The organism is Halalkalibacter sp. APA_J-10(15) (genome assembly GCF_023017105.1).
GTDB lineage: Bacteria > Bacillota > Bacilli > Bacillales > Bacillaceae_D > Halalkalibacter.
In genome coordinates, this window is the sequence record NZ_JALKEV010000007.1 from 1 (window position 1) to 230,686 (window position 230,686).

Annotated in this window: 205 protein-coding genes, 1 pseudogene, 1 CRISPR repeat array and 2 riboswitches (1 of these 209 cut by a window edge); of the genes and pseudogenes, 167 read left to right on the forward strand and 39 right to left on the reverse strand. The window is 38.8% G+C overall.

Annotation, left to right across the window (positions count from 1 at the left end):
• From MW695_RS09735 to MW695_RS09760, 6 genes and pseudogenes are all read left to right on the forward strand, one after another.
• The coding region (locus MW695_RS09735) for an InlB B-repeat-containing protein (RefSeq protein WP_247105118.1) at positions 1-2,615 on the forward strand (2,615 nt) is incomplete at its 5' end.
• A gap of 145 nt (positions 2,616-2,760) precedes the next feature.
• Positions 2,761-3,081: an ArsR/SmtB family transcription factor gene (locus tag MW695_RS09740; protein ID WP_247105119.1), complete on the forward strand. Its 321-nt coding sequence runs from the start codon at positions 2,761-2,763 to the stop codon at positions 3,079-3,081.
• Positions 3,082-3,084: 3 nt separating this feature from the next.
• Positions 3,085-3,450: pseudogene (locus MW695_RS22685) on the forward strand (SRPBCC family protein); the annotation flags it as partial.
• Positions 3,451-3,498: 48 nt separating this feature from the next.
• Positions 3,499-3,870 carry an iron chaperone gene (locus tag MW695_RS09750; protein ID WP_247105316.1) on the forward strand — a complete coding sequence of 124 codons (372 nt, stop codon included), beginning with the start codon at positions 3,499-3,501 and terminating at the stop codon, positions 3,868-3,870.
• Between the two features lie 27 nt (positions 3,871-3,897).
• Positions 3,898-4,602, forward strand: a complete 705-nt coding sequence (locus MW695_RS09755; protein WP_247105120.1) for an FAD-dependent oxidoreductase — start codon at positions 3,898-3,900, stop codon at positions 4,600-4,602.
• A gap of 93 nt (positions 4,603-4,695) precedes the next feature.
• Positions 4,696-5,088 carry a DUF3592 domain-containing protein gene (locus MW695_RS09760; protein WP_247105121.1) on the forward strand — a complete coding sequence of 131 codons (393 nt, stop codon included), beginning with the start codon at positions 4,696-4,698 and terminating at the stop codon, positions 5,086-5,088.
• Positions 5,089-5,448: 360 nt separating this feature from the next.
• Here the strand turns inward: MW695_RS09760 and MW695_RS09765 are convergent, their stop codons facing one another.
• Positions 5,449-6,612, reverse strand: a complete 1,164-nt coding sequence (locus tag MW695_RS09765; protein ID WP_247105122.1) for a nucleoside recognition domain-containing protein — start codon at positions 6,610-6,612, stop codon at positions 5,449-5,451.
• A 127-nt stretch (positions 6,613-6,739) separates the two neighbouring features.
• Complete coding sequence (locus tag MW695_RS09770; protein ID WP_247105123.1) at positions 6,740-7,864, reverse strand: NAD(P)/FAD-dependent oxidoreductase; 1,125 nt, start codon at positions 7,862-7,864, stop codon at positions 6,740-6,742.
• Positions 7,865-8,134: 270 nt separating this feature from the next.
• Here MW695_RS09770 and MW695_RS09775 point away from each other — a divergent pair, with 270 nt between their 5' ends.
• The 3 genes from MW695_RS09775 to MW695_RS09785 are packed head-to-tail and all read left to right on the forward strand — an operon-like array spanning position 8,135 to position 10,560.
• Positions 8,135-8,725, forward strand: a complete 591-nt coding sequence (locus tag MW695_RS09775) for a TetR/AcrR family transcriptional regulator (RefSeq protein WP_247105124.1) — start codon at positions 8,135-8,137, stop codon at positions 8,723-8,725.
• A 59-nt stretch (positions 8,726-8,784) separates the two neighbouring features.
• Entirely contained in the window at positions 8,785-10,152 is a 1,368-nt protein-coding gene (locus MW695_RS09780; RefSeq protein ID WP_247105125.1) for an MFS transporter, read from the forward strand.
• Positions 10,153-10,209: 57 nt separating this feature from the next.
• The gene (locus MW695_RS09785; protein ID WP_247105126.1) at positions 10,210-10,560 is read left to right on the forward strand and encodes a VOC family protein; all 351 of its coding nucleotides are present in this window, start codon (positions 10,210-10,212) and stop codon (positions 10,558-10,560) included.
• Between the two features lie 146 nt (positions 10,561-10,706).
• On the opposite strand, the gene MW695_RS09790 is transcribed toward MW695_RS09785, so the two are convergent.
• Positions 10,707-11,609, reverse strand: coding sequence for a cation diffusion facilitator family transporter (locus MW695_RS09790; protein ID WP_247105127.1), 903 nt, complete (start codon positions 11,607-11,609; stop codon positions 10,707-10,709).
• 110 nt (positions 11,610-11,719) lie between these two features.
• Complete coding sequence (locus tag MW695_RS09795; RefSeq protein WP_247105128.1) at positions 11,720-12,025, reverse strand: ArsR/SmtB family transcription factor; 306 nt, start codon at positions 12,023-12,025, stop codon at positions 11,720-11,722.
• A 264-nt stretch (positions 12,026-12,289) separates the two neighbouring features.
• Between MW695_RS09795 and MW695_RS09800 the strand changes: the two genes are divergently transcribed.
• The 7 genes from MW695_RS09800 (at position 12,290) to MW695_RS09830 (ending at position 19,420) form a co-directional block, all read left to right on the forward strand.
• Positions 12,290-13,015: a MerR family transcriptional regulator gene (locus MW695_RS09800; protein WP_247105317.1), complete on the forward strand. Its 726-nt coding sequence runs from the start codon at positions 12,290-12,292 to the stop codon at positions 13,013-13,015.
• Positions 13,016-13,041: 26 nt separating this feature from the next.
• Positions 13,042-14,022 (forward strand): ATP-binding cassette domain-containing protein, encoded by a 981-nt coding sequence (locus tag MW695_RS09805; RefSeq protein WP_247105129.1) that lies wholly within the window; start codon positions 13,042-13,044, stop codon positions 14,020-14,022.
• A complete protein-coding gene (locus MW695_RS09810) occupies positions 13,997-14,788 on the forward strand; it encodes an ABC transporter permease (protein WP_247105130.1) in 792 nt (263 codons plus the stop codon). The genes MW695_RS09805 and MW695_RS09810 overlap by 26 nt, the downstream gene beginning before the upstream one ends.
• A 334-nt stretch (positions 14,789-15,122) precedes the next feature.
• Positions 15,123-15,269, forward strand: a riboswitch (cyclic di-AMP (ydaO/yuaA leader).
• 66 nt (positions 15,270-15,335) lie between these two features.
• Positions 15,336-16,001: a potassium channel family protein gene (locus MW695_RS09815; RefSeq protein WP_247105131.1), complete on the forward strand. Its 666-nt coding sequence runs from the start codon at positions 15,336-15,338 to the stop codon at positions 15,999-16,001.
• Position 16,002: 1 nt separating this feature from the next.
• Positions 16,003-17,340 (forward strand): TrkH family potassium uptake protein, encoded by a 1,338-nt coding sequence (locus tag MW695_RS09820; protein WP_247105132.1) that lies wholly within the window; start codon positions 16,003-16,005, stop codon positions 17,338-17,340.
• 377 nt (positions 17,341-17,717) lie between these two features.
• The gene (locus tag MW695_RS09825) at positions 17,718-18,752 is read left to right on the forward strand and encodes an SDR family oxidoreductase (RefSeq protein ID WP_247105133.1); all 1,035 of its coding nucleotides are present in this window, start codon (positions 17,718-17,720) and stop codon (positions 18,750-18,752) included.
• A gap of 125 nt (positions 18,753-18,877) precedes the next feature.
• On the forward strand, positions 18,878-19,420 hold the full coding sequence (locus tag MW695_RS09830) for an NADPH-dependent FMN reductase (RefSeq protein ID WP_247105134.1): 543 nt from the start codon (positions 18,878-18,880) through the stop codon (positions 19,418-19,420).
• A gap of 86 nt (positions 19,421-19,506) precedes the next feature.
• Here the strand turns inward: MW695_RS09830 and MW695_RS09835 are convergent, their stop codons facing one another.
• Positions 19,507-19,860, reverse strand: coding sequence for a DMT family transporter (locus MW695_RS09835; RefSeq protein WP_247105135.1), 354 nt, complete (start codon positions 19,858-19,860; stop codon positions 19,507-19,509).
• A gap of 1 nt (position 19,861) precedes the next feature.
• Positions 19,862-20,191, reverse strand: coding sequence for a DMT family transporter (locus tag MW695_RS09840; protein ID WP_247105136.1), 330 nt, complete (start codon positions 20,189-20,191; stop codon positions 19,862-19,864).
• 115 nt (positions 20,192-20,306) lie between these two features.
• Between MW695_RS09840 and MW695_RS09845 the strand changes: the two genes are divergently transcribed.
• The 3 genes from MW695_RS09845 (at position 20,307) to MW695_RS09855 (ending at position 22,726) form a co-directional block, all read left to right on the forward strand.
• Entirely contained in the window at positions 20,307-21,158 is an 852-nt protein-coding gene (locus MW695_RS09845) for a LysR family transcriptional regulator (RefSeq protein ID WP_247105137.1), read from the forward strand.
• A 518-nt stretch (positions 21,159-21,676) separates the two neighbouring features.
• On the forward strand, positions 21,677-22,096 hold the full coding sequence (locus MW695_RS09850) for a VOC family protein (RefSeq protein WP_247105138.1): 420 nt from the start codon (positions 21,677-21,679) through the stop codon (positions 22,094-22,096).
• Between the two features lie 231 nt (positions 22,097-22,327).
• Positions 22,328-22,726: a RidA family protein gene (locus MW695_RS09855; RefSeq protein WP_247105139.1), complete on the forward strand. Its 399-nt coding sequence runs from the start codon at positions 22,328-22,330 to the stop codon at positions 22,724-22,726.
• Between the two features lie 381 nt (positions 22,727-23,107).
• Here the strand turns inward: MW695_RS09855 and MW695_RS09860 are convergent, their stop codons facing one another.
• The gene (locus tag MW695_RS09860) at positions 23,108-23,620 is read right to left on the reverse strand and encodes a type 1 glutamine amidotransferase domain-containing protein (protein WP_247105140.1); all 513 of its coding nucleotides are present in this window, start codon (positions 23,618-23,620) and stop codon (positions 23,108-23,110) included.
• A gap of 432 nt (positions 23,621-24,052) precedes the next feature.
• On the opposite strand from MW695_RS09860, the gene MW695_RS09865 reads away from it, so the two are divergent.
• The 11 genes from MW695_RS09865 to MW695_RS09915 all read left to right on the forward strand — a co-directional run bounded on the left by MW695_RS09865 (position 24,053) and on the right by MW695_RS09915 (position 33,155).
• Positions 24,053-24,190 (forward strand): hypothetical protein, encoded by a 138-nt coding sequence (locus tag MW695_RS09865; protein WP_247105141.1) that lies wholly within the window; start codon positions 24,053-24,055, stop codon positions 24,188-24,190.
• A gap of 196 nt (positions 24,191-24,386) precedes the next feature.
• A complete protein-coding gene (locus MW695_RS09870; RefSeq protein ID WP_247105142.1) occupies positions 24,387-25,517 on the forward strand; it encodes a sensor histidine kinase in 1,131 nt (376 codons plus the stop codon).
• A 1-nt stretch (position 25,518) separates the two neighbouring features.
• The gene (locus MW695_RS09875; protein ID WP_247105143.1) at positions 25,519-26,151 is read left to right on the forward strand and encodes a response regulator transcription factor; all 633 of its coding nucleotides are present in this window, start codon (positions 25,519-25,521) and stop codon (positions 26,149-26,151) included.
• A gap of 125 nt (positions 26,152-26,276) precedes the next feature.
• Positions 26,277-27,209: an ABC transporter ATP-binding protein gene (locus MW695_RS09880; protein ID WP_247105144.1), complete on the forward strand. Its 933-nt coding sequence runs from the start codon at positions 26,277-26,279 to the stop codon at positions 27,207-27,209.
• A 12-nt stretch (positions 27,210-27,221) separates the two neighbouring features.
• Positions 27,222-28,487, forward strand: a complete 1,266-nt coding sequence (locus tag MW695_RS09885) for an ABC transporter permease (protein ID WP_247105145.1) — start codon at positions 27,222-27,224, stop codon at positions 28,485-28,487.
• On the forward strand, positions 28,484-29,581 hold the full coding sequence (locus tag MW695_RS09890) for an ABC transporter permease (protein ID WP_247105146.1): 1,098 nt from the start codon (positions 28,484-28,486) through the stop codon (positions 29,579-29,581). The genes MW695_RS09885 and MW695_RS09890 overlap by 4 nt, the downstream gene beginning before the upstream one ends.
• A gap of 206 nt (positions 29,582-29,787) precedes the next feature.
• Positions 29,788-30,342, forward strand: a complete 555-nt coding sequence (locus MW695_RS09895) for a DUF1697 domain-containing protein (protein WP_247105147.1) — start codon at positions 29,788-29,790, stop codon at positions 30,340-30,342.
• 279 nt (positions 30,343-30,621) lie between these two features.
• On the forward strand, positions 30,622-31,503 hold the full coding sequence (locus MW695_RS09900; RefSeq protein ID WP_247105148.1) for an ABC transporter ATP-binding protein: 882 nt from the start codon (positions 30,622-30,624) through the stop codon (positions 31,501-31,503).
• 26 nt (positions 31,504-31,529) lie between these two features.
• Positions 31,530-32,276: an ABC transporter permease gene (locus MW695_RS09905; RefSeq protein WP_247105149.1), complete on the forward strand. Its 747-nt coding sequence runs from the start codon at positions 31,530-31,532 to the stop codon at positions 32,274-32,276.
• A 19-nt stretch (positions 32,277-32,295) separates the two neighbouring features.
• Positions 32,296-32,748, forward strand: a complete 453-nt coding sequence (locus MW695_RS09910) for a LytTR family DNA-binding domain-containing protein (RefSeq protein ID WP_247105150.1) — start codon at positions 32,296-32,298, stop codon at positions 32,746-32,748.
• Positions 32,745-33,155, forward strand: coding sequence for a DUF3021 domain-containing protein (locus MW695_RS09915; protein ID WP_247105151.1), 411 nt, complete (start codon positions 32,745-32,747; stop codon positions 33,153-33,155). The genes MW695_RS09910 and MW695_RS09915 overlap by 4 nt, the downstream gene beginning before the upstream one ends.
• 332 nt (positions 33,156-33,487) lie before the next feature.
• Here MW695_RS09915 and MW695_RS09920 read toward each other — a convergent pair whose 3' ends face one another.
• From MW695_RS09920 to MW695_RS09940, 5 genes are all read right to left on the reverse strand, one after another.
• Positions 33,488-34,372: a hypothetical protein gene (locus MW695_RS09920; RefSeq protein WP_247105152.1), complete on the reverse strand. Its 885-nt coding sequence runs from the start codon at positions 34,370-34,372 to the stop codon at positions 33,488-33,490.
• Positions 34,373-35,470: a hypothetical protein gene (locus MW695_RS09925; protein ID WP_247105153.1), complete on the reverse strand. Its 1,098-nt coding sequence runs from the start codon at positions 35,468-35,470 to the stop codon at positions 34,373-34,375.
• Positions 35,471-35,488: 18 nt separating this feature from the next.
• The gene (locus MW695_RS09930; RefSeq protein ID WP_247105154.1) at positions 35,489-36,970 is read right to left on the reverse strand and encodes an OmpA family protein; all 1,482 of its coding nucleotides are present in this window, start codon (positions 36,968-36,970) and stop codon (positions 35,489-35,491) included.
• A gap of 380 nt (positions 36,971-37,350) precedes the next feature.
• Positions 37,351-39,279: an endonuclease MutS2 gene (locus tag MW695_RS09935; RefSeq protein WP_247105155.1), complete on the reverse strand. Its 1,929-nt coding sequence runs from the start codon at positions 39,277-39,279 to the stop codon at positions 37,351-37,353.
• Between the two features lie 426 nt (positions 39,280-39,705).
• On the reverse strand, positions 39,706-40,467 hold the full coding sequence (locus MW695_RS09940; protein ID WP_247105156.1) for a MerR family transcriptional regulator: 762 nt from the start codon (positions 40,465-40,467) through the stop codon (positions 39,706-39,708).
• Between the two features lie 149 nt (positions 40,468-40,616).
• Here MW695_RS09940 and MW695_RS09945 point away from each other — a divergent pair, with 149 nt between their 5' ends.
• Positions 40,617-41,324 carry a DNA alkylation repair protein gene (locus MW695_RS09945; protein ID WP_247105157.1) on the forward strand — a complete coding sequence of 236 codons (708 nt, stop codon included), beginning with the start codon at positions 40,617-40,619 and terminating at the stop codon, positions 41,322-41,324.
• On the opposite strand, the gene MW695_RS09950 is transcribed toward MW695_RS09945, so the two are convergent.
• Positions 41,316-41,774, reverse strand: a complete 459-nt coding sequence (locus MW695_RS09950) for a hypothetical protein (protein WP_247105158.1) — start codon at positions 41,772-41,774, stop codon at positions 41,316-41,318. The genes MW695_RS09945 and MW695_RS09950 overlap by 9 nt on opposite strands.
• A gap of 186 nt (positions 41,775-41,960) precedes the next feature.
• Here MW695_RS09950 and MW695_RS09955 point away from each other — a divergent pair, with 186 nt between their 5' ends.
• The 17 genes from MW695_RS09955 to cntE all read left to right on the forward strand — a co-directional run bounded on the left by MW695_RS09955 (position 41,961) and on the right by cntE (position 58,017).
• Entirely contained in the window at positions 41,961-43,640 is a 1,680-nt protein-coding gene (locus MW695_RS09955; protein WP_247105159.1) for a sensor histidine kinase, read from the forward strand.
• On the forward strand, positions 43,630-44,262 hold the full coding sequence (locus MW695_RS09960; RefSeq protein ID WP_247105160.1) for a response regulator: 633 nt from the start codon (positions 43,630-43,632) through the stop codon (positions 44,260-44,262). The genes MW695_RS09955 and MW695_RS09960 overlap by 11 nt, the downstream gene beginning before the upstream one ends.
• Positions 44,263-44,409: 147 nt before the next feature.
• Complete coding sequence (locus MW695_RS09965; RefSeq protein ID WP_247105161.1) at positions 44,410-45,030, forward strand: FMN-dependent NADH-azoreductase; 621 nt, start codon at positions 44,410-44,412, stop codon at positions 45,028-45,030.
• A gap of 29 nt (positions 45,031-45,059) precedes the next feature.
• A complete protein-coding gene (locus tag MW695_RS09970; RefSeq protein WP_247105162.1) occupies positions 45,060-46,040 on the forward strand; it encodes an ATP-binding cassette domain-containing protein in 981 nt (326 codons plus the stop codon).
• Positions 46,040-46,864: an ABC transporter permease gene (locus MW695_RS09975; RefSeq protein ID WP_247105163.1), complete on the forward strand. Its 825-nt coding sequence runs from the start codon at positions 46,040-46,042 to the stop codon at positions 46,862-46,864. Before MW695_RS09970 ends, MW695_RS09975 begins: the two co-directional genes overlap by 1 nt.
• Before the next feature lie 235 nt (positions 46,865-47,099).
• On the forward strand, positions 47,100-47,759 hold the full coding sequence (locus MW695_RS09980; protein ID WP_247105164.1) for a TetR/AcrR family transcriptional regulator: 660 nt from the start codon (positions 47,100-47,102) through the stop codon (positions 47,757-47,759).
• Positions 47,756-48,187 (forward strand): ATP-binding cassette domain-containing protein, encoded by a 432-nt coding sequence (locus MW695_RS09985; RefSeq protein ID WP_247105165.1) that lies wholly within the window; start codon positions 47,756-47,758, stop codon positions 48,185-48,187. The genes MW695_RS09980 and MW695_RS09985 overlap by 4 nt, the downstream gene beginning before the upstream one ends.
• A 64-nt stretch (positions 48,188-48,251) precedes the next feature.
• The gene (gene csaA, locus MW695_RS09990; protein WP_247105166.1) at positions 48,252-48,581 is read left to right on the forward strand and encodes a chaperone CsaA; all 330 of its coding nucleotides are present in this window, start codon (positions 48,252-48,254) and stop codon (positions 48,579-48,581) included.
• 159 nt (positions 48,582-48,740) lie between these two features.
• Positions 48,741-49,574 carry a histidine racemase CntK family protein gene (locus MW695_RS09995; RefSeq protein ID WP_247105167.1) on the forward strand — a complete coding sequence of 278 codons (834 nt, stop codon included), beginning with the start codon at positions 48,741-48,743 and terminating at the stop codon, positions 49,572-49,574.
• 27 nt (positions 49,575-49,601) lie between these two features.
• Positions 49,602-50,414: a nicotianamine synthase family protein gene (locus MW695_RS10000; RefSeq protein WP_247105168.1), complete on the forward strand. Its 813-nt coding sequence runs from the start codon at positions 49,602-49,604 to the stop codon at positions 50,412-50,414.
• A 24-nt stretch (positions 50,415-50,438) separates the two neighbouring features.
• The gene (locus tag MW695_RS10005) at positions 50,439-51,734 is read left to right on the forward strand and encodes an opine metallophore biosynthesis dehydrogenase (protein WP_483299852.1); all 1,296 of its coding nucleotides are present in this window, start codon (positions 50,439-50,441) and stop codon (positions 51,732-51,734) included.
• Between the two features lie 57 nt (positions 51,735-51,791).
• Positions 51,792-53,402: a staphylopine-dependent metal ABC transporter substrate-binding lipoprotein gene (gene cntA / locus MW695_RS10010; RefSeq protein ID WP_483299853.1), complete on the forward strand. Its 1,611-nt coding sequence runs from the start codon at positions 51,792-51,794 to the stop codon at positions 53,400-53,402.
• Between the two features lie 21 nt (positions 53,403-53,423).
• Entirely contained in the window at positions 53,424-54,356 is a 933-nt protein-coding gene (gene opp1B, locus MW695_RS10015) for a nickel/cobalt ABC transporter permease (RefSeq protein WP_247105170.1), read from the forward strand.
• The gene (gene cntC, locus MW695_RS10020) at positions 54,357-55,253 is read left to right on the forward strand and encodes a staphylopine uptake ABC transporter permease subunit CntC (protein ID WP_247105171.1); all 897 of its coding nucleotides are present in this window, start codon (positions 54,357-54,359) and stop codon (positions 55,251-55,253) included.
• The gene (cntD, locus tag MW695_RS10025) at positions 55,254-56,081 is read left to right on the forward strand and encodes a staphylopine uptake ABC transporter ATP-binding protein CntD (protein WP_247105172.1); all 828 of its coding nucleotides are present in this window, start codon (positions 55,254-55,256) and stop codon (positions 56,079-56,081) included.
• A complete protein-coding gene (locus MW695_RS10030) occupies positions 56,068-56,814 on the forward strand; it encodes an ABC transporter ATP-binding protein (RefSeq protein WP_247105173.1) in 747 nt (248 codons plus the stop codon). Before cntD ends, MW695_RS10030 begins: the two co-directional genes overlap by 14 nt.
• A gap of 18 nt (positions 56,815-56,832) precedes the next feature.
• Positions 56,833-58,017, forward strand: coding sequence for a staphylopine family metallophore export MFS transporter CntE (gene cntE / locus MW695_RS10035; protein WP_247105174.1), 1,185 nt, complete (start codon positions 56,833-56,835; stop codon positions 58,015-58,017).
• 108 nt (positions 58,018-58,125) lie between these two features.
• On the opposite strand, the gene MW695_RS10040 is transcribed toward cntE, so the two are convergent.
• From MW695_RS10040 to MW695_RS10050, 3 genes are all read right to left on the reverse strand, one after another.
• Positions 58,126-58,572 (reverse strand): carboxymuconolactone decarboxylase family protein, encoded by a 447-nt coding sequence (locus MW695_RS10040; protein WP_247105175.1) that lies wholly within the window; start codon positions 58,570-58,572, stop codon positions 58,126-58,128.
• A 129-nt stretch (positions 58,573-58,701) separates the two neighbouring features.
• Positions 58,702-59,508, reverse strand: coding sequence for an AraC family transcriptional regulator (locus tag MW695_RS10045; RefSeq protein WP_247105176.1), 807 nt, complete (start codon positions 59,506-59,508; stop codon positions 58,702-58,704).
• 199 nt (positions 59,509-59,707) lie between these two features.
• Positions 59,708-60,670 carry an iron-siderophore ABC transporter substrate-binding protein gene (locus MW695_RS10050; RefSeq protein ID WP_247105177.1) on the reverse strand — a complete coding sequence of 321 codons (963 nt, stop codon included), beginning with the start codon at positions 60,668-60,670 and terminating at the stop codon, positions 59,708-59,710.
• Positions 60,671-60,777: 107 nt separating this feature from the next.
• On the opposite strand from MW695_RS10050, the gene MW695_RS10055 reads away from it, so the two are divergent.
• From MW695_RS10055 to MW695_RS10080, 6 genes are all read left to right on the forward strand, one after another.
• Entirely contained in the window at positions 60,778-60,993 is a 216-nt protein-coding gene (locus MW695_RS10055; RefSeq protein ID WP_247105178.1) for a hypothetical protein, read from the forward strand.
• A gap of 312 nt (positions 60,994-61,305) precedes the next feature.
• The gene (locus tag MW695_RS10060; RefSeq protein WP_247105179.1) at positions 61,306-62,331 is read left to right on the forward strand and encodes an ABC transporter substrate-binding protein; all 1,026 of its coding nucleotides are present in this window, start codon (positions 61,306-61,308) and stop codon (positions 62,329-62,331) included.
• A 138-nt stretch (positions 62,332-62,469) separates the two neighbouring features.
• The gene (locus MW695_RS10065; protein ID WP_247105180.1) at positions 62,470-63,486 is read left to right on the forward strand and encodes a FecCD family ABC transporter permease; all 1,017 of its coding nucleotides are present in this window, start codon (positions 62,470-62,472) and stop codon (positions 63,484-63,486) included.
• The gene (locus tag MW695_RS10070; protein WP_247105181.1) at positions 63,479-64,519 is read left to right on the forward strand and encodes a FecCD family ABC transporter permease; all 1,041 of its coding nucleotides are present in this window, start codon (positions 63,479-63,481) and stop codon (positions 64,517-64,519) included. Before MW695_RS10065 ends, MW695_RS10070 begins: the two co-directional genes overlap by 8 nt.
• Positions 64,520-64,534: 15 nt before the next feature.
• A complete protein-coding gene (locus tag MW695_RS10075) occupies positions 64,535-65,356 on the forward strand; it encodes an ABC transporter ATP-binding protein (RefSeq protein WP_247105182.1) in 822 nt (273 codons plus the stop codon).
• 9 nt (positions 65,357-65,365) lie between these two features.
• The gene (locus MW695_RS10080; RefSeq protein ID WP_247105183.1) at positions 65,366-66,085 is read left to right on the forward strand and encodes an IucA/IucC family C-terminal-domain containing protein; all 720 of its coding nucleotides are present in this window, start codon (positions 65,366-65,368) and stop codon (positions 66,083-66,085) included.
• A gap of 69 nt (positions 66,086-66,154) precedes the next feature.
• Here MW695_RS10080 and MW695_RS10085 read toward each other — a convergent pair whose 3' ends face one another.
• Both MW695_RS10085 and MW695_RS10090 read right to left on the reverse strand, forming a co-directional pair.
• The gene (locus MW695_RS10085; protein WP_247105184.1) at positions 66,155-66,868 is read right to left on the reverse strand and encodes a response regulator transcription factor; all 714 of its coding nucleotides are present in this window, start codon (positions 66,866-66,868) and stop codon (positions 66,155-66,157) included.
• Entirely contained in the window at positions 66,846-68,891 is a 2,046-nt protein-coding gene (locus MW695_RS10090; protein WP_247105185.1) for a sensor histidine kinase, read from the reverse strand. Before MW695_RS10090 ends, MW695_RS10085 begins: the two co-directional genes overlap by 23 nt.
• A gap of 318 nt (positions 68,892-69,209) precedes the next feature.
• On the opposite strand from MW695_RS10090, the gene MW695_RS10095 reads away from it, so the two are divergent.
• From MW695_RS10095 to MW695_RS10125, 7 genes are all read left to right on the forward strand, one after another.
• A complete protein-coding gene (locus tag MW695_RS10095; RefSeq protein ID WP_247105186.1) occupies positions 69,210-71,048 on the forward strand; it encodes a sensor histidine kinase in 1,839 nt (612 codons plus the stop codon).
• A 13-nt stretch (positions 71,049-71,061) separates the two neighbouring features.
• Entirely contained in the window at positions 71,062-71,811 is a 750-nt protein-coding gene (locus MW695_RS10100; RefSeq protein WP_247105187.1) for a response regulator transcription factor, read from the forward strand.
• Between the two features lie 206 nt (positions 71,812-72,017).
• On the forward strand, positions 72,018-73,451 hold the full coding sequence (locus tag MW695_RS10105) for an ABC transporter substrate-binding protein (RefSeq protein WP_247105188.1): 1,434 nt from the start codon (positions 72,018-72,020) through the stop codon (positions 73,449-73,451).
• A gap of 55 nt (positions 73,452-73,506) precedes the next feature.
• Entirely contained in the window at positions 73,507-74,451 is a 945-nt protein-coding gene (locus MW695_RS10110; protein WP_247105189.1) for a carbohydrate ABC transporter permease, read from the forward strand.
• A gap of 54 nt (positions 74,452-74,505) precedes the next feature.
• Positions 74,506-75,360 (forward strand): carbohydrate ABC transporter permease, encoded by an 855-nt coding sequence (locus MW695_RS10115; protein ID WP_247105190.1) that lies wholly within the window; start codon positions 74,506-74,508, stop codon positions 75,358-75,360.
• Positions 75,361-75,400: 40 nt separating this feature from the next.
• Positions 75,401-76,942, forward strand: coding sequence for a sulfatase family protein (locus MW695_RS10120; protein ID WP_247105191.1), 1,542 nt, complete (start codon positions 75,401-75,403; stop codon positions 76,940-76,942).
• Between the two features lie 78 nt (positions 76,943-77,020).
• Positions 77,021-77,974, forward strand: coding sequence for a formylglycine-generating enzyme family protein (locus MW695_RS10125; protein WP_247105192.1), 954 nt, complete (start codon positions 77,021-77,023; stop codon positions 77,972-77,974).
• A 117-nt stretch (positions 77,975-78,091) separates the two neighbouring features.
• Here MW695_RS10125 and MW695_RS10130 read toward each other — a convergent pair whose 3' ends face one another.
• The 4 genes from MW695_RS10130 to MW695_RS10145 all read right to left on the reverse strand — a co-directional run bounded on the left by MW695_RS10130 (position 78,092) and on the right by MW695_RS10145 (position 82,104).
• Complete coding sequence (locus tag MW695_RS10130) at positions 78,092-79,576, reverse strand: potassium/proton antiporter (protein WP_247105319.1); 1,485 nt, start codon at positions 79,574-79,576, stop codon at positions 78,092-78,094.
• A 341-nt stretch (positions 79,577-79,917) separates the two neighbouring features.
• Positions 79,918-80,154, reverse strand: coding sequence for a hypothetical protein (locus MW695_RS10135; RefSeq protein ID WP_247105193.1), 237 nt, complete (start codon positions 80,152-80,154; stop codon positions 79,918-79,920).
• A 623-nt stretch (positions 80,155-80,777) separates the two neighbouring features.
• A complete protein-coding gene (locus MW695_RS10140; protein ID WP_247105194.1) occupies positions 80,778-81,194 on the reverse strand; it encodes a DUF1761 domain-containing protein in 417 nt (138 codons plus the stop codon).
• Positions 81,195-81,219: 25 nt separating this feature from the next.
• Positions 81,220-82,104: a pectinesterase family protein gene (locus MW695_RS10145; RefSeq protein ID WP_247105195.1), complete on the reverse strand. Its 885-nt coding sequence runs from the start codon at positions 82,102-82,104 to the stop codon at positions 81,220-81,222.
• A gap of 235 nt (positions 82,105-82,339) precedes the next feature.
• Here MW695_RS10145 and MW695_RS10150 point away from each other — a divergent pair, with 235 nt between their 5' ends.
• The 10 genes from MW695_RS10150 to MW695_RS10195 all read left to right on the forward strand — a co-directional run bounded on the left by MW695_RS10150 (position 82,340) and on the right by MW695_RS10195 (position 94,751).
• Positions 82,340-83,788 (forward strand): family 43 glycosylhydrolase, encoded by a 1,449-nt coding sequence (locus MW695_RS10150; RefSeq protein ID WP_247105196.1) that lies wholly within the window; start codon positions 82,340-82,342, stop codon positions 83,786-83,788.
• Between the two features lie 115 nt (positions 83,789-83,903).
• Positions 83,904-86,315: a CRISPR-associated helicase Cas3' gene (gene cas3 / locus MW695_RS10155; RefSeq protein WP_247105197.1), complete on the forward strand. Its 2,412-nt coding sequence runs from the start codon at positions 83,904-83,906 to the stop codon at positions 86,313-86,315.
• Positions 86,316-86,479: 164 nt separating this feature from the next.
• Positions 86,480-87,190 (forward strand): type I-C CRISPR-associated protein Cas5c, encoded by a 711-nt coding sequence (cas5c, locus tag MW695_RS10160; protein ID WP_247105198.1) that lies wholly within the window; start codon positions 86,480-86,482, stop codon positions 87,188-87,190.
• Positions 87,191-89,074 (forward strand): type I-C CRISPR-associated protein Cas8c/Csd1, encoded by a 1,884-nt coding sequence (gene cas8c, locus MW695_RS10165; protein ID WP_247105199.1) that lies wholly within the window; start codon positions 87,191-87,193, stop codon positions 89,072-89,074. It begins immediately after the preceding gene.
• Positions 89,071-89,922, forward strand: coding sequence for a type I-C CRISPR-associated protein Cas7/Csd2 (gene cas7c, locus MW695_RS10170; protein ID WP_247105200.1), 852 nt, complete (start codon positions 89,071-89,073; stop codon positions 89,920-89,922). Before cas8c ends, cas7c begins: the two co-directional genes overlap by 4 nt.
• A complete protein-coding gene (cas4, locus tag MW695_RS10175; RefSeq protein ID WP_247105201.1) occupies positions 89,912-90,571 on the forward strand; it encodes a CRISPR-associated protein Cas4 in 660 nt (219 codons plus the stop codon). The genes cas7c and cas4 overlap by 11 nt, the downstream gene beginning before the upstream one ends.
• Positions 90,568-91,599, forward strand: coding sequence for a type I-C CRISPR-associated endonuclease Cas1c (gene cas1c / locus MW695_RS10180; RefSeq protein WP_247105202.1), 1,032 nt, complete (start codon positions 90,568-90,570; stop codon positions 91,597-91,599). The genes cas4 and cas1c overlap by 4 nt, the downstream gene beginning before the upstream one ends.
• A 10-nt stretch (positions 91,600-91,609) precedes the next feature.
• Positions 91,610-91,900, forward strand: a complete 291-nt coding sequence (cas2, locus tag MW695_RS10185) for a CRISPR-associated endonuclease Cas2 (protein WP_247105203.1) — start codon at positions 91,610-91,612, stop codon at positions 91,898-91,900.
• 180 nt (positions 91,901-92,080) lie between these two features.
• Positions 92,081-92,971: a CRISPR direct-repeat array (repeat unit 33 nt; unit sequence AGTCGCACTCTTTATGAGTGCGTGGATTGAAAT).
• A 181-nt stretch (positions 92,972-93,152) separates the two neighbouring features.
• Positions 93,153-94,034: an aminoglycoside 6-adenylyltransferase gene (locus MW695_RS10190; protein WP_247105204.1), complete on the forward strand. Its 882-nt coding sequence runs from the start codon at positions 93,153-93,155 to the stop codon at positions 94,032-94,034.
• A 108-nt stretch (positions 94,035-94,142) separates the two neighbouring features.
• Positions 94,143-94,751 (forward strand): transglutaminase-like domain-containing protein, encoded by a 609-nt coding sequence (locus MW695_RS10195; protein ID WP_247105205.1) that lies wholly within the window; start codon positions 94,143-94,145, stop codon positions 94,749-94,751.
• 206 nt (positions 94,752-94,957) lie between these two features.
• Here the strand turns inward: MW695_RS10195 and MW695_RS10200 are convergent, their stop codons facing one another.
• On the reverse strand, positions 94,958-95,356 hold the full coding sequence (locus MW695_RS10200; protein ID WP_483299854.1) for a hypothetical protein: 399 nt from the start codon (positions 95,354-95,356) through the stop codon (positions 94,958-94,960).
• 503 nt (positions 95,357-95,859) lie between these two features.
• Here MW695_RS10200 and MW695_RS10205 point away from each other — a divergent pair.
• The 6 genes from MW695_RS10205 to MW695_RS10230 all read left to right on the forward strand — a co-directional run bounded on the left by MW695_RS10205 (position 95,860) and on the right by MW695_RS10230 (position 103,939).
• Positions 95,860-97,224, forward strand: coding sequence for an ABC transporter substrate-binding protein (locus MW695_RS10205; RefSeq protein WP_247105207.1), 1,365 nt, complete (start codon positions 95,860-95,862; stop codon positions 97,222-97,224).
• A 72-nt stretch (positions 97,225-97,296) separates the two neighbouring features.
• Positions 97,297-98,217: a carbohydrate ABC transporter permease gene (locus MW695_RS10210; RefSeq protein ID WP_247105208.1), complete on the forward strand. Its 921-nt coding sequence runs from the start codon at positions 97,297-97,299 to the stop codon at positions 98,215-98,217.
• On the forward strand, positions 98,217-99,062 hold the full coding sequence (locus MW695_RS10215; RefSeq protein ID WP_247105209.1) for a carbohydrate ABC transporter permease: 846 nt from the start codon (positions 98,217-98,219) through the stop codon (positions 99,060-99,062). Before MW695_RS10210 ends, MW695_RS10215 begins: the two co-directional genes overlap by 1 nt.
• Positions 99,063-99,100: 38 nt before the next feature.
• Positions 99,101-99,727: a YesL family protein gene (locus tag MW695_RS10220; RefSeq protein ID WP_247105210.1), complete on the forward strand. Its 627-nt coding sequence runs from the start codon at positions 99,101-99,103 to the stop codon at positions 99,725-99,727.
• 150 nt (positions 99,728-99,877) lie between these two features.
• The gene (locus MW695_RS10225) at positions 99,878-100,993 is read left to right on the forward strand and encodes a GntR family transcriptional regulator (protein WP_247105211.1); all 1,116 of its coding nucleotides are present in this window, start codon (positions 99,878-99,880) and stop codon (positions 100,991-100,993) included.
• Between the two features lie 129 nt (positions 100,994-101,122).
• Positions 101,123-103,939 (forward strand): glycoside hydrolase family 2 protein, encoded by a 2,817-nt coding sequence (locus MW695_RS10230; RefSeq protein WP_247105212.1) that lies wholly within the window; start codon positions 101,123-101,125, stop codon positions 103,937-103,939.
• A 599-nt stretch (positions 103,940-104,538) separates the two neighbouring features.
• Here MW695_RS10230 and MW695_RS10235 read toward each other — a convergent pair.
• Positions 104,539-105,420, reverse strand: coding sequence for an AraC family transcriptional regulator (locus MW695_RS10235; RefSeq protein WP_247105213.1), 882 nt, complete (start codon positions 105,418-105,420; stop codon positions 104,539-104,541).
• Positions 105,421-105,589: 169 nt separating this feature from the next.
• Between MW695_RS10235 and MW695_RS10240 the strand changes: the two genes are divergently transcribed.
• The 12 genes from MW695_RS10240 to MW695_RS10295 all read left to right on the forward strand — a co-directional run bounded on the left by MW695_RS10240 (position 105,590) and on the right by MW695_RS10295 (position 122,131).
• Positions 105,590-108,931 (forward strand): DUF5107 domain-containing protein, encoded by a 3,342-nt coding sequence (locus MW695_RS10240; protein ID WP_247105214.1) that lies wholly within the window; start codon positions 105,590-105,592, stop codon positions 108,929-108,931.
• 1 nt (position 108,932) lies between these two features.
• Entirely contained in the window at positions 108,933-111,269 is a 2,337-nt protein-coding gene (locus tag MW695_RS10245) for a beta-galactosidase (RefSeq protein WP_247105215.1), read from the forward strand.
• 156 nt (positions 111,270-111,425) lie between these two features.
• Positions 111,426-112,298, forward strand: a complete 873-nt coding sequence (locus MW695_RS10250) for a hypothetical protein (protein WP_247105216.1) — start codon at positions 111,426-111,428, stop codon at positions 112,296-112,298.
• A 154-nt stretch (positions 112,299-112,452) separates the two neighbouring features.
• Entirely contained in the window at positions 112,453-112,611 is a 159-nt protein-coding gene (locus tag MW695_RS10255; protein WP_247105217.1) for a hypothetical protein, read from the forward strand.
• A gap of 251 nt (positions 112,612-112,862) precedes the next feature.
• Entirely contained in the window at positions 112,863-115,367 is a 2,505-nt protein-coding gene (locus MW695_RS10260) for a S8 family serine peptidase (protein ID WP_247105218.1), read from the forward strand.
• 142 nt (positions 115,368-115,509) lie between these two features.
• Complete coding sequence (yfmT, locus tag MW695_RS10265; RefSeq protein WP_247105219.1) at positions 115,510-116,967, forward strand: benzaldehyde dehydrogenase; 1,458 nt, start codon at positions 115,510-115,512, stop codon at positions 116,965-116,967.
• A gap of 19 nt (positions 116,968-116,986) precedes the next feature.
• Positions 116,987-117,850 carry a methyl-accepting chemotaxis protein gene (locus MW695_RS10270; protein ID WP_247105220.1) on the forward strand — a complete coding sequence of 288 codons (864 nt, stop codon included), beginning with the start codon at positions 116,987-116,989 and terminating at the stop codon, positions 117,848-117,850.
• A 171-nt stretch (positions 117,851-118,021) separates the two neighbouring features.
• Positions 118,022-118,966 (forward strand): ABC transporter ATP-binding protein, encoded by a 945-nt coding sequence (locus MW695_RS10275; RefSeq protein WP_247105221.1) that lies wholly within the window; start codon positions 118,022-118,024, stop codon positions 118,964-118,966.
• Entirely contained in the window at positions 118,966-119,697 is a 732-nt protein-coding gene (locus MW695_RS10280; protein WP_247105222.1) for an ABC transporter permease, read from the forward strand. The genes MW695_RS10275 and MW695_RS10280 overlap by 1 nt, the downstream gene beginning before the upstream one ends.
• Positions 119,694-120,386 (forward strand): ABC transporter permease, encoded by a 693-nt coding sequence (locus MW695_RS10285; protein WP_247105223.1) that lies wholly within the window; start codon positions 119,694-119,696, stop codon positions 120,384-120,386. Before MW695_RS10280 ends, MW695_RS10285 begins: the two co-directional genes overlap by 4 nt.
• 34 nt (positions 120,387-120,420) lie before the next feature.
• Positions 120,421-121,536, forward strand: a complete 1,116-nt coding sequence (locus MW695_RS10290) for a sensor histidine kinase (protein ID WP_247105224.1) — start codon at positions 120,421-120,423, stop codon at positions 121,534-121,536.
• The gene (locus MW695_RS10295) at positions 121,517-122,131 is read left to right on the forward strand and encodes a response regulator transcription factor (RefSeq protein ID WP_247105225.1); all 615 of its coding nucleotides are present in this window, start codon (positions 121,517-121,519) and stop codon (positions 122,129-122,131) included. Before MW695_RS10290 ends, MW695_RS10295 begins: the two co-directional genes overlap by 20 nt.
• Before the next feature lie 55 nt (positions 122,132-122,186).
• Here MW695_RS10295 and pdxR read toward each other — a convergent pair whose 3' ends face one another.
• Positions 122,187-123,599 (reverse strand): MocR-like pyridoxine biosynthesis transcription factor PdxR, encoded by a 1,413-nt coding sequence (gene pdxR, locus MW695_RS10300; RefSeq protein ID WP_247105226.1) that lies wholly within the window; start codon positions 123,597-123,599, stop codon positions 122,187-122,189.
• A 119-nt stretch (positions 123,600-123,718) separates the two neighbouring features.
• Between pdxR and MW695_RS10305 the strand changes: the two genes are divergently transcribed.
• From MW695_RS10305 to MW695_RS10365, 13 genes are all read left to right on the forward strand, one after another.
• Positions 123,719-124,678, forward strand: coding sequence for a proline dehydrogenase family protein (locus tag MW695_RS10305; protein WP_247105227.1), 960 nt, complete (start codon positions 123,719-123,721; stop codon positions 124,676-124,678).
• A 14-nt stretch (positions 124,679-124,692) separates the two neighbouring features.
• Positions 124,693-125,589 carry a DMT family transporter gene (locus tag MW695_RS10310; RefSeq protein WP_247105228.1) on the forward strand — a complete coding sequence of 299 codons (897 nt, stop codon included), beginning with the start codon at positions 124,693-124,695 and terminating at the stop codon, positions 125,587-125,589.
• 150 nt (positions 125,590-125,739) lie between these two features.
• Entirely contained in the window at positions 125,740-126,741 is a 1,002-nt protein-coding gene (locus MW695_RS10315; RefSeq protein ID WP_247105229.1) for a LacI family DNA-binding transcriptional regulator, read from the forward strand.
• Positions 126,742-126,817: 76 nt separating this feature from the next.
• Positions 126,818-127,807, forward strand: a complete 990-nt coding sequence (locus MW695_RS10320) for a PfkB family carbohydrate kinase (protein WP_247105230.1) — start codon at positions 126,818-126,820, stop codon at positions 127,805-127,807.
• Between the two features lies 1 nt (position 127,808).
• A complete protein-coding gene (locus MW695_RS10325; protein ID WP_247105231.1) occupies positions 127,809-129,332 on the forward strand; it encodes a glycoside hydrolase family 32 protein in 1,524 nt (507 codons plus the stop codon).
• A 41-nt stretch (positions 129,333-129,373) separates the two neighbouring features.
• On the forward strand, positions 129,374-130,333 hold the full coding sequence (locus tag MW695_RS10330; RefSeq protein ID WP_247105232.1) for an ABC transporter permease: 960 nt from the start codon (positions 129,374-129,376) through the stop codon (positions 130,331-130,333).
• A gap of 15 nt (positions 130,334-130,348) precedes the next feature.
• Entirely contained in the window at positions 130,349-131,245 is an 897-nt protein-coding gene (locus tag MW695_RS10335) for a carbohydrate ABC transporter permease (RefSeq protein WP_247105233.1), read from the forward strand.
• A 32-nt stretch (positions 131,246-131,277) separates the two neighbouring features.
• Positions 131,278-131,880: a YesL family protein gene (locus MW695_RS10340; RefSeq protein WP_247105234.1), complete on the forward strand. Its 603-nt coding sequence runs from the start codon at positions 131,278-131,280 to the stop codon at positions 131,878-131,880.
• A 122-nt stretch (positions 131,881-132,002) separates the two neighbouring features.
• Positions 132,003-133,610: an ABC transporter substrate-binding protein gene (locus MW695_RS10345; RefSeq protein WP_247105235.1), complete on the forward strand. Its 1,608-nt coding sequence runs from the start codon at positions 132,003-132,005 to the stop codon at positions 133,608-133,610.
• A gap of 99 nt (positions 133,611-133,709) precedes the next feature.
• Positions 133,710-135,971, forward strand: a complete 2,262-nt coding sequence (locus MW695_RS10350) for a GH32 C-terminal domain-containing protein (protein ID WP_247105236.1) — start codon at positions 133,710-133,712, stop codon at positions 135,969-135,971.
• 158 nt (positions 135,972-136,129) lie between these two features.
• Complete coding sequence (locus MW695_RS10355; protein ID WP_247105237.1) at positions 136,130-136,729, forward strand: hypothetical protein; 600 nt, start codon at positions 136,130-136,132, stop codon at positions 136,727-136,729.
• An 11-nt stretch (positions 136,730-136,740) separates the two neighbouring features.
• A complete protein-coding gene (locus MW695_RS10360; protein ID WP_247105238.1) occupies positions 136,741-138,441 on the forward strand; it encodes a GMC family oxidoreductase N-terminal domain-containing protein in 1,701 nt (566 codons plus the stop codon).
• Positions 138,442-138,458: 17 nt separating this feature from the next.
• Positions 138,459-138,968 (forward strand): CBO0543 family protein, encoded by a 510-nt coding sequence (locus MW695_RS10365; RefSeq protein WP_247105239.1) that lies wholly within the window; start codon positions 138,459-138,461, stop codon positions 138,966-138,968.
• Positions 138,969-139,082: 114 nt separating this feature from the next.
• Here the strand turns inward: MW695_RS10365 and MW695_RS10370 are convergent, their stop codons facing one another.
• Positions 139,083-140,159, reverse strand: a complete 1,077-nt coding sequence (locus MW695_RS10370; RefSeq protein ID WP_247105240.1) for a helix-turn-helix transcriptional regulator — start codon at positions 140,157-140,159, stop codon at positions 139,083-139,085.
• A gap of 70 nt (positions 140,160-140,229) precedes the next feature.
• Between MW695_RS10370 and MW695_RS10375 the strand changes: the two genes are divergently transcribed.
• From MW695_RS10375 to MW695_RS10425, 11 genes are all read left to right on the forward strand, one after another.
• The gene (locus MW695_RS10375) at positions 140,230-140,487 is read left to right on the forward strand and encodes a hypothetical protein (RefSeq protein WP_247105241.1); all 258 of its coding nucleotides are present in this window, start codon (positions 140,230-140,232) and stop codon (positions 140,485-140,487) included.
• Positions 140,484-141,170 carry a class I SAM-dependent methyltransferase gene (locus MW695_RS10380; protein WP_247105242.1) on the forward strand — a complete coding sequence of 229 codons (687 nt, stop codon included), beginning with the start codon at positions 140,484-140,486 and terminating at the stop codon, positions 141,168-141,170. Before MW695_RS10375 ends, MW695_RS10380 begins: the two co-directional genes overlap by 4 nt.
• Positions 141,171-141,172: 2 nt before the next feature.
• On the forward strand, positions 141,173-142,249 hold the full coding sequence (locus MW695_RS10385; RefSeq protein ID WP_247105243.1) for a saccharopine dehydrogenase family protein: 1,077 nt from the start codon (positions 141,173-141,175) through the stop codon (positions 142,247-142,249).
• A complete protein-coding gene (locus MW695_RS10390) occupies positions 142,249-143,433 on the forward strand; it encodes a DUF418 domain-containing protein (RefSeq protein WP_247105244.1) in 1,185 nt (394 codons plus the stop codon). The genes MW695_RS10385 and MW695_RS10390 overlap by 1 nt, the downstream gene beginning before the upstream one ends.
• A 154-nt stretch (positions 143,434-143,587) precedes the next feature.
• A complete protein-coding gene (locus MW695_RS10395) occupies positions 143,588-144,379 on the forward strand; it encodes an AraC family transcriptional regulator (protein ID WP_247105245.1) in 792 nt (263 codons plus the stop codon).
• 255 nt (positions 144,380-144,634) lie between these two features.
• Positions 144,635-144,991 (forward strand): MmcQ/YjbR family DNA-binding protein, encoded by a 357-nt coding sequence (locus tag MW695_RS10400; protein WP_247105246.1) that lies wholly within the window; start codon positions 144,635-144,637, stop codon positions 144,989-144,991.
• A gap of 274 nt (positions 144,992-145,265) precedes the next feature.
• Entirely contained in the window at positions 145,266-145,676 is a 411-nt protein-coding gene (locus MW695_RS10405; protein WP_247105247.1) for a hypothetical protein, read from the forward strand.
• Between the two features lie 164 nt (positions 145,677-145,840).
• On the forward strand, positions 145,841-146,317 hold the full coding sequence (locus tag MW695_RS10410) for a small multi-drug export protein (RefSeq protein WP_247105248.1): 477 nt from the start codon (positions 145,841-145,843) through the stop codon (positions 146,315-146,317).
• A gap of 11 nt (positions 146,318-146,328) precedes the next feature.
• A complete protein-coding gene (locus MW695_RS10415; RefSeq protein WP_247105249.1) occupies positions 146,329-147,069 on the forward strand; it encodes a hypothetical protein in 741 nt (246 codons plus the stop codon).
• Between the two features lie 12 nt (positions 147,070-147,081).
• A complete protein-coding gene (locus MW695_RS10420; RefSeq protein WP_247105250.1) occupies positions 147,082-147,465 on the forward strand; it encodes a GntR family transcriptional regulator in 384 nt (127 codons plus the stop codon).
• A gap of 9 nt (positions 147,466-147,474) precedes the next feature.
• Complete coding sequence (locus tag MW695_RS10425; protein WP_247105251.1) at positions 147,475-148,329, forward strand: ATP-binding cassette domain-containing protein; 855 nt, start codon at positions 147,475-147,477, stop codon at positions 148,327-148,329.
• A 56-nt stretch (positions 148,330-148,385) separates the two neighbouring features.
• On the opposite strand, the gene MW695_RS10430 is transcribed toward MW695_RS10425, so the two are convergent.
• Positions 148,386-149,333, reverse strand: a complete 948-nt coding sequence (locus tag MW695_RS10430; RefSeq protein ID WP_247105252.1) for an ABC transporter substrate-binding protein — start codon at positions 149,331-149,333, stop codon at positions 148,386-148,388.
• A gap of 306 nt (positions 149,334-149,639) precedes the next feature.
• Here MW695_RS10430 and MW695_RS10435 point away from each other — a divergent pair, with 306 nt between their 5' ends.
• Positions 149,640-150,137 carry a hypothetical protein gene (locus tag MW695_RS10435; RefSeq protein WP_247105253.1) on the forward strand — a complete coding sequence of 166 codons (498 nt, stop codon included), beginning with the start codon at positions 149,640-149,642 and terminating at the stop codon, positions 150,135-150,137.
• A 50-nt stretch (positions 150,138-150,187) separates the two neighbouring features.
• On the opposite strand, the gene MW695_RS10440 is transcribed toward MW695_RS10435, so the two are convergent.
• Entirely contained in the window at positions 150,188-151,168 is a 981-nt protein-coding gene (locus MW695_RS10440; RefSeq protein ID WP_247105254.1) for an ABC transporter substrate-binding protein, read from the reverse strand.
• Between the two features lie 156 nt (positions 151,169-151,324).
• On the opposite strand from MW695_RS10440, the gene MW695_RS10445 reads away from it, so the two are divergent.
• The 19 genes from MW695_RS10445 (at position 151,325) to MW695_RS10535 (ending at position 172,510) form a co-directional block, all read left to right on the forward strand.
• Positions 151,325-152,380 (forward strand): FecCD family ABC transporter permease, encoded by a 1,056-nt coding sequence (locus MW695_RS10445; protein ID WP_247105255.1) that lies wholly within the window; start codon positions 151,325-151,327, stop codon positions 152,378-152,380.
• On the forward strand, positions 152,380-153,384 hold the full coding sequence (locus MW695_RS10450; RefSeq protein ID WP_247105256.1) for a FecCD family ABC transporter permease: 1,005 nt from the start codon (positions 152,380-152,382) through the stop codon (positions 153,382-153,384). The genes MW695_RS10445 and MW695_RS10450 overlap by 1 nt, the downstream gene beginning before the upstream one ends.
• 384 nt (positions 153,385-153,768) lie before the next feature.
• Positions 153,769-154,770 (forward strand): sugar ABC transporter substrate-binding protein, encoded by a 1,002-nt coding sequence (locus MW695_RS10455; RefSeq protein WP_247105257.1) that lies wholly within the window; start codon positions 153,769-153,771, stop codon positions 154,768-154,770.
• A 72-nt stretch (positions 154,771-154,842) separates the two neighbouring features.
• The gene (locus MW695_RS10460) at positions 154,843-156,348 is read left to right on the forward strand and encodes a sugar ABC transporter ATP-binding protein (RefSeq protein ID WP_247105258.1); all 1,506 of its coding nucleotides are present in this window, start codon (positions 154,843-154,845) and stop codon (positions 156,346-156,348) included.
• Complete coding sequence (locus MW695_RS10465) at positions 156,345-157,337, forward strand: ABC transporter permease (protein WP_247105259.1); 993 nt, start codon at positions 156,345-156,347, stop codon at positions 157,335-157,337. Before MW695_RS10460 ends, MW695_RS10465 begins: the two co-directional genes overlap by 4 nt.
• A gap of 207 nt (positions 157,338-157,544) precedes the next feature.
• Entirely contained in the window at positions 157,545-158,591 is a 1,047-nt protein-coding gene (locus MW695_RS10470) for an autoinducer 2 ABC transporter substrate-binding protein (protein ID WP_247105260.1), read from the forward strand.
• Complete coding sequence (locus MW695_RS10475) at positions 158,581-160,359, forward strand: cache domain-containing sensor histidine kinase (protein WP_247105261.1); 1,779 nt, start codon at positions 158,581-158,583, stop codon at positions 160,357-160,359. The genes MW695_RS10470 and MW695_RS10475 overlap by 11 nt, the downstream gene beginning before the upstream one ends.
• A complete protein-coding gene (locus tag MW695_RS10480; protein WP_247105262.1) occupies positions 160,356-161,936 on the forward strand; it encodes a response regulator transcription factor in 1,581 nt (526 codons plus the stop codon). Before MW695_RS10475 ends, MW695_RS10480 begins: the two co-directional genes overlap by 4 nt.
• 427 nt (positions 161,937-162,363) lie before the next feature.
• Positions 162,364-163,914 (forward strand): sodium:solute symporter family protein, encoded by a 1,551-nt coding sequence (locus MW695_RS10485; protein ID WP_247105263.1) that lies wholly within the window; start codon positions 162,364-162,366, stop codon positions 163,912-163,914.
• Positions 163,914-164,156 (forward strand): hypothetical protein, encoded by a 243-nt coding sequence (locus MW695_RS10490; RefSeq protein ID WP_247105264.1) that lies wholly within the window; start codon positions 163,914-163,916, stop codon positions 164,154-164,156. The genes MW695_RS10485 and MW695_RS10490 overlap by 1 nt, the downstream gene beginning before the upstream one ends.
• A gap of 182 nt (positions 164,157-164,338) precedes the next feature.
• Entirely contained in the window at positions 164,339-164,641 is a 303-nt protein-coding gene (locus tag MW695_RS10495; protein ID WP_247105265.1) for an urease subunit gamma, read from the forward strand.
• Between the two features lie 15 nt (positions 164,642-164,656).
• Positions 164,657-164,977: an urease subunit beta gene (locus tag MW695_RS10500; RefSeq protein ID WP_247105266.1), complete on the forward strand. Its 321-nt coding sequence runs from the start codon at positions 164,657-164,659 to the stop codon at positions 164,975-164,977.
• On the forward strand, positions 164,978-166,687 hold the full coding sequence (gene ureC, locus MW695_RS10505; protein ID WP_247105267.1) for an urease subunit alpha: 1,710 nt from the start codon (positions 164,978-164,980) through the stop codon (positions 166,685-166,687).
• 13 nt (positions 166,688-166,700) lie between these two features.
• Positions 166,701-167,147, forward strand: a complete 447-nt coding sequence (gene ureE / locus MW695_RS10510) for an urease accessory protein UreE (RefSeq protein ID WP_247105268.1) — start codon at positions 166,701-166,703, stop codon at positions 167,145-167,147.
• Positions 167,140-167,826, forward strand: coding sequence for an urease accessory protein UreF (locus MW695_RS10515; protein WP_247105269.1), 687 nt, complete (start codon positions 167,140-167,142; stop codon positions 167,824-167,826). The genes ureE and MW695_RS10515 overlap by 8 nt, the downstream gene beginning before the upstream one ends.
• 25 nt (positions 167,827-167,851) lie before the next feature.
• Positions 167,852-168,466: an urease accessory protein UreG gene (ureG, locus tag MW695_RS10520; protein ID WP_247105270.1), complete on the forward strand. Its 615-nt coding sequence runs from the start codon at positions 167,852-167,854 to the stop codon at positions 168,464-168,466.
• On the forward strand, positions 168,463-169,278 hold the full coding sequence (locus MW695_RS10525; RefSeq protein WP_247105271.1) for an urease accessory protein UreD: 816 nt from the start codon (positions 168,463-168,465) through the stop codon (positions 169,276-169,278). The genes ureG and MW695_RS10525 overlap by 4 nt, the downstream gene beginning before the upstream one ends.
• A gap of 185 nt (positions 169,279-169,463) precedes the next feature.
• A complete protein-coding gene (locus MW695_RS10530; RefSeq protein WP_247105272.1) occupies positions 169,464-171,173 on the forward strand; it encodes a SulP family inorganic anion transporter in 1,710 nt (569 codons plus the stop codon).
• A 104-nt stretch (positions 171,174-171,277) separates the two neighbouring features.
• Entirely contained in the window at positions 171,278-172,510 is a 1,233-nt protein-coding gene (locus MW695_RS10535; RefSeq protein WP_247105273.1) for an ROK family transcriptional regulator, read from the forward strand.
• A 100-nt stretch (positions 172,511-172,610) separates the two neighbouring features.
• On the opposite strand, the gene MW695_RS10540 is transcribed toward MW695_RS10535, so the two are convergent.
• Entirely contained in the window at positions 172,611-173,831 is a 1,221-nt protein-coding gene (locus MW695_RS10540) for a helix-turn-helix domain-containing protein (protein ID WP_247105274.1), read from the reverse strand.
• A gap of 130 nt (positions 173,832-173,961) precedes the next feature.
• Between MW695_RS10540 and MW695_RS10545 the strand changes: the two genes are divergently transcribed.
• The 22 genes from MW695_RS10545 to MW695_RS10650 all read left to right on the forward strand — a co-directional run bounded on the left by MW695_RS10545 (position 173,962) and on the right by MW695_RS10650 (position 202,170).
• A complete protein-coding gene (locus tag MW695_RS10545; RefSeq protein ID WP_247105275.1) occupies positions 173,962-176,253 on the forward strand; it encodes a glycoside hydrolase family 3 C-terminal domain-containing protein in 2,292 nt (763 codons plus the stop codon).
• Positions 176,254-176,552: 299 nt separating this feature from the next.
• Positions 176,553-178,313, forward strand: a complete 1,761-nt coding sequence (locus MW695_RS10550) for a sensor histidine kinase (RefSeq protein WP_247105276.1) — start codon at positions 176,553-176,555, stop codon at positions 178,311-178,313.
• A gap of 18 nt (positions 178,314-178,331) precedes the next feature.
• Entirely contained in the window at positions 178,332-179,393 is a 1,062-nt protein-coding gene (locus MW695_RS10555) for a response regulator transcription factor (protein WP_247105277.1), read from the forward strand.
• 741 nt (positions 179,394-180,134) lie between these two features.
• Positions 180,135-181,430, forward strand: a complete 1,296-nt coding sequence (locus MW695_RS10560) for an ABC transporter substrate-binding protein (protein ID WP_247105278.1) — start codon at positions 180,135-180,137, stop codon at positions 181,428-181,430.
• Positions 181,431-181,567: 137 nt separating this feature from the next.
• Complete coding sequence (locus tag MW695_RS10565) at positions 181,568-182,458, forward strand: carbohydrate ABC transporter permease (RefSeq protein ID WP_247105320.1); 891 nt, start codon at positions 181,568-181,570, stop codon at positions 182,456-182,458.
• Positions 182,455-183,282, forward strand: a complete 828-nt coding sequence (locus MW695_RS10570; RefSeq protein WP_247105279.1) for a carbohydrate ABC transporter permease — start codon at positions 182,455-182,457, stop codon at positions 183,280-183,282. The genes MW695_RS10565 and MW695_RS10570 overlap by 4 nt, the downstream gene beginning before the upstream one ends.
• Positions 183,283-183,347: 65 nt before the next feature.
• Positions 183,348-185,318 carry a beta-galactosidase gene (locus MW695_RS10575; RefSeq protein WP_247105321.1) on the forward strand — a complete coding sequence of 657 codons (1,971 nt, stop codon included), beginning with the start codon at positions 183,348-183,350 and terminating at the stop codon, positions 185,316-185,318.
• Positions 185,315-186,640, forward strand: coding sequence for a glycoside hydrolase family 30 protein (locus tag MW695_RS10580; protein ID WP_247105280.1), 1,326 nt, complete (start codon positions 185,315-185,317; stop codon positions 186,638-186,640). Before MW695_RS10575 ends, MW695_RS10580 begins: the two co-directional genes overlap by 4 nt.
• Before the next feature lie 206 nt (positions 186,641-186,846).
• A complete protein-coding gene (locus tag MW695_RS10585; RefSeq protein ID WP_247105281.1) occupies positions 186,847-187,836 on the forward strand; it encodes a LacI family DNA-binding transcriptional regulator in 990 nt (329 codons plus the stop codon).
• Between the two features lie 332 nt (positions 187,837-188,168).
• Positions 188,169-189,494: an ABC transporter substrate-binding protein gene (locus tag MW695_RS10590; RefSeq protein ID WP_247105282.1), complete on the forward strand. Its 1,326-nt coding sequence runs from the start codon at positions 188,169-188,171 to the stop codon at positions 189,492-189,494.
• Between the two features lie 109 nt (positions 189,495-189,603).
• Positions 189,604-190,539, forward strand: a complete 936-nt coding sequence (locus MW695_RS10595; protein ID WP_247105283.1) for a carbohydrate ABC transporter permease — start codon at positions 189,604-189,606, stop codon at positions 190,537-190,539.
• Positions 190,540-190,542: 3 nt separating this feature from the next.
• On the forward strand, positions 190,543-191,379 hold the full coding sequence (locus MW695_RS10600; RefSeq protein ID WP_247105284.1) for a carbohydrate ABC transporter permease: 837 nt from the start codon (positions 190,543-190,545) through the stop codon (positions 191,377-191,379).
• Positions 191,380-191,420: 41 nt separating this feature from the next.
• Positions 191,421-192,056: a YesL family protein gene (locus MW695_RS10605; protein ID WP_247105285.1), complete on the forward strand. Its 636-nt coding sequence runs from the start codon at positions 191,421-191,423 to the stop codon at positions 192,054-192,056.
• Positions 192,057-192,264: 208 nt separating this feature from the next.
• Entirely contained in the window at positions 192,265-192,816 is a 552-nt protein-coding gene (locus MW695_RS10610) for a PadR family transcriptional regulator (protein ID WP_247105286.1), read from the forward strand.
• Between the two features lie 16 nt (positions 192,817-192,832).
• Positions 192,833-193,303 (forward strand): DUF4188 domain-containing protein, encoded by a 471-nt coding sequence (locus MW695_RS10615; RefSeq protein WP_247105287.1) that lies wholly within the window; start codon positions 192,833-192,835, stop codon positions 193,301-193,303.
• A gap of 150 nt (positions 193,304-193,453) precedes the next feature.
• Entirely contained in the window at positions 193,454-194,308 is an 855-nt protein-coding gene (locus MW695_RS10620; RefSeq protein WP_247105288.1) for a helix-turn-helix transcriptional regulator, read from the forward strand.
• A gap of 101 nt (positions 194,309-194,409) precedes the next feature.
• Positions 194,410-196,806, forward strand: a complete 2,397-nt coding sequence (gene pelA / locus MW695_RS10625; RefSeq protein ID WP_247105289.1) for a pectate lyase — start codon at positions 194,410-194,412, stop codon at positions 196,804-196,806.
• A 208-nt stretch (positions 196,807-197,014) separates the two neighbouring features.
• On the forward strand, positions 197,015-198,067 hold the full coding sequence (locus MW695_RS10630; protein ID WP_247105290.1) for a phosphate/phosphite/phosphonate ABC transporter substrate-binding protein: 1,053 nt from the start codon (positions 197,015-197,017) through the stop codon (positions 198,065-198,067).
• A 107-nt stretch (positions 198,068-198,174) separates the two neighbouring features.
• A complete protein-coding gene (phnC, locus tag MW695_RS10635; RefSeq protein WP_247105291.1) occupies positions 198,175-198,951 on the forward strand; it encodes a phosphonate ABC transporter ATP-binding protein in 777 nt (258 codons plus the stop codon).
• Entirely contained in the window at positions 198,944-199,759 is an 816-nt protein-coding gene (gene phnE, locus MW695_RS10640; protein ID WP_247105322.1) for a phosphonate ABC transporter, permease protein PhnE, read from the forward strand. Before phnC ends, phnE (MW695_RS10640) begins: the two co-directional genes overlap by 8 nt.
• Positions 199,760-199,772: 13 nt before the next feature.
• Positions 199,773-200,579: a phosphonate ABC transporter, permease protein PhnE gene (gene phnE / locus MW695_RS10645; protein ID WP_247105292.1), complete on the forward strand. Its 807-nt coding sequence runs from the start codon at positions 199,773-199,775 to the stop codon at positions 200,577-200,579.
• Between the two features lie 22 nt (positions 200,580-200,601).
• On the forward strand, positions 200,602-202,170 hold the full coding sequence (locus tag MW695_RS10650; protein ID WP_247105293.1) for a bifunctional metallophosphatase/5'-nucleotidase: 1,569 nt from the start codon (positions 200,602-200,604) through the stop codon (positions 202,168-202,170).
• 292 nt (positions 202,171-202,462) lie between these two features.
• On the opposite strand, the gene MW695_RS10655 is transcribed toward MW695_RS10650, so the two are convergent.
• Together MW695_RS10655 and uvrA are read right to left on the reverse strand one after the other, a co-directional pair.
• Complete coding sequence (locus MW695_RS10655) at positions 202,463-204,202, reverse strand: ABC transporter ATP-binding protein (RefSeq protein WP_247105294.1); 1,740 nt, start codon at positions 204,200-204,202, stop codon at positions 202,463-202,465.
• A 29-nt stretch (positions 204,203-204,231) separates the two neighbouring features.
• Complete coding sequence (gene uvrA, locus MW695_RS10660) at positions 204,232-206,715, reverse strand: excinuclease ABC subunit UvrA (protein ID WP_247105295.1); 2,484 nt, start codon at positions 206,713-206,715, stop codon at positions 204,232-204,234.
• 140 nt (positions 206,716-206,855) lie between these two features.
• On the opposite strand from uvrA, the gene MW695_RS10665 reads away from it, so the two are divergent.
• The 4 genes from MW695_RS10665 to MW695_RS10680 all read left to right on the forward strand — a co-directional run bounded on the left by MW695_RS10665 (position 206,856) and on the right by MW695_RS10680 (position 209,824).
• A complete protein-coding gene (locus MW695_RS10665; protein WP_247105296.1) occupies positions 206,856-207,575 on the forward strand; it encodes a MerR family transcriptional regulator in 720 nt (239 codons plus the stop codon).
• On the forward strand, positions 207,572-208,294 hold the full coding sequence (locus MW695_RS10670) for a polysaccharide deacetylase family protein (RefSeq protein ID WP_247105297.1): 723 nt from the start codon (positions 207,572-207,574) through the stop codon (positions 208,292-208,294). Before MW695_RS10665 ends, MW695_RS10670 begins: the two co-directional genes overlap by 4 nt.
• Before the next feature lie 133 nt (positions 208,295-208,427).
• Complete coding sequence (gene htpX, locus MW695_RS10675) at positions 208,428-209,342, forward strand: protease HtpX (protein ID WP_247105298.1); 915 nt, start codon at positions 208,428-208,430, stop codon at positions 209,340-209,342.
• Between the two features lie 23 nt (positions 209,343-209,365).
• The gene (locus MW695_RS10680) at positions 209,366-209,824 is read left to right on the forward strand and encodes a low molecular weight protein-tyrosine-phosphatase (protein WP_247105299.1); all 459 of its coding nucleotides are present in this window, start codon (positions 209,366-209,368) and stop codon (positions 209,822-209,824) included.
• 259 nt (positions 209,825-210,083) lie between these two features.
• Here MW695_RS10680 and MW695_RS10685 read toward each other — a convergent pair whose 3' ends face one another.
• From MW695_RS10685 to MW695_RS10700, 4 genes are all read right to left on the reverse strand, one after another.
• Positions 210,084-211,643: a Vga family ABC-F type ribosomal protection protein gene (locus MW695_RS10685; protein WP_247105323.1), complete on the reverse strand. Its 1,560-nt coding sequence runs from the start codon at positions 211,641-211,643 to the stop codon at positions 210,084-210,086.
• A gap of 366 nt (positions 211,644-212,009) precedes the next feature.
• Positions 212,010-212,951, reverse strand: a complete 942-nt coding sequence (locus tag MW695_RS10690) for a class I SAM-dependent methyltransferase (protein WP_247105300.1) — start codon at positions 212,949-212,951, stop codon at positions 212,010-212,012.
• A 326-nt stretch (positions 212,952-213,277) separates the two neighbouring features.
• Positions 213,278-213,385, reverse strand: coding sequence for an FAD-dependent oxidoreductase (locus tag MW695_RS10695; RefSeq protein WP_247105301.1), 108 nt, complete (start codon positions 213,383-213,385; stop codon positions 213,278-213,280).
• Positions 213,386-213,483: 98 nt separating this feature from the next.
• On the reverse strand, positions 213,484-214,767 hold the full coding sequence (locus MW695_RS10700; RefSeq protein WP_483299855.1) for an MFS transporter: 1,284 nt from the start codon (positions 214,765-214,767) through the stop codon (positions 213,484-213,486).
• Positions 214,768-214,973: 206 nt separating this feature from the next.
• Positions 214,974-215,143, forward strand: a riboswitch (M-box (ykoK) riboswitch).
• Positions 215,144-215,399: 256 nt separating this feature from the next.
• Here MW695_RS10700 and mgtE point away from each other — a divergent pair.
• The gene (gene mgtE, locus MW695_RS10705) at positions 215,400-216,761 is read left to right on the forward strand and encodes a magnesium transporter (protein ID WP_247105303.1); all 1,362 of its coding nucleotides are present in this window, start codon (positions 215,400-215,402) and stop codon (positions 216,759-216,761) included.
• 138 nt (positions 216,762-216,899) lie between these two features.
• Here the strand turns inward: mgtE and MW695_RS10710 are convergent, their stop codons facing one another.
• Positions 216,900-218,030 carry a sensor histidine kinase gene (locus MW695_RS10710; RefSeq protein WP_247105304.1) on the reverse strand — a complete coding sequence of 377 codons (1,131 nt, stop codon included), beginning with the start codon at positions 218,028-218,030 and terminating at the stop codon, positions 216,900-216,902.
• 181 nt (positions 218,031-218,211) lie between these two features.
• Here MW695_RS10710 and MW695_RS22975 point away from each other — a divergent pair, with 181 nt between their 5' ends.
• Both MW695_RS22975 and MW695_RS10720 read left to right on the forward strand, forming a co-directional pair.
• Positions 218,212-219,999 carry a methyl-accepting chemotaxis protein gene (locus MW695_RS22975; RefSeq protein WP_247105305.1) on the forward strand — a complete coding sequence of 596 codons (1,788 nt, stop codon included), beginning with the start codon at positions 218,212-218,214 and terminating at the stop codon, positions 219,997-219,999.
• A gap of 183 nt (positions 220,000-220,182) precedes the next feature.
• The gene (locus MW695_RS10720) at positions 220,183-220,752 is read left to right on the forward strand and encodes a nitroreductase family protein (RefSeq protein WP_247105306.1); all 570 of its coding nucleotides are present in this window, start codon (positions 220,183-220,185) and stop codon (positions 220,750-220,752) included.
• A gap of 111 nt (positions 220,753-220,863) precedes the next feature.
• Here MW695_RS10720 and MW695_RS10725 read toward each other — a convergent pair whose 3' ends face one another.
• The 3 genes from MW695_RS10725 to MW695_RS10735 are packed head-to-tail and all read right to left on the reverse strand — an operon-like array spanning position 220,864 to position 222,727.
• Positions 220,864-221,550 (reverse strand): ATP-binding cassette domain-containing protein, encoded by a 687-nt coding sequence (locus tag MW695_RS10725; RefSeq protein ID WP_247105307.1) that lies wholly within the window; start codon positions 221,548-221,550, stop codon positions 220,864-220,866.
• Complete coding sequence (locus MW695_RS10730) at positions 221,543-221,929, reverse strand: GntR family transcriptional regulator (RefSeq protein WP_247105308.1); 387 nt, start codon at positions 221,927-221,929, stop codon at positions 221,543-221,545. Before MW695_RS10730 ends, MW695_RS10725 begins: the two co-directional genes overlap by 8 nt.
• Positions 221,930-221,932: 3 nt before the next feature.
• The gene (locus tag MW695_RS10735; protein ID WP_247105309.1) at positions 221,933-222,727 is read right to left on the reverse strand and encodes a hypothetical protein; all 795 of its coding nucleotides are present in this window, start codon (positions 222,725-222,727) and stop codon (positions 221,933-221,935) included.
• Positions 222,728-222,961: 234 nt separating this feature from the next.
• Between MW695_RS10735 and MW695_RS10740 the strand changes: the two genes are divergently transcribed.
• From MW695_RS10740 to nirB (MW695_RS10760), 5 genes are all read left to right on the forward strand, one after another.
• Complete coding sequence (locus tag MW695_RS10740) at positions 222,962-224,137, forward strand: MFS transporter (RefSeq protein ID WP_247105310.1); 1,176 nt, start codon at positions 222,962-222,964, stop codon at positions 224,135-224,137.
• A gap of 93 nt (positions 224,138-224,230) precedes the next feature.
• On the forward strand, positions 224,231-226,549 hold the full coding sequence (nirB, locus tag MW695_RS10745; protein WP_247105311.1) for a nitrite reductase large subunit NirB: 2,319 nt from the start codon (positions 224,231-224,233) through the stop codon (positions 226,547-226,549).
• Between the two features lie 34 nt (positions 226,550-226,583).
• Positions 226,584-228,719 (forward strand): assimilatory nitrate reductase catalytic subunit NasC, encoded by a 2,136-nt coding sequence (gene nasC / locus MW695_RS10750; protein WP_247105312.1) that lies wholly within the window; start codon positions 226,584-226,586, stop codon positions 228,717-228,719.
• 208 nt (positions 228,720-228,927) lie between these two features.
• On the forward strand, positions 228,928-230,412 hold the full coding sequence (gene cobA / locus MW695_RS10755) for a uroporphyrinogen-III C-methyltransferase (RefSeq protein ID WP_247105313.1): 1,485 nt from the start codon (positions 228,928-228,930) through the stop codon (positions 230,410-230,412).
• A gap of 27 nt (positions 230,413-230,439) precedes the next feature.
• Positions 230,440-230,686, forward strand: partial view of a nitrite reductase large subunit NirB gene (nirB, locus tag MW695_RS10760; RefSeq protein ID WP_308446085.1) — the beginning only. The gene runs 2,180 nt beyond the window's last position; the window shows 247 of its 2,427 coding nt (coding positions 1-247); the start codon lies at positions 230,440-230,442; its stop codon lies beyond the right edge, outside the window.

The window sequence follows — 230,686 nt, forward strand, 5'->3', positions numbered from 1 at the left end:
CGGGCTATACGTTTGTCGGCTGGAACACGGAAGCCGATGGGAGTGGCGACACGTATAGGGAAGGTGACACATTTACCCAAGGTGCAGGAGCTATGACGTTATATGCGCAGTGGTCGGTGAATCACTACGAGTTGCGTTATGAAGGGAACGGTGAGGAAAGTGGAAGTGCACCAGAACCGGAAGAGATTGTGTATGGAAGTGAAGTGGAGATAGCGGATTCTCATACGCTGAGTCGAACGGGCTATACGTTTGTCGGCTGGAACACGGAAGCCGATGGGAGTGGCGACACGTATAGGGAAGGTGACACATTTACCCAAGGTGCAGGAGCTATGACGTTATATGCGCAGTGGTCGGTGAATCACTATGAGTTGCGTTATGAAGGGAACGGTGAGGAAAGTGGAAGCCCCCCAAAACCTGAGTCTTTCAGTTATGGAAGTGAAGTGGAGGTAGCGGATTCACATACGTTGAGTCGAACGGGTTATACGTTTGTCGGCTGGAACACGGAAGCCGACGGGAGTGGCGACACGTATAGGGAAGGTGACACATTTACGCAAGGTACAGAAGCTATGACGTTATATGCGCAGTGGTTGATTAATCACTATGAGTTACGTTATGAAGGGAACGCTGAGGATAGTGGAAGTCCTCCAGAGTCGGAATCTTTCAGTTATGGAAGTGAAGTGGAGGTAGCGGATTCACATACGTTGAGTCGAACGGGTTATACGTTTGTTGGCTGGAACACGGAAGCCGATGGGAGTGGCGACACGTATAGGGAAGGTGACACATTTACCCAAGGTGCAGGAGCTATGACGTTATATGCGAAGTGGTCGGTGAATCACTACGAGTTGCGTTATGAAGGGAACGGTGAGGAAAGTGGAAGTGCACCAGAACCGGAAGAGATTGTGTATGGAAGTGAAGTGGAGATAGCGGATTCACATACGTTGAGTCGAACGGGCTATACGTTTGTCAGCTGGAACACGGAAGCCGATGGGAGTGGTGAAGCCTATAATGAAGGTGATACGTTTACCCAGGGTGCAGGAGATATGACGTTATATGCGAAGTGGTCGGTAAATGACTACGAGTTGCGTTATGACGGGAACGGGCATGATGAAGGAAGTGCGCCGGAACCGGAAGAGATTGTGTATGGAAGTGAAGTGGAGGTAGCGGATTCTCATACGTTGAGCCGAACGGGCTATACGTTTGTCGGCTGGAACACGGAAGCCGATGGGAGTGGCGAAACGTATAGGGAAGGCGACACATTTACTCAAGGTGAAGGAAATGTGACGTTATATGCGAAGTGGTCGGTTAATCATTACGAGTTGCGTTATGAAGGGAATGGTGAGGAAAGTGGAAGTCCCCCAAAACCTGAGTCTTTCAGTTATGGAAGTGAAGTGGTGGTAGCGGATTCACATACGTTGAGTCGAACGGGTTATACGTTTGTCGGCTGGAACACGGAAGCCGACGGGAGTGGTACTACTTTTAATCCTGGTGATACCTTTCGTATGGAGGTAGAATCGATTACCTTGCATGCGCAATGGGGAAGCAACAATGCTTTATTAAGCGAGTTAGTCATTAGTAATGGTATATTAAGCCCCGTATTTGAAGCTGAACGGACTCATTATACGGTGGAGGTTGGACATCACGTGGCATCCATTACCTTTACACCAAGTCTTCAAGATGAACGCTCAACGGTGACAATCAATGGAAATGAGATAGTGAGCGGTCAAGCATCAAGTCCTATCTCACTAGATGAAAGAATGAATAAACTATTAATTGAAATCACATCCGAGGATGGCTCAACAATGGCGTACACGGTCGATGTGCTAAGAAGAGTGCCAACCGACACCGCCCAACTGACTAGAATCAATGATTACGTGACAATGGATGATGAGCCGATTCGAATGCTGGATGATGGTGGAATTCTCATTGTTACCTTAGAAGATGAGCTAGATGATGTAACTGAAGTAAGATTTACTCAAAAGCAAGTACAGCAGTTGCAGGAAAAAGGAGTGTTTGTTCAGGTCGTTAAGGAGGATGTGTCTTTGCAAATTCCTTTTGCGCGGTTTGATCCAGATAAAGGCTTAGATCTCACTTTACAAAGACAGGGTCAAAAGCTAACTGAACTCGTTTATGCTGACCGAGCAACTAGTTCGATTTATCAATTTAATATTTTTCAGGATGGGGAATCGATCAGTGTATTTGATCATGAGATAGAATTATCCTTTCTAGTGAATAGCGATGGAATGAATCGAGATGAACTTCAAGTGTATTACTTCAATCCTAATACACAAGAATGGGAATGGATTGGTGGAATTTACAGCAATGGTTCTATTCAAGCAAATACAAGTCATTTTAGTACATTTGCTGTTTTTCACCCAAGTGATTTTGAAGAGGTTATTAGTGAAGATGAGCCTAAAGAGTCCGTAAGTGAAGGAAAACCTGAACACGAAGAAGTCATAGAAGATCAGAAGCTAGAAGAAAACGATGAAGGTGAATCATTACCGATGACGGCTACACAGTCATACAACAAAATGATGATGGGAGTCATGCTGTTGATAGCAGGTATGATCATGTTCTTATCGTATCGGCGTCATAGTATGAAAGGAATGAGAAAGTAAATAAAGTAGTTCCAATTAAGGGCATACTGCACAATGTGTGGTATAGCTCTTTTTTGATTGCTTGTTTTCTATTAGTTGACTAGATACTAAATGGTGTCATATAATGAATTAGACACTATTTAGTGTCGTATTAGGAGGGAGCGCTTTGAACAAAACAAATGAAAAACGAGATGTATTTGTAGCGATTGCAGATCCAACAAGACGTAAATTAATACGTATATTGGCAAATACCGATGAGCTACCTTTACATGAACTAACTCCTCACTTTCATATGGGGCGTACAGCCATCTCAAAGCATTTAATGATCCTAAGAGAAGCGAATTTAGTAACAAATCGTAAATCAGGTAGGGAAACGAAGTATCGATTGAACCCAGAGCCTTTGCAAGAAGTGCGAGACTGGTTGTCCTTTTATGAACAATTTTGGAGTGAACGAGCCGCAATACTTAAAAATATGTTGGAGGAATGAGGAATGGCAGAGATATCGTTAGATTTTCAATTTAAAAGTCCAATTAACAAAGTGTGGAAAGCATTAACGCAATCTGAAACACTTGCCCAATGGGTGATGGAAAACAATTTCAAACCAATAGTCGGATATAAGTGTCAGTTTTGGAATAAGGAAATTGATTTAGTCGTAGATTGTGAAGTGTTAGCTATCGACGAGCCTCATACCTTATCCTATACATGGATAGGCGGATCAATAGATACGGTCGTAACATGGACTTTAACAGAAGACGGTGACACAACACATGTACACCTTGACCATATCGGATTTGATGAAAAAGGCCAAGCCTATAACGGTGCGAAATATGGCTGGGCTTACAAAGTTGAAGAACTTCAGAAAGTGCTAGGAGAGAAATCACCCGCTGGCAAGGGAGGTCACCGTATGGCGGATTTTACAGAATTTCTACAAGGAATTGACCATGAGACGCATAGGGAAAGAACGGAACAACTATTTAACTGGATTGTAGAAACATACCCGAAATTAGAAACAGTCATCAAATGGAATCAACCGATGTTTACGGATCATGGCACGTTTATCATTGGATTTAGTGTTTCAAAAAAACATTTAGCTGTTGCTCCTGAACAGATAGCGATTCAACACGTTGAAGAGGACATACGAAAAGCGGGGTATGAGTATACGAAAGAAATGATTCGAATCCCGTGGAATCGTGAAGTCGATTATGATCTCTTGGCGAAAATGATTGATTTTAATATTTGGGACAAAGCAAACTGTACAACGTTTTGGAGGAAGTAATGAACCAATTGAAAAGGAGTGAATGAGATGGCGTTTTTTCAAGATATGGTATCTATCTTTAAAAAAAGAGAGCTGCCTTTTATCGAAAGCTTTCAACAATCAGCAGGTGTTTATACGTTTCGTTTTGAAAAGGCAGAGGATGTCACTTGGAAGGCTGGGCAACACGGCTTATTTACGATCACGCATCAGAAAATCAAAGATCACACGCGTCCTTTTACAATCGCATCTTTCCCTGAGGAAGGTATAATTCAATTGACGATGAAAGTGAGCGAACAACCGAGTGAATTTAAGAAAGCGATATTGTCTTTAGAAGATGGAGATACGATTAAAATGGCTGGACCTGTAGGCTCCTTTTACCTTAAAGAGAATACCCCAACAGTGCTCATAGCTGGAGGAATTGGTATTACCCCATTTAGATCGATGATCAAACAAATCGAAGCAGATCATCATAGTCATACACAAGTTCAATTGTTGTATCTGGAGAGTACTAAGCCACACCTCTTTCAAGAGGAATTAGATGATCTCGCTAAAAAAACATCCGTTCAAGTAACCTATCTTGATCAAAGAGATGATTTAAACAAGGCATTGGACAAGTGTATAAGCTCATATTCGAATAATGGTCGATTCTTCGTTGCTGGACCGAAGTCAATGGTAGCAGCGACAACGACTTACTTACAGAATCAGAATATACGTAAGCGACATATTAAAAAGGATACATTTTATGGGTATTAGTAGATTCTAAATAGGTTTTCAGAGGGAGAGATTCACATAAATAGAAAACCAATCATGTTTTTAACATAGGAAAAGGAGAGGGGAGAAGCTTTGATGATTTTTATCGGCTTCATTCTTTGTATGATCTCATCTATTCTTATTTTCTTGAAACTGAAGTATGTTTTGACGGGGAAATTAGTAGAAGGAGAAGTTATAGGTTATGTACGCGGAGCAAAGGGGCTGTACGGCTTTGAAGGATATAATTATAGAATTAGGTTGGAATATAAAGGTAGACAGTATGATGTAACCTCTATGGAAGGGATAACTGTTACCGTTGGGACTATACCTAAGAAAAATTTAGGTATGCAGTGCTTAGTCTATTTCAATCCGAAATCAGAGAAGGGAAAAGTTGTTTTAAAAGGCTTTTATCAACTTGACTGGATCGCTGTACTTTTGTTTATATTGGGAGCTTTAAGTATCATCATTGAGATAATGATGCTAGTATAGTTTTTAAATGAAGAGGTAACTTCCTCACGTTACGTAAAGGACACCGGAAAAGTTATAAACCCAACTTTTTCAGTGCCCTAATTGAATAAGACTCATATATTATTAAGATAATAACCGTAGCGATTCACCATTTCGAAAGTGCCGACCTCGTGTCCCGCCCCTTCGAATTCTTCTACCGGTGAAGTATCTCGACACCTTCGAACATGTCTGTGATGACTGTTGCAATTTTAGCCATTTTCAGAACGCATCCTTAGGTTATTGAATTTATATTCGTTATGTTCTTCTCTACACGAAGAAGTGATAGTCAAACATGCCCTAAAGAAAATAGCATATATTTTCCTTTCATCATTCACAGCCTGTTTATATAAAAAAAACAATCATTTTATACAGAAATAATATAACTAATGACGAAATGATTGATGTTGTCGCTTGTTTAGAAGCTTGCTTTATTGCAAATATGGAACCCATTTCTTTCCCGATCGTCCATATTGTGACTAGACATGCTGATAATGTCGAAGCTAAATAGACAATGATAAATAATTCAACCGTTGAAATCGCTGATACGAGTTCACCGCCACCTTGATTAAATAAAAGAATACCATCTTTTCGAATGATGGAGAACAGCAACCCCACACTTGCATCAACAGGAATAGATAAGAAGGATAAGACCGGCTCTACCCATGACAATAGTTTAGCAATGAGTCCTAACCCATTTAAGATCGAAGCGATGATACATATAATGAAAAAGATCGGCATGGCTTGAAGGAAAAATTGAGAGGCTGAACCTTTTATTTTATGAAAGAATTGCTTTAAGCTACCTCTGTTTAGTTGTGATGTAGGCATGAAATAATCCTCGTATTTATTAGAAGTTGGGTACCAAATTCTCGTATGCAATACACCTACAATTAGTAAAACGAACAAGTACGGAATAAAAAGCCATGGCTTCCCCCCGACACTAAAAATAGAGAGCGTCGCACCAATTTGATAGCTGCATGCTGATCCATAGGATATCATCGATATGCACTGTTTTCTTGAACAAGCATGACAGGATTTCGTTTGGAGAACAGCAACAACATTACAACCATATCCTGTTAGTATAGGGATGAAATCTCTTCCGCTTAATCCGATTTTTCGTAATAGCGGGGTCATTTCACTTGTTATTTTATCCTTTAAGCCAATTTCTTCAGTGAAAGCGATACTTGCTCCAACGAATAAAACGACAGGAAATGCCCACAAGAACGAATACATACCTAGAGTCAGTAAGCCGAAGTCTCCTACAAATATTTGAGCGATAAGGTAAGGTGAATGAGAGAATAATTGTTCAAATCGTTCAATGACGACTCGTTCGAACATTGGCTCTAATGCACTTGCGAGTAAGTAAGCGGCATAGACCGGAAGTCCGTAAATGCTAATGACTATAAGTAATGAGAGCACTGCTTTTCCATTAGTAAACGGAAGCTTTGGGAATTTCATCGTTCGTTTATTTAAAGAATACGGAGGCGTTTCTTTTCTTGTTTCGCTCATAGCAGCTGTCTCCTTACTTCATACAATGGGTACTCAAAAAGTCAATTTGTACTTCTTCAGTGGCCTCTGGTTAATATTTTTTCGGTTCTCCCCAATATTGAAATTAATCGAAAGAGAAAAAAATGTCTTAGCATTGACACGAATTGTCACAGCAAGAAAGGTCATCAAGCAGCATGTTTGATCGACGATATTCCTCAAACACCTCGTCATTTAATTCCATTCCGAGCTGCTTACCGATTTCTCTGGCAACAACAGCAAAGCGTTGGCGAAATTTATAAATGAAGCAAAAGATCACTTCTTTATGTCGGACTTGTGGTCCAATAAGAAACAGCCCTTCTGAAACCGTTGATTCATCTAATTCCGTTAATTTAATCATGTTGTTTTCATCATAGGAGAAGTGCTCAATTATTAAGGATAGACTACTTCTAAAGCCAGTCGCTAATATAGGGCGTGAAGAGCTAAATATGACTTCACCACCTTCTAAAGAAATGAGGTAGCCTTCTTCGGTTTGTTCAACACGATTGACGGTACAGTTCCTTTTTAAGGTTAGTGCTTCATCATCTATTACTTCATTCAGACGATCAAAGGTGAATGGTGATAATGCAATGCTTGGGTCGGGGTTATCATCTTCCCATACGGCCCCTCTAGATAAGACAGTTACTTTCTTTCCATAATGAATGAGGTTGATGGCGGCATCGATAGCACTTTCATAACCACCGATAACGATCACCTCATCGTCTTCAATATCGCCCCATGAAGCAACGTTACTAGTATGTAGGCACAGTTTTGCACCAGGGAATCCATTGTTATGAGGATATTGAAACTCTCCACAAGCCCATACAACAAATTTTGCTTCATAGTCACCATCATGCGTTTCAATGGCAAAGCCTTCTTCCAACTTGTCTAGGCCTGTTACGTGGACCCCAAATTTTATGGGGAGTTCGAAATGCTGTGCGACAGCCTCTAAATAATCGGCATATTCTTCTCCACTTAAATGCTCGGTTTGAAATGTGTAGCCAGGTGAAGTAGAAGGAACAACAGCATTTAAATCTAGAAGCCCAAATCCATGTCCTGGGAATGAGGGGGTTAATAATCGTGTTTCCTCTGGCCATTTTTTGAACGAACTTCCAATTGCATCACGTTCTAATAGGAGGAAGTTTTTCAGTCCCATTTGTTTAAATAGTGCCCCTAATCCTATACCAGCAGGGCCCGCTCCAACGATGATAACGTCATAATAAAGTCTACGATTCAATGTAATCCCCTTTCTAATAAAACGTAATTATTACGATTTATCACGTAATATTATTCTCTACTTTTGTCATTTTGTCAATCTTAAGCATGTTATTCAAGATTATAATAGACTAATGGAGGTGTACGTTCATAATAGAAATTCTCTTAACCATGCAAATGATAAAAGTAACTGGTGGTAAGAAAATTGGTAAATTTAATCCTTGACAACTGACTTGGTAATGCATATGATAAAGGTAAGTCAGTACTGACATTAATAAAAGGATGATAGTGTATGGTTTCAAACAGAAAAAAAGCAACTTCTGAAAAGATAATGGATGCCGCAATTGAACTATTTTCGAAAAATGGCTTTGAAGGCGTTACAACAGAAGAAATTGCAGCAGAAGCTGGTTTTAGTGAAAAAACGTTGTTTCGTCATTTCAAAAGTAAGCAAAACTTATTGGAGCAGGCCATTGATCGCTACCATTACGCGGATGAAATGCGTAAGGTTTTTGACCGTGAGTTAAGCTGGAATATAGAGGATGATTTGTGGTTGATTAGTGAGAATTACCACAGAATTATGTACCGAAACCGTAAGATGTTGCGCGTCATTATGAAGGTTGGCAAAAATCTTCCCGAACTGCATCAGTATGCGCATCGTCATCCGAAAGCATTGCAGGAATTTTTAACTAATTATTTTGTGGAAATGAAAAAGCAAGATAAGCTGTATGACCTGGATGAAGAAAAAGTAGCGATTACTTTTTTGTATATGAATTTTGGTTTGGCACAAGGACGAATGAATGAAGACTCCAAGTTTTCTGATAAAGAATTCAAGGAATTATTGAAAGAAAGTGTGACTCTTTTCACTAGGGGAGTAACCCCCTAGTTATTTTTACAAATGATAATGTCAGTCAGTACAGACTTTCTAATAAGAGGGTGATGAAAATGATAATGAAGAAACACAATGAAACGTTGCTAATGGTCGTCATGTTAACTGTGACCTTGTCTTCTATGAGTGTTTTGCTTTTTAATTTCGTTCTTCCGTTAATTCGAGAAGAATTTCAACTTACGAGTTCTCAGGTGAGCTGGGTTACTTCTTCGTATACGCTTTTATATGGAATTGGCACTGCTATCTATGGGAAATTGGCCGACCGTTATCAATTAAAGTATTTGTTGACATTTGGATTAGTTGTATTCTGTTTAGCTTCTTTGCTTGGCTTCTTTTCGACTTCCTACTGGTTGTTGCTTGTTGCAAGAAGCATACAGGCTATCGGGGCAGCTGCTATTCCCGCGACAGCGACACTCATCCCGATTCGTTATTATCCAATAGAACAACGAGGGAAAGCAATGGGAACTGTATTTGCTGGTCTCGCATTGGGAAGTGCACTCGGTCCAATCACTTCAGCAATGGTTGTCAGTGTTTTGGATTGGCGCTGGTTGTTTGTTATTCCGCTGTTGTTGGTGTTTACCTTACCAATCTATTTGAAGCTTCTTGGAGATGAACAGGTGGTGGAAACAAAGATTGATTGGTTGGGAGGTGCATTGCTTGCATTAAGTGTAGCGCAAATCTTATTATCGGCTACGATCCATATAGCGTGGTTGATTGGAGGAGGGGTAGCGCTCATCTCTTTTATCGCTCGGATTCGTTATGCTAAAGATCCATTCGTACAACCGAAGCTTTTTCAAAATCGTGAGTACCGATTTTATCTTATTCTAGCTTTTATTGTTACAGGAATTGGCTATTCGTTGTTTTTTACAACTCCGCTTTTTCTGGCAGAGGTACACACTCTTCAAGCGAGCATCATTGGTTTGGTCATGGTGCCTGCTGCAGCAGTTACGGCAATTCTTAATCGGCAAGGTGGTAAGTTAGCAGATAGAAAGGGTCCAAATGTTCTATTTTTTGTTGCTGCGAGTTTATTGTGTTCGTGCTTTTTATTATTGTCCACCTTTATTGGTGCAAATGTTTGGATCATCGCTTGCTTCCTTATATTAGGGTACTTAGGCCAATCCTTTATGGCAATTGTAATGTCGAGGGCGATCTCGTTGACATTACCTGCAAATCAATCCGGCATTGGCATGGGGCTGTTAATGATGCAAAACTTTATTGCCGGTTCGATTGCAATTGGAATTTATAGTAGAGTCATTGACATTGAAACAAGTCGTTCATGGAATCCATTGTCACCTCACTTGTCGGGCTCGGTTTTCAGTAACCTCTTTCTCGCTTTGGCGATTTTGTGTGTAACGGTTTTTATTATCTACTCCTATCGTTTGCGAATGAATCCTAAAAAAAGTTTACACGAATTTGAAGGATAAAAGGTGACAGCAACGATTTAAGCAATTTTGTAATTGATGGTGAAAGGAGGTGGTTACATGAAGCTAAGCCATTTGAATTTAACAGTCAATGATGTGGATGCTACAAGGGAGTTCTTGGAAACTTATTTTCATATGAAGTCCGGCAGTCCTTCTGGAAAAGGATTTGCTGTGATGTATGACGACGATCAGTTTGTCTTGACTTTAATGCAGGGGAAAGATGTTCAGTACCCTAAAACATTTCATATTGGTTTCCCTCAAGAGAGTAGAGAAGATGTTGATCGCATTAACCAACGCTTGAAAAAGGATGGTTATCAGGTCGGTTCTCCAGCAGAATCTCACGGATACACCTTTTACGTTAAAGCCCCAGGTGGATTTACTGTTGAGGTGATTAAAAGAAAGGGCATTTAAAGTATTAAAGGCTGCTTTAGAAAAGAGTTAGGAAAATTAAGGCGTATAGTCGGGAGCATCGACCTGTTACTTTGCCATACAAAACGTAGAAGTGAACTAGCATTAGGCGATGAAGTGCAAGACGCCTCTACGTTTTTCTTTTACTTTTAAATCATTGAATGTTCTTGCACTCTCAAGTCCTCCTTTTCGATTTGAATCGTGCTATGTTCAATGTGAAGCTTTGTCCTTATATAATGATTCGCTTGTAACAAGATATCATGATGCTTTTCTGAATAGGAAGGCTCAATGATGAGGTGTGCAGTTAAGCTATTGATACCAGATGTGATCGTCCATACGTGTAAATCATGGATATTGATGACACCCTCTACTTGAAGTAAAGCATTCTCAACCTCTTGTAAATGGATATTTTTCGGTGTTCCCTCCAATAGGATATGAATCGTTTCCTTTAATAAGGAAAATGCTGTAAAAGAAATCATGATCGCAATGATGATACTTAGTATCGGATCGGCTACAAACCATCCAGTAAAGTAAATGATGATTCCAGCTACAATAGCAGCAGCAGAGCCTAAGGTATCACTTAGTACATGCAAATAAGCGCCTCGCATATTAAGGTTATCCTTCACATCCCCTCGCATTAGAGCAAACATAGCGCCAATATTAGCTATAAGTCCAATGAACGCAATGAATATCATCGCTCCTCCCATTACTTCTTGAGGCGACATGAACCTGTCAATTGCTTCTCGTATAATAAATACGGAAATGATTAATAAAGCGACACTGTTCAATAGAGCAGCTAAGATTTCAAATCGATGGTTTCCAAACGTACGTTTTCGAGTTGCTGCTTTTGAGGCAAGAATAATAGCCACTAAGCTGATCAACAAATTAGAGAAGTCATTAAACATATGAACCGCATCAGCTAAAAGCGCTAAGCTCCCTGTCCAAAGACCGCCGATAAACTGAATAAACATCCAACTTCCGATGATCACCATTGCGATCATTAAATTTCTTTTATTCACTTGTCCAGTATGATGATGGTGATGCTGTCCCATTATTATCTCTCCTTATTATAATTATTTATACATGAACATATATTCATGTATAAGGTGTCATTTATTGATAGTCCTAAAAAGCACTATTTCATTAGGGGGATGAACACCTTTTAATCGTGATTTGAGTGTTGGATGGTCTTTTCAAGAATTTCCATGACATGCTCATCTTCGGGAGAATAGTAAATAGATGTTCCAACTCGTCGAGAATTAACAAGGCGCAAATTCTTAAGAAACCGTAGCTGATGAGAAATGGTCGATTGTCCTAATGATAAATGTTCTACAATTTCGCCAACTGAGCATTCTTTTACAGATAATAAATGCAAAATTCTTATACGGGTAGGGTCCCCAAGAGCCTTAAACGTTTGTGAGACGATAAATAGGGTTTCTTTATCAAGGTCAGTATGATGTGACATCATTTTGCACTCCTTATAAATATGATCATGTGTTCATATTAACATAATATGATTTAATATACTAGAATGATCTTAAAATTTCCTGTAATGTTAATACAAGATTTTCTTAAGAATAATATGAAAAGTTGATGAGAGTTTGTTAAGGTTGTATATTGATATTCATCTTTATTTTTAATCATAAATAAAAAAATATAAAATAACCGTTGACCCTTACCTTAGGTAGGGGTCTATTGTTTATGTATAGGGAGGTGAGTCAAGTTGTTAACAGTGAAACAAGTGGCTGATTTGACGGGAATCACGATTAAAACGCTTTATCATTATCACAAGATTGGTTTGTTAGAACCTAGTGAAGTAACGGAGGCTGGCTATCGGTTATACGGAAAGGAGCAGCTTGAAAGATTACAACACATTTTGTTTTATCGAGAATTAGATTTCTCACTAGAGGCCATTCAAACGATATTAGGTGAAAGAAATAATCGTTACACAGTATTAATGGAACAAAAAGTATTGATGGAAAAGAAAAGAGAGCGCATCAATCTTATTTTAGAAACGATTAACGAAACGATTCATTTTGAGGAGAGGGGAAAAGAGATGGATGAACATAAGATGTTTAAAGGTCTAAATAAAGAACAGTGGCAAGAACAGATGAACGAGCAAAATGAGTATTTGAACGAACACTATGAATATGAAATTCCAACAGATGATATAACGAGTAACGAATTGGATGAGTCCGCACGAGAGTCTCAAGAGTTCATGAGTAAAATGGCTTTTGCGTTAAAAGAGGGGTGGAGTGTGGATGATGAAAGGGTGAAGCATCTTATCGCTCACCATATCGACTTTATTAACGAACATATTATGGAGCTCGATGAGAAAGGCTTTGTGGAATCGACTTGGTTTTTTATAAACGATGAATTTCACAAAAATATGTTGGAGGAACAACAAATTGGATTAAGTTATTATTTGTATGCCGCTTCTGTTAGTTATTCCGAGTAGACTTTATTAGGATTGGGGGAGGTTTAATGGAATCAGTTATTAAAGTAAACAAGTTGATCAAACAGTACCGTAACTCTAAAGAGCATGCTGTAGATCATATTAGTTTTGAAGTGAAGGAAGGAGAGTTTTTCTCCTTTCTTGGCCCGAACGGTGCCGGGAAAACAACGACGATCTCTATTCTGACAACGATCTTATCTAAAACGTCTGGAGAAGTGATGATTGCAGGCTACGATGTAGATAAGGAGGCTAAGCAGGCTCGTCGTTGTATTGGTATTTTGTTTCAAAACCCTAGTGTAGACCTAGAATTAACATTTGAGGAGAACATTCGTCTTCATGTGAGTTTATATGGGATTTATGGCTATCGTCCACTATATCGTCTTATGCCTAGAGAGTACAAAATGCGCCTTCAAGAATTGGCTGAGATGATGGACATGAGTGAAGCCCTTTTCAAGAAGCTCAATACATTCTCGGGAGGGATGAGGCGAAAAGTAGAAATTGTTCGAAGCTTAATGCATCAGCCCAAAATACTATTCTTGGACGAACCGACACAAGGATTGGATGCAGCTAGTCGCTATTCTTTTTGGAATTATATCCAAAAGGTTCGTAAAGAAAAGAATATAACTATTTTTTTAACGACTCATTATTTAGCTGAGGCAGAGGCTGCGGATAAGGTGTGTCTGGTCCATCGAGGGAAAATAGCGATGTATGGTAAGCCTAATGAAATAAAGAATAGACTAATGGTTGAAAAAAGCATGTATATTGATGCGGATGATCAGAATGAATTAAAATCTGAATTATCAAATCTGGGAGCAGAATTTTCAGAAACAACTGATGGCTTAAAAGTGGTCTATCGAACTAAGACACCTCAACGGCTGATAGCACAAATTAATTCACCACTGAAAAAGCTCCAAGTGATGGAACCAACGTTGGAGGAGGCTTACATGAATTTGATGATACGTATGGATAAGGAGAGTGATACAGATGTCAGTAGCTATAAGGGAATTTAATGCAATGACTGCGATTACGTTTAGGGAGTTTATCAGGGCATTCAGAAGTCCTGTTCCCTTTGTTGTTAGTCTTGTTTTTCCAATTCTCTTTCTTGGCATATTGGGAGGGAGCTTGGCTCAAAATTTAGGAGGGGGAATCGGATTTCATTATTTGCAATTTGTGATGATTGGTATGATCGTTAATAGTTTGTTTTTGGAAACAATTAGTGGAATGAGTTCGTTAATAGAAGAGCGTGACAAGAATATGACGCAGGGGCTTTACGTCTCCCCTATTTCTCGGTATTCAATCATCTTAGGTAAGATGATTGGATCTGGAATGATGAGCCTAATTGGATTAGCAGGTATAATAATCGTTGCGATTGCCATGCAAATCCCCCTGGGTGGTATGAATTTACTGTGGCTTTTATTAATTACCCCAGTTATAGGTATGGTTGGAGCTTCATTAGGCATTTTCTTTATTGGTTTTGTGCGTGATAGCAAAACAGCAGATGCCGGTTCTATGTTACTCGTAATGCCACAGTTGCTCCTTTCAGGGGCTCTTATTCCCATTACCCACTCTGAGGGGATTCTTGGTTTCTTGGCGAAAATCATGCCTATGACTTATTGTATTGATTTTGCTAGAGCTGTTTTTTATTGGGGAGAACCAGAATATGATGCCGTTGTATTGCATCACCCACTATTTAATCTATCCGTAATGATAGTTTTGTTTCTAGTCTTATCAATAGTAGGTTCAATGATGTTTGCAAGAGCAGAGAGGAATCGCTAATGTGAATTTCCCGGAAGTATGACTGAAAAGACAAGTGGAGTGAGTATGAACTTACTAACAGTAACCTTGTAAATTCAAATTTTAGGAAAATTAGTATTCATGTAGGGAATTTAAATATAATGCTTAAAGTCTAGGTTCAATGGATAGGATCTTGTAACGATCCCATTTAAATAGCGTTATTTTGATCATGCTAATCTGATTGCGCCGACTAGCACAGCACGCTAATACTCATGCTGATACACCAAAATAAGTCTTTGATGAATTTATAAATAAGTATTGACAAAAAATGAAAAGAGGAGTAAATTTCTCTGTGTACAAATTAAATCACACGCATACCTTTTGATCGCTTAATCTGTTTTAGAGCGGGGGAACCATTTTTAGGTGGTGAATGCCACCTTTGGGGTGAATCTTACTAAGTAAGAGGGGATACTCTCAGTCCCTAATCCGTCAGCTAACCTCGTCAGCGTTATTGTTTTGGAGAGAAAGGTCTTAAGTGAAGACCATTCTTAGTGATGGTCTTTTTTGCGTGGAAAAAGGAGTGAGAACGATGGCAGAGAAAAAGAAACAGTTTGCTGTCATAGGCTTAGGTCGTTTTGGAGGAAGTGTTTGTAAAGAATTGTATAGAATGGGGCATCAAGTATTGGCGATCGATAACAACGATGTGAAAGTAAATGAAATTGCCCCATTTTCAACACATTCAGTCATAGCAAATTCTACAGACGAAAAAGCGTTAAAATCTCTGGGCATTCGCAATTTTGAATACGTAATCGTTGCAATCGGTGATAATATTCAATCAAGTATATTGACAACCTTAGTGTTAAAAGAAATGGGAGTGGAAAATGTATGGGTGAAAGCACAGAATAACTATCATCATAAGGTCCTCGATAAGATTGGAGCAGATCGCATTATTCATCCAGAACAAGACATGGGAATTCGAATTGCTCAGCATATAACATCAGAAAAAATAGTAGATTATATAGAGTTATCGGATGATTATAGTATTGTTGAGCTACTAGCGACAGAGAAAATACATAATCGTTCGCTCATTGATTTACATATACGTGCTAAATATGGATGTACGATTTTAGCTATTAAGCGTGATGAGGATTTGAATGTTTCTCCGCTGCCGGTAGATGTTATTCGTGAAAAGGATATTTTGATTGTGATTGGTCATAAATTGGATCTAAAGCGATTTGAAGAAGAAGGTATGTAAAATGTTGAATAAAAAGGGAGTTTTACACCGAAATATTCAAATGTCACCACCTCAAATATTAGCATTGAGCTTTTTTCTTGCCATTGTGCTCGGGACTTTGTTATTGAAGCTACCCGTTGCAACAACAGAGCCAATCAGATGGCTAGACGCTTTGTTCACTGCTACTTCTGCGACGACGGTAACAGGCTTAGTCGTGTTAGATACTGGACTTGATTTCACCGTATTCGGTCAAATTGTCATCATGATACTTATCCAAATTGGCGGCTTAGGTTTGATGACATTTGCTGTTTTGATTGTTGTTATGTTAGGAAAGAGAATCGGATTGAAAGAAAGAATACTCGTACAAGAAGCATTTAATCAAACCTCGATGGGGGGAGTGGTTCGTCTTGTTAAAATAGTATTTGCATTTGCTATTTCAATAGAATTGACTGCTGTCATTTTACTTTCAATGCGATGGGTACCAGAGTATGGCTGGGCATTCGGTATCTACACTAGTATTTTTCATACTATTTCTGCTTTTAATAATGCTGGATTTTCCTTATGGTCTGATAGTCTAATGGGCTATGTCGGTGATCCTGTTGTGAATATTTTAATTACATTACTTTTTATTACAGGTGGAATTGGCTTTACAGTATTATCTGATTTATGGCGTACGAAGACATTTCAACAGTTGTCATTACATTCAAAGTTAATGATAGTTGGAACTATAGTCATTAATATTGTGGCGATGTTATTTATCTTTGTACTGGAATACCAAAACCCAGCAACATTAGGGACATTAAGTTTAGGAGAAAAGCTATGGGCTTCTTATTTTCAAGCTGTGACTCCTCGAACGGCTGGTTTCAATTCAATCGATATTGGAGATTTAAATGCTGGAACAATTGTGTTTATTTTATTGTTAATGTTTATTGGAGCAGGTAGTGCATCTACAGGTAGTGGTATTAAGCTGACAACTTTTTTAATTATTATGATGGTAGTCTTAACATTTTTAAGAGGAAGAAATGAAACGGTCGTTTTCAATCGAACGATCAGACATCAAATCATTATTCGCTCACTTGCAATCGTTGTAATTAGTTTAATCGCAGTATTTATAACGATATTAATCCTATCCATTACCGAGAGTGTACCATTTTTGATAATTGTATTTGAGGTATTTTCAGCATTTGGAACAGTAGGATTATCTATGGGGTTAACTGGAGAACTATCAGATGTGGGGAAATTAGTTATTATTGTATTAATGTTTATCGGGAGAATTGGTCCATTGACATTAGCGTTTTCTTTAGCTGTTGCGCAGAAATCTAGTATTCGTTATCCAGATGGCGAAGTGTTTACGGGGTAAGGTAGGTTGTATGGTTATTTTCATTTATCCTTTACATGTACCTTGAATCATTGGAGGCTAGGGCATGTGTTCGTTAATAGGAATACTTTTTTCATTATGATCTATTTATTGTCCTAGTAAGTGCTTAGTAGGTTCCTTTCTTTAGAATGAGATGAGATTATATATAAAATGGTGAAAATAACTGATTTACTAGTGAGAAGCAGAAGGTGATTCTGCTTCTTTTTACGTAATTCAGTCATACGGTTTATCTTGAATTTCATTAGAGTGAAAAATCTCTTGACAGTGACACTGGTGTCATCCTTTAAGGTGGTAGAAGAAGCTGGTTATGAAATGCTTCTTCTATCAGAGTATTACTTCATTTTGAAAGGATGAGCCATATGAATGAACGAATAGAAATGTCCAATGTACCGAAACAACCCGTTTTGTTAATCGGAGGATCAGGTGTCGTAGGTTCAGCTACTGCAAAAACATTGCGTCAGCTTCATCCAGAACTACCGATAACGATTGGGGCACGTAATGTACGTTACGCTGAGGAGGTAGCTGATCAGATTGGTGGCGCCGATGTAGTGCAGATTGATCTTGAGAGGCCGGATTTAGGATTATCGGGCGAAAAAAAGTTTAGTGCAATCGCTATGTTTATTAAAGATAAGTCGCTCCACTCGTTAAAATATGCTCAAAAAGAGGGAATTCCTTACCAAAATATTTCTGGAGCTGCTTTTGAGCTCAGTCCGGAAATCGCCTATTTTGTTCAACGTCCTACAAGTGCTCCCATTTTAATGAATAGCTATTGGCTTGCTGGAACGGTAACGCTCGCGATCCTTTCTATTATTCAGGAATTTTCTTCGATTGATTCAATTAATATAGCGGCATTATTAGATGAACAGGATATGGGTGGTCCAGCAGCATATGATGATTTTAAGAGGTTATCGAAAGCAGGCCCTTATGCATTAATGTTGAAAGATGGGGAATGGATCTGGGCGATTGATGATGATAGGATGAGTCACTTTGAAAGTGTGGACGGTAAAGTATTTCATGGAGAAGCCTATTCGGCTCCTTTGGATGTCGCAGGTTTAGCTGCAGCAACAAATGCCAATTCCATTCGTTTCGATTTTGCCTTGGGGGAAACTGCTTCACGACGACGAAATGAGCCATTTTCAATTGAAACGATTGTTGAAATGAGTGGTAAACAGAATAACGGATCGTTCGGCAACTTTCGGTATGAAATTGTTCACCCAAAAGGGCAAGTGCCAATGACTGCCTTGGGTGTTGCTGTTGGGATAGAACATTTACTAGGTCTTGTTGGTGCCTCCACTGTTAAAGCAGGATTATACTTCCCTGAAGTTTTGATAGAGCCTTCATATATGATGAAACGTTTGAAAGAATTCGGTACAAACATTTCTCAAAAAAAGTGATAGATTAGTTGGGTGTTGCGATCATACAGCTAAAGTATAAATTCAAGGTTTACCATAAGCGGTAAAATTGTAGAAACATTATGTAAGTGAGATAGTTAGTGTAGCATGAATGAGGAGGTGAGAACATGAAAGCCAATAAAGTGATCGTCGCTCTTTCTGGCAGTATACGTGAAAATTCATCTACTCAAAGAACGTTAAACAGCCTTCAAAAGCATATTTCAACTGAATGTGAGTACATCATTTATAACGGGCTACACAAGCTACCTCACTTTAATCCAGATTTAGATGGAGAAACCCCCCCATCTGATGTCCAATCATTTCGATCTCTATTGGATCAAGCAGATGGCGTCGTTATTTGTACACCAGAATATATAAAAGGAGTACCAGGAGTCTTAAAGAATGCCTTGGAATGGTTAGTATCATCAGCTACTTTATACGAAAAACCAGTAGCTGTCATCACGTCTTCTGGAGGAGGGGAGCATGCGCATCAAGCATTGCAGTTGAATCTAAGTATGCTTCAAGCGCATGTGCCTAATGAGTGGACGCTGCTCATTTCTGGTGCAAATAGTAAACAAAATGAGAATGGCGAGTATGTTAGAGAAGAAGTAGTTGAATCGTTGCAAAAATTGCTCGATTCCTTAAAAGGCCATATTACGTCAAATAGTTAGTTGGGGAATGTTTGGATGCAAGGTAATCGAGTAGTAGGTTAAACCTCCTACTCGATTAGCGATGAAAATCGATACACAGTACTATTTCACTCAGAATATGATACCTTTTCAGTATCTTCTGCTTTCCCAGCAAGCTGGACACAAAAAAGACCAATGATAATCAAAATTATTCCGATAATTTGAATAGTCGTAAGTGTATCTCCAAGTAATGTTGCTCCAATTAGGGCTATAGTTAAAACACCAACTCCAGACCATATCGCATAACCAATACCAATATTCATCCCATGTTTGAGACTAAGAGAAAAAATATAATAAGAGGTTACAGCGAATACAATCGTAATCGTTGTTGGTAAAGGGGCTGTAAACCCTTCTGTATAGCGAGATGCAATAGCTGCAGCAATTTCTAAGAAAATAGCTGTTAACAAATAGAAATGTGCCATACTAAACCACCTCCATTACACCAATCTCTAGTAGAATAACTCCTACTATGATAAGTCCTACACCGAGAACCTGTACTCTTGTCAGAGTCTCTTTAAAGAAAATCCAACCCCAAATGGCAATGAGTGTAACTCCAACACCAGACCAAATAGCATACCCTATACCAATATTCAACCCGAACTGAAGACTAACCGCAAAGAAAAAATAAGCAGCAATAATCGTAACAATGGTAATACTGCTAGGGATCATTCTTTTAAATCCGTCTGAATATCGGCTAGAAATGGCTCCTGTCAGTTCAGCAAGAATGGTTAATGCTAAAAAAAGGTGAACCAATTAAATCCCTCCTTTGTTAAATCTCTTTTAGTATAGATAGAATGCTGTATTATGTATAATGATTATTAGTGATTAGGCTATCAATATAAATGATGGTTTATGAGGGGGTGTAAATATGGAGCTAAGCGATTTAAAAGTATTTCAAGCGATTGCAGAAGAAACAAGTATTTCAGGTGCAGCAAAACGTTTGGATTATGTTCAGTCTAATGTCACGACAAGGTTACGTAAGTTAGAAGAAGAATTAGGCGTACTCCTTTTTCATAGAAGTGTGAAAGGGATAGCCATTACAGAAAAAGGTGAGCAATTTAGACAATATGCGGATACCATTTTAAAAATGGCTGAAGAAGCAATTACTGTAATGCAAGATGAGGAAATGCCATCTGGAACTCTGCGAATAGGTGTCGTTGAAACGGTCACATGTGGAAATTTCATGAATCTCATCTCTTCTTATCAAACATTATATGAACAAGTAGCGCTTCGTATAGAAACGGGAAATCCTTTCGAATTAATGGAGAAGGTGAAGAATTATGAATTAGACGCTGCTTTTGTAACAGGTGATTTAACTTCAATAAACTTTACTTTTGATTATGTACAAACGGATGAAATGGTACTCTTATCAAAAACGGAAATGGACGTACCTTCATTATCAGAGCAAAAATGGGCATTGTCACCAAAGGGATGTCCGTTCAGAAGGAAATTAGAACAATGGTTTCAAGAGGATGCAATCGTATTGAATGATTTCATGGAAATCAGTTCACTTGAAACGATTTTGAGTAGTGTAAAGGAAGGGATTGCAGTTACCATTTTGCCAAAATCAGTATTAACAGGTTCTTATGAATACCTACATGTTACTGCTATCCCTGAACAATACCGATCGATTGAAACAGGATTGATCAGAAGAAAAGAAAAATATGCAAGTCAGGCATATAAAGCCTTTGCAGAGTTAGTGAAGGAGCAAGGGTTATAATACAAAGAGAATGTCTTTTCAGTGTTGGGATGATGATTGTAGAAAACAAATTACTTAAGGATATTTTCTCTCTAAAGAAGCAACACGTTGAGTTGAATAAAATTCTAAGATCCTATAAGAAAAACTTCTTAGCAAAATGAGCAATCCACAAGAAATATCGCCTAAAGGAAACGCTTATGATAATTCTATAAGAAAATTCTTACAGAAAGGAGGAGGTTAACACATTTGAAAAAGGAAGTGCTTCACTTTAAAGGTGGCCACAACATTGCTTTTAAGCTTCCTAAGTTTAAGTGTGATGAAACAGTAAAGTTCTATTTTAAAACAAAACCATATAAATAGAAGAGATGAAGTCGAGATCCATATCCATGAGAATTCAAACGGCTACTCGGTTTTCGAGCCTTCTGAAACGATTGTTAGAATGAACCCTAAGAAATAGGAAGCCATGGCTAATCAAAATAACAGGCACGAAAAAGTCTATTTATACTTTTTCTGTGGCCTTAATATGGGAGGTACAAAAAATGTCTGTTAAAATACGCCCTTATTTAATGATGAATGGTAATGGTAAGGAAGCAGTACAATACTATGAAAAAACGTTAGATGCAGATGTGCTTGAGCTCATTACCTATGGGGACATGCCTGATCCCCCTTCAGCTGATCTAAATGGTCTAGTGGCGCATGCGAAATTAAGTCTAGCAGGGTCAGAAATCTTGCTCTCGGATAGCCCTAGCACGATGCCTGTCCAGCAAGGGAATCAAGTGACGATTTGTATTTCTACAAATGATGTGGAAAAATCCAAAAAGTTTTATGACGCTTTGCAGCCGGAAGGTCAAGTGAAGATGCCGTTTCAAAAAACGTCATTTAGTCCTGGTTACGGTAGTTTAACAGATAAATTTGGTGTGACCTTTTTAATTGATACGGAAGTCGACAGTATGCATTAAGCATGTTATTATTAGAAAAAATGTAGACCGCATGTTAAATTATGGTTCACGATCTTATTATATTTAAGAAAGGGGTATCCAAGTCATGAAGAAACGATCACTTTCATTTTTATCTATTGGTTATGGATACTCTACTGCCGTTTTTTTCTAAAATCATTTTAACGGGTGAAGTGTGTCTAAAAATGATGGAGAAAAAAAGGGTAGGAATACGAATATAATGGGGTAGATACTGTGCAAGATAGCAAAATAACGAGAAAAAACCCAACAAATGTGCCTAAGCCAGTTGGGCATTATACGCATATAACGAAAATACCTAGAAATGCAGATTTATTTGTTACGTCTGGTCAAATTGGGATTGATTCAAATGGTCAATTTCCAGAATGTTTGAATGAGCAAATATCTAATACGTTCAATAATATTAGAAGAGTGTTAGCATCTGAACAATTAGAAGCAACTAATATTATAAAAGTGAATATATGGGCTACGGAAAAAATTGATTGGGATTATATGTATTCCGAGTGGGGTCAATTATTCGGTAATGATTACCCTGCTATGACTGTCGGATATCTTTCTGAGTTAGGCTTGCCTGAAATAAAAGTGGAAATCGAAATTTGGGCAGCTAGCATTTAATATTTACACACTTCATCTAAACCATGGAAACGTCTCAATGAGATGTTTCCATGGTTTGTTTGGCTGGATACTAAATATCGAAGTTATAGAGTAATGGCTACGGTCGTTATGTAAATTGAGAAGAGGCTGGGACAAAAGTGGTTTAACTAAAAGAAAAGCCGAACAATGATAGATGGAGGACGTAAACCGCTCCTGAAATATACTTCGCTTTCCGCGGGAAGCCGGTGAGCCTCCTCGTGCTTCGCACTGCGGGGTCTCACCCTTGGCTTTTCATCCCGCAGGAGTCTACGTATATTTCATCCGCTACGTTCATCTTTTGTTCGGGTTTCCAGATAGACACTTTAGTTATGTCCCAGCCTCAAAGAGATAAGACTCGTGTTTTTATGACAATAGTTGAATGGATTCTCTATTAAAAGCGGGCATGTCGTCTGGTTGTCTACTAGTGACTAGCTGGTTACCACAAACGACGACTTCTTCATCATGCACTTTCGCACCCGCGTATTCTAGGTCCATAAGAATGGATTTAAATCCAGTTGCATCTCGACCTTCAAGTGCTTTTGCTGTAATTAATAACTGAGGTCCATGGCAAATGGCGAATACGGGCTTCTTTTCATCCATAAAATGCTTAGCAAATGCCACAAAGCGGTCATCTCCTCGTAGCATATCTGGTGAAAAGCCACCTGGAATAAATAATGCATCAAAATCTTCAGGTGACACTTCATCAATTCCGTGGTCAATTGTAACCGTTACATCGCCTTGCTTACCTTGCACTTTGTTGTCTGCTTCCTTTTCAATTGTGACGACCTCGTGCCCTGCTCCTTCAAATTCTTCTACTGGTGAAGTATACTCAACATCTTCAAACATGTCTGTGATGACTGTTGCGATTTTAGCCATTTTAAAAACGCCTCCTTAGGTAAATGATTATCGTTATAGTCTTCTTTACCACAAAGAAGTTATATGCAAACATTACCTACCTGAATAATTCACAGAAAATCGATGATAGTATACAATCGCCTATAGAATAGGCAGTTTGCGTATTCCCTTTGGAAAAGTATAGCTGCCGGAAATGCGATAATGAACGCAACGAACGAGGATTTTAGCCATGTGACTCACCCAAAAGATTCAAATCCGACATCAGTACTACCATTACTAATGAAATAATACATGACATGGTCAGCGCCATTATTCCACGCTTCATACTTTCTTTTCAATACTAATAAAATCACCTCTCTAACAACGGTAGGGAATTCATGGTAGCAAGCACTTTAATGTGGTATAGTAACAAAAAATATACCATTGGGTTGTGTTCTAATGTAGACGTATCCTTTGCAATGTGTTGAAACTAAAAAAGTGATGGAGGTTATTTCTGGAAAGTGGGAACCGGTCATTTGGTTTCATTTGTTATATGGCGGAACGATGCATGTCGGAAAATATGAATGGGGATCATTCACATCTAGTATATAATCGAAATGTTATTAAATGAAGAATACTGAATCGTAATATGCACTAATTATTTGCACATACACAAAAGTGATTTTACAACGAATCGCTGAAGAGTTACTACCACCCACACTGTCTTCTTTCACGAGACTCTCGTCCAAAAGAGGCACGATAGTCAGCTTAGTAATGATTTCTGGATCTTTGTAAAAGGAGTTTTAAAATGACAAAAACCTATTTTATTTGGCTAATGATTCATTTTGCTGTATGGTTCCTTATATTTACGGAAGGGACATTCATGATTGATGAAATGCGATTAATTAGTATGTGTCTCTACTTTATCCTCTTATTTTCGGTTCCTCTATTTAGAGAAAAGCCAATCGTGCAATTATTACTATTCTGCATCCAGACACTAACGACTGTTGTCATCTTTTATCCGATATACTATGAGCTGAATCTCTCTGTTTTACTTATTCATCTGTTGCTTATAGCGGAAGCTGTCTATTATCTATCGCGTTTGAGGAGTCTAATGGTAGCAGGGATTCAATTAGGGTGTTTACTGTTTCTCGTTTTTGTAGCGGATATTTCTATCTCCGAACTCTTATGGGGCAGTATGCTTTATTTGTTATCCATCTTCGCTTTATTCTATTTTCAAACGATACATAAGCGAATGCAAGAAGTTCAAGTGAAAAATGATACATTATTAGATGAGTATAGAAAGATGAAAAGACAGCTTGTTACAGAGGAGGAGCAGGTAAGGCAGGATGAGCGGATGATGATTGGTCATGAAATTCATGATTCTGTTGGACATAAACTGACGGCGCTGCTTATGCAATTTGAAGCATTTCGTTTGACAGCACCTGAACAGGATAAAGAAAAAATCGAGAAGCTTAAAGGACTTGCTCAGCAAAGCTTGGAGGAAACAAGGCGAGCAGTGAAATCCTTTAAACAGAAAGAAGTCGGTGGACTACAGGGTGTCATACAATTAATTAGAAAGTTAGAAATGGAAAGCTTCATGAAAGTCAATTTTTCGGTTAAGCATGGTGCGTTTGCTGCACCGATAACTGGCGAGCAATCCTTTGCGATCTATCGTGCGGTACAAGAAGCACTGACGAATATTATGAAGCATAGTTCGACAAGATCGGCACAGGTCATGTTTGAATCGCCTGGTGGGAGTATTTTTCGTTTTGAGGTGGTCAACTTAGCACCTCCTAATTCCTTTTTTCAAGAGGGGTATGGATTGAAGGCAATGCGGGAGCGATTGGAGCAAGTCGGTGGTTCATTAGACATTATCCATGATGAACGTCAATTCGTAGTAAGAGGAAATATACGGTTAATTGAACGGAGAGGATAGCATGATCAAAGTATTGTTAGCAGAAGACCAAGTGATGGTGCGCCAAGGCTTGAAAGCGATGGTGGAAACAGACGAAGAAATTAGTGTAAAGGGTGAAGCAGATAATGGTAAGGAGGCGGTCTGCCTATGTGAAAAGCACTTTTTTGATGTAGCGATTTTAGACATACGGATGCCTGAGATGGATGGGATTGCAGCAGCAAAGATTATACGTTCTCGTTTTCCTCACATAAAGATCCTTATGCTCACTACGTTTGATGATAATGAATTAGTTGTGGAGGCCTTAAAGTTAGGGGCTAGTGGTTATATGCTGAAAAATGGTGATACACAATCACTAATTCGTTCGATAAAAAGTGCGATGAATGGTGGACTTTCCCTAGAAGATAAGGTGGCGGCTAAGGTCATGCCTACCTTACTTCAAAGCCAAGAGGAGGAGACCGTAGATCCAACTTTAACTCCAAGAGAAAGAGCGATTTTAACGTGTATTGGTGAAGGATTAAATAATAAAGAAGTAGCAGAGCGATTAGGCTTGTCAGTCGGAACCGTTAAAAATCAAACGAGTCATATTTTTGATAAATTACAATTAAGAGACCGAACGCAGCTGGCGATTTATGCGATTAAACATCGACTCGTATGATAACAATAAAGTGACAAAAGTCATAAGTGATGGAAAGGAACGTTACCAGAGTCAGTAGTGACTTTGGTTTTTTTGTTTTATCATGCAAATAAGAGAGTTGAGAAACCTTAAGGAGGCAATACGAAATGCTTGAGACCATTCATTTAAGTAAATCATTCAAAGGGAAGAAAGCCGTACAGGATGTCAATTTATATTTGGATCATGGTGAATCAGTCGGATTATTAGGGCCAAATGGCGCTGGAAAATCAACGACCATTTCAATGATGTCTAGTTTGATTAAGCCTACTAGTGGTGAAATTAAGCTCAATGGTACGAACATTATTCATAAGCCAGGAGAGATTAGAAAGGTTTTAGGTGTTGTACCTCAGGAGTTAGCGATTTATGAGGAGCTGTCAGCCTATGAAAACCTGAAATTTTTCGGATCCATTTATAAGTTAAAAGGAAAGGAATTAGAAAAGAGTATTGAGAATGCTTTGGAAATTGTTGGGTTGAAGGATCGACAGAAGGATTTGGTGAAAACTTTTTCTGGAGGGATGAAACGAAGAATAAACATTGCAGCCGCCTTGCTACACCAACCGAAAATACTCATTCTAGATGAGCCCACTGTTGGAATTGATCCACAATCGAGAAATCACATTTTGGAAATGGTTCGCATGTTAAATGAAAAAGAAGGAACGACGGTTTTATATACAAGTCATTACATGGAGGAAGTGGAACAGCTTTGTGATCGGTTGTACATTATGGATCACGGTGAAATTATTGCTGCTGGAACGAAAGAGGAGCTGCTTAGCATTTTATCGACAGAAGATACGATAAAAGTAGAGCTAAGTAAAATGGACGAAGCCTTCGTTGATCGTGTGAAGGTAATTGAAGGTGTTCGTAAAGTCGAGGCTACCCATGTACAAATGAAGATCATTGCAAAAAAAGGAAATGATTTAATTAGAGATCTTGTTCATCTTACTGATCAGTATCAAATCCAAATGATTAATTTCCATCGAGAGACTCCTAGTTTGGAGGATGTATTTCTTCATTTGACTGGTCGGACATTAAGGGATTAAGGAGGTGTAGGCATGTGGAGCTTTATCAAGAAGGATTTGTTACTATTTTGGCGTGATCGTAAGGAGCTTGTTACGATATTAACATTACCGATTGTTTTAGTATTAGTCATGAATTTTGCTTTTTCTGGAATGTTTGGTAGTGATGATGAAGAGCAGCTAGACCTACAGTTGGCTATTGTCAATGAAGATGATGAAAGAGAAGGTCTCGACATCTTAGAGGGAAAGTTGATGGCAGTGTCATCTAGTGAAGACGATGTGATGCAATTTGTAGAATATGCTAGCCATTTACGCCCAGCGTCACTACTATTTGATTATTTCAATAGTGATGAGTTGTCCGAGTGGTTAACTGTTCATGAGCTACAGGAATCCGAAGCTGTTGCAAAAGTCGAAGAAGGGGATTTAGACGGAATCCTCGTTATACCGGATGGTTTTACTGTAGACAGCTTGTATGCTGTGTTTGTAGGTGAACCATCGACGACGTCACTTATTTACAAGATGGAAAGAGAGACCATTAACAGTAGTACGATCTATCAAATTGTTCAAGGTTTTATTGAACATATGAATAATGAGTTTGCTTTACAGGAAATAGGGGGAGCTGCGGAGGCGGAAATTCTATTGCCTGAAGGAGGCTTTGAAGCAGTAGGAGCAGGAGAACGTTTTACGGTATCACAATATTTTACGATCGCGATGGGGATCTTGTTCTCTTTATTTGTAGCTGTAACGGTTGCTACGAAAACAGGAGAGGAACTCAGGCAACAAGTCATTAATCGAATCCTTTTGACGAATAGTCATCCACTACAATTTTTGCTTGGGAAGATAGCCTCAACGTTTTGCTTAGTTTGGTTACAAATTATGTTTGTTTTTGTACTGTCTCATTTTATTTTAGATGTTTTCCCTGATCGTACGATAGCTTTTTGGTTTGGTGTTGTTGGGATTGTGATGGTATTATCATTAGCGATTGCTGGCTTAGCTGCCATGTTTACGAGCATTTCGCTAAGAGTAAAGGACCTTAATGCAGCAAGTGGGATATTTATGATTGTTTTATTACTATTCGGTATGAGTGGTGGGAATTTTGTTCCCGTTTTTATTTTACCTAACTGGTTACAAGAACTGGGCGAATGGACACCGAATGGGCAATCTTTAGTCATCTTAACGGAGTGGGTTCAATTTGAACAGTTCTCCACGATTTTAACACCAAGCCTGTTATTAATAGGTCATTTTCTACTATTTACGACCATTGCATTAGCGTTATATCCGAAAAGGGGGAAGACGAATTGAATTCTGTAATTTGGGCACAGTTTGCCAAAGATAAACGAAACCCTTTAATGATACTATTATTTATTGCTGGTAGTATTCTCATGACTCTCTTATTTGCTGGAGGTGTGTATTCTCCGACAACGGTTTATGTATTTAGTGAGGAAGAGAATGCCACAGAGATTGAAGAAAAATGGGAAGAACTACTAAATGTTGATGATTCATTTCAGTTTGTCATCGTGGAATCAGAGCAAGCTCGTGATGATGTGCAAAGTGGAAAAGTCGATGTAGCAGTAAAACTAATGGAGCAGGATTATCGCTTAGTAATAGCAAGTGAGCTTCCAACGATTCCTTATGTACAACAGCATGTAGATAAGGTATTTCAGCGGGAGGCACAAATAAGTGCCATTGCTAGCTCTAGTAATGATGACCAGGTTCGAGAAGAAATTGAGAGCTATCTAGCTAATGCTCCGTTTCAGTTAGAGACTCAGGGGCTTGAAACGGAAGAGATTCCGCAATTTAATATGAGTACTCAGTTATTATTTGCATTTACTTTTTTTGTATCGATGTTTATTCTCGGTTTAAGAGTAAACAATGTGACAAGCGACAAAGTTTCAGGAGTTTGGGATCGGATGATTTTATCTCCTTTGAGTAAAACGAGTATGTATTGCGGTTATATTATATATAGTTTTCTTATTGCTTTATTTCAAGTCACGGTCGTTTTGCTCGTGTTCAAATATATGATGAATTACGAAGTGGGTGACAACCTTTGGTTAATCATATTGATAGCTACATTCTTTATTTTCAGTATGATTAGCATAGCTATGCTGATAACAGGATTTGTCAAATCGCCAGAGCAATTTTATGCGATTTATCCATCAGTCATACCACTTCTACCGCTAATTAGTGGAGCTTATATGCCACCAGAGACGATTACACACCCTGTGTTAGTGTTTGTTGCCGATCTATTTCCGTTTTCACATGCGATGGATGCAGTGATGTCTGTTGCTTTCTATGGTGCAGGTTTTCAGGACGTGATCATGCAGCTTGTCATCATACTGTTAATAGGTGTGATCGCAATGGGGGTTGGAATTAACCTGATTGAGCGTAGGAGTTAGTAGTTGGAAACGTCATGGGAATTCCTCTCATGGCGTTTTACTTTGATTAGATAATTAGAATGTATAAAATTCATGTAAGGAAGTGTGAGAAGAAGCTAGCGGGACAATTCAATGAAGGCTTAAAGTTAGTTCACCTAAGAAGGGACATCGCTGTTTCTGTCGAAGTTAGTATACGGTGTAGATAAAAATTTCAAAGGATGATGCTGATGGTCTATGTCGCTCTGCTTCGCGGGATTAATGTGGGTGGGAAAAACAAAATAGACATGAAATTGCTTAAACAAACGTTCGAACAAGCTGGAATGAATCATGTCGTAACATACATTAATACAGGTAATATTATTTTTACATATTATGATCGATCAAAAAGAGAGTTAGCACATTTATTAGAAGAAGTGATCCATAATGATTTTGAATTGCCAATCAAAGTCGTCTTACGAAGTTTTGATGACATCAGAGAAATGATACATGCTATTCCAGAAACATGGAAAAACGACAAAGACATGAAAAGTGATGTTATGTTCTTATGGGATGAAGTTGATGATGAATCGGTACTTGGAAAGTTGGTCATTAAACCAAGCATTGATACAGTGAAATATGTACCTGGTGCGATACTCTGGTCGGTTGATAAAGAAAATATAACAAAAAGTGGTATGTCGAGAATCGTGGGATCTAAGCTATACAAACAAGTGACAGTAAGAAATGTCAATACCGTTCGCAAGATTTATGAACGAATGCAAGCTCAACCTACTACAATTGAATAAAGTATTTTAGGTTATCTTAATAGGTCATGCTAGGCCTTTAAGGTAACCTTTTTTAATGGATTCGTTACAAGTTCTTCTGAAAGAATCCCACTTTCAAAATAATTTGAACCCATTGTAACGACTATACACGACGCAATTAAGAAAAGACGCTACGCGTTTTTCTTAACACATACATGATATCTTGTATTTCATCCAGTAGAAAAAGCGTCTTATTCCATTTATAACAAAGAGGGACGTTTCTGATCATACTATATATACAAAGGAAGGAGGAGGTTAAGATTGTTAACTTTAACGAATATCAATAAAAGCTATGCTAGTAAAAAGGCATTATCTAATGTGTCATTGACTATTTCGAATGGAGTTTGTTTTGGGTTAGTTGGTCCTAACGGGGCAGGTAAGTCAACCTTGATTAAAGTGATCTCTTCGGTCATTAGAGATTACAAGGGAAAGGTTCAGCTTCCGAAAAATCAAATGAAGATCGGTTATGTCCCGCAGGATATTGCATTAGAGGAAACGGTGACGGCTTATGATAATTTACGATTTTTCGGAAATATTTATGGGTTGAGAGGAAAAGAGTTATTAAAACGTGTGGATGAAGTCTTATTGGAAATTGGGCTGAAAGAGCGAGCGAAGGAAAAGGTGATCACCTTTTCTGGTGGGATGAAGCGACGCTTAAATATTGGATGTGCGCTTTTGCACAAACCAGATCTTATTATTATGGATGAGCCGACTGTCGGTGTTGATCCTCAGTCGCGCCGATACATTTTTGAGATGGTGGATCAATTAAAGAAGCAAGGAAGCACGATTATATATGCAAGTCATTATATGGAAGAAATTGAGCAAATATGTGATGAGGCAGCATTTATTGACAACGGTCAGATTATTGAATGTGGGGGAATTAACCAATTGCTTTCTGAACACGCAACTCCATCTATTTATGTAAAAGGAGAAAACTGTATCCCTAGTCAATTAAATCAGACTAATATAGTAAAAGACAAGGATGGCGGATGTGTGATAACGACTAAAGATCCACTTAGTACGATGGAGGAAGTGATCAACTTCTGTAAGAAGGAAGATGGACGGATTGAACGTTTAGAACTTGTTCAGCCAAGGTTAGAGGACATTTTCTTTTCATTAACCGGAAGTAAACTAAGAGATTAGTGAAAATAGGAGGAAGGTGATAACAAATGAATGCGATTATGAAATTAGAGTTGAAGAAAAACCTTCAAGATAGAGGCCTTTTATTTTGGACGATTATTTTACCTATTGCTTTTACCGTATTATTCATATCTGTATTCACGTCTGGTACTAGTGAAGCAGAGAGCGAACAAGTGATATTATCAATCGTACCAGGGTATACAATTATGTTTATTTTCTTTATTATGATATCAATGACTGAATCTTTTATTAAGGATCGCAATATTGGTATGGTTGCTAGAATGGCTAGTACCCCATTGTCATCGTACAGCTATTTATTAGGAAAATGGGTCTCTTATATGTACGTCGTTATGTTACAAGTGTTAGTATTGTTGATGTTTGGAAAGCTTGTATATGATGTACCATTAGAACAACCTATCTTTTTACTTGTTATTTTCATAACCTTGACATTTACAGTGACAGGACTTGGACTGGCACTTGCGATGATGGTTAAAACAAATAACATGGGAGTTGCTTTGACACAGGTTATCGCTTTGGGAGGTGCAGTGCTTGGAGGGCTATGGATGCCAATCGATATGATGCCTAATGTGATTCAGACAATAAGCTTGTTTTTGCCGCAATATTGGGGACATCAAGCTGTTCAGGAAGCCATGGCAGGCACACTTCAGATAGGAGAATTCTTTCGGACAATCGTTATTCTGTTTAGTTTTGGTATCGTAGCTTTTGTAATAGCGTTAGTCTGTTATCCGCACTTCTTAAAGCGAGCAAAGGGATAGTTGCAAAGGGGGCTTAATGGTGAAGGTAAACATCGATATTGATGATAAACACTCTGAACCATCTATAACAATTAAGACGAATGAGTGGACGGAGGAGCTAGAGGAAATCGTAAATATTATTAAAGGGAAAAATCGGAGACGACTGTTTGGGTTTGAGTCCGATCAGACCGTACTGCTTGACCCTAATGATATTGATTTTATCTACGCAGAAAATAGAAAAGTTTTTGCGTGTATGGAGAGTCGTCGTGTCGAGTTAAGAATGAAGCTCTATGAAATTGAAGAAATTTTAGCCCCCTTTCATTATATGCGCTTTTCTAAGTCTGTTATCGGTAATCTCAATCATATTGACCGTTTTGAATTATCATTCAACGGGAACCTTTGTGTTTATTTTTACTCCGGGAACAAGGAATATATTTCTAGGAATTTTGTGAATCCTATCAAAAAGAGATTAACGATAGGAGGGAAACTATGATAGTAGAAGCGGTAAAACGAATGATGACAGGAATTGCTTTTGGTGGGTTGATCACATTCATCGTACTAACGATCATACACTTTAATGATATAGAAACCACTATTTTCTACGTGTGGGCTTCAATGCTTTGCTCTTTTATTATCGGTATTTATTTTGGTTTGTCTTCCTTTATTTTTGAAGCGAATGATTGGAGTTTATTAAAACAGACAGTCATCCATTTTATGATGTCGATTAGTTTTTACTTCATTATTGCTTTGATTGTTGGTTGGGTGCCCCTAACGGTTCTTGCTATTCTGTTGACTAGCCTTATTTTTATCCTCTTTTATGCACTCATGTGGACTGGCTATTATTTGTACTACAAAAGGATTGAGAAATCGATGAATGACAGTCTTTCGAAAAAAGATTAGGGGAGAGGCTTTGTTTTTAAGGAGGCTAGTTCTTAAGAAAGTAGGAAGCAATGTTGAAAGAGAGTGTACGAATCGTTTAATTGTTTCGTGCACTTTTCGTTATTTAGGAATGATGTAGAGCATTGGTTATCTCAACCAATTGGAAATCTCACATATAATATCTATAACTATATATGACTATTTGTAAAACTAAACTGCCACAGCCTGTTGAATTCAGGGCTATGGCAGCGTAAGTATTTTTTCTTGTCCCGTTTTAAAGGGACAGTTCAAATGTTCTCAAAGGTGTTTTTAATAAAAGAAGTACAAGTGAATCACTAAAAGGACGATTAACATTAATCTTGCTCATATTCAATAATGGCTTCAATAGATTGGTGTGAATTTGATCTTTCCACAAGGTTCCCAACAAGCTTTTCTCCGTCACGTCCATATGCTTCACGAATTGTTTCCCATTGATTGTGATAAGGACTGAAACGCAAGGTGAAATACGGCTCTTCTGAATATGTGTATTCAATTTTTAATTCAAAAGTTCCGTCAGGGTTTACCCTTGTTTCGTCTTCACGACCCCATCGGTCTGAATAAAAGCCTGTTATCGCACTACCTTCCAATAAATTCGTTCTTCCTTCTACGTAGAAAAATTCGCCATCTTCTGTCACTTCATCTACTTCAATCCAAACTCGAGGGTCACCTGCATCCTCAGGAGGTTCTCCCCATTCAGGTTCACTAAATTCATGCTCATTCTCTTCGTCTTGTGCGAGCAGTGGTAAACGAATTTCGGCTTTTTGATAAACACGTTCAAGGTCCCAATGCTGTGCTAGATAGACATATGGTCCTTCCATTAATTCACCAGTTTCACCGTAGTGTTCAAGTATTTCTTCCTCTTGCATACTATGGTAAAAGTCAAATGTGATGACAACCTCAGCATCTCCATATTGATGATGCTCTAGCTCCATATTAAAATGCCCTTTATTATCTACCAGTTCAGTAGTGTCAAAAAATACTTCGTTTTCGTTAACAAATAACGTTCCTGTCACTCTTGAACCTTCAATCAAATTAGTGCGACCATCAATTAATATGCGATCGTCCTTTTCAATCACATTACCGCCTAGATAGACATTCGTGTCACCTAATGAGTTCCCGCAGCCTGCTAACAATAAAAGTGAGCCTAGAATCATTAAGAACATGATTCGACTTTGATACGTATTTAGCATTTGTGTCACCTATTCCTCGTCTTCTTCCGAATCTACATCTTCTTCATCAGAATCTAGATCCTCTATATCATCTAAGTCTTCGTCACTATCTTCCATGGTGTTCGGTTCGTTACTGCTACCGCTTTCAGAACGTTTCTCATCCCATGGAATTCTTTTTTCTACATATTGTCTATCAGTGTTATACTGGTTAGTTTGTACAAGGTTACCAACTAGTCTTTGGCCGTTCGCACCATATGCTTCTTCTATTTCATTCCATTGAAAATTGTACGGTTCAAATGTAATAACGATGTCGCGATCCTCTAAATATTCATAATCAAATTTAAAATTAAATGATCCATCTGGTAATACTTGTGTGGTATCGCGGTTATATCTGTATTCAGCTTTTATTTCACTACCTTCTAATAGGTTACTACGACCATGGATGTAGAAATATTCTCCATCTTCTTGGATGTCGTCAACCTCAATCCAAACACGAGGATCACCATAATCTTCTGGAAGTTCATACCAATCTGGTGCTTGAATGACTAATTCATTGTTATCACTTGGATCATAAAACACTTTCGCTTCGGCTTTTTTATAAATGTTATTAAATACCTTGTGTCTATAAATAAATGGTCCGTCTAAATTTTGGCCTCTATCGCCATAATGTCTAATTACATGATCTTCTTGAACACTATCAAAGTCCATGCGAACGATAATTTCTGCTTCACCATACTGGTGATGATCTAACTCAATATAAAAACTACCATCCTCTCGGACAAGCTCGGTACTGTCTGAGTAGATAGTCTCACCTTCATCTACAAGTACTTCTCCGATAAGGCGTGAACCAGCAATTAAATTACTTTGTCCTTCGATAATAAACGTTTGGCCTTCCTCAATGACACGGCCACTAAAATCAATGACATAATCACCTAATGTAGTTTGTTCCGGACTCTCTGGCTCAGAATCTTCGTTTTCTACGGCATCCTCTTCTTCATTTGTTGCTACATCCTCTTCACTTTTTCCGGCGTCACCTTCAGTTCCACTTGTATCTGTACCGCATGCCGTAACTAGAACTAAAAGAAAGGCAACTAGCAAACTTCCTAACCATTTATAGCTTTTTAACATAAGATATAGCCCCCTGAATTATTTTAAATTGATGACAATTTCAACTCTGCGATTTTTCGCTTGCCCTTCTTCTGAATCATTTGAAGCAATGGGTCTGTCTGCACCCAACCCTTCCGTTGTGAAGGTTACTTCGCTTGAATCGAGCTGGTCCTCTAAATAGTTCCGAACTTCATCTGCTCTCTTTTTCGATAAGTCTAGATTATATTGGTCATTTCCAATATTATCGGTATGTCCGTAAATGACAATATCAAAGTCCTTTTTATTAAAGGAATTCTTTAAAGTCTCACCAATTTCGTCGAGCGTTTCTTTTGATGAATTCTTTAATTCATATTCATCAAAATCAAATAGAACATTATCTGGCACTAGCATAGTGACTTCTGATCCATCAATCGTCAATTCAACGTTATCAGGCACATCAATTGTCGTTGATTCCTGTTCGATATACGTTTCAATAAATTGTTTATCGCTATATTTATCAGGAACGACTAAATTACCAACTAGCTTCTGTCCTCTTGAACCATAACGTTCTTGTGTTTCATTCCACTGGGTAAAGTGACTTGGATCAAAACGAATGGTAAAGCTGGAATCCTCCTTATATTCATAAGGAACTTTTAAGTAAAATGAGCCATCAGGCAAAATGCGTGTTTCATCTTGACGACCTCTATTACCAAAAGAAACAAAAATTGTTGCACCTTCACTTAGATTACTTCGTCCTTGTAAATAATAAAATTCACCGTCATTATTGATTTCATCAACTTCAATCCAAACACGGACGTCACCCATATCTTCAGGAATAGGGTGCCAATTTGCTTCTCTAAAGTGACGAATGGCTTTTTCCTCACTCGGCTCAAATGAAGCCACCACCATCGCTTGATTGAAAATATTTTGTGGGTTTCCGCCCCCTACTTGACCTTGGTGCCTATATATATATGGACCTTCTAAGTTCTGACCACGATCGCCATAATGGCGAATGATTGCTTGATCCTGCTGACCATCAAAGTGAAATCTCACTCGTACAATTGTTTCCTCGCCTAAATTGTGATTGTCCAGCTCTATATAAAATTCTCCGTTTTCTTGAACAATCTCTGATGTATCATTAAAAAAGACTAAGTCGTCTTCATCGCCAACGAGAATTTCTCCGAAAATACGAGCACCTGGAAGCAAATTACTTTCCCCGTAAATAATGATTTGATCCTCGGTTTCGAGCATTTCACCTCCCATATAGACGCTATAATCACCTATATCATCGCGCTTCTCCTCATCTTCAACAGGCTCAGTCTCGCCCACTGATTCTGATTCTTCCATTAACGACTCCTCTTCTTCAATCGAATCGGTTGTTTGATCTTCTTTCGTTTCTTCATCTACTTCTACATCAGGTTCCTCAGGTGTTTCATCAATGACTTGATGATCCTCATCAAGACTCGTCTCTTGTTCAGACCCACAACCTACTGTGAAGAAAACAATAAAAAGTAAACAAACAGTAAGAGTCACCCTATCCATATCGTAACCTCCTCATTTGAAAATGACTTGAATGATTAATTTTACAAAAAATGACACAATATGACCATTTTAAATCATAGCAAATTGTATAATTTTAGGCATGAGTACAATTTCATGCTCTTTTTTTCATAGTTTTTTAAAAAATCAGAATCGCCCTTTAGAGAGCGTGTTCAAAAAGCACCTCAAGAAGCAAGGGAATGGCGCCGTTCGCTACGCGTCTTGTGGGGAGAAAACCGCTCCCCACAAGATTTTTAAAAGATGTAGCGAATACGATTGACACTAAATGAGTGCGTAGATTGAAACGTTCCACTTTCGAAATACTCAAACCTTTGTAACAGCACAGCGCAATTAAGAAAAAACCGTTGCGCGGTTTTTCTTAGTTACTCTTCTTCTCTAAGAATCTGGCCTTCGATGTGTTTTCGTTCGAGCTGGTGCTTCGTTTTACGGTAGTCTACCGATTTGAAGATAATATCGAAATCATAGTTTGGTGGGTAGAGCTCGCTCGCACGGATATGAAGAGTTAAACGTTTATGGTTTATGCGCTGCTTTTCCCCTTTGATTTGCACAACGTAGTTTCCTGTCTCGTCAGGTCCTTTATAGACGATACCAACGGCACCATATGGAGAAACGGTCACGTTGTCTCCTTGGTCGAATAAGGGGATTGGTGATTTTTTTGATTTCCGTTCTGTGCGCATATAGTTTGTTGTACGTAATTGATTTTCGTAACGGTGCTTTTGCTTTTGATCGATATCTGTTATAGAATATCGGGTTTCATTAAATGGATTACCTGTTAGCTGTCGAGCCTTATGAATGAGCGTTGGATGGAGACCAAGCTTGAAGGCAATATCGAAAGCCTGACTATTGCCCATTTCCCCTAATAAGAGGCGATAGGTTGGTTGAAGTGTCTTTACATCAAATTCCATCGATCCATTCAAAAAGCCATCGTGCGTCTTAGAAAGGGTCTTTAGCTCTCGGTAATGGGTTGTCGCTAAAATCGTTGCGCCTTTTGCAAAAAGTTGTTCCAAAAGAACTTGTGCAAGAGCCATTCCTTCGTTTGGGTCAGTTCCCGATCCGAGCTCATCCACGAGCACTAATGTTTGATCATCGGCGTTTTCAAGAATGTGAATAATGTTAGTTAATCTTGAACTGAACGTGCTTAAATTTTGTTCGATGCTTTGACCATCACCGATGTCAACGAATAGCTTCTGAAACACGTGAAGCGATGTCTTAGGTCCAGCAGGGATCATCAAACCTGTCTGAGCCATTAAGGTAAGAAGCCCAACCGTTTTTAATGTCACCGTTTTTCCACCTGTATTTGGACCCATGATGATAAGTGCTCGCTCGTGAACCCCTAACGTTAAGGAGAGAGGCACCGCTTGCTCACCTAATAGAGGATGGCGCGCTTCATCGAGGTGGATCAAGTATTCTTCATTTAAAGCGGGGATGGAGCCGTCGATGGTTTGACCGTATTTCGCTTTAGCAAATAGGACATCATAGAAATGCATAATGTCTATTGCTATGTTCAACTCTTTTTCAATATCTAGAATACTTGCGGTTAATGTATAAAGGATTGTTTCTACTTCGTAGTTCTCAGCAGCAAGCAGGTCATTCAATTCATCGTATAGTGCTGTCACTTCTTTCGGCTCCATAAACACGGTCGCTCCTGAAGAGGACGTGTCAATGATAACGCCGGAGACTTTAGAACGAAATTGCTTTTTGATTGGGATGGTGAAACGTCCATTCTTTTCTACGATGATGCTCTCTTGAAGATACGGAGCAAGCTTTTTTGAGCGACACATAGTTTCTGCCTTTTCCCTTACCTCTGCTCGTTTTATCCGAAGGTGTCGTCGGATGGTTGCCAGTTCTGGTGTGGCATGGTCATCAATTTGGCCGTTACGAAGGTTGCGTGCGATGTCACTTTCGATATTAGCCATGTTTTCGATTGATTGTACATACGTCGCGACGTTCGGAGCTACTGTCTCTTTATCGCGCATAAACATTTTAAGCTTGCGGCAATGCTCGAGAAAGGAAAGGACACGCTGGAGCTGACTTGGTTGTAAAAATAACCCCTTTTTCGCTTGCTCTAGGTAGGAGGTCATATCGTCAAGCGAATGAATCGGGACACTCGAGTTGATTTCGAGAATTTTGGAGGCTTCGTGTACCTCATTTAGCATGTGTTCAATACGCTTTTTGACAAGCTCTGGTTTACTCTTCTTAATCGTTTCCTTTGCCCGTTCTGTGTAGGCAAATGAAGTCACGGTTTTTAAAATGTGCTGGTAGTCGAGTTGTTGAAGGGATCTATTGTTCATAATAAGAATTATCCTTTCTGTATAAAAATGTACACAAAAAACGCCTCAAGCAATCGCTTGAGGCGTTCGTTCGCCCTTTACGTTGAATAGACCCCAAAAGTGTCAGACAGGTGTCTAAAATTGCTCGGTTCTTAACTAGTACGAAAAGGTAGCACAAATAAACCGACGAGCTGTCGATTTTTTTGACCGATTCGTACGTATCCAATTACGGATTAGTTAAGAACACTCACACTCATAAAACAAACTCCTTTATGCCCCATTCTAAGGGAGCAATCAACGTAAAGGTTGTGTAATTACTCAAAGTGTATACATGTATCTTACTTTTGTCAATGAGCTTGTCGGGAAGGTGGTCCATGTAGGGTTCAAATACGATATGAGGTATTGCATAAGCCAGCATGAGGAAGCGCTCTTAACGGGCAATTACGATCATATTTTACTAATATAGGTCAACACCGCTTCACGCAAAAAGGCAGCCCCACCTTTCACCCTCTGATCATAATAATCCCTAAACCGTTCATCCTGCACATACATCTCAACAAGTCCAGCATGGGCTTCATGCGAGTAGCGTGGCCATGAATACATGAGCCATTCTTTATGTTTTCGAGCAAGCTGTTGTGCGACATCTGAAGCAGGATCACCTATTGAAATGGCCTCTTTTAATAAAGAAACCAACTCAAGTTCTAATGCTTGCATCGCATTGTAATCCTTTTCGGACATACCTTTTAATTTGGTATTGCTTGCTTCAACTGTTTCATGACCATACTTGTTACGAATTTCGTTGCCGTATTTTGCTTCATTTTCGGCGATTAATTGATCTTTTAAGCCTTCAAATTTCTCTTTGTCTGTCATGTTTAAACCTCCTTCATAGCTGTTAATGGTTTTTCTCATCGTTTTGAGAATTTTTTCAAGGCGGTCACGTTTTCTCATTAAATGCTTGTAATGATGCTTCAACGCTTCTGTTTGATCAACATCAGGCTGATGAATCAGCCTCTTAATCACATCTAAATGAAGATCTAACTCGCGATAAAATAAAATTTGCTGAAGCAAATCAACCTCTTTTCTGCCATATATTCGATAGCCAGATGAATTGACTCTCGCAGGCTTTAATAGCCCAATTTGATCGTAATAGCGAAGTGTACGTCCGCTAATACCAGACATTTGCGCTAGTTTTTGAACGGTGTATTCCATCGTGAACCCTCCTTGAAGTTGATCATACACCTTTACGTAACGTAAAGGTCAATGGAATTTGATGATTTTCAAAAAAATATGACATCATGTAAAGTATGATGTATTTTCGGTTTTATCGATATATGATAGAAAGAGAGGTGGGGACAAGAATGGAAGATTATAAAGCTGATGTTTTTATTAATGAGTTAGAGCAGCACCAAAATGAAAATGATGTGGAAAGAATGAAGCGATTTTTCAAAGACTCTGATCCTCATACATTATGCTTGGGATTACACATGAAAACCGTGTTTCAAACGGCTAAACGTTTTATTAAGATGCCGTTGTCAGAAATTGAAAAGCTTCTTGAGAGTCCTTATTATGAAGTGAGAATGGGTGCTGTTAGCATTATGGATTTCCAAGCGAAGCAGAGAAAGCTCTCGCAGGACACGAGAAAAGCATTATTTGACCTGTATATTCACAGGCATGATCGCATTAACAACTGGGATTTTGTTGATCGCAGTGCACCTTCAGTGATTGGGAAGTACTTATTAGATCGTCCTAGAGATATTCTCTATCGTCTTGCTCGTTCTAATAATAAGTGGGAGCGAAGAACAGCGATTGTTAGTACGTATGCCTTTATTAAACAAGATGAGTTAGATGACACGTTTCGGATTGCGGAACTATTAATTGCTGATGAAGAAGAACTTATTCAGAAGGCTGTTGGAAGCTGGATTCGAGAAGCTGGTAAACGAAATAATGAGAAGCTAAAAGCCTTTCTTGATCAGTATGCTCATAAGATGTCGAGAATGACCTTGCGTATGGCAGTTGAGAAATTTGATAATGAAACAAAGCAATATTATTTATCCATTCTAGGATGAATAGTCTAATTTTTTCTCATACCATTTCTGATAGAAATAAATGAAAGGGACATTAACGAGAATTAAAAGAAATAGACCGAAATGATTAATCGTGTTTAATTCGTAAAGCCCAATTTTTTCAAACACAAAGGGACTGATAACAAATGCTTGAAAGGTATCAATAAAGAGATTTACTCCAAAGAAAAGCCATGGGTTTGGATACGTAAAATAGAACACTATGATTGTTATAACGGGTAAAAATCCATAAGAAAAGGAAGCAATCGAAGTTAAAAATGGAACGTTGTTTGTTATCTCCCACCAATTGTATATTTCTGCCATCTGAAATATAATAGAGTTTAATATAAACGTAAAAAAAGCAACTGATACAAATTGTCTGACTCTCGTTGAATTTAAGGGGATGAGTAAAGGCCAAGGTGCAAGAATTAAAAACCAAGAAAAGAGTGTGACCATTGTGTGTTCCTCCAGCAAGAGATTTATTTTTTTAGTATGGTTATACGTTGTCTTATTATACGCATTAAATTGCTACAGTATACAGATGTAATAAATATTTGATGAAATATGATGAAGGATGTTTTGTAGAGTATTAATGTGAATTTAAAACATCGTTAATAGAAAATGAAGGGAAGAGGTGAGACAATGTATGATAAGGAAAAGCATTACAAGGAATTGACGATTCTAAAAACGATAGCGGAGACGTTAAACCAAAATACCAATATGCAGGAAATGCTACAAACGACGCTTGAAAAGCTATTAGATTTGACGAGCTTAAAAACAGGCTGGATCTTTCTTATTGATGATGAGCCGGATTATGAGCACGTAGCAGATCATAACCTTCCGCAAGCCTTGGCGCAGGAAGATAAAGAGGTTATGCGTTGTGGTGTTTGTTTATGCTTAGGGCTATATTGGGCTGGAGGTTTAAATTCAGCTGTTAATATGATTGAATGTGAAAGACTACACAATGCGAAGAAATATTCTTGGGGAGATACGGGTAATTTGACGCACCATGCTACGATTCCGTTAACCGTTCGTGGGGAGCGGCTTGGACTTCTAAATGTCGGCTCACCGGGAAAGGAAAGCTTTAATGAGGAGGAATTAACGTTTTTGGAATCGGTTGCTTATCAAATTGGGACGGCTATTGAACGAACGAGATTAATCGAACAAAAAGAGAAGCAAGCTGTCGATAAAATTGCGCAGTACATCGTTAATTATTATGCAAATGCCAATCACGTCACTCGTTATATATGGAAGATCAATGATATGAATAAATTGCTCTTGGCGGTCGTGAGAGAGGTTGCTCAATCTTTTCATTGGCCGACAGTAGCCATTGTGTTAAAAGAGGGAAATCAAAAATTCGTTAAATCGATTTACTCTAATGGAAAAAGCGAGTTGAGCCATATTCCGATACCGCATCATCACGATATGATACATCGTGTCTTTTTTGAGCACACCTATTGCATAAGTGATGAACAGAATGAGCATTTACCGCAATTACCTTCAAATCAGTTTACCGTGGCGATTCCCCTAAAGGTTCATGAGATTCACATGAATGTTGAACCGATTGGTGCCCTTTATTTAGGACGAGAAACAGAAACATTTAGAGGGTTAGAAATGGAAATTCTGGAGGTGCTGACGGATCATATTTCATTAGCGATGGAGAAAATCCGCCTCTATAATGAGTGGCAAGGATGGCTGATTGCAGAGGAACGAAATCGTCTTGCTCGTGATTTACATGATTCCGTCAATCAAAAACTTTTCTCGCTCTCTCTCATGGCAGGAGGATTGAAGGAATTGATGAAAGAAAGTAGTCCTGAAATAGCTGATGTATCACATGATATCGGTCAACTTGCACAAGAATCATTGAATGAAATGCGCTCACTCATTTTGCAAATGCGCTCTCAAGGTGAAGTGAAAGGGATCCTTGGAGCACTGCAAGATTATGCTGAACAAATAGGTATTTATTTAACCATTTATATGAAAAAAACTGTCCCGCTACCAGTAGAAATTGAAAAAGCATTTTGGCGAATTGGTCAAGAGGCTTTAAATAATGTGAAAAAGCATGCTGAGACGAATCGCGCCTGGATTCGAATTGAAAAGGATTCCAATGAGATACGAATGAAAATATCCGATCAAGGTCGTGGGTTCGTACCAGAACGGCTAGAGAAGTGTACTCAGTCAATCGGGATTTCGAGTATGAGAGAAAGAGCTGCTGAGATTAACGGGCTGTTAACGATAAGTAGTGAGGAAGGAAGTGGGACGATTATAATCGTTTCTGTCCCTATTTCATCTCAGAAGGGGAGAGGAGAATATGAAAATTAATGTATTGCTAGTTGACGATCACCTTGTCGTACTCAAAGGATTAACGTTTTTCCTTCAGACTCAGCCGGAATTGAATATTGTCGGTCAAGCGAAAAATGGCAAGGAAGCGCTTGAGAAGATAGAAGAGCTGAATCCAGACGTAGTCTTAATGGATTTGATCATGCCAGAAATGGATGGTATTGAAGCAACAAAACGAATTATGGCAAACCACCCGCACATTAAGGTGATCATGTTAACGAGCTTTTCAGATAAAGACTCCGTTCTACCAGCTATAAAGGCGGGAGCGATTGGATATCAGTTGAAAGATGTTGAACCGAGTGTGCTAATAGATACGATTACAGCTGCGATGGCGGGAAATAAGACTCTTCATCCGCAAGTGACTAACCAATTAATCAATCAAATGACAGCAGATGACAATAAAAACGTCTCGATGTTAACAACACGGGAAAAAGATGTGCTTGAACAAATTACATTAGGACGTAGCAATAAAGAGATTGCTTCCGTTCTACACATAACAGAAAAGACAGTGAAAACCCATATTACACATATTTTTGCGAAAATGGAGGTTCAAGATCGGACACAGGCAGCAATGTATGCGCTGAAACATGGCTGGTTCAAGTAAATAATTGATCTCAGACAAAGGTCGTATAGGAAGGTCTTACAAAGATGTAAGGCTTTTTTTGTATGGAGATTTCAACCATATGACGGGCGTCTTCAAGGACAAAAATGAGTAAGCTGAATGTAGTTAAAACATAAGGAGGAATGAACAATGAATACCGTTTTATTTGTAAAAGCGAATGACCGTCCGATGGAAAGCTCAGTCAGCGTGAAAATGTATGAGCAATTTTTACTGAGCTATAAAGAGTCGCATCCCAATGATACGATCACTGAAATTGACTTGTATGAAGTGCCCCTACCTTATTTAGGGAACAAGGTTATTGATGCTGGTAATAAAGCAGCGAAAGGGCTGACTATGACGACAGAAGAACGAACGTTACATCGGTTTGTCTCAAGTAAATTGGAACAATTTATTTCGGCTGATAAGATTGTGTTTGCCTTTCCGCTTTGGAACTTAAGTGCTCCTGCTGTCCTTCATTCCTATCTCGACTATATGCATCATCCGGGAAAGACATTTTCCTATTCAGAGGAAGGGGCTACTGGATTACTGACAGATAAGAAAGTAGCTTTACTCAATGCAAGAGGGGGCATATATGCAGAGGATGATCGTTTTGAAATGGCAGTAAACTTCGTAAAAAACCATTTATCCTTTTTTGGAATTACAGATATTACGACATGTGTCATTGAGGGACATCATGAGTTTCCACACAATGGGGAGAGGATTATACGTGAAGGGCTTCAGCAAGTGGAAGAAATAGCAGGTCAATTTTAACGTTAAATATAGAGTGGAGGGGAAAGCGTATGAGAAGCATGGATCATCAGGAAGAATGGGCGATTAACGCCCAAGGACTCGTTAAAACATTTGGCCAAACTCGTGCCGTAAATGGTGTGGATCTTCAAGTGAAAAAAGGAACCATTTATGGAGTGCTTGGTCCAAATGGCGCGGGGAAAACAACAACAGTTCGTATGCTAGCAACATTATTGAAGCCTGACGGAGGTCGGGCGGAAGTGATGGGACATGACCTAGTCAAGGAGGCTGTTGACGTACGAAGTAAGGTGAGCTTGACAGGCCAATTTGCCTCAGTCGATGAGGAGTTATCAGGATTAGAAAACTTGATTCTGATTGCTCGGTTAATTGGTTATAGTTGGAGGGAGGCAAAAGCAAGGGCGAAGGAGCTGCTTAAGGCGTATAACCTAGAGGAGGCGGCACTACGCCAAGTCGGGAAATATTCAGGAGGAATGCGTCGTCGCATCGATATTGCAGCGAGTACGATCATTTCTCCAGACGTCTTATTCCTCGATGAACCGACAACCGGTCTTGATCCACGAAGTAGAAATCAAGTGTGGGAGGTCGTCAAATTGCTGGCAGATGCGGGGACGACTGTGTTGCTGACAACTCAATACTTGGAGGAAGCGGATCAATTAGCAGACCGGATTGCTGTGATTGAGGATGGTAAAGTCATTGCAGAAGGAACGAGCAGTGAATTAAAAGCATCAGTAGGAGCAGGAGTGTTCTCTATAAGGCTTGTTCATTCAGAGGATCGAACACGTGCTGAACGTTTGCTTGCGACTAAATTAAATGCAAAAGTCCAGCAACCAACTGATGCAAAGCAATTATCCATACACCTATTAAACAGTGGAGAAGCTTCAGAAGTGTTGGAGATTTTGGAAGCTGAAGGGATTGAGCTTGCTGATTTCTCATTCGGGCAACCAAGTCTTGATGAAGTATTTTTGACTCTTACAGGAAAACAGAATGACAAGAGCAAAGAAGAGGTTTCATAATGAAAACATCCACTTTACAAGATCGACAGTTACAAACGGCTATCTCAAAACGCCAGCGCCCAAAGCGCCCAAGTGCTATTTCAGCAACAGTAACATTTGCCTGGAGGGCACTACTTAAAATCAAGTATGTACCTGAGCAGCTCTTTGATATTACAGGTTTTCCGATTATTTATTTGCTTATGTTCACGTATTTGTTTGGAGGAGCGATTTCCGGTTCGACTGAGCAATATTTACAATTCCTTTTGCCTGGCATACTTGTTTTAACAGTTGTTATGATTACGATGTATACGGGAGTAGATTTAAATAAAGATGTCTCAAAAGGGATATTCGACCGGTTTCGTTCATTGCCAATTTGGAATCCGTCCGTTCTAACAGGAGCGTTAGTCATCGATATTCTTCGTTATAGTGTCGCCTCGATTGTCATCATGACTCTCGGCTTCATACTTGGTTTTAGACCAGAAGGGGGCTTATTAGGAGTCGTGTTAGCCATCTTCGTCCTGCTCTTCTTTGCCTTTAGTCTTTCTTGGATTTGGACGACGCTCGGGTTGGTTATGAGAACGGAGAAGGCACTAATGAATTTCAGCGTGATGATTTTGTTCCCTGGAACGTTTATAAGTAATGTCTTTGTTGATCCAGAGACGATGCCCACATTCCTGCAAATTATTGTAGAGGTGAATCCCGTTTCGATTGTCGTGACCGCTGTCCGCGCTCTAATGGAAGGAAGCGCCACATGGAACGATATCATTTGGGCATTGATTGCCTCGGGAATCATCATAGTCATCTTCGCCCCACTGACAATGTTTTTTTATCGGAATAAAAAATAATTTAGATAAATTGTAATAGGTCTTTTCTTATAAGTCGAGTTCGACTTTTTGGAAGAGGCCTTTTTAAATTTTCCACCATTTCGGGATAGAACAATCTGAATATATATTTTGGTTCGACTCGTCCATGTTTATAATTTTACAATACGAATGGTTAAGGTGGTAAATAAATATTGACAAAAATAGGTGAATATGAAATATTATACATACCGGACGACCGGTATGTAGGAGGGGTGAAATGACTCGAAAATATAAATCCGAGGAAACGAAGGGAAAGATTATTGCCATTTCAACTAAGCTATTTATTGAAAGAGGTTTTGAAAAAACAAGTATAAGAGATATATGTGAAGCAATTGGAATGTCTAAGGGGGCGATCTATCATCATTTTAAGTCTAAGGCGGAAATCATTGAGGCCGTTAAAGAAAATAAATATAGCAATGTCGAACAAACAGTAAATGATTGGATCAATGAAATCGATGCACAATCAGCAAAAGAAAAATTAACAGGCCTCTTAGAAAAGGACTTAAAAGACCAAGAAGCACACTCTCTTGATGAAGCTTTAAGTACACAAATAAAAAGTAGTGATTTTATTGTCTCCATGATGAAGGATTCTGTGAACAAAAGTGCGCCTATTTTTGCAAAAATTATAGAGGAAGGAAACCGAGATGGGTCAATAACAACTGATTACCCATATGAGTGTTCGGAAGTATTCTTTTTATTATTAAATGTTTGGTGTGACCCTCAAATTATGGAGTGCAATGAGGAGCAATTACATCGTCGATTGACATTTTTGCAATTAATGATGAAACGAATGGGAGTAGATATTATGAGCGATTCAATGGTCCAAGACACTGAGAAGTTTCTGAAGAATTTGTATTCAGGTGGTGGGGAAGCTTGAGTCACCAAGCGGCTATAAAAGTCGAAAACTTGACTAAAGCGTTTAATGGTAAGGAAATCATCAAATCTTGTAATATGTTTGTTAAAGAAAAGTCTATTTATGGCTTCTTAGGTGCAAATGGGGCAGGGAAAACAACTGTTTTCAAAATAATAACAGGGCTTCTTTCACCTACGACGGGCAAGATTGAAGTTTGCGGGATGGAAGGTAGCAAACAGAGAGAGGACATATTAAGGAACATAGGGAGTATGATTGAAACACCTGTATTTTATGAACATTTATCAGCTGAATCAAATTTACGCATTCATCTTTCCTATATGGGTATTCAAGAGGATGATAAGAGCAAACGTATAATGATAGTAGGGTCAATTTGTTTGGGACTGGGGATCTTGGCACTGCTTAGTGGTATTTTTCAATTAATCACTGTTTAGTTAAAAGTACCTTTGTACCGTTAAATCAGTTATACTGTTTAAAAAAGGAAATTGGAGGGAGAAGATGATTACAATTGATGATTTTAACAAGCTTGATATGAGAATTGGAACAGTAGTAAGAGCTGAGCCTTTTCCAGAGGCGCGTAAGCCTGCAATCAAATTAGAAATTGACTTTGGAGAGGGAGGTATTAAACAGTCATCAGCTCAGATTACGAGAAGGTACGAGCCAGAACAGCTAGTTGGGCGACAAGTCGTCGCTGTCGTAAATTTTCCTCCTATGCGGATTGCTGGGTATAAATCGGAGGTGCTAGTTGTTGGAGGTGTGCCTGAGGATGGAGATGTCGTTCTTCTTCGTCCAGATGAAGCTGTTAAGAACGGTACACCCATTTCATAAAGGAATAATCGGTCAAGAAAAGGTGTCTCAGAAGAGAAAGTCTGAGGCACTTTTTCTGTTGTAAAGACCAAGCACCAAATATTGACACTACCAAATTTTATGCTATAATTTAATGAAAATCGTAATCATTATTATTTAATTGGTGAAAAGAGGGATGTGATGAAACAGGAAGTTGAATTCATTAAATTAAACCCAACACAAAATATGACGATTCTAGTAAAAACGAATCACCCAAGAGAGTTACATCCTCGTATTGCTACTAAATTGATGTCATATGATAGCGTATACGCTGAACAAGTAGGATTTATCGAACAAGCAACTACTAAAGAAGCTGCTGCTCATTTGAATATGGCAGGTGGTGAATTTTGTGGAAATGCATGTATGGCATTGGCCTCGTTGATTGCATCAACGAAACTAGTAGATGAGCAAGATTTGACAGAAATCGTTTTAAACGCGTCTGGTACAAAAGAATTAATAAGATGTAACGTAATAAAAACTACAGACCATTACGATTGCCAAGTGACAATGCCATCTCCTGAAATAATAGAACAAAAAGCGATTGAATATGATGGAGAGCATACAGAGATCGTGATAGTAAGATATGACGAATTTATACATATTGTCATGGAAATAAATGAATGTAATGAATCTATGAAAAAAAAGGCTGAATCATTAGCTAGGTTGCTAGGGGTAGCAGGAGGGGCAAAGGTTATTGGCATTTTGCTCTACCAAGCAACAACTAATGAAATGAGTCCACTGATTTATGTGCCTCATATAGACAGCATGATATGGGAAAGGGGGTGTGGATCAGGGACAGCCTCAATAGGTGCTTACCTTGCTTGGAAAACAAAGAGAGCAGTTCAAGTGCAGGTTAAGCAGCCAGGTGGAACGATGAAAGTGCTGGCAACGGTTGATAACGAGAAGATCACGAGACTTAGCATTGAAGGTTCAGTTGGAATAGTAGCAGAAGGTAAGGCCTTTATTGATTTGTAACATCATAATTTATTAGGGGTGAGAATCATGAATGCCATTGGACGAATTCAAGATGATTTGAAGCCATTCAGGGAGAAATTTGGTGAATATGCAAGTCTGTATGACCGTACTTTACTTAATAGTTCAGAATTAGAGCTTTTAATGGATGCTTATTCTTCGTTTGTCATCGATGAAGACCACAAGAAAAGATGGGAACAGCTAGAACAGCAGGAATGGAGTGAGCTAGATCCCCTAGTTGCTGAATTAAGAGAGAACTCAGCTAGTTGTGTGGCTGTACTAGAGAAATACCGAGCATTAAGGCTATTAGATGGTGGAGAGGTTGATATAGCCGATTATTTTAAAAATATTGAATCGTGTATTGAAAAAGAATTTGGTCATTTTCATGTGACAGCTGATTCAAAAGTATTGTTAGTTGGGTCAGGGGCGTTTCCTATGACTCCACTTCTCATTGCAAAAAAGACGGGGGCAGAGGTTGTTGGAATTGATATCGATGAGGAAGCCATTGATCTCGGTAGAAGAGTAATTGATAAGCTTGGTCATGATTTATGTATTCGTTTAGAAAATACCTTCGTTGAAAACCTTGATTGTACAAAAGAGTTAACTCATATCATCTTCAGCTCAACTGTGGCAAGCAAATACGATATATTGGAGCAATTGTATGATTTAACGGCTGAACATGTCGTTGTTGCGATGAGGTTTGGTAATCAATTGAAGTCGATTTTCAATTATCCTTTACAAGAAGTTAACACGAGCAAGTGGAGAATGGTTGAACAAATTTTGCGACCGACGCAAGTATTTGATATTGCCTTATACCAAAGGGTTAATCAATCAATCATTTGATATGTAAGGAAGGAGACCATTATGATGAAGCGAGTTTTACTATTAGGAACAGGTCCTACCTCGGTTCAACTAGCAGTTATATTAAAAAAATATGCTCATTGCGACGAAGTTGGAATTGTTGGGAGAACTTCTGTCCGTTCTGAAGGTTTTTTTTCAGCTCTTGAGAGAAACGAAAATCGTCTTCAGGCTCATATACAAAATCAAAAAGACGAGAGCATGCAAGGTGAATGTTCAATTGATCAAGTATTTTGTGGGTATGAAACGATTAAAGGTACATGGGATACACTTATTCTTTCTGTCACGACAGATGCATATATGGACGTATTACAGCAGATAGATACTGGAATAATAAGGGACGTTACATGCATCATTTTAATTTCTCCAACCTTTGGGTCGAACTTTTTAGTGAAGAGCTTTTTCCATCGTTTGCATTTAAATGTAGAGGTAATTAGTTTTTCTACATATGTTGGAGATACCCGCTGGTTGACGAATAATCCATCTAATCAAGTATTAACAACAGCGTTAAAGAAGAAGGTTTTTATCGGTTCAACGTCTACCTCGTCGGAAACGATTGATCGTTTAGATCGCTTATTTCAGCAGCTAGGGATTACGTTAGAGAAGATGAGGGCACCAATTGAGGCGGAAACACGAAATATTTCTTTGTATGTTCACCCGCCATTGTTTATGAACCCATTTTCGCTAAAGGCTATTTTTGGAGAAAGCGTTGTAACGAAATATGTGTATAAACTGTTTCCTGAAGGGCCGATCACACAAAATTTAATTCGGGATTTGCGCACTCATTGGCAAGAAATTATGAATATCTTAAACAAAATTGGAATAGAAGAAATAAACCTCCTTAAATTTATGATCGACGACAACTATCCGGTAAGAGCAGAAAGCATATCAAGACATGATATTGAGAGCTTCCAACAATTGAATGATATACATCAGGAATATTTATTGTACATACGGTATAGCGCGTTATTAATTGATCCGTTTTCCAAACCAAATAAAGAGGGAAAGTATTTTGATTTTTCCGCTGTTCCGATTCGCCAAATGTTTGTTAATCGAGAAGGGGAACTAGACATTCCAAGAATGCCAAAGGAGGATTACTATCGAATTAAGATCATACAAGGAATTGCAAAATATTTAGGTTTAAGTAGTCCAACCATCGATAAGTTCGTTGATACGTATGAGAGAAAAATAAAAGAAGTGACGAAGGCCCATAGTCAGAAGCGGTTGTCGAATGCATTTGTTGTTCAAAGGTTTCATGATGATGTGCAAATGATTTGCGAAGAAATAGATCAGTATACGAATTAAATCGTAATGATTTTGATTTAATAAAATGATAGTTTAAATGAAAAGGGGAGATCGTACGTGTTAGTAAAGAGATTAAAGGTAACTATTTTTATTGTCATGATGGTTTCGGTGTTCGTTGCATGCTCTGAGACATCAGAAAATACGAGTGGAGAGGAAAAGGAACAAGAACAGGAATTAGTTTATGCAGCAGCTAATGATATTAACGACTTGAATCCACATTTATATGCAGGTTCGATGCCTGCGCAAGGAAAGATCTTTGAATCATTAGTTGAAAATACGGAAGAGGGGATTAAACCATTGCTTGCTGAGTCATGGGATATTTCTGATGATGGAACCGTGTATACGTTCTATTTAAGAGAGGATGTGACGTTCCACGATGGGGAGCCATTTAATGCTGAGGCTGTTAAACAAAACATTGAAGCGATCCAGGAAAATGCCGAGACCCATGCTTGGATTCAATTATCGACAAAGATCGTACAATGCGATGTGTTAGACGAATATACGATTGAAATAACGTTATCAGAAGCCTATTATCCGACTCTTGTAGAATTATCGATGACAAGACCTTATATCTTTACTTCGCCTAATGACTTTATTGATGGTGGGACGAAGGATGGTGTAGATGGCTACAATGGGACAGGACCATATATGCTATCTGAGTATAAAACAGATGAGTATGCCATTTTTGAGGCGAATGAGAATTATTGGGGAGGTACACCTCATATTCAGACGATTACCTCACAAGTTCTACCAGCAGGTGAGACAACCTTTTTAGCGTTACAAAAAGGCGAGGTTAATTTTGTTTTTACAGATGATCGTGGTGCAGACAGTATTGATGTAGAAGCAATGGAGCAATTAGTAGCATCAGGTGATTATCAGATTACTAGAAGTAAACCGATGAATACGAAAATGATTGTCGCTAATAGTAGTAGAGTTGATAATCCTGTTAATGAATCGGCTGTTCGTGAAGCGATTTGGTATTCGATTGATCGAGAAACCATTGCAAAGGATATTTTTAGCGATACGGAAACGGTAGCTCATACATTGTTTTCCTCTAATATTCATTACGCAGATGTCGAGCTGAAAGAGCGGGGCTACGATGTTGAAAGAGCAAAAGAAATTCTAGAGGAAGCAGGTTGGTTATTGGAAGGTAACGCTGAAGTTAGAACGAAGGATGGACAGGAATTAGCGATGCTACTGTATTACGATGTCAATTCACCTTCGCAAAAAACACAAGCTGAATTTATTCAGAGTACGCTAAAGGACGTAGGCGTTCAATTAGACATTTTTGGTGAAGAATCAACGTCTATTGCAAACAGACGAACAACAGGTGATTATGACTTATTATTCAATCAAACATGGGGATTAGCGTATGATCCACAAAGTACGATATCTGCTTTTAAATCGGAAACAGCGTATATGCACACGACAAGTGGGATTGAGCAAGTGGATGAGCTATACGAGAAGATTGATGAAGTAATGGTCACGATGGATGAGGAGGAGAGAAGTGATTTATATGCGGACATTTTGACGATTGTTCATGAAGAAGCCGTCTTTATCCCGATTTCAAATGGAAGCATGACAGTCGTTGCACCGAATGAGTTAACAGATATTTCATTTAGACAAACACAATTTGAGCTGCCTTTTGAGCAAATGAGGTTTGAGTGATTGATGAAAAGGAGAATTTAAATGGGGAGCTACATCATTAAGAAAATCGTGATGACGATTCCGTTACTGCTCGTTATTTCATTTTTAACGTTTATTTTAATTAACCTCTCTCCTTTAGATCCTGCTGAAGTGGTGCTACAGGCTCAAGGGGTACCGAAGATAACCGAGGAGTTAATTGCTCAGACAAAGGAAGAACTAGGGATGGATCAACCATTTTTTATACGTTATATCGAATGGGTCATCGCTTGTTTAAAGCTAGATTTTGGTCACTCCTATGTGACGGGCCAGCCTGTTTGGTCTTTAATTGGTCCGGCGTTTCTGAATACATTCAAGCTCACCCTCGTCTCCTCGATCGCGATTATCTTCATTTCGATTGTAGTGGGTGTTATATGCGCCTTACAGGAAGGAAGAGCAATAGATAAATCAGTAAGAGGGCTTTCCTTTCTTCTAACGGCGATGCCTTCCTATTGGTTGGCTTCGCTTATGATATGGTATTTCTCAGTAAAGCTAGACTTATTGCCGACTTATGGGATGGATTCATACGAAAGTTATATTTTACCTGTTATCATTATCGTGATTAGCTATGCCGGTATTTACTTCCGTGTTGTACGAAGCTCGATGCTAGCTAACTTAAATGAAGATTACGTGTTATATGGTAGAGCGTGCGGATGGACGGAGAGGAAGGTCATTAAGCATATCGTACGAAATTCATTACAAGTTGCAGTTTCCATCTTCTGTATGGCGATACCAATTATATTAGGAAGCACGGTCGTCATTGAAAATGTTTTTGCATGGCCTGGATTAGGAAGTCTTAGTGTTCGTTCCATTTTGAGTAGAGATCTCCCTATTATTCAAGCATACGTCCTTATATTAGCTGTCGCTTTTGTTTTGTTTAATACGTTGTCTGACATCATTAATGCCGCAATGAATCCGAAGCTAAGGAATGATCTTTAAATGAATGTTTTGAAGAGTATTAGTAAAGATAAGATAGCCACAATGTCTCTAATTTTGCTTGTAGGTGTGATGGTTGCGGGGATATTGGCTCCGATTGTTGCTCCACATGACCCAAATGAAGTCGATATGAGCCTTCGATACGCTCCAATGTCTTGGACGTACTTATTAGGAAATGATCATTTAGGTAGGTGCGTATTATCAAGGTTGATATATGCAATACGTCCGAGTGTGCTAGCGGTCTTAGCTGCATTAGTGATTTCTGTCTTGGTCGGCATGGTATTAGGCTTTATAGCAGGCTATTTTAAAGGTAAGGTCGATGCAATCATTATGAGAATGTGTGACACGATGCTTTCTTTTCCTGGATATGTGATGGCTTTGGCGATTATCGGAATTCTAGGAGTTGGCCTAGAAAATATTTTAATTGCCTTTGTTCTAATTAAGTGGGCCTGGTTTGCGCGCATTATTCGTACATCGGTTATGCAATACGTTGATTTAGACTATGTAAAATACTCGAAGGCAGTCGGGATGAGTCCTATTAGAATTATGTATAAGCACATTTTACCAGTTAGCTTTGCAGACATTGCGGTTATTTCTAGTGGTGCGATTGGCTCGATGATCTTACAAATATCAGGTTTTTCCTTTTTGGGGTTAGGGATACAAGCACCGAACGCTGAATGGGGCATGATGTTAAATGAAGCTAGGGATGTCATGTTCACAAGGCCAGAATTAATGATAGCACCTGGGTTGGCGATTATGCTTGTTGTATCAGCTTTCAATTTCTTGTCCGATGCTCTTCAAGTAGCATTAGATCCTAAGCTGATGAAATCAAACGATCATCCGCACAAGAAGGAAGTGCTCTCAGAAGTAAATGTTCAAGGGAAAGGGGTGGCTAATTAAATGGCTAACCTATTAGATGTTTCTAACCTTAAGGTATGGGATGCTCATACGGGAAAGGTCATTGTGCATAATAGTTCCTTTCGTTTAAAGGAAGGTCAATGTCTAGCTATTGTCGGTGAAAGTGGGAGTGGAAAATCAGTCACTTGTAGAGCGATTATGAAATTGAATAAAGCTTCGCTATTACAGTCAGGCCAAATCAAGTATAAAGAAAGACAGCTAAATGATCTTGCTGAAAGAGAAATGAGAAAAATAAGAGGTAAAAGCATTTGCATGATTTTACAAAATGGGATGAGTGCCTTTGACCCGATGTGTACGATCGGTGTTCATATAAAGGAAACATTGACTGAGCACTTTGATATGCCTAGTGACCAAATGATAAAAAAAATGGAGAATGCAATGGAAAGTGTGATGTTGAAGCATCCGATCGAAGTCTTGAATAAATATCCTCATCAATTATCAGGAGGTATGCTACAGCGAATCATGATTGCTCTTGCTATTGTGTTAGAACCGGACGTCATTATTGCTGATGAACCGACGACAGCATTAGATACGATCTCACAATTTGAAGTGGTAGAGCAACTCATTCAATTAAGAAAGAGAATGCATACGTCTATGATATTTGTCTCGCATGATTTAGGCATTGTACGAAAAATAGCGGATGATGTTCTCGTTATGAAGGATGGCAGAGTTATTGAGAAAGGGAAAACAGAAGCGATCTTCTCTGAGGCTCAGCATGATTATACGAAACATTTAATAGGGACTAGATTAGTGTTGAGCCAACACTTTGAGCGAATTATGGGAGGAGAGGCTAAAGTTGCTGAAAGTTGACCATGTTGAAAAATTCTATAAAAATGGCGGCTTGTTTTCAAAAGGGAAGCAACATGTACTGAAGGGTATTAGCTTCGAATGTATGGATGGAGAGTGTTTAGGAATCATTGGTGAAAGTGGTAGTGGTAAATCAACATTAGGACGTTTATTAGTTGGGATTGAAAAGCCTGACCGTGGAACCGTCTTATTTCATGGAAAGAATGTAGGCGATAGAAAAGTGAGAAGAGGGGCAATCAGTGCTGTATTTCAAGACTATAAATCGTCTATTAACCCGTTCTTTACTGTATATGATGCTATTAAGGAATCTCTTATCCCACATTTTAAAAATAAAAGAGACCTTGATTTGAAGATTGACCATCTATTATATCAAGTCGGACTAGATCCATCCTATAAAAATAAATACCCACATGAGCTATCAGGGGGTGAAGCGCAAAGAGTTTGTATTGCAAGAGCAGTATCGACTGAGCCTAAGTGTCTTTTATTAGATGAGGCGATTAGTTCGTTGGATGTTTCCGTACAAACACAAGTGCTTGACTTATTAAAGGAGTTAAAGGAAGTCTACAATATGAGCTACATTTTTATTACGCATGATCTTCAAGCGGCTGCTTACATATGTGATCGGGTGATGATTTTTAAGGATGGTCAAGTTGAAGAAGTTGTGAAGGTCGAGGAATTGGGCAATGTTCAATCCGAATATGCGCGAAGGTTATTAAGGGCACTTATTACATTTTAATAAATGAAGGAGAAAGTCATGTTTAGTGGAGCAATGTCTTGGCCTTTTTTACGTTTGTATGTGTTAGTTCTCCTCTATTTCAGTGCGAACGCTATACTGAATGTCATTATTCCATTACAAGGGGAAAGCTTAGGAGCTAGCAATACGACGATTGGTGTAGTCATGGGGGCATATTTATTTACAACGATGTTCTTTCGTCCATGGGCAGGCCAAATGATTGAGCGGCATGGGCCAATAAAAGTGTTGAGGATTATTTTGATCATTAATGGGGTTGCCTTGCTATTATATACAATTACTGGATTAGGCGGTTATTTAATTGCACGGATGCTACAAGGGGTGTCTACTGCTTTTTTTTCGATGGCGCTACAAGTAGGCATCATTGATGCCTTGCCAGATAAGGAACGTTCGCAAGGTATCTCATTGTACTCTCTATTTTCATATATTCCTGGTATTATTGGACCCTTGTTGGCGATAGGTATTTGGCAAGAGGGAATGAATTATTTTACGGTTATTATGGTTGCGATTGCTGTTATAACAGGGTTCGTTGGCTATAGTGCGAAAATAGAAAAAAGCGAGCAAGCAAGCGTTACGAATGAGAGTAATGAACGGAAGGCAGTTACCTTCCGTTCATATAGTCAGCTAGTGAAGAATCCCTTTTTATTTAAATGCAGCGTACTTATGCTTGTTGCATCTATTGTTTTTGGAGCGATTACGACCTTCATTCCACTTTATGCCATGCAACTAGAGAGTGGGAATGCGGGAATTTACCTTATGCTTCAAGCGGCAACAGTAGTGGTTGCGCGGTTTACATTAAAAAGCAAAATTCCTTCAGACGGGAAGTGGCACTCTACTTTTATGATGGGAACGATGCTACTTTTAACAATAGCGTCCTTATGTGTAGGATTATCAGCAATTGGTGGGGCCATCGTTTTCTATATTGGCGCTATCTTAATGGGAGTTGCTCAGGCTTTATTATATCCTACGTTAACAACATACTTATCATTTGTTTTGCCCCGATCAAGTCGGAATATGCTATTGGGACTATTTATTGCGATGGCAGATTTAGGTGTGTCGTTAGGGGGAGTGATTATGGGTCCGCTAGCTGATCTATTCTCATACCCGCTGATGTACATCATATGTGCGGTATTAGGTTTACTGATGGTAGGGTTCGCTTATGAGCGGAGGAAGGAATTTGTTGAGTGAAAAAATATGTAAAGGGTGGACCTCCGTGTAATTGGAGGTCTTCTTTTTGTTAAAAGATTAAGAAACGATAAAATTCGAGGAAGAAATAGACGTTATCGCGTTTTTCTTCTATAAAAAACAGCCAGGAAACATTCCAGTAGAGATACCTAAGCGATTCCAGCTATTTATCGTATTAATAGCCATGATGATTGTGAGAAATTCCTTTTCGGAGTAGTACTGAAGGACGTTCTTATAAACATGGTCTGGGACTCCTTCTTCAGCTACCCTTGTCACGCATTCCGTTAATTCTAGTACAGCTTTCTCTTCATCCGTATAGTTAGAAACTTCACGCCAGACGGTCAGTAATAAGATACGGTCGAGGCTTTCTCCCTTCTTTTGAAGCTCTTTCGCATGCATATCGATGCAAAAGGAACAGCCGTTAATCTGCGAAGCGCGCATCTTAATAAGACTGTACAGTGTTGGATCTAGTCCACTTTCAGTAATCAAGGTTTCTAGCTTCATCATCGTTTTGAAAATTTGTGGATGGACCTTTTGATGATTGATTCGAATAGTCAATGCTATCACTCTCCCTAAAAATAGTTTGTTGCAATATATATGACAAACGAACAGGGGAATTTGTGACATTATTGAGAGAAATATTTCTCTGGAAAATAAAGTTGCATAGATGAATGCTTTACGTTAGCGTTATTTATGATGGTTGCGATAAACACTTGGAGACATCCCGGTATGCTTTTTGAATATTCGGCTGAAATAATATACATCTGAATATCCAATTGCTTTAGCTATATCGAGAACAGAGTGATGAGTGAACGTAAGTAATTCTTTAGCTTTTTTGATTCGGAATTTAATCAAATAATTAATCGGACTTAGTCCGTTATAATATCGAAATTGAGATGAAAAAAAACCTTGACTGACGTTATATCGATTAGCCATATCAGTTAACGTTATTGATTTACTGTAATTCAATTGGAAATAGCGGGCGGCATCATGAACCATATCTGTTTGCTCATTCGAATGGGATTCGTTTTGACAACAAACAATGGATTCATACAATAACTGATAAAATAGGATTTTAGAACGAAATGTAGAAAGGGGTCCAGACGCAACAGAGTTTGTATGAAGAGACTTTAATAGTTCGAGTAATGTATGGTTAAGGTGCACTTGTAATTTATAGTGTGACTTGACGTATTTATCAACTGTATCAGCTTCACAAGTATAATGGATTAAACAATATTCGAAGTCTGTCTTTGTGCTTGTTTCATAATCTAAGTTCATTTGACACCCACCGTGTAAAATGGTTCCTGGCGTAGCACTGTATTCTGTCCCATCAAAAGTAAATTTTCCATCTCCTTTAAGTACATACAAAAAGCCAGCAGCAGGAGTTTTGAAGTTCAAATTAGAATATCCTCCTTCAAGAGTGCACCAAAATACATCTGAAACAAAAAATAAGCCTCTTGAATAGTATGAAGTTAATGAATCTAGTTTCACCATTGCTTTACCCCTTATACGATCATTATGATCAAATACTATCATACATAATTGCTTAGGAGAAATCTCAACTAAATTAGAGGGACATGATCGTAAAGAGATGGGTGGCAAATGAACTTAAAAAAATAAGCTTTCCTTGCAAAAGAATGCTAATCAAGGAAAGCTCTAACTAAACAGCTTGCAAGGAGAATTAGTAGTAATGTTAATGATTTAAAGCATTGATAATGGTTTCAATTCCGTAAGTAATCCCAATTGGACCAGGAGAGAATGCGGAGCTTTCGAGCAAATGAATGTGATTGTTTTGCACGGCTTGTATGTGATTCCAAACGGTGCTGTTTTCTAATTCTTTTAATCTAGGCTCTAGTTCGACATCGGAACGGTTGTGTATAAAGATATGGTCTGGATTTAATGAACTTATCCCTTCAAGCGAAATTTCCTGAGACGTACCATCAAAAGGTTCAGGAGTTGTTAATTCAAGATCATTGTAGTAATGTAATCGTTCTGTTCCCCATAAGTAAAAGCCATTGTCTTGCACATCGACAAATAATACTGTCTGTTCATTTGAATCGGATAATTGATCTTTGGCATCATTTAGATTGTTTTGATATTGAGCAATAATCTCTTCTGCGTCTTTCTCAAGGTTCAGGGCCCTACCAATTTCAAGCAATGCCCATTGCCAATCGTCATTCGCCTTTAAAGAATCAATGAAAAATACTGGTGCGATTTGAGTTAGTTGAGTATAAATCTGGTCATTTCCCGAAGCATCTCCATCAGAACCTGCTGCTAATATTAGATCGGGATTCAGATCAAGTAATTTCTCTAGGTTGATTTCATTGTAGCTACCAATATCAACAATCTCTGTTCCTTGGTAGTAGGGCTGAAGTGCTTTGAAATTGGCTACAAAGTCGTCAAAGTAATTTGCCCCGACAGGAGGGTGGTTGAATGAAAGCAGAAGCTCTGTTAATGAAAAGTAAGTGACTGCAATTCGTTCAGGGTGTTCGGGTAAAGTCTGCTCTCCTTTATGGTCTACGACAATTCTATGACCTATATTAGAATTTGTATCTTCTAATTCATCTTCTGTAGTAGAAGATTGAGAACTGCATGCTATTAATAATAGAGTTAGTGCAGTAGTTAATAATAGAATAATGCTAAATCGAGTCTTCAATGTAAACACCTAACCTTCGTTTTTTTTATTTGAAAATGATTATCAATGTCGATGATATTATAGACGACTTTATCCTGTAATTCAATGGACGATCTGAATAAGTAAGGATGGATTATTCAAATGTAATTGAGGAAGACGTATTTGTATCGTGGGTGTTTAGCTCCATACGTCGCACCGTTCCACCTTCAGTAAGGCCGTTGTTATGCCAAACGGATTCTCATTCCGTTAATAGGAAGAAATACACGGTTTATGCGTACGATGTGGAACGTCATTCCGCTAATACTCCAAAAGAAGAGAAAAGTGAAGCACAAAAGGTCGAATAGCGGAATGAGGTTCCGGAAGGGTGGTCAAAAAGGGCTTTATGAAGGAAATAACGGAATGAGGTTCAATTAAGGAGGATGAAAGTAGATACCGAGGGCCCCTTTCAGCGATATGCGAAACTGTTTCCTATTTTGAAAAGCTTGATAAGAGTGAATTTCTTGTATCAAGCGAGCAACGAGTGGAGACATTGTCAGTCAAATCATAGGTACTGAAAATAATAATGATAAAAATTCTCATTGACACAATGAAAGCTGTCGCTTAAAATAAATGACAGTGATAATTATTATCAATATAGATAAAGAGGAGTGGGGAACATGTCCAAAGTGGCATTTTCACAAAAAGGGGTACATAGTAGTCGTTTATTTGTTCTTATTTTATCATTTTTATTCATTTTAGCGGCGTGCGGTGGAGAAGATGCTGCTCAATCGCCAGATGAGGATGGAAGTGATGAGCAAGTAGAGGATAGCCAAGATGAGGAAGAGAGTCAAGGTATACGTGAGGTTGAGCATGCATTAGGAACAGCCGAAATTGACGGAAAGCCAGAACGCATTGTTACACTGTATCAAGGAGCAACAGATGCGGCGGTTGCATTAGGGATTACGCCGATTGGAGCAGTGGAGTCATGGGATCAGCAGCCATTCTACGATTACTTCGGTGATGCGTTAAATGATGTTGAGGTTGTCGGCTTAGAAACTCAGCCTAATTTAGAAGAGATTGCACAGTTGAATCCTGATCTTATTATCGCTTCACAAATTCGTCATGAGGAAGTGTATGAGCAGCTTTCAGATATTGCTCCGACTGTCGTGCATGAAACGGTGTTTGACTTCAAAGGGTCAGTTGAATTATTAGCTGAAGCAGCAGGTGAGGAAGAGAAAGCGAATGAAATTCTAACAGATTGGAACAATCGAGTGGCTGATTTCCAAGTCAAAATGGAAGAAAAATTAGAAGATGAGTGGCCGTTTTCTGTTTCTGTATTGAACTTTAGAGCGGATCATGCGCGTATATATGTAACTGGCTTTGCTGGTTCGATTTTAACAGAGCTTGGCTTTGGTTCTCCTGAAGTCCGTCAAGATGATGAGGATATTTTAATGCTAACAGATAAAGAGAGTATTCCTGAAATGAATGCAGACGTCTTCTATATCTTCTATGATCATACGGAAGGTGCGGTTGAGCAGAGCTTTGATGAATGGACGAGTCATCCGTTATGGGATAATTTGGATGCTGTTCAACAAGATCAAGTGTTTGTGGTTGATGAAATTACTTGGAATTTAGCTGGTGGTATTTTGTCAGCGAATTTAATGCTTGATGATATTTATGAGCGGTTTGAGTTAGAACAATAATGACTGGTGCATAAAAGGGTAGGGAACGATTGCTTGAGTGTTCCCGCGCGTTTATGCAGAATCCACGGACAAAGGTAATGAAACCTTTTCCGTGGCTTTGTTGTTATTTTTGTTGTAAGAGTTTGTGAGGAGGAAGGTATGTATGTCATGGCGGTGAATACACCTTTTAAATGGATAGGCTTGGCCTTCGCTTTTATTTTATTTGTTAGCTCCTTTTGTTTGAGTGTCGCTTTTGGGCAAACCTCTATCCCATTAAGTGTCACGATAGATGCTTTCTTACATTATGATGAGTCAAACACAGAGCATATTATTGTGACGACTTCAAGGCTATCTAGAGCGGTTATTGCAACCGTTGTTGGTGCTAGTCTTTCTGTGGCTGGTGCGCTTATGCAAGCGTTAACGCGAAATCCATTAGCGGCACCAGATATTTTTGGGATCAATGCAGGAGCGGTCTTTTTTATTGTATTTTCTGCTGCTTTTTTATCTGTACAATCGTTAATGCACTATATGTGGATTGGGTTTTTAGGAGCTGCGGTTGCCAGTGCACTTGTTTATTTTTTAAGTTCACTTGGAAGAGATGGTTTATCGCCTATCAAAATTGTTTTAGCTGGAGCTGCGATTTCAGCACTATTTATTTCATTTACACAAGGGCTATTAGTGTTAAATGAGCAAAGTATTCAGAGTGTTTTGTTTTGGTTGGCTGGTTCTGTTTCAGGGAGAAGTATGGATATGCTTTTGCCTATTTTACCTTATATGATTGCTGCGATGCTGATTGCTTTATTTCTAGGGAAGTCCATTAATTTGTTGCAGTCTGGTGAGGATGTAGCGAAGGGGCTAGGGCAGCGCGTTATATTAGTGAAAATGTTGATCGGTATCGTAGTTATCTTGCTTGCAGGCGGTTCCGTTGCAGTAGCGGGATCAATTGGTTTTATCGGTTTAATTGTTCCGCATATGGTGCGTGGTGTCGTAGGCTATGATTATCGCTGGGTCATCCCCTTTAGTATGCTATGCGGAGCTAGTCTGTTATTGCTAGCTGATGTGGCGGCAAGGTTTGTGATTATGCCACAGGAGATGCCAATCGGTGTGATGACGGCTTTGATCGGTACGCCATTTTTCATTTATATTGCTCGTAGGGGGTTGTCGAAGAATGGCTAAGTATTTCACATTTCGAACGAAGTCAGAGTCGGTATCTATACAAATATACAAAAAGCCATTTATCGTCTTACTATCGCTCGTTGCCCTTACGATGATGTTATTTATTACATCGATGTCCGTTGGAAGCTCGTTGATTCATCCGTTCCATTCGATCAAGCATTTATTCGGCTTTGGGCTTGAGGAACATCATTTTGTTTTACACACATTAAGGTTGCCTCGAATTGTTCTTTCCTTCTTCGTTGGAGCAGCTCTTGGAGTATCGGGACTTATATTACAGGGGATCATACGTAATCCGCTTGCCTCACCAGACATCATTGGTATAACAGGTGGTGCAACAGTTGGTGCACTTACATTTATTGTGCTCTTCGCAGGTGCGGTTAGTATGCAGTGGCTTCCGTTAGCAGCTTTTTTAGGTGCAGCAATCGTATCGGTTGTGATTTATCTTCTCTCATGGAAGAAAGGTGTCACACCCATTCGCCTCGTTCTAATTGGAATTGGAGTAGCAGCGACGATGAGTGCATTGACGACAATGATGATCGTCCTAAGCGATACAATGGCTGTAACGAGAGCATATTTGTGGATGACGGGAAGCTTATACGGGGCGAACTGGCAAGATGTGTATCTTATCCTACCATGGGTGTTGATTTTCATACCACTTGCTCTGTTCTTTTCACGAGTTGTCGATGTGAAGGAGCTTGGAGATGATGTAGCAGTCGGTTTAGGGATACACGTTCAGCTCCATCGATTTATGTTGTTATTTGTTAGTGTCGCACTAGCAGGAGCTGCCGTGGCTACGGCAGGTGGAATTAGCTTTGTTGGCTTAATGGCGCCTCATATAGCCAGAATGCTGGCAGGTCGATCTTTTGCGAGTCTTGTGTTCATTTCTGCCTTTATTGGTGGAATGATTGTCATTATTGCTGACACGGTGGCACGTACGGCCTTTGTACCATTGGATATTCCAGCAGGTGTTTTCACTGCCGGCATTGGTGCACCATTCTTTATTTATTTGCTATATCGTAATCGAAATATGTAGAAGGAGCTGAGAGACATGAGTGTTCTTGAGACGAAATCATTGTCATTAGGCTATGGTGAGGGACTTATTATCGAAGAGTTAGATTTGCAAATACCAATTGGAGAAATTACGGTCTTTGTTGGAGCAAATGGGAGTGGAAAATCGACTCTGCTTCGTTCACTCGCAAGGCTATTAAAGCCCCAAGCGGGAGACGTTCTATTAGATGGCGATAACATTCGCAGCTTATCAACAAAGCAAGTGGCAAAGCGCTTAGCTATTTTACCACAAGGTCCAATTGCTCCGGATTCATTGACTGTACAGCAATTGATTAAGCAAGGCCGTTTTCCTCATCAAACGTGGTTAAAGCAGTGGTCGAAGGAAGACGAACGAATTGTTGATGAAGCTCTTGAAGTGACGAACTTAAAGGAGTTTGCCGACCGTCCTGTTCAATCGTTATCAGGTGGACAACGGCAGCGTGCTTGGGTCGCGATGACTCTTGCTCAGCAGTCAGATATCATTTTATTAGATGAACCAACGACTTACTTAGATATGACACACCAAATTGATGTGCTTGATCTCTTATTTGATCTGAATGAACGAGAGAAGCGCACAGTTGTGATGGTGTTACACGATCTTAATTTGGCTTGCCGATATGCTCATCAAATAGTGGCTGTATGTGATAAGAAGGTGTATACACAAGGAAAACCAGAAGAGGTGTTAACACCCAAATTGGTCAAGGATGTATTTCGGATGGAATGTGAGATTATAGAAGATCCTCTCTTTGGAACGCCTTTATGTATTCCCCATGGTAAAGGTAGGTATCGAGATGTGACAACAAGTACGAGAAAGACGTCTTAGGTGGCCAAAATGAGTACAAGTGTAATAGAGAGATTAGATAGCTTTGACATAAAGCGATTAGGGGAAAGTGACATAAGTATTTCAACGATCGATTTACTTCAAGAGGAGAAAGCACTTGCTTATTTGCAAAATCAAAAAGAGAAGCTGAATGCACCAAATTTGGCGGTGGCTGCATCAATGTTGTCAAAGCGATATGCTTATTTAGTCGTAAGTTCAACTTTGTATAGTATGGTTGAACTGAATGGTGCGCCGTGCTTTCCGATGAAAGCGTGTGCCTTAACGGAAAAACGGGCACTATGTATAAATGAAGACGATTGTCCATGGCAAGAAGCACATGCTAACCGTGAAGAGTGGCGTACAGCAGTTTTTCAGGAGCTATTTGCTAACCATCTTACACCACTACTATTAGCTCTACAACGTGTTAGCAGAATGCCACAGTCGATTTTATGGGAGAATGTAGCGGTACGGATCAATTCGACTTATCGAAAGGCATTAGATGATTGTGCTGAAAATGAAACAAAGAAACAAAGCATTTATGATGATTTTCTGTTTTTGAAAGGAGCAGACGGGGAGCTCTTTCAGTTGAAGGAAAATCCGATTAAACCATATTTGAAAATAGGAGAAGAGCTTCATTCTAATCCAACTCGTCAAACATGCTGTATGTACTATCGCTTAAAGAAGGAGGGGGGGAAGGTAAGCTATTGTAAGGTATGTCCAGTGAAAAAGTGAAGACTCTAAGTCGTTTGTGATAACTTCATGAGGGAGGAAACGTTCTCTCCTCATGAGGTTAAACATGCGCTATTCATCAGTAATGGAATTGAATTTATATCCGATGCCTCTTACCGTGATAATATAACGAGACTGACCCGTTTCTAATTTTTTTCTTAAATGATGAATATGAACCATAACTGTTCGAGTATCGCTCATTCCTTCTAGACCCCAAATTCGATCGTAAAGCTGGTCTATTGTAAAAACTTGGTTTGGGTATTGAGCTAAATGAAAGAGTAACTGCCTCTCTTTCGTAGATAAAGGGACTTCGTTTCCATTTAGCTTGACTTCTAAGCTACGGAAATGGAGCTCCAGTTGACCATCTGTCCACACGTTTGAATGAGATGTGGAGGTAGAACGTCTTAGCTGCGCTTTTACTCTTGCCACTAGTATATCTGGATCAAAGGGCTTTGTAATATAATCATCACCACCTAGCTGAAAGCCGTTAAGGATATCCTCGCTTTCTTTTTTACTACTCAAGAAGATAACAGGTGTCGTTGAGTATTCGCGAAAGCTTCTAATGATTTCAGTTCCCTCACGATCAGGAAGCATAATATCGCAAATGATTAACTGATAATCATATTGAGCTAGCATTTGAAATGCCATTTCCCCATTAGAAGCGACTGATGATTGAAAGCCTGCATGCTTTAAATAAATTGTGACAAGTTCTGCAATGTCTGCATCATCTTCAATGAGTAAAATATTGGTTGCTCCCACTTCATCACTCTCTTTTCTCTTCTTCATTTATAAACTGTACCGGTAAGGAAAAATAAAAATCGCTTCCTTTATTTAATTCACTATTTACATGTAATTCACCCTCATGATAATCAACAATCTCTTTGGAGATCGCAAGTCCAAGACCAGAGCCCTTTTCCTTTTGTGTTTGATAAAATCGTTTGAAAATAAGTTCATGCTCAGATGGGTCTATCCCTATGCCAGAATCGACGATATGAAGTATGACTTGTCCAGCCTTCGTTGGAGAAGGATGTTGCCATTCGAGAATAACTCGAATCGCCTCTCCTACAGGTGAAAATTTTATGGCGTTTGTTAGTAAATTCGAATATACTTGTTCAATTCGAAAGGGGTCAATGACCATTTCAGCTTGTTGAGTAGATGGGAACGGGTTACGTTCCTCGAATGAGAAATGAAGGTCTTTTTCTAGCACCTCCCATTCGTATTTTTCAAATAATAGTTTGAAAAATGAACGAGCATCTGTGATTTTAAACTGAAAGTCTATTTGCCTTGTTTCTAACTTAGTCAGTTCTACTAAGTCGTCAATTAACCTTTCTAATAAAATCGTTCTTTCGTATATCCGATTCGCATACTTAGGAGCATTTTGAGTAATAATGCCGTCTCGCAATGCTTTTGAATAACCTTTGATCGAGGTGATAGGTGTACCTAGCTCATGAGAAATATTTGATAATAATTGAGTACGAAACATTTCTGCCTGCTTTAGTTTAGCTGTTCGTTCTTCCACCTTCACTTCAAGTCGTTCATTCGATTGCCGTAGTTTGTTAGATAATTGTTCAGCATCGTTTAATGCTTTTGAAAATCGTGATGAGAGATTGATAGATTGAGTAAAAAGGAAAATTAATAAGCCATAGGATAAATAATCTCCTGTATTGATAATATCGTTATAAAACAAAATATCGTTAAGAGCAAATAGAAAGAAAAAGGCAAAACCAATCGCGTTTGAAACAGAGCCTTTTCTTTTCCGGATGGCGGAAATAATATATATGTATAGTGTATATAAAATAGCGGGAAAGAGCATAAACCATGTAAACATAAAAATATAATTTGTGAAAATAATAGCTGGTGTCGATAAAACAAAGATAGAGAAAATAAGTAACATAATACTAATGATAATAGGTATGAATCGATTCGACTCTTTTGGGTATTCATAATGAATGAAGAAAACGAGCATAATGGCAGCAAAGGCAACGGACAAATATTCCATTTTGGACACCCATTCCCAATGTAGATGGGGGAATAAGTACAACGCAGTCGATTCACCTAAGATATTAATTCGGATACTTATAAAGAAGCATAGGAAGCTAAAAATAAGTGAAGTCTTTTCTCTTTTTCTAAAGAAATATATGAACATAAAGTAAATGGCCATCATGATGAATAAGCCATTGACAAACGATTGCATGGCGACATTGACAGTTCTTATATGTGTAATCGTCTCAGCGGTGCCTAAATGAAGCCTTTCCCACATCCCACCATGTCTATGGTGAAAGTTAGATACTTGAATAATTAATTCGTTATTTCCAGGTTGTGCTTCAAAATAAATGACTTGAGGGTAATTTCTTGGGATAGTGTCATCTGAGGTTGTACCGACAGTGCCATTCCCACCCTTCACTTCTCCATTAATCCAAACCCGATAGGACGTTTCAACACGTTTAAAATAAAGACCAAGTGTTGAGTTTGTCTCGATTTGTTCATTAGATAATATAAATGTTAATCGATAAGTTGCATAGCCCTGACTTGATAGGGGTGCACCCGCTATCGAGTATGTGGCCCATAAATCAGGGACGTGAACGTATTGAGACGAACGAGATGCGTCATCAAAGTCGCTAGGCTCCAATAATTCTTCCCAATAAAATTCCCACTCTCCTCTTAAATCGACAGTTTCATTAAGAGAATCCCAAGTATGCAAGTCGATGACCCCTTTTTGAACAGTGGCTTCTGCTTTGGCATGGTCATTAGAATAAAAAGCAGATATCATAAAAAATGCTACAATTAGTGCGATGTGTAGCCATTTCATAAAAGATTCCCCCAAATATAAACAATTATTACTATCATATCATGAAATATGTCGAAAATTTATAGAGGAATGAAGTCTAACAGAACTACTTGACGTAATCCTTAACAAAGATGGAATTTGAAAGGGGAGTGATCTGGAGGAGGGTGGGTCAGTGTAGGATGAATGAAAGTCCGGTACTTATTTGTTTATAGGAGAGTTTCCTTTAATAGAAGTGAATTAATGACATTATGATTTGAATAGAGTAATATTTTCTAATGATTTTTATACAGTATGCTATGTAGAATAGAAGAAAAGATTGTTTAAAAAAGGTGTGAACTTATGAATAAATTAATAAATAAGATTGATCAATGGACAAGTAATATTCTAGTTCATCCGAAACTACTAGTTACTTTCTATATTGTTAGTTTGTTACCCTTAGTGTTCGTTTCGTCATTTATGTATGTCAATTCTACTCAAGCATTAAAAGAAGAATTGGGGAGTCATATCGTTGAGACATCACGTCAGGTAGATTTAAGAATGAATTCATTCATCGGGGAAATGGAAGCGCTTTCTAGAATTGTGCATTTTGATCCGGATGTTCAGCGGTTTTTAAATTTAAAGGACCAAACGGAGCCTACATCTTTATCATGGCAACTTGATTTACGTAACTTTTTGAGAAACATTGTTTCACATCGTGAATATTTATGGTCTGTGTTTCTAATTAATGATCACGGGGGTGTTATTTATTATAGTGAAGATTTTGTTAATCCTGTCTTTGCAAGCTGGTGGCACCAAATTGAACTGGATCATGATTTTCATCATGACCCTATTTACCAAAAAATTGTTCACGAAAAAGAGTTTCTTTTATATCAGCCTCATAAATCTGATTATTATAACAGTGATTATGTTGTGACGTTTGGAGGAAGGTTATATCAATTGAATAAAGAGAGAGGAACCTTATTGTTTAATTTTGATCCAGATTATTTTGCGAGTATGAGTAATTCAATACATTTAGGTGATACAGGATATGTAGCCATTTTTTCAGAAGAGGGAGAATTGCTTTTTGAACATGACAAGGTGACAGAGACTTTAATAAATGACTTACCAAAGTTCAATATATTGAAAGAAGAAAGTGGCTATGAATTAGTAGATTTAGGTGGAGAACAAACATTGATAGCCGTTAATACTTCAGAGAATACAGGTTGGAGATACGTTGGGGTCGTACCGTTTCATGAAGTATCGGGGAAAATAAGTTCCATTCAGAATGGGATTTATTTGATGGCTGTTACGTCATTGGTTATTATCTTCGTATTTTCTAAATACTTGGCTAGGGTGATTACAAGACCGCTATTCACGTTACAAAATTATATGAAATATGCGGAAGAAGGCAATTTATCGCTACGTGTACCGTTAGAACGTGAAGACGAATTTGGTATGTTAATGAGAGCCTTCAATCGGATGATTGAGCGGTTAGAACAGCTTCGTGATAAAGTATATGTTTCTGAAATAAGGCAAATGAAACTACAATTACTGAATAGAGAATCAGAGTTGAAAACATTACAAATGCAAATTAACCCTCATTTTCTATATAACACATTAAACACGATGAAATGTGTTGGGGAGGTTTATGATGTAAAGGAAGTGTCTGAAATGAGCGAATCACTTTCTGATATGTTTCGTTATAGCATAGATCATGATAAATATAAACTACTTGAAGAAGAAATAAATCATGTAAAAGCTTTTTTGAATATTATTCAAATTCGTTTTCCTAATCAAGTAGATTGTCATTTCGACATAGATTCAAGCCTATTTAATCTACCTGTTCTTAAGTTAATTCTTCAGCCGATTGTAGAAAATGCAGTCGAGCATGGGATTACGCCTAAAGGTTCTCGAGGAACCATCAATATCAGTGCCAGAAAAGAACCTAACGAATTATTGATCGAAATAATTGATGACGGGATTGGAATGACTAAAACGAAACTGAAAGAGCTTCAAGATACAATTTATAAAAAAACGGATTCGATTCAAGGGATCATAGTGAATTCTTCTCATATTGGCTTATCTAATGTTCATCAAAGATTGACATTAAGCTATCAGGAAAGCGGAGGTTTGGAGATAGATAGTCAATATCAGGTTGGAACAACTGTAACGGTTCGTATACCAATTCATAATGAGTGATGGAGGCGATGTCATGTTTCGAGTACTAGTGGTTGAAGATGAATTCTGGATGTGTGAAGGATTGAAAAAGATGGTTCGTCATTTAGATATCAATTTTATAGTTACAGACGTGGCTCATAATGGAAAAGAAGCACTTGAGAAAATGGAAGAACAAACGTTTGATTTGTTATTTGCAGATATTAACATGCCGATTATGGACGGGCTACAGATGATGGATGAAATGGAGAATTTGAAGTACAATGTGCCTGTCATTATTATTACAGGATTTAATGAGTTTGAATATGCACGAAAGGCTTTGCGCTATGGTGCAGTTGATTACTTGTTAAAACCGATAAAAAATGATGAACTGAGAGAAGTTTTGGAGCATTGGGAGTTGGAGCATAAAAAGCAATACAGTCTTTCCAATAACGAACCAAAAAGTTTAGAGTTTAATAATAGCGGTGCCGACCTCATACAATCGATTTTGCAACTTGTTGAGACTAACTATATGAAGGATTTGTCACTATCAATATTGGCCGATCAAGCAGGATATAATGCTTCTTACCTTAGCCGATTATTTAAGGTAGAAACAGGAAAGGGTTTTGTACAATATTTAAGAGATATACGAATGAAACATGCATGCTATTTGTTAATAAATAGTAAGTTGACAATTGAACATATATCGCAAAAGGTTGGATTTTTGGATGAAAAACATTTTAGAAGAACATTTAAAAAGGACTTAGGGATGACGCCTGGAGAATATCGAAAAATATATGGAAAGTAAAAAAAAGCCCCCTTAATGTAAAAAAGTGAGTCTAACTTAAAATTATTAAAGCGCTTACAATTAGTTGTAAGAAAGGAGGAGTAACAGTGTGATGCTTTCTGTTTGTCTAGGGGAAGGTAGAATGGGATAAGCGAGTTAAATATTTTACGTATAAAAAGACATTGGATAGGTAGGGTAGATACGATACTAAAAGGGGGATCTTTAAAATGAAAAAGTGGAACTTCTTCTTCGGGGTATGTGCATGTGTAATTCTACTAGCTGCTTGTGGTAGTAATGATGATACTGTTGGGAATGGAAATAGTGAGGATTCAAATAGTAATGATACTAGTAGTGATGAACAAGTTACATTACGTGTCATGGATTGGTATGACTCTACACTTGAGCAACGGGATGAATTTCATAGGAAGTTTATGGAAAAATACCCGCATGTAACAATCGAATATACAACACTTACACTGGATCAATTTAGAGATACTATTCTATCAGCGGTTCGAACAGGTGAGGCGCCAGATATCTTTCCTGTACCATTTGGGTTTAGATTACCTAATCTAGTTGAAGATGGATGGTATCAGCCACTAGAAGGTTTGGTTGATGAAGCTTTATTTAATGAATTTTCAGAAGGAACTTTTGTTGAAGGTATAACAACCGTAGATAACGATATTTATACGATACCTCAAAATTTACCTGCCTTTTCAACAATTGTTTTTTATAATAAAGATTTATTTAGGGAAGCTGGATTAGATCCGGAAAAGCCGCCTACTACGTATGAAGAATTCCGTGATTATGCCAAAAAAATAACAGAAGCGGGAAATGGGAAATATTATGGCATTATTGAAGGTGGAAGGCAAACACAGCGTTGGACTACTACTGTTCAAGATTGGTCTTCCCTAAATGGGAGTGGGTTAAGTGAAGCTAGTCCAGTAAGTGTTTATACAGGGGAAGCACCGTTCCATACAGAGGCTGTATTAAATGTATTTAATTTGTTTGCAGGAATTGCTGATGATGGGAGTTATCATCCACAAACATCTGGTATTTCTGCACCTGAAGCGAGGCAGCTATTCGCAAATGGGGAAGCTGGTTTTATTATTCAAGGGATTTGGAATATCGGTATTTGGAATGAAAGTAATTCAGAATTAAATTATGGAGTAATGGCACCACCGCTTTCTAATGGAGAGAGAGATGGATTGATCAACTTAGTTAATATGCCTGGATTCGGTGTTTATTCACAATCAGAGCACCCAGAATGGGCTGCAAGATATTTAGAGGAGTACTATGGTGGAGATTACTTTCAGCAAGAGGTTGTACAAAATAACTTGGAGCTTTCGATTGTAGATGGGATTAACGAAGAGTATGCGACAGGAGAAATGTTAGAGGCGTGGCAAATTAATGAGGAGTTTGCTGCGGTAGGACCTAACCCCGCGACGAATCCAGATGTGTTACCTGTGTTTTCCGAGTATGTTGATGTAACACCGAATGTCGGGGAGATTTTGCAAGCTGTTGCGATAACGGGTTTACGTGATTATGAACAAATGCTAGAAGAATTATCGGAAAAGACAGATCAAGCACTAGAGAATGCTATAAATGAAGCTCAGGAAAAAGGTGCAAATGTGAGTATTGATGATTTTAGATTATTTGAATAGTTACTGACTTTGCTAGTGGCAGGTGTTTACCTGTCACTAATGAAGGGGGAGGCAAATGGAGAATGTATCAACGACAAAGAGAAACAAATTAACGTCAATTAAACAGAAGAAATATAACAAAAAAGTAGTCTTATGGTGTTGGTTATTTGTATTACCTAATTTAATTTTATTTGCCTTGTTTCAAGGATGGCCTATAGTAATTAACTGGTATTATTCAATGTCAAATTGGTCTGGGTTAAGTGCTCAACCTGATTTCATTGGCTTGGCTAATTTCCGTGAACTGATAAGTGATCAATATTTTTGGAATGCTTATAAAAATGTATTTATGTTTGCTGCTGGTACAGTTCCATCTCAGCTCATATTAGGTCTATTGTTTGCAGTGGTATTAAATAATCCAAAGTTGAAATTTGCAAACGTGTATAGAACACTTATTTTCATTCCTGTTGTGACAAGTGCCTCTATTATTGGGATTATTATGGGATTTATTTGGAGCCCCAATGGAGGAGTTAATTATTTATTAATAAGCATGGGAATAATTAATGTACCAATTGATTTTTTAGGAAGTATGACTTGGTCCATGCCTACTGTCATTATAGTATCTGTTTGGATGAGTGTAGGGATTAACATGGTATTTTGGTTAGCAGGACTTCAAGGGATCCCAAGGGAATTATACGAAGCAGCGTATATTGATGGGGCTGGCTATGTTAAGACCTTTTTCAAAGTGACGGTTCCCCTACTGATTCCGATTGGAGCCGTCATATTACTTTTTAACTTTGCTTTTTCACTGAGAGTCTTTGATTTAATTAAAACACTTACGGATGGTGGACCTTTTTTCTCGACTGATGTTGTTTCGACGTATGTGTATAGACATGCTTTTTCAGGAGAGGTTGGACAGCCGAGAATGGGATATGCTTCAGCGGCTGGATTATTCTTTGGCTTTACTGTTATTACGATAATGGCGACACTTCAATTAATAAAGTATAAATTAAAACGAAAATAGATTGAATTATTATTTCGTATTACGAAATAAATGAGCAAAGTAAGGGGGGATAAAATGAATAACGTGACCTCTCGACGCATAAGTCTGAGTTCTTTACTAAGAGGTTGTACACATATTTTGTTTATTGGATTATGTTTTATATGGATATACCCATTCTTATGGATGGTTTCGTCATCATTCAAAACAGATCGAGAGTTTTTTGCTAATCGTCTCAGTCTAATTCCTGAGACACTTAATATGTCAAACTTTATACGAGCGTGGGATACAGCAAACTTTAGCCAATATTTCTTGAATTCCTTTTTGATTACAGCCGGTGTTGTCCTTATAGTCATTGTAACGACCTCGGCTTGTGGCTATGCACTTGGTAGATATTCGTTCCCAGGAAAAAAATTAATCTTTGTCATTTTAATTTGCAGTATGTTCATTCCACTTGAGTTTTCTATTATTCCGATCGCTGTATTAATTAATGCCTTAGGCCTTTCTAATTCACTGTTTGGTGTCATATTAGCTGAATCAGGTGGCGGATCGGTTATGCTAGTCATGCTATTTGCGGGTTTCTTTAGTCAAATTCCAAAAGAATTAGAGGAATCAGCTACGATAGATGGAAGTGGATTTTTAAGGACGTATGTCAGTATTATGCTTCCATTATCAAAACCGATTATAGGTAGTGCAGCCATTATGCAAATTGTATGGACTTGGAACTCTTTTTTGCTTCCACTAGTGCTAACACTTAGTAATCCAAGTATTCGCCCTTTAGCAGTAGGGATATATGCGTTTCGTGGGGAGAATGTAGTTGATTGGACAGGGATCGCCGCAGGAGCCACGATTTCTATTATTCCAGTCATTGTCGTCTTTCTATTTTTACAGAGATACTTTATCGAAGGGATTTCAGGAGCAGTAAAAGGTTAAGCCTTTAAATATCTATGAATTTCTAAAAGGAGAGATTTTTGTGAGAGTATTATTTCTTGATTTAGATTCAGTAAGTCCAAGACATTTAGGTTGTTACGGATATGAGCGCAACACATCGCCTAATATTGATAAAGTCGCTAAAAAAGGAGTAAGATTTACAAATTATTATACATCGGATGCTCCTTGTGCCCCATCGAGAACTGCATTAATGTCAGGGCAGTTTGGTCTTCGTAACGGCTTAGTCGGCCATGGAGGTACAGCTGGGGATATGAGACATGAGGGTGTTGATCGTACGATTTTTGGAAGGTTATCAGTTGGTGGTTCTCTCCCGTCCTTTCTACAGTTAGGTGCTGGATTAAATACGACATTGATTAGCCCATTTCCTCAACGACATGCGACGTATAACTTCTATGCTGGATTTAACGAAATTATTAATACAGGGAAGTTTGGGATGGAATCAGCTGAACAAGTATCACCAGTCGTTCATGATTGGGTTGAAAGAAACGCAGAGAAAGACGATTGGTTCCTATATGTGAATTATTGGGATGCACATACTCCTTATCGCGCACCAGAGGATTTTGGTAATCCATTTGCTAATGAACCGTTGCCTAGCTGGGCAAATGAAGAAACGTTAGAGAAGCATAGGAAAGAAGTAGGTCCTCATACTGTGCATGAGCTTGTGATTGATCACCAAAATGAAACATACACGAATGTTGAAAGTGATCAATTTCCAAGAAGCCCTGGAGAAATTAAGACTATGGATGATTTACGTGTAATGATTGACGGGTATGATTGTGGAATTCGGTATGTAGATGATCACGTTGGACAGCTATTTGAATTATTAGAGCTAAAGGGAATTTTGGAGGATACGATTATTATTGTATCAGCTGATCATGGTGAAAATATGGGACAGCTAGGTATTTATGGTGAGCATGGAACAGCAGATGATGGAACGTGTCGCATTCCGATGATTATTTCTTGGCCTGGAATGAAAGAGGGGCATGTTGATGACGGATTGCACTATCACTTGGATTTACCTGTTACATTAGCTGAAATGCTTGATATACCTCCATGTCCTGATTGGGATGGTAAAAGCTTTGCTTCCGTTCTTAAAGAAGGAAAAGAGTGTGGAAGAGACTATGTAGTCATGTCTCAATGTGCTCATGTCGCTCAGCGTAGTGTAAGGTTTGGAGATTGGTTGTATATGAGAACGTATCATGATGGGTATCATTTATTTGATAAGGAGATGTTATATAATATTAAGCAGGATCCACGAGAAGAAAATAATGTCGCAGCTCAAAATAAAGATGTATGTATGCAAGCCGTTTATTATTTGCATGAATGGCATGATGAAATGATGTTTAGATCAAGAAATGATGTTGATCCATTATGGACTGTTATAAAAGAAGGAGGTCCTTTCCATGCTAAGGGTTTCCTTAAGAATTATGGTGAAAGACTCGTCCAAACAGGAAGAGAAGAGAAATTTAATGAATTGAAAAAGAGACATCCAAATGAATTTCCTGAGGAAGCAGATCATAAACGGTTGGAATTTGATAATCTAATGAGAAGTCGATTATTTTAAGTTTTTTTGCTATAAAAGGAAGGCTTCTTTTTATAGCAAACATATTTTAAGCTAGTTGTATAGTATAGAGGTGATGAAATGGAACCAAAATCGTGCTGTGGAGTACAAAGAGAAAGCATTGAAAAATTCCCTGAACCACAAGAAATAACTCAAAGTAAGACATTTTCTAAAAAGAGGCATAGAGATAATTTGATTACAATTCCAAAAGGGACTTTTTTAATGGGAACAGATGATGAAGAAGGGTATAAGCTAGATGGAGAGGGACCTGTTCGTTCTGTTAATGTGGACTCATTCGCAGTTGATCGGTATACAGTAACGAATGAACAGTTTAAGGAATTTATTGAGGAAACAGGATATAAGACCGACGCTGAACAATTTGGCTGGTCGTTCGTCTTCCATTTGTTTTTAAGTAATCGAACGAAGAAAGATGTCATAGGCTCTCCCGAAGGAACACCTTGGTGGTTAGCGGTGAAAGGTGCGACATGGGAACACCCTGAGGGTATAGGTACATCAATTGCTGATCGAATGTATCATCCGGTTGTACATGTTTCTTGGAATGATGCAATGGCTTATTGCACTTGGTCTGGAAAACGACTTTTGACTGAGGCAGAGTGGGAGTATGCTGCTCGGGGAGGTTTAGTACAAAAGAGATACCCTTGGGGTGACAAGCTAATGTATAGAAAAAAGCATCTGTGTAACATTTGGCAAGGGGAGTTTCCAACAAATAATATAGGAAAAGATGGGTACCTTGCCACAGCTCCAGTTGATGCTTATGAACCAAATGGGTATGGTTTATATAATGTTGTCGGCAATGTATGGGAATGGTGTGCTGATTGGTTTACGAATGAGCATAACGAAAAGAAAGACAATCCTATTGGACCAAAGATAGGAGTGGAACGTGTCATGAGAGGTGGTTCATATCTATGTCACCAATCTTATTGTAATCGTTATAGAGTGGCGGCGAGAAGCAAGAGTACACCTGATAGTTCAACGGGTAATTTAGGGTTTCGTTGCGCAGTCGATATAGACTAAGTAGGCTTGATATATGAATTTCTGGACAAATTATCGTTATCAGAAATGTTCAAATTATTGCAAAGAAAAGCCTAGATAGGATCGAGACAAAGCTTCTCCTATCTAGGCAGTCTTTAATTATGAAGAACCCTCTTTCTTCTTCTCTAATACTTTCTTCAAGTCGGCTTTATATTTTCGTGAAACGAGAATGTACAAGAAGTCACCTTCCTTAATTTCTGTTTCGCCATATGGGGAAATGAGCTTTTCATTGCGGACGATCGCGCTGATTGTGACTCTATTTGGGAATTGAATATCGCGCAGCGTATGTCCGACAATAGCTGATGTTTCATGGACTTGATATTGAACCATTTCCGCATTAGCCTTCCCCATTGAAATTAACTCCAATGAATGGTGTGGCGTATCCTTCTTCGGACCAGTTAATCCTAATTTCTTTGCAAATATTGATATCGATGAACCTTGAACAAGAGCTGAAGTCAACACGATGAAAAAGACGACATTGAAAAACAGTTGTCCATTATCTAACCCTGCTACGACAGGGAAAGTCGCTAAAACGATCGGTACCGCACCTCTTAGTCCGGCCCACGATACAAAGACCTTTTCCTTGAACGAATAGTTCATGCCAATGGTCGACAGGAAAACAGCAATGGGACGAGCCAGTAGCATTAATACAATCGATAAGATTAGACCATTCACAATAACGGTTATGTTGATGAGTTGTGCAGGAAAGACGAGTAATCCAAGAATAATAAACATGAGAATCTGTGCCATCCAGGCAAATCCTTCATGAAATTGAAAGATCGAATAGCGATAGGTTAATTCAGCGTTTCCGATGACAAGTGCCGAAACATATACAGCCAAAAAGCCGCTCGCCTCAATCGTTGTTGCTACGCTATACGTTAATAAAGCAAAGGAAATAGCAAAGATCGGGTATAACCCACTCGATTCTAGGTTAATTCGATTGATTGAATAGGAGGCCAGCTTTCCGACAATGATTCCAACGACGATCCCAATTCCCATTTGCCAAAAGAAGGAGGGAATTAACGTCCAAAGGTTCGTTTCTGGAAATAGTATAAGTTCGATGAATGATAGCGTGAGAAAGACAGCCATTGGATCATTTGTACCTGATTCAGCCTCGAGCGTTGCTCCCATCTTTGCTTTGATGTTCCGCTCTTTAAGTGATGCAAAAACAGCGGCAGCATCGGTGGAGCCGACAATGGCCCCGAATAGTAAAGCTTCTAGTAATGTAATATCGAATAGCAAAAATGCTACGTAGCCAACAATGGCTGAGGTTAAAATGACACCGATTGTTGCTAACGAAATCGAAGGAACAATGACAGAGCGTACTGTCGCAAATTTTGTTTGCATTCCACCTTCGAATAAAATGATAATAAGGGCAAAGATCCCAATCACTTGAGCGACTTCTGGTTTATCAAAATAAATAAAACCTAATCCATCACTACCGATAAGCATGCCAATAAGGATAAATAGAACGAGTGCAGGAAGCCCTAAACGTGTAGAGAATTTCGCTACGAGAACACCGCTTATAAGCAGTAACGCTCCAAGTAGGACAAAGGTATTCGTGTGAAGTGTTTCAAAAAACATCAAATTCGCTTTCCCCCTTTTTAGTTTCTATGGTTTAGAATAAGTTATGTTAATGGTTCTCGCGCTTTGCCACCAAAGGAAACAGTTTGAGAGAATGTTTAATCAATTTGTAATTTGCATACATATTTAATGACGTAAAAAGAGGACGGGATCGTCACTCTATTAAATAAAAGCCGTCTCTATGGGTATTGAAAAAGTTTGGTTTTAACTTTTTTCGTTGAACTTCCAGCAATGGGAGAACCATTTGTCCATTGCTGAAAAAAGGTTGATACGAATGGGTTTCATGTATCAAACGAGCAAAGCCTTCGATAGTTAAATCAAAGGTACTGAAAAAGCCTTTTTCAGAGGCCTTCCGTCTCCTGTGCAGTTGGATGATGGAGGACGGGTGTTCTTTTTAGAAGGTTAGCATTGTGCGTGGTGAATGGGTTTTGATAAACGACAATAAATACGCGGGCAAAATAACCTAATTTATCAGATCTATATGGGCAGAATACCCATCGATAACTTCTGCGTCTTCTTGCTTCTACATGTAGCTTATGAGGAGTCGTATCCACCTTTGAGTCAAGCTCCTTCATCATTATGAGTCCGTTTTCTTCAATTCTTTAATAATGGAAGTTAGTATCATCAAGCATCTATTAAACCTTTTTGCATAAGTAATGTAATTCGGACTATTTGCTTCCGTTTCTATTTGTACGTCACTTCTTTGTTTCGTTAATCTTACCATATCAAACAAAAAAGAGTGAAGCGATATGGAGTGCATGCAAGTTTGCAATGCTACATGGAAGCTTGGATAGCAGTAAATCGTTGTCTGTTAAAACGAGCTGACATACGAAGCCTTGAGAATAGGAAGGGTTAGAGGAGAAGATTTAATTCCTGAGAATGAAATTTACTAGTAGACGGAGTTTTGGTGAGAATGGAGGAGAATCCACTTCAAGAAAAGTATTACCTATTCTAGTCTCTCTAATGGACTGAAGAGGGATGTACGGAGACGGGGGGCAAAGGTCACGTGCTGTATGCGGTTCCTCATTCCTCTATTTTCACTCTCATTCCCTTTTGTATGTCGTTACGGTTCCTCATTCCTCTATTTCGGCTGTTATGACTTTTTTTGTCTTATTTAAATCAAATAGTGGAATGAGGATTACTTTTTCTTCTCAGGAAGCGGGGTTTCCTCGGTTTAGAGGAATAAGGATTCCCTTTGTTCTTAAAAAAACATCATCATAGCACCTATAATCGTCAGGGCGATGACATGATAGCCAACAGCAATCAAATAAAGTAAGAACACGTTATTGCTTTTTTCGCCTAACCCAAATAGAAAATCCTTTGCATATGCAAATGCGACAATCAATCCGATGGCTCCGCCGATTAAGGCGCCGTCTACTAATGTTTCAGCTTGAGATAGTTGGAGAATGATATAAAGTGTGACGTTCGATACGATTGTCGTAAGTAACAGCAGACCAATATTCATCTTCCCAATCTCAATGTTCAATAATTGTATCCAACGGTTTCCAAATAATAGTGGAGAATAATAAAGCATACCGAGAGCCATGTACAAAATAACTCCAGTTAAGATGGCAAAAATCAATGCGATCCCTACTTTCTGTGCTAGTTTGAATAACATTTATTATACCATATGCCTATTTGGTTCATACTCCTTCTATTTCAAGACAAGAAAGTCGGTGTTCGATCTCTGCTAGGTTGCCCTCCTCTGTAGCCCATTGAACTCGTTTGCTAGAAAGGGCCCCTGGCCCCTCACTACAAGACTCGCCATATCGAGCGGTCTGTTCATTGCTTTCGTTACGCCAATTATCCCAACCTGTTTGTTTAATATGTTCGTCCATCCAGCAGTTGATGAAAAGCGTATGAGCATAAGGTCGCCAAGGTCGCCCAAGATAGACAGAGTTAGGCTCAGCGTCTCCGGTTAATTTACAGTTCAGGAAGATGAAGCCGTATCGTTGATTAGCCGGTGTGGAGGCTGCGGTAATATAGCCTCTTCTTAGGCTATGAATCGTACATTGTTGGAAAATAGCTTCTGCAGCTCCGAAAATAAAATCAATATCCCCTGCAATTGTGCAATTCTTAAAGGCATGTCGCCCTTTGCACGTATAAAGGGTATCTTGATAGCCCAAAAGTTGAAGGTTCTCGTAATAGCATTGGTCACCTGAGACAGAAAGAGCGAGCGCTTGCCCAACGTCCTCACCATGACCAGCAATATTTTGAATCGTCAAATTTTTTAATTGGGTTTGATCGGCAAGTATTTTCATCGTCGGTGTTTGAAACGTTCCAATTGGTTTTCCGTTTTCACCAAGCATGTTGGCATGATCGTCATACGTAATCACCGTTTTTTCTTTATCTTCTCCCATGAGCGTGAGAGTAGGTTTGTTTTCTGGGATGAAGATACGTTCGTGATAATGACCGCTTTTGATTAGGATCGTTACAGGATCTAAAGGATGAACACGCACGGAATGAATGGCTTCTTGAATAGTGGAGAAATCACCACTGCCATCTTTTGCTACTGTGATTAGGGGCATAGATGTAGCTCCTTTCGTTACGATTATACGTTGAATTATACTTGTTTCTGTATAATCCTTAGCTTGGATGTTGGATAGGAAAGCTGATTTAGTAAGGGTTTTACAAGACATAAGACAATGATTATAGCTGTTATTCATTCATTTCAGTAGTCTATTTATAGAACACTTTGCAATATGATGTAATCGCTTACAATTAAACTGTAAGCATATTATTTCAATCATAGGGGGAATTAGAATGACAGTAAGTGGTGATCTCGGCAATGGGACATTTCGTAATCCGATATTAAGAGGTAATTATGCTGATCCTTCTATTATACGGGTAGAGGAAGATTATTACATGGTACATACATCGTATAAATATGTACCAGGGCTTATTATTTGGCATTCAACGGACTTAATCAATTGGGAGGCGATTGGAACGGCTTTAGAGCATTTAAACGGAGATGTTTGGGCTCCTGAGTTGTTATATTATGAAGGTTTATTTTATATTTACTTTCCGGCTGATCGAACGAATTGGGTAACAACAGCAAAAGATCCGAAAGGGCCTTGGAGTAAACCAATTAACTTAGAAACATCTTACATTGATCCGGGTCATGTTGTTGGACCAGATAAGAAGCGTTATCTCCATTTGTCTGGAGGTAAAATGGTTCAGCTTGCAGATGACGGTTTATCGGTTGTAGGTGATATTCAACATGTGTATGAGCCGTGGCGTTATCCTGATGAATGGGAGGTTGAGGGATTTAGCCCTGAAGGACCGAAATTTACACATTATAATGGGTACTATTACTGTACAGTTGCAGTTGGTGGAACGGCAGGACCGCCAACCAGTCACATGGTCGCAGCCTCTCGTTCGAAAACACCTTGGGGGCCTTGGGAGCATTCTCCTTATAACCCTATTCTTAAGACGAACTCAAAAGAGGAGCAATGGTGGTCACAAGGTCATGGAACGTTGATTGATACACCAAACGGGGAGTGGTGGATGGTGTTTCATGCGTATGAGCATCATCTTCATACAATTGGTCGGCAAACGTTGTTATTACCGATAGAATGGACAAAGGATGGTTGGTTTAAAGTTCCTAATTCGATAAATGCCGAGCAGATCCTCCAAAAGCCAACAGGAAAAGCCGGTAAGCATGGATTTCCAACATCTGATTCATTTGATGGGAATGAATTAGGTCTTCATTGGCAGTGGTTTGGAGAACCGGATAAAGAGCGTTTCACATGTCAAAATGGAGAGCTTATGGTGAAAGGGAAGGATAAGGAAAAATCAACCTCATCACCGATTTTATATATGACTGGAGATCGACAGTATGAGGCAGAGGTTTCTGTTAGAGTCGTAGGTGAGGCAGCTGCGCATTTTATTTTGTATTATGATCCAAATGCGTTGTTTGGCTTAGCTGCTACACAGGATGGGGTAAGACACTTTCGGACATTTAAAACGTATAGTCAAGAGCCTTATACAGGCGACACTATCCGCTTACGAATTCGTAACGTTGACAATATCGTCTCGTTTTATTTTAAAGGGAAGGACGGGAAATGGCAGAAGTATGACAAAGTTATCGATTCCTCTGGCTTTCATCACAATACGTTCGGAGGGTTTTTGAGCTTGCGGATTGGGTTGGATGCAGTTGGTGATGGTGTAGTGTATTTTTCCGATTTTGTTTATCGGGAATTGGGTGTGTGAATTGTAAATGAAAGAGAAAATGATTGAGAATTCTGTCATTTTCTCTTTCCTTTATTTACATGTTTAATGATGTAAATTATACTAGTATTAACTATTAATATGAGGAGATTTGCCTATGTATGTAGCTCATATTCGTGAAAAAGATCGAAAAATTCAAACGTTAAAAGAGCATTTGTGTAAAACACAGAAACTTGCTGAGCAATATGGTGAAAAAATAGGTTTAAAACATGTAGCTGGACTTGCTGGTTTGTTACATGACCTTGGTAAATATAGCGATGAATTTCAAGATTACATTCATAAAGCAGTATTTCATCCTGACTTAGAAAATAAAAAAAGAGGACAAGTGGATCACTCTAGTGCAGGTGGAAGATTGCTCTTTCAAAAACTACATCAAAGGATGAATACACCTTATGAAAAGCTACTATCTGAAATAGTAGCTAACGCAATTATATCTCATCACTCAAACCTCCAAGATTATGTATCCCCTGATATTGAATCACCATTTTTAAAACGAGTCGAAGAGAAAGCACTCATAGAATATGAACAAGCTGTGGAGAGGTTTTTCCAAGATACAATTAACCAATCAGCTTTTGATAAGTATATTACTACTGCCGTTATGGAACTGAAACGGAAAACAGACTATAGTCCTACGCAAAGTTTCTTTTTGACTAAATTCATTTTTAGTTGTTTAATAGATGCCGACCGAACGAATACGAGACAATTTGAAGATGGAAAGGCCGGGGGACGGAACGATCATTCTATTCTATTCGACAAGTATTATGATCAATTAATAACAAAGCTTGATTATTTCCGCACAAAGCCAGAAGCGAATCATCCTATTAATCAATTACGCACTGAAATGTCAGAACAATGCGAATTATTTGCGAATAAACCCTCGGGGATATACTCGCTTTCCATTCCAACAGGCGGAGGGAAGACACTAGCAAGTTTAAGGTATGCATTGAAGCATGCTAAGCAATTTAATAAGCAACGTATTATTTATGTTGTACCATTCACCACAATTATTGAACAAAATGCAAAAGAAATTCGAACGATTTTAGAAGAAGACGAGCATATTTTAGAGCACCATTCAAATGTTGTAGAAGACGATCCAACTGAACGTGAGTATGGGGACGAGCAAGAAGATGGCATGATAACGAAAAAGCAAAAGCTCAAATTAGCGCGTGATAATTGGGACAGTCCGATTATCTTTACGACAATGGTGCAATTTCTGAATGTATTTTATGCAAAAGGGAATCGCAATACAAGAAGGTTTCATAACGTAAGCCATTCTATTGTGATATTTGATGAAGTGCAAAAGGTTCCGACAAAATGCGTGTCCCTTTTCAATGAAGCCTTGAATTTTCTTAAAGTAGATGCAAATTGCAGTATTCTCCTTTGTACAGCGACACAACCAACTCTTGAAAATGTGAAATACAGTTTATTAAAAAATCGTGATGGTGAGATCGTTGAAAATCTTCCAGAAGTAGCGAAAGCGTTTAAGAGAGTGGAGGTCATTGATCGTACAGAACAGCCGATGACCAATGATATGTTAGTAGAATGGATGGAAGAGAACGCCGGATTATGGGAAAGTACATTAGTCATTCTGAACACCAAACGTGTTGTAAAAGAGTTATACGAGAAGTTAAAGGGTGGACCATTACCTGTTTTTCATTTAAGTACATCGATGTGTGCAGCCCATCGGAAAGAAAAGCTAGAAGAGATCAGGAAGATGCTGAACGATAATACGCCATTTATTTGCGTAACCACTCAATTGATTGAGGCTGGTGTGGACGTAAGCTTCAAATGTGTCGTACGCTCACTTGCCGGTCTCGACTCGATTGCACAAGCGGCAGGAAGATGTAATCGCCATGGTGAGCATGAAGTGAAGAATGTTTATGTGATTGATCATTCGGAGGAAAGTTTGTCGAAGTTAAAGGAGATAGAGGTTGGGAAGGGGATATCAAGTAACATTCTGGCTCGCTTTAACAAAAAGCCGGATAAGTATGAAGGGAATTTGCTTTTGCCAAAAGCAATGCATGAATACTTCTCTCAGTTTTACCGGAAGATGGATACGAGTCTCAGTTATTTTGTCTCTGAAGTAGAGAAAGATATGACGAGGTTATTAATGTCGCTCGCTCAAGAAAATAGTTATGTATCTTATTATCAAAAGAAAAAAGGGACAAGGTTTCCACTTTTGTTAAATGGAAGTTACTTAACGGCAGCGAAGCATTTTCAAGTCATCGACCAAAATACAACGTCTGTCCTTGTCCCGTATAAAGAAGGAAGAGGGATCATTGCAAATTTAAACAGTGCAGAGCTAATAGATGATTTATCTAAAGAATTAAAAAAGGCTCAGCAATATTCTGTTAATTTGTATCCGAATGAATTGGAGCAATTGAAAAAAGAAAATGCCATCGTCATGCACCTTGATGGCATGATGTATGAGTTAAAGGAAGGTTGGTACAGTGAAGAGTACGGTGTAGATTGGAGTGGTGAAGGCGGGATGAGTCATTTGTTTTACTAATCTCGCCTTAACCCCCAGTAATCTCCATTTGTTATTATATATATCTTGAAAGAAATAGTAGATACCTTGAAAGAAATGCGCAAATAGATTTGTCTTGCCTCTTAGTGATAAAAGTACTCTAAGAGGCAGATGGTTAATTTGATGAAGGAGGTGAATGACAAACTATGAAAAATGAAATTCAATTTGAAGTATTTGGTGATTATGCTCTGTTTACAGATCCATTAACGAAAATTGGTGGGGAGAAGTTATCCTATAGCGTGCCTACTTACCAGGCTTTGAAAGGAATAGTTGAATCGATTTATTGGAAGCCAACCATTCTCTTTGTAGTAGACGAGCTTCGAGTGATGAAGCCGATTCAGATGGAATCAAAAGGGATTAGGCCGATTGAATATGGAGGAGGAAATACGCTTGCTAATTATACGTATTTAAAAGATGTCCATTATCAAGTAAAAGCTCACTTTGAATTTAATTATAACCGTCCTGAAATGGAGTATGACCGAAATGAAGGAAAGCATTTTAACATCATGCAACGTTCATTAAATGCAGGAGGGCGTCGGGACATATTTCTAGGGGCAAGGGAATGCCAGGCGTACGTTGAACCGTGTGAATTTGGTCATGATAAAGGGTTCTATGATGGTCAAGGATCACACCATTTAGGTACGATGGTTCATGGCTTTAATTATCCGGATGAAACGGGTCGTGATCAATTTGAAGTGAGATTATGGTCAGCGGTTATGGAACAAGGGTATTTGAGATTTCCGAGACCGGAAGAGTGCACAATTGTCCGACCGATTAAAGAAATGAAGGCGAAGTCTTTTGATCAAGATCAAGTTCTATCTGTTGAGGAAATGATTCGTGAAATAGGTGGTGAGTAAGTGAGTTGGTTATACCAATTATATCAAACATATGAAAGGAATTTGGATCAAGTTGGTGTAGTGGCTAAGAAACAAGGCGATCGAGAGTATGCACTATTACCGATTTCTCATACGACGCAAAATGCCCATGTTGAAGTTGTGATCGATGAGGATGGTGATTTTCTTGAGGCGAAGGTTCTAAACAAAGAAAGTACGCTCATTCCTTGTACAGAAGAAGCTTCTAGTCGATCGGGCTCTAAAATAGCCCCGTATCCTTTGCACGATAAACTTAGTTATGTTGCAGGAGACTTTGTGAAGTATGGTGGGAAAATCAAAAATCAAGACCAAGTTCCATTTGATACGTATATTCAAAACTTGGAAGAATGGGCACATTCACCTTACACGAATGAGAAGTTGACGTGTATGTATAACTATTTAAAGAAAGGGACACTGATTGAAGATTTAGTTGAAAAGCATGTACTAGTCGTGGATGAACATCAGAAGTTAATTGAAAGGTGGAATAAGAAGCATGAAGACAAAACAGGAGAAAAGCCAGCCATCTTTTCTAGTGGTGCAACAGATCAATTTAGTGTATTTATAAGATTTACGGTTTATCATCCAGAATCAGAGGATGACGTTTGGAAGGATAAAGAAATGTATGATTCCTTTATTGCCTTTTATAATGAAAAGCTTGGTGAGGAGGATGTATGCTTCGTCACAGGTGAACGGCTTCCGAGTACGGAACGTCATGCTAACAAGATACGACATGCTGCTGATAAGGCGAAATTAATCTCAGCAAATGATAATACTGGCTTTACCTTTAGAGGAAGGTTCAAAACAAGCAATGAAGCAGTAGGCATTAGTTATGAAGTGTCGCAAAAAGCTCATAATGCATTAAAGTGGCTTATTCATCGACAAGGGAAAGTGATTGATAATAGAGTGTTTCTTGTCTGGAGTCATGATAATGAAGTCATTCCTGGACCTGAAGAAGACGCAATGGATATTATGTGGCATAGCAATCGAGAAATTGAGAGAGAGTCAGATACAGGTCAGATTTTTGCTGGTGAAGTGAAGAAAGCCATTGATGGTTATCGTCATGATCTCACATATGAACCTGATGTGAATATTCTCGTGCTTGATTCAGCGACAACAGGTAGGATGGCTGTTTTGTATTACCGTAATATGAATAAGGGACTTTATTTAGACCGATTAGCAAACTGGCACACTACCTGTGCATGGGAGCATCGCTATCGCGAGGATGAGGAAGGGTTTGTTGTGTTTTATGGCGCTCCTGCTACAAGAGATCTAGCATTTGCCGCGTATGGTCCTAGAGCTAGTGATAAAGTAGTTAAAGGATTAATGGAACGCATGATTCCGTGCATAGTCGATCAACGCTCTGTACCAAGAGATATTGTACGAAGTGCGTTTCTGCGGGCTTCGAACCCAGTTTCTATGGAACGCTGGGAATGGGAAAAAACATTGACTATTACATGTGCATTAATTCGTAAAATGTTTATGGGGATGAAGGAGGAATGGAATGTGCCATTGAATACAGCTTCAAGAGACCGTAGCTATTTATTTGGAAGATTGCTTGCAGTGGCCGATGTGTTAGAACGTGGGGCTTTAGGTAAGGAAGAAATAAGAGCAACAAATGCAATACGTTATATGAATTCTTTTTCAAAGAATCCAGGGCGTACGTGGAAAACAATTCAAGAAAGCTTGCAGCCCTATCAAGCGAAGTTAGGTACAAAGGCTACTTACTTATCAAAAATCATTGATGAGATTAGTGATCAGTTTGACATTGAGGATTTTAACAATACACCGTTAACCGAGAAGTATTTATTAGGATTTTATAGTCAACGTCGTGAATTGTATAAGAAAAAAGAGGAGGAAACAACCGAATGAGTACACTTGATCATAAAATTGATTTTGCTGTAGTGTTGTCTGTTACAAAAGCTAACCCAAATGGAGATCCCCTTAATGGGAATCGACCGAGGCAAAATTATGACGGGAAAGGAGAGATCTCAGATGTTGCGATTAAGCGGAAGATCCGTAATCGGTTACTAGACATGGGAGAACCGGTGTTTGTTCAATCTGATGATCGAAGAAATGATTCTTTTAAAAGTTTACGAGATCGTGCGGATTCAAACCCTGAGTTAGCAAAAATGTTAAAGGATAAAAGTGCATCTTCTGATAGCTTTGCACAAATTGCCTGTGAGCAATGGGTCGATGTACGTAGTTTTGGACAGGTTTTTGCTTTTAAAGGATCTCAACTATCCGTTGGAGTAAGAGGACCTGTTTCCATTCATACAGCGACAAGTATTGATCCAATTGATATTGTTAGTACACAAATTACAAAAAGCGTGAACTCGGTGACAGGGGAAAAACGAAGCTCAGATACAATGGGAATGAAGCATCGTGTCGATTTCGGAGTATACGTCTTTAAAGGAAGCATCAATACACAGCTTGCTGAAAAAACAGGCTTTACAAATGAGGATGCCGAAAAAATCAAGCAAGCTCTTATTACTCTTTTTGAAAATGATAGTTCGTCGGCACGTCCTGACGGTAGTATGGAAGTGCATAAAGTCTATTGGTGGGAACATACTTCCAAATTAGGCCAATATTCATCTGCTAAAGTACATCGTTCATTAAACATTCAATCAAAATTAGATACGCCGACTAGCTTTGAAGATTATTCAATTGAATTATTCGAATTAGACGGACTCAATGTTGAGGAAATTGATGGCCAGTAATGAGGAAGATCGTTATTTAATGTTGTCAGGGCTTCAACATTTCCAGTTTTGTAAAAGGCAGTGGGCGCTGATTCACATTGAACAACAGTGGGAAGAGAATGTAAAGACAATTGAAGGGCAGCACTTACACAAAAAAGCTGATCAACCTTTTATTAAGGAAAAGCGCGGAAGTAAATTAACAGTCAGAGCTATGCCAATCCAATCAAAGGAATTACGAATTAATGGGATTTGCGATGTGGTTGAATTTATTGAAGATGCAAATGGTGTTCACCTTAATGGAGTTAAAGGCACTTTTATGGCCTATCCTGTTGAATATAAGAGAGGAAAGCCAAAGAAAGGTGACGAGGATATTATTCAACTTGCGGCTCAAGCGATTTGTCTCGAAGAAATGCTTCTTTGTCAAATTACGAAAGGCTACTTATTTTATAATGAAATTAAACATCGTGTGGAAGTGCCTATAACAGACGAATTAAGAGAAAAAGTAAAACAAATGGCTAATGAAATGCATCATTATTATGATAATTGCTACACACCTAAAGTGAAAACAGGACCATTTTGCAAAAGTTGTTCCTTACAGCACATTTGTTTACCGAAATTGATGAATAAACGTTCGGTTAAAAGTTACATTGAGGGGAGGTTGAGTGAATGAAAAAGCTTTTAAATACATTATTTGTCACTCAGCCTGATACTTATTTATCACTGGATGGTGATAATGTTGTTTTGTTAAAAGAGCAAGAAAAACTAGGTAGAGTTCCTCTTCATAATTTAGAAGGTATAGTTAGTTTTGGGTACACTGGAACAAGTCCTGCTCTTATGGGTTACTGTGCTGAGAAAAACATTTCACTTTGCTTTTTAACAAAAAGCGGGCGCTTTTTAGCTAGAGTTGTTGGACAAAGCCGTGGTAATGTTGTACTAAGAAAAACACAATATCGCATGTCTGAAAACGATCAAGATTCGACGAAGGTTGCCCGTAATTTTATACTTGGGAAGGTTTACAATAGTAAATGGATAATCGAACGTATGACAAGAGAACATCCTTTACGTGTTGATGTTGAACAGTTCAAAACGACCTCCGAACTTCTTTCAAAGATTATGAAAGAAGTTCGGAAATGTGATCATTTAGAGATGCTTCGTGGGTGGGAGGGGCAAGCTGCACTTTATTACAATAAAGTGTTTAATCAAATGATTTTACAACAGAAGGAAGACTTTATCTTTAAAGGGCGTTCTAGAAGACCTCCGAAAGATAAGGTTAATGCTATGATGTCTTTTGCTTATACATTATTAGCCAATGATACAGCAGCTGCATTAGAAGCGGTTGGTCTCGATGCTTATGTAGGCTTTATGCATCAAGACCGCCCTGGTAGAGCTTCACTGGCTCTCGATCTTATGGAAGAGTTAAGAGGTGTTTATGCTGATCGTTTTGTGCTCTCATTAATTAATCGCCAAGAAATTCAGGTAAATAGCTTTTATGCAAAAGAAAATGGAGCTGTTTTAATGACGGATGATGCTCGAAAGGCATTTTTGAAAGCTTGGCAAACACGAAAGCAAGATAAGATTACTCACCCATATTTAGGAGAGAAGATTTCTTGGGGGTTAGTCCCTTATGTACAATCTCTGTTATTAGCTCGTTACCTTCGTGGAGATCTTGATGAGTATCCACCATTTCTATGGAAGTAGGTGATGTGATATGTTGGTATTAATCACGTATGACGTACAAACGTCAAGCGAAGGAGGTTCGAGGCGGTTACGAAAAGTCTCTAAGGTTTGTCAAAATTATGGGCAGAGGGTCCAAAATTCTGTCTTTGAGTGTATTGTCGACTCTACACAGTTGAAAACATTAAAACTTGAATTAGAAAGTTTGATTGATAAAGAAAAAGATAGCCTGCGTTATTACAGGTTAGGAAACAACTACAAAACAAAAGTTGAACACATTGGTGCTAAACAATCAATTGATTTGGAAGAACCACTTATTTTCTAGAGGTGCGAGCTATAAGTAAACATAAAAAATGTAGTGTACCCGCACTGAATTTGAAGAGAATTATGTAAAAATGTGTGATTTATTTTATTGATGATGTATAAATTTATTTGAAATGACACTTTTTACAGCGAATTTTTAGGTGAATTTGATGTTTTAAGTATTCAAATGCTGAAAATTCGCAGTCGCACTCTTTATGAGTGCGTGGATTGAAATGAGAATAAAGAGCTAGAACGAAAACTACAAGGAGTCGCACTCTTTATGAGTGCGTGGATTGAAATCGAATTGCACCGAGTATGATCGTCGCACCTGGTTGTCGCACTCTTTATGAGTGCGTGGATTGAAATCGAAACAGTGTTAAAAACACCTTTAGGTGATCCTTGTCGCACTCTTTATGAGTGCGTGGATTGAAATGATTATCACAACTTATGAGGCTGTTTCAGGAAAAAGTCGCACTCTTTATGAGTGCGTGGATTGAAATCAAAGAGTTCAGCATCAGGGTTAATAGTATATCGGTCGCACTCTTTATGAGTGCGTGGATTGAAATCCATCTCCTTACTTCATCTCTAGTCAACCAACCAGTCGCACTCTTTATGAGTGCGTGGATTGAAATCTTCTCTTATGATTATGCACCAAATTGATGATCTTGAGTCGCACTCTTTATGAGTGCGTGGATTGAAATACAAATTGATTTTCACACGATCTATCCTTTTATGTCGCACTCTTTATGAGTGCGTGGATTGAAATAAACAACTCAGTATCCATTCGTAAAGTAAATCTTGTCGCACTCTTTATGAGTGCGTGGATTGAAATACTCAAGATCACCATCCTCCGCATTAGCTTCAAGTCGCACTCTTTATGAGTGCGTGGATTGAAATTTTTGTCCAATTCCAGTAAAGAAATTAGACAAGAGTCGCACTCTTTATGAGTGCGTGGATTGAAATATCTATTTCTTGTTCTTGTTCTTCCGCTTCGTCGTCGCACTCTTTATGAGTGCGTGGATTGAAATAAGGAAAATCAAGTTGATTCCGTGCTCCTTGAAGTCGCACTCTTTATGAGTGCGTGGATTGAAATAAGCGTTCTTCGTCCTTTTTTGTACGATTTGAGAGGTCGCACTCTTTTATGAGTGCGTGGATTGAAATCCTAGCGTGTTTAGGGAGAACTGTCTAAGGGTGTAGTCGCACTCTAATAGCTAAAATAAAAATACATATTGGTAATAACAGAGTCGCTGTTATCAATGTTAAAAGGAGGCCATATGCGTACAGAAAAAACAATGCTTGAAACGATCACAGACTATGCGAAGAACGATGCACGTATTCGTGCGGTGTATATGAATGGCTCACGGACGAATCCTAATGTACCAAAAGATATATTTCAAGATTTTGATATTGTGTATGTAGTAGAGGAGACGAAGCCTTTTATAGAAGATAAGCGGTGGTTAAAGGTATTTGGGGAGATTTTAATCATGCAAGAGCCGGATTGGTTAGATAAAGGACTAGGGAGAAGCGTTGATTTCTCTAGTCGGTATGCCTATTTAATGCTGTTTACTGATGGGAATCGGATTGATCTAAGTTTGCAGTCGATTGAGGCGATGAAGCAAGTGTATGGACAAGATCGCTTAACGATACCTTTATTAGATAAGGATAATATTCTTCCTTCTATTCCACCGCCGACTGATGAAGATTATTACATTCAACGCCCGACAGAAGGTCAATATAACAGTTGCACGAATGATTTTTGGTGGTGCCTGCAAAGTGTGGCGAAGGGACTATGGCGGAAAGAACTGCCTTATGTGAAAGGGATGTTTGAAGAAACGATTAGGTATCGAGTGGATTGTATGGTTAATTGGTGGGTCGGCGTTCATTATGGTTATCAATTATCAACAGGGAAGTACGGGAAATATATAAAACGATACTTACCAGAATCATATTGGCAATTATATAAAAAGAAATTTTCCAATGCGGAAGATGAAATGATATGGGAATCCGTTTTTGTAAGCTGTGACTTGTTTCGAGCGTTAGCTCAAGATGTTGGGGTTCACTTCGGGTATGTGTATCCAGAAGAAAATGATCATCATATGATGATGTATTTACAAAGAGTACGAGAATTACCTGCTGATGCGGAAGACATTTTATGAATTTATAGTTATAGGAAGGATCACGTTTCAATCGAGCGTGGTTTTTTATTGAATAAAAATAAATAAAAATGTATATTTATAATAAAGCTATTCTAGGTGAGGTGTCCAGTGAACGTAAATCCGGAAGTGTCGAAATTAGATCTATATGTACAAGAGATAGATTGCTGTAATTATTTACATGAGGATATTCAAGCGAAAATAGCTGAGCTGTTTTCTAGTGTCAAATCGGATGTAGAAAAGGCTAAGGTCGCTTTTGAGTTTGTTAGGGATGAAATTGATCATTCATGGGACATTCAAGCTACGGATGTGACATGTCGAGCATCAGAAGTATTAGAGCAAAAGCACGGAATGTGCTTTGCTAAATCGAACTTGTTAGCTGCGCTATTAAGAGGAGCTGGAATTCCGACAGGCTTTTGCTATCAAAGGTTAATGCATTTTGATACACCAGAGGAAGGCTATAGTCTACATGGCTTTAATGCTGTTTATTTGCAATCGTTGGACCGTTGGGTACGGATTGATGCACGCGGAAATAAAAAAGGTGTTCAGGCGGAGTTTTCTCTTGGTGAAGAAAGATTAGCTTTCCCTGTTCGTCGAGAGTACGGTGAACAGGATGATCCGGTTATTTATGTACGTCCTCATGCAAGAGTGATAGCGGCATTGGAGGATGGCGACAACCTTATTGAATTGTATCGAAATCATCTACCTGATCGGTTGTGAGGATTCCAATGTTGCGAAATGAGTGCAATGGTGAACAGCATAGACGATGTTAACCGAGAAAGACAAAATCGCGTGGACACCAAAAAAAGTTAGGCTATTACCTTTTTTGGTGTCCTTTATCGCTATGTCTTCTCGGTTCTTTTTTAATAAATAAGAGAGCATAAAGTTTGTATTCAAATCAACTCAATCAATTACGCACGACTCAATTAAGGAACAGAAGGTTGCTTTTCAATAAGCTTAATAAAGTTGTTCTTATAGTAAAAAAGTAAATAAATATGAAGCAAAAGAAGAACAATCGCTAATGGAAGTAGAGAATGATCAATAAATATGTGAAGTAAGACAATATTTGCGATGATTGGAGCTAATAAGGCTACAGCAAGTGGTACAAAGCGATTACATAAAAGTAAGACCCCACAAATAACCTCAAGTGTTTTTTCGGCAACGAGCAAATAATGAAATTCAAATAGGGCCATTGCTTCTGGACTAGTGGGGATGAAAGGATCGAACTGTAGAATAACAAAATAACCATTGATGCCAGCACCTAAGAAGATAACACCTAACAATATTCTGGAAACATGAAAAAGAAGATGCTTCAATTTGAACACCACCTTGTATTAGTTAAATATATCGTACCATTTTTTATACAGGTTTGTTTTTAAATTTTTCAATGAGTTTTGAACAGGTGTTAATCAATAACTTAACCGTATAACTCTTGCTTGATAAGAGGAGTATGAATGTGTATTCAATTGGAATGAAGTAATAACTTGTATGTATGTTATGATTAGAACGGTTTTTATAAGGGTAATAAATGTATAAACTTAATAACGAAAACAATGATCAGTAAATACATTGATATTTCAGTAAAAAAATTAATTATAAATATTGCGTAATAGTAAACACTCATTTATACTAGAGTTAATCTTATACGTATAAGTTAATGAATTGAAAGCGGTTAATGTATGGTGTTTTAGTAATGACGTTAAAGTTATTGCGATTAAATTAGGCTATTTCAATTTAATGGTGCCATCATATACGTATAAGTTGAAATGGAAGTGCTTACTAAGTTTTAAATTAGTAAATCAATAATCAAGATTAGGAGTGGTCATTTATGAAGAAGTTTTTAGCAGTATTAATTATCTCTCTACTATTTATTGTTACTGCATGTGGAGGTGATGGGGGATCGAATGAAGGGTCAGATGAAGGTTCTTCAGAAGGAGAAGGAGGAGAATTAGAAGAGCAAATTGTTGTTGGTGATGATATCGAAGGAGCAACTGAGCTTACATTCTGGAATTTCCAAAGCTTACATTCAGAATTTTTTGAAGATGCTGCGATACGATGGAATGAAGAAAATCCAGATAAACCGATCAAATTGGTAGCGGAAACATATCCTTTTGATCAACTTCACAATAATTTGTTGCTTTCTCTGCAATCAGGAAGTGGAGCACCGGACTTTGCTGATATTGAAATTTCTCAATTTCCGAACTATCTACAAGGTGTACCTCAGTTAGAGGCATTAAATGATGTTGTTGAACCAGAGTTGGATAATCTCGTACAGTCTCGCTTTGAGATCTATGCAAAAGAAGGGGATTATTACGCGATTGATTACCATGTTGGTGCAACAATGATGTATTACAATGTAGAAATTATGGAAGAAGCTGGCGTCGATATTGATTCGATCGAAACATGGGATGATTATGTTGAAGCAGGTAAACAAGTTGTTGCAAATACTGACGCGACAATGACAACTGTTGAAACGGATGAGCATTTCTCCTTCTGGCCATTAATTAGTCAGAGAGGTTCTGATTATTTTGATGAAAATCATGATGTCATTCTAGATAATGAGATTAACATTGATACTCTTCAGTTTTTGAGTGATTTAGTATATGAACATGAAATTGCTGAGTTAACGCCTGGTGGTTTCCATCACGCGGAAGAATATTTTGGATTTATGAATGATGGTGGTGCGGCTTCTATTATGATGCCTATGTGGTATATGGGCCGATTCCTTGATTCTATGGAAGACCTTGAAGGTAAGATTCAAATTCGTCCGCTTCCTGCTTGGGAAGAGGGTGGAAACCGATCAGCTGGTATGGGTGGAACTGGTACGGTTGTGACAAATCAAACAGAACATGCGGAATTAGCGAAAGAGTTCCTTGCGTTTGCGAAATTGACTGAAGAAGGTAATGTGAAGTTGTGGGAAATCTTAGGTTTCGATCCACTTCGCCATGATGTTTGGGATTCAGAAGAAATGCGTGGAGAAAACCGTTTCTATGATTACTTCCATGATGACATCTTTGATATCTTATTAGAAGTTCGTGATGAAATTAACGATTTAAATATCACAGAACAAACACCAAATGCGCAACAAGAAATTCACTCACAAGTGATGCATTCTGTCTTACGTGAACAGGCGCGGACTCCTGAAGAAGCTTTACATGACGCTGCGGAAGCAGTACGAGCAAGAATGTATTAATAGTATGGTTCTAAGGAGGGTGTACATCTTGCATCCCTCCTTAGGCATGATTTTTGTAGAGGAGGCAAAAAAGTGAAAACTTCTTCCGTAGGGAACGTCCCAAAAAAACGATTTAATTTTCTGTATTCAAAAAAAGCAGCGCCGTATATTTTTGTTTCTCCTTTTATTATTTCATTTCTATTTTTGTTTCTGTATCCATTTATCAGTGCTCTAAATATGAGTTTTCAAAGAGTACTACCTGGCCAAATAGAGTATGTAGGGACTGCTAATTTTCAACGAGTATTCAATCCTACTTTCTATACTGCATTACAAAATACAACGATTTATGTTATTTTTACCGTTATTCTATTAACGTTAGTCCCAATGATTTTTGCGATATTTTTAAATCATCGTTTAATGAAACTCACGAATTTATTTCGTGCTTCTATTTTTATCCCAGCGTTAACGTCGGTTATTGTGGCCGGTACGATTTTCCGAATTATCTTTGGGGATTCAGATCAAGCATTTGCAAACCAAGTGCTGCAATTTCTCGGTTTTGATCCAGTTGATTGGCGTTATAATGCATGGTCTGCTATGTTTCTGATGGTCTTCTTAGCTTCGTGGAGATGGATTGGGGTTAATATCCTCTATTTCTTAGCTGCACTGCAAAATGTTAGTAAAGACTTATATGAAGCGGCAGATATTGATGGAGCGAATAATTGGCAAAAGTTCAAAAATGTTACGTTTCCTGCGATTAAACCTATTGTCATCTTTTTGACAACAATTACGACTATTAATGGATTTAGAATGTTCGAAGAAAGTTTCGTTTTCTTTGAAACAAGTTCACCAGGTAATATTGCATTAACTGTAGTTGGATATATTTATGTGGAAGGTATTCAACGTAATGATATGGGATTTGGAGCAGCTGTAGGGGTTGTACTATTAGTCATTATCTTTATTGTTAGTGTCATTCAATTATTCTTAACTGGTGCATTTAAAAAGGGTGATTCATAATGAATAAAAAGCGAAAAGAGATACTTATTAGTGTATTGCTCGTGTTATTATTTTCGGCCGTGGCAGTTATTGCTCTATTCCCTGTCATTGCACTAATCGTTGCTTCGTTAAGTCCAGCCTCTGACCTAATGCGTTATGGATTGACAGCGGATTTATTTTTATCTAGCTGGGATTTTGAAAATTACGCTGCCATTTTCGGAGCTGAGGGCGGCATCTATTGGCAATGGTATTTGAATAGTCTTATTATATCTGGGGTTCTTATTGTATTGTCACTGTTGTTTTCATCAATGGTGGGCTATTCATTGGCTCTTTATGAATTTAAAGGGAAAAGGTTTATTTTTGTGCTCGTTCTACTAATTTTAATGATTCCTTTTGAAATCTTAATGTTGCCGCTTTTTCGAATGATGACGTCTTTTCAATTAGTTGATTCATATTTTGCTGTGATGCTTCCACTGATCGTGGCGCCAATTGCTGTATTCTTCTTTAGACAATATTGCTTAGGGTTGCCAAAAGATCTTATGGAATCTGCACGAGTAGATGGTTGTACTGAATATGGTATATTCTTTAAAATAATGGCTCCGTTGATGTTACCTTCATTTGCGGCAATGGCTATTTTGCAAGGTCTTACAAGTTGGAATAATTTCTTATGGCCGTTATTAGTTTTACGTTCTAATGATATGTTTACGTTACCGATAGGGTTAGCAACTCTTTTAACACCTTATGGTAATAATTACCAAATATTATTTTCTGGGTCTGTTTTAAGTATTATTCCAATTATTATTTTATTCTTGTTCTTCCAGAAATTCTTCATCGAGGGTTTAACATCTGGTGGAGTAAAAGGATAATATAATTGATTTAAATAGAAGGGAGGAGAGAATCACCAATGATCATGGAAAAGGTTGATCAATTGTTTCGGGTGATTATGAAGTTTGCCATTTTAAATTTATTGTGGCTAGGCTTTTCAGTTATAGGATTTATAGTAATTGGCTTTTTTCCGGCAACTGTGGCAATGTTTGTAATCGTTCGTAAATGGGTGCGTGGCGAAGAGCAAATTCCTATTTTCCAAGTATTCTGGAGTATTTACAAACAAGTTTTTCTAAAAGCGAATTTGTTTGGATGGGTTCTGAGTTTAATAGGTGGACTATTTTATGTGAACTATCAATTAATGATCGCATTAGGAACAGATGTCCCTTTCATTGTTGTTCTTGCTTTCCTATTATTGGTTCTTCTCTACTTTCTTTTTATTGTTTCATTACTACCAGTTGCGGTTCACTTTTCAGGTGGAGTGAAGCAGATTATTAAAAAAGCTATACTATTTATGTTTGCAAGAATTCATCTAGCATTACTGCTACTCGTTTTAGTTTGGACATCTGTCTATCTTTCAATAGCATTCCCGACGATTCTACTATTCTTTACTGGAAGTGTGTTATCGTATATGATGATGTGGTTTTTTCATCGTAGTTTAGATAAGATAGAGCAGAATAAGCCAAAAGAACAATATTCATCATGAATGAATATTGTTCTTTTGGTGTAATTAAGGGAGAGAAGGGGCTAAGAGGCAATTCATATAAGATGTATTCTCATTACTTTTGAATGGTCCAGATTTAATTTAAGTCCTTTTGATATAACAAATGACCATCAAATCTTATGAGGTGTTTAAATGAATACTAAATACAGCATTGTTAAAAAACACATAAAATCGAAGATACAAGAGGGTTTGATACAGCCTCATCAAAAAATAGGTTCAGAAAGCGAACTGATGAAGCAGTTTGAATTAAGCCGTCATACGGTTCGTAAAGCAATTGATGATTTAGTTAATGAAGGATGGATTTATAAGAAGCAAGGTGCAGGTTCGTTTTGTGCTGATAGATCTTTGAGTTCATCTTCTGACAAAGTAAAAATAAATAAAAATATTGCCGTTATTGTTACGTATTTTAACGATTATATCTTTCCTACGATTATTAGAGGAATGGAGCATTATTTAAGTTCTTGTGGTTATAATGTTAGCGTATTCAGTACCAATAATGATATACATCAAGAGCGGCGCTGTTTAGAAAATGTAATCCATCAAAAATTTGATGGATTAATAGTAGAACCTACTAAAAGTGCTCTTTCAAATCGGAATATTAGAAGTTATTTGAATATTGAAAAATTGGGAATTCCTTATGTGATGTTACATGCTTATTATGACGAATTAGACCCTTATTATGTTGTATTAGATGATGAAACTGGTGGATATATTCAAGCTAAGCATGTAATGGAGCTTAATCATACTGAAATTATCGGTTTCTTTAAAAATGACGACATTCAAGGGATTAAGCGAATGAAAGGGTTTATAAAGGCCCACCGTGAACAAGGATTGCCTTTAAATCCAAGTAATATTATTACGTATACGACAGAAACAAAAAAGGAATATCCATTGCAAGAGTTAAGAAAGAAATTGACTGAATCTCGTACGCGTCCAACCGCCATCGTATGTTATAATGACGAACTTGTCATTTGGTTACTAGATATAATTCGTGAATTACAGTTGAGAGTTCCAAGAGATATATCAATTGTTGGGTTTGATAATTCATTTCTATCTGTTGCTTCTGAAGTGAAGGTGACTACAATCCATCATCCCCAAGATACGATGGGGTATGCTGCAGGTAAGGTCATTCATCAATTAGTTGAACAGAAGAACATATCTAAGAAGTGCGAAACATTAGAGTCAGTTGTATTTAAACCGGAATTAATTATGCGTCAATCAACAAATTCACCCAAAAGTAATAAATAAACTTTACTATTCATTTCGAACGAAAAATCCGTAAATCCTCCATCATCACCCTGTCATTGTGAATGGTCAATATGTTATGTAAGCGTTACAATAACAACAAATGATAAATGGTGAGGGAGGGTTTTATTCATGCGTTTTGAGAAAGGGAATGTACGTAAGTCACTGCCTTTAAACGGTGAATGGGAATTTTGCTTGGACCCCAAAGATGAGATATCTATCGAACATGTAACATTTAAGAACGGCCATAAGATCCAAGTACCCGGTTCATGGGAGGAGCAAGGCTATGGGGAAGAGAGTGAACATGATCCATTAGGAACGTGGAAAAAAGAGAGGGAATATATCGGAAAGGCGTGGTATTGGATTGAGGTTGATTCGTCTAAGCTCGTGAGCGATCAACACCATTACTTAGTATTATCTGGCGTTCATTGGTTTACGGAAGTATGGTTAGATGGGATGTTTGTGGGAAATGGAGAAGGTCTGGTGACAGATCAACGGTTTGATTTGACGTCGTTTATTAAGTATGACAAAGTTCAAACGCTTGTGATTTCCGTAGATAATCGTCTGCATATTCCTTTAATGGAAAGTCATATTCACTCGTATCATACTGCAACGAATTGGGGTGGGATTACGGGTGGCGTGGAAATCGAGAGCTTACCTGTGACTAAATTGGAGCGTGTTTCCTTTTATCCAGAAAAAGATGCTCAGTCTTGGCGTTTACGAGCTGAAGTCTGTTGCGAGGATATAAGAGATTGTCAGTTATCGGTTGTTATAAGAAAGAATGGATCAGAAAAGGTGATGAAAGAAATTGAAACGAGTATCCAATTGCAGCAGTCTCATTCATTGATTGAAATAGAGCTAGACTTGAATGAAGCGGATATAACACTGTGGTCAGATAGTCATCCAGCTTTGTATGATGTTGAATGTTTCCTTCATCAAGGAGGTTTGGTGATCGATTGTGTAGAAAAGCGGATAGGAGTAAGGCAATTTCAAACGGAGGGTCATCATTTTTTATTAAATAATCAGCCTGTATTCTTGAGTGGGTATGTGGATTGTTGTGTGTTTCCGCTAACAGGGTATCCTGTTTGGGACAAAGCTCATTATGTGAAGCAATTTCAAATCGCCAAGGAGCATGGCTTTAATCATGTTCGTTTGCACGGTTGGTCAGCGCCTAAGCCGTTTTGGGAGGCGGCAGATGAAGAGGGAATGCTTGTACAAACAGAGCTTCCTCATTGGTCGTATCACTACATTAATAGGGATGTACAGCCGCCAGAGGAAGTGCAGTCATTCTTCAAAAGGGAGCTTGGCCGTTTGCTGGAGCTGTTGAACGAGCATCCTTCGTTTGTCATGCTATCGCTTGGGAACGAGTTAATCGGTGCTAGTGGTCATGATGCGTTAAATGAATTAGTGGAGCTCGCTCAATCAATCGATCCATCTCGAATGTATACGGACAATACGGGGTTTGGCCAGCTTCCAGCCCATGATCGTCAAGGGAATTTCTATATTCAGTCTTTGAATTGGCATCCTCCGTATGAATTAAGTTATGCTGGTTCACCCAATACGACTGAGGATTATCGTGAATTGACGAGGCTAACAGAGAAGCCTGTTATTGGACATGAGCACGGACAATTTACGATGTATATTGATCCGAGTATTGAAGAGAAGTTCAATGGACATTTAAAGCCAGTTTGGTTGCACTCGTTCAACCAGTCCGTTGCAGCGAAGGGATGGGGGAAGCGAGTCGATCAATTTAAGAAAGTGACGGGCGCTCATATGGTCCGATCCTATAAAGAGATTATGGAGAGAGCTCGACGTACACCGAAGCTAGCTGGAATCCAGCTGCTAGATATTCGTGACTTTCCTGGACAAGGACATGCGACGACGGGAGTATTAGATGTGTTTTGGGATCGTAAAGGTGTAATCGAACCGAAGGAATTTAAGCGGTTTAACGATGCACGTGTTCTGCTTATGCGGAGTGATCGCCGGACGTTTTATGGAGGAGAAGAGCTAGAAGTCGCACTGGAGCTTTCCAACTTTGGTGCGAGGGTTGGTGAAGGTGTTCTAACGTGGACCATAAATGATGGGGAAACGGTTTTGAAGCAAGGGAAACAAACGGCTTCCTCGCTTGAAGCAGGCATGCTCCATTCATTTGGGAACATTCGTATGAAAATGATAGAAGATCGACCTGTGCAGTACTCGTTATCGGTCACGTTTGAATGTGCTGGGACGAAGGTTGAAAATGAGTGGGGTTTCTGGTCTTATCCTCGGAAGCCTTTACCTATTAGTATAGAACAGATTTGGACGAATATGAAAGAGCTGAATTCCTTTTTATATGGGGCAACGTATGGTGAGTTAATTGGGATTGAAGAGCGTAGTTATAAAAAGGAAGATGCTCGATTGGCGATTACCGAATATATGTCGCGTGATGTGTTGCAGTTTTTATTAGATGGTGGTTCGGTATGGTTGATGGCTAAGCCTGGTAATCAATATGATGAGGTGCAAACGAAATATTTGCCGGTCTTTTGGAACTTCCTCTGGTTTCCGACCCAAGCTAGTACGACAATGGGGATGATTGTGAATGAGCATCCTGTGTTCAATCATTTCCCGCATGATGGGATGTCCAATTGGCAGTGGTATCACCTTGTCGATCAGACAGCAGCCTTATGTCTAGACGGTGTTCCGCAAGTAGAACCGATAGTTGAGGTCGTTGATAACTTTCACCGAATGAAAAGGTTAGCCTATGCTTTTGAAGCGAAAGTCGGTAAAGGAAGGTTATTTGTCTCTAGCTTTCGGACTTATGAAACGAATGACTTGAAGCGTCCTGAAAATAGCTATCTGTTCCAGACGATTTTAGATTATACATTAAGTGAATCGTTTCAACCGAATGCAAAGCTGACAGTTGGTGACCTTGTTCGGATGTTTAAAGTGAATGGGCAAACGGTCACATGAGTGGGTACGAGGCCCGCGCTCTTTCCACTCCGATTGGCGAAAGAGGAGGCCACTGAAAAAGTGCGATTTTCACTTTTTCAGTGGCCTCGCGAAAGCGGGAGGGGATAACGAAGCCGACGATTTCACGGCCCGAGTCTTCGAGCCACGACGAGGCCCACTTTTTCACGCTACCTGTGCTCCTCGTTCCTCTATTCTCTCTATATTTCAGATTTGTACGACGTTACGGTTTCTTCATGCCTCTATTTTGACATTTGTGCCTCATTTCTCTTATTTTTGCTTGGATAGCGGCAGGGGGATTAACTTTCCACGCTGAACGGTTATTTTTTTCTAAATAAGGGCAAGAGGATTCCCTATTGGAGTGGGCTCTTTCACACTCCGAGCGACGACAGAGTGGCGGACGACGACGAGCCTCCTGATCTAACGCTGCATGAGGTTCTTCGTTCGGATTAGGATTCCTTTTGCAATACTCGCAAAGAGACTCGCTTCGTTGCCACAGAAGCGAAATGGCTAGTAGTTTATTTATCATCTTCGAATGGACACTGGAGAATGTTATATGATCATTTGGACTTTTCTTTGAATGAAACTCTTGTTTTCAAGATTTATCCTTTTAACGTCATTCTGTAGGCGCTTGGGGATTGGCCGATGATTTTCTTGAACATGCGTGAAAAGTAATAAGGATCCCTAAAGCCAATATCGTAGGAGACCTCCTTGATGCTAAGCTTAGTTAAGTCGAGTAGCTGACAGGCACGTTGGATCTTAAGGCGTAAGAAATAATCGATCGGTGGAAAGCCTGTTGCTTCTTTAAAAATATGGTTAAGGTGCTGCTTTGAGAGTTGCACCTTTTTTGCTATGTCTTCAAGTGATACCGACGTATGAAGATGATTTTCCATGAATAGAATGGCTTCTTCTATATAGGACGTTTTACGTTCGGTATCATGTGATTGATACGTATGCATAGCTAACGTACTGAGCAAGTAACGAATCGTTTGAGTGAGATGAAGGTGGTGCTCGATTGAATAAGGTTTATGTGAGATAAAGTCATAGCATTGGTTAAACATTTGAATGAACAGAGAGCCTTCTTTGTAGGAAATCTCGATCGGCTTAAGGCAAAGGTTCAATTCAAGTGCTAATGTGGAAATACTGCCTCCTTTTATATGAAACCAGTAAATACTCCATGGATTTCGTTCATCGGCAAAATAAGTATGTGCTGTATGAGCCGGTAAAAAGAAAAACGTGTTAGGTTTTATGTGGATCATATTGCTATGATTTAATTGAATCCATCCTTCTCCTGCAGAGCAGTAGATCATAATATGTGAAGGGCATCCTCTTTCTCGTTTTCTAAAATGATGATTGGCTTCTGGAAAGTAGCCGATATCACTCATATATCCTTCTTTGAGAAGTGTATGCTCATGTAAGTCGTCCTCAATATATTCAGGTAAAATGTATAGCTTTTCTGCCGCGAAGCCATCAGCCTTTTTCATATGATCCTCCATATTTGAGAAAATAAATGATGTTATCTCTACTAGTATAGCAAACCTAAACCTAGATCAAAACCGAATATTATCCATTACATTCCGCATTTGCTCAATGGCTTCTGACTTTGGACATATGTACGCTTATGTTAAGACATGGGAGAGGGGTTGCTAGTGAATGGGCAAAGTTGAACAAGTGAAAGTATGGACCGAGAAACGAGAAATTCCAACTTATAAGACAGGAAAGCCGGAGAAAAATCCAATGTTTTTAGAAAAACGAGTGTATCAAGGGAGCTCGGGGAAGGTATATCCGTATCCTGTTATTGATAAAATTGAGGATGAGAAAGAGTTAAAAACATATCAGCTCGTTATTTTGGAAAATGAGTATATTCGGATTGAACTAATGCCGGAAATTGGCGGGCGAATTTATCGAGCACTCGATAAAACAAACGATTATGATTTTGTCTATTACAATCGAGTGATTAAGCCTGCACTCGTTGGGTTGGCAGGGCCATGGATTTCGGGTGGAATTGAGTTTAATTGGCCACAACACCATCGACCGAATACATTTGGTCCAGTTGATTATCAAATGAATGAAAATGAGGATGGAAGTGCAACGGTCTGGATGGGAGAGATTGATCGCATGTACGGAACGAAGATGACAGCAGGGGTTACGCTACATCCTGATAAAGCTTATTTACAAATTGATGTGCAACTATACAATCGGACATCCATGCCACAGACGTTTCTTTGGTGGGCGAATCCAGCTGTAGCGGTCAATGATTATACACAATCCGTTTTCCCTCCTGATGTAAACGCTGTCTTTGATCATGGGAAGAGAGATGTATCGAGATTTCCGATTGCAACAGGCGAATACTACAAAATGGATTATTCCGCAGGTGTGGATATTTCAAAGTATAAAAATATTCCGGTACCGACTTCGTATATGGCTTATAAATCAGATTATGATTTTGTCGGGGGCTATGATCATCAAGTACGTGGAGGACTGCTACATGTAGCTAACCATCTTCTTTCTCCTGGTAAGAAGCAATGGACGTGGGGGAATGGGGAGTTCGGTCAAGCGTGGGATCGGCAGCTAACCGACGAGGATGGACCGTACATTGAGTTAATGACCGGTGTCTTTACGGACAATCAACCGGACTTTACATGGCTTCACCCTTATGAAACAAAAACATTTACGCAATATTTTATGCCTTACAAAGAGATCGGACTTGTGAAAAATGCGACGAAGGATGCTGCGCTAAATATGGAAGTCGATGAGCAGGAAGGGAAAGCAGTCATCGCTGTATACGCGACATCGCTAGTAGAAAAGGCAACAGTGAAGGTAACTGGAAAGGAGACGACTTATAGCGAAAAGGTATGCAGGTTGTCTCCAAATGATATCTATCATCTTGAATTTCAGTTGAAAGAGAGTGAGCAGCCTCATGACGTTCTCGTTGAAGTGAAAGACTGTAAAGGAAAAAGGCTCGTTTCCTATCAGCCACAAAAGCCAGCATTAGAGGAAATCCCTCAAGCAGCTAAACCGTTACCTGAGCCACAAGAATTGAAAACGACGGAGGAGCTCTATCTTGCGGGCTTGCATCTTGAGCAATATCGCCATGCAACCTTTGAACCGGAATCTTATTATGAAGAGGGTTTGAAGCGTGATTCGAAGGATATTCGCCTGAACATTGCATATGGGCTAATGCTGCTAAGAAGAGGTTTGTTCGCAGAAAGTGAACGTTATTTCCTCCAAGCTGTGCAATCGTTAACGTGGAAAAATACGAATCCGTACGATAGTGAAGCGTACTATCAGTTAGGGTTGAGTTTAAAGCTACAAGGGAAGCTTGATGAAGCATTTGCCAATCTGTATAAAGCGGTTTGGTCGTCGTTATGGCAGGATAGTAGTTATTTCGTTTTGGCGCAAATTGCGACAGAGCGTCAGTCTTATGAGGATGCATTAGAGCTTATTGATCGCTCACTTTCAAGAAACAAGAACCATATGAAAGCACGCATGCTAAAAGCAGCTCTTTTGCGTAAGACAGGGCAATGGAATAAAGCGTTGAACGAATGTCGGCAATCGATTCAGCTAGATTCAATGGATTTTGGGGCGTATTTTGAGCAAGTCTTCATTCTAGAGGAGCAAGAAGAGCAGGAGGAAGCACGACGTTTATGGAATGTAATAGTGGAGTTGACGAGAGGAGAATCACAATCATTTCTTTATATTGCGAATGATTATATGGAGTGTGGGCTGTATGAAGAAGCAAAAAAACTCTTGACTAAAATAGTGAATTTCTCGAATGAGCCGATGGTACCTTATACGTTAGCTTATATCACTAAGAAGCAAGGTCGTACGGAAGAGGGGAAGCGTTGGCGTTTGAAGGCTTATGAGATTGATGAGTCTACATGCTTTCCGAACACACTGCAAGATTATCTCGTGCTAACTAATGTTCTCAAGGATTATCCTGATGATGAGAAAGCACATTATTATTTGGGTAATTTACTTTATGATAAGAAGCGTTATGATGAAGCGATTAATCATTGGGAAGAAGCAACAGATCTTGCACCATCATTTGCCACACCTCATCGAAATTTAGCGTTAGCTTATTACAACAAGCGTCATGAGCCAAACCTTGCTCTTGCATCATTACAGCAGGCTTTTCGGTGTGATCCTAGTGATGCGCGTGTGTTCTATGAGCTCGATCAACTTAAGAAGAAGCTTGGGTTTGATCCGAAAGAGCGTTTATCATTAATGGAAAAATATATTGATTTAGTTGAACAACGAGATGACCTCTATATTGAATATGTCACGCTACTAAACGTTACTGAAACATATATGCTGGCAATTGAGCGTTTACTGTCGCGAACCTTCCATCCGTGGGAAGGCGGTGAAGGAAAAGTAACAGAACAGTATGTCTATGCTCACGTCGAATTAGGAAAATGGCATTTGAAGAAGAGAGACTATTCGCAAGCGATCAACTTGTTGAAAAAGGCGTTACATTATCCAGAGAATCTCGGAGAAGGAAAACTTCATGGAGCACAGGAAAATGATATATTTTATTATTTGGGTTGTGCTTATGAAGGAGATGAGCAAGCTGAACGATCAGTGCAATACTTTGAGGCTGCTTCAGAAGGAATAGAAGAGCCAGCAAGTGCAATGTATTACAATGACCAACCACCAGAGATGATTTTTTATCAAGGGTTAGCTTGGAAGAAGCTGAACAATGAGCATGAGGCGAATAGGAGATTTCACACGTTGATCGACTATGCGGAAAGACATTATTTCGATGTTGTGAAGATTGATTATTTTGCTGTATCCTTGCCTGATTTCCTTGTGTTTGATGATGATTTATCAATTAGAAATCGAATACACTGTCATTTTATGCGGGGATTAGGATTGTTAGGTTTGAATAAGCAAGAGGAAGCTATGAAAGAATTTAAACAGGTTTTGGAGTTAGACCCTAATCATCAAGGAGCGGCAATTCATCTTACGATGGCTCAAGGAGAAAGGGAGGGCTAGCATGCGAGAATATTCGATTGATGTAAAAGGAGCGAGGAAGGAGATTTACCGAGCTGATTTAGACGTACAAGGAACGGCACCGAATGGTGATCAATGGTCGTTAACGAATTACTACCTTGAAAAAAACGGCCAGCCCTTTTTCGGGATTTCTGGGGAATTTCACTTTAGTCGCTATGATGACCAGAAGTGGGAAGATGAGTTAATTAAAATGAAAATGGCTGGGATTACGATTGTTCCGACGTATGTGTTTTGGAATCACCATGAAGAAGAACGAGGTGTGTATGAATGGTCAGGTAATAAAGATGTCAGAAGGTTTGTAGAATTGTGTCAGAAGCATGGTCTCTATGTGATCCTTAGAATTGGTCCATTTGCTCACGGTGAAGCAAGAAATGGTGGAATGCCCGATTGGTTATTTGGTAGACCGTTTGATCTGCGCTCAAATGATGATGAGTACGTATCGTTTGTTGAGCGGTTTTATACGGAAATTGCCGAGCAGATAAATGGACTTTTATTTGGGCAAGGTGGTCCGATAATCGGTACGCAAATTGAAAATGAATTTGAGCATGCAGGAGCACCCTGGGAGATCACGACAGGAACTGCCCAAGAATGGGTCTCTGCAGGGAAAGATGGCGATTCTCATATTAAGGTGTTAAAGGATGTAGCGATAAAGGTCGGCATTAAGACGCCACTTTATACGGCGACTGGCTGGGGAGGAGCAGCTGCTCCAGCTCATGATGTATTGCCGTTGTGGGGTGGATATGCTTTTTGGCCGTGGATCTTCTATGGAGATGAGACCGAGCACCCGGCCACTTCAGAATATGTCTATCGAAGCTTCCATGAGGACGGGACGACGTATGCTGCGTTTACACCGAATTACCCTGCTAGTAGCCTTCCGTATGCTTGCTGTGAAATGGGCGGTGGAATGACTGTTTTCTATAAATATCGTTTTCAATTGCCTTATGAAAGTGTCGATGCAATGGCTAACATGAAGGTTGCAGGTGGGTGTAATTTCGTTGGGTATTATGTCTTTCATGGTGGCTCCCATCCAAAAGGTAAGAAAACAGCCTTTTTAAACGAAACAGCAACACCGAAAATATCGTACGATTATCAAGCGCCACTTGGGGAATTTGGTCAAGTTCGAGAATCGTATAAACGATTGAAGCGTCAGCATTATTTCTATCAGCAATGCGAGCAAATATTAACGAAAATGAAAACTGTTTTGCCAGAAAATGCAGATCAAGTTGCTCCGACAGATGTAGATACGTTACGATATGCGGTAAGAGCAGATGGTGATCGTGGTTTTCTGTTTATTAACAATTATCAGGACCATGTGGAATTGAAGAATCAGGAGGATTTCGCGATAGCATTACAGCTTGAGGAACAACGAATTCGTGTGCCACAGCAAGGGACAATGTCGCTTGCAAAGGGGGAGTCATGCATTCTGCCGTTTCGTTTATCTTTATCAAGCTGCACGCTATTGTATGCGACTACTCAATATATGACACAGGTTGAGTATCAAGAAGAAGTGTATCATTTCTTCTTTACGCCGAAAGGGATGTCACCTGAGTATTCTGTTGATAAAAAGGGGATAGTCGCGGTACATACGGATGCAGAGGTAGTAAAGGATAAGACTGCGTATGTCATTAGGGGAGAAGAGCTCATGAATCAACCGGTTATGTTGGAATGTGAGGGTGGTAAAAGAGTGCACATATGCACGCTCACACATGAGGAATCATTGAATTTCTGGAAAGTGAATCTTGATGGGCAAGAGAGAGCAATCGTAACAAACGCAGTCGTCTTAGTTGATCAACATCGTTTTCGTTTAGAATGTCAAGAGAAGTCACCATTTGAATTAAAAGCATTCCCTGCATTTCGTGATACGATTTCAAGTCGAGAACAAGAGATTGTACACTTAGGACAGAGTGGAATCTTTCATACGTATCGGTGTAAGCTGAGTAAACGGGGCGTTGAATGCGAAGTGGAACAAGTGAGTGATGCAAAAGTGAAGGTGCGAGTGCCTGATGTGGCCTTTGACAGTGTTAAGGAATTGCTTCTGAATGTTGATTATGAAGGAGACATCGGCTATGCATTTATCGATGGAGAGCTGATCCACGATAACTTCTGTAATCAAACGACTTGGCAAATTGGTTTAACGGCACATGAAGAAGCGATTAAGGAAAAGGGAATGTATCTCTATATCTCTCCTTTGAAGGAGGATAGCTACGTGAAAAGTGATTCTCCAATGGCTGCTCGCTCTGAAGTGGCACGAATGCAGATTGCAAAGATTAAGTCAGTGTGGGTTTCTTCGGTTGTTGAGATGGAGCTAGTAGATTATTAGAAAGGTAGCTGTTGTCAACCCTGTACTGTGAAGAAATACAGGGTTTGAGGGAACTGAAAAAGTACAAAACGACTTTTTCAGTTCCCTTTAGGTTTTGTCTTTTAGTAGTAGGGGAATGAGAGGAAAAGAGTAAGGTATGAAGGAAGTGAGGGTCATATGAAGAAGATATTGATTTACTGTTCATTTGTTATGCTGCTCATACTCATTGCTTGTCAGCAAGAGGGATTAGACGAAAATGAGGAGAGGCCTATAGAAAACGAAGAAAGTGATGAGCCTGAAGAGGATGAAATACTCGAGGAGAGAATTGCAGAAGAGTTCGTTCTTTACACAGATTTTGAGCTAGTAGATGAGACTGAGATGGCAGTTATGACATTACAGCTTGAGCAATTAGAATCACCTCGTGATATGAATATGAGATTTATGGACTCATTAGTTGCTAGTGATTTCACTTCAAATCAAGTGTTAGCTGAGCTTCTTGAAGTGACGATAGAAGATGGCTCTCAAGTGACACTTGTGTTTTCTGAGAATGAGCAATTAATGAGTATGGCGTCTACGGAGCAATTGATGTTCGATGAGATGCTAATGGAGATCAGTCATTTTTATGGGATTGATGAATTAAAATTCTATGTTGAAGATTCTCCTGGAATTACGTATGGACAAATGGGGGAAGTTGAAACGATGACTGTCAATAGAGAGGAGAACCGAGGGTATTATGCGGTTTCAAATAGTGATTCTTATGTAAGCGGGCGTCATATCGGTCAATCGATGACTAATACGTTTGAACAAACGGTTGAGCAAATGAAAGAAGCTGATGATGGTGAGTACTATTATTCAATGATTCCGAATGATTTGGAGATGACGGAAATTGTAGAGAATCAAACAGAAATTGAGATTACGTTTGAAACAGATGTAATAGACTTGACAGCATTTAAACATGGGCTAGTATTAACGGCGATTGATTTTGGCGTGGATGAGCTCAGGCTTGTGAATGACAGTCAGCGTACGAAGACCATTATAGAGCTACCATGAGCATTAACGGAGCAGTCGATTTGAACAATTGACTCATAAATAGATGAATTCGTTATAATCTGTCGACAAAGTATCGAAAAAGAGAGACAGTCGACAGGCTTTTTTGTGATTAGAGAGCATGACAATGATAACTCGTTTCGAATTCACTACCGGGATGGGTACGAGAAGAGAAAGATACAAAGGAATTAGTTATTTGTTGCTAGTGCATATTACAGGGAACATTTTTACATTGTCAAGTGTATGGATGCCGGTTCAATCAAACCGTAAGACGAAAGCGATACTTGCTATGTTTACGAGTGGATGGGGGAAATAAAAGGTCATTTAAGAGATATTAGGAAGGTGTAACGTAAAGCCGTATCAAACCATGCATACTTTTCATAAAGCATCTCCCGGTTACTATTGATATATCAAATGAACGAGGTGCTTTGTGGTGTAGCTTGTTAGTAGGTCTATCACTCAATAACGATAGTTGAAGTTATTTACAAGTAAACATTAATCATGTTAAACCGATATAATTAAAGAATGATTAATTGCTAGACAACAAGATTACGAGGAGGGAATAGAATGAAAAGAAGAGGTTATAAAGTATCGGTCTTATTTTTCATGTTTATTTTTTTGACTCATTTACTCTTTCCTTTTGGCACATTTGCTACAGCTGAAGCCGAAAAAGTAGATGTGCTAGTTACGTATGAAGGAGATTCTACAAAATTAGTAGATTCTTTCAATCGTGCAAACTATGAAAATGTAGTCGAAATGGGAGCATTACCGATTATATCAATGAAGGTACCTGAACGTGAGATTGAACGGTTAGAAGGATATGCTAATGTTGTTTCGGTTTCAATTGATCAACCGCTCCATTTGATGGTAGAAGAAGCAGACTCATCAAGAGAAATAAGTGAATATGATTGGAATAACGAAATGGTGAAGGCTTTTGATGCTTGGGATGATGGCTATACAGGTAATGGTGTCAAGGTGGCTGTATTAGATACAGGATTTGATGAGCATCAAGATATTACATATGCAGGTGGCCATTCGGTATTTGAGGATGACGTTTATACATATGATTTCGATGGCCATGGTACGCATGTAGCGGGAATCATTGGTGCACAAAAAGGAACGACGCATCAAGGAATTGCTCCAAACGTTGAATTATATGGTGTGAAAGTATTTAGTGAAAATGGAGGTGGGACTACTACAGATCTCGTCTCTGGAATTGACTGGTCGATTCAAGAGGAAGTGGACATCATTTCTATGAGTTTAGGCTTTGAGGGTGAGGTTCCTGCTGTACTTGAAGCGATTCAAGAGGCGGTTGAACAAGGGATTTTAGTCGTTGCAGCAAGTGGAAATGATGGAAATGAAGATGGATCAGGTGAACAAATTGAATATCCTGCAAAATACGACGAGGTTATTGCAGTTGCGTCAGTTGATCAGGATTTATCACGTTCAAGCTTCTCAGCCACTGGGCCTGAAAATGAAGTAGCTGCTCCTGGTGGTACTATTGGCGGGTTAGCGCCGGGAAATAGTTATGTCGCAATGAGTGGTACTTCTCAAGCCACGCCTCATGTTGCGGCTTTGGCAGCTATTTTAATGGAGAAATATCCTCAGCTTTCAAATGAAGAAATTAGAGATCTTCTTATCAAAAAAGCTAATGATCTCGGTCCAGAAGGACGAGATAGCTTGTATGGTTATGGCCTTGTGCAATATGCTCCACTAGACATTGAGCCACCGGTTATTCAATATGATGGTGAATTAGAGATAGAGGTTGAACATGGTGCGGAATTTATCGTTCCAACCGTCACTGTAACAGATAATGTCGATGGAGATATTGAGGCGACGGTTACAATTTATAATGAAGAAGAACAAGTGGTTAAGCAAATTGACATTGATACAACGGTACCAGCTACGTATGTTGTGGAATATACAGCGGTTGATGAAGCTGGTAATGAAGCAGAGCCGTTATACATTACAATTAAAGTATTAGAAGAAGCTACTACACCGCCACCAGAAGAAGAGACTGGTGATGAGAAGGATCAAGAGCCAGTCAAAGAGGAAGAGACTGGTGATGAGAAGGATCAAGAGCCAGTCAAAGAGGAAGAGACTGGTGATGAGAAGGATCAAGAGCCAGTCAAAGAGGAAGAGACTGGTGATGAGACAGATCAAGACCCAGTCAAAGAAGAAGAAGGTTCAATCGCTCCTCCAGTTGAAGAAGAGCAAGTTGAGTTGATCTTAGTTCAACCAGAAGAAAAAGATGGAGCTGCGATTATTTCAGATGATGTGATAGCTTCGGTAATAAATCGTGGTACACTATGGATTGCACTTAATTCTGTTTCTACTGATTTAAGACGTCTACAATTAACAGCTGATCAAGTAAACGAATTAATTACACGAGGTATTGATATAGTGTTATCCAAGGAGGATGTACAGATACAAATTCCAGCGAGCGCATTCAAGCAAGGGGATGCGGTCATTCATATGGAGCTTGTTGAATCCGAAGATGATATTTCTAATATTGAGCAAGCCAAAAGCGCGGTCTATCAATTTAAGCTTGTTCAAAATGATGATAGTGTTCATCAATTCGAGGAGCCAATCGAACTACGCTTTCCAATTAATGAAGATGGTGATACAACTAATTTGAAGGTTTATTATTGGAATGAACAGACAGGTAATTGGGAAGAGATAGGTGGATACGAAGAGGATGGCTTTATAGTAGCTGAAACGAACCATTTTAGTATTTTCACAGTGTTCTCTTCAAATATATTTGAAGAGAACGGAACTGGAAACGGAACTGGAAACGGAACTGGAAACGGAACTGGAAACGGAACTGGAAACGGAACTGGAAACGGAACTGGAAACGGAACTGGAAACGGAACTGGAACAGAAAATGAAACTGAAACTGGAAATGGAGAGTATCAACCTGAAGAAGTCAGTCATGATGAACAAAAAGGATCGGGTGAAACATTACCTGATACAGCTACAAATTTGTATAATTGGTTGATGGTTGGTGCGGCTTTAATCGTAGTAGGGTTTGCATTTACAACGATGAGAAGGATGAAGCTGAAGAACAATTAAGCGTTTCAGTTTTAGGACCCATAGCTTACGGCTATGGGTCTTTTTTCTAAAGCTTTGTTAAATAAAGAAATATAGTATAAATGATTCAACAATTTAGTCCTATATCCGATATATTTTATATACTGTAATTAAAAGGAGGAGCATGATGAATTTAGAACAATTGTCTCAACAATACATAGGTGGTGAATGGAGGAGCGGAAAAGGAAATACTATTCTCAATAACGTTAATCCATATACAGATGAAGTAATCAATCAATTTCATGTTGCAAATGTTGCAGATATTGATGAAGCCTATCAATTTGCTGCAAAAGCAAAGCAAGAATGGGATCATGTGAATCCGTATCAAAAACGAGATATTTTAGAGCGTGCAGTGATGTATATAGAAGATCATGAAGAAGAGATTACAAGTCTTATTGTAGATGAACTAGGTGGTACACGTCTAAAAGCAGCATTTGAAATAGGGCTCGTTAAAAATATGATTAAAGAAGCAGCCACCTTTCCGTTAAGAATGGAAGGGAAAATTCTACCATCGGCGGAGAATCAAAAAGAAAATCGGTTATATCGAATACCTGTAGGTGTTGTAGGAGTCATTAGCCCATTTAACTTTCCATTCTTTCTATCGGTTAAATCTGTTGCACCGGCATTAGGCGCAGGTAATGGCGTTGTATTAAAGCCCCATGAAAATTCACCAATTACAGGAGGAACATTGATTGCCCGTATTTTTGAAGCGGCAGGAGTTCCGAAAGGGTTATTAAATGTCGTCGTGACAACGATCGACGAGATTGGTGATTCCTTTGTGGAGCATCCGATACCGAAAATCATTTCCTTTACAGGTTCAACGAAAGTAGGAAGTTATATCGGCCAACAGGCCATTAAAAACTTTAAAAAGCCATTATTGGAGCTCGGTGGTAATAGTGCCTTTGTCGTTTTAGACGATGCCGATATTGATTATGCTGTTCAAGCAGCTACTTTTAGCCGTTTTACACATCAAGGACAAATATGTATGTCAGCTAACCGAGTACTTGTTCATCAATCAATTTATCAAGAATTCACTAAAAAATATGCAGATAAGGTATCTCGATTAAAAGTAGGTGATCCACGTGATCCAGAAACGATCATTGGACCTGTTATTAATGATCGCCAAGCAGAAGTGCTCGCGCAATTGATTGACAAAGGGATTGAAGAAGGAGCTGTTCCGTTATTAAAAGGAAACATCTCTGGGAGAATGGTGGAGCCAACGATTTTAATCGACGTCAAGCCGAGTATGAATGTTGCACAAGAGGAATTGTTTGGCCCTGTTGTATGCGTGATTCCGTTTGAATCGGAGGAAGAAGCGATTCAAATCGCTAATAATACGCGTTTTGGATTAAGTGGGGCAGTACATACATCTAATGTAGAGCGTGGTGTTGAATTTGCTAAGAAGGTTCGTACAGGGATGATTCATGTAAATGACATTACGATCAATGACGAACCAATTGTCGCCTTCGGTGGAGAAAATCAATCTGGAATTGGTCGCTTGAACGGGGAATGGAGTTTAGATGAATTTACGACATTACAATGGATTTCTGTTCATTACGGTCAACGACAATTCCCATATTAAATAAAGGAGGTTACGTGACATGAGTCAAGATGTAAAATCAAACCAAGAGATTATTCAGGCTTTTGAAAGAGTTGCTCCATTTCTTAATGAATTGATACAAGATGATATTACAGTCGGTATTTATGATACAGAAAAATTAATCGTTAATATTCCTGGCAAGACATTTTCGTTAAATGTGAAGCCTGGTGATCCTCTGGCAGAGGGAGATATCATTACAAATGCAATCCGTAACAATCAACCATTGTCTGCCAATGTTCCAAAAGAAATATTTGGGTTCCCATTAATCGCTCGTGCAATCCCACTACATGATGATGAAGGGAAAGTCATCGGCGGTGTTGGGATTGGTACAAGCTTGGAAAAAGCAAATCAGCTCTTTGAAATGGCTGAAAGCTTCTCTGCGATTGTAGAAGAGACGGCAGCATCGATTGATGATATTAGTGATTCTATTCAAAAGCTAGTCGTACATGTAACGGAGATGTCAGGACAAATGAAGGATGTGAGCTCAAGCGCGGAGCAAATTGGAGAAATCTCATCTGTCGTGCAAGGAATATCAGATCAAAGTAATTTATTAGGTTTGAATGCGGCTATTGAAGCAGCACGTGCAGGTGAAGCAGGGAAGGGATTTTCTGTTGTTGCTAATGAAGTACGTAAGCTGGCAACGTATTCGAAAGACAATGTTAATCAAATTAACCAAATTACGAATAATATTCAGCAACTTCTTATGGAACTGAACGGTGCTTTCACAGATATTCACTCCTTAACTGATACACAAGCTAGGTCAATTGAGGAGTTTTCTGAAACGATCCAGGAGATTAGTAAAAATTCACAAGAACTTGCTTTATTGGCTGAATCTTCATTACGGGCAGGAGACCAGAGCGAATAAAAGTTTAAAAAAGCTTGTCTGTTATTAATAAAGGTGTATCCAAGGTTGATTTTGGGCTTTTGGGTACACTTTTATTTTTTTTTTGCAATTATTAAATGACATTTGTCACTAATCGGAAGCGATAGGTGATGTCATACTAATGTTGAAATCAATAAGGGAGAGTGATGGAAAATGATTATTGCATCGATGAATGATGTGGTAAAACGCTATGGCTCGTTTGTCGCTTTAGATTATGTGAACTTAACGATTAAAGAAGGAGAGGTCATTGGATTATTAGGGCCAAATGGGGCAGGGAAAACAACGCTTATACAAGTACTCACAGGTATTATTTCTAAGGATAACGGAACGATTACGTTGTTTGGTGATCATAAAAAGCCGTTTAGTAACCAAAATAAACAACAAATGGGCTTGGTGACACAGGAGTTGACGATATTTGAAGATTTAACGGCTAAGGAGAATTTGGAGTTCTTTGCTGGTGTGTATGGGCTGAAGGGGGAAGAGAAGAAACAAAGAGTAGAGGAAGCTCTTCGTTTTGTCGGACTTTCATCTAAAGCGAAGATGTTGCCGAAGAAGTTTTCTGGCGGAATGAAAAGACGGCTGAATATTGCTTGCGCTCTGACACATAATCCGAAGCTGGTGATTATGGATGAGCCGACTGTAGGCATTGATCCACAATCAAGAAATCACATATTAGAAACAGTTAAAGAACTACAAAGACGTGGAATAACGATTATTTATACGACCCATTATATGGAGGAGGTTCAAGCGATTGCTTCACGGGTTGTCATTGTTGATCAAGGACAATTAATTACGGAGGGAACAACAGAAGAATTGATCCAAACGATTCAGCATGAAGAAAAGCTAGTCATAGATGTGACTGATCCTCATTTAGTTCCACTTGACCGCCTACAGTCATTAACTGGGGTGAAGCAAGTAACGAAGGAAGGAAGCAATATTCATATCGTATCGACAACAGGTTCAGGTAACCTTGACCGGGTGCTGTCAATTGTGAAGTCACATACGAGTGTTCTTGGTATTCAATCGGAGAAACCGAATTTGGAGGATGTCTTTTTAACGCTTACGGGGAAACAATTGCGTGATGGGGAGGATGAATGATGAGAGTGTTAAGTACGGTTCCTTATACGATTAAGCGATTGGCTAGAGATTATATGACGATGATGCTTCTTCTTTTGCTCCCTATGGTTATTTTGACGGTTTTTTCTTTCATCTTACCAGATGTACCTGGTGAAAGAGGATTTCCTATTATGGAAGAAACAGCTATGTATATGATTGTAGGCTTTCAATTATTTGGGGGAGCTATTGTTATGTCTTATATTTACATGGACTTTTTTACTGAACGTCGTCATCGTATCCAAACATTGCCCATGAATCATACATTGTATGGATATACTATAATGCTGCTTGGAACGATCCTTTCCGTGTTACTTGGAGTGATTTTAATGGTGTTTTCACAATACGCTTTAGGAGTGAATTGGAGCCATCCTCTATGGAGCATTGTTATTATTTCGTTAATGGCGATATTGTCGAGTATTGTTTGTTTGATTTTCACTTTTACGGTGAGGAACTTTAAGATTGCTGAAAGGCTAAGCGAGGTGTATGGTCTCGGTGCGTTTCTCATGGCTGGTCTGTTCTTTCCGATGCCTGATCATGTCATTATCGATTGGTTTAATCAATACGTTAATCCATTAACAATCAGTTACGTAGCGATTTTTGACTATAATGGTGTGTTCGAACAGGAAGTGATTTTTCAAGTACTGCTTCTACTTGGATACATTGTTGTCTTATTTGCTATCATGCTCGCTTTAGGAAGGAGACGTATGCCATGACGATTTTTTTCTTTGTGTTGAAGAGAAATGTTCGTAATCTATCGAACCTTTTGTTTTTAACGGTGTTTCCGATTGCGGCTATATTTTTACCTAATTCTCCTGAAGGGTGGATGTGGTTTCCGGTTGGTTATCAATACTTTGGGATCTTGATTTTATTTGTCGGGATTCGCCTAACATCTTTAATGGTTGAAGATCGGCAAAAAGGAGTTATCAAACGACTAGCAGTTGCACCTGTGAGCCATTTCCAGTATCTCTGGCAAAACTTATTGGCTTATAGTCTTATTCTTGTGCTTCAATGTATCATCGTCGTGGCAGGAGGGTATCTATACGGACATGAGCTCTATCAACCGATGTATGTACTTGTATTATTCATTTTGTTCAGCTTCGTTTCCTTATCAATGGCATTAGCGTGGAATTCACTATATCGTAGTAAGGAATCAGCATTTTTAGTATATATGGCAGCCGTTATGCTTATGTCGTTATTAGGTGGCTTAATTGTTCCAGTGGAAATGCTTCCTACTTTTCTTCAACGCTTATCCATGCTTTTACCCGTGCATTGGTTAGCTGAAGGGTTAGGTTGGATCGCGATTGGAGATGAATCCATTAGTCATTTCCTATTTATTGGAGGTATAATGGTTTTATATACATTTTTGTTCTTGGTGATTGGGAGTATGCGACGAATACATTGATTCCCTTTAGAGTTTGGTATGGATGAGGTGAAGTATGAAGGTAAAGGTAGAGCCTATTTCATTTGTTTATTTGATACGTATATTGTGTTTGCTTTTTCTTAGTACACTGTGGGTTGTGAATGATCAATGGAATAATGGATTTATTCTCATCTTCATCCTTGCCATACTAGCTGGGTTACGTTGGAGATTCAAAATACCTTTTTGGTTGTCCTTTGTTGATTTAGTGTGTTGCCTTCTCTTTTTACCTATTTGGAGTGGGAGCATTTATGGAATCGCTCTGTCGCTTTTTGATGGAATGGTGAGAGGTCGATTTTATTCTCTGTTCCTAATTCCTGTCGGTGTGATATTGGCTTCGGTTCATGAGGTCTTCTTATTTTGGTATTTACTGAATGTAGGTGTAATAGGTGCTATTCTATATTATTGGAAAAAAAGCTACGACCAAACGATACTTGAGGCAGATGAAGAACGTTTGGCTCGCTATGAATTAGAGAAGGTGAAGGCGGAATTACTAGAGGCCAATAGCCAAGCTGTACAAATGGCTGAGGTCTCAGAAAGGTATCGCATTGCTCGTGATTTACACGATCATCTCGGTCATGACTTAACGGGTGCGGTTCTTGGCTTGCAAACATTTAGAAGGCTTGAAAAAGGACGTGAGAAAGAGGCGATATTAGATCAGGTTCAAGAAAGGATTGAAAGAAGTACGACGACATTACGTGAAACTGTTCATGACTTGACACCTGTAGCGAGATTAGGTGCAGAACAACTGGCGTTTATTGCGAACAATTATTTAGGAAATGAGGTTGAGGTGGAGTTTAATCAATCAGGGAATATGAATGTCGTGCCTGTTCAAATTTGGAGCTTACTTGAACCTTGTATGAAGGAAGTTCTGACTAATATTGCACGTCATAGTAATGCAACTAAGGTGATCATTCATTTAGATGTAACAGAAATGATTGTTCGATTAAGTGTTCGAGATAATGGATTCGTCTTGGACAAAGAAGATCATGGGACGGGGTTAAGGCATTTAAAGGCAAGAGCGAGAGCGGCTGGAGGCAGTATTTCTGTGAATGTTGCTGATGGTTATTTAGTTGTATGTGTGTTTCCGATTCATGAAGGAAGGGGTGAGTTAAATGAAGATCGTCATTGTTGATGATGACCCTCTTGTCTGTCAAAGTTTGAAATTGATGTTGGAGCTTGAAGATGATTTTGTTGTTATTGGTACTGCTGGAAATGGTCAAGAAGCAATAAGCTTTTGCAAGGGAAGCGATGAGAATCCGGACCTTATTTTAATGGACATTCGTATGCCAGTTATGGATGGGATCGAAAGCACAAAACGGATTAAGAAGGATTTTCCTCATATCCTCATTATGATGCTAACGACGTTTCAAGATGAGCCAAATATTCGACTTGCGCTTCAAGCTGGGGCGAATGGCTATTTAATCAAGTCGACCGCTGAGAAGAATATGACGCAGCAAATTAGGGCATTACAGTCTGGCTCCTCTGTATTTGATGAAACGGTTGTGCAGAAGCTAGTTGAACCAAGAGCAGATCGTTTAGACATGCTAACGGATAGAGAGAGTGCAGTGGCAGAAAGGGTGGCGCAAGGTCTTTCTAATAAGGAAATAGCTGAGTATTTGTTCTTAAGTGTTGGGACGGTACGAAATACATTGTCCGTCATTTTGGATAAGCTGGAGCTTCGTGATCGTACACAGCTGGCTATTTTTTATTTGCGGCATAAGAAGTAAGGGCACTGAAAAAATTTGGTTATTAATTTTTTTCGATGCCCTCAAGTTGTCTCTCCTATGAAATGAGATCTATTTCGTTCAAAATTTTTGAGAGGCGACGTATTCCTTCGTGTATTTCCTCCTCGTTAAGATGACCGTATCCAAAGATAACTTTCTTTGTATGATGACCTTTCTCTATCGAATGATCCTCAACTGGATAAAGGTAAACCCCATTCGTCCGAATCGTTTCAATTATCTTATTAGAAAAATGTAGATCGTGCCATTCTGCGATCAAGTGTAATCCAGTGGAATGACCTGTTATAGACAGCTGGTTCGGAAATGTTTTGTGCAGTAAATGTATGAGTAGATCACGCCTTTTTCGGTATACCTTTTTCATTTTTAAGATATGACGTTCTAAATAACCCTTTTCGATAAATCGTGCTAAAGTCAACTGTTCAACGGATGGTGTATGTAGGTCTGAGAACCATTTGTATTCACGGCATTTTTGAATGAACGGTTGCGGTAGCACCAAATAACCGATACGTAGAGCTGGAGATAATATTTTGCTAAAGGAGCCGACGTAGATAACTCTTGTTGGATCAAGGCCTTGTAATGAACTAACTGGAGCACCTTCATGGCGAAATTCACTATCATAATCATCCTCCACTATGTAGCAGTCTGCCGCTCTTGCTACATGAATTAAATGGATTCGACGTTGAATCGGAAGAGTACTACCTAAAGGGAATTGATGGGAAGGAGTAACGAAAATCGCATTTAATCGTTCGTGCTGTTTAATTAAGTCTGTTTGGAGACCGTTATGGTCAACAGGAATCCCTTGGATGATCGCCCCACTGCTAGAGAAGATCGATTGGATATCCTCTGTAATCGGATCTTCCATAATGATTTGATCTTCCTTTGATAATAAGAGCTTTGCAACAAGTGATAATGCCTGAGTCGCTCCAGAGGTAATAACGATTTGACTAGAATGGCATTGGACGCCTCTAACCTTTAATAAATAGTTAACTAATTGTTCTCTTAATTCTAAGAGACCTTCAGGATTGCTATAGCTTAGAGCTTTATAATCACAGTCATGAATGGTGTTGTATGTGAGCTTTGCCCATATGGCTCTTGGAAATAAGCGTAAGTCGGGAATCCCTGAACGAAAGTTGGTAACATTTTGATCATCAGAAGGTGATCGCTCTTCGTTTATGTCGGAAAGGCTCATATGTTGATTTAATTCAAAATGGGCGCCATAGGAAACATAAGTTCCAGAGCCTTGACGTGTCTCGATATACCCTTCAGCCATCAACCTTTCGTATGCTTCAATCGTAATATTCCGCGAAACACATAAATCCTGCGCTAATTGCCTCGTAGAGGGTAACCGCTCATTTGCTTTTAACTCAGCTTGTAAAATTTTCTTTTTTATTTGTGTATAAATCTGCTCTGTTAAAGGACGTTCTAATTGTCGGTCAATTGATAACCATAGCATTTAAATCCCCCATTCTTAAATTGGTACTGTTGAAATGGTGATATAGTGGACCTATTTTATACCAGTTTACCATGGTAGCCTAATACATAGTAAATCATTTAACGAAAGAAGGGGAAGTCATGTTCTCAAAAGATGCATTAGAGATGGCACGTGTTTTCAAGAAATTGGCTCGTGATGAAGAGAAGAAAGCAAGTGTTCTTCAATCAGAAGAATGGTATTCATTATTATTAAAAGCAGCAAAGAGGTTTGTAGCAGGAGATACTAAAGAAGAAGCAATTCAACAAGCAATGGAGCTTCTTGAGAAGGGTTATGATATTTCTTTAGAATACATGGGTGAAAATAATAGAGATGAGAAGATGAGTATCGATGCAAAGGATGAATATATCGCATGCATCCAGGCTATCGGGAGTAAGGCAAGGGGGGCAACGGTATCATTAGATTTATCTCACATTGGTTTATTGGTTAATCGACAACTTACCTTGAAGCATATGCGTGAACTGCTTCATCAAGCAAAACGCTTTGATCATGTGATGATGATTAGTATGGAAGAAGCCACAAAAACGGATGTCATATTGGATATATACAAGGAGCTAGTAGTTGAATATCAAAATATAGGTATAACCGTGCAAGCTCAATTGCATCGATCTGAAGCAGATATAGAAGAATTAATCCATTATCCAGGGAAAATACGAATCGTAAAAGGCGCCTATCAAGAAGATGAAGGAATTTCTTTACCGCGATCTAAAGAGCTAGATGATCGTTATATTCAGTTAGTAAAACTCATAACGAATGCTCATAAGCCATTATCGATTGCGACTCATGATGAGAAATTAATTAAACGTTTATTTAATCAAGAAATTCTTCATCGAAAAGGTGTTGAATGTGAAATGCTTTATGGCATTCAACCGAACTTGCTTAAAGAGCTAAAGGATCAAGGTGTGGCAACAAAAGTGTATATGGTCTATGGTACTGAATGGTATTTATATTTGTGTCATCGTTTAGCAGAATACCCACCGAATATATATAGAGCTGTGACAAGTATGCTTGACTCTACATCTTATCTAAGAGAATCCTATTAAGTGAGCTAGGAAGAATGAGACGCGCATATTTCAAAATGATACTGGCTATGTTTCTTGCAGGAAGTTCAGTTGTTACAAATAAAGTACTTGTCGAAAATGTACCCGTTTTTGTTGCTTCTGAATTAAGGTTTTTAATGGCTACCATGATTTTAGTACCATTTTTATTCGTCTATGAAGAAGTTACGAAAGTATGTAAGAAAGAACTATTCATACTGTTTCTTCAAGCGTTAACAGGAGTGTTTTTGTTTAGTATTTGTATGCTTTATGGTTTGAAATATACGACTGCTCTGGAAGGTGGGATTATAACAAGTACGCTTCCTGCTGTTACGGCAGTGTGTGCGTTTTTTATTATAAGGGAAAAGCCATCATTCAAAGTGCTGATAGGCATAGGGTTAACGATGATAGGATTGGCTTGTATTCAAACGGCAGGAGTTAGTCAAGTTGGAAGGGGATTAGCACCGTTAATCGGCAATGGATTCATTTTTTGTGCGGTCATTAGTGAAGCTTTGTTTGTTTTGCTAGGGAAGATTAGCTCAAAGAGGCATTCTCCACTTGTTATTGCGACTTTCGTTAGTGCGATAGGGTCAATATTATTTTTACCGTTTGCTATTTATGAGTTGCGATTATTTTCTTTTAGAGAGCTTTCATTAATAGATTTCGGGATTATCGTGCATCATGGATTATTTGTTACAGTAGTAGCTTTCATATTAATGTATCAAGCTGTTAGGGAAATACCAGCAAACCAGGCTGGCGTGCTAACAGGAGTCGTCCCGTTGAGTGCAGCTACATTATCGTTTATTTTTTTACGAGAGCCGTTTTCTTTTGGTCATTTGGTTGGGATGATACTTGTTTTGTTAGCAGTCTGTTTGATTGCTTATGGGAAGAACCGAAAGATTGAACATCATGCATAAGTTGGCTAGGGATAAGTTGTTTAATTAAATGACTTATTCCTAAATAAAGTGTTAGTAAAAAAAGATATTGACAATCGTTTAATTACGTTTTATCATTTATGTAAACGATTACGTAAACGTTTACCTAAGTGGGATACAAAGGAGTAAGAGATGGCTAGTATAAAAGATGTTGCTAAAGTAGCGAAAGTATCAACCGCAACAGTATCACATGTGATTAATGGAACTCGTTATGTTGCAAAAGAAACGAAGGATAAAGTTTTTTTAGCGATGAAAGAACTAGATTATAAACCGAATTTAGTTGCCAAAAGCTTAAGAAGTCGAAAATCTATGATTATAGGTTTGATAGTCCCTATGCAATATACAGATACATCAAATTTTTTCTTTATGTCCATTGCAAATGGAATTGAAACGATTGTAAAGCAACAAGGCTATAATTTGATTTTGGGTAATTCTCATGAAAATATTCAAACTGAAATTGAACAAATTAAACTGTTTAATTCACAGTTGATAGATGGACTCATTATTGCACCAACAGCTGATAATGTGGAGCCTTATCTTGAACATTTTAGTGGAGAGTATCCAGTGGTTTTTATTGATCGCAAACCTGTTGGATACAATGGAGATCTTGTTATCGCAGATAGTTATAGTAGCACATTAGAAGCTATTACATTGTTAATGAAAAAGGATCATAAGAAAATTGGGTTTATAACTGGACAATTAGGAATATCGACAAGCGACGAGAGGTTAGCAGCTTACAAAAAGGCATATGAACAAAATGATTTACCTATCGACAATTTATGTATTAAAGAAGGGGAATCCTGCTTTGATGGTGGATATAAGTTTGCAGAAGAATTGGTTGAAAATCAAAATATAACTGCAATTTTTGTTGCAAACAATGTTATGACGATGGGAGCATTAAGGTATTTAAATGAAAATCACCTGAAGGTTCCTGATGATATTGCTATTATTGGATTTGATGATTATGATTGGATGAAGATTACGTCTCCACCTATTTCGGTTATTAAACAGCCATCATTTGAAATGGGTGAGGAAGCAGTGCGTATTCTTTTAGAACGTATAGAAAATGGAAAGGAGTATGAAGGAGAACAAGTTTTGTTACCTTCAGAGTTTATTTCAAGAAAATCGGTGTAAGTGTACTTACATTGATTTCTTTAATGGTTTACGTAATCGTTTACGTAAACGATTACTATAATAAGGAGGTGTAGAAATGACAAGAATCATATGTCTAGGAGAAGTGTTGATTGATTTTGTTCCGACTGTTAATGGTTATAAGTTAAAAGAAGTTTCAGAGTTTAAAAAGTTTGCCGGAGGTGCGCCTGCCAATGTAAGTGCTACAATAGCACGTTTAGGTGGAGAGTCATTTTTTATAGGAAAGGTAGGGAAAGATGCTTTCGGAGAGTATGTAGAGGAGGTTTTATCTGAGAACGGTGTAAATACTCATTATCTATTAAGAACAGATAAGGCAAATACTGCCCTTGCGTTTGTATCGTTACAAAGAAATGGGGAACGAGACTTTATGTTTTATCGTCAACCAGCAGCCGATATGTTGTTAGAGCGTAAAGACATAAATGAAAATTGGTTCCACTCATCACCCATTTTTCATTTTGGCTCTATTTCCTTAATTGATGAACCGATAAGAAGCGCAACGAAACAAGCTATAAAATATGCTCGAAAACGACATTCAATTATTAGTTTTGATCCTAATATACGACTTGGTCTCTGGCCGAGTGAACAAATAGCCCGCGAACAAATTTTGGAACAGCTCTCTGAAGTGAATATAGTAAAGCTAAGTGAAGATGAATTGTACTTTTTGACACATCATAGAAAAGAGCAAGAGGCAGTCAAGAAGGTTATGAAAGGAGATGTTAAATTAGTTCTGATCACAAAAGGAAATAAAGGGTGCTCGTTTTATACAAAATACGGCTTTGATCATGTGCAATCAATAAAAGTTCATACAGTAGATACGACAGGGGCAGGAGATGCTTTTGTTGGTGGATTTCTTTATAAATTAGCAGAAATATTACATGATTCAATCTCTTTAGAAAAAGTTACTAGACAACAGCGCTTATTAAAAGAAACAGTCCTGTTTGCTAATGGATGTGGGGCGTTAACGACCATGAATAGAGGGGCAATTGCGGCGCTTCCAAGCAAGGAAGATGTAAATAGCTTGTTACAAGATTTAGTGGAGGAGTGTTAGTATGTCAGACCTTAATAGTTTAGTAGAAGCAAGAATAGATTATCAAGAAAAATATCGTCCTCAATTCCATTTTAGTCCTAGAAAGCATTGGATGAATGATCCTAATGGATTGGTTTTTTATAAAGGGGAGTATCACTTGTTTTATCAATATTATCCAGGAGGAAATACATGGGGGCCTATGCATTGGGGGCACGCTAAAAGTAATGATATGGTGAAGTGGCAGCACTGTTCAATTGCTTTAGAACCAGATGAATTAGGAATGATTTTTTCAGGGAGTGTAGTAGTGGATTGGCATGATACATCTGGCTTTTTTAATGGGGGAGAGGGTTTAGTTGCTATTTTTACTCATTCAAATGAAGGTGTACAAACACAAAGTATTGCTTATAGCTTAGATGAAGGACAATCTTGGACAAAATATGAAAATAATCCTGTTATCCCTAACGAACATATTAAAGATTTTCGAGACCCAAAAGTATTTTGGCATGAGGATACTCAAAAGTGGATTATGGTATTAGCTGCCGGTCAAAAAGTAATGCTTTATGGATCAACAAATTTAAGGAAATGGACGTTTCTTAGTGAATTCGGTGAATCTGAGGGTGCTCATGGTGGTGTTTGGGAATGTCCTGATCTTTTCTCATTACCTGTTAATGGAGATTTATTAAATCAAAAATGGATATTGCAAGTGGACATAGGCTCGGGTGCTGTAGCAGGAGGATCAGGTGCGCAATATTTTGTCGGGGAATTTGATGGCACAACATTTAAAAATGTGAATGAACCTGAAAAAACATTATGGCTTGATTTCGGTAAAGATTTCTACGCTACTCAGTCATTTTCCGATATTCCAATTGAGGATGGTAGAAGAATTTGGTTAGCGTGGATGAGTAATTGGGAATATGCAAATGAAGTCCCAACTAGCCCTTGGCGAAGTGCAATGACTATCCCTCGTGAGGTTGAGCTTAAACAAACAGCCAATGGAGATATTAAACTTCATCAACACCCAATTCATGAACTGAAAAAGCTACGACAAGAAAAATTTAAAATGAACAATCGAGTAGTAAACGGTGAAATGAATGTATTGAAGGATCAGAAGGAAGAGGTTTTTGAGTTAATTGCTGAAGTTGAAAATCTTTCTGCAGAAGAATTTGGCTTTGAATTGCGAAAGTCTTCAAAGAAAAAGGAAGGTACTATTGTCGGATATAACCTGTTAACAAATAAACTGTTTATTGATCGAGAAAATTCTGGAGATGTTTCATTTAGTGAACAATTTAAAGGGAAGCATGTTGCAACGATTGAGAAAAGTTTGAACAAAGTAAAATTTCATATTTTCATCGATAAGTCATCAATTGAATTATTTTTTCAAGAGGGAGAAGTGGTTCTAACCGATTTGATATTCCCAGATGATGATAGTCAGGAACTGGCTTTTTATATTAAAGGTGGCGAAGTAACCATTTTGAACTTAGAGGTTTATGCATTAAAAAGTGTTTGGGGAGATGAAAGTGAAGGTGCAGGCAACGTAAATGAATGAAGCTACGCTACCTTTAGTAAACGGAGATTAAGGAGGGTATTATGAAACCAGTACTTCAAAAACTTTCTAAACCTATACCACCTGTAGAGCCAAATAAAAATGATCGTCGTTGGAGTCAAATTAAACAAAATTGGGAATTGTACTTGTTTCTTTTACCGACATTTATTTATTTTGTCCTCTTCCACTATGTTCCAATGTATGGAGTGCAAATTGCCTTTCGTGATTATACACCCGGATTTGGCTTAACAAGTAGTCCGTGGGTAGGCTTTGAACATTTTATTCGATTCTTTGAATCCTATCAATTTTGGAATTTGATTTATAATACTTTTTCATTAAGTGCGCTTCAGCTGTTAATTACTTTTCCATTACCAATCATTGTAGCGCTTATGTTAAATCAACTTGTATTTAAACGGTATAAAAAGTTTGTACAAACAGTCATTTATGCGCCTCATTTTATTTCTGTTGTTGTCTTAGTTGGGATGGTCTATGTTTTCTTTTCAGGAAATGGCCTTATCAATAACTTTTTATCTCTAATTGGAATGGATGAAATTCGATTTTTAACAGAGCCTTCATGGTTTAAGCCTTTATATTTAGGTTCAAGTGTTTGGCAAGAGACGGGTTGGGCGGCAATCATTTATTTGGCAGCACTAGCAGCCGTTAATCCTGAACTTCATGAAGCGGCTATTGTAGATGGAGCGAATAAGTTACAGCGTGTGATTCATGTTGATATTCCGGCTATTTTACCGATTGCTATGATTCTACTTGTATTGTCGGTAGGAAATATTATGAACATTGGATTTGAGAAAGCTTATTTACTTCAGACACCGTTAAACCAAACGTCATCAGAAATCATTCCGACTTATGTATATAAAGTAGGGCTTCAACAAGCTCAGTATAGTTTTGCTGCAGCGATTGGATTATTTAATGCAGTCATTAACTTATTTTTATTATGGTATGTGAATAGAGTGGCAAAGCGTTTATCAGGTAATGGACTATGGTAAAGGTGAGGTGAAAGGATGAATTTATCAACAATTAAACGTACAAAAGAAGATAAAATATTCGATGTAATTAATATCTCATTATTAACAATTATGCTACTCGCCATTCTGTATCCATTATACTTCATCGTAATTGCTTCTATAAGTAATCCAGATCGTATTTTTGCTGGTGATGTGTGGTTATACCCTTTGGAGGTTACGTTCGAAGGATATACAAGAATATTTCAGGATGGGAAGATATGGATTGGCTATAAAAATACAATTATCTATACGGTTATTGGAACGATTTTAAATGTTACGTTAACATTAACAGCGGCTTACGCATTATCTAGGAAAGATTTTTATGGTCGGAATTTTTTCATGATTATGTTTGTTTTTACAATGTTCTTTTCAGGAGGATTAATTCCAACGTATTTAATTGTTCAAAACTTAGGAATGGTGAACACAATGTGGGCTATGATCATTCCAAAGGCTGTTGCGATTTGGAATATCATTGTTGCGAGAACGTTCTTCCAAGCAACGATTCCTAATGAAATGCTTGAAGCAGCGAAAGTAGATGGGTGTTCAAATACGAAATTTTTCCTAAAGATTGTCTTACCATTGTCTAAGCCAATTATTGCTGTTATGGTACTTTTCTACGCAGTTGGACATTGGAATTCTTACTTTGATGCACTTGTATATTTGAATAATGAAAGCTTGTACCCGCTTCAGTTAATCTTAAGAAATATTCTGATTCAAAATGAAGCAGCAGCTACAATGGTAAGTGATCTTGATTCGGTTGCGGCACAGCAACGTATTGCTGATCTTATTAAATATGGCGTGATTATTGTTGGGAGTTTGCCATTGTTAATCGTGTATCCATTTATTCAAAAGTATTTTGTTCAAGGAGTTATGATTGGTGGAATAAAAGGATAATGAACCTCATAACAGCAGAGGAGGCTAGTTATATGACTGTTTTGAGCTCAAGTCTATATCAAACATTGGAAAAGAGCATGAATTATTTATTGTTAAACGGCCTTTGGCTGCTTTCTTGTTTACCGATTGTTACCTTTTTTACAGGAACGATTGCCATGTTTGGTGTCATTAGAGACTGGCATATGAAAAAAGATGAGGGAGTAATTATGCCATTTCTCAAGCATTTTAAGAAAAATATCAAGCCAAGTATGATCTTAACTAGTATTTGGCTGCCCTTGACATATATCATGCTTGTTAATCTTCATTTACTAAATCCAACTGCTTCTATTATTAGTTTATTGATGGCTTTCATAATAGGTGGGTTGTTCGTTATCTTTCTTTATACAAGTATGTATCTATTCCCGGTGTTTGTTCATTTTGAACTTCCTGTATTGAAGTTGGTTCAAAATGCGTTCTTTATAGCAACTAGTCAATGGAAGTATACGAGCATAGGCTTAGCTTTTCTTTTAGCTGTGGGAATGCTTTTGTATCACTTTCCAATTTTAATGTTGTTTTTTACAAGTGTTTTTAGTTACTTCATATATGTTATTTGTTATAAATCCTTTCAGCAATTAGGAGCACCGTATTCTAGTTAATCGTTTACGTAAACGATTAACTTTGAGATATTGGCTTATTTGATTATTTTTTTGAAGGGGGTGATGGGCAGGGAAACGGGTGTTTTAGTTCTGTACTTTATTAAAAAAGGGAGGAATTAAGAATGGGTAAAAAATTTGCAATAATCTGTTTGTTTTGTTTATTAGCTACTATGGTAGCATGCTCTCAGGATTCTGGTGGAGAGGATGAGGGACAGGTAAATGAAAATGGAGATCAACATTTTAATGCAGACGGTCTTCCGGTTGTTGATGAGAAAATCACATTGAATTTTGTCTCTCCTAAAGCCCCATTAGCACCTGATTATAATGAAATGGAAATCATTCAAACGTTAGAAGAGATGACAAATGTGCATATCGAATGGAATAATATACCTGGTGAAGGGTATGAGGAACGGAAAAATTTAATGTTTGCAAGTGATGAGCTACCAGATGCTTTTTATAATGCGGATTTTACAGATTATGAAATCGTTCGATACGGCAGGTCAGGTCAAATTATTCCATTGGAAGATTTAATTGAACAATACGCACCTAACTTAATGGAGATATTTGAGAAACGTCCTGAACTAAGAAGTATGGTTACAGCTCCTGATGGTCACATTTATTCGTTGCCGAGAGCAGAAGAGATGGGGTTAGCGGCTGTTCCCAATTTTACATCGATAAATAAAGCTTGGTTAGATAAATTAGAATTAGATGTCCCAACAACAATAGATGAATATGGCGATGTATTAAGAGCATTTAGAGATCAAGATCCTAATGAATCAGGGAAAGATGATGTTATCCCTTTAAGTTATATGCATAATTTTTGGACAGGAAACTTTGGAGATATGTTTGCGGCATTTGGAGTACCAGATAATACAGAGCATCGAATTGTTCGTGATGGTGAAGTAATCTTTACTGCTGTGCAGCCAGAATATAAAGAGGCGATTGAATATTATCATGGTTGGGTTGAAGAGGGGTTAATTGATTCCGAATCATACATTCAAGATATTAGTCAGTATTTTGCCAAAGGAAAGACTGAGCCACCTACATTAGGATCGTATATTTGGTGGGAAACGGAAGAAATTGTTGGGCCTGAACATGCAGACGATTATGTATTGTTATCCCCTTTAGAAGGGCCAAATGGTCATAAAATGGTAGGTCGTTCAAATAATTCTGAATATGGCAGGGGAGCCTTTGTGATTACTTCTGCTAATGAACACCCGGAGCTTACGATGAGGTGGGTCGATCAAATTTATGATCCGAAAATGTCTGCCCAAATAAGCTGGGGGCCAATAGGAATCATTTATGAAGAAGATGAAAATGGAATGCTTATTAACAAAGAATTAGAAGAAGGAGTTTCAATGGGAGAGCTTCGTCAACAAGTAGCACCAAATGGACCAACCGTTGTCCTTGCAGAAGATTTTGGAACAGTAGTTGATATGGAGCCTAGAGCGAAGCAGAGATTACAAGATATTGAAGATGTGTATGCTCCGTATCTTGTCGATGAAAATTTCCCACAAATCTTTTTTAGTGAAGAGGAGCTAGATCGAATTAATCGACTTGAAGTTGATATCATGGATTTTGTAGATCAAAAGCAAGCATCTTGGTTATTGAATGGTGGCATTGAAGACGAATGGGATAATTATTTAGAACAGCTTGAACGTATGGGATTGAATGAATTAATGGAAATTTATCAGGATGGGTTAGATCGGTTTAAATCAAATATTGAATAATGATAGATAGGGTGTCATGAGGTGAATCAACCTCTGACACCTTCGATGGTTGTAGTCCCACTCAGTGCTTAAGTGTAAAGATATTGGAGGTAGTGAAGGATGGAGATGAGTACAAAGTTAAATAATTCCTTGATAGCACAATGGTCTTTTGAGGATGAAGGGAAGTTTACCATTGATACAATTGGAGAAACAAAAGATTCCATACATTATGTTTTTCACGATGCACAGTTTCAGCCGAGCAGAAATATAAAGCGGAGAAAAGGGTTAAAAGGAAAGGCTTTGTGGTTCGATGGTTTTTCCACATATGTTCAAAGGAAGAAAGAGCACGTTTCATTAAATAAAGAGGAATTGTCGGTTTCGATGTGGGTGGCTCCTTATTCATTTGGTGGGCTAGATCATGATAATGTAGCAGCTTTAATGAGTCAAAATGATCAAAGCAAAAAAAGAGGCTTCCTATTAGGTATAAAGCAATATGGTTATCTTACATTTCAACTTGGCTTAGAGAGAAATTGGGAAGAACTGATGGTGGATCAGTCGATATTATCTAAAAATAAATGGACTTATGTTGTAGCAACCTATCATGCCCCCAGCGGAGAAATGATTATTTATGAAAATGGAAAAAAGTCTAGATCTAAAAAAGTTGAAGCTGGACAGTCTCTACTTTTAGCAAATGAAGATTTATTGATTGGTAAGCCTAATGATCCTCAAATGATTGAAGGAACCTTTGCTTTAGGTATGTTTTCTGGGTTGATGGATGAAGTTTGTCTATTTTCTAAAGCGTTATCAGAACAGGAAGTTTTAAGTACCTATCAGGCATATTTAAGCGAACATGGTGGCAAACCTCCTTCAATTGATTTTGGGGATTTAGTGATCAATCGACAAGAATTTATATTAGATCGACATCGTCCCCAATATCACTTGTCACCTCCAGGACATTGGATGAATGAGCCGCATGCTCCGTTCTTCTATAAAGGAAAGTATCATCTATTTTATCAACATAACCCACAAGGACCTTATTGGGGGAATATTCATTGGGGACATTGGGTTAGTGAGGATATGATTCATTGGAAAGACTTGCCGATAGCACTTTCACCAGAATTGGAATCATTTGACCCTGATGGAGTTTGGTCAGGGTGTGCTCATTATGATGATAAAGGACTACCTGTATTATTTTTTACAGCTGGAAACCATCAATATATACCTAACCAAATGATTGGGTTAGCTAGGTGTACCATAGATGATAACGGTGATCCTAATTTTGAAAAATGGGAAAAGTATGGTCGCCCCATTTTATACCAACCTAAAGGGTATGAACTAGATGATGATGGCTTTCGCGATCCTTTCGTTTGGAAAGAAGGGGATACATGGTATCAACTTGTCGGCTCTGGAATAAAAGGACGAGGTGGTACGGCATTATTATTTGAATCAAAGAACTTACTTCATTGGAAACATCGTGGGCCTCTTTACATAAGTGATTATGTGAAATTCCCTTATCTAGGTAAAATATGGGAGCTTCCAATTCTTCTTCCTCTTGGTCAAGACAGTCATGGGCAAGAGAAGCATTTATTTATCATCAGTCCAGTTGATGGTGATGCGGATGTAGAGGTTTATTATTGGGTTGGTGAATGGGATTTTCAAAGTGGCAAATTCATTCCGGATTTTGAAGAACCTCATTTGTTCGATGTAGGAGACTTTCATTTTACAGGACCAAGTGCAATGATTGATCCGACTACTAAGCGAATTATTTTATTTACCATCGCTCAAGGTGAAAGACCACTAGAATATGAATACGCTTCGGGATGGGCTCATAATGGAGGGCTACCTATTCATGTCTTTTTAGGAGAGGATGACCGTATCCGTTTTAAACCAATAGATGAAGTGGAAGCACTTCGAGAATCTAAGTTAGTCGATTTGAAAGATATTACTGTGGAGCAAGCGAATGAAACATTACAATTTATAGAAGGTGAAATGCTTGAAATCGTCATTCGAATCAAAAAGCTTTCAAGCGAACAGGTTGGTTTATACTTTAGACAATCAAAAGATCACGTAGAGGAAACGTTACTATATTATGATCATGTAGTTGATCAATTAATCGTTGACCGAACAAAGACAACACTTGATAAGAAGGAGTGGACGGCTGGTATCCAAGGTGGCAAAGTAGGGATAAATCAAAAGCAACCAATTCAACTCCGCATATTTCTTGATAAATCAATTGTAGAAGCATATATAAATGATCTTAAAAGCCTGACGACGAGAGTATATCCAACAAGAGAGGATGCTGTCGGAATTTCAATTATGGGGGGAGAGAGTCAGATAATTAAGTCGATTCAGGTTTGGAGAATGAAAAGTATATACATGTAATATTTCTTAGCCATATTGAAGGTAACAGCTAATAGATAATTGGGCGTGTTAAATGAGTGAATACTCTTTAACACGCTTTTTTGCACACACGCATAAATAATCCATTAGTGACCAAAACTATATAAAAAAGACCTGTTGAATGAAAACGGAGGTGCATGATGCTATTACATGATAATCAAGATCCATTAATCGACCCTTCTTCTACCCACCGTACGATTTTCATGTCGTATGTTGATGCCATTATTCCAAGAGTGTTAGGAGCATTAGATTTACGGTTGGATGACTATTTAATTTATGTCCTCGATCATTTTGTTTCTATTGAGGAGAAATGGGGGAAAGGTCGAGTGAAGCTGTCGATTCCAACTGCTGACATGCTAGAAGATACAGCTAGACAATATGTTGTTTCAAAAAAACAAGTAGCACAAGTGAACAATGGAAGTTATTTTGCGGCACTTACCCATGAACAAAGACATGAGGTGATTTATATGCTTGAGCAGAACCAGTTTGATATAGAGCCATTACCGGCCCCTTTTCGAAATGATATCGTCTTCATTAAAAGTATTATGAGCTTTCTCCATCAAATGGTGTTGTTCGGATATTACTCAGAATGGTTTAGTCTAGGTGCCACTCGTTTTGCTGAGCCTGAGAAGCGTGAAGTTCAAAGACCGAGTATCACGTGGGAAATGGTTCACTACCCAGGTACATCTAAAGGCTATCGAGGTATGAAGGGGTTTCTTGTAACAGAATTTGAAGAATGAGGATGGTCAAGATGAATGTAGATGTCATTGTGATTGGTGCCGGTGGCGGTGGAGCGGTTATCGCAAAGGAATTAGGGGAGCGAGGGTTGAATGTTCTTATTCTTGAAGCGGGGCCGTGGTATGGCAATAAAAAATGGAACCGTCCTAACCAAGAGAAAGGACCAAACAGTAGTAAAGAGGCTGATGATTTAGATATAAAACTATTACGAGAGCAATTTGTTAAGAACGAACACACAATGAATGATGTGATAACTGGTCGACTGAGATGGGGGCCTGCAGATCGACGAAAATCACCATGGTATCGAATGATTCCGAAACAAGGTCAGCTTTGGCAATCAGCAGGAGTTGGTGGAACGACTCAGCATTATTGGGCGAACTCCCCTCGCGGCTATGCGTCGGCATTTGATGATCATTGGCCTATCTCCTACAAAGAGCTTGTTCCCTATTATGAAAAAGTAGAAGATATTTTACCTGTACGGCCAGCACCAACGACGGCAAAAGAAGAATTATTTTACTATGGAGCGCAAAAGGATGGCTGGTCGTTTATTAATACAAATACACCGACTTCTCCTGGATATCGACCACAGCCTAATGCCATTCTCCACCCCAATAAGGAGTTAATGAATCCGAATGTGAGTATTGATAAATTATCAGAAATGGAAGGATGTACATTATGTGGGCATTGTGTGAATGGTTGTCCGCATGGACCGTCAGTAGATAAAGTAGCGAAACGTTCAACGATTGTTAGTTATGTACCACTTGCACTTCGAACCGGTAATGTGGAAATACAACCGAATTCATATACAACAAAACTGCTAACCGATCGTAATGAAGCAGGAGAGTTAATCGTTGCCGGGGTAAAATACCGTGATACGTGGACAGGGGAAGTTGGAGAATTATATGCGAAAATCGTTGTGATGGCAGCGGGATGTATCGAGAGCCCTCGGCTATGGCTGAATTCGGGATTGCCGGAAAATGCTTGGGTAGGAAAAGGGTTAACGAATCATTATTGGGACTGGGTGACTGGTGTATTTGATGAGAAGGATTTAATGAAGATAATTGGGCAACATAACGTAAACCCTTTTGTTGGGGCACAATCAGGAGCAAGGCTTGATTATCCGGGACTAGGGTGTATCCAGCCTTCTGGAATAAGTGCTGGTCTATACGCTTCCTTAACATTTGGATTTAGTTCAAGTCATCAGCTTTTTCCACAATCTAATGAAAAAGATTGGGATGTTCGCGGTAAGGTTGTTGGCGATAAGCTCAAAAAGTTGATGGAGCAATATCCTAACTCGTTAAGCATCCTCATTTTAACTGATGACCAACCACATAAACAAAACGGCGTTTCCGTTCATCCTACGATGAGGGATGAGCATGGCCCCATTCCGATTATTCGTTATACGGCAAGTAAAGAGGATAAAATGAAACGTGATCAATTAGCTAAGATTTCCGCTAACATATTACGTAAAGCAGGTGCAAAAGAGATCATTCGAACGGATTGGCCAGCGAGTTTATTTGCTCATATTGAATCAACGATGAGAATGGGTTTTGTCGTCAACCGTGATTGTGAGGCTTTCCAGGTGAAGCGCCTATTTATATCAGATAACAGTGTTCATTTTAATGGCATTGGTGGTCCTAATCCAACATTAACGACACAAGCGTTAGCAACGAGAACAGCTGAGAAAATTGCGGAGCACTATTTTAGCTCATAACGAATGGAGGCGTCAGGATGAGGGATCGTAATGTATTGTATCTTATTACGGCAATCGGTATGTCAGGATGGATATTGTTGTTTCGAAAGAGAGGTCATTTTAAAGATTGGTTACTCATTTATTTATTTAAAACGCTCGTTTCGACGTTAATGGATGGGCCTGTTATTAAGAGAAAGTTTGTACAATACCCGATACGCTACATGCCAAAGCTTTTTGATTCAAATATTGCGTTTTTGTATTTAATCTTTCCAATGTTGTGTGTGATGTACAATCAATTCACATATAAGATGAAACCAGTCAAGACGTTCTTTAGTGTCTTTTTGTTCAGTGTTCCAATGGGATTGATTGAGCATTTGCTTGAAAAGAAGACAAATTTAGTTGTATTTAATAAAGGGTGGAGTGCCTATCATACGATTTCGATTTTGACACTAACGTTTTGGTTGGTTCGCTTGTTTATTTGTACTGTTCGAATGCTAGATAAGAAGAGAGGTGGCGGAGTTGAGGAGGGCGCTCTTGAAGAGTATTGATAAATGAGATTCTGCGCCAGAATAGGAATAGGCGCAGATTTGGCAGGAGAAGAAGCAAGAACGTGCACCGAAATGAGAATAGTAGTACGTACGAATCAGAGGAATTACGTATGGCTATTTGCTAGGAACGGACGTATTTGTTTGATTGAGCATGGACAGTAATTCTCTACGGCTATGGACGTTTAATTTGGCAAAGATTGATTTTAAGTGATCCTGTACTGTATGAGTCGAAATGTACAAGTGGCTAGCTATTTGCTTCGTTGTGTGGCCATTGACGATTTGATCGACAATTTGAATTTCACGTTTTGTGAGACCGTAGTAGAGGAGCGTATAGCTTAACCGTTCAAAAGGCTTCGTATGTTGTGAGATGACAGCGTATTGCTTCGAAACCTTCTCTCCTGTTAGTTGAGTTGCATAAAGAGAGAGTAACTGGCCGTGTGCAGTTGGGATACTAACTGATTGTTGCTGACATTTCTGATCTCCTTTAGTGGAGGAGTTTGCTTTTATTTTTGAGCACAGTGTTTCAATAGGACGTGGGAGTAAACCCTCTTTTAATTGTTCCTGCTCTCTTAATGAGTTTAGTAAAGCGTGTGCGGCTTCATTGGCAGAAAGTAGCTCAAATGTATCTGAGAAAATCATAATAGCCTCTTCTGATTGGGGAGTGAACGGTGAAAAGGATGATTGGATCGTTAGCCTTTTCACGGCTTTTGTTAAAATTGGTAGTAGGTTACTAATGACATGTTGCTCCTCCTTTGAAAAAGCGGATTGATGCTCGGAACGAAAAAGAGTTAAATATCCCCAGCACTTTCCTTGATCAATTAATGCAGCACGGAGCTCATCGAGAATTCCAGTTGGTGCTAGAATGTGTGTGTAACGATGACTAAGAGGTAGGTCTCCGTTAGTTGCGTCATGTAACGTTGCTATGTGAGGCGGTGAATCGACTAATTGGAAGTAGTGATTGTAATCGAAGCCTCTATGTTCATTTTCAAGAATGTATGAATGAATCGGCTCAATGAGCTTGTCGATGACAGCACCAGTTGAGAGAAGACTTTCAGGGTCGATTGTCGTGAAGCAAGCAGCAGTGAAAGGAATACACGCTTTTAATTCATTGAGCACAAATTGGCGGAAAGCATAAGAATGCTGCTGGAAATCGGCTGTCGTTAACTTGTTTTTTAGTTGATCAATATTCAACATAATCCCTCCAATCAATATCCCAACTATATGGGATGTTTTTTTATGGTGACTATTTTTATAATTGATAATGATTATTACTAGTATTATACATAAGAAAAGAAAGGGCGTGAAGGGGAAAGTGAAATGGTTTACTGGAATACTCGTTTTGGTTATTACTTTCATCATAGGAGTGTGCGCTACAACGTCAGAACAAAATTTAAGTGATAAGATTACGGTGTATACACCTCATGCACCATCGCTCATACCACTTGTACTCGTAGCTGAGGAGGATGAAAACCTACATGTTGAAACATGGAATACCGTCGAAGGAGTGATTGAATCATGAAGTGGAATAATCCAAGCGTATATGATTATGAGCATTTGATTCGACGTAAAATTGCGGGCTATCCCCTGCTCTATGATATAACATCTCGGTTAATGACAGAGGCAGTCGCAAAACGTGAAGCTAATCTACTCGTTATAGGAGCGGGTGGAGGAGAAGAGCTTGCCACACTGGCGTCTAAAGAGAAGGGTTGGTCGTTCACGGCGATTGATTCGTCTCAACCGATGCTTGAGTTAGCGAAAGTACGTATCGATCGTGAGAAGGTAAGTAATCGAATTCGTTATCGATTCACGTCGTTAGAATCATTTTCTGAAAGTACTCTTTATGATGGCATCACCTGTTTACTGGTTTTGCATTTTGTGAAAGGAAAGGATAACAAGCGTCAATTTTTGGAGCGACTAGCATCCTACATCCCAGCAGGTGCGCCACTTTGCTTAGCAATGATAAATGGTGATCCGACTAGTCGCGTTTTTTCTGTGCAAATGGCGGCTTGGAGAGAGCATATGATAAGTCAGGGAATAGAGGAACATCAATTTGAGCAGTTTGCTGAGTCTGTTGGCGATACGACAGACCTTATAACAGAGATGGAGCTTTTAGCACTATTACGTGATTGTCAGCTTGAGGATGTGAGCTGCTATTTCCGTTCTTATTTGATTGATGCCTATATATGTTTTAAAAGGAGGTGAGAATGATCATGAAGGAAATTAGAGATAAAATCATCGTCATTGGCGGGTATGGTCATGTTGGTCGAAAGGTTTGTCGCCAGCTCGCGAATGATTTCCCTTCTATCGTATATGCAGCAGGAAGAAATGAAAAGAAGGCGAAGGAGTTCGCACAATCTACAAATGGAAAGGTGCTTCCCTTGTATATAGATGTGAGCGAAGGGGTAGATCCTGCATTATTACATGATGTTCGAATTGTCATTATGTGTGTGGAGCAAACTTCTACCGATTTTGTTGTGCAATGTCTCAAGCATGGGATCACGTATATTGATATTACGGCCTCCTATTCTTTTATTGAACAGGTAGAGAAGTTGAATGACATAGCGATTGAGAATGAAGCGACGGCGCTGTTGAGTGTTGGCTTAGCTCCAGGTATATCAAACCTGTTAGCTACTTGGGCCGCGGCGAAATTAGATACTTTAACGGAAATGAATCTTTTTATCATGCTTGGACTAGGAGATGAGCATGGGAGGGAGGCCATTCGTTGGACATTACAGCAAACGAAGGAAACGTTTAAGTTGAGGGAGAAGGAGGAGGTTGTGAGCTATCCAGGCTTTACAGATGGAAAAGCGACTGATTTTGTTAGTCAATTGAATAAAAGAAACGCTTACCGTTTTAATTTTGCTGATCAGCATGTGCTTGGAAAGAGGCTTGACATACCAGTATCGACAAGACTTTGCTTTGATTCTCGTTTCGTCACACAAGCGGTCCATTTACTAAAAGTAAGTCGGTTGGTTCACCTATTTCCTGAAGCGCTCCTTCTGGTGCTGTTTGAAAAGCTCCAATGGGGTTCATCTGACTTTGCTGTCTGTACGGAAGTAATTGGAATGAAAGATGGTCAAAAGATGATCGTGAAGTCAGCCGTCCATGGTAAAGAAGAGGCAGAAATAACAGCATCCGTAACGAGTATGGTCGCAAAGAAATTATATGAAGGCGTATATTCATCTGGTGTTATGCATATCGAACAACTTTTTCAATGGGGCGAAGTGTATAAAGATCTGCAGCCTACAGTACGTTGGGAACGAGAAGCGGAGGGAGTATGATGGAGGGGAAAGTAGTTCCAACAAAGGAGAAGGAACGTTTATTAGAGTTAGATGTACTCAGAGGAATAGCGTTGTTTGGTATACTCGTTGTAAACATGAGCTATTTTTCAACGCCAGCTTTGCTTGCCGATATACTAGGTCTATCGAAGGGCGAGGGTCTATTAAATGAGATTGTTGTGATCATTGTGACTGTGGCATTTGAATTTAAATTTGTTAGTTTGTTTTCCTTTTTGTTTGGAGTTGGGTTTGCTCTGTTCCTTTCAAGGCTCGAAAATAAAGAGGTGCATGCAAGGTCAATCTATCGAAGGAGGATTCGTTTTCTTCTTGTTGTTGGACTCATTCACCTCTTCTTTTTTTGGTATGGAGATATTTTAACATTATATGCCCTCATCGCTTTTCTCCTACCCTTTTATTTGAACAAGAAGAGTAGGACATTGCTCGTTTGGTCTGGAGCATTACTAATCATGCCGTTGGTGTTGCTTTCACTATTATTGTTAGTCGGTTTTGATTCAGGAGGCTCCTTTCCCAAGGTAGTTGGAGATATGTATGATCAAGCTCTATATGCTTATGCGAATGGATCAGCTTGGGAGATTTTTCTGCAGCGTTTAGTTGATATAGCTATGATTTATCAAGGCTATATCCTTATGGCGCCTGTTATTCTTGGGCTTTTTCTACTTGGTATGTATGCATGGCAGAGCCGTCTAATTGCCAATGCCAAGCAACATATAGGGACGATGAAACGAATTCGAAATTATAGCTTCTGCATTGGGTTTCCCTTTGCTCTGTTGTCCATTTGGGCTCAATCTTATGTCGATTATATTAGCTCACCTTATTATGTGATTCAGTATATCGGGTATTCTGTAAGTGGGCCAGCTCTAGCTCTTTTCTATATAAGTGCTATCTATGTGTGTATGCAATCACAACGGTTTAGAGTCATCATTGCTTTTTTTCAGCCTGTTGGAAGGATGGCGTTTACCAACTATTTGCTTCAAACGCTTATTTGTACATCGTTGTTTTATAGCTATGGCCTTGGCTTGTTCGGAAAAATTGAAGCAGCTGCTGGCTTCCTACTTGCTGTTATTATTTTTATATTCCAAATATTCATAAGCCGATATTGGTTAAGTCGTAATAAAATGGGGCCAATGGAGTGGCTGTGGCGAAAGTATACGTATTATAAGGTGTGAAGCTAGGAAAGCAACTATATAACGAATCCTTACGCCAAGAGAAGTGCTTCCTTTTGGATTGTTTCTTTTTCAACAGTTAAGCTTACGAACTTTTTAGAGGAATCGAATTTTAAATGGCGAATGAGTTAGGAAAAGATGAAAGCAGGAGGTAGACGTGAAATTTCTGGAACGGTTTCAAACGTTAACGGCTAAACCTCATCAAATTGGTTATGATGAGTATGAGCCTCACCCGATCTTAAAGACGTATGTCCATTGTTTTTGGTTTGATCACCTGCTTCAATCTCGATCGCGTGTGATTCCCGATTTATGTATGGATGTTTTGATCTATATTGATGAAGAATCAAATAAGGTTCGTTCGATCTTTTCGGGAATGAATGATACTTATTTTGATACGACAACGGAGTTAGCGAGCGCCGTGTTAGGAATTCGTTTTTTTGGGTGGAGTGGTTGGTTATTCTCTGCGGAGGATTTGACATCAACTAAAAATATAATTGGTGATTCAAAGGATTACTTTCCAATGCTAACATCATTATTTCAAAGTGAACATTTTATAAGTGTGAATCCTGCACAGAAGATAAAGCTGATCGAGAATGTTTTATTGAACAGGATAGTTGAAGAAAGAAAACAGCTTCACCCTGACTTTCTTAATAGCATGGACTTGATACTACAGGCGAATGATCCTATTACGCAGAAGGATCTAAAGAGGCATTGTGTGATTGGGGCACGACAGCTGGAACGGTTATTTCGAACATACACCGGACTCTCTCCGAAAAAAATGATCAATCTTGTTCGCTTTCAGAAAATATGGCGAAGAATGTACGCTACTCGCACGTGTGATGCAGCAGATCTAGTTTATCAGTATGGGTATGTTGATCAATCTCATTTCATAAGGGACTTTAAAACATTTAGTGGAAGGACTCCTAAGAGGATGATACAAGAGCACTGAAAAAGCTGGGTTTTAACTTTTTCGGTGTCCTCAGATGATACAAGAGATATAACGTGTATGTCGTTTTTTTACAATACATTGAAAAGTGTTGTAGATACGATAAGGGCAAGCATGTGCATGTGCTTAACTAAAACAAATAGTTTGGCAAAGCTTGTACATATTGTGTGCGAGTTATGAATGACCTTACATTCATAAAATCATTAACAGTATGTGTTGGCTGTGTCAGCATAATGAAGAAACAGGAGTTGATTAGGCGTGCAATCGTTTATTGAGGAAGTCTGTCAGAAGCAATTGGGAGCTGAGCGTGATTATAAGGAAGAGTGGGAAGCGATACGGTATCTTGTCGGTGAGAAGATTTTTGCGATGATGGGAACAAACGGTGAAGGAAAACAAATTGTTACGTTAAAATGTGAGCCTGAAAGAGCAGATCATTACCGTCGGGAGTTCGAAAGTGTCATTCCTGGATACTATGTTAATAAGACGCATTGGAATTCGGTTCTCCTTGAAGAATGTGATGTACCTAAGGAAATTATGGAACAAATGATCGAGGAATCCTATGGACTCGTGTTCTCCAAATTAACGAAGAAAAAAAAGGAAGAATTGAAAGCTTGAAACGGGGGGCGTATTTCAGAGGGCATTGAAAAAGTTTGCTTTTAACTTTTTCGGTGCCCTTTTAGCATTGCGCGAAGCAGTTTGTCTATTTTAAAAAGCTTGATATGCTCTTATCAAACGAGTAACGAGTGAAGCCATTGCTAGTCAAATCAGTGACCTCATTACGTCTCTCAAACATAACTCGTACCAATCATTTAGGAGGTTCGTGTTATAATGAAAAATAGGCGTCGTTATTGATTGAAATGTCCTGGAGTAATTGAAGGGAGGAGTGCCATTGCCTGAATTTGTGCTAAACAATGAAGAAATGTTTATTATCGTATATTGCTTCGTTCTATTGTGGATCAATATTAGCTATTTAAGAGAACATAAACAGATTAAAGAAGGGCTTGGAGAGATTCAAACTGAGGATGAATTAGATGTAAACCCTAATTCCTTTTCAATATTTGTTCTCATTTTTACATTCAATTTTTTTCGGAGATGGTTGATTTACATATTAGCAGTCTTAGTGACAGAGTATTTAGTTGTCGCTATTATGGCAGGCATTCTGTTCATCATAAGCTTGTATGATTGTCTATTTAACTATAAATTAGAAAAAGTGAAATCGTCTAAAATAGGTTTGTATCTTGCGCTTGTAGATACAGTCCTTATTGCGATCTTTGTTTGTTACCTATTTATTCAGTTTTAGCAGGATTTACAGTCCAACTTGAGCTTGTCGTTAAAATTTCGTGTAACGAGATTTCGGCAAGCTTATTTGCATGGAGGTTTATTATTGTAGTTGACAATACGGTAAATGGTGTTATACTGTTTATATTGATATAAACACTATAACACTTTGAGGTGATTGAAATGATGGATGTATTATGGATGTATGTATTAGTCTTTTTATTGTCAGCAACACCGCTTATGGAAGCAATTTATATTAGCCCGATTGCCGTATTTGGAGGATTGTCATTTGCTCCTTCAGTCATTCTTGCGATAGCCGGAAATGTACTGACCGTTTTAATTGTAATCGTCTTTTTTGATAAAATTAGAGAGTGGCGCAAGAAAAAGAAGGGAGAAGAACGGTCGAGTAAAAAAGCGGCAAGAGCACAAAGGATGTGGCAAAAATATGGGTTACCTGGTTTTGCGTTGCTTGCGCCGTTTATTATCGGAAGTCACTTAGTTGCTTTCTTAGGGTTAGTATTCGGTGGTACGAAAAAAGCGGTAACGGTTTGGATGCTCATTAGTATTTGTGGTTGGAGTATCGTTCTATCTATACTGGCACTTTTCGGTATTGATGTATTAAATATTGAGCATCCTTTCCTTGAACGATTTTTTACAGAATAGGGGGGTAAAGGATGTGGAAGAGTTCAATATGGCTCATTAAAAAAGAATTGAAATTTCACAGTGGGGCATTTCTGTTAACGATGTTAGCGGCAGCCTTTATCGGTCTAATTACGATCCCGCTTTTTGATTTGTTTGCCAGGCAAATGTATGGTGGCGAAGATATCTTCTATAGCAAATTTGTGCATGATCTGATTTTTCTAGGGATCTTACCGTCTTTCTCAGCATTGTTTATGTCGGGACCTTATTTAACGTTTCGAACGATTAAAGAAGACCCTTTTGGGAAACGAATTGGTTTTTACCGGGCATTACCAATTCCAATTAGTGTCATTGCGTTAAGTCGAATAGTATTTATGCTACTGACGCTATTGACGATGTCGATCGTCTTTTATACTGTTCTTACAATCGGAATAGCAGAACCGTTCTTTCAATATGTATCTGTGGAGAATTGGATGATCTTTATCATCGCTTGGTTCGGCTATACGTTACTATTCGGAAGCTTTAACACGTTTGTTGAGTTTGGGACAAATGGGAAGATGCTTTATTTGTTTTCATTCGTCTTTCTTTTAATTTATATTGTCTTAATTTTATTGTTCCAGCATGTATATAATGTTGGTATTGTTGAATGGAGCTTTCGTTTAATTGAAGACTATGGTTGGTTCGCTGCAAGTATCTCCGTTTTAGTTGGGGGAAGCACTTGCGTGATCTTTTATCACATTTTGAAGAAACGCCTCTTAACGAGAGACTATGTGTAGGAGGCTGGAGTTATGAAGCTACCGATCGTTGTATCAGACGATAGTAAGCAACCGATTTATCATCAAATTGAAATGCAAGTGAAAACGTTAATTGTGAGTGGGCAGCTATCTGCTCATACGTTACTTCCTTCTATTCGAGCACTATCTAGTGAATTGGCCTGTAGTGTCATTACAACGAGGAGAGCGTATCAAAACCTGGAAAATGATGGGTTTATTAAAACTGTTCAAGGTAAAGGAACGTTTGTAAAGGAATTAGATCATAGTATGAAACAAAATACGAAGCAAGAAGTCATTCTTTCCGCACTACAGCAAGCCATTGAGCAAGCTGAGCTAATGGGTAGTACGAGAGAAGAAATTCGAATAGCGTTTGATCAAATTATGAATCAAAAAGGATAGTGTGGTGAGATGATGTTAAAGGTGAATCAATTAACGAAAAGCTATAAATCCTTCTCATTTGGTCCTATTGATATCGAAGTGGAGCAAGGTGCAATTGTCGCTCTAGTCGGTCCAAACGGATCTGGAAAGAGTACATTTTTCCGTTTATTAATGAATCAGGTCCATGAAGATCAAGGGGTTATCACATGGAATAACGAAAATGTAAGGTATAAGGAGACTTCTTTCAAACAGTCTGTCGGCTATGTGGGAATTGGGCTGTATAATGTATTTGAACAATTGTCCATTAAAGAATTAACATCGTTTGTCTCTTATTGGTATTCAAATTGGGATCACGAGTGGTATGAATCGTTAGTAGAGCGCTATGAAATTGATTTGAGTGAAAAGTATCGTAATTGTTCAACAGGAACGAAGAAAAAGATTGATTTTATCTTAGCGATTGCCCATCACCCATCGTTATTATTGCTTGATGAGCCTTCTTCAGGTATTGATCTCATTTCACAACGAAAGATGAAGGAAGATTTAATGGATTATATGGAAAGTGGTGCAAGGAGTATTATTATTGCGACTCATCAACAGGATGAGATTAAGCAATTAAGTGATTATATATGGTTCATTAATCAAGGACAGATTATTGATCAGTTTGAAAAGGACGAACTTCAAGAGTGCTGGGCAAGAATTTGGATATCCTCATTACCCAAGCAGCTCGAAGACCATCCAAATGTAAAATCGATTAGTCATGCGCCCTTACAAATAGTAACGGATCATCTCCCTAATGTTGAAGAAATTCTTCAGGAAAAGGATGTTCAAGTTACCCATAGACAACGATTAGAGTTAGATGAAGTGATGGAGTATTATTTTGAATAAAGCAAGGGTTTATCTAAAAGGTGAGAAATGACTTTTGGATAAACCCTTTTCCTTTACTAATTTGAAAAAAGCTTGCTAGCTTTTTCCAATGATTTCTCAATGGCAATAGGAGAATAAGAGAACCAAGGATCAGGGTCTATATAGTATACTTGTTCATTTTGAACAGCCTCAAGATTTTGCCAAAGCGTACTTTCTTCTACTTGATGAAACATCCCGCCTTCATCTCTTGCTTCTTGGTCGTAAACGAGCATGATGATGTGATCACCTGCATATTCAGGTAGCATTTCCATTGAAATTTGATCGAAGACAAACTCTTCGAACGTAGGGTCTTGTTCTAACCTGTCCTTTATGTACGTCGGAGGTGTTAAGTCTAAAGAGCGATAGATAATATGTCCTATATTTCTTCCTCCGTATATTCTGAGTACATCTTTACCAAACGTCATGAATATCGAGACAGTTTCATCCTCTGAGATCTTAGTAGCAACGTCCTCTTGTACATTAGCAGCAAGGTTATCGAGGCTTGCTATCCATTGTTCAGCTTGTTGCTCCTTCCCCAATATGGAAGCTATTTCTTTAAACTGTGCAAATACATCGCCGTACATCCATGGGACGACAACAGTTGGCGCTATTTTCATTAGTTGTTCTACTTCATCTGGATCGGAAGTAATAATAAGGTCAGGTTTTAATTCTATTATTTTTTCGATGGAGTATGGGTGACCTAAATCTGCTACTCCTTCTTGGAGATCCCCTAAGTACTCGTTATCTAATACGTGTGATGGTGCGCCAATAGGTGTTATATCTAATGCTAGCAGTGCATCTAAAAATTGGGTTGTGACAACCTTTGTCGGCTCAACAGGGATTTCAACTTCCCTACCTGTTACATCTGTATATAGCTTTGTTTCGACATTTTCAATAGCTTCGGGAGAACTACTAGAGCTCTCACTATTGCAACCTACTAATAGTAGTAATAAGAAAACCAGGAACAATTGAACTTTTGAATGCATGTTATACCCTCCGTCATTAACATTAATGATTATCATTATCATTAATGTTATACTATTTGTAACTGATTGTCTAACGCTTTTTTGCTGTACAGCAGGAACAAGTGTATTTTGTTGATAACTCAGAATGGGTTACTGGTTATGGTCCAGTAGCATATCATTTAGTGTTAGCCCAAGTGGAAGAAGCTTTACTAGGAGATTAATTTGTTTAAAGCATTAAAATAGGATATTCGGTCTATTCCCATATTCTCCACATTCCTCTATAATTTTATAGGTTCAAATGTAAAAAACAGGAGGTAATGATTAAAAATGTTGAAAAAGGTAATGATGGTTTTCGTGTCAGTCATCGTATTAGGGATAGTTTCAGGATGCTCGATCATCCATACCATCAATGGGAATGTTGGGTTAATGGAAGATTATTTAGAGGATACAAATGGGATGACGGATAAATATGTTAACTTACAGATACAATCAGAGCAGGCTTTCGAAACGGCTGAATTCGAAGAGGATGTTGTTGTATATACAGAAGAGACATTTATCCCTACACTTGAGCAACTAGTTGTTGAGTCTGAAGAATACGGTGAACAAATTGACAATGAGAGATTACAAGAAATTCATCAACTATATACTCAATCTTTGCAAATAGAGCTAGATGCAGAGTATCAATGGTTAATTGATTTAGATCCAGATCAATATATGGATACGATTCTTGAAGCAAGAGAAATTGATGACCAGTTTGTAGAACAATTAGAAGAGCTTGCCGGTGAATGGGGAATGGAAATTGAGTGGGAGTATTATGATTTGTAAGGGTAAAAACAGCCTCGTTCTACGTCGACGTAGAACGAGGCTGTTTCGTATTATTTATCAATCAAGCTAGATAATACATCATCAATGATTTGTTCATTAGCGATTGGACCTGAATAGAGCCAGCTTGTATCAGATGAAAATTCGTATACTTGATTTTGTTGGACAGCAGGGATGTTCTGCCATAATGGATCATCGAGCATTTCAGAGCCATCACTACTATCACTATTAATTAAAAATAGATAGTCAGCGTCAAGTTCAACTAATTCTTCTAATGAAATAGCTGACCAGTTTCCAGTAGCTGATTCTGAGACCTTCTCAACCGTTGCTGGAATGGTAATCCCAAGATCATCATACAAGACTGCGCCACTTGATACATTTTTGCTCACAATAAAAAATTGATTACTCGTGAGCCAAAGAGCTGCTGCTGAATTTGTCCCAATTTCGCTTGACAATTGCTCTGCTCCTTCTAGTGCCTTTGCTTCATAACCTTCTAATACTGTTGTAGCTTCTTCCTCACGATTCAACACGTCACCCAGTTGAGTAAGGGTTTCACGCCAGTTATCATTTGTTTCCTCTGCCACAACATAGGTAGGTGCAATTCTAGCATATTGCTCATATTTTCCTTCAGATACTAATTCGGCTGAGCTCATAATTAGTAAATCAGGTGAGAAGCTTGTTACGGCTTCGAAAGGTAAGTCGAATGGAATGGGTTCGACGCCTGTTAAATAGTCTTGCAAGTAGTTTTGCACACCTTCACCATCATGAATGGACCATTGTGCAATCGGAGTTACTCCTAGAGCAATTAGATGATCTTCTAAATACGAAGCAATAATGCGTTCGGGGTTAGTAGGTATGTCCACTTCATTTCCAAGCGCATCTGTTAATACATATTCGTTCGCTGAAGCTTCTTGGTGAGCATCCGGTGTTTGCTCTTGTTCAGAAGCTGGTTCATTAGCTTGGCTACACGCTGAAAGCATGATGAATAAAGGCAAAATGGCTAATAATGAAGTAATTCTGTGTTTCTTGCTCATTGTATATTTCCCCCCTGTATCTAACTGATTCTCTTAAACTATTTATTTTATTTTCATATATTTAGAAGCTGTTGTTGATTTTATAGGTGTAAATCACTATACTTTATATTGAAAATAATTCTCATTATCATAAACTTTTATAAAGGATGCGTCAAGATGGAAACAAAGGATAGGAAATCGGAGCTTTCCCCAAGTGAAGAGGTTAAGAATTTAAAGACGCGACCTGTCTTCGCTGTAAGTATACTAATTATTGGAGCGATTGCTCTTGTTTTTGGTATAGCTGTATCAATATCATTTGGTGCAGCTAGTATTGATTTGAAAACGGTCTGGACGGGAGTTTTTCAGTTTAATCCTGATTTGACCGAGCATCAAATTATTCAAGAATTACGTTTGCCACGAGCAATAGCAGCTGGATTAGTAGGAGCTTTTTTAGCCGTTTCTGGTGCGATTATGCAAGGGATGACACGCAATCCGTTAGCTTCTCCTAGTATTATGGGGGTAACAGCTGGATCTGCATTTATGATTGCGATCGCATTTGCTTTTTTCCCAGGGACATCCTATCTCGGCTTAATGATTTGGTCATTTATCGGAGCTGGATTGGGAGCAGGGCTTGTTTTTACAATTGGAAGTCTCTCAAGAAGTGGACTGACACCTGTTAAGCTAGCATTAGCTGGTGCTGCTGTAACCGCATTATTGAGCTCGATCTCCTCGATGATTGCGATTCATTTTCATGTTGCCCAGGACATTAGCTTTTGGTACGCAGGAGGCGTTGCTGGTGTGCGGTGGTTCAGTGTTCAACTCCTCATTCCAGTTGCGATCGTCGGTATTACTCTTGCTATTATTTTATCACGTTCGATAACCGTTTTAAGTTTAGGTGAAGATGTAGCAAAGGGGTTGGGACAAAGAACGAGACTAGTAAAAGTGTTGGGAACGATTGTCGTTTTACTTTTAACCGGGGCAGCGGTTTCAGTCGCTGGCACCATTGGATTTATAGGTCTAGTCATCCCGCATATCACTCGCTTCTTAGTAGGTGTAGATTATCGTTGGATCATTCCGTGTTCGGCACTGTTAGGAGCGTTGCTTTTAGTATTAGCAGATTTAGGAGCGCGCATGGTGAACCCACCATTTGAAACACCAGTAGGGGCGATTACGGCTTTAATTGGAGTGCCCTTTTTCCTTTACCTTGCTCGACGTGATGGGAGGGGAATGTAATGAAAGAAAAGAAACCGATTCTCATTATGATTCTCATTATGATCTTCATAGTTATCAGCTTTTTTGTGAGTTTGAATTTAGGATACATAAAAATTACACCGATTGATGTAATTAAGACATTATTCGGTTCAGGAACTGAAAATGATCAGCTCGTATTGTTTGAATTTCGCTTGCCAAGAATGGTCATTGCCTTGCTTATTGGTGCAGGTCTTGGTGTGTCAGGTGCGATTTTACAAGGGGTATCACAGAACGGATTGGCTGATCCAGGGATTTTAGGGATTAATGCCGGTGCAGGGTTAGCTGTTGTTCTCTTTATCTTTTTCTTCCAAGGTTCTGTTTCAGGTCTTGGTACGCTTTCGATATTTGTCATGCCAGTTGCAGCCTTAATCGGAGGCTTACTAGCAGCCTTTCTCATTTATACACTTGCTTGGAAACAAGGCGTAACACCCGTTAGGCTCATTCTTGTCGGAATTGGTGTGAATGCGGCATTTGGTGCTGCGCTTCTTATTGTTCAATTGAAGATGAATCCACAAGATTTTATGCAAGCAACGATTTGGCTTTCAGGAAGTATTTGGGGAGCGAATTGGACGTTTGTATTAACGATTTTGCCATGGATTCTCATTTTAATTCCAATTGTTATTTATAAAGCACGATATTTGAATGTTCTATCATTAGGTGATCAAGTGGCAACCGGTCTCGGGGCTGATGTTGAAAAGGAAAGAAGAATACTATTGATTCTTTCTGTTGCCCTAGCAGGCTCTTGTGTAGCGGTTGGTGGTGGAATTTCTTTCTTAGGACTTGTCGCACCGCATTTAGCACGGCGACTTGTCGGGCAGAAGTATCACGTTCTAATTCCGACAACGGCACTAATGGGAGCCCTGCTTTTATTAGTTGCTGATACGATAGGACGTAATGCCCTAGCACCGTCTGAAATACCAGTTGGGCTTGTTGTTTCGGCTTTAGGAGCGCCGTATTTTATTTATTTGTTGATTAAGGTGGATTAGTAAAGTAGTTTGATAGGATAGGCATTATAGTATAAATAAAGCTTTTAAGCTAATTGGGTTAATTTTTGAGCCGATTAGCTTTTTTGAATGCAACAAAGCTATTATTGTTGATTTGTTAAACGTTAATCGAAGGTGAACGAGTTGTATTTTAGAGAAAAGATGATGCGAATGATTTCTGTTCAAAACATCTGAATATTGTCTACCCTAACTGAAGAATGACTCATTTTAGAGCGCTTACATAAGCGATACAATGACGTTGAATAGATGATTTGAAAGGTGATTGTATCATCTATTTAAGGAATGAAAGCGTATACGCGCTTGTAGTGGTAGAGGAAATTTCTTTAAAAAACCACATGAACGAAAATGAAAAAGGGGAGAAGACAGATGAAGAAGTTATGGATGATTGTTTCACTTGCACTGATGATGATCTTAACAGCGTGTGGGGAAAATGATGATGCAAGTACAGGACCTGTTGGGGATGATAATAGCACTGGTGGCGAAGAGGTGACGGATGAAGGAACAACTGGTGAGGGTGGCGTAATCGGGATGTCCGTTCTTGATTTAGGAAATCCGTTCTTTGTTCAGTTAACAGAAGCGGTGGCTGATTTAGCGGGTGAGCATGGTTATACAGTCAACGTAAATGATCCGAGAGATGATGTGAACTCGCAAGTTGATGCGATTCAAAACTTCATTTCACAAGGTGTAGACGCGATTATCGTTACAGCGACGGACCAAGAAGTGATTAATGAAGCGATTCAAGATGCGAAGGATGCAGGTATTCCAGTAATTGCTCATACGACAAAGCTAGAGAATGCGGATGCGTGGGTTGGTGCTGATGAATATTCCATGGGTTGGGCTTTAGGTATCCAAGCAGGTGAATGGATTTTAGAAACACATGAAGGACAAGGGGGAGTCGGGATCTTGAACTTCGACCAAATTGAACAGGTTATTCAACGTAAGCAAGGTATTATTGATGGAATTCATGAACATGCACCAGATGTCGAGGTTGTCGGTGATCAACAAGCTGGAGATCCGAATAGTGGTTACGATGTGACGGAAGGGTTTTTACAAGCGAATCCAGATATGATTGGTGTGTTTGGAATTAATGATGGTGGAGCGTTAGGGGCGTATAATGCAGCTGTTGGTGCAGGTAAGGATAGTGACGTGTTTGCTGTAGGTGGAATTGATGCGGTGCCTGAAGCGGTAGAAGCGATTCGTGAAGGTGGGATTTATAAATTTACTGTTGATCAACAACCGTTTGCAACAGGTGAATCTCTAGTAGATATTGCGATGGCGCTTATTAATGGGGAAGATTTTGAGTCAGAAGTTGAAATTGAAGTGAAGGGTGTTAATGATTCAAACATTGCACAGTTTGATCAAGAGTAAGAGCAAAGGTGGGGAATCCATATCAAGGGGGTTCCCCCAGCCTTTTTATTGAATCGAGAGGTGATCACACAGATGACAAAACGAGTGATTGAAGTCGAAAATATTGTGAAGAGGTATCCAGGAACGACGGCATTAAGTGGCGTGACGATGAGTATCCATGAGGGCGAGGTTCATACAATTGCCGGGGAGAATGGTGCAGGGAAATCAACATTGATGAAAATATTAGCAGGGGCGATTTCACCGACAGAAGGAACCGTGAAAATTGGTGGAACAGTCATTGAAGAATTTTCTCCTAAAGTTTCAGCGGATAAAGGAATCGGAATTATTTATCAAGAGTTTAATTTAGTTCCGCATTTAACAGTAGAAGAGAACATTATGCTTGGAAAAGAGAATCGTCGTGGTTTATTTGTCAATAAGCAGAAGAACGTTGAGACGACAAAGCTCGCATTGAAAAGAATCGGTGCTCATTTTTCACCCAAAACGACCGTGAAAGATTTAGGAGTAGCAGAGCAGCAGTTGGTCGAGATTGCGAAGTCGATTACACAAGAAGTGAATGTTCTAATTATGGATGAGCCTACAGCTGCTTTGACAGAGGAAGAAGTAAAAAAGCTCTTCCAGCTAATCGAGCAATTAAAAAATGAAGGTGTTGCGATCATTTACATTTCACATAAGTTTGATGAGATGTTTGAAATTTCAGATCGCATTACCGTCTTAAGGGATGGGCAATATATCGCAACAAAGCCGATTGATGAATTAGATTATGAGAAATTGATTCAGTTAATGGTTGGGCGTGAGCTAGAAATGTCAACGAAAACGTCTGCCACACAAAATGATATCATCCTCAAAGTGGAGAATCTTAGCTCAGAGGATAAAATTTCAAATGTGTCCTTTGAGCTAAGAAGAGGAGAAGTATTTGGGGTAGCGGGGCTGCTTGGATCTGGTCGTACGGAATTAGCAAAAACGTTATTTGGTGTATTTCCGATTACAGGTGGTTCCTTTACGATAGATGGAAAAAAGATTGAAAACGTAAAATCGCCAGAACAGGCGATTAAGCTAGGAATTGGTTTAATTCCAGAGGATCGTAAGCAGGAAGGATTAGTATTAGATCAAGACTGTGTCAAAAATATCATTCTTCCATCCGTTAAGAAGTTTGCAAAAGGGTTATTTCTTGATGGGAAAAAGGAAAAGCGTGTGACAGCTAACTATAAAGAGAAGCTTCGCATTAAATATTATAATGGACAACTAGCAGGGCAGTTATCTGGTGGGAATCAACAGAAGCTCGTCATTGCGAAAACATTAGCAACGAATGTTGACCTTCTTATCTTTGATGAACCGACAAGAGGGGTTGATATTGGTGCCAAGCAAGAGATTTATAATTTAATGAACCAATTGTTAAGTGAAGGAAAGGCTATTATTATGATCTCTTCTGAAATGCCAGAATTACTAAATCTATCTGATCGAATAGCGGTCATGTGTGAAGGCGAAATGGCTGGGATCCTCTCACAAGAAGAGGCAACCCAGGAGAGGATCTTACAACTAGCGGCAGGTTTAGAGTTAGATAATGAGGTGAAATCATGAAAACAATCACAAATGAAAACAATCCTACACCGACAAATGAAGCAAAATCAAATAAGAAGCTGTTTAAATTAAATCAAGAAATTATTTTATTTCTTGTTTTGATTGGACTAATTATTTTCTTTTCAGTCATGTCGACGAGCTTTTTTACAACGGGGAACTTTATTAACATAACGAGACAAGTAGCAATGCTAGGTATTATTGCTGCCGGGATGGCTATGGTATTACTTATTGGAGGAATTGATTTATCAGTAGCATCGAATGTAGCACTAACAAGTGTATCGATGGGAATGCTTATTGCAGCTGGTGTTAATCCGTTTATTGCTATTTTAATAGGGATATCTATTGGGGTGTTAGTTGGGCTTATTAATGGATTGATTATTACCAAAGTTGGAATCCCTGCGTTGATTACTACATTAGGGATGTTAACGATCGTACGAGGTGTTACGTTTGTTATTACGGATGGATACCCTGTCTTTGGTTTCCCTGAAAGCATCCGTTGGTTTGGAACGGGGTTTGTGCTGGGGATTCCAGTCCCAGTTATTATGATGGTGCTCGTCTTTGTTCTTGTGTACATTCTTTTATATAAAACGTATATTGGTCGCCATATCTATGCTCTCGGTGGGAATGAAGAAGCAGCGCATTTATCGGGGATTAATACGAACAAAATTCAATTAATGGTTTATATGATGTCGGGGTTTTTCTGTTCTATTGCAGGTTTAATCTTACTAGGGCGCTTAAATTCAGGTCAACCCAATGCGCTGCAAGGGTTTGAGTTAGACGTAGTAACAGCGGTTGTTCTTGGTGGTGTGAGTATTTTCGGTGGTCAAGGTAAGTTAATTGGGGTTATTCTCGGCGTCTTAATTATGGGTGTGCTATCAAATGGGTTAGTTATTTTGAATGTCGGAGAATTCTATCAAATGGTCATTGTCGGTTCGGTTTTAATTATTGCTGTTGGGGCAGACCGGATTTTTAATAAGAAGAAAAAGTAAATTGAACAAAGCACAAGTAGGTGAGCAAGAGCCTTACTTTAAGTACACTGAAAAAGTAAAAAACGCACTTTTTCAGTGTACTTCTTACTTGTTGCTTTCTTTTTATTATAAGGAAAAATATCCCTTTTATCACATCATCTGAATTTGTCAGCAAGTAGGGCAGGTTGTATGATAATAGTAGCTTTCAAACTAGATTGAGGTGAGTCCATGTCGAAACTAAAAGTAATAGCCATTGTTTCTGTTTTGATTGTAAGCGCTATCTTATATCATCAAATGACTCAAGATGAAGCGTATGTCATTCTTTATAGTTCAGATCAAGAGCCTCTTGACTTTATGGAAAAGGAAAAGAGGGAAACATATCGTGTTGCGATGGTCCCTAAGCAGGTAGATATCCATTATTTTAATAGTGTTGAAATGGGTGCGACAGAAGCAGCTGCAAACTTAGGAGTGGAACTGATTTATCGAGGGCCTGTTATTGTGGATTCGAGGATGCAAATTGAAATTATTCAAGACTTAATAGAAGAAGGTGTGGACTTATTAGCGATTTCGGTAATTGATCCTGATAGCATACAGGATGTAATAATGGAGGCGCACAAAAAGGGGATTGAGGTAATCACGTGGGATTCGGATACTTCATCTCATTTACGAACATTTTTTATTAACATGGTGAACCCTGAGACATTAGGGCGTCATTTAATGGATACAATGGCATGGACGATAAATGAATCAGGAGATTTTGCCATTCTTGGAGGCTCTACAGGCTCGGCTAATATTCGGGAGTGGTTAAATTGGATTCAAGTTCAACATGAGGAGTTTTACCCGAATATGAATTTGATTGATATTGTGACGACAGATGATGATCCTGTGAAAGCGTATGATGAAGCTGTTTCATTAATTGAAATGAATCCGAATCTTAGAGGGGTTATTGGTACGTCATCGGTGGGTCCGCCAGCTGCCGCTCAGGCAGTAAGTGATTTAGGATTGAGTGGAGATATCCATGTTGTTGGTTTATCGTCACCGGTAGAAATGCGTCAATATTTGCTTGAGGGTTCGGCACAAATGACTACGTTGTGGAGCCCAAAGAAACTTGGATATTTAACGATTAGTCTTGCTCATCAATTATTAGAAGAAGAGTTACCGACCGATCTCCAAAATATTGCGAATGTAGGACGGATACGTTTTGATGGTGATACGGTCATTATGGGAGAGCCGATAGACTTTACTAAGGACAATGTGGATCAATATGATTTCTAAACTATTTTCAAATTTTCATAAGTCAAGATTTGCCTCAAAACTAATTATTACGTATATCATATTGACGGTTATTCCAATGGCCTTTTTGGGTTTTATTTCCTATCATCACTACACGAAATCAATTGAAGCACAGGCAGGTGAATTTTTCCCACAACTATTAAAGCAAGCAAATATGAATATAGATAAACAAATTATGGAGCTACAAAAATTGAATGAATTGTTATATAGCTCATCATCTGTTATGTCTATTTTGCGAAATGATGAATACCCGAATCAATCGACGTTATTGCGAGATAAATTTGAGATGAATACGTACTTGTCTAATGCTTATTTAAGTGGGATTCATTACGATATTATTGCTGTTTTTATTCAATCGAATAATCGTCTTTTTCATCATTCACGTGTGGACATTGTAAGTGAAGCACAATTGGAGCATGTACCAAGCTACGGTCAGCATCAAGTGACACCGTTTTTTGAAACGGACTTGCGTTTTGAAGGAGATATTCCTTTTTTGTTAATAGAAAGGGAAATTATTGATTTTGATAACCAAAAGAGTTTAGGAACGATGTTCATTGCATTGGATTTACAATTTATTGATCAGGTAGTAGAAGAAATGCGTGATGGTGGCGATATTTGGTTGATGGATCAAGACTATCGTATTCTGTACCATTCGGAACGGAATAGAATTGGTGAGCGATTTAATGAAGTAGAGAAATTGCCTGTTCAGCATGGGAGCTTTAAGACATTAACGAACGATGATAATAAGGTCATTAGTGTAAGTACGTCAGATGAGCATCAGTGGATTCTGGCTCATAGTATTCCAGCAAAGCACTTAACTGATCGGACAGACTTTGTACGTAATATTACGATTATCATTTTTATTGCTTTTGTTGTGGTCTTTGTTATTATTTCCATTCTACTAGCATGGAATGTGTCAAGACCGATTCATCGCTTAAGTCTATTAATGGGTGCTGTAGAAAGAGGCGATTTTGACATTAATATACCAAAGCATCCAAGGTCTCAAGATGAAGTAGCTGTATTAACGAGGAGCTTTCATTCAATGGTTACGAGAATAAAAGAATTAATTAGAAGCAATTATCAAACAGCTCTTAGGCAAAAGGAAGCTGAATTGTATGCATTGCAATTTCAAATCAATCCGCATTTTATGTATAACACGCTAGAGACGATTAGTATGATGGTCGAAGAGGACGATAAGGAAACGGTTGTTGAAGTCGTGTCCATTTTAGGAAAAATGCTCCGTTATTCATTGAGTAACAAGGAGGAAGCGGTGTTAGTTGCAACAGAGGTTGATCATATTAGAGATTTCCTCACGATCCAAAAATATCGATTTGAAGATCGACTTTCCTTTTCGATTGAACAGAACATAGATGGTCAACAATACTTCACCCCGAAATTTATCTTGCAACCAGTTGTTGAGAACGCTGTCAAATATACAATCGAGGATAAAGAGGAAGCGATCGTCCATGTCTCCGTTAAAAAAGTAGGCGATGAAATCGTGTTTTCTGTACGTGATAATGGACCAGGAATATCACCTGAGAAGTTAATTGAATTAGAGAAACAATTAAAGGCTGAATTAATGCTAAAAAAGGACTCGAGCTTTGGTCTGAAAAATGTCCATGCGCGTATTGTGATGATGTATGGGGAGTCATATGGACTTCGAATTCATAGTGAAGTAGGAGAAGGGACTGATATCACCATAGGTATTCCTATCGTCAGGTATTTGGGAGAAGGAGGTTCTGAAGAATGAATCGTATGAACGTCATCGTTGTTGAAGACGAAGCACGTATTCGAAGAGGGATAGAACGTCTTATTGAACAAAATCAAAATGAGTGGTCGGTTGTTGGAAGCTATGCTGATGGTCAGAAGGCATTCGATGGAATTCGCTCAACCAATGTAAGTTTTGATGTTCTCATTACTGATATCAAAATGCCTAAAATGGATGGATTGCAGTTGATAGAATCCTTAAAAAAGGAGCAATTTGTTTTCTTACCTGTTATTATAAGCGGATTTGATGATTTTAATTTTCTGCAGAATGCAATTCGTCAAGGTGCTGTTGATTATATGTTGAAGCCGATCAATCGCATGACATTTGCAGAGCAGTTAGAAAGGCTGAAAGGAAAAGTTGTGGAGATGAAGGGGCAGATTGAACTAGATGATCAAGTCATATATTCGCGACAGATACAGAAGCTTAGTGAGTTAATATGGATGAAGGAAACCGATTTATCGCAGTTACAATGGGTGAAGCAGTTTCCAAACGGAACGTATACATTGGCTTATATAAGTATGGATGATCCTCAATTGAATAAGCATGAGGATAAAGAAGAGCAAGCAAAGAAACTTGAAGCTATTGAAAAAGAGCTTGATCACTTGAGAGTGTCGCAGCTTGACCATTCAAAGTTTTGGTGGTGGCGCGGAGATCATTTGAGTTACTGGATATTGTTGATGGAGGTAGTGGAGTCTGAAAGTCAAAAGGAGTATATGAATCAACTCCATCAATCGTTACAGAAACAAGGATCATTGTCTGTTGCGTTAAGTGATTCTTTTGAGGAATTATCCTTAATTCCTGTTATTAGGGATCAGCTTCTTTCAAGGATTCAAATGCGTTTAGTATTAGGGGGTAATCGAATATTCTCACCTGGTACACTGGAATCGCTTCATGACCCAAACGATGAGAGTGTCATACCGAATGATCTCTATCAGATGGTGCAACACTTGTCTGTAACGATTGAGAAAGTTGACTTGGTACAAATGGACAAAATGCTAGCGCGATTCTTTGTCAATTTACAACAATGTGAATCCGCTCATGTTGTGATGAAGGTTGTACAATTTTATATTACAACGGTTTACAATCAGGTAGTATCGAACTATGAATGGAAGTCAAGTCCTCTTGAGGATGTCTTATATCAGATAAAAAAAGCAGCGAATTTCGAAGAATTGAAATCGATTGTACTGAATTGGACGAGAGCCATCATTAAGTCTAAATCAATGAGCGAGAATGAATGGAGTCCGATAGATAGGGCGAAGGAATGGATTATCGATCATTTGCATGAGAATATAACGATCTCAAAAGTAGCAGAGCAAATTCATATGAATCCAAACTACTTTTGTGAAGTATTTAAAAATGAAACAGGGGAAACGATTTTAGACTTTGTAACGAAGAAGAAAATGGTGAAGGCGAAGCAATTATTAATACAAACAGATAAAAAAGTCTATGATATCGCGACAGAGGTTGGTTATAAGGATACGAAATACTTTAGTCGGTTATTTAAGCAATATATGGGGGAGGTACCTTCAAGGTATCGTGAGTTGCAAAAGAATGTGTGAAGTGTTGAAGGGTGTTTAGAAGAGGGATCTTTTATAAACACTCTTTCTTTAGGTTCATTTTAGTTGATCTGGTTTTACTTGTATTGGTAAGTCTGTTCTTAAATTATATTTAGATCAATCACACATGTAAGACTTTTGTCATAATTTCTTTTTGATATGTTATAAAATATGCACAAAGAACGGCTAGATTAGTATCTGATTCGTATGTTTTATTCATTGTACACTGTATTTATTCTTGTATGTGACATGACATTAAGGGGGAAATACGTTTCCTTGACAAACAAGATTGAAAAATGATGTTAGATAATATCACATCATCATTGAAGGCTGTTCCAAACCTCCGTTATACTAAACCACATTGTTAGAGTTTTTGACATTCATTCATGTTGAAGGATGGATAGATGAATTTAAATTTGGAGGTTTGGTCATGTTAACACCCATAACTGGATACTTAATTTTGCTAATATTCGGAATTTTCTTTACTACTCTCACAATTGTCATGCAGAGAAGGCGTAAGACGGCGATGACAGCTGAACAATTCAGTACAGCTGGTCGTAGTGTTGGAGTGGGTCTAGCAAGTGCCTCGATTATCGCGGCTTGGACATGGGCTGCGACATTGATGATGTCCTCTTCAACAGGGTTTCAATATGGAATTAGCGGTCCGTATTGGTATGCAGCTGGAGCGTGTATTCAAGTGCTGCTATTTGCGATTGTGGCGATTCATTTAAAGAGAAAGGCACCTAAGGCTCATACGTTTTTGGAGTTTATTGGAAAGCGTTTTGATAAGAAAAACCACAAATTAATGATGGTGTTTGCGTTAATGACAAACATTATTGTTACGTCAATGGTTATTTTAGGTGGAGCGATTGCTCTTAATTCATTAACGGGGATGAATATTTACATAGCTGCTTTATTAATTCCGATCACTTTCACGATTTATACGATGATTGGGGGATTAAAGGCTTCTTTTATTGCTGATTATTTAAACACAGTCATGATTTTTGTTATTTTAACGATCTTTGCAACGGTTGTGTATTTGAATTTTGGTGTGACGACAGTTTATGAAGGGTTACGTTCGTTACCGGAATCACAACAGATGCTGACTATGGCTTCTATTCCTGGATTGTTGTTTGGGATGATAAACATTATTGGTAATTTTGGTACAGTATTTGTCGATCAATCCTATTGGCAGCGTGCGATTGCGAGTAAGGATAGTGCCGCATCAAAAGCATATATTTATGGGGGGATAGCTTGGTTTGCGATTCCATTCTCGATCGCGACGTTTTTAGGGGTGACTGCAGCTGGTTTAGGGATTAACGTCACAGATCCAGACGCATCTGCACCATTAATGGCTGCTCATTTACTAGGAACAGTTGGATCTATCTTATTCTTAGTTATGCTATTTATGGCAGTTATGTCTACTGGAGCAGCAGAATTAACGGCGATTACGAACATTATTGTCACAGATATTTATCGTAAGTCAATTAACCCTACTGCTACAAGTCAACAAACATTAAAGGTTTCAAGGATTGTCACATTAAGCTTTGGCTTAGCGATGGGAGTATTCTCGGTACTGCTCTTTAACATTGGAATTGGTTTAGGGTTTGTTTATATGGCTATGGGTATATTCGTAAGTGGGGCCGTTATTCCGTTAACATTAGGATTACTATGGAAGAGGACGACAAATACAGGGTGCTTCTACGGTGCGCTAGTTGGGATGGTTTCGGGTGTGACCGTGTGGTTTTCATATGCATATGGCACATATGGAGTAGTTAGTGTTGACTCGCTTGGACAACTACATTCGATGTTGTTCGGTAATGTAACGGTATTCTTAGTTAGTGGTTTGATTGTAGTGGGCCACTCATTAATGAAGAAGGAAAGCTTTGATTTTGAAGCAATGAAAGATCAATTTAAGAGCTTTGATGAGGAGAATGAAGAGTTGATTCAAACGGCAGCGAGTAGAAAGGAAGTCGTCTAATGACAGGAGATAAACAATTACTAAAAGATGCTAAGATGTGTACACGCTGGGCTTTAGGGTTAACATTTGTTTTGATTTTTGTGTTTCCAGGTGTGATGTTTCTAACGGGGTATAATTATACATTAGCCTTCTTTACAGGATGGACGTATTTAGCATATGGCTGGTTAATAATAGCAGGGTTGTATATTACGATTCGTCCTTGGGTAGAGCTTTATTTAGAGAAGAAGAAAGCGGAGCAATAGGTACGAATTAAGATAAGTGGTGTCTCGATGAATGGTGAGGCATCCTTTTTTTCAAAATAAGCATGAATGGTGTTAGGTTATCTTTCTCTATATGAGACAAACATGAATAGAAGTGTAGTATATTAGAAAATGAATAACAAATGAATTTAATTGAATAATCGGAAAAAAGAGAGGTGAGAGTCATGAAGTTGACGTCGAGGGAGATGGAGAAGCTAATGATTGTAGTAGCGGCGGACCTGGCAAGACGCCGTCAAGCACGTGGTTTGAAGCTGAATTACCCTGAAGCTACAGCTGTTATAACATACGAAGTTCTTGAAGGGGCACGTGATGGGAAATCCGTAGCGGAGCTTATGCAATATGGGACGAAAATTCTGTCGAGAGAGGATGTCATGGAAGGGATTCCGGAAATGATTTCCGATATTCAAGTAGAAGCGACATTTCCAGATGGGACAAAGCTTGTCACCGTCCATAATCCAATACGTTAAGTGGAGGCGATACTTATGATACCAGGAGAATATCAATTAAACAGAGAGCCTATTTCTTGTAATGATAACAAAAGCATTATCAAGGTTCTTGTATTAAATAAAGGAGACCGACCTGTGCAAATTGGATCGCATTTTCATTTCTACGAGGTCAATTCGTATCTTCATTTTGAGAGAGAGAAAACGAAAGGATTTCATTTAAATATCCCTGCAGGGACAGCTGTTCGCTTTGAGCCGGGTGATGAGAAGGAAGTGGAGCTGGTGGCGTTCTCAGGTGAATTAAAGATATTTGGGTTGAATAATAAAACGAATGGATCGTTAAAAAAGGAGGCTAAGTAGATGAGCTTTCAAATGCCTAGAAAGCAATATGCTGATATGTTTGGTCCGACTGTTGGAGATGCCATTCGTTTAGCTGATACAGAGCTCTTCATTGAAATAGAAAAGGATTACGCTACTTATGGTGATGAAGTGAAGTTTGGTGGAGGTAAAGTTATACGCGATGGGATGGGACAGCACCCTTTGGCGACACGTGAGGAAAGTGTCGACCTCGTTTTAACCAATGCTACCATTGTCGATTACACGGGTATTTACAAAGCGGACATTGGTGTGAAGGATGGCTACATTGCGGCAATTGGGAAAGCTGGAAATCCCTATTTAATGGATGGTGTCGATATCGTTGTTGGAGCAGCGACTGAAGTCATTGCTGCAGAAGGAAAGATCGTTACAGCAGGTGGCATTGATGCGCACATACACTTTATTTGTCCGCAACAAATTGAGACCGCGCTGTCATCGGGGGTAACGACGATGATAGGAGGAGGAACTGGCCCGGCGACAGGGACAAATGCAACGACTTGTACTCCTGGTCCATGGAATATTTATCGTATGCTACAAGCAGCAGAAGAGTTTCCGATGAACCTCGGCTTTTTAGGGAAAGGGAACAGCTCTGGAAAGGATGCGATTCGTGAACAAATTGAAGCGGGGGCTGTTGGGCTAAAGCTTCATGAGGATTGGGGAACTACAGCAGCTTCAATTGACACATGCTTATCAGTTGCCGATGAGTACGATGTTCAAGTAGCAATACATACAGATACGCTTAATGAAGGTGGATTTGTCGAGGATACGTTAGCGGCGATTGATGGGCGTGTCATTCATACGTATCATACAGAAGGTGCTGGTGGAGGGCATGCTCCAGATATTATTAAGGCTGCTGGATATTCAAACATTTTACCGTCATCCACGAATCCTACGAGACCATTTACGGCCAATACGCTAGAGGAGCATTTAGATATGCTAATGGTCTGTCATCATTTAGATCCGAGTGTGCCAGAGGACATCGCTTTTGCCGATTCACGAATTCGCAAGGAAACGATTGCAGCTGAAGACATTTTACATGACCTTGGTGTATTCAGCATGATTTCGTCTGATTCTCAAGCGATGGGACGAGTCGGTGAAGTGATCAGTCGTACATGGCAAACGGCAGACAAGATGAAGAAGCAGCGTGGGAAGCTTAAAGGTGATGAAGGTGTAGGTGATAACCATCGTGTAAAGCGTTATATTGCCAAATATACGATTAATCCAGCAATTGTTCATGGTATTTCTGATTATGTTGGTTCGGTTGAAGTTGGTAAGCTAGCTGATTTGGTCGTTTGGAGTCCTGCTTTCTTCGGTGTGAAGCCTGACCTCATCCTAAAGGGCGGATTGATCGCTCATAGTATTATGGGTGATCCGAATGCAAGTATTCCTACACCGCAGCCTGTTCTTTATCGTCCAATGTTTGCTTCGTTCGGGAAAGCAAAATTTAAAACAGCGATAACGTTTGTTTCGAAGGCTGCAGCTGATGCAGGTATCAAGGAAAAGCTAGGCTTACAGAAACAAATTAAACCAATTAATAATGTGCGTAACATTTCGAAAAAGTCGATGATGTTGAATGATGAAACACCAGAAATTGAAGTTGATCCACAAACGTATGAAGTAAAGGTTGATGGAGAGCTCATTTCATGTGAGCCAGTTGACGAAGTTCCGATGGCGCAACGTTATTTCTTATTTTAAAGGAGGGAATCGAATGATTATAGAAAGTATTGTGGGAAATGTTACAACAATGGAAAAGCGTGCACCACATATTGAGCGTGTTTACATGGAAAGTGATGATTTAGTTAAACGAATTCAACGGGTCGTAACCGACCACGGTAAGGAACTTGGGATTCGTCTAAAGGAAAATCGAGAGCTTGTTGACGGTGATATATTGTATTTGGATGAAAAAAATATGATCGTTGTATCTGTTACCGAGGATGATTTATTAGTTATTCAGCCTACATCTATTCAGCAGATGGGGGATATTGCACATCAGTTAGGAAATCGACATTTACCTGCCCAGTTTGAAGGAGACGAGATGCTTGTTCAATATGATTATTTAGTGGAAGAACTTTTGCGGCAGCTTGAAATTCCTTACAAACGGGAGAATCGTAAGGTGAAACAAGCCTTCCGTCATATAGGGCATAGTCATGACTAATCAGTTGTTTCCCCTTTTACAGTTGAGTGATTCTAACTTTCCATCGGGTGCTTTTTCGCATTCGTTTGGTCTAGAAACGTATATTCAAGAGGGGGTTATTGCCGACACGGAAAGCTTCAAGCAGGCATTAGTGATTTATGTAGAAAAGCAGCTAAAGTATATTGATGGTTTAGCGTGTAGGTTAGGATATGAGGCTTTACGAACAGACGATTTTTCGTCATTTTTTGAGCTAGACCAATTGTTGCATGTATCATGTTTGGCAGAGGAAACAAGACTTGGTAATAAACGAATTGGTGAGCGGATGGCGAAGTTGTGTTATGAGCTGTATCCATCTGAAGCTCTTTTGAAATATTTAATGTTCTTAAAAGAAAAGCAAGCTCATGGCCATTCAGCACTCGTATTTGCAACGGTGGCCTATGAATTACAATTAGACATTGAAACAGCAGTTGAAACGTATTTATTTACGACTTTATCTTCATTAGTGCAAAACGCAGTAAGGGGCATTCCTCTTGGACAAACAGATGGTCAACGTATATTAGTTGAGCTTCAAACGGATTTGAAAAAAGTGGTTGAAGGCATATTTTCATTAACAATAGATGATTTAGGTGCGATAAGTCCAGGTTTGGAAGTGGCGCAAATGTGTCATGAACGTTTGCATGTACGTTTATTTATGTCTTAGTAAAGAGAAAAGGAGATCAAGAACAATGGAACCTGTACGAATTGGAATTGGTGGCCCTGTAGGAGCAGGGAAGACGATGCTCGTTGAGAAATTGACACGAACAATGCATGAGGAATTGAGTATGGCGGTTATAACGAATGATATTTATACGAAGGAAGATGCACAATTTTTATTGAAAAATGGTGTTTTGCCTGCAGATCGAGTCATAGGAGTAGAAACAGGTGGATGTCCTCATACAGCGATTCGCGAGGATGCCTCAATGAATTTCGCAGCGATCGATGAGTTGAAGGAGAAGCATCCTGACTTAGATGTCATCTTTGTTGAAAGTGGTGGAGATAATTTAGCTGCAACGTTCAGTCCGGAGCTTGTGGATTTCTCGATCTATATTATTGATGTCGCTCAAGGTGAAAAGATACCTCGAAAAGGCGGGCAAGGAATGATTAAGTCTGACTTATTTATAATTAACAAAACGGATCTTGCGCCATATGTAGGAGCGAGTCTTGAGGTGATGGAGCAGGATACGATAAATGCTCGTGGTAAAAAACCATTTTTCTTTACAAATTTAAAGGATGAAACGGGTCTTGATGGAGTAGTGAAATGGATTAAAGAACAGACACTGCTACTTGGCTTGGAGTCATGAAACGTACAGGAACCCTAGAGGTAACGGCAACGAAAAGAGAGCAGAAGTCGATTCTCTCCGATGTCTATTATGAAGGAGCTATGAAAATAACAAGGCCTGTCTATTTAGAAGAGGATGTACCGACTATATATATGATTGATATAGGCGGTGGTTATGTTGATGGTGATACGTATGCAACGACATTACATGTTGAGCAGGGGGCACACTTGGCTGTAAAATCACAGGCTTCTGCGAAAATATACAAAACCCCAAAGACACCTGTGAAGCAAGTAACACGTATAACTTTAGAGGGAAATAGTGTGATTGAATATGTACCAGATGCACTGATCGCATATAAAAATTCGCGTTTTCAACAAGAGACGGTCGTTGAAATGGAGCCTAATTCCTGCTTGATTTATAGTGATAGTATGACTCCAGGATGGGCTGAAGACGGTAGTTATTTTAAATATGATTGGATCCGTTCTAAGCTAAAGATCATTCAAAATGGAAAACTAGTCGTCTATGATCATTTGTTACTACACCCTGATGGAGAGATGAGTGGAATTCTTCAAATGGATGGATATTCGCATGTTGGCATGTTCATGATCGTTCATGAACAGGTGAACAGTGAATGGATCGATCGTTTATACGAAGAGCTCGTTCAATTGAATTCGCCTGCTCGGTTCGGTTTGTCTGCATTACCTGTTAAAGGTGTGATCATTAGAATATTAGCTAATCAAACGATGGTAATAGAAAAGTTGATTAAGGTTGCACATTCTTTTTCAAGAAAGGAGTTATTTGGCAGGGAATATGCGGCTTGGCGGAAGTATTAAGAAGAGAGCAACACTCCGATGAGGGGTGTTGTTATTTTATTGGATTGGGAAGTAGACGTATTGGTGAAGTACATGTTCAACTAGAATGATAGCGTGCAACAAAGAAGTAGTGCGAAAGGTTTTAACCATTTTGGTTAAAAGTGTGGTAAACTAGGTATGAGCTGAAATGGTTAGGAGGTGCCGGTATGGAAAACTCATTAAAGAAATACGATCCAATAATGTTTAAGAGAGACTTAATAGCTGCTTTAACATTGTTTGTGATGCTCATTCCACAAGGGATGGCTTACGCAATGCTTGCTGGACTTCCGCCTGTAATGGGCTTGTATGCTGCAACGGTTCCTTTATTTGTCTATGCACTTGTTGGCTCATCTAAGCATTTGTCAATTGGTCCTGTAGCGATTACGTCATTGCTCGTTTTTTCGGGGGTATCTGTCTATGCCGAACCGGGTTCATCAGTTTATATTACCTATGTCATTGTTTTGGCTTTCATGGTTGGAGGGCTGCAGCTTTTATTCGGTTTATTCAAGTGGGGAGTGATTGTGAAGTTTATTCCCCACTCGGTACTTAATGGGTATACGTCAGCGGCAGCGATTGTGATTGGGATAAGTCAATTAAACCATTTATTAGGTATGGATACGGGCAATTATTTGCAAGTTCATTTCCTGCTTTTTGAAGTGTTTAGTCGGATAAATGAGATTCACTTACTGACACTAGCTGTTGGTTTAGGGAGTATTCTTCTTCTTATACTAGTAAAGAAATTTACTCCTAAGCTACCAAATGCTTTAGTCGCTGTTTTTCTTTCAACGATAGTCGTGGCTTCGTTTCGTTTAGAGGGACATCAGCTTCAAGTTATAGGTGATGTTCCTAGTGGATTTCCTGGCTTTTTTGTGCCAGAATTGACGATTGAAACGGTCATGATGTTGACTCCGATGGCGCTTACAATTGCATTATTAGGCTCTATGGAATCATTATCAATTGGAAAGGCGATTGCCAAAAAGGAAAATTATGAAATTAATCCAAATCGAGAGTTTACGGCACTCGGTCTATCAAATATTGTCGGATCGTTCTTTTCTTCTTTTCCTGTCAATGGAAGTTTCTCAAGAACGGCAGTCAACCATCAGGCTGGTGGTGCGACTCAATTGACAGCTGTTATGACAGGGATATTTGTACTTATTACGGTGACGTTTTTTACATCTGCATTTTATTATATTCCCAATGCGGCTCTTGCGGCTATTATTATCGTAGCTGTTTATAAGCTTATAGATTTTCCGGAAATGAAGCGATTGTTCCTAGTGAAACGGTTTGAAGGATGGATTTGGGTCACGACTTTTATGACAACATTATTTATTGGCATACAATGGGGGATTATCGTTGGAGCGATCTTTACATTGCTTCTTATTATAAGAAAAAGTGCTAAGCCAGAAATTGTACAATTAGGCTATGTAGAAAGAGAAAAGACGTTTCGTGATATTAGCCGATATCCAGAAGCGATTACAGCTAAAAAAGTTCGGATTCTTCGCGTTGATTCTAGTCTGCACTTTGCTAACGTTGCTTTTTTAGACGAGAAATTAAAAGGGCTAAGTGATGTAGAGGAAGCAGAGTGGCTCATTTTAGATATGAGTGGTGTCAATGACATAGATTCTGTCTCGATACAACGATTAGAAGAGGTTATTGAATACTTTAGGAAACGGCAGATTACGATGCTCTTTTCTAATATGAAGGGTTCTATAAGGGATACGGTATACAAGGTAGGGTGGAAGGAGAAGTATAGTGAGCAGTGCAATCACCTTACATTAGAGCAGCTACTACGTGAAAAGGGGCTGCGTTCTTATTTCGATCCTGCATTCAATTATATAAGCAGCTCAAAGGAACGGGTTCATGACTATATTATTTAGACTTTGCTTCGATTTTGAACATATCAAGATCGGAGCTTTTTGTTTGAAGGATAAGAGAAAGTGCTTGGATTTGCTTTGTGTATCAGCTTTTTTCTTATCATATAATGCTGATCGGTTCACTATGGTATACTGACTATAGCAATTGGAAATGGGGTGCTACTTTGTTTAGGGAATTTTTGCTGGATCCTTCTAAAAAAAATGCAAATAAAAAAGCACTGTATGAGCTTATTCACCGAAAAAGACTAGTATCTAAGGGTGATTTATTAGATGCATTTGCTGTCCCGCAAACGACTTTAACACGAATGATTCATGATTTAGAAAGGAAGGGCTGGATTCAATCAGGAGGGATAGGACCGTCTAAAGGAGGTCGGCCACCTGTTTTGTATAAAGCGAATCCTCTTTCTGGTTATATCTTTGGAATTGAAATTGCGAGAAGTGTCCAAGTTCTGTTATTAAATTTAGAATTTGCTGTGATTGATAAGAAAGTGTTCCTTGTTACGAAGAAATTTACACCAGATGAGATGATGTCTCGTATCATGAATGACATGAAGCAAATGATGGCAAATCATCAATTAAATGATAGTGATCTAGTTGGGATTGGAGTAGGAGCAATCGGGCCAGTCGATCGAGAAAAAGGAAAAATGATTCATCCGGAATCATTCCGCTCGTTTGGCTGGGAGGAGGTTTCGATAGTTGGAAAAATGGAACAACAGTTTCATGTTCCAATTATCTTAAATAATGGAGCGAATACAGCCGCGATTGCTGAATATAAGATACAGGAATATTCCAACAAAAATTTACTGTATTGCATAAGTGGGTATGGGATCCGTTGTGGAATAATCCAAGCAGGTTCTTCCCTGAACAGTAAGCAAGGAGATGCAAGCTCTTATGGACATATGATTGTTCAACCTGGAGGCAGGATGTGTACGTGTGGAAAAAAAGGTTGTTTAAATGCGTATAGCTCATTTGGAGCTATGTTTGATCTAGTACAGCAAATAGATTCATCATTAGTATTAACATCACCAGAGAATTTGATTGATGCTCTTCAAAACGGAGAGCCAACTGTGGAAGCAGTTACTCATGAAGCTGCCTACTATTATGGATTAGCGATTGCGAATATGGTGAATGTTCTTCACCCTGATGTCGTATTACTGCAAGGGAAACTAATAGAGCAGAATGAACGTTATTTGAATAGAGTTATCGCTGTGGCTAAGGAGCATATTTACGCTAGTCATTTAACGGATTTACATATTGGCAAGGGAAAGTTGGGGCGGGAGGCTGTTGCAATTGGGGCTGCGGTTGAGCTGTTTCAGGGTTTTTTTGTAGAGATAGGTTAGCGAAGGAATCCATGCAAAACCTACCTAAAGAACGTGTTGTCCAATAGATAGGTTTTGATTATTTGAGATTGAATCCGTAATAATAAGTGTGCTACCAACCTCACATACGATCCCGGTACTGCTTTGGCGTCATTCCAGTAATCTTTTTAAAAACCTTTGTAAAGTAGCTTTGATCATGAAAGTTTAGCATCGCACAAATGTCAGAGAGAGAATGCTCGGTTAGTGTCATAAGTTTCTTTGCCTCCTCGATACGCTCATGCTGAATATATCGAGAAAGTGATATACCGACTTCTTTTTTAAATAAAGAAGAGAGGTAGACAGTACTAGTGCCGGTGATTGTAGCGAGTGTACTTAGCGAAATATTCTCATAGAGATGCGTAAAGATGTAATTCAAGCATTGATTGACATAGCGAGAATAGTTTAATTTCTTGTTGGTTGATACATGTTCAATAAATTCTAATCCAGCTTCAAGTCGATAGGCATCAACCTTTTGTGGCTCATTGATTTCTTCAATCGTTTGAATGAAAAGGTCACTGAGAGTATACGCTAGTTCAGTTGGTAACCCTCCTTCAATCGCGGCTCTTGTTGCAAGTGTGACAAAGCTGATGGCTAAATTCTTTCTTCCTCTTAAATAACTCTTCTTAGATAGTATGCCGAAGTGTCCAGAAGTAGGTGGAGCCCCTGCCTTCTCTAAATACAGTTCTTTGTTCCCTTCTTTAATAGCTTGAAGGATTTCCTTCTCATAGAGCAGGTCATGGTGGTAATGCGAATCTTGACGTCTTTTAAATAATTCGATGTGTGGTTGTGTCGTTTTGGCATTTAGAAAAGGAACCGAAAGCTGCTCCTCAATAATTTCAGTTGTATCCAATTCTTTTGCATACAAAAGATAATAGACGAGCCTCCCGATGTTGATCAGTTCAGTTTGATGAATGATTGGAATACTTCCGACGATGCTATAGAAAGGATCTTGCTTATGCGTGCTCTCTGAATCTATTAAATAGGTTTGGAGTTCTTCTTTTTGGATGGGCGAGAATGAAAGTGGCCCGATAATAATCGCTCCAATTGAAGAGGAACTCTCCTGTAGTGGGATAGAGAGAAAGTGAATGGGAAGGCTAGTATTCGTTAAGTGAATAGAGGGGTATTCGACGGTTTTAGCATGGATAGATTGAAACGTTTCTTCAAGCTGTAATGCCTGGGTCGTATGACGTGAAAGGTGAGTATAGGTTGTATTTACTCGTGCCCCCCAATACGTAACTGGTGCTTTAATTGTATCGTAAATAAGCTTGAGTAACGTCTTTGGCTGGATAGTAGAATGTTGCAAAGGAATCCCCCTTTAGCGAAATATTGTTTATAAAGTACCATAAATATTAATAAAATACCATAAAAAGCTTCCTTTTCTCTCTTATAATGAAAAAGGTAACGGTTTCATTTTATTGATGGAGGTAGTTATGATGACAAATAAGGTAAAAGAGCTAGTTAGTCAAATGACATTAGAAGAAAAAGCAGGGCTTTGCTCTGGTCTGGATTTTTGGCATTTAAAAGGGGTAGAGCGATTAGGGATTCCATCAGTAATGGTAACAGACGGTCCACATGGCTTACGTAAGCAAAGGTTAGGGGCTGATCATTTAGGCTTGCATGATAGTGTACCAGCAACGTGCTTCCCTTCAGCTGCTGGAATGGCGAGCTCTTGGGATCGGAGTTTGATTGAACGAGTCGGTATTGCTTTAGGTGAAGAGTGTCAAGCTGAGAATGTCGCTGTGTTGTTAGGACCTGGTGCCAATATTAAGCGATCACCGTTATGTGGGCGCAATTTTGAATATTTTTCCGAAGATCCTTATCTATCGTCTGAAATGGCTGCCAATCATATTAAAGGTGTACAAAGTCAAGGGGTAGGGACGTCACTTAAGCATTTTGCTGCGAATAACCAGGAACATCGGCGAATGTCGACAGATGCGATTATTGATGAGAGAACGTTGCGTGAAATTTATTTGGCGAGCTTTGAAGGGGCTGTTAAGCAATCACAACCGTGGACGGTGATGTGTGCTTATAATAAGGTTAATGGTGAATTTGCTTCAGAAAGCAAAACGCTTCTTGAAGATATATTGAAGGAAGAATGGGGCTTTGAAGGCTTTGTCGTTTCTGACTGGGGAGCTGTTAATGAGCGTGATGAAGCGGTGAAGAATGGTCTTGAGCTTGAAATGCCTGCTAGTCAAGGTATTGGTGAGAATAAGGTCATTGCTGCTGTGAAGGAAGGACGGTTATCGGAAGAGAAATTGAATGCTGCAGTAGAACGCATCGTTCGAATTCTCCTCAAATCGGTTGAGGAGAAGAAAGAGAATGCATCGTATGATTGGGAGGCGCATCATCAATTAGCTCGTGAGGCAGCGCGTGAAAGTATGGTGCTATTAAAGAATGAAGGTCAGTTTCTTCCATTAAAAAAAGAAGGAAAGATTGCGGTTATCGGTGAGTTTGCCAAAGCTCCGCGTTACCAAGGAGGAGGAAGCTCACATATTAATCCGACGAAGCTAGAAGACATTGTCGAAGAGGTTGAGAAGGTCGTTGGTGAAGGAGCGACAATCACGTATGCTCAAGGGTATCATCGTGATCAAGATACAATTGATGAACAGTTGATTGAGGAAGCGAAACGTGTAGCAGCAGATGCAGATACAGTGATTCTATTTGTCGGTCTACCTGATCGTTATGAATCAGAAGGATATGATCGGCAGCATTTAAATATACCAGAGAACCATCAGCGTTTAATAGAAGAGGTTGCGACTGTAAATGAAAATATCGTTGCGGTTTTAAGTAATGGTGCTCCGATTGAAATGCCGTGGTTAGGAAAGGTGAAGGGGTTGCTTGAAGCATACCTAGGAGGTCAAGCTCTTGGAGGGGCTATTGCTGATTTGTTATTCGGCGATGTCAATCCAAGTGGTAAATTAGCGGAAACGTTCCCAGAAAGATTAAGCGACAATCCTTCTTACCTTTACTTCCCGGGAGATGGTGATCGCGTAGAGTATCGTGAGGGGATTTATGTCGGGTATCGATATTATGATACGAAAAAGGTCAAACCGCTATTTCCATTCGGTTTTGGTTTAAGCTATACAACATTTGACTATGAAAATTTAACCGTTAGTCAAAAGAAGATAAGTGATACAGATTTTGTGACATGTACGGTTCAGGTGAAGAATACGGGAAGTGTGGCAGGAAAAGAAGTTGTACAACTGTATGTTAAGGATGTCGAAAGTCGAATAAGTCGACCTGATAAAGAGCTTAAAGGCTTTGCGAAGGTGGACTTACGACCAGGTGAAGAAAAAACAGTAGAATTCACGTTGGATAAACGTTCGTTTGCTTACTATGATACAGAGTTAGCTGATTGGCATGTGGAAAGTGGCGATTTTACGATTCTAATCGGAAGAAATTCTAATGATATCGTGTTATCTGAAATGGTTACGGTGGAGTCAATGAGTGAGAAACCATTTACTGTCCATCGAAATACGACCGTTGGTGATTTGTTAGATCATCCGAAAATAGCACCACTCGCCAAGCAGATGCTAGCTGAGGCACAGAAGGATAGTCCTTTTGCGAGTGCAGCTGAAGAAGAGGGAGATGCTGCTGAAATGATGGCAGCGATGATGAGATACATGCCGTTACGAGCTTTGTCTAACTTTAGTAATGGGCAGCTAACAGAAGAGAGGCTTCAAGCGATGATTAGTCATTTAAATGAGGCAGTCAATAATGGTTAAATAAGAAAAACGCGTTAGCGTCTTTTCTTAACTGCATCGTGTGTAGTTGATACAAACTTTTGAGTTTTTCTGAAAGAGGGGTTTTAAGTAACGAACCGGTGCCACCTGCAAATTCACTTACACCTTCATTTGTTCAACTTCTAAGAATTTTCTAAGTCCTTCTCTTTCGAAAATCAGTGATCATAAATGGGTGTTCGTACAAGTCATAACGTACGAACACCTCTATTTTTTCGTTTGAAAATCGTCGAAGTCATTATGGTATGATAAGGTCATTCCGGCAATAAGAAGGTGAATCCTTGATGAGTCCTAAGAAGTGGCTTGCACGTTTGCGAGGCCTTTATATATATATAAATAGTCATTTGTATTATAAATTAATCATTGCCGTCATGATTTTAGTTACGTTACCTATTGTCATTGTAACAACATGGGCTACGTACTATTCGACGAAAAATATGGTTGATGAGATTTTTACGACGAATACGTCTGGTGTACAGCAAGCAAGTGCTATTATTACGGAGAAATTTGATGCTATTGATCGAGTGATGCAATCATTAGTGATGGACGGTCATTTTATTACTCAATTTAAAGAGCTGTCACATGAAGATTCATACAGAAGGCATGGAGCGACCTTGACGATAGAAAGTACACTCTATTCACTTCATTATACGAACAGGGAGCGTATAAGATCGATTACGTTGTTTGCAGATGAGGCGCCACAAATCATTAGTATCGGTGATCAAGAGCGTTCATTAGTAACATGGCCCTCGATTGAACCTACTCCCCATTATCAATTTATGAATCATTATCGCGATCAAACCTTCTCCTTTATGAGGAGCATTAATCAGTTTGAAACAAGAGGAAGCATTGGTAGCATTATTATAGATGTTGAATGGGATATGATCCAAGATAATATGGATATGCTGAAAACGGAAGAAGAAAGCTCTGTTTTTTTAATGAGTGAGGAAGGCGAGCTATTGCATCAGCCTTATCACGAACAGTCGATTGATCGTCAGCTCTTTCAAGATGTTCAACAAGTTGTAACGAACTCAGTGGATGAAAGGTCATATGTAACGCTTGAAGATTCTTATGTCTTCTTTGCTGAAATTGATAATGGCCATATTTACATTGTTAAAGTATTTCCGAAATCGATTGTGTTCGCTAGTTCGATGCAAATTGTTCGTGTCGGTCTTCTAGTAGCACTCATTGCGATGGTTTTTGCCTTTGTGTTTACGTTGATTTTCTCAAGTACGATTACAAAGCCGATTCGAAAGCTTGCTAGTGAGATGGAGCAGGTAGAGAAGGAGAACTTTCAAACGACGACAAGGTTGTCGAATCGAACGGATGAAGTAGGCCGCTTAGAGCGAAGTTATTCTTATATGATTAACCGCATTAAGCAGTTAATTGATCAAGAATACAAGAGTGAAATTGAAAAGAAGGATGCCCAATTAATGGCATTACAATCAAAAGTAAACCCGCACTTTCTCTATAATACACTACAGCTTATTGGTGATCGGGCATTTGCTAATAAAGGTGAACAAGTGTATGAAATTATTCAAGCGCTAAGTCGTATGTTCCGTTACGTTGTGAAGCAGCAAAAAACGTTAGTGACGATATCCGAAGAGGTGAATTATTTACAGCACTATTTAGCGATTCAGAAACGACGCTTTGTCGGGAAACTAACGGTTGAAGTGTATGTCGATGAAGAAGCTGAGTATGTTGAGCTACCTGTGTTAACGTTACAGCCGATTGTTGAAAATGCTTTTGTACACGGCTTTGCATCGAGTGTGGATCATTGGATATTAGATATAAGTGTACAAGTTGTCTTTGATGAAGTAGAGATTATGATTACTGATAACGGCATCGGATTAGATGAGGAGAAATTACAGCAGGTAAAGAAACGACTGCAGAACAGTAATCAAAGTCCTCTAGAACAACAAGATAGCATAGGTGTCTCGAATGTTGATTCAAGGATTAAGTTACTTTTTGGACAAGAGTATGGGGTAGAAATAGAAAGTTCAGAGGATATTGGAACGTCTATTACGATACGTATTCCAAAATAAATGATTGGAGGGATTGAAATGTTACGTGTAGTACTTGTCGATGATGAAAAATCAGCGTTACAAATGGTTAAACGGTTAGGACGTTGGAATGAATTAGGATTACAGGTTGTAGGAGAAACGGCAAACGGTCAGGAAGCAGCTGATTTTATTCAAAAGGAACAAGTAGACATTGTGATTACGGATATGAATATGCCTGGTGTTGATGGTGTACAGCTATTACGATTTATTCATGAGAAGCATCCTCAGATTGCCTCTGTTGTCCTAAGTGGTTATGACCAGTTTTCTTATTTGCAGCAGGCTATTCGCTCTAATGTTGTGGAATATTTGTTGAAGCCTGTTGATTCTGATGACCTTCACGCAGCCTTAGGTCGCTGCATTCAACGTTTGGATGAGGAAAGAATGAAGAAAATAGATCACGGCAAGTTAATTAATATTCAATTATTGCCACTGCTGAATCAATTTAAGGTGCGTATTCATAAGTCTTTTCAAGAACGTGATCATTATGAATTAACGCGTAGCTTTCACCAGCTATATAAAGAAATTATAGCGACGTGTAAACCCATTGATCAAAGCATGAAATTAAAGCTTTATAATGAATTTCTGTTCATTGCCGAAGATCAAATCTATCGTAATAATTTAAATTCTAGTCAATTTGTTCAAGAGGAGCTTTCGTTGTACAATCCGAAAATGTCGATGGAAGACTTGTTCAATGAGTACATTAAAGTGTATCGGCAGTTATTTGAGTATATCCAAAAGGCAAAAGGTGTGACCGGCAAGTTTAAGCTTGAAGAGGTGAAGGAATATATTGATGTCAATTATAGTCATCCAACCATTTCTTTGGGGCAACTTTCGCAGCAGTTTTATGTTAGTAAAGAATATTTAAGTAAAGCATTTAAAAAGGAATTTGGTATGAATGTTACTGAATACATTATGCAATTACGGATGGAAAAAGCGAAGAAGCTAATCGTAGATGAAAAAATCAAAATAAAAAATGTTGCAGAAATGGTTGGGTATGAGGATGTGTCCTATTTCTATCGTGTTTTCAAGAAATATCATGGTGTGACTCCAGGGCAAATGTGAGTGAGGTAGAGAAGATGCCCATGTATGCAGTTCTTCATTCCTCTATTTCGACTTTTACTGGAAGAGAAGAGCATGGCGACGAGGCAGATGACCTCGTGCGACACATGTGATCCTCGTTCCTCTATTCACTCTGTATGGCACTATTTACAGTCGTTAAGCGCTCCTCATTCCGCTATTTTGGGTTTTATTCCTTCTTTTGTCCTTGTTAAGTTCATATAGCGGAATGAGGATTACTTTTTCATCTGAGGAAGTGGTGTTTCCACTATTAGCGGAATGAGGATTCCCCTTGCTTTTTGTGTGCACCTGGTATGCACTTCAGTGAGCGGAGAAAGAGAGGATTAGGTTGAATCGTTGCCTCCCCTTTTCATAAAAAGAAAGCGTCGTCACGTCTCCGCGGAACTATTTTAAGAAAAGACCGCTATCGCGGTTTTTCTTAAAAGATAAAATTATATAAAAATCGAGGAAGAAATGTGGAATAAGCATAGAAGAAGTTGGCAGATTCAAAGAAGAGCGTTGGCTTCGCCCGTTTACGAGTTTTTATGAAAGAAACCCACTTTCATAAAAACTTAAACCCGCTGTAACAGCTTCGCACAACGTAATTAAGAAAAGACCGCTATTGCGGTTTTTCTTATGTAAGCGGTTTAAAAAAATGCAATAAAAGATATTAACATTCTCTAATTTTAAAAAGACAGAATCTTTATATAATGAAAGCGTATTCAAAAATAATAAGGGGGTTTTACTATGAAAAAGCTATTATTGATGGTTAGTATCTTCATGATGTTTGTGCTAGTTGCTTGTGGTGGTAACGACACAGATTCGACAGGAGAGACAGAACCGAATGAAAATGAGCTTCAAGAGGGCGACTCTGTTGAGCTAAGAGTGTTTATTCCACAACCTCGCTTTAGAGAACAGTATGAAAATTATTTTAATCAATTTTCTGAAAAATATTTAGAAGAAACAGGGATAGAAGTAACCTATCAATTAGAATTCCCTGCTGCCGATCAAGCGACGCAAATTTTGCAAACGCGTTTAGCAACAAGCGACAGTCCTGATATCTTTGTTGTTCATGCAGTTAACGATATACCAGTGTACAATCGTGCGGGTTATCTAGAGGATTTATCAGATGAGCCGTTTGTTGAGAATCTTCTTGATGCTACACGAGAAGCGGTGACACATAATGGGGAAGTCGTGGCGCTACCGCTAGAAACATTATCTTGGGGTTATTTATATAACATCGATATGTTTGAAGAGCTTGGTCTTGAATTACCTGAAACACTTTCTGAAATGGAAGAAGTGATTCAAGTTCTTGAAGAAAATGATATTACTCCATTTATTGCGTCTTACAATGAGGGCTGGATTCCACAGCTATTCTTACCACTTATTACAGGGGCATTAATGGAAACAGAGAACGAAGACTTTATGGAAAGAATGAATAATGACGAAGGCTCATTTGCTGAGCTAGATGGCTTCTTTGAGGTAATCGATCTTGTTGCTACACATACGACGTCTCGAGGATTTGAAATTGATGGCGATCAAGGAAGTGCGATGTTTGCTAATGGTGAGGCAGCGATGTGGGTTCAAGGTCCGTGGTTTGCTGAGTCCATTCTTTCTGCTAATGAATCGATTAACTTTGGTGTAGCACCGTTGCCAATTAATGAAAGTCCTGAGGCGACAATGATTAATTCATCAACAACGACGTCATTGGCGGTTTCAAGCTTAAGTGAAAATAAGAGAGTAGCGAAAGATTTACTCAACTATATTTTAGATGAGGAAGATTCATCTCAGTTGTTCCAAGACTTAATGTTTAATCAAGTGGCTCATTCACATGATTTTGATCCATTCCCGTGGTTAATTGAAGCAAATGAGTATATTGTTGATGGTCGCGCTTATCAAGATCCAGCCATTCCACAAGCAGTTAAAACGGAATCAGAAAGTGCATTGCAAAGTTATTTAGCTGGAAGCTTAGATCAAGAGGGAGTAATTCAAGCGCTTGATCGCGCTTGGCAACAAGCTAATCAAGTAAATGGTGATGATTAATTTGTTTCACATGACTCTTGAGAGTGATACGCTCTCTTGAGTCATCTCCTTTCATTATAAGTAAAGAGGTGGGGAAAATGGCTCAATTAAACAGTGGAGCAAATCAGGTGAATGACCCGAAATTTAGAGATAAATGGATGCGGTTTGTGAAAGGGAAGAATAAAGGAACTTTATCGTTGTTCTTATTTTTAGCGCCTGCGCTGTTATTTTACATTACCTTTTTACTTATACCTGCAATAGGTGGAGCCTACTACAGTTTAACCGATTGGAACGGTCTATCAAGAAGCTCGAATTTTGTTGGTATAAGTAATTATGTAGAAGCTCTTCGGAATGATCCTGATTTTTTAAATTCATTGTGGTTTACATTAAAATTAACAGTCGTTATATTGGTCGTTCAAAATGTGGTTGCCCTTTTCTTAGCGGTTATGATTGAATCAAGATCACGAGGTAAAGGGTTGTTCCGTACGGTCTTTTTTATGCCGAATATGGTAAGTTTAATCATTAGTGCGTTTATGTGGTATTTTATTTTCGTGACAGTTCTACCGCAATTGTCTGAGTGGGCGATTCTCACATTTCTCGATCAAGAGTGGCTTGGAAATCCCCAGACTGCCTTTTATTCGATCTTAATTGTGTCGCTATGGCGTGGAATTGGGTACATGATGATTATTTATATTGCAGCATTGCAAGGAGTTCCAAAGCATTTGAAGGAAGCAGCGGTCATTGATGGGGCATCAGCATTTCAAAGTTTTAGAAATGTTACCTTACCAATGATTATGCATGCGATTACGATTTGCTTATTCCTCACACTTAATGAGGCGTTTCGAATCTTTGATGTTGTGTTTGCTTTAACAGGTGGGGGCCCAGGTAGGAGTACGCAAGTTATTGCTTTGAATATATACCATGAGGCGTTTTCTGGAAACTATCGATTTGGGTATGCGAGTGCCAAAGCGATGATTTTATTCTTTATCGTATTAGTCATTACGGTGATTCAAGTTTCGGTTATGAAGAGGAGGGAAATTGAGTCATGAGAACAAATAAAGTGGCAGCTTCCTTAAATACAGTTATTCTAGTTTTGTTTGGCGCTTTGACATTATTCCCAATTTACTTGGCTGTTGTAAATTCATTTAAAACTCAAAGTGAAATCTTTGCTAATGTGTTGGCGTTACCAACATCTTTAAACTTTGATAATTATATTAATGCGATGCAGCAGGTTAATTTCTTTAGTAGTATGTGGAATACGCTTATCGTCACAACGATTGGTTTGCTCGGCATCATTATTTGTGGTTCGTTAGCTGGCTATAAGCTAGCACGGACAAAAAGCAAGTTGAGCTCATTGTTCTTCCTTGTTTTTATTGCATCGATGCTTATCCCGTTTCATTCGATTATGATTACGTTAACGCAAGTAGCGAATAACATTGGTGTTCAAGGCTCACCTTATGGGCTTGGATTAATTTATATTGGTTTAGGTGTTAATATGGCGATTTTCTTATGTCATGGATTTACGAAAACGATTCCGAAAGAATTAGAAGAATCAGCAAAAATAGATGGGGCAAACGAAATACAAATTTTCATGAAAATTATTTTCCCAATGCTAACGCCGATTCTTGTTACGATTGCGATTTTAAATATTTTATGGCTGTGGAATGATTTCCTTTTACCGTTGTTAATGTTAACGAATGTTAATAATTACACGTTAATTCTTGCGATCAACATGCTGTTTGGAGAATATAACAATGATTGGCCACAAATTTTATCAGCCTTGGTTATTACGGCTTTACCATTAATTATTTTTTATCTAGTGTTCCAACGCTTTATTTTACACGGTATTGCTGAAGGTGCTGTTAAAGGTTAAACGATGTTAGGAGGGGTAATGTGAAGAATCAGTTATACTATGGTGTTGCTTATTATGATGAATATATGCCATATGATCGATTAGATGAAGATATTAAAATGATGAAGGATGCGGGCATTACAGTTGTCCGCATTGCTGAATCGACGTGGAGTACACATGAGCCACAAAATGGTGTCTTCGATTTTAGCTCAGTGGATCGTGTACTAGATGCTATGCATAAGGCTGGAATTGACGTTATTGTTGGGACGCCAACCTATGCTGTTCCGACATGGATGGTGAAGGAGCATCCGAGTGTACTAGCGGAAACGAAGGAAGGAAAGGGGAAGTACGGAGCAAGACAAATCATGGATATTACGAATCCGACGTATTTGTTCTATGCCGAAAGAATCATTCGCAAGCTCATTTCCCGTGTGAAGGATCACCCTGCAGTGATTGGTTATCAGACTGATAATGAAACGAAGCATTACGGGACGGTGGGGCCAAATGTTCAAGTTCAGTTTGTGAAATATATGCGTGAGAAGTTTGGTTCACTTGAAGAGGTAAATAAAAAATTCGGCCTAGATTATTGGAGCAATCGCATTAATAGTTGGGAGGACTTCCCCTCTGTTGTTGGGACGATTAATGGTAGTCTCGGTTCGGAGTTTGCTAAGTTTCAACGAACGCTTGTGACAGATTTTCTTGCCTGGCAAGCTTCTCTCGTTAATGAATACAAAAGAGAGGATCAATTTGTGACGCAAAATTTTGATTTTGAATGGCGAGGCTATTCGTATGGTGTACAACCTGATGTTGATCATTTCGAGGCAGCGAAGCCGTTTGATATTGCGGGAGTGGACATTTATCACCCGTCACAGGATGAATTAACAGGAGCAGAAATATCGTTAGGTGGCGATATCACTCGTTCATTGAAGCATGACAATTATCTCGTATTAGAAACACAAGCACAGGCATTTATTCATTGGACACCATATCCAGGGCAGCTACGTCTTCAAGCGTTTAGTCACCTTGCTTCTGGAGCTAACATGGTTGCTTATTGGCATTGGCATTCGATCCATAATTCATTCGAAACGTATTGGAAGGGGTTATTAAGTCATGATCTGAAGTCGAACCCTACCTATGAAGAAGCAAAGACAGTTGGGGCGGATTTTAAGAAGCTATCTTCTAAGCTCGTTAATTTGAACAAGAAAAATGATGTCGCCATGCTTATCAGTAATGAAGCTTTAACGTCTCTTGAATGGTTTCCGTTCCATTTCACTAGTGAGAAAAACTACAATGACGTCGTTCGACTGATATATAACGAGCTATATAATATGAATGTAGGTTGTGACTTCATTCATCCTAAGTCAGAAAATCTGGATCAGTATCATTTGATTGTTGTACCTGCTCTCTATTCAGCCTCTGATGAATGTTTAGAGCGTTTGAATCACTTTGTTGAGCAAGGCGGTCACGTCGTTTATACGTTTAAGAGTGGTTTTACTGATGAACATGTTAAGGTTCGTACGACAACACAGCCCGGAATAATTGATGAAGTATGTGGCGTTACCTATAGTCAATTTGTCGAGCCGAAACAAGTGACATTAAAGAGTGACCCATTTAACGTAGGGGTAGAGCATAATCAAGTAGATACATGGATGGAGCTGTTAACGCCAACGACTGCTGATGTTCTTGCCTATTATGACCATCCGCATTGGGGAAAGTATGCTGCGATCACACAAAATGAATATGGACAAGGAGTTGCGACGTATATCGGTTGCTTTATTAGCTCGAAGGCGATGAAGGCGGTATTAGAGCAGGCAGTGAAAAAGGCTGGATTATGGGGAAGCGATCAAGACCTTTCGTTCCCAATTATTACGAAGTCAGGAAAAAATGATGCAGGTAATACGATTCGTTACTATTTTAACTATTCAGATACAGCTGTTTTATTTACGTATCCATATGCTCATGGGACTGATTTATTATCAGGAAACGAATGTGTACAAGGGGATGAAGTAAAGCTTGACCGTTGGGGATTTTGTGTATTGGAGGAGAGGAGCTTATGAGATGGCTTTCATCAACAGAGTCAGGACGATGGAAGGAGAAAGATGTTAAGGTAGAAACCAATCAAAAGAAACAGTCGAGTTTGACGATTACCTCAACAGCTCGTCAGCTCGTTGAAGGATTTGGTGGTTGCTTCAATGAGTTAGGGTATGAGGCTCTTTCTTTCTTGAGTGAGGAAGATCGAGAGCAGGTGCTCTATCATTTGTTTCATCCTGATGGCGATTGTAAATTCTCTGTTTGCCGTCTGCCAATTGGAGCAAGTGATTATGCATTAGAATGGTATAGTTTAAATGAACATGACGATGATTATGAGATGGAGCACTTTTCGATTGAAAGGGATCGAAAGTATTTAATTCCCTATATTAAAGAAGCGCTTCGTTTCAATCCGAATTTAACGTTATTTGCTTCACCGTGGAGCCCGCCAACTTGGATGAAAACACCGAAGGCTTATAATTACGGGACGTTACGATGGGAAAAAGAGGTGCTAGAGGCGTATGCCCTCTATTTTGTGAAATTTATCGAAGCTTATAAACAAGAAGGTATTACGATTCATCAAATTCACGTGCAAAATGAAGTCGTTGCTGATCAGAAGTTTCCGTCTTGTGTATGGACAGGTGAGCAATTGCGAGAATTTATTCGTGATTACTTAGGGCCGGCTTTTAAACGGCATCACATTGAGACTGAAATTTGGCTAGGGACAATCAATGCTCCTGAGCCTTGGGATGAGTGGATGAAAGGAAAAGCACAAGATCACGATGAGTATGCTCATACAGTATTAAGTGATCCAGAAGCATATAAATATGTAAGTGGTGTTGGTTATCAATGGGCAGGTAAGTATGGCATTCAACGAACGGTCTTGAGCTATCCCGAGCTTCGTTACATGCAAACGGAAAATGAGTGTGGAGACGGTACGAATACATGGTTTTACGCGAAATATATCTTTAACCTGTATCAGCATTACTTTACGAATGGGGTTAACAGTTATATTTATTGGAACATGGTTCTTCAGCCGAAAGGGCGCAGTACATGGGGGTGGGAGCAAAACTCGATGTTAACAATCGAGAAAGAACAGCAACAATTAACTCAGAACCCTGAATACTATGTGATGAAGCATTTTTCTCATTTTGTTCGTCCTGATGCACGACGGATTGAAACAACTGGATCATGGACTGGGAATTCACTCGTATTTGAGAATAAAGATGGCTCGTTGGTAGTCGTGATTCAGAATCCGTTTAAAGAAGAGCGTGAAGTGGTGATTGAACATAATGGTCAGCAGTATTCCTTTAGCTTGGAAGCGGAGTCGTTTAATTCTATCGTTCTATAAAGTAGAAATGAAGAAAACTTAGTGTAAACTGCACTAAGTTTTTTTTTTTATGTGAAATCAGGATGTATAAAAATTGAGGAATGTTTCTAATGGATTCTAGTTGTTCACTATGCCTGTAATGGATCGGAAATAATTAGAATGAAATAGATAGACATCTAATAAGTATAAATAGCTTCCAATTTTATGAAGGTAGAGGAGAGATTGTCTTGAGAATTACGATTAAAGACATTGCTCGAATTTGCGGTGTATCACCGGGGACAGTGGATCGAGCATTAAACAACAGAGTAGGGATAAGTGAGAAAACGAGGAGAAAGGTATTGGAGGTTGCTGAGGAGGTGAATTATCATCCGAACTATACCGCTAGAAGCTTAGTAACAGGTAAAACGATGACAATAGGAGTTGTTTTATTTGATCTATATAATCGCTCCTTTGCCCAATTACTAAACGCGATAGAGCGAAAAGCTAGAGAGTTAGGTTACTTTGTATATATTACATTAACGGATAAAGACCGTGAAAATGAGTTGAAATGTATCGACTATTTAGTCAAGCGAAAGGTGGATGGTATGATTCTGTTCTCTGTGAATAAAGGGAAAAAATTTGAAACGTATCTATTAAGTATGGAAGTTCCTCTTATATCAATCTTTAATTATATTTCTGGAAAAATTGAATACATCGGCATACCAGAACGTCAAGCTATGAAAGAAGCTGTTGATTATATGGCTAATAAAGGATATAAACACTATATTTATGTGAGCCCACCGTTACGTTATGTAGGAAAGTCTAATGTTTATACGCAAGAGGAAAGGTTATATGGCTTTATCGAAGGATTAGAGCAAAATGGGATCGTATCAAAGCCTTTGATTATAAAAAGCGATGATTATGTAGAGGAATTAAAGCATATCGTCTATAACCTAAATGAAAAGGTAGCCATTGTTTGTTCTACAGATTTGTACGCGTTAGAAGTGATGAATGAATTGAAAGGGCAGGGCTATGATATTCCCAGTCAGGTAGGGGTTATGGGCTTTGATGATATTGATATGTTGAAGTATATTACACCGAGATTGACGACTGTAAAATATCCGATTGAGGAGATTGGAAGAAGAGCGGTTGCAAGTATGATTCATAAAATTAGTCAAGGGCATTTTATAAAAACACCTTTACTAAATTATGAAATCGTAGAAGGTGCTTCGATTTAACGCACACAGAAGCTAGTACTATACATTTTGTCCAATAAGTCAAAAGAGTTTTTACGTTTAATCGAATGAAAGAAGAGAACCGTGCATATAGTTTATAAGGTTCTACATCATATCGTTTTCTAGGACGTTGCTTTCATTCGTGTACGTACACAATTGATTAGAAGGTAGAGATTACTCATTTTTTTGTAAGCGTTTACTTTATAGATCTATTTTTCTTTTCTTATTAGAAAACCGTGTACGTACACGGTATAGAAGGAGGTGGCTTTGTTAATTATCGTTATACGCTTGTGAATTTGTGTATTATTCGAATACGTAAAGGGGGAATAAGAAGGATGAAGAAACAAAGCTTATCCATAATGCTTGTAGGATTAGTGGGCTTGATTTTAGTTGCGTGTGGAGGAGAGGATTCGAGTTCAGAGGCCGATGCTTCAGAGGTAATCGGTGGAGATGAAGAGGATGCAATAGAATTAACATTCTGGACGTTTAATGAATTGCATATGAACATATTTAGAGATTCAGTCACCCGTTGGAATGAAGAGTTTCCAGATCGTCCGATTACATTAGTTGCAGAAACATACCCGTATGATAATATGCATAACAATCTTTTACTTGCTCTACAGTCAGAGACAGGTGCACCTGACCTTGTTGATATCGAGCTCGGACGTTTCCCTAATTATTTACAAGGTGAGCCACAATTACTGCCGATGAATGAGTACGTAGAGCCAGTATTAGACGACTTTATCGAATCACGATTTGATATTTATGCGAAGGATGGTATTTACTATGGGCTTCCTACACACGTAGGTGCAACAGTTGCTTATTACAACAAAGAAATTATGGATGAAGCTGGCGTAGATATTGATTCCATTCAAACATGGGATGATTATGTCGAGGCTGGAAAACAGGTAGTTGCCAATACTGATGCTGCGATGGTGACGTTAGAAACGGAAGACTATTGGTCTTATTGGCCACTTCTGGCTCAGCAAGGGTCTGATTTCTTTGACGAGAACGGAGAAGTTATTCTTGATAGTTCAGTAAATATCGATACTTTGCAATTTATGTATGACATGGTGTATGAACATGAGATTGCGGAATTGACACCAGGTGGCGGTCATCATGCAGAAGAGTATTACGGCTTTATGAATGATGGTGGAGCAGCTTCGGTCATTATGCCAATGTGGTATATGGGACGGTTTACAGATTATATGGAAGATTTAGAAAGTAAAATTGTTATTCGACCAATGCCAAGGTGGACAGAGGATGGAAATCGTTCAGCAGGTGCTGGGGGTACAGGGACTGTTGTAACGAATCAAACTGAACATCCAGAGCTTGCAAAAGAATTTTTAGCTTATACGAAGCTAACTGAAGAAGGAAACTTAGCTCTTTGGGAAATAATGGGCTTTGATCCGCCAATGTGGACAGTATGGGACTCAGAGACAATTCGTGAGGATAATAGATATTATCAATATTTTGGTACAGATATTTTTGATACATTACTTGAAATACGTGATGAGATTAACTCCATCAACATTACAGATCGAAATCCAATTGCTCAACAGCAGTTAACGACAAATGTATTTAATAACGTGTTAAGGGCTCAATCACAAACTCCTGAGGAAGCGCTAAAACAAGCTGCGGATGAGATTCGTAACAATTAAACCTTTCATGCAGGTAGTAAGGTACTGATTGTTCATACATCTTATAGAACTTTTTTCAGTACCTTTCCTCACTACCATGATCTGTTTGAGATGGAAAGGAGTCAATAAGATGGAACGTGTCGTTTCAAGTGAAAAGAAGTATGGTCCAAAGCCAAAGCGTACATTTGTACAATTCCTATTATCAAAAAAAGTAGCCCCATATGTATTTGTATCTCCATTTATTATTTCATTTTTGCTATTATTTTTTTACCCGCTTGTTAATGGAATTATTATGAGTTTTCAAAGCATTCTGCCCGGTCAAACGACATTTGTAGGCTCTAGTAATTTTGAACGTATTTTAAATCCAACGTTTTATCGCGCTTTGTACAATACGTCAGTGTATGTAATATTGACAACGATTATTCTAGTGGCGATTCCGATGGTTTTGGCAACAATATTAAATTCAAGCATGATGCGCTTTTCCCACTTTTTTCGTGCTTCGTTATTCATTCCTGCGTTAACATCTGTTATTGTCGCTGGGGTTGTGTTTCGTTTAATGTTTGGTGAATCAGATGAGGCCATTGCTAACGCAATAATTGGGTTTTTAGGCTTTGAACCATTGCAATGGCGTTATGGTGCTGTAACAGGTATGTTCTTAATGGTTATTTTAGCATCCTGGCGTTGGATTGGTGTGAATATTATTTACTTTATGGCGGGGTTAACAAATGTCCCAAAGGAGCTGTATGAAGCAGCTGAAATAGATGGAGCAGGTGTGATTCAGAAGTTCTTCCATATTACATTGCCGTTATTAAAGCCAGTAACGATTTATGTCGTAACTTTAACGGTTATTAATGGCTTTAGAATGTATGAAGAGAGCTTCGTTTTTTGGGAGAACGCTTCACCAGGTAACATTGGGTTGACGGTTGTCGGATATATATATCAGCAAGGTTTTCAAATGAATAATATGGGATTTGGTTCCGCAATAGGGGTCGTACTAATGGCTATTATCTTTATTGTAAGCATCATTCAACTTAAGTTCTTTGGTGCGTTAAAGAAGGGGGACTAAGCGATGACTACGAAGCGTAAGGTGTTTTCGACAATCTTAATTGTTGTGATTGCGGTTGTAGCCTTTCTTGCAGTTTTTCCATTATTAGCACTTGTCGTTTCTTCATTTAGACCATCTTCAGAATTAATGCGAAATGGAATCACATTGGCAATATCATTGGATCAGTTAAATTTTTCAAACTATGCTTATATTTTCACACAATCGGGTAACTATTGGCAGTGGTATGTAAATAGTATTTTCATTTCGGCATTAACGATCGTCCTCTCTTTGTTTTTTTCATCAATGGTCGGTTATGCATTAGCCGTTTATCAATTCAGAGGAAGGAATACGATATTTATTTTAGTGCTTTTAATACTTATGGTACCATTCGAAATATTAATGCTCCCATTATACCGTTTAATGACAACACTCGGCTTAATTGATAGTTATCTAGCTGTTATTCTGCCAATGGTTGTAGCGCCTGTAGCGGTTTTCTTCTTTCGACAATATGCTGTGGGACTACCGAAGGAATTAATGGAGTCCGCTAGGATTGATGGCTGTACAGAGTATGGTATCTACTACAGGATTATGGCACCGTTAATGCTCCCATCTTTTGCCGCAATGGCGATTCTTCAAGGATTAGCAAGCTGGAATAACTTTCTCTGGCCGTTAGTTGTTTTACGTTCAAATAATATGTTTACATTACCGATCGGTTTAGCTACATTATTAACACCATATGGCAACAATTACGATGTGCTTATTGTCGGCTCTGTCATGACAGTTATACCGGTTATTGTTTTATTTTTGTTTTTCCAGCGTTATTTTATTTCCGGATTAACAGTTGGTGGAGTGAAAGGTTAGAGTAAATAGTGAAGGGAGAAAATATGGAAGGTAATGTGCTTATGAATAAGCTGATGTCTATCTTTAATTGGATTTTCAAAATGGCATATTTGAATGGATTATGGATCCTTTTTAGCTTAGTAGGTCTTGTTATCTTTGGCTTTTTCCCTTCTACCATTGCAATGCTGACAATTTGTAAAAAGTGGTTGAATGGCGAGGAAGAATTACCGATTTTTAAAACATTTATGAATGTTTTAAAAGCAGAGAAGCTGAGAGGAAATCTATTAGGGTGGATACTTGTATCGATTGGAGCTGTTCTGTATGCCAACTTTCTTGTTATACAAGCGAATGTAGAGAGTGTAAGTATCATTTTTATATTTTCCTTTTATTTAATCGCTTTCCTTTATATTGTCACACTTACTCATGTGTTTCCATTATATATTCACTATAAAGTTCCATTATTAATCATTATCAAAAATGCTTTTATTATGAGTCTTTCAAATATACACTTCTCAGGAGGTATGATCATTAGCCAATCGGCGATTTATTATGTCATGTTTTCATACCCTGCTTCTGCTCTATTTTTCTTAGGAAGTGTACAAGCGATGATTCAAATGTGGCTTGCGGTTCGGTCATTTCATAGAATCGAGATGAAAGTAGAAAGGCTACGAATGAAGCAAGAGTCCAATATAGCTTAAGAGATCGTGAATCTTTTTTGGAGTAGGATTCTATGGTTCATATTTACGGTGCATAGAAAATAGTGAAGCTTAGTGTAGAAAGATTTAACACTAAGCTTCACTATTTGTATGGGGAGTATACGGAACTGAATCTAAAGAAATAGTTGCCAAAATGTTCAGATTAAAGTATTATGTATCTAAATGATATATCAAAAAGATAGGTGGTTGGATGTCAAAAGAAAATTATACGAAGTACGTCATTTTAGGCTTACTGACGACACATTGTCGGTCAGGGTACTCGATGAAAAAAATGATCGATACGAGCTTGAACTATTTTTGGAAAGTAAGCTATGGTCAAATTTATCCGATGCTAAAGGTGTTGGTAGATGAGGGATTAGCAGAAGAGTCAGACGTCGTTGATGATGGAAGCAAGCGTGAGAAGAAGGAATATTCTATTACGAAAAAGGGGCAAGAAGAGCTACGTGACTGGCTGCAAAGACCGATTGTAAGTATTCCCGTAGAAAAAAATGAATTACTTCTAAAGCTTTTTTTCAGTCGTAACGTGGAAAAGAACTATTCCATTGAACAACTAAGTTCGTATTTACACTTACACAAAGAACGTTTTGCTGTGTATCAAACAATTGAAAAGATGATTCAAAGCTATTCAACGGGGCTTGATGATGAACACTATGGGCTCATTACACTTGATTATGGAAAAAGGACGACAAACGCTGTAATTGAATGGTGTGAAGAAACGATTCGTACATTATCAAAAAGCTGATGAGGAGGAGTTAACCGTGGGGAAATCAATTTATCCGGGACGTTTTACGGCTGATAATCAAGAGGATATTGTCGTATTCATGATTGGGATGAGAGTCAATCAGTGGTGGGCAGTTCATAAGTGGTTGCCAGTGTTTGTAGCAATGCCCCCAATGATGAGGGAGTTAGCAACGAATAAAGAGTTAGGCTGCTTGTCGATGGAAAGCTTTACAGGTTTGCGTACGACGTATTTATTGCAATATTGGCGTTCAGAAAAGGATTTATTCACGTATGCGAGAGGCGATCTCCATCTCCCAGCGTGGAAATCCTTTAATAAGAGAGCTCGAAATAACTCAGCAGTTGGCTTTTATCATGAAACCTATGTAGTACCAAAAGGTAGCTCGGAATCAATTTATGTCAATATGCCCAAGTTCGGTTTGGCAAATGCAACAGCACATATTTCAGTTGATTCTAAGCTTGATACAGCGGAGCAAAGACTGAGGAGGTGAATGGTAAATCATACATTTTAATAGAACAAGATGTCTCATTATGGTTATTTCCTAATGGGACATTTTTTTATGTTAAATGATCAGCTTTGTTAAAATGAGAAATGATATACTGATTAAAAAGGTACCTACATATAATGAAGGAGGCTACTGATGGTCAAAAATATTAATTTTTCACAAAGGGAGCATTCTTTTTATATTCATTCTGAGCCTGACGGATCTTCAAAAGGAGAAATGAGAACGTATCATTTGCACGATGATTTTGAGATTTACTTTCTTATTAAGGGTGAAAGAGCTTATATAGTACACAATACTCATTATCCGATTAAAGAGCAAAGTTTAGTCTTTATTAATCGTCATATTGCCCATAGAACGGCCACTCTTAATAACGATAACTATTATCGAATTGTAATGAATTTTAGAGAGTCATTTATTCCTCATCATGCTTTGTACTTAATTAATATTCTTTTTCGTAAAAGTCCAACCGTTGTGACATTAAGTGATCAAGATACGATGAGATTTTATAAAATAGTAGAAATTCTATTATATGAGTACAATGAGCGTCGTTGTGAATCCTCTTTGTATATTCAAGCTTTGCTTATTCAATTACTTATTTTAAGTAAAAGATTATATGAAAAACAAAGTGATAGTTCCGCAAATATTCATCATAATCAGCCTTCAGAAATACTTATTAGTAGAGTTATGAAATATATATATGATCAACTTGAAAAAGACCTTTCATTACAACAATTAGCTAAAGAATTTCATATTAGTGAGCAGCATTTATGTCGCATATTTAGTAGATGGACAGGTTGTACAGTAGTCCAATATATTAGCGCAGTCAGGGTAAATGAAGCTAAAAGACTTCTTATCGAAACCGATGAATACGTAAATAACATTAGAAAAAAAGTAGGTTACTCCAACCATGCTCATTTTTGTCGGGTTTTTAAGCAACATTTAGGAATCTCACCATCAACTTACCGGGATAAACATAGGATAAAAGGTTAGTAGAACAATATATGTAAAGAATAGAGGCTCCTTCGATCAACATTTGTAAAATGAAAACGTTTACAATTGACTTGAATAAAAAATGAAAGGAGCTGTTCTTTATGGTAAACAGATTAAAAGGTTCAATACGAATAAGTTTGCTTGTTTTTCTAATGTTGATAGTGGTAGGGTCTGTAAATGCAGAGGAAGCCATTTATCATGCAGAGGACGCAAAAGGTGAAGGGTTTATTCTGAACGATAATCATCAAGGGTATACTGGAGATGCTTTTATTCAGTTCACTCCTAATGTACCTGGAGGCTATGTCGAGTGGGATGTGGAGATTGCTACAGATGGGCTGTATACACTACAATTTCGTTATGCCCATGGTGCCTTCTTAAATCGGCCTGGTGAAGTACGCGTAAATGATGAAGTAGTAGAAGCTGAATTAGCCTTTGAATCTACGGGAGCTTGGAATGCATGGGGGACTTCTGAGATGGTAGTGGAATTGGCAGAGGGAGTGCATACAATCCGACTCACTGGTGTAGGGCCAGAGGGAGGACCTAATATTGATGTTTTAAAGGTGATTGAAGGTTATGATGAAGGGGAACAACCAGATGCCCCTAGCTATCCAGTCGTTCCATTGGAAGAGCGTTTCAATGAAGAGCCTATTAAACGTTGGCATGAAGAAGGGCTATTGCTTACTGAGCAATCGAAGCAATTAAATCAACCTGTAAAGCAGCTACAGTTTTTGGCGGCGATTAATTCCCTTTTTGGCTATACGAATGAAGTGACCTTTAAAGGGGTTGATCCTGTCCCTTTTTCACAGGATTGGGGTGTAGGAGAAAATTCGTGGTATCTCTATGTACTGCAAGCTGCACATAAGGCTGGATATTTAGAGGACATGAATTCGATCAATGTAAACAAGCCTATTACAAGAGCGGAGGCGGCGTTTATGATTGCCAACGCTTTACAGTTAGATGAGGATACTGAGACAGCGAACCAATTTCGCGATTTGAATAGACAAGATGAATTAGTGAAAGGAGCCATTGGTGCAGTCATTGCTAGTGAGCTATTAGAGCCACATACAAATAAAACGTTTAACCCTAATAAGCCCCTTACCTTTCAGAATTTACAACTAATCATTGAGAAGATTCAAGAATATTCCCAAGTGGGAGATCAAGAGGTTCGTATTATAAGCGTGGATGCACTAAGCCCAACAACAATAGCAGTCACGTTAAATGGCTTCTTTGAGGAAATTAGTCCATATGATATCGAAGTGGCATATGGAGCAGGTGCATGGGCTACATTAAATCCACAACTAAGCAAGCTTGAAGTGACGCAAGCTAGTATTGGTGTGAACCAACTAGGTTACAGCGTTTTATTGTATGAATTGGAGCATGCGCTAACGAATGATGCCAAGGTTGCAGCGATTGAACACATTCCGGATGATTCCTATAACCAAGACATTGTGGATCAGGCTAATAACTTGATTACATGGCAAATGGAGCACGGAGGTTGGACGAAGAACTTCCCACATATTTATACGCGAGAGTGGGACGGGGTTGAATCGCGATCTGAATGGGTTTCCAATGGTGTCGAGCTAGGAACAATTGATAATGATGCAACGATTAATGAAATAAGAACCGTTGCAGCTGCTTATAATATGACAGGTGACCCACGTTTTAAGGAAAGTGTTGATCAAGGCTTTGAATTTTTATTTAAGCTGCAATATCCATCTGGTGGCATAAGGCAAGTTTATCCACAAAGGGGCGCTGATGAATCTAGCTCAGTATGGTATTCAAATTATGTGACGTTCAATGATGCGGCCATGACAAATGTACTTGAATTGTTTGACGAGGTGGTAAATAGAGAAGAACCATTCCATACAGATGTAGTGAATGATGAGTTCATTCAAGAGATGGAGTCTTCTATTGAGTTAGCATTAGATTATATATTAAAAGCACAAATTGAAGTAGATGGTCAATTAACAGCATGGGGGCAGCAGCATGATCCTGTTACGTATGAACCGCAACATGGCCGAAGTTATGAACATCCATCGATAACGGCGAGTGAGTCAATACCTGTGATCCGTTGGTTAATGGCTAGACCTGAGCAAACAGAAGAGGTTCAAACGGCGGTGAGTAGTGCCCTGTCTTATTTTGATCAAGTGAGAATAGAGAATACTCGTTATGATAATCGAACATATCCTTACTTTTTGGATCATTCAGGGAGTACAGTATGGTATCGTTTTTATCAAATTGGAACGGATCTCCCAATATTTTCAGGTAGAGATGGTGTAATTAAGCATAATTTAGACGAAATAGAAGAGGAAAGAAGATTAGGATATTCTTGGGCGGGAACTTGGCCACAGCAACTATTAGAGGTGGCACAAACAACAGGTTATTATGAAAATAAGGTTTATGCTCGGGTTTTACGTGATCAATCAAAGGATCATCTAAATCGTTCACTTGCTCTTGATTCGATTGTGAAAACGACTAATCGTATTCAAGCTGATTAAATGTTGGGAAATGCATCGCATATGAATGGCGGTGCATTTTTCATTTATGAATTGATGGATATCGAATGATTATTTATGTGGAATCTATCATTTTGAAATGTGAAACTACTTGATTTACATAAACTTAAACTCTTCTTAATAGCACATTAATAGTTGATTTGTATGATGTCTATAAGTTTCAATTTAATAGTTTGAGAGGGGAAGTTAGATGTTAAAGAAGCCATGGTTAGCTATTATCGTGATTTTGATCACATCACTAGTTGCGTGTGGAACGAATGATGAGAGTGGAGAAGAGGAAAGAAACAACGAGGGAGAAGGATCAACAATCATTGACACATTATCTATTGGCTTTGTCCCATCACGCGATCCAGATGAAATTATTACGGCAACGGAGCCGTTAAAGGATTTGTTGACTGATCAGTTAGCGGAATTAGGTTATGAAGTAAGTGATGTAGATATTACAGTTGGAACGAATTATGAAGCAGTAGGCGAAGGTCTTTCTGCAGGAACGATTGATGTTGGCTTAATACCTGGGGGAACATATGTGTTATATGATGACGGAGCGGAGGTCATATTAACAGCGACTCGTGCAGGGTTAAACAATGATTCAGATGATGCAAGTGAATGGAATGCCAATAAACCAACTGAGCCGGTAGAGGATCAAGTTACGTATTATCGTGCACTTATTATTGCTGGCCCATCTGATAAAGGACAAGAGTTAGCAGACAAGGTTAATAACGGTGAGGAGTTAACATTTGACGATGTGAATCATGCTTCTTGGGCTGTGATGTCGTCTTCATCTCCAGCAGGTTATATATACCCAGCTTTATGGCTTCGCGAGCATTATGATCAGACGATTACCGATCTAGATCAAGTGGTGCAATCTGATTCATATGGAAATGCGTTTGCTCGACTGGCAGCAGGACAAATCGATGTGCTTGTAACGTATGCTGATGCAAGAAGAGATAATGAAGATGCGTGGACAACGGAGTTCGGACGTAGTGATTCGATTTGGGATGAAACAAACGTGATTGGTGTCACACCAGGGATTTACAATGATACGATTAGTGTGAGTCGTCATTCTGATAGTATGGATGATGATCTGAAAGCAGCGTTACAGCAAGCATTTATTAATATGGCTGAAACAGAAGAAGGAAAAGAAGTGATTTCGATTTATAATCATGAAGGCTATCAAGAAGCGAAGTCTGCAGATTACGATAATGAAAGAGAAGCGCAGCAGCTAGTTCAATCACTGAATTAAGTAGCGAGATAAAGGTGAAATGAGAACATGATTATCGTGTTCTCATTTCCTTTTAAACAGGAAAACGAATAGTATATTTGGATTTTGAAAAAGAACGGAGCGTAAACATGATTGATTTTAAGGGAGTAGAAAAGGAATATACGAATGGAGTAAAAGCACTGCAATCTGTAGATCTATCTATCAAGCAAGGAGAGTTTGTAGCTGTTATAGGGCTCTCGGGTGCGGGGAAATCTACACTCATTCGTTGTATTAATCGTATGCATGACATTACTAATGGGACCATTCATGTATTTGGTATTAATGTGTCTACATTAAAAGAAAGAGAGATTAGAAAGCTACGCAGAAGGATTGGGATGATCTTTCAATCTTTTAACCTTGTAACGAGAACAACAGTCTTAAAAAATGTCCTTGTCTCTTTTGTACCGGAATTGTCATTGTGGCGTAAAGTTCTCGGATTGTACACAACAGAGCAGAAAATAAAAGCGTTATCCGCACTTGATAAGGTAGGGATCGTTGATAAGGCGTATGTTCGTGTCGATCAGTTGTCGGGGGGGCAGCAGCAACGTGTTGCACTTGCTCGTACTCTCGCGCAAAATCCAGAAATTTTGTTAGCTGATGAACCGATTGCGTCACTAGATCCGGTGACAGCTCGTGTGGTTATGGATGACTTTAAAAAAATTAATCAAGAAATGGATATATCCGTGATTATGAATATTCATCATGTCGAAATTGCCTTAGAATATGCGGATCGAATTATTGGTATAAGACAAGGTCAAGTTGTTTTTGATGGAAAAGCAAATGATGTGACTAATGACGTACTTGATTATATTTATGGGAAGAAACATGATAGAAAAGAGGTGGTTATGACTCGTGCATATGTATGATAAAGTATTTCCTCCGAAGAAAATGCAACTTCCTAATGGAAGAGTTGTAAAGGAAAAGCGATCACGAGTACCTCTTATTATCCTACTGGTACTTGTAGCTGTTGTGATTTCAATTGAAGCAACTCAATTTGATATACGGGTGCTGTGGAGAAGATGGAGTGAATTCTTTGTCATTATTGGGCAAATGATTCCTCCTAATTGGGGCTATGTTCCTCATTTGTGGGGAGCATTAATGGATACGATTAAGATGTCCTTTTTGGGGTCTTTTTTAGGATCCATTGTAGCTGTACCAGTAGCCATCTTAGCAGCTTCTAATATGATGAAAAGGGGCTGGCTGGCGGCACTTATGAAGGTGTTGTTAAGTATTTTACGTACGCTTCCTACACTCGTATCAGCTCTTATTGCGACGTTTATTTTTGGGTTAGGGACGCTTGCTGGGACGGTCGCTATTTTCTTGTTTACTGTCGCATATGTTGGAAAGCTGTTGTATGAACAGATAGAAACGGTTGATATGGGCGCTTTTGAGGCAATGGAATCAATTGGACATAATCGAATACAAGCGTTTCGATATGCCATTTTCCCTCAAGTGCTTCCGAATTATCTATCGACTTCATTGTTTTGCTTTGAAGGTAATGTTCGTTATGCCGCTATTTTAGGGTATGTAGGTGCTGGAGGAATCGGACTTCTCTTAAATGAGGGTTTAGGGTGGCGTGATTATTCGAGTGTAGGAATGATATTACTTATGCTAGCTATAACGGTTTATGTCATTGAAAGCATCAGTGAGCATTTCCGCAAGAAGCTACTATAAAGGAGTATAGAGTATGTTGATCATTGAAAACCAATTACAAGCAGAGCCGCGAAATTATCGATATGTGATGATCATTTCATTGATTGTTCTATTATTATTCGTGTGGTCACTTTCAACCGTAAATATGCAAAATATGAGTGAAGGTGGCTGGCTAATTGCTTCCAACATTTTGAGAGGGTTGCTTAGCCCCGATGTAGGTCTCTTATTCAATTTAACGAGCCAAGGAGTGGCGTACCTTTTAATCGAGACCATTTCGATTGCCTTATTAGGGACACTGTTAGGATCAATTCTTGCAATCCCTTTAGCCTTTTTATCAGCATCAAATGTTGTCCCAAAGCCGGTCGCTCTTCTAACACGGATTTTCTTGATTTTTATTCGCACAGTACCAGCTCTTGTATATGGATTAATGTTTATTCGTGTGACAGGTCCTGGCCCGTTTGCTGGAGTTTTGACGATTTCGCTTGTGTCAATTGGGATGTTAGCGAAATTGTATGTGGATGCCATTGGAAATTTAGATACGAGTGTGTTTGAATCAATGACGTCATTAGGATGCTCAACTTTGGAGAAAATAAGATATGGAATCATTCCACAATTATTTTCGATTTTTCTCTCTATTATGATTTATCGTTTCGATATGAATTTGCGTGATGCAGCTGTACTTGGTTTAGTTGGTGCGGGTGGGATTGGCGCTCCTCTTATATTCGCTATGAATAGTTATCGTTGGTCAGAGGTAGGGTCTATATTAATAGGACTTGTCATTCTCATCTTAATGGTCGAGTGGTTTTCAAATCGTATAAGAGCTAAGCTTGTAAATGGTTAAATGTTGAAAGGGTGATTAAGTGATGAAAGAAATAGAAATTGTCATTTTAGGAACATCAGATGTTCATGGGAAAATCTCTTCCGTTAACCATGTAGATAAAACGAAAGATGACCAAAAAGGTATGGCGAAAGCTGCTACATATATCCAGGCTGAACGAAAATTGAATAAACATGTATTGTTAATTGATAATGGAGATTTAATTCAAGGGACTCCCTTTGCTCATTATGCGATGACTGAAACGGAAGTACTGAATCCGATCGTACAAGTACTTGATTATTTACAGTATGATGCTGCTGTGCTAGGAAATCATGAGTTTAATTATGGGAAGGAAAGGCTAGACAAAGTCGTATCTCAATCTTCTTTTCCTTGGCTATCTGCTAACATTGTGAAAAAAGGGACGAATGAACCTTATTTTGGACAGCCTTATATGATAAAGGAGTTTGATGGTGTGAAGGTTGCAGTATTAGGATTAACGACAAAGTATATTCCTCATTGGGAATCAGATCGTCATATAGAAGCATTTGATTTTCTTGATCCCGTAGATAAAGGGAGGGAATGGGTTCGCTTTTTAAAGGAGGAGGAGCAAAGTGATATTGTCATTGTTTCTTATCATGGAGGGTTTGAATATGATCCGGTGACGAATAAAAAGATCGCTGAACATACGGGGGAAAACCAAGCAAACGAGCTTCAAGCTCTTGAAGGTGTCGATGTGCTGTTGACGGGACACCAGCATTTACAATATGCAGTTGTAACAGAGGAGCAGAAAGTGATGCTGCAACCGGGAACTCAGGCTGAATTTGTTGGCAAAGTGGACTTGACTGTTAGAAAAGAAGGAAATGAAGTTAGTATTCAAAAGGTTATTGCGGAGTTAATTCCGATAAATTTGTGTATGCCTGATGATACGATTGTGAGTATGTTAAAGCCAATCGAGTTAGAAGTGGATGAATGGTTAGATGAGAAAATTGCCACAGTTTCTCATAGAGTAGCCATAGAGGATCCAATACATGATGTGTGGCTTCAAGAGCATCCTTTTATTGAATGGATCAATCGAGCAATGATGAAGCATACAGGCGCAGCTATTGCTTGTACTTCATTGCTACGTCCAGATACACTCGATATAAATGAAGCGGTTAGTCGTCGTGATGTTCATGCGCTCTACCCATATCCTAACTCCCTTGCCGTTGTTGAATTAACAAGCGAGGATATTCGTCAAGCGTTAGAAGTATCTGCTTCTTTTTTAATGGTTCATGAAGATGGACAAGTGTATATTAACTCAGATTGGGAGAGGCCACGTCTACTAAGCTATAATTATGACATGTGGGAGGGGATTGAGTATACGATTGATTTAAGACGTCCGATTGGCGAGAGAGTGGTGGACTTATCACTTGATGGAGAGCCGTTAAAGAATGGACTTTATGAAGTCGTTACAAGCAGTTATCGCGCGAGTGGTTCAGGAGGATACTATATGTTTGGCAAGGGTAAAATCATCAAAGATTACAATCGGGATATGGTAGAGCTACTTGTTGAAGACTTGAAAAGAGAGGGGGAATTACTTGTTGAAGTAAATCAGAATTGGAAGGTGATTTATTAAAGAAGTGCATAAAAGAGACTGCATCAAAAGAGCTTCAGGTAAAGGGACGTTCAATTGGTGAACCTCTTTCCGCTAAAAGGCGAAAAGACCCTTGTCCGAGAAGGAATGGTAATCCTCATTCCGCTATTCGAGCAAAATGAGGCTAATTTGAGTAAGAAAAACTAAAATAGAGGAATGAGGAACCGTAACAATATGAAAATGCGAGATAGAGAGAGAATAGAGGAATGAGGAACCGCATGGAGCGCATGATCATGAGCTTGTGTCCCGCCTCCACCCTAGTCTCTTTTGAGCATTATGTCAGCTGTTGCTCTGCAAATTCTCGATAAAGTGTATGAGAAGCGACCAACTCCTGATGACTACCAATACCTGTGATCTCCCCTTTTTCAATAAAGATAATTTGATCGGCATTGACGATGGTTGATAATCGGTGGGCAATAACAAAGGTTGTTCTCCCTTCCATAAGGCGTGTGAGAGCTTGTTGAACGATTCCCTCTGATTGACTGTCTAAACTCGCTGTTGCTTCATCCATCATTAATATTTTTGGATCACGTAAAAAAGCCCGTGCGATCGCGATTCGTTGCCGTTGTCCCCCCGAAAGCTTTATGCCCCTTTCTCCGACCTCTGTTTCCAGCTGGTCTGGGAATTGTTTGATAAACTCATCAGCGAAGGCCATTTTTGCTACTTCCCAAAGCTTGCTATCATCAATGTCTTTCATATGATCTAAACCATAGCAAAGGTTTGCACGGATGGTCCCAGCCATCATCGGACTGTCCTGTGAGACGTAACCGATTTGACTGCGCCATGATTTCATAGAAAGTTGCTGTATAGGTGTATGTCCAATTTTAATCAATCCTGTATTCGGCTCATAAAACCGTTCGAGGAGTCCGAACATCGTTGTTTTCCCACCACCACTCGGTCCAGCAAACGCGATCATTTGACCTGGCTCTACTCGGAATGAAACGTGATGTAAAACGGGCTCATTCTCCGTATAAGAAAACGATACATCTTCGACAGAGATCGGTTCGTTTGTAATATCCATGTCGATTCCGACATTTTGTCCCTCTTCTTCCTTGATATCAAGAATATCTACAATACGCTCAGTGGCTCCTTTTGCTTTTTGAAGCTGTGTGAAGAACATCGTAAAGGATGTGATAGGGAAAATAATTTGAAATAGATAAAGAAGAAAGGCAACGAGTGAGCCTGTAGTCATTGAACCATCTGCTACTCGAATACCACCATATCCAATGATGACAACAATGACGATCATGACAACTAAATACATAAATGGAGCAATAAGAGCAAAGATACGTGCTTCTCGTAGACCGTATTTTAATAACTTTTCAATTCCAGACATGCCTTTCTTTTCTTCCATCTGCTCTGCGTTAGATGCTTTCATTAGACGGATTTCACTTAATGTTTGTTGAACACCTCCTGTGAAGGTAGCTGTTTCGTCTTGTAACCCTCTAGAAATCTTCGCCATTCGACTACCTAGTGGAACCATAATGCTAATTGTAATAGGAACGGAAATAAGCATAAGTAATGTCATTTTCCAGTCCATGATGAATAGAATGATTACCGCACCAATAATCGTAATAATCCCAGTAACAAATTGAGGGAAGTGTTGAGAAATCAAATCCTTCACGATGCCTGTGTCATTGACGACCCTGCTAACCGTTTCTCCACTTGTTTTTGTATCATAATATCGGACAGGGAGGCGTAGAAGTTTAAACCACATTCTTTGTCGCAGAGAAGCGACAATCTTCTGCCCGACATAGGCAAGTAAGTATGTCGAGAAGCCGTCAATAACGGCTTGTATGATGAAAACAAGCGCAATGATCCCAATTAAGGTAAGGTTAAGGGATTCGGCTGAGAAGCCATCGACCATTTCGCGAGTTAATAATGGAATGGAAAGGCCAACTAATGTTGTAATGAAGCTCCCTACTAAGCCAAGTGTTAACGCTAGCTTTGGTATACTTGTTGAAAAGATTAAAGAGAAAAAAGGTTTGAGACTGTTGTTTTGTTCGTTATCCATTTAAGGGCTCCTTCATTTTAAAGATGAGATTATGTTGTTTGCTTATGGCTCGATTTTAAATAACGACCTGTATAGGATTGAGGTGTAAGTGCGATTTGTTTAGGTGTACCTTGTACAACGATTTCACCGCCACGTTCCCCTCCTTCAGGACCCATGTCAATGATCCAATCTGCTTGTGCTATAACTTCGATAGTATGTTCGACAACGATTACGGTGTTTCCTGCATCAACAAGTCGATTTAGGAGGAGAAGTAACTGCTTAATATCACTTTGATGTAATCCGGTTGTTGGCTCATCGAGTATATACAATGTATGACCAGTTTTCTGTTTATATAATTCTTTTGCTAGCTTTAATCTTTGACCTTCCCCTCCAGATAGTGTTGTTACAGATTGTCCCCAGTTTAAATAACCGAGTCCAATTTCACATAGAAGATTAATAATAGGTGCTATTTTTTTATGGTCTTGAAAGAGAGCTTGAGTTTCGGCAATAGACATATCTAATAACTCGGATATTGAATAGCCTTTAAATGTAACGCTTAAAATTTGGTCTTTAAATCTTTTTCCTTTGCAGGCAGGGCAAGTCACTTCTACATCAGGTAAGAAGTGCATATTTGTCGTTACAAAACCAAGGCCTTGGCAATGCTCACATCTTCCCCCAACGGTGTTAAAGGAGAAATCCTTTGGTTTGAGTTCACATTCTTTTGCGAGAGGAAGGGCAGCATAGACGTGACGAATAAATGAAAAGACATCTGTGTATGTTGCAACATTCGATCGTTGCATTCTTGTAAGTGGTGCTTGGCTAACTGTAACTAAATTCTTAATATGTTCAAGGCCTGTGATTCTTTCGTAACCTGTTGATCCTTTTGTTGAAATTGTTGAAAGGATGTCAAATACTAAGCTGGATTTTCCTGAGCCAGACACTCCAGTTACAGCAATAAAGCATTGGAGTGGGAATTTGGCAGTAATGTTTTTTAAATTATGTTTAGTGGCATGGTGGATAGTAAGATAATGACCGTCGCCTTGTCTGTATTGACTTCGATCAGGTGATTGAGTGGTATGTTTAAGGTATGAGCCTGTAATGGAAGATGGTTGATTAATAATTTCAGTTGGACTTCCTTCACCAACGATCGTTCCGCCGAACTTCCCAGCACCAGGTCCGATATCAATAATATGGTCAGCACTTCTCATAACATCACGATCGTGCTCGATTAAGAGAACTGTGTTTCCTAAATCTCGTAGCTGCTGCATAATCGTAATGAGTCCATCTGTATCTTTTGGATGGAGACCGGCAGTTGGCTCATCTAAAATGTATAAGACTCCAGTTAAACCTGATCCGAGAATTGTCGCTAAGCGTAGCCGCTGTGCTTCCCCTCCAGATAACGTAATGGTTTGGCGATCTAAGGTTAGATATCCTAAACCAACCTTCATAATCCTTGTTAATTTAGTTTTAAAATCATGGATAATCGTTTCCGTGAAGTCATAGTGATCAGTCGAAAGTGATTGCTTAAGCTCATTTAACCATTGAAGCACCTCTTCAAGAGATCGGTTAGCTAAAGCTGTAATAGATTGTCCACACATCTTTACTTTTCGTGCTTCTGATTTTAAGCGCTCCCCGTTACAAGTAGGACATGTTTTTGTATAAAATAGCTGTGCTTCACCGGATAGTCCGCCTTTTTCCTTATACCTCCTCCAAATACTTGTAAGTACCCCTTCGAATTTTCCTTGGCCTACTGTCTTAGGTGGTTGTTTATCTGGGAAATGAGCCATAAAAGCCGCACTTTCTACACCGTAATAGAGCAAATCCTTTTGAAGAGTGTTCCATTGTTTCAATGGAAGGGTTAAATCAATATCAATCTCATAATAGCGAGTAGCTGCTTGTAGGATACTTATTTGATAATCACGTAATTGCCCCTTCCAAATGGTGACACCATCGTCTTGAATAGTCTGATTATCATTAAAAACTAGGCTAGTTTGCAATTCTGCAACGTGTCCAAGTCCATCACATGAGAGACATGCTCCTTCAGGTTTATTAAATGAGAAATGACTACGTGTTAATTTTTCAAACCGATGTTTGCAGTGGGGGCAAGTTTGATATTGCTTGAATGGATGATCTTCAAATTCCTCTTTGTCGATGATTGGATGTATAGTATTTTCGCAACTAGGACAAGACCTTTCACCTAATTTCTCGTAAAGTACACGTAAGAATGTATACATATCTGTGATCGTTCCTACTGTGGATCGTGGGTTACGGTTTGTGACATGTTGATTAATACTAATAGATGGTGAGAGACCTGTAATAGAGTCGACTTTTGGTTTACTAACAGAGTCTGTTGTCATGCCCATCGATTCCATGTATTGACGCTGACATTCTCTTTGTAGAGTGTCTAGCGCAAGTGTTGATTTGCCTGAGCCAGAAGGTCCAGTTAGTACAACTAATTGATTTTTGGGGATTTGCAGTGAAATGCTTTTTAAGTTATGCTCTCGTGCTCTTTGAATAATAATTGAATCTTTCAAATGATTCCCTCCTTTTGTCATTACCACTTCATCTTATAACATTAATGCAAGTGCTAAGGTTTTAAAGATTCTTCATGATATAATAAATATTAATCCGTCAAGTAGATTTAAGGTTTTACAATAAGGATAGGGGTGGTGAGATGATAAGGCCTATTGAAGTAGCACGACGTTTGAAGATCAGTACAAGTGCACTTCGTCATTATGAATCATGGGGGCTTGTACCAAAAGTAAAGCGAGCTTCAAATGGTTATCGAGAGTACACAGACGAACATGTTGCCTATTTTGAATGTATCCGGGCAATGAATACAGGTTTTGGGATGAATGTTATTAGAGAAGTAATGCCACTCATTCAAGAAGCGCGCATTACGGAGGCATTATGGATTGTCAATAACGTCCAAGTGGACATGCATAATCATAAAAAGAAAGCTGAGCAAGCTCTTGCTATACTGGAAAGAGATGAAAGTGGTGAAAATGTTCCAGCTTTTAAGAAAAAAACGTATACAATTGGAGAAGCCGCTGAGCAGATTGGTGTTCCAGTTTCAACATTAAGGCATTGGGAGAAGGAAGGGCTAATCAAACCAAAGAGAGATGGTGAAAATGGTTATAGGATTTATTATGCACCAGATCTTCGTAAACTCCTTGTTATTAGGTCGCTACAGACAGCGGTGAAATCATTAGAAACTGTGCGAGAAGTATTAGAGGAGATGGATCAAAATAATATTGCTGAAGCGATTAAAAAAACGAAGGAGTCTTTAGTTTATTTGGATTATATTATCAAGGAACAGCTTAGAGGAATGGGCTTTTTATATCAATTATGTGAAATAATAGATCGAAAAAAAGGGGGGGAGGAAGAATTATGAAAAGAAAGAGCATAGTGGTTCTCAGTGTGAGTTTACTTGTTATGATGGGAATAGGTTATAGCTTAAATGAATTTTCTAGTGCTAGAAGTGTTCAGTTATTTGGAAATATTGTTCCTAAAGTGGACACAGATGACAAAGTCGTTGCTTTGACGTTTGATGATGGACCAGGGGAGTTTACGGATGATATTTTAGCTATTTTAAATGCGAAAGGGATCAAAGCGACTTTTTATTTGACAGGGTTAGAAATTGAGCAAGATTTTGCTGCGGCAGAGAGAATCGTAGAGGAAGGGCATGAGGTAGGGAATCACTCATATTCTCATCCACGAATGGTTTTCAAATCTCCATCATTTATAGAAATTGAAGTTGAGCAAACAGATCAGCTGATTCGCTCGATTGGCTATGAGGGTGACATCCATTTTCGTCCTCCTTATGGCAAAAAGCTTGTGTTTCTTCCATATTATTTATCTAAGGGTGATCGTAAAACCATTATGTGGAGTATTGAGCCTGAATCTTATCCGGATGTGGCAGATGACGCGGATCTTATTGTTGAACATGTTGTTGAACAAATCGAACCTGGTTCCATTATTTTGCTCCATGTCATGTATGAGAGCAGAATTGAATCATTGAAAGCTGTAGAAGGAATTGTGACGGAATTAGAGGAATTAGGTTATACATTTCAAACGGTATCAGAATTGTTGGAGTATGAGATGGAAGGATAAAATACTTAAAGTGAATGTCTAGCGAATGGATTTAGGTCCATTGACTTATGTAAGAAGGCTAAAAGTCATAAGCTTGTTAATGGAAATCATGTTACAATATGAACAGATTATAATTACTTAGGAGGAGAAGGCAGTGGGGAAACGAGTATTACTGTTTATTATTACGAATATTCTTGTCATGACAACGATTGTTATTGTCTGGTCGTTAATTACAAGATACACGGGAATTAGTGGTTCTTTTGAAGATGGTAGTGGGGGGTTAGGAATTGATTATGGTTCGCTAATGGTATTTAGTATATTGGTAGGTTTCACAGGAGCATTCATCTCACTTGCGATGTCACGCTTCGTTGCGAAAAAGATGATGAGGGTGAAGGTGCTAGATCCAGATGGAAGCCTGACTGCCCAAGAGCGAGCGGTTGTCGAGAAGGTACATAGATTGTCACGAGCTGCAGGTTTAGTTCATATGCCAGAGGTAGGTATTTATCAATCACCAGAAGTGAATGCTTTTGCAACAGGTCCATCAAAGAAAAGATCGTTAGTCGCTGTTTCATCAGGCTTGCTGAATGTGATGGATGATGATGCGGTTGAAGGGGTCATTGCCCATGAGGTCGCTCATGTTGTAAATGGCGATATGGTCACGATGACGCTACTACAGGGTGTGATTAATACGTTTGTTGTGTTCTTCTCACGTATTGCGGCGATTTTGGTTTCGCGTTTAGTTCGTTCTGAACTACAGTGGATTGTTCGGTTTGCGGCGATAATTATTTTCCAAATCTTGTTCTCGATCCTTGGAAGCTTGGTAGTTAATGCGTATTCACGATATCGCGAATACCATGCCGATCAAGGTGGAGCTGATTTGGCAGGAAGAGATAAAATGGCTCATGCACTACGTTCATTACAGCAGCATATTGAACGTGCAAATGTGAATGATCATACGGATGATTCGGCTGTGCAGACAATGAAAATTAGCGGAAAAGGGAATGTGATGAAGCTGTTCTCCTCTCACCCTGATTTAAATGATCGAATTGCTCGTTTAGAACAAAGGTAGGCATAATGAAGAGGTGAGTACGAATGATTCATGTGTTATTTGTTTGCTTAGGCAACATATGTCGCTCACCAATGGCAGAAGCTGTATTTCGCCATTTAGTAGAGCAAGAAGGGTTAAGTGACCAAATTGTTATTGATTCTGCAGGTACAGGGCCGTGGCATGTTGGGAAGCGACCTCACAAAGGGACACTAGCCAAGCTAACAGAATACAAGATTTCTTCTGAAGGCATGAAAGCAAGACAATTGCAAAAAGAAGATGCAAAAGCATTTGATTATATTGTCGCAATGGATGAAAGCAATCTGACAAATATTAAGCGAGTGATAGGTGAGCCAGAGGGTGTGATGGTTATTCGGTTACTCGATTTGACAGAGCATAAGAAGGATGTGCCAGATTCCTATTACTCAAATGATTTTCAGGAGACGTATGATCTAGTGTTAGATGGATGTCAAGCACTATTGAAGGAAATTAAAAAGACCATCTAGACTGAAGAAATAGCCATTGATAAAGGAACTCCCTTTTCAATGGCAGTTTTTTTAAACTTAAAGGGCACCAAGAAGTTAAAAAGCAAACTTTTTTGGTGCCCTCCCTATCGCGTTTTCCTTATTGACTTGTCTGGGTTTAAGGTAAAATTTGTGAAAAGTTTGCTGTTTAAGTAAATTCGCTGGTGACGTCGAGTCCGTACGTGAAAGTAAAACACGTTCATCCAAACTGAAAATCTGTCTACCAACTTCATAGCTTCTCTTACAACTTTTTCTTTTCAGCTAATAATTGTTGAAATTCTTTTTCTAATTGATCAGAAGGGCTTATACTTAGTAAGCTTAGTATTTCTGTAATCCGTGTTTCAATGATTAATTTCCGATCATCGCTGTTTTGTGTAGGTCTTTCTTTGTGAGCTTGATATTCCTCATACGTTCCAGCAAAGACATGAAGCTTCTTCTGGTTAATCTCAATCACTTTTGTAGCAACGCTCTTAATGAATTGGCGGTCATGAGATACGAATAGAACGGTTCCTTCATATTCCTGTAAGAGAGCTTCTAATGCTTTAACGGCTTCAATGTCAAGAAATGTAGTCGGTTCATCTAAAATCAACGTATTGCAATGACTGACAAATAGCTTAGCAAGAGCTACTTTGACTCGTTCGCCGCCACTTAATACATGCACAGGCTTATGAACGTCCTGCCCTAAAAAATGGAGTCGTGCTAAGACGGTTCGAATGAGTGTTTCACTTTGTTTTGAGGTTTCCTTCACGTTCATTAAAATACTTTCCTTCGTTTGTAGAAGGGAAAGGTGCTGGCTTAAATAACCGACGATGACAGCTGGTGATATGGATACTTCTTTATTTGGTGAGATCAATTGGTTGAGTAAGGTTGTTTTACCACTTCCATTTTTCCCAATGATCGCTATTTTTTCTCCACCGTAAATAAAGAACGATTGCTTGCTCCATAAAGTTCGGTTATCGATTTGTCCTACTAGCTGTTCAACTCGAATGATCATCCGCCCGTGGAAGGCTTCTTGGTTCGGTATTTCCATTTTTAGTTCGGTCAAATCTTTAGGCTTTTCAATTTCTTCGATCTTTTCTAACCGGGTTTCAAGAGCTTTAGCGGTTTGCTGAAGCTTTTTTTGTTTTTTGGCGAAATACGGTTTTGCACCAGTTATTTTGGCCTCTGAACGACTTACATTCTTTGGCTTCTTCGTCGCTTTTGCAGCACGTTTTTCTTTGCCTGCGATGGCACGTTCAAGCTTATTCTTTTCTTTCATATACTTATCGTATTCCTCGTGATGATGAGATCTGTGATGATCCTTTTGTTCGATGTACGACGAATAGTTTCCGTTATACATGTTAAGATTACTATCTTCAATTTCCCATATGGTCGTACATAATTGATCGAGGAACGCACGGTCATGGGAAACAATGACAAACGCTCCAGACCAATTTCGTAGTTTCTGCTCAAGCCATTCAATATGTTCTTTGTCTAAGTGAGTGGTTGGTTCATCTGCAAAAAGAATAGTTGGCGATTCTTGTATGGCTTGTTGAATATAGGCTTGAGTCATTTCACCACCACTTTTTCCATCAACCATTTCTTTAAGCTGAGGAAGAAGGAATGTTGTAACATCAGAGTTAATGGTTCCTTTAGTAGGCTTCTGTTTACGAGCAAGTATGTGTAGCAAGGTCGATTTTCCAGTGCCATTTTTACCGATTAATCCAATTCGATCCTGTTGATGTATCGTTAATTTCTCCGCCTTTAATAATGTATTTCCTTGTATTTCAATGACGATTTGATGCCCTTCAAGTAATAGCATATATATCCAGCTCCTTATGTGCTTAAGAGGCGACTGAAAAAGTACAAATTGACCTTTTTTAGTGCCGATGGTAGGAGACATGAAAAAGCCTCCTATCTGACAGGATCAGAATAGGAGGCATAAAGGTACACATGCCGAATAGAGAAGAAACAGGTGTCTGTTTCATTCTAATCCTATTCTGAATCAAAGAATCGAAGAGCACGCACAAATTCATAAAAGCGGTCGTCGCTTTTAGTCGAAGTATACGTAAACTCATTCTATTCTACATTCAAAAATAGGATTAGAACTTCATCTATCCGGGTCACCCTTTCTTGTTTAGACGTTGATTTTCTTTTATGTTATAGGAGGGAGTTCAGTTTGTCAAATTTATTTTTCTTTTTGAAAAACAATTACATACCAGCCACCTTCTTTAATAATCGGTTTTATTTGTTTGAGCTGAAAGTCTATATTTTTTCCATATTCAGTCAACTCCTCTTTTGTAGGTATTGGAAACATCTGTTCATGTGCAGACATAAAACTATTAAAAGCTGAAGTGAAGGGTTGAATATTTTCTTTTCCGTTTAAAGGAGACATGATGGTCAAAAAGCCTTTAGGATATAAAGCTTTAGATGCTTGCTTAAAAAGGCGAGCCCGATCCTCTGTTGAAAAATAATAAAGGAGATTATTCATCATGACTAGATCAACAGGTTTGTGAGCTTGATAGGTCATTAAGTCTCTTTGTTCTATCATAATGGACGCTTCTTTACAAGAGCTACGAGCTTTCTTTGCTACTTGCTCATCAATTTCAATTCCGGTTAGTTGTAGAGCGTTATTTTTCTCATGAATTCGTTTTAAATAGCCACCGTGACCGCAACCGAAATCTAGTACAGACTGTATCTTTTCATTTTTGATTAAGTGATATACTTTTGGAAATGCAAGTGTTTCAAGCAAACGTGATGTTTCAGCTACTGTATTTTCGTAATTTCGTTCCAGCAAATCCACATCATTTCCTACCATTAAGTCACGATAAGAAAGCAAAGTCGGGATATGCAATTCCATCATTTCTTTTAGTAAAATGCCGATGGAATCAGGGCTGTCCTTAGATAAATAGCGTAAAATTTTCCGTTTTGTTTTCCACTTTCCTCTGCGACACTTTTTTAAATGACCTACAGCTAAACCAACTTCAACCCAACGTGTGAGAAGTTTTTTGTTAAACCCTTGTTGAGCTACTTCATCTATTGTTGTAGCTTTGCCGAAGTGATCAAATAATTTGAGTGAATAACCTAAGTGAGCGTGCCATGTCGGCAAAAACGCTTCATTTTTCTTCATCCATGATCGTGCCTGCCATAGCCGCTTGTATTCTTTTACCTTCATTTATGCCTCCTCCTATTCTTTGAACCTCCACGGGTAATCTTCATGAGGTTTGAAGAGTTGACCTTGAAGCTTTTTTGTTATCTTCAGTTGCTTTTCAAGAGTTATAAAGGCACGTTAGGCTATCTGTCTAATAAAGTTTGGCCTTTCTGATTAAGTTCGCTCGCTCGATTAGGAACTAACGGTCTTTCAATATGTAATATATCTTTTAGTACACTAAAGTTTTTCAAGGATGGATAGTTTTTGGTTGAATTAATTCTTCCTTTGTATAAGTGACTGCTTTCTTATTCACGTTCTACGACAACAACGCGAATATTCGCTTGTACTAAACGTAGATCAAGTGAAAGACCAGTAACTCCTCCACCGATGATACAGACATCTGCGTTTATCATACTCACCACCTACTTCGATATATTCCCCATCAAAAAATAGAGAAACATTGGATTTGAGAAGCCGCTGAGAACACCACGTTCTCAACGGCTAAAATAAATTACGGAGCTACATACTTCGATCTTGTCGAGTCAACTTCTTTTACAGGCTTTTTTGCTAAAGTAGCTGCAATTAATCCAATGATAGGAAAGAGCATAATGAGAACTAGAGCTTGTGTATATGATTGAAATACATCATAACCAACGCCGAGCGGTAATGGTCCAAATGAAGAAGCGACCACGGTTACTGTAACGGCGACTCCTTTAATACTTCCTAAATATTTACGGCCAAAGTAGTTGGGCCATACAATATTGATTGTAATACGTTCTAATCCACTAGCCATTCCCCAAATGACTCCAAATATAATAGCTGTTAGCGCATTTTGGGTGATAAGAAGGAGGAGAAGTAAGACTGTTTCTAAAATAAATATAACAATTAATAAAGTCCGAGTTTTGACTTTTTCTAAAATGAAACCAGAGATGAGTGAGATTGGGAATCCGATAATGGCCATTAAACTTAAAACGGTTGCTGCAATTTCAGGTGTGATGTGATTTTCTCGAAAAATGGATACTAGATGAAACGTGATTGCAGTATTTACGAGAGCCGGAATCCCAACACATACAATGAGCGCCCAAAATGCTAACGTTTTTCTTGCCTCTTGTAACGTCCAATCTACTTCAGCTATAGGAATAGGTTGTTTTTGATTTTTATTCTTACGTAGAGTCAAGCCATCTGGCTTGAGGCCAATGTCCTCAGGCTTATTGCGGACAAATAGTATAACAAGAGGAACAAACAAAAATAGAAGCAGTGCACCCCATACTTGCCAAGATGTTTGCCAATCCCAGCGTTGAATAAGCCACGCATTTGCTAATGGAAAAAAGGCGGCGCTGGCAAAACCACCGATTGCCATAAAGCTTAACGCACGCCCACGCTTTTGGATGAACCATTGGGGCACAAGGGTGTTTGGAATTAACGTCATACTGCCCTGTCCAAACAAGCGAATAAAGAAGAAACCAATGGCCATCATCCAAATATTTGAAACGATACTATTATAAAAGCAAGCTAACCCTAATGCGACACCAGCAAAGATCAACATCTTCTTTTGACCGATCTTATCGACCATCCTACCAACAAACATCATTAAAATCCCTGCACAAAATGTAGCAATGGAATAGATACTAGATATTTCTGTATTAGACCAGCCGAAGTGGTCGATATATTCTGTAATGTAAATAGAATTCGAATATGTTTGACCAGGACCTGAGAAAAACACGGCTAGTCCGGCTATAAAAACAATGATCCAGCCATAAAAAAAAGATTGAAATCGATTGACCAAGATGTCCACCTCATTGAGTAATTGTTTAAATATAAATAAAATGATTCTCACAAATCAAATGCATGGTACATAGAATAAGTAACGGCTATTCATTCTTATATCTTATTGATAAATCGTCTAATATTCAAACAATAAATGAGGAGCCTTCTTATCTTATTAAGATAAAAGAGTTTGACAGTTTTAATTTTAGTCTGCTATCATTCATAGGGTGAAATTGAATACCTCGTTAGGTGAGGCTCCTGTGCTGGAGATATGCTACTGCCCAAAAATGTCCAAAGACGCCAATGGGTCAACAGGAATCATCGACATAAGGTGATTTTTAATGTAGCTGGAATACTAATTCCTATGCCGTACAGTGCTAAAGCTCTACGAATGGAGGAAGGATGAAATAGTTGAATGTAACAATATACCACTATAGGTATTTGTTGTTCGTTATTTTGACGTTATTTAGCACCTTCATTCGTGAAGGTGCTTTTTGATGATTTACAATTACAAGTTTCGTAAATGGAGGTGATGTGGGATGGATCTGAGTCCTGAACCGGAGTCGATTAAGAGTTGTTCAATGAAGACAATAGAAATGTGGAGGGGTTCATTCCACATAGCCTAATAAGGGAAACCCCTCTATAAAGAGGAGGAAGACGATGGTACGATTAGATTCAACAAACCGTGCGCAATACGAGAAAGAGATATTAGATTTACTTGAAAATGAAGAAATGGCCTTATTTCGAGAGCGTTTTTTAGAATTGCACCGAACGGATCAAGTTGAAATTTTCCTGAAAGTAGATCCATTCAATCGAAAACGGGTATACGCATACTTGTCACCGGCAGACTTTGGTGAAATTTTTGAAGGTCTTGAGTTTGACGTTCAAGAGATGATTGCCTCAGAATTGGATGAACGCTATTTCACATCAATGTTTGATCAAATGTTTGCAGATGATGTGGCGATGTTCTTATCTCGGTTAGATGAAGCAAGAGCGAATGCTATCTTAGATCAGATGGAAGCGGAGGAAGCCAAAGAGGTACGTGAACTCCTTTCATATACCCCGAAGACAGCGGGAGCAGTAATGACGAAGGAGTTTATTAGTATATCATCAATGGATGTGGCAGCTACTGTTATTGAAAAGCTACGTAAACAAGGTCCAGATGCAGAAACGATTTATTATTTATATGTCGTTGATAAGCTAGGTAAGCTAGTAGGGGTGCTGTCGTTACGAGATTTGATTACAGCTCCAGCGAATGAAAAGGTTGAGACTGTGATGAGTACAAGAGTTGTTTCTGTTCCTGTCGATATGGGACAGGAAGAAGTAGCAAAAATGATTAAGAAATATGATTTTCTAGCTGCCCCAGTTGTTTCATCGCAAGGACGTCTGCTAGGGATTGTTACTGTTGATGATGTCATGGATATTCTTGAGGAAGAGGCGACAGAGGATTTAGGTGAAATCTCGGCGGCTAAAGGGGCGACGGATGTTAATGTAAGTGCGATAACAGCCGCGAAAAAACGTTCACCTTGGATTATTATGTTAATGTTCTTTGGATTGATTACAGCGGAAGTGATTGGGCAATTTGAGGATACGTTAGAGCAGATTGTCTTGTTAGCGGCATTTATCCCATTAATTATGGACTCCGCTGGTAATACAGGAACACAATCATTAGCTGTTGCTGTTCGAGGACTGGCGCTCGGAACGATCAAAAAAGGGACCATTGCTAAAATGATAAGACGAGAGTTTGGAACTGGAATCATGCTAGGATTAATCTGTATGCTTGTCCTTAGTATTACCGTCACCATTATGCATCAGCATTGGGTGCTGGCACTCATTGTCGGTTTTTCGATCTTTTGTACGTTAAGTATTGCGACTGTTATCGGATCTACGGTTCCTCTTATTATCAATAAGTTAAAGCTAGATCCAGCTATTGCTTCAGGTCCATTTATTACAACAGTCAATGATATTTTAGGTCTACTCATTTACTTTTCAATTGCTACAGCCTTACTACAATATTTATAAAAATAGGCTTCACTTCATTTACTTAGGAAGTGAAGCCTATTTTTATTAAGAGAGTTTCATTTTGCCTAATGCTAGTTAGACATTTTAGTCTAATAGCATGATGTCCTTTCAAAGCGCCATGTCCCTCTTATTATTTGTTTAAAGGGGTAACGTTAGCTGAAGAAGCGCATGTTTCTTTTCTGTTTGCACTACAGTCATTCTCCCGTTAATGCTCGCTACACGGTCGGCCATTGCTGATAAGCCAAATCCAAAATGAATCTTCTCTGGGCAAGTACCGTTATCCTCTAAACGAAATGTAATGGTATTAGAGTCAACCGTTAGTTGAAAATCAAAAAGGGTACTTTGACCATGACGAATTCCGTTTGTGATGCCTTCTTGCAAGGCACGATAAATGGTTCGTTCTTGTTCGGGTGTTAAATGTGGCATCGGATCGATGTGTACGTCAATATGAACGCCAGCATTCTTTTTCGTTTCTTTAATAAGATTGTGTAAGCTTTGCTCAAAGTCAATAAAGGATTTACGAACATGTAGGGTGTGAATGGCACGTCTAACATCATCTAAGCTTATTTTAATATGATTGTGCACGTGATTAAGCTGCATGAACGCATCATCATGATGATGATATCGAAAAAGCTGCTTGCTTTTTTCGAGACCGACTGATGCTGTCACAAGTGTATGTCCGATTGTATCGTGCATTTCCCTAGATAAACGCATTCTTTCCTCAACTAATGCTTTCTCTTCTAACTTAATGGCACTTTCTTTCAACTTTTCATATGATTGCTTTAATTCATTTCTTTGGAGGAGAGCCGTTCTAGAAATATAACTAAATCCCCAAAAGAGTCCGTATTCTAAAGAGCGAGGAATCACAAAGCCAATCTCAGAAAAAGGTGGAAACTGATAGTGGATGGCCACCCCAGCAACAAAACCAAAGTAACAGATCAGTGAAAATGGAATGCTAAATGTCCGTTTAGACGAAAAGGCAGCTTCTGATAGTAAAACAAAGAAAAAGATTTGGGGGAGGAACGTACCGTCTATGCTTTGTATGAAGAATGCAAGAGCCCATTGGATAGCAACTAATGATAAATTTTTAAACGTGATATAAGAGAGCCGAAGCAAAGAATATCGAATATAATGAATCATGATGAACCCAAAACAGAGAGTACTTATTAACATGATCGAGTCTTGATTATCCATCAATAAGCCAAATGTTGAAAAAGTAAGTGCGGTGTATAAGACAATGCTGACGATTTTAGCATGCTTTTGAGACATAATCGACATCCTTTTATAGTTAAGTATAGTGAACATCCTTTATTGTAGAATGTTCCTACTAAAGTGACAAGGGAAAAGTCAGAATATAATGAATATCTACAAAAAAGCAAAAATATGATAAACTATGCCTGCGTCTTTGTAACTAATATTCATCATTGACATCATAGTAGGGGGTAAGCAAGTGAAAAAGTTACGATCGATCAAGGTTAAAATGTTTTTGTTTATGAGTTTACTATTATTGATTCCTCTTCTAATAGTCGGAATCCTTTCGTATCAAAAAACGAATGTATTAGAGCGGGCTGTTATTGAAAAGGAGGATTTAGAGGAAATAAATTCTGAATTTTCAGATATATTCATAAAGTATGAGAGTTTACTAACGGATATTTCGAATATGGAAGAAATGCAGGTGCCTATAATCGAAGTTGATAATGAGCAAGAAGGGCATCATGTTAATTTACCTAATAGCAATGATCCAAAAAAAACACTATTTTACGAGCAGTTTTTATCCGAAATTTCATTAGATCATCCATTTTTAATTAATTTGTACGTTGGAACGGAATTAGGCGAAATGTACTTGGATAATATTCCATCTGAGGATGTCGATTTAAGCCAGTATGATCCGAGGGGAAGAGATTGGTATATAGACGCGATAGAGAATAGCGGATCCGTTATTTGGACTGAGCCATATATTGATACAGCAAGTGGCCAGTCCACGATTACGCTTGCTAATACGATCCATGATTCATCAGGTGCGATTATTGGAGTTGCGGGGATGGATTTTGATATGTCTCAGCTAGCAACGATGATTAGACATGATATCTTACGCTCAACCATTATAACGACTGTTGTAGCTATTATTATAGGACTAGCAAGCATGATTTTCTTTCTAAACCGTTTTGTTACTACGATTACCCGTGTGAATGAACAAATGGGGAAAATTGCAGAAGGGGATTTAACTGGAGAGAAGTTAGCCTTGAACGGAAATGATGAATTAGCAGAGCTCTCTCATTCTGTTAACAATATGCAATCTGATCTCACATCAATTGTTGATGGTGTAAAAGGTGCAACCGATGATGTTGATACACAAAGTGAGCAACTTACACAATTTGCGGTAGAAGTAAAAGAAGGAAGTGAGCAGATCGCAGCGACCATTGAAGAATTATCAAGTGGAGTCGAACGTCAGGCGAGCAGTGCCACAGATGTGGTAGAAAGAATGAATCAATTTAATCAAGACATACAGGAAGCGAAGAAAGATGGGGAAGAAGTGACTCATCACTCTCATATCGTCCGACAGTTGACGGAGGAGGGAAGTCTGTATATGTCACGTACAGTCGAACAAATGAAACAAATTGATCGAGTGGTAAATGAAGCTGTTAAAAAGGTTAGAGGGTTAGATGAGAAATCTCAGGAAATATCAACATTAGTTCAAGTTATAAAAGATGTGTCTGAGCAAACAAACCTATTAGCTTTGAATGCGGCAATTGAGGCTGCGCGTGCAGGTGAGCATGGTAAAGGCTTTGCGGTAGTAGCAGATGAGGTTCGTAAGTTGGCTGAACAAGTAACTGGATCTGTAGAGGATATTACGTCTATTGTTCGTGCTGTTCAGTTGGAATCAAATGATGTTGCGCATTCCTTAGAAGATGGTTATCAGACCGTATATGAAGGAACAGCTGAAATAGAGCGGACGAATGGGACATTTAAACAAATGAATGAATCGATTACACAAATGGTTTCGAAAATGGAAGCAATAGCGAAGAAGTTGCACTTATTAACGGAGAATAGTTATGAAGTTGGAACATTTATTGAAGATATTGCAGCTATTTCTGAACAATCAGCCGCAGGAATTGAAGAAGTATCAGCTTCAGCACAACAATCAAGTAGTTCAATGGAGGAAGTAACAAAAAGCGCTGATGAATTAGCGAAATTAGCAAATGAATTAAAAGAACAAATGAATCGATTTAAATTATAGTCTATAGGATTTATATTAATCACTTGTATGAGAATATCGTTTCTAGCTATGTTAAAATGAATGTAAAGTAGATGAAAAAAGGTGAAGCAAGATGCACTTTCCAACGAATACTAGAAGTGAACGCTAATGTGAAAGTAGACCGTATACTAAAAGAGAGAGTGAAATCGAGGAAAGGGTGAGACGATGGATGTAAAGAAAGCGATTGAAACGAGAAGAAGCATTGGAATTGTTAAGCAAGACCCTGTACCACAGCACTTAATTGAAGAGGCGTTAGATGCGGCGACATTCGCACCGAATCACCACCGAACTGAACCGTGGCGTTTCTTTGTTCTAGAAGGGGATGCAAGGAAGCGTTTAGGAGACGTACTTGCTGAGATTGCCCAATTAGAAATGAAAATACCGTTATCGGCAACCGATCAGCTGAAGCTTGAGAGAGAAAAAGAAAAGCCCTTAAGAGCTCCAACTATAATTGCAGTTGCTGTAGAACCTTCTGATAAAAAGAGTGTGATTATACAAGAAGAATACGCTGCTGTCGACGCCGCTGTACAAAATATGCTACTTACTCTTCACGTAGCAGGTCTTGGCGCGGTTTGGCGTACGGGTCCAGTTTGCTATCATGACAAGGTAAAATCATTCTTTCGCTTAAGTGAAAAGGGTGATATGATCGGGTTTATTTATGTAGGGTATCCGGCTATGGAGCCAAAGGAAAAACCGAAATGTGATTATAAGAAATATACACAGTGGTTGTCGTAAGGAAAGCCCAATGAATAACGATAAGGGCACTGAAATTTATTAATAACTTTCAGTGCCCTTTCAGCTGTTTCTATGTGCATCCCGCAGTAGTCTGCCTTCAAGCTCACTTCTTTAATATATAGAAGTCATCCATTCAACAATACTTTTATTCTCCTTGTATTTTAAATCTTCAACATTGTGGTGACCGATAACCTCACCATCTTTAATGGCAATGACCTCATCAAGAATCGTTTCAATTTCTTTGATTTCATGAGTAGTAATAATGACGACTTGTTTGTCTAAGTCAATATATGAAATTAAACCTTTTACAATTGAGTCGCGTACCATTGGGTCAAGGCCAGAAAGGGGTTCATCCATTAAAATAATAGGTACTTCACGAGCTAATGTTAAAACGATTTTTAGACGACCACGGTTTCCTTTTGATAAATGTTTCAATTTAGCTTGGCGGTCCAAGTTCATAAAACGACGAATGTCCTCGGCCTTCTCTCGATTGAAATCAGAAAACTGTGTGGCATAAAAATCAATGGTTTGCCCAACGTTATAGAAGCTGTAATATTCATCAAGCTCAGACAAATAGGACACATATTTCGCAATGCGATGATTCGCTCGTTGCCCATGAACAAATACGTTTCCTTTTGTCGGTTGATTGAGGCCTGCAATGAGCTTAAGGGTTGTGGACTTTCCACTTCCATTTTCGCCGATAAGTCCAATGATTTTTCCTTGCTTTAATTCCAGGTCAACATTGTTTAAAGCTGTTTTCGCTAAGAATTTTTTTGTTACACGATCTAATTTAATCATTTTGTATTCCTCCATTTATATCAGCTAAAAATGCATGCAAGCCGGCTTTGATCTCAGCGCTAGTATAGCCCATCTCCTGCATCCCTTTTACAAATGCAGAAATCTCTTCTAACTTCAAACGTTCTCGCATTTCATGTAAAATCGTTTCATTTTCTGTTACAAATGTTCCTTGACCTCGTCTTGTCTCCACAATTTTCAACCCCTCTAACTCTCGATATGTTCGTTGAACCGTATTTGGGTTTACATTCGATTGAATGGCTGTTTCTCGCACAGAAGGCAGCTTATCCCCTGGCTGTAAATCTCCTCGTAAAATTTGACGGTTCATACGGTCGGCTAATTGACTATAAATCGGCTTAGATGATTCAAATTCAGTTGTCATTGTTTACACCTCGACTTTGCGTTCTAACAACCAACATGCTAGTAAAAAGATAGTGATGCTAACGATCGTTTCAAGTACGTAGCTACCAATAAACAACGTAAAAGGGGAACCTTGCATGCTTAAATCAACTTGATTTTGCGTTAATTCCCATTCTAATCCGGTTACGATTTCTGGAGGTTGGAAGGCTCCCCACATTGTTAATGTTTCATATAAATTCGTCTGTGCGAACCAGCTGTAAGCTCGTAAAGTGACAACGACGAAAATAGCGGTACATAGAAAACTAAGAAATCCATTTAAACGAGAACGGATAGCAAAATGAACCATGGCATATAGCAAAAACCAAGCAGCGAAGGATAAGGCAATTAAAATAATGTGGACACTGCCGAAAAGACTCAGTTCAGTTAGGTTTAATAGTGATAGCTGATCGTGAAAATATTCTGCATATTGGGACGAAATGAAAAATGTGATAAAAACAATCGTTAAACTTACTCCCATAGAAATCAGGCCAGCCGCTACTTTGGCAAGTAAAAGAGAGTAACTAGGAAGGGAATTGTGTAACCATAAATGCAATTTCTTTCGTTCATTGTGTAGGCTCACAAATAGATAGTATAGAAGGTAGAAAACGTGCATCATGATAGCTGCAGCGGTAAATATCATTAATCCTTCTGCACCTACTTCAGCCCTAGAGCTGAAGTAAAAGACCATTCCCCCTACAACGAGAAAACCTATTAATAATGAAAAAAACGCTAATGCTCCATTATGGAGCTCTTTTTTTACTAAGTGAAACCAAGCGTTCATAAGTGACGCCTCCTTTTGTATTATTGTATTAATTAGATAGTACACTGATACAGAGTGGCTGTCAATACCATTTCACAAAGATTTTTGTTCGGCGATGAGATGGTCTTTCTTTTTGTTTAATTGAAAACACTGTTAGTTATTCTGACAAGGTTGTAGTTGAACACATGGGGATGATCTATCATTTAAGAACGTTTATGTACGAAAAAGAGATTAAAAAAGGTGTGGGAGAAGAGGATGAACTTCAACAAAAAGCAGGCGTCAGCTTTGATATTTGCTACGGTCGCGATGATTGTTTCATTTACAGTATGGTCGGTATTTTCACCAATTGCGAATATGGTTCAGGAACAATACGCTTTATCAGAAACACAGAAAAGTTTCCTTATTGTAACACCGATTATTCTAGGGTCTGTTATGCGTATTCCAATTGGAATCGTTGCTGATCGGTTAGGGGCAAGAAAGGTTTATGCTGTTATCATGGCATTTGCTGTTATTCCGTTAATTGCAGTAGGTTTTGCTCAATCTTATTCAGCGCTTCTCTTTTGGGCTTTCTTAATAGGGATGACCGGAACAACTTTTACGATTGCAATCACATATGTAACAAAGTTTTTCCCGAAGAAACAACAAGGTCTTGCCTTAGGTATTATTGGAATTGGAAATTTAGGAACGGCTGTGGCTGCATTATTCATTCCATCTGTTGTCTATCTTGTTGGCATGAGCTGGATGTTTTGGAGCTTGGCTGCTGTCCTCGGTTTAATGACCATTGTTTTCTGGTTTATGACAGAGGATGCCGATTCAGATCAGAAGCCACAATCGTTAAAGCAATCTCTTACTGTACTACAATTTAAAGATACATGGACTTTATCTGCTTATTATTTCTTAACGTTCGGAGGTTTTGTTGCATTTGGCTTTTATTTGCCTACGCTGTTTCAAGAAATGTATCAGCTTTCACCTGTGGTAGCGGGTTGGTTTGTAGCTGGATTTGTCATAATTGCGACATTAATCCGCCCAATAGGTGGGTATTTGGCAGATCGTTTTGGTGCGAATCAGGTGCTGACGTTTCTATTCGTAGGTATTATAACCATGGCTGTTATACTAGCTTTCAGTCTTGTGCATTTAGTAACCTTTAGTATTGCTTGTGGAATCATGGCGCTATTGCTTGGTTCAGGTAATGGAGCAGTCTTCAAGCTAGTACCTGGAGTTGCTCCAAAGCATACAGGTGCTGTAACGGGTGTGATTAGTGCTGTTGGAGGAGTTGGGGGTTTTTTCCCTCCGATTGTTATGGGTTTCTTTTTGGAAATGATGGGGAGCTATGCGACTGGGTTTTGGTTAATGAGTCTATTTGCTGTAGGATGTTTACTTGTTCATATATACCCTATTGCTATAAAGAAGCAAGTGCTTCACCGTGCTTAAGAATGTATGTCACATCTTATGACATACATACAGGCAAGGTGGAAAGTACGTGCGATAATAAGATGTAACATGAATAATAGCTGGAGGTTTGTTATGAAAACTCAAAAGCTTGTCATCATAGGAAATGGAATGGCTGGCGTACGTTGTGCCGAAGAAATATTGAAACATGCAGCAAATGCATTTGATATAACGATTATAGGTAGTGAGCCGCACGGGAATTACAATCGAATCATGCTTTCTTCTGTTCTTCAAGGTGGAACGGACATGAAAGATATTATGATCAATGATATCGATTGGTATATGGAAAATGGCATTACTTTGTATGTGGGAGAAACAGTTAAACGGTTGAACCGCCAAGAAAAAACAGTAGAGACGGATAGTGGACGAAAAGTTCTGTACGATAAAGTGGTTATTGCAACAGGGTCATCGCCATTTATGATTCCTCTACCGGGTATTGATTTGGAAGGAGTTATGGCATTTCGGACGGTTGAAGATTGTGAAAAGATGGTGTTGACTGCAAAATCATATAGAAAAGCAACGGTCATTGGTGGTGGACTATTAGGTTTAGAAGCAGCAAAAGGACTTTTACATTTAGGGATGGAAGTGGATGTTGTCCATCTAGGCCCTTATTTAATGGAGCGCCAACTAGATGAAAAGGCTGCGAAATTACTGCAAGAAGAGCTAGAGCGTCAAGGAATGAACTTTTTACTTGAAAAGCAGTCTGAGAGATTACTAGGTCGTAAACGAGTAAAGGGAATTGAATTTAAAGATGGTTCATCTGTTAGAACAGACCTTGTTGTTATGGCGGTTGGGGTAAGACCTAACATCACTCTTGCCAAAGAGGCTGGACTGGAAATGAACCGCGCTATTATTGTGAATGACTATATGCAAACGAGTGATCCAAACATCTATGCGGTCGGTGAATGTGTTGAGCATCGGGGCTTCGTATATGGACTTGTAAAGCCTTTGTACGAGCAAGGAGTTGTGTTGGCGAAGCATTTGTGCGAACAACCAACACGTGGCTATCAAGGAACGATATTGTCCACACAACTGAAAATATCTGGCGTCGACGTCTTCTCTGTCGGGCAGTTTCATGATAGTGATGATACGGAATGCATCATGATGTTAGATGAGACAGAATCTATATACAAAAAGGTTGTATTTCAGGATGATTGTGCAGTCGGTGCTGTGTTGTACGGTGATACAAAAGAGGGAACACAATTAATGGAAATGATTGCAAAAGGTGAAAAGCGTGAAATGGTGAAAGAGATTCTAATGAATGCTCACCCTCAGGCAGAAGGGCACCTAGCTGAAATGCCTATGTCGCAAACGATTTGTAATTGCAATAATGTTTCGAAAGGGACAATAATTGAAGCTGTTCAAAAGCACGGTTGTTCAACCGTTGATGAGATAAAGGCCTGTACTAAGGCATCTGGCTCTTGTGGTGGATGTAAGCCAATGGTAGCTGAGATGCTATCATATATTCAAAGTGATCAGTTTAATGAAACGATGGTGGAAGAACCTTTCTGTACGTGTACATCGTTAACAGAAAATGAAGTAGTCGAGCATATTGTGCATGAACGGTTAACGACAATGGATGAAGTGCGCACTAAGCTTAATTGGGTGAGCAATGGTTGTGAAGTATGTACAAAGGCTCTTCGTTATTATTTTCGTATGATCTATCAACGCACGGAATTAATGGGAGATTTAGATCGGCTTGTTGGAGTGCAAAAGCAAGGTGATGGACGTTTTACACTAACGTTACCAATTAAAGGAGTACTTCTAACGGGGGAGTACCTTCATGAGTTAACCTTAATAATGAAAGAGTTCAATCAACCATATTTAGCTTTAACAGAAAACCAGCAGTTAACATTGATGGATGTAGAAGAGACAGATGTTCTATCCGTTATGGATCGACTGAACATAGAACGGAAGTATGCGTCGGACTTTTGGGTTCATCATGTAAGAACGTCAATAGTAAAACAAAATCTAGAGAGACAATATGTGAATGATATGTATCAAGTGGCCGAAGAGCTAGATAGTGTGATTGATAATAGATTTGCACCACAGCATGTTTATATAACAGTTGCTGATGGTTTTGATCAGAACTCGACTGTTGAAAAGGGGCTAACTCTTGTTCGAATGAGTCGTGGATGGGAAATGTATATTCATGATACTTTAATTTCAATTGTTGGTCGAGAAGATGTGAATTCCTATGCAATTGCACTTATTCAATACTATCGAGAGACAGCGAGCTATTTAGAAGAGCTTAATACGTGGCTTAATCGGGTTGGCCTCATTCACATAAGAGAATTGATTTATGAAGATGATTTGCGTGATCAAATATGGAACGATTTTACGCAAGCTAAAGAGCATGAATGGGATAAAAGTAATCAAGTTATGAGTAAATAAATGTGGAACAAGCTTGTAGAAGGGTGTGAGACATTTGGCAGAACGATTAGTAAAGTATTCACGTGCTCAACAGAAAGATGTACAGGATGAACGATCCTATGATGCACAGTGCCCTTATTGTAGTATGCAATGTAAAATGAGAGTCATTGAGCAAAAGGGACCGAGTCGTACTCAGTATAAAACAATTGCACTAGATAACCCAACTTCTGAAGGGAGGTTGTGTGTGAAAGGCATTCATGCTTATCAGCATGCCGTGCACCGTGAACGGGTGAAACAGCCCTTATTCAAAGTAGACGGACAATTCGTTCCTGTATCATGGGAGTTTGCTCTTGCTGTAATGAAAGAGAAATTCACAAAGATTCAAGAAGAGTTTGGGACTGATGCTGTCTCGGTATATGGTGGAGGGTCCTTAACAAATGAAGAAGCTTATTTGTTAGGTAAGTTTGCCCGTGTGGCCTTAAAAACAAAGTATATTGATTACAATGGGCGCTTTTGTATGTCGGCAGCAGCTTCGGCAGCTAATCAAGCATTTGGGATTGATCGAGGTTTAACGAATCGATTAGATGAAATTGAACAAACGGATTGTATTATTTTAGCAGGTACGAATATAGCTGAATGCCAACCGACTATTATGCCCTATTTCGAACGTGCAAAAGAGAATGGAACGAAAATAATTGTCATTGATCCGCGTGTAACAGAGACATCTAAAATGGCTGACTGGCATATTCAGTTGAAGCCTGGGACGGATGCAGCATTAGCCAATGGTTTATTAAAATTAATTATTGAGCATGGCTATATAGATGAAGCCTTTTTGTCTGAACGAACGACTGGGTTCGACGAGGTGATGGATCATGTCCAATCAATGGAGATTGAATCGATATCAACTCTGACAGATGTGTCAGTTGAACAGTTAGAGAAGGTAGCATTGACTTTTGGTAAAGCGGAACGAGCGATGATTTTCACTGCCCGAGGTGTCGAACAACAAACGGATGGGTATATGGCTGTTCGTAATTTTCTCAATCTTTTGTTGGCGACAGGGAGTATAGGGAAATTGGGCTGTGGATATGGTGCGATAACAGGACAAGGTAATGGACAAGGTGGACGAGAGCATGGCCAAAAGGCAGATCAACTACCAGGTTATCGTTCTATTGAAAATAAGGAGCATCGTCAATATATAGCTGATGTTTGGGGTGTCAATGAGGAAGATTTACCACGCAAAGGTGTGTCAGCGTATGAAATGATGGAAAAGATACATGAGGGTGAGATTAAAGCAATGTTTATTATGGGTTCAAACCCGATTGTTTCTAACCCTAATGCAACGTATGTAAAAGAGGCGTTAGAAAAGCTATCGTTTATCGTTTCAGTAGATATGTTTATCTCCGAGTCAGGGAAGCTTGCTGATTTGATTTTACCAACGACTTCGTATTTAGAAGATGAGGGTACGATGACAAATGTTGAGGGACGTGTCATGCTGCGGCCAGCTTCTAAGGAAAAGCCTGGAGAAACAAAGCATGATTGGGAAATTCTTTGTGAGGTTGCAGGTGTGTTAGGAAAAGAAAAATATTTTGCATTTCATTCTGCGGAACAAATATTTGATGAGTTAAGAGTAGCAAGTCGTGGCGGAATCGCTGATTATTATGGGATTACGTATGAACGACTTCGAGAAGGAGATGGGATCTTTTGGCCATGTCCAACGACAAATCACTCGGGAACAGAACGGTTATTTGAAGAGAAGTTCTACCATCAAGATAAAAAGGCGAAACTAATGGCAGTTTCGAATACACCTGCGAAGAAGAAGGAATCGACTAGTTTGGAATTTCCTCTATATCTTACTACAGGACGTGTTGTAGCTCATTATTTAACAGGTGTCCAAACGAGACGAAGCTCGTCATTAGCAGCAAGAGATATTGAATCTCACATTCAAATTCATCCAGAAACAGCGGATAAGTATGGAATTGAGGAAGGGAGATTAGTGAAAATTCGATCAGAGCGTGGGGAAATTGTTGTTCGTAGTCGTTTCTCTACAGATGTTCGTTTTGATACGGTCTTTGTTCCGTTTCATTGGGCTGAATCGCAGAATATTAATGATCTTATTTCAAATGAGTTAGATCCGACCTGTCGTATGCCAGGTTTTAAAATTGCAGCAGTCCATATAACGATGGTTACATGATGATTTATCAATCTATGATAAATAACGTAGACCTTTACAATTCATTGTTAATTCACGACAAAAATGAGCAAGAATTTGAACGGAATGAAGGCAAGAAAAGACGTGTTCCCGTCTTTTCTTTTTTTCTTGTTAGGATATCTGACACAAACTAACATGTATTTTCAAGATTGCTTTAAACTAATGATTAAGAGAAAGGGGGCGACAGATTTTGCAACAGCGAGGGATCGTTTATTTTGTTGGAGCTGGACCAGGAGATCCAGAGTTGCTCACAATAAAAGGGAGACGTGTATTAAGGGAAGCGGATGTGATTATCTTTGATCGATTAGTAAATCCGATTCTCTTAATGGAAACGAAATCAGATGCTAAATTGGTCTATTGTGGGAAGCAACCTTGTCAGCACCTTCTCAGACAAGAAGATATCCATAAAGAATTACTCATTCATGCTCGAAAAGGGAAAATAGTTGTGCGCTTAAAAGGTGGTGACCCCTCTGTATTTGGAAGAGTCGGAGAAGAAGCAGAGTCTCTTTCAAAGCATGGAATTAGCTTTGAAATCATTCCTGGCATAACTGCAGGAATTGCAGTGCCAGCTTATGCGGGAGCAACGATTACACATCGAGAGCATTCTAGGTCATTTGCTGTTGTATCTGGTCATAGCAAATCACGTGACGGTCAACCTCGAGTGGACTGGGGGGCATTGGCGAGCGGTGTTGATACAATTGTGTTTTACATGGGGATCAAGCATGTAACAACGATTGTTGAACAATTGCAAGCGCATGGAATGAAGCGAAAAACTCCGGTTCTTATCATTCAATGGGGTACGTATAGCCGACAGCGAACGATTGAAGGGACTTTAGCCACGATTGTTCAAGAAGTGAGTAAGGCTAAAGTAATGAATCCTGCCATTATTATGGTTGGTGATGTGGTTACGTTACGGAAGAAGCTTCAATGGTTTGAAAATCGTCCTTTATCAGGTATAAGTATTTTTATCCCAAAAGAAGATCGGTGTGATGATTCGCAAACATTACAAAAATGGAGACGACTTGGAGCAGACATATATAGTAAGCCATTATCAATAAAGAAAAGGTTAACCGTCAGTCAGATGGATAGGATATTGGAACTGCCAGAAGCGGAGAAGTTAACCTTCTTATCAAGCTCTAGTGTTGTAGCTTTTATTCAGTCGTTACATGATAGAGAGATTGATAGGCGACGCATACTAGCTGAATTCTACTGTATGGATGACCAAACAAAAGAGGAGTTAAAGAAAGCAGGCTTCATAGCAACAAAAGTTCATCGCTTATCCGAATTGAATTCGCCAATTGTGGTTGGGAGTAAGCTTGAATTAACTTCTTTAGGTGGATTTAGAGGGGACGGACAGTTTATTCAAATCGATGAAATGGTAACAGTTCGCGAAAAGCAAATGATGCAAAGAATGATAGAGGAACAGCATGTAAATACGCTTATTTTAACGAATAAGAGTCATGCGATAAACTTTTTGAATCTTTTGAAAGAAATACAAAAGACACCATCATTACTAGCGGCAACTTGTACCATTATTTGTGAAGAGCAAGTGGGAGAGACACTTCAATCAATGGGAATAGTGCCAGCTTATATGTATAAAGAGAAATTAGGAAGCGATGAATTGCTTTTTGCGCAGGCAAAAGTCGCACTTCCTGAAGTACAAATAGAAAGCTAATTTTATTCAAGATAGGAGCGATTTTTTGTGAGAGAGAAACTCGTATTGATCGGAAATGGTATGGCGGGGATACGAACACTAGAGGAAATCATTAAGAAGGATTCTAATCGCTATGAGATGACGGTGTTTGGTGAAGAGCCACATCCTAACTATAATCGTATTTTGCTTTCGTCGGTTTTGCAGGGAGATGCGGACGTAAGTGATATTGTTTTAAATGATTATGATTGGTACAAGGAAAATGATGTCACTTTACACACCGGTGATCCGATTGTAA

Bases quoted from the DNA above. Each gene is read 5' to 3' on its own strand.
- MW695_RS09750 (WP_247105316.1), top strand. From the start codon at position 3,499: ATGGCGGATTTTACAGAATTTCTACAAGGAATTGACCATGAGACGCAT.
- MW695_RS09755 (WP_247105120.1), top strand. From the start codon at position 3,898: ATGGCGTTTTTTCAAGATATGGTATCTATCTTTAAAAAAAGAGAGCTG.
- MW695_RS09760 (WP_247105121.1), top strand. From the start codon at position 4,696: ATGATTTTTATCGGCTTCATTCTTTGTATGATCTCATCTATTCTTATT.
- MW695_RS09765 (WP_247105122.1), bottom strand. From the start codon at position 6,612: ATGAGCGAAACAAGAAAAGAAACGCCTCCGTATTCTTTAAATAAACGA.
- MW695_RS09775 (WP_247105124.1), top strand. From the start codon at position 8,135: ATGGTTTCAAACAGAAAAAAAGCAACTTCTGAAAAGATAATGGATGCC.
- MW695_RS09780 (WP_247105125.1), top strand. From the start codon at position 8,785: ATGATAATGAAGAAACACAATGAAACGTTGCTAATGGTCGTCATGTTA.
- MW695_RS09785 (WP_247105126.1), top strand. From the start codon at position 10,210: ATGAAGCTAAGCCATTTGAATTTAACAGTCAATGATGTGGATGCTACA.
- MW695_RS09790 (WP_247105127.1), bottom strand. From the start codon at position 11,609: ATGGGACAGCATCACCATCATCATACTGGACAAGTGAATAAAAGAAAT.
- MW695_RS09795 (WP_247105128.1), bottom strand. From the start codon at position 12,025: ATGATGTCACATCATACTGACCTTGATAAAGAAACCCTATTTATCGTC.
- MW695_RS09805 (WP_247105129.1), top strand. From the start codon at position 13,042: ATGGAATCAGTTATTAAAGTAAACAAGTTGATCAAACAGTACCGTAAC.
- MW695_RS09810 (WP_247105130.1), top strand. From the start codon at position 13,997: ATGTCAGTAGCTATAAGGGAATTTAATGCAATGACTGCGATTACGTTT.
- MW695_RS09815 (WP_247105131.1), top strand. From the start codon at position 15,336: ATGGCAGAGAAAAAGAAACAGTTTGCTGTCATAGGCTTAGGTCGTTTT.
- MW695_RS09820 (WP_247105132.1), top strand. From the start codon at position 16,003: ATGTTGAATAAAAAGGGAGTTTTACACCGAAATATTCAAATGTCACCA.
- MW695_RS09825 (WP_247105133.1), top strand. From the start codon at position 17,718: ATGAATGAACGAATAGAAATGTCCAATGTACCGAAACAACCCGTTTTG.
- MW695_RS09830 (WP_247105134.1), top strand. From the start codon at position 18,878: ATGAAAGCCAATAAAGTGATCGTCGCTCTTTCTGGCAGTATACGTGAA.
- MW695_RS09835 (WP_247105135.1), bottom strand. From the start codon at position 19,860: ATGGCACATTTCTATTTGTTAACAGCTATTTTCTTAGAAATTGCTGCA.
- MW695_RS09845 (WP_247105137.1), top strand. From the start codon at position 20,307: ATGGAGCTAAGCGATTTAAAAGTATTTCAAGCGATTGCAGAAGAAACA.
- MW695_RS09850 (WP_247105138.1), top strand. From the start codon at position 21,677: ATGTCTGTTAAAATACGCCCTTATTTAATGATGAATGGTAATGGTAAG.
- MW695_RS09860 (WP_247105140.1), bottom strand. From the start codon at position 23,620: ATGGCTAAAATCGCAACAGTCATCACAGACATGTTTGAAGATGTTGAG.
- MW695_RS09870 (WP_247105142.1), top strand. From the start codon at position 24,387: ATGACAAAAACCTATTTTATTTGGCTAATGATTCATTTTGCTGTATGG.
- MW695_RS09875 (WP_247105143.1), top strand. From the start codon at position 25,519: ATGATCAAAGTATTGTTAGCAGAAGACCAAGTGATGGTGCGCCAAGGC.
- MW695_RS09880 (WP_247105144.1), top strand. From the start codon at position 26,277: ATGCTTGAGACCATTCATTTAAGTAAATCATTCAAAGGGAAGAAAGCC.
- MW695_RS09885 (WP_247105145.1), top strand. From the start codon at position 27,222: ATGTGGAGCTTTATCAAGAAGGATTTGTTACTATTTTGGCGTGATCGT.
- MW695_RS09895 (WP_247105147.1), top strand. From the start codon at position 29,788: ATGGTCTATGTCGCTCTGCTTCGCGGGATTAATGTGGGTGGGAAAAAC.
- MW695_RS09905 (WP_247105149.1), top strand. From the start codon at position 31,530: ATGAATGCGATTATGAAATTAGAGTTGAAGAAAAACCTTCAAGATAGA.
- MW695_RS09915 (WP_247105151.1), top strand. From the start codon at position 32,745: ATGATAGTAGAAGCGGTAAAACGAATGATGACAGGAATTGCTTTTGGT.
- MW695_RS09925 (WP_247105153.1), bottom strand. From the start codon at position 35,470: ATGTTAAAAAGCTATAAATGGTTAGGAAGTTTGCTAGTTGCCTTTCTT.
- MW695_RS09930 (WP_247105154.1), bottom strand. From the start codon at position 36,970: ATGGATAGGGTGACTCTTACTGTTTGTTTACTTTTTATTGTTTTCTTC.
- MW695_RS09935 (WP_247105155.1), bottom strand. From the start codon at position 39,279: ATGAACAATAGATCCCTTCAACAACTCGACTACCAGCACATTTTAAAA.
- MW695_RS09940 (WP_247105156.1), bottom strand. From the start codon at position 40,467: ATGGAATACACCGTTCAAAAACTAGCGCAAATGTCTGGTATTAGCGGA.
- MW695_RS09945 (WP_247105157.1), top strand. From the start codon at position 40,617: ATGGAAGATTATAAAGCTGATGTTTTTATTAATGAGTTAGAGCAGCAC.
- MW695_RS09950 (WP_247105158.1), bottom strand. From the start codon at position 41,774: ATGGTCACACTCTTTTCTTGGTTTTTAATTCTTGCACCTTGGCCTTTA.
- MW695_RS09955 (WP_247105159.1), top strand. From the start codon at position 41,961: ATGTATGATAAGGAAAAGCATTACAAGGAATTGACGATTCTAAAAACG.
- MW695_RS09960 (WP_247105160.1), top strand. From the start codon at position 43,630: ATGAAAATTAATGTATTGCTAGTTGACGATCACCTTGTCGTACTCAAA.
- MW695_RS09965 (WP_247105161.1), top strand. From the start codon at position 44,410: ATGAATACCGTTTTATTTGTAAAAGCGAATGACCGTCCGATGGAAAGC.
- MW695_RS09970 (WP_247105162.1), top strand. From the start codon at position 45,060: ATGAGAAGCATGGATCATCAGGAAGAATGGGCGATTAACGCCCAAGGA.
- MW695_RS09975 (WP_247105163.1), top strand. From the start codon at position 46,040: ATGAAAACATCCACTTTACAAGATCGACAGTTACAAACGGCTATCTCA.
- MW695_RS09980 (WP_247105164.1), top strand. From the start codon at position 47,100: ATGACTCGAAAATATAAATCCGAGGAAACGAAGGGAAAGATTATTGCC.
- csaA (WP_247105166.1), top strand. From the start codon at position 48,252: ATGATTACAATTGATGATTTTAACAAGCTTGATATGAGAATTGGAACA.
- MW695_RS09995 (WP_247105167.1), top strand. From the start codon at position 48,741: ATGAAACAGGAAGTTGAATTCATTAAATTAAACCCAACACAAAATATG.
- MW695_RS10000 (WP_247105168.1), top strand. From the start codon at position 49,602: ATGAATGCCATTGGACGAATTCAAGATGATTTGAAGCCATTCAGGGAG.
- MW695_RS10005 (WP_483299852.1), top strand. From the start codon at position 50,439: ATGAAGCGAGTTTTACTATTAGGAACAGGTCCTACCTCGGTTCAACTA.
- opp1B (WP_247105170.1), top strand. From the start codon at position 53,424: ATGGGGAGCTACATCATTAAGAAAATCGTGATGACGATTCCGTTACTG.
- cntC (WP_247105171.1), top strand. From the start codon at position 54,357: ATGAATGTTTTGAAGAGTATTAGTAAAGATAAGATAGCCACAATGTCT.
- cntD (WP_247105172.1), top strand. From the start codon at position 55,254: ATGGCTAACCTATTAGATGTTTCTAACCTTAAGGTATGGGATGCTCAT.
- cntE (WP_247105174.1), top strand. From the start codon at position 56,833: ATGTTTAGTGGAGCAATGTCTTGGCCTTTTTTACGTTTGTATGTGTTA.
- MW695_RS10045 (WP_247105176.1), bottom strand. From the start codon at position 59,508: ATGGTGAAACTAGATTCATTAACTTCATACTATTCAAGAGGCTTATTT.
- MW695_RS10055 (WP_247105178.1), top strand. From the start codon at position 60,778: ATGGATTATTCAAATGTAATTGAGGAAGACGTATTTGTATCGTGGGTG.
- MW695_RS10060 (WP_247105179.1), top strand. From the start codon at position 61,306: ATGTCCAAAGTGGCATTTTCACAAAAAGGGGTACATAGTAGTCGTTTA.
- MW695_RS10065 (WP_247105180.1), top strand. From the start codon at position 62,470: ATGTATGTCATGGCGGTGAATACACCTTTTAAATGGATAGGCTTGGCC.
- MW695_RS10070 (WP_247105181.1), top strand. From the start codon at position 63,479: ATGGCTAAGTATTTCACATTTCGAACGAAGTCAGAGTCGGTATCTATA.
- MW695_RS10075 (WP_247105182.1), top strand. From the start codon at position 64,535: ATGAGTGTTCTTGAGACGAAATCATTGTCATTAGGCTATGGTGAGGGA.
- MW695_RS10080 (WP_247105183.1), top strand. From the start codon at position 65,366: ATGAGTACAAGTGTAATAGAGAGATTAGATAGCTTTGACATAAAGCGA.
- MW695_RS10085 (WP_247105184.1), bottom strand. From the start codon at position 66,868: ATGAAGAAGAGAAAAGAGAGTGATGAAGTGGGAGCAACCAATATTTTA.
- MW695_RS10090 (WP_247105185.1), bottom strand. From the start codon at position 68,891: ATGAAATGGCTACACATCGCACTAATTGTAGCATTTTTTATGATATCT.
- MW695_RS10095 (WP_247105186.1), top strand. From the start codon at position 69,210: ATGAATAAATTAATAAATAAGATTGATCAATGGACAAGTAATATTCTA.
- MW695_RS10100 (WP_247105187.1), top strand. From the start codon at position 71,062: ATGTTTCGAGTACTAGTGGTTGAAGATGAATTCTGGATGTGTGAAGGA.
- MW695_RS10105 (WP_247105188.1), top strand. From the start codon at position 72,018: ATGAAAAAGTGGAACTTCTTCTTCGGGGTATGTGCATGTGTAATTCTA.
- MW695_RS10110 (WP_247105189.1), top strand. From the start codon at position 73,507: ATGGAGAATGTATCAACGACAAAGAGAAACAAATTAACGTCAATTAAA.
- MW695_RS10115 (WP_247105190.1), top strand. From the start codon at position 74,506: ATGAATAACGTGACCTCTCGACGCATAAGTCTGAGTTCTTTACTAAGA.
- MW695_RS10125 (WP_247105192.1), top strand. From the start codon at position 77,021: ATGGAACCAAAATCGTGCTGTGGAGTACAAAGAGAAAGCATTGAAAAA.
- MW695_RS10130 (WP_247105319.1), bottom strand. From the start codon at position 79,576: ATGTTTTTTGAAACACTTCACACGAATACCTTTGTCCTACTTGGAGCG.
- MW695_RS10135 (WP_247105193.1), bottom strand. From the start codon at position 80,154: ATGATGAAGGAGCTTGACTCAAAGGTGGATACGACTCCTCATAAGCTA.
- MW695_RS10140 (WP_247105194.1), bottom strand. From the start codon at position 81,194: ATGTTATTCAAACTAGCACAGAAAGTAGGGATCGCATTGATTTTTGCC.
- MW695_RS10145 (WP_247105195.1), bottom strand. From the start codon at position 82,104: ATGCCCCTAATCACAGTAGCAAAAGATGGCAGTGGTGATTTCTCCACT.
- MW695_RS10150 (WP_247105196.1), top strand. From the start codon at position 82,340: ATGACAGTAAGTGGTGATCTCGGCAATGGGACATTTCGTAATCCGATA.
- cas3 (WP_247105197.1), top strand. From the start codon at position 83,904: ATGTATGTAGCTCATATTCGTGAAAAAGATCGAAAAATTCAAACGTTA.
- cas5c (WP_247105198.1), top strand. From the start codon at position 86,480: ATGAAAAATGAAATTCAATTTGAAGTATTTGGTGATTATGCTCTGTTT.
- cas7c (WP_247105200.1), top strand. From the start codon at position 89,071: ATGAGTACACTTGATCATAAAATTGATTTTGCTGTAGTGTTGTCTGTT.
- cas4 (WP_247105201.1), top strand. From the start codon at position 89,912: ATGGCCAGTAATGAGGAAGATCGTTATTTAATGTTGTCAGGGCTTCAA.
- cas1c (WP_247105202.1), top strand. From the start codon at position 90,568: ATGAAAAAGCTTTTAAATACATTATTTGTCACTCAGCCTGATACTTAT.
- cas2 (WP_247105203.1), top strand. From the start codon at position 91,610: ATGTTGGTATTAATCACGTATGACGTACAAACGTCAAGCGAAGGAGGT.
- MW695_RS10190 (WP_247105204.1), top strand. From the start codon at position 93,153: ATGCGTACAGAAAAAACAATGCTTGAAACGATCACAGACTATGCGAAG.
- MW695_RS10205 (WP_247105207.1), top strand. From the start codon at position 95,860: ATGAAGAAGTTTTTAGCAGTATTAATTATCTCTCTACTATTTATTGTT.
- MW695_RS10215 (WP_247105209.1), top strand. From the start codon at position 98,217: ATGAATAAAAAGCGAAAAGAGATACTTATTAGTGTATTGCTCGTGTTA.
- MW695_RS10220 (WP_247105210.1), top strand. From the start codon at position 99,101: ATGATCATGGAAAAGGTTGATCAATTGTTTCGGGTGATTATGAAGTTT.
- MW695_RS10225 (WP_247105211.1), top strand. From the start codon at position 99,878: ATGAATACTAAATACAGCATTGTTAAAAAACACATAAAATCGAAGATA.
- MW695_RS10230 (WP_247105212.1), top strand. From the start codon at position 101,123: ATGCGTTTTGAGAAAGGGAATGTACGTAAGTCACTGCCTTTAAACGGT.
- MW695_RS10235 (WP_247105213.1), bottom strand. From the start codon at position 105,420: ATGAAAAAGGCTGATGGCTTCGCGGCAGAAAAGCTATACATTTTACCT.
- MW695_RS10240 (WP_247105214.1), top strand. From the start codon at position 105,590: ATGGGCAAAGTTGAACAAGTGAAAGTATGGACCGAGAAACGAGAAATT.
- MW695_RS10245 (WP_247105215.1), top strand. From the start codon at position 108,933: ATGCGAGAATATTCGATTGATGTAAAAGGAGCGAGGAAGGAGATTTAC.
- MW695_RS10250 (WP_247105216.1), top strand. From the start codon at position 111,426: ATGAAGAAGATATTGATTTACTGTTCATTTGTTATGCTGCTCATACTC.
- MW695_RS10255 (WP_247105217.1), top strand. From the start codon at position 112,453: ATGGGTACGAGAAGAGAAAGATACAAAGGAATTAGTTATTTGTTGCTA.
- MW695_RS10260 (WP_247105218.1), top strand. From the start codon at position 112,863: ATGAAAAGAAGAGGTTATAAAGTATCGGTCTTATTTTTCATGTTTATT.
- yfmT (WP_247105219.1), top strand. From the start codon at position 115,510: ATGATGAATTTAGAACAATTGTCTCAACAATACATAGGTGGTGAATGG.
- MW695_RS10270 (WP_247105220.1), top strand. From the start codon at position 116,987: ATGAGTCAAGATGTAAAATCAAACCAAGAGATTATTCAGGCTTTTGAA.
- MW695_RS10275 (WP_247105221.1), top strand. From the start codon at position 118,022: ATGATTATTGCATCGATGAATGATGTGGTAAAACGCTATGGCTCGTTT.
- MW695_RS10280 (WP_247105222.1), top strand. From the start codon at position 118,966: ATGAGAGTGTTAAGTACGGTTCCTTATACGATTAAGCGATTGGCTAGA.
- MW695_RS10285 (WP_247105223.1), top strand. From the start codon at position 119,694: ATGACGATTTTTTTCTTTGTGTTGAAGAGAAATGTTCGTAATCTATCG.
- MW695_RS10290 (WP_247105224.1), top strand. From the start codon at position 120,421: ATGAAGGTAAAGGTAGAGCCTATTTCATTTGTTTATTTGATACGTATA.
- MW695_RS10295 (WP_247105225.1), top strand. From the start codon at position 121,517: ATGAAGATCGTCATTGTTGATGATGACCCTCTTGTCTGTCAAAGTTTG.
- pdxR (WP_247105226.1), bottom strand. From the start codon at position 123,599: ATGCTATGGTTATCAATTGACCGACAATTAGAACGTCCTTTAACAGAG.
- MW695_RS10305 (WP_247105227.1), top strand. From the start codon at position 123,719: ATGTTCTCAAAAGATGCATTAGAGATGGCACGTGTTTTCAAGAAATTG.
- MW695_RS10310 (WP_247105228.1), top strand. From the start codon at position 124,693: ATGAGACGCGCATATTTCAAAATGATACTGGCTATGTTTCTTGCAGGA.
- MW695_RS10315 (WP_247105229.1), top strand. From the start codon at position 125,740: ATGGCTAGTATAAAAGATGTTGCTAAAGTAGCGAAAGTATCAACCGCA.
- MW695_RS10320 (WP_247105230.1), top strand. From the start codon at position 126,818: ATGACAAGAATCATATGTCTAGGAGAAGTGTTGATTGATTTTGTTCCG.
- MW695_RS10325 (WP_247105231.1), top strand. From the start codon at position 127,809: ATGTCAGACCTTAATAGTTTAGTAGAAGCAAGAATAGATTATCAAGAA.
- MW695_RS10330 (WP_247105232.1), top strand. From the start codon at position 129,374: ATGAAACCAGTACTTCAAAAACTTTCTAAACCTATACCACCTGTAGAG.
- MW695_RS10335 (WP_247105233.1), top strand. From the start codon at position 130,349: ATGAATTTATCAACAATTAAACGTACAAAAGAAGATAAAATATTCGAT.
- MW695_RS10340 (WP_247105234.1), top strand. From the start codon at position 131,278: ATGACTGTTTTGAGCTCAAGTCTATATCAAACATTGGAAAAGAGCATG.
- MW695_RS10345 (WP_247105235.1), top strand. From the start codon at position 132,003: ATGGGTAAAAAATTTGCAATAATCTGTTTGTTTTGTTTATTAGCTACT.
- MW695_RS10350 (WP_247105236.1), top strand. From the start codon at position 133,710: ATGGAGATGAGTACAAAGTTAAATAATTCCTTGATAGCACAATGGTCT.
- MW695_RS10355 (WP_247105237.1), top strand. From the start codon at position 136,130: ATGCTATTACATGATAATCAAGATCCATTAATCGACCCTTCTTCTACC.
- MW695_RS10360 (WP_247105238.1), top strand. From the start codon at position 136,741: ATGAATGTAGATGTCATTGTGATTGGTGCCGGTGGCGGTGGAGCGGTT.
- MW695_RS10365 (WP_247105239.1), top strand. From the start codon at position 138,459: ATGAGGGATCGTAATGTATTGTATCTTATTACGGCAATCGGTATGTCA.
- MW695_RS10375 (WP_247105241.1), top strand. From the start codon at position 140,230: ATGATTATTACTAGTATTATACATAAGAAAAGAAAGGGCGTGAAGGGG.
- MW695_RS10380 (WP_247105242.1), top strand. From the start codon at position 140,484: ATGAAGTGGAATAATCCAAGCGTATATGATTATGAGCATTTGATTCGA.
- MW695_RS10385 (WP_247105243.1), top strand. From the start codon at position 141,173: ATGATCATGAAGGAAATTAGAGATAAAATCATCGTCATTGGCGGGTAT.
- MW695_RS10390 (WP_247105244.1), top strand. From the start codon at position 142,249: ATGGAGGGGAAAGTAGTTCCAACAAAGGAGAAGGAACGTTTATTAGAG.
- MW695_RS10410 (WP_247105248.1), top strand. From the start codon at position 145,841: ATGGATGTATTATGGATGTATGTATTAGTCTTTTTATTGTCAGCAACA.
- MW695_RS10415 (WP_247105249.1), top strand. From the start codon at position 146,329: ATGTGGAAGAGTTCAATATGGCTCATTAAAAAAGAATTGAAATTTCAC.
- MW695_RS10420 (WP_247105250.1), top strand. From the start codon at position 147,082: ATGAAGCTACCGATCGTTGTATCAGACGATAGTAAGCAACCGATTTAT.
- MW695_RS10425 (WP_247105251.1), top strand. From the start codon at position 147,475: ATGATGTTAAAGGTGAATCAATTAACGAAAAGCTATAAATCCTTCTCA.
- MW695_RS10430 (WP_247105252.1), bottom strand. From the start codon at position 149,333: ATGCATTCAAAAGTTCAATTGTTCCTGGTTTTCTTATTACTACTATTA.
- MW695_RS10435 (WP_247105253.1), top strand. From the start codon at position 149,640: ATGTTGAAAAAGGTAATGATGGTTTTCGTGTCAGTCATCGTATTAGGG.
- MW695_RS10440 (WP_247105254.1), bottom strand. From the start codon at position 151,168: ATGAGCAAGAAACACAGAATTACTTCATTATTAGCCATTTTGCCTTTA.
- MW695_RS10445 (WP_247105255.1), top strand. From the start codon at position 151,325: ATGGAAACAAAGGATAGGAAATCGGAGCTTTCCCCAAGTGAAGAGGTT.
- MW695_RS10450 (WP_247105256.1), top strand. From the start codon at position 152,380: ATGAAAGAAAAGAAACCGATTCTCATTATGATTCTCATTATGATCTTC.
- MW695_RS10455 (WP_247105257.1), top strand. From the start codon at position 153,769: ATGAAGAAGTTATGGATGATTGTTTCACTTGCACTGATGATGATCTTA.
- MW695_RS10460 (WP_247105258.1), top strand. From the start codon at position 154,843: ATGACAAAACGAGTGATTGAAGTCGAAAATATTGTGAAGAGGTATCCA.
- MW695_RS10465 (WP_247105259.1), top strand. From the start codon at position 156,345: ATGAAAACAATCACAAATGAAAACAATCCTACACCGACAAATGAAGCA.
- MW695_RS10470 (WP_247105260.1), top strand. From the start codon at position 157,545: ATGTCGAAACTAAAAGTAATAGCCATTGTTTCTGTTTTGATTGTAAGC.
- MW695_RS10475 (WP_247105261.1), top strand. From the start codon at position 158,581: ATGATTTCTAAACTATTTTCAAATTTTCATAAGTCAAGATTTGCCTCA.
- MW695_RS10480 (WP_247105262.1), top strand. From the start codon at position 160,356: ATGAATCGTATGAACGTCATCGTTGTTGAAGACGAAGCACGTATTCGA.
- MW695_RS10485 (WP_247105263.1), top strand. From the start codon at position 162,364: ATGTTAACACCCATAACTGGATACTTAATTTTGCTAATATTCGGAATT.
- MW695_RS10490 (WP_247105264.1), top strand. From the start codon at position 163,914: ATGACAGGAGATAAACAATTACTAAAAGATGCTAAGATGTGTACACGC.
- MW695_RS10495 (WP_247105265.1), top strand. From the start codon at position 164,339: ATGAAGTTGACGTCGAGGGAGATGGAGAAGCTAATGATTGTAGTAGCG.
- MW695_RS10500 (WP_247105266.1), top strand. From the start codon at position 164,657: ATGATACCAGGAGAATATCAATTAAACAGAGAGCCTATTTCTTGTAAT.
- ureC (WP_247105267.1), top strand. From the start codon at position 164,978: ATGAGCTTTCAAATGCCTAGAAAGCAATATGCTGATATGTTTGGTCCG.
- ureE (WP_247105268.1), top strand. From the start codon at position 166,701: ATGATTATAGAAAGTATTGTGGGAAATGTTACAACAATGGAAAAGCGT.
- MW695_RS10515 (WP_247105269.1), top strand. From the start codon at position 167,140: ATGACTAATCAGTTGTTTCCCCTTTTACAGTTGAGTGATTCTAACTTT.
- ureG (WP_247105270.1), top strand. From the start codon at position 167,852: ATGGAACCTGTACGAATTGGAATTGGTGGCCCTGTAGGAGCAGGGAAG.
- MW695_RS10525 (WP_247105271.1), top strand. From the start codon at position 168,463: ATGAAACGTACAGGAACCCTAGAGGTAACGGCAACGAAAAGAGAGCAG.
- MW695_RS10530 (WP_247105272.1), top strand. From the start codon at position 169,464: ATGGAAAACTCATTAAAGAAATACGATCCAATAATGTTTAAGAGAGAC.
- MW695_RS10535 (WP_247105273.1), top strand. From the start codon at position 171,278: ATGCTGATCGGTTCACTATGGTATACTGACTATAGCAATTGGAAATGG.
- MW695_RS10545 (WP_247105275.1), top strand. From the start codon at position 173,962: ATGACAAATAAGGTAAAAGAGCTAGTTAGTCAAATGACATTAGAAGAA.
- MW695_RS10550 (WP_247105276.1), top strand. From the start codon at position 176,553: ATGAGTCCTAAGAAGTGGCTTGCACGTTTGCGAGGCCTTTATATATAT.
- MW695_RS10555 (WP_247105277.1), top strand. From the start codon at position 178,332: ATGTTACGTGTAGTACTTGTCGATGATGAAAAATCAGCGTTACAAATG.
- MW695_RS10560 (WP_247105278.1), top strand. From the start codon at position 180,135: ATGAAAAAGCTATTATTGATGGTTAGTATCTTCATGATGTTTGTGCTA.
- MW695_RS10565 (WP_247105320.1), top strand. From the start codon at position 181,568: ATGCGGTTTGTGAAAGGGAAGAATAAAGGAACTTTATCGTTGTTCTTA.
- MW695_RS10570 (WP_247105279.1), top strand. From the start codon at position 182,455: ATGAGAACAAATAAAGTGGCAGCTTCCTTAAATACAGTTATTCTAGTT.
- MW695_RS10575 (WP_247105321.1), top strand. From the start codon at position 183,348: ATGCCATATGATCGATTAGATGAAGATATTAAAATGATGAAGGATGCG.
- MW695_RS10580 (WP_247105280.1), top strand. From the start codon at position 185,315: ATGAGATGGCTTTCATCAACAGAGTCAGGACGATGGAAGGAGAAAGAT.
- MW695_RS10590 (WP_247105282.1), top strand. From the start codon at position 188,169: ATGAAGAAACAAAGCTTATCCATAATGCTTGTAGGATTAGTGGGCTTG.
- MW695_RS10595 (WP_247105283.1), top strand. From the start codon at position 189,604: ATGGAACGTGTCGTTTCAAGTGAAAAGAAGTATGGTCCAAAGCCAAAG.
- MW695_RS10600 (WP_247105284.1), top strand. From the start codon at position 190,543: ATGACTACGAAGCGTAAGGTGTTTTCGACAATCTTAATTGTTGTGATT.
- MW695_RS10605 (WP_247105285.1), top strand. From the start codon at position 191,421: ATGAATAAGCTGATGTCTATCTTTAATTGGATTTTCAAAATGGCATAT.
- MW695_RS10610 (WP_247105286.1), top strand. From the start codon at position 192,265: ATGTCAAAAGAAAATTATACGAAGTACGTCATTTTAGGCTTACTGACG.
- MW695_RS10620 (WP_247105288.1), top strand. From the start codon at position 193,454: ATGGTCAAAAATATTAATTTTTCACAAAGGGAGCATTCTTTTTATATT.
- pelA (WP_247105289.1), top strand. From the start codon at position 194,410: ATGGTAAACAGATTAAAAGGTTCAATACGAATAAGTTTGCTTGTTTTT.
- MW695_RS10630 (WP_247105290.1), top strand. From the start codon at position 197,015: ATGTTAAAGAAGCCATGGTTAGCTATTATCGTGATTTTGATCACATCA.
- phnC (WP_247105291.1), top strand. From the start codon at position 198,175: ATGATTGATTTTAAGGGAGTAGAAAAGGAATATACGAATGGAGTAAAA.
- phnE (WP_247105322.1), top strand. From the start codon at position 198,944: ATGTATGATAAAGTATTTCCTCCGAAGAAAATGCAACTTCCTAATGGA.
- phnE (WP_247105292.1), top strand. From the start codon at position 199,773: ATGTTGATCATTGAAAACCAATTACAAGCAGAGCCGCGAAATTATCGA.
- MW695_RS10650 (WP_247105293.1), top strand. From the start codon at position 200,602: ATGAAAGAAATAGAAATTGTCATTTTAGGAACATCAGATGTTCATGGG.
- MW695_RS10655 (WP_247105294.1), bottom strand. From the start codon at position 204,202: ATGGATAACGAACAAAACAACAGTCTCAAACCTTTTTTCTCTTTAATC.
- MW695_RS10665 (WP_247105296.1), top strand. From the start codon at position 206,856: ATGATAAGGCCTATTGAAGTAGCACGACGTTTGAAGATCAGTACAAGT.
- MW695_RS10670 (WP_247105297.1), top strand. From the start codon at position 207,572: ATGAAAAGAAAGAGCATAGTGGTTCTCAGTGTGAGTTTACTTGTTATG.
- MW695_RS10680 (WP_247105299.1), top strand. From the start codon at position 209,366: ATGATTCATGTGTTATTTGTTTGCTTAGGCAACATATGTCGCTCACCA.
- MW695_RS10685 (WP_247105323.1), bottom strand. From the start codon at position 211,643: ATGCTATTACTTGAAGGGCATCAAATCGTCATTGAAATACAAGGAAAT.
- MW695_RS10690 (WP_247105300.1), bottom strand. From the start codon at position 212,951: ATGAAGAAAAATGAAGCGTTTTTGCCGACATGGCACGCTCACTTAGGT.
- MW695_RS10695 (WP_247105301.1), bottom strand. From the start codon at position 213,385: ATGATAAACGCAGATGTCTGTATCATCGGTGGAGGAGTTACTGGTCTT.
- mgtE (WP_247105303.1), top strand. From the start codon at position 215,400: ATGGTACGATTAGATTCAACAAACCGTGCGCAATACGAGAAAGAGATA.
- MW695_RS10710 (WP_247105304.1), bottom strand. From the start codon at position 218,030: ATGTCTCAAAAGCATGCTAAAATCGTCAGCATTGTCTTATACACCGCA.
- MW695_RS10720 (WP_247105306.1), top strand. From the start codon at position 220,183: ATGGATGTAAAGAAAGCGATTGAAACGAGAAGAAGCATTGGAATTGTT.
- MW695_RS10725 (WP_247105307.1), bottom strand. From the start codon at position 221,550: ATGATTAAATTAGATCGTGTAACAAAAAAATTCTTAGCGAAAACAGCT.
- MW695_RS10730 (WP_247105308.1), bottom strand. From the start codon at position 221,929: ATGACAACTGAATTTGAATCATCTAAGCCGATTTATAGTCAATTAGCC.
- MW695_RS10735 (WP_247105309.1), bottom strand. From the start codon at position 222,727: ATGAACGCTTGGTTTCACTTAGTAAAAAAAGAGCTCCATAATGGAGCA.
- MW695_RS10740 (WP_247105310.1), top strand. From the start codon at position 222,962: ATGAACTTCAACAAAAAGCAGGCGTCAGCTTTGATATTTGCTACGGTC.
- nirB (WP_247105311.1), top strand. From the start codon at position 224,231: ATGAAAACTCAAAAGCTTGTCATCATAGGAAATGGAATGGCTGGCGTA.